Origin of the sequence: Flavivirga eckloniae, assembly GCF_002886045.1 — a bacterium.
Lineage (GTDB): Bacteria > Bacteroidota > Bacteroidia > Flavobacteriales > Flavobacteriaceae > Flavivirga > Flavivirga eckloniae.
The window spans coordinates 3,951,174-4,181,859 of sequence record NZ_CP025791.1 but is presented as its reverse complement, the minus strand read 5'-3'; the positions used below and the strand labels follow the sequence as shown (position 1 = coordinate 4,181,859).

General features: G+C 34.1%; 202 protein-coding genes and 1 tRNA gene (2 of these 203 only partly in view). 71 read left to right on the top strand and 132 right to left on the bottom strand.

The annotated features are described in order from the left end of the window. Positions 1-763 carry the 3' end of a tetratricopeptide repeat-containing sensor histidine kinase gene (locus C1H87_RS17365; RefSeq protein WP_233783191.1) on the top strand. It extends 1,271 nt beyond the left edge of the window, so only the last 763 of its 2,034 coding nucleotides appear in the window; its start codon lies beyond the left edge, outside the window; its stop codon occupies positions 761-763. A gap of 5 nt (positions 764-768) precedes the next feature. On the opposite strand, the gene ctlX is transcribed toward C1H87_RS17365, so the two are convergent. The 4 genes from ctlX to C1H87_RS17345 all read right to left on the bottom strand — a co-directional run bounded on the left by ctlX (position 769) and on the right by C1H87_RS17345 (position 5,349). Further along, entirely contained in the window at positions 769-1,704 is a 936-nt protein-coding gene (gene ctlX / locus C1H87_RS17360) for a citrulline utilization hydrolase CtlX (protein ID WP_102757027.1), read from the bottom strand. A 357-nt stretch (positions 1,705-2,061) separates the two neighbouring features. Continuing rightward, positions 2,062-2,943: a class II fructose-bisphosphate aldolase gene (locus C1H87_RS17355; protein WP_102757026.1), complete on the bottom strand. Its 882-nt coding sequence runs from the start codon at positions 2,941-2,943 to the stop codon at positions 2,062-2,064. Next, the gene (locus C1H87_RS17350; protein WP_102757025.1) at positions 2,927-4,435 is read right to left on the bottom strand and encodes an L-fucose/L-arabinose isomerase family protein; all 1,509 of its coding nucleotides are present in this window, start codon (positions 4,433-4,435) and stop codon (positions 2,927-2,929) included. The genes C1H87_RS17355 and C1H87_RS17350 overlap by 17 nt, the downstream gene beginning before the upstream one ends. 8 nt (positions 4,436-4,443) lie before the next feature. Continuing rightward, complete coding sequence (locus C1H87_RS17345) at positions 4,444-5,349, bottom strand: carbohydrate kinase family protein (RefSeq protein ID WP_102757024.1); 906 nt, start codon at positions 5,347-5,349, stop codon at positions 4,444-4,446. 101 nt (positions 5,350-5,450) lie between these two features. On the opposite strand from C1H87_RS17345, the gene C1H87_RS17340 reads away from it, so the two are divergent. After that, entirely contained in the window at positions 5,451-6,299 is an 849-nt protein-coding gene (locus C1H87_RS17340; protein WP_102757023.1) for an AraC family transcriptional regulator, read from the top strand. 35 nt (positions 6,300-6,334) lie between these two features. Here C1H87_RS17340 and C1H87_RS17335 read toward each other — a convergent pair whose 3' ends face one another. From C1H87_RS17335 to rpsL, 36 genes are all read right to left on the bottom strand, one after another. Continuing rightward, a complete protein-coding gene (locus tag C1H87_RS17335) occupies positions 6,335-7,249 on the bottom strand; it encodes a dimethylarginine dimethylaminohydrolase family protein (RefSeq protein ID WP_102757022.1) in 915 nt (304 codons plus the stop codon). Between the two features lie 152 nt (positions 7,250-7,401). After that, complete coding sequence (locus C1H87_RS17330) at positions 7,402-8,688, bottom strand: citrate synthase (protein ID WP_102757021.1); 1,287 nt, start codon at positions 8,686-8,688, stop codon at positions 7,402-7,404. 171 nt (positions 8,689-8,859) lie between these two features. Then, positions 8,860-10,149: a phosphopyruvate hydratase gene (eno, locus tag C1H87_RS17325; protein ID WP_102757020.1), complete on the bottom strand. Its 1,290-nt coding sequence runs from the start codon at positions 10,147-10,149 to the stop codon at positions 8,860-8,862. A 237-nt stretch (positions 10,150-10,386) separates the two neighbouring features. Continuing rightward, a complete protein-coding gene (gene carA / locus C1H87_RS17320; RefSeq protein WP_102757019.1) occupies positions 10,387-11,490 on the bottom strand; it encodes a glutamine-hydrolyzing carbamoyl-phosphate synthase small subunit in 1,104 nt (367 codons plus the stop codon). 85 nt (positions 11,491-11,575) lie between these two features. Beyond that, positions 11,576-12,055 (bottom strand): 50S ribosomal protein L17, encoded by a 480-nt coding sequence (gene rplQ, locus C1H87_RS17315; protein WP_102757018.1) that lies wholly within the window; start codon positions 12,053-12,055, stop codon positions 11,576-11,578. Positions 12,056-12,205: 150 nt separating this feature from the next. After that, complete coding sequence (locus C1H87_RS17310) at positions 12,206-13,198, bottom strand: DNA-directed RNA polymerase subunit alpha (RefSeq protein WP_102758311.1); 993 nt, start codon at positions 13,196-13,198, stop codon at positions 12,206-12,208. Between the two features lie 95 nt (positions 13,199-13,293). Beyond that, positions 13,294-13,899, bottom strand: coding sequence for a 30S ribosomal protein S4 (rpsD, locus tag C1H87_RS17305; protein ID WP_102757017.1), 606 nt, complete (start codon positions 13,897-13,899; stop codon positions 13,294-13,296). 240 nt (positions 13,900-14,139) lie between these two features. Then, entirely contained in the window at positions 14,140-14,523 is a 384-nt protein-coding gene (rpsK, locus tag C1H87_RS17300; RefSeq protein ID WP_102757016.1) for a 30S ribosomal protein S11, read from the bottom strand. Between the two features lie 100 nt (positions 14,524-14,623). Further along, positions 14,624-14,998, bottom strand: a complete 375-nt coding sequence (rpsM, locus tag C1H87_RS17295) for a 30S ribosomal protein S13 (protein WP_102757015.1) — start codon at positions 14,996-14,998, stop codon at positions 14,624-14,626. 2 nt (positions 14,999-15,000) lie between these two features. Continuing rightward, positions 15,001-15,117, bottom strand: a complete 117-nt coding sequence (gene ykgO, locus C1H87_RS17290) for a type B 50S ribosomal protein L36 (RefSeq protein ID WP_010181906.1) — start codon at positions 15,115-15,117, stop codon at positions 15,001-15,003. Between the two features lie 71 nt (positions 15,118-15,188). Next, positions 15,189-15,404, bottom strand: a complete 216-nt coding sequence (gene infA, locus C1H87_RS17285) for a translation initiation factor IF-1 (protein WP_007094967.1) — start codon at positions 15,402-15,404, stop codon at positions 15,189-15,191. A gap of 11 nt (positions 15,405-15,415) precedes the next feature. Further along, complete coding sequence (gene secY / locus C1H87_RS17280; protein WP_102757014.1) at positions 15,416-16,768, bottom strand: preprotein translocase subunit SecY; 1,353 nt, start codon at positions 16,766-16,768, stop codon at positions 15,416-15,418. Between the two features lie 15 nt (positions 16,769-16,783). Then, a complete protein-coding gene (rplO, locus tag C1H87_RS17275; protein ID WP_102757013.1) occupies positions 16,784-17,236 on the bottom strand; it encodes a 50S ribosomal protein L15 in 453 nt (150 codons plus the stop codon). A 13-nt stretch (positions 17,237-17,249) separates the two neighbouring features. Further along, positions 17,250-17,432, bottom strand: coding sequence for a 50S ribosomal protein L30 (gene rpmD / locus C1H87_RS17270; RefSeq protein ID WP_102757012.1), 183 nt, complete (start codon positions 17,430-17,432; stop codon positions 17,250-17,252). 12 nt (positions 17,433-17,444) lie between these two features. Continuing rightward, positions 17,445-17,969 (bottom strand): 30S ribosomal protein S5, encoded by a 525-nt coding sequence (gene rpsE, locus C1H87_RS17265; RefSeq protein WP_102757011.1) that lies wholly within the window; start codon positions 17,967-17,969, stop codon positions 17,445-17,447. 6 nt (positions 17,970-17,975) lie between these two features. Beyond that, on the bottom strand, positions 17,976-18,332 hold the full coding sequence (gene rplR / locus C1H87_RS17260) for a 50S ribosomal protein L18 (protein ID WP_102757010.1): 357 nt from the start codon (positions 18,330-18,332) through the stop codon (positions 17,976-17,978). A gap of 10 nt (positions 18,333-18,342) precedes the next feature. Beyond that, positions 18,343-18,885: a 50S ribosomal protein L6 gene (rplF, locus tag C1H87_RS17255; RefSeq protein WP_102757009.1), complete on the bottom strand. Its 543-nt coding sequence runs from the start codon at positions 18,883-18,885 to the stop codon at positions 18,343-18,345. An 18-nt stretch (positions 18,886-18,903) separates the two neighbouring features. Continuing rightward, entirely contained in the window at positions 18,904-19,302 is a 399-nt protein-coding gene (gene rpsH / locus C1H87_RS17250) for a 30S ribosomal protein S8 (RefSeq protein ID WP_102757008.1), read from the bottom strand. A gap of 68 nt (positions 19,303-19,370) precedes the next feature. Next, the gene (gene rpsN, locus C1H87_RS17245) at positions 19,371-19,640 is read right to left on the bottom strand and encodes a 30S ribosomal protein S14 (protein ID WP_102757007.1); all 270 of its coding nucleotides are present in this window, start codon (positions 19,638-19,640) and stop codon (positions 19,371-19,373) included. A gap of 3 nt (positions 19,641-19,643) precedes the next feature. Then, on the bottom strand, positions 19,644-20,195 hold the full coding sequence (gene rplE / locus C1H87_RS17240) for a 50S ribosomal protein L5 (RefSeq protein ID WP_102757006.1): 552 nt from the start codon (positions 20,193-20,195) through the stop codon (positions 19,644-19,646). Between the two features lie 2 nt (positions 20,196-20,197). Next, a complete protein-coding gene (rplX, locus tag C1H87_RS17235; RefSeq protein ID WP_102757005.1) occupies positions 20,198-20,509 on the bottom strand; it encodes a 50S ribosomal protein L24 in 312 nt (103 codons plus the stop codon). Between the two features lie 12 nt (positions 20,510-20,521). Continuing rightward, positions 20,522-20,890, bottom strand: a complete 369-nt coding sequence (gene rplN / locus C1H87_RS17230; RefSeq protein WP_019386277.1) for a 50S ribosomal protein L14 — start codon at positions 20,888-20,890, stop codon at positions 20,522-20,524. Positions 20,891-20,892: 2 nt separating this feature from the next. Next, positions 20,893-21,150, bottom strand: coding sequence for a 30S ribosomal protein S17 (gene rpsQ, locus C1H87_RS17225; protein WP_054729566.1), 258 nt, complete (start codon positions 21,148-21,150; stop codon positions 20,893-20,895). A gap of 12 nt (positions 21,151-21,162) precedes the next feature. Beyond that, positions 21,163-21,354, bottom strand: a complete 192-nt coding sequence (gene rpmC, locus C1H87_RS17220; RefSeq protein WP_102757004.1) for a 50S ribosomal protein L29 — start codon at positions 21,352-21,354, stop codon at positions 21,163-21,165. 13 nt (positions 21,355-21,367) lie between these two features. Further along, positions 21,368-21,787, bottom strand: coding sequence for a 50S ribosomal protein L16 (gene rplP, locus C1H87_RS17215; RefSeq protein ID WP_102757003.1), 420 nt, complete (start codon positions 21,785-21,787; stop codon positions 21,368-21,370). A gap of 22 nt (positions 21,788-21,809) precedes the next feature. After that, entirely contained in the window at positions 21,810-22,535 is a 726-nt protein-coding gene (gene rpsC, locus C1H87_RS17210; protein WP_102757002.1) for a 30S ribosomal protein S3, read from the bottom strand. 9 nt (positions 22,536-22,544) lie between these two features. Next, complete coding sequence (rplV, locus tag C1H87_RS17205; RefSeq protein ID WP_102757001.1) at positions 22,545-22,952, bottom strand: 50S ribosomal protein L22; 408 nt, start codon at positions 22,950-22,952, stop codon at positions 22,545-22,547. A 6-nt stretch (positions 22,953-22,958) separates the two neighbouring features. After that, a complete protein-coding gene (rpsS, locus tag C1H87_RS17200; protein WP_054851677.1) occupies positions 22,959-23,237 on the bottom strand; it encodes a 30S ribosomal protein S19 in 279 nt (92 codons plus the stop codon). 3 nt (positions 23,238-23,240) lie between these two features. Then, the gene (gene rplB / locus C1H87_RS17195; protein ID WP_102757000.1) at positions 23,241-24,068 is read right to left on the bottom strand and encodes a 50S ribosomal protein L2; all 828 of its coding nucleotides are present in this window, start codon (positions 24,066-24,068) and stop codon (positions 23,241-23,243) included. 10 nt (positions 24,069-24,078) lie between these two features. Continuing rightward, positions 24,079-24,369 carry a 50S ribosomal protein L23 gene (rplW, locus tag C1H87_RS17190; RefSeq protein WP_102756999.1) on the bottom strand — a complete coding sequence of 97 codons (291 nt, stop codon included), beginning with the start codon at positions 24,367-24,369 and terminating at the stop codon, positions 24,079-24,081. Positions 24,370-24,376: 7 nt separating this feature from the next. Then, on the bottom strand, positions 24,377-25,006 hold the full coding sequence (rplD, locus tag C1H87_RS17185; RefSeq protein ID WP_102756998.1) for a 50S ribosomal protein L4: 630 nt from the start codon (positions 25,004-25,006) through the stop codon (positions 24,377-24,379). After that, positions 25,006-25,623, bottom strand: coding sequence for a 50S ribosomal protein L3 (gene rplC / locus C1H87_RS17180; RefSeq protein ID WP_102756997.1), 618 nt, complete (start codon positions 25,621-25,623; stop codon positions 25,006-25,008). The genes rplD and rplC overlap by 1 nt, the downstream gene beginning before the upstream one ends. A gap of 249 nt (positions 25,624-25,872) precedes the next feature. Beyond that, the gene (rpsJ, locus tag C1H87_RS17175; protein WP_007650482.1) at positions 25,873-26,178 is read right to left on the bottom strand and encodes a 30S ribosomal protein S10; all 306 of its coding nucleotides are present in this window, start codon (positions 26,176-26,178) and stop codon (positions 25,873-25,875) included. An 11-nt stretch (positions 26,179-26,189) separates the two neighbouring features. Beyond that, entirely contained in the window at positions 26,190-28,316 is a 2,127-nt protein-coding gene (fusA, locus tag C1H87_RS17170; protein ID WP_102756996.1) for an elongation factor G, read from the bottom strand. A 6-nt stretch (positions 28,317-28,322) separates the two neighbouring features. After that, positions 28,323-28,799: a 30S ribosomal protein S7 gene (gene rpsG, locus C1H87_RS17165; protein ID WP_102756995.1), complete on the bottom strand. Its 477-nt coding sequence runs from the start codon at positions 28,797-28,799 to the stop codon at positions 28,323-28,325. Positions 28,800-28,821: 22 nt separating this feature from the next. Then, complete coding sequence (gene rpsL / locus C1H87_RS17160) at positions 28,822-29,196, bottom strand: 30S ribosomal protein S12 (RefSeq protein WP_102756994.1); 375 nt, start codon at positions 29,194-29,196, stop codon at positions 28,822-28,824. 308 nt (positions 29,197-29,504) lie between these two features. Here rpsL and C1H87_RS17155 point away from each other — a divergent pair, with 308 nt between their 5' ends. The 8 genes from C1H87_RS17155 to rlmB all read left to right on the top strand — a co-directional run bounded on the left by C1H87_RS17155 (position 29,505) and on the right by rlmB (position 47,008). Then, positions 29,505-31,199, top strand: a complete 1,695-nt coding sequence (locus C1H87_RS17155) for a POTRA domain-containing protein (RefSeq protein ID WP_102756993.1) — start codon at positions 29,505-29,507, stop codon at positions 31,197-31,199. 215 nt (positions 31,200-31,414) lie between these two features. Continuing rightward, positions 31,415-34,732, top strand: coding sequence for a SusC/RagA family TonB-linked outer membrane protein (locus C1H87_RS17150; RefSeq protein ID WP_102756992.1), 3,318 nt, complete (start codon positions 31,415-31,417; stop codon positions 34,730-34,732). 11 nt (positions 34,733-34,743) lie between these two features. Next, positions 34,744-36,177: a SusD/RagB family nutrient-binding outer membrane lipoprotein gene (locus C1H87_RS17145; RefSeq protein WP_102756991.1), complete on the top strand. Its 1,434-nt coding sequence runs from the start codon at positions 34,744-34,746 to the stop codon at positions 36,175-36,177. A gap of 421 nt (positions 36,178-36,598) precedes the next feature. Further along, positions 36,599-39,676, top strand: a complete 3,078-nt coding sequence (locus C1H87_RS17140) for a SusC/RagA family TonB-linked outer membrane protein (RefSeq protein WP_102756990.1) — start codon at positions 36,599-36,601, stop codon at positions 39,674-39,676. A gap of 11 nt (positions 39,677-39,687) precedes the next feature. Further along, positions 39,688-41,256 (top strand): RagB/SusD family nutrient uptake outer membrane protein, encoded by a 1,569-nt coding sequence (locus tag C1H87_RS17135; protein WP_102756989.1) that lies wholly within the window; start codon positions 39,688-39,690, stop codon positions 41,254-41,256. A gap of 285 nt (positions 41,257-41,541) precedes the next feature. Further along, positions 41,542-44,736: a SusC/RagA family TonB-linked outer membrane protein gene (locus C1H87_RS17125; RefSeq protein ID WP_102756988.1), complete on the top strand. Its 3,195-nt coding sequence runs from the start codon at positions 41,542-41,544 to the stop codon at positions 44,734-44,736. Between the two features lie 6 nt (positions 44,737-44,742). After that, entirely contained in the window at positions 44,743-46,203 is a 1,461-nt protein-coding gene (locus C1H87_RS17120) for a RagB/SusD family nutrient uptake outer membrane protein (RefSeq protein WP_102756987.1), read from the top strand. 64 nt (positions 46,204-46,267) lie between these two features. Then, positions 46,268-47,008 carry a 23S rRNA (guanosine(2251)-2'-O)-methyltransferase RlmB gene (gene rlmB, locus C1H87_RS17115; RefSeq protein ID WP_102756986.1) on the top strand — a complete coding sequence of 247 codons (741 nt, stop codon included), beginning with the start codon at positions 46,268-46,270 and terminating at the stop codon, positions 47,006-47,008. A 128-nt stretch (positions 47,009-47,136) separates the two neighbouring features. Here the strand turns inward: rlmB and C1H87_RS17110 are convergent, their stop codons facing one another. Beyond that, positions 47,137-47,883, bottom strand: coding sequence for a rhomboid family intramembrane serine protease (locus C1H87_RS17110; protein WP_102758310.1), 747 nt, complete (start codon positions 47,881-47,883; stop codon positions 47,137-47,139). A 279-nt stretch (positions 47,884-48,162) separates the two neighbouring features. Here C1H87_RS17110 and C1H87_RS17105 point away from each other — a divergent pair, with 279 nt between their 5' ends. Further along, positions 48,163-49,440 (top strand): replication-associated recombination protein A, encoded by a 1,278-nt coding sequence (locus C1H87_RS17105; protein ID WP_102756985.1) that lies wholly within the window; start codon positions 48,163-48,165, stop codon positions 49,438-49,440. An 80-nt stretch (positions 49,441-49,520) separates the two neighbouring features. Here the strand turns inward: C1H87_RS17105 and C1H87_RS17100 are convergent, their stop codons facing one another. From C1H87_RS17100 to radC, 6 genes are all read right to left on the bottom strand, one after another. Then, entirely contained in the window at positions 49,521-50,387 is an 867-nt protein-coding gene (locus C1H87_RS17100) for a hypothetical protein (RefSeq protein ID WP_102756984.1), read from the bottom strand. Beyond that, on the bottom strand, positions 50,377-51,792 hold the full coding sequence (locus C1H87_RS17095) for a DUF5723 family protein (protein WP_102756983.1): 1,416 nt from the start codon (positions 51,790-51,792) through the stop codon (positions 50,377-50,379). Before C1H87_RS17095 ends, C1H87_RS17100 begins: the two co-directional genes overlap by 11 nt. After that, a complete protein-coding gene (locus C1H87_RS17090) occupies positions 51,789-52,349 on the bottom strand; it encodes a hypothetical protein (RefSeq protein ID WP_102756982.1) in 561 nt (186 codons plus the stop codon). Before C1H87_RS17090 ends, C1H87_RS17095 begins: the two co-directional genes overlap by 4 nt. A gap of 51 nt (positions 52,350-52,400) precedes the next feature. Beyond that, the gene (locus tag C1H87_RS17085) at positions 52,401-53,090 is read right to left on the bottom strand and encodes a YjjG family noncanonical pyrimidine nucleotidase (protein ID WP_102756981.1); all 690 of its coding nucleotides are present in this window, start codon (positions 53,088-53,090) and stop codon (positions 52,401-52,403) included. 93 nt (positions 53,091-53,183) lie between these two features. After that, positions 53,184-54,500, bottom strand: coding sequence for a polysaccharide deacetylase family protein (locus C1H87_RS17080; RefSeq protein WP_102756980.1), 1,317 nt, complete (start codon positions 54,498-54,500; stop codon positions 53,184-53,186). Further along, entirely contained in the window at positions 54,500-55,198 is a 699-nt protein-coding gene (gene radC / locus C1H87_RS17075) for a RadC family protein (protein WP_102756979.1), read from the bottom strand. The genes C1H87_RS17080 and radC overlap by 1 nt, the downstream gene beginning before the upstream one ends. 155 nt (positions 55,199-55,353) lie before the next feature. Between radC and C1H87_RS17070 the strand changes: the two genes are divergently transcribed. From C1H87_RS17070 to C1H87_RS17040, 7 genes are all read left to right on the top strand, one after another. Then, positions 55,354-55,623: a PNPOx family protein gene (locus C1H87_RS17070; RefSeq protein WP_102758309.1), complete on the top strand. Its 270-nt coding sequence runs from the start codon at positions 55,354-55,356 to the stop codon at positions 55,621-55,623. Positions 55,624-55,675: 52 nt separating this feature from the next. Then, positions 55,676-56,095: a hypothetical protein gene (locus C1H87_RS17065; protein WP_102756978.1), complete on the top strand. Its 420-nt coding sequence runs from the start codon at positions 55,676-55,678 to the stop codon at positions 56,093-56,095. Positions 56,096-56,187: 92 nt separating this feature from the next. Continuing rightward, positions 56,188-56,778 (top strand): TetR/AcrR family transcriptional regulator, encoded by a 591-nt coding sequence (locus C1H87_RS17060; RefSeq protein WP_102756977.1) that lies wholly within the window; start codon positions 56,188-56,190, stop codon positions 56,776-56,778. A 74-nt stretch (positions 56,779-56,852) separates the two neighbouring features. Next, positions 56,853-57,317, top strand: coding sequence for a hypothetical protein (locus C1H87_RS17055; RefSeq protein ID WP_102756976.1), 465 nt, complete (start codon positions 56,853-56,855; stop codon positions 57,315-57,317). A 1-nt stretch (position 57,318) separates the two neighbouring features. Continuing rightward, positions 57,319-57,624, top strand: a complete 306-nt coding sequence (locus C1H87_RS17050; protein WP_102756975.1) for a DUF3817 domain-containing protein — start codon at positions 57,319-57,321, stop codon at positions 57,622-57,624. Continuing rightward, on the top strand, positions 57,624-57,842 hold the full coding sequence (locus C1H87_RS17045) for a hypothetical protein (RefSeq protein ID WP_102756974.1): 219 nt from the start codon (positions 57,624-57,626) through the stop codon (positions 57,840-57,842). Before C1H87_RS17050 ends, C1H87_RS17045 begins: the two co-directional genes overlap by 1 nt. 348 nt (positions 57,843-58,190) lie before the next feature. Continuing rightward, positions 58,191-58,991: a lipocalin-like domain-containing protein gene (locus C1H87_RS17040; protein WP_102756973.1), complete on the top strand. Its 801-nt coding sequence runs from the start codon at positions 58,191-58,193 to the stop codon at positions 58,989-58,991. 44 nt (positions 58,992-59,035) lie between these two features. On the opposite strand, the gene C1H87_RS17035 is transcribed toward C1H87_RS17040, so the two are convergent. Then, positions 59,036-60,391: a UDP-N-acetylmuramate--L-alanine ligase gene (locus C1H87_RS17035; protein ID WP_102756972.1), complete on the bottom strand. Its 1,356-nt coding sequence runs from the start codon at positions 60,389-60,391 to the stop codon at positions 59,036-59,038. 351 nt (positions 60,392-60,742) lie between these two features. After that, positions 60,743-61,696, bottom strand: a complete 954-nt coding sequence (locus tag C1H87_RS17030; protein ID WP_102756971.1) for a tetratricopeptide repeat protein — start codon at positions 61,694-61,696, stop codon at positions 60,743-60,745. A 139-nt stretch (positions 61,697-61,835) separates the two neighbouring features. Here C1H87_RS17030 and C1H87_RS17025 point away from each other — a divergent pair, with 139 nt between their 5' ends. The 4 genes from C1H87_RS17025 (at position 61,836) to C1H87_RS17010 (ending at position 70,542) form a co-directional block, all read left to right on the top strand. Further along, on the top strand, positions 61,836-67,973 hold the full coding sequence (locus C1H87_RS17025) for an alpha-2-macroglobulin family protein (RefSeq protein ID WP_102756970.1): 6,138 nt from the start codon (positions 61,836-61,838) through the stop codon (positions 67,971-67,973). 79 nt (positions 67,974-68,052) lie between these two features. Further along, positions 68,053-68,424 (top strand): DoxX family membrane protein, encoded by a 372-nt coding sequence (locus C1H87_RS17020; protein ID WP_102756969.1) that lies wholly within the window; start codon positions 68,053-68,055, stop codon positions 68,422-68,424. Between the two features lie 250 nt (positions 68,425-68,674). After that, positions 68,675-69,130 (top strand): hypothetical protein, encoded by a 456-nt coding sequence (locus C1H87_RS17015; RefSeq protein WP_158655262.1) that lies wholly within the window; start codon positions 68,675-68,677, stop codon positions 69,128-69,130. Then, positions 69,127-70,542, top strand: a complete 1,416-nt coding sequence (locus C1H87_RS17010; RefSeq protein WP_102756967.1) for a M64 family metallopeptidase — start codon at positions 69,127-69,129, stop codon at positions 70,540-70,542. The genes C1H87_RS17015 and C1H87_RS17010 overlap by 4 nt, the downstream gene beginning before the upstream one ends. A 1-nt stretch (position 70,543) precedes the next feature. Here the strand turns inward: C1H87_RS17010 and C1H87_RS17005 are convergent, their stop codons facing one another. The 3 genes from C1H87_RS17005 to C1H87_RS16995 all read right to left on the bottom strand — a co-directional run bounded on the left by C1H87_RS17005 (position 70,544) and on the right by C1H87_RS16995 (position 73,538). Then, positions 70,544-71,065 (bottom strand): DUF4136 domain-containing protein, encoded by a 522-nt coding sequence (locus tag C1H87_RS17005; RefSeq protein WP_102756966.1) that lies wholly within the window; start codon positions 71,063-71,065, stop codon positions 70,544-70,546. A 255-nt stretch (positions 71,066-71,320) separates the two neighbouring features. Next, positions 71,321-72,319 carry a GTPase ObgE gene (obgE, locus tag C1H87_RS17000; protein ID WP_102756965.1) on the bottom strand — a complete coding sequence of 333 codons (999 nt, stop codon included), beginning with the start codon at positions 72,317-72,319 and terminating at the stop codon, positions 71,321-71,323. A 109-nt stretch (positions 72,320-72,428) separates the two neighbouring features. Further along, positions 72,429-73,538: an adenylate kinase gene (locus tag C1H87_RS16995; protein WP_102756964.1), complete on the bottom strand. Its 1,110-nt coding sequence runs from the start codon at positions 73,536-73,538 to the stop codon at positions 72,429-72,431. A 134-nt stretch (positions 73,539-73,672) separates the two neighbouring features. Here C1H87_RS16995 and C1H87_RS16990 point away from each other — a divergent pair, with 134 nt between their 5' ends. The 3 genes from C1H87_RS16990 to C1H87_RS16980 all read left to right on the top strand — a co-directional run bounded on the left by C1H87_RS16990 (position 73,673) and on the right by C1H87_RS16980 (position 77,604). Continuing rightward, a complete protein-coding gene (locus C1H87_RS16990; protein WP_102756963.1) occupies positions 73,673-74,827 on the top strand; it encodes a 5-(carboxyamino)imidazole ribonucleotide synthase in 1,155 nt (384 codons plus the stop codon). 95 nt (positions 74,828-74,922) lie between these two features. Further along, positions 74,923-75,405 (top strand): 5-(carboxyamino)imidazole ribonucleotide mutase, encoded by a 483-nt coding sequence (gene purE, locus C1H87_RS16985; protein WP_102756962.1) that lies wholly within the window; start codon positions 74,923-74,925, stop codon positions 75,403-75,405. A 147-nt stretch (positions 75,406-75,552) separates the two neighbouring features. Continuing rightward, entirely contained in the window at positions 75,553-77,604 is a 2,052-nt protein-coding gene (locus C1H87_RS16980; RefSeq protein WP_102756961.1) for a M3 family metallopeptidase, read from the top strand. A gap of 174 nt (positions 77,605-77,778) precedes the next feature. On the opposite strand, the gene C1H87_RS16975 is transcribed toward C1H87_RS16980, so the two are convergent. The 3 genes from C1H87_RS16975 to C1H87_RS16965 form a co-directional block, all read right to left on the bottom strand. After that, positions 77,779-78,150: a nuclear transport factor 2 family protein gene (locus C1H87_RS16975; RefSeq protein WP_102756960.1), complete on the bottom strand. Its 372-nt coding sequence runs from the start codon at positions 78,148-78,150 to the stop codon at positions 77,779-77,781. 61 nt (positions 78,151-78,211) lie between these two features. Next, entirely contained in the window at positions 78,212-78,871 is a 660-nt protein-coding gene (locus C1H87_RS16970) for a DUF2461 domain-containing protein (protein WP_102756959.1), read from the bottom strand. Then, on the bottom strand, positions 78,868-79,188 hold the full coding sequence (locus C1H87_RS16965; protein ID WP_102756958.1) for a hypothetical protein: 321 nt from the start codon (positions 79,186-79,188) through the stop codon (positions 78,868-78,870). Before C1H87_RS16965 ends, C1H87_RS16970 begins: the two co-directional genes overlap by 4 nt. 129 nt (positions 79,189-79,317) lie before the next feature. Here C1H87_RS16965 and C1H87_RS16960 point away from each other — a divergent pair, with 129 nt between their 5' ends. The 7 genes from C1H87_RS16960 (at position 79,318) to C1H87_RS16925 (ending at position 84,970) form a co-directional block, all read left to right on the top strand. Then, positions 79,318-80,313, top strand: coding sequence for a GlxA family transcriptional regulator (locus C1H87_RS16960; protein WP_102756957.1), 996 nt, complete (start codon positions 79,318-79,320; stop codon positions 80,311-80,313). A gap of 90 nt (positions 80,314-80,403) precedes the next feature. After that, positions 80,404-80,907, top strand: coding sequence for a GbsR/MarR family transcriptional regulator (locus tag C1H87_RS16955; protein ID WP_102756956.1), 504 nt, complete (start codon positions 80,404-80,406; stop codon positions 80,905-80,907). Between the two features lie 390 nt (positions 80,908-81,297). Further along, on the top strand, positions 81,298-82,206 hold the full coding sequence (locus C1H87_RS16945) for a TIGR01777 family oxidoreductase (RefSeq protein ID WP_102756954.1): 909 nt from the start codon (positions 81,298-81,300) through the stop codon (positions 82,204-82,206). A 53-nt stretch (positions 82,207-82,259) separates the two neighbouring features. Then, positions 82,260-83,159 carry a fatty acid desaturase gene (locus tag C1H87_RS16940; RefSeq protein WP_102756953.1) on the top strand — a complete coding sequence of 300 codons (900 nt, stop codon included), beginning with the start codon at positions 82,260-82,262 and terminating at the stop codon, positions 83,157-83,159. A 9-nt stretch (positions 83,160-83,168) separates the two neighbouring features. Continuing rightward, positions 83,169-84,044 (top strand): methyltransferase domain-containing protein, encoded by an 876-nt coding sequence (locus C1H87_RS16935; RefSeq protein WP_102756952.1) that lies wholly within the window; start codon positions 83,169-83,171, stop codon positions 84,042-84,044. 108 nt (positions 84,045-84,152) lie between these two features. Further along, positions 84,153-84,707, top strand: coding sequence for a sigma-70 family RNA polymerase sigma factor (locus C1H87_RS16930; protein WP_102756951.1), 555 nt, complete (start codon positions 84,153-84,155; stop codon positions 84,705-84,707). 2 nt (positions 84,708-84,709) lie between these two features. Next, complete coding sequence (locus tag C1H87_RS16925; protein ID WP_233783188.1) at positions 84,710-84,970, top strand: hypothetical protein; 261 nt, start codon at positions 84,710-84,712, stop codon at positions 84,968-84,970. Here C1H87_RS16925 and C1H87_RS16920 read toward each other — a convergent pair. Then, the gene (locus C1H87_RS16920; protein WP_102756949.1) at positions 84,967-85,800 is read right to left on the bottom strand and encodes a UbiA prenyltransferase family protein; all 834 of its coding nucleotides are present in this window, start codon (positions 85,798-85,800) and stop codon (positions 84,967-84,969) included. The two genes, C1H87_RS16925 and C1H87_RS16920, sit on opposite strands and share 4 nt — an antisense overlap. Positions 85,801-85,919: 119 nt before the next feature. Here C1H87_RS16920 and gcvP point away from each other — a divergent pair, with 119 nt between their 5' ends. Together gcvP and C1H87_RS16910 are read left to right on the top strand one after the other, a co-directional pair. Then, positions 85,920-88,769, top strand: a complete 2,850-nt coding sequence (gcvP, locus tag C1H87_RS16915; RefSeq protein WP_102756948.1) for an aminomethyl-transferring glycine dehydrogenase — start codon at positions 85,920-85,922, stop codon at positions 88,767-88,769. Positions 88,770-88,871: 102 nt separating this feature from the next. Next, on the top strand, positions 88,872-89,930 hold the full coding sequence (locus tag C1H87_RS16910) for a 3-oxoacyl-ACP synthase III family protein (protein ID WP_102756947.1): 1,059 nt from the start codon (positions 88,872-88,874) through the stop codon (positions 89,928-89,930). Positions 89,931-90,033: 103 nt separating this feature from the next. On the opposite strand, the gene C1H87_RS16905 is transcribed toward C1H87_RS16910, so the two are convergent. The 5 genes from C1H87_RS16905 to C1H87_RS16885 form a co-directional block, all read right to left on the bottom strand. Beyond that, entirely contained in the window at positions 90,034-91,491 is a 1,458-nt protein-coding gene (locus tag C1H87_RS16905; RefSeq protein WP_102756946.1) for a lipopolysaccharide biosynthesis protein, read from the bottom strand. After that, positions 91,488-92,372, bottom strand: coding sequence for a glycosyltransferase family 2 protein (locus C1H87_RS16900; RefSeq protein WP_102756945.1), 885 nt, complete (start codon positions 92,370-92,372; stop codon positions 91,488-91,490). Before C1H87_RS16900 ends, C1H87_RS16905 begins: the two co-directional genes overlap by 4 nt. 416 nt (positions 92,373-92,788) lie before the next feature. Continuing rightward, entirely contained in the window at positions 92,789-93,391 is a 603-nt protein-coding gene (locus tag C1H87_RS16895) for a TylF/MycF/NovP-related O-methyltransferase (protein WP_158655261.1), read from the bottom strand. 106 nt (positions 93,392-93,497) lie between these two features. Further along, entirely contained in the window at positions 93,498-95,291 is a 1,794-nt protein-coding gene (locus C1H87_RS16890; protein WP_102756943.1) for an HAD-IIIC family phosphatase, read from the bottom strand. Between the two features lie 195 nt (positions 95,292-95,486). Next, positions 95,487-96,482, bottom strand: a complete 996-nt coding sequence (locus C1H87_RS16885) for a polysaccharide deacetylase family protein (RefSeq protein WP_102756942.1) — start codon at positions 96,480-96,482, stop codon at positions 95,487-95,489. A 380-nt stretch (positions 96,483-96,862) separates the two neighbouring features. Here C1H87_RS16885 and C1H87_RS16880 point away from each other — a divergent pair, with 380 nt between their 5' ends. Further along, positions 96,863-97,729, top strand: a complete 867-nt coding sequence (locus tag C1H87_RS16880) for a glycosyltransferase family 2 protein (protein WP_102756941.1) — start codon at positions 96,863-96,865, stop codon at positions 97,727-97,729. Between the two features lie 50 nt (positions 97,730-97,779). On the opposite strand, the gene C1H87_RS16875 is transcribed toward C1H87_RS16880, so the two are convergent. The 3 genes from C1H87_RS16875 to pafA form a co-directional block, all read right to left on the bottom strand. After that, positions 97,780-101,166 carry a T9SS type A sorting domain-containing protein gene (locus tag C1H87_RS16875; protein WP_102756940.1) on the bottom strand — a complete coding sequence of 1,129 codons (3,387 nt, stop codon included), beginning with the start codon at positions 101,164-101,166 and terminating at the stop codon, positions 97,780-97,782. Positions 101,167-101,275: 109 nt separating this feature from the next. Further along, positions 101,276-102,085: a DNA/RNA non-specific endonuclease gene (locus C1H87_RS16870; protein ID WP_102756939.1), complete on the bottom strand. Its 810-nt coding sequence runs from the start codon at positions 102,083-102,085 to the stop codon at positions 101,276-101,278. Between the two features lies 1 nt (position 102,086). Next, positions 102,087-103,727, bottom strand: coding sequence for an alkaline phosphatase PafA (pafA, locus tag C1H87_RS16865; RefSeq protein WP_102756938.1), 1,641 nt, complete (start codon positions 103,725-103,727; stop codon positions 102,087-102,089). A 107-nt stretch (positions 103,728-103,834) separates the two neighbouring features. On the opposite strand from pafA, the gene C1H87_RS16860 reads away from it, so the two are divergent. The 3 genes from C1H87_RS16860 (at position 103,835) to C1H87_RS16850 (ending at position 106,889) form a co-directional block, all read left to right on the top strand. After that, positions 103,835-104,572 (top strand): MlaE family ABC transporter permease, encoded by a 738-nt coding sequence (locus C1H87_RS16860; protein ID WP_102756937.1) that lies wholly within the window; start codon positions 103,835-103,837, stop codon positions 104,570-104,572. Beyond that, on the top strand, positions 104,572-105,339 hold the full coding sequence (locus C1H87_RS16855; protein WP_102756936.1) for an ABC transporter ATP-binding protein: 768 nt from the start codon (positions 104,572-104,574) through the stop codon (positions 105,337-105,339). Before C1H87_RS16860 ends, C1H87_RS16855 begins: the two co-directional genes overlap by 1 nt. Before the next feature lie 215 nt (positions 105,340-105,554). Then, a complete protein-coding gene (locus C1H87_RS16850; RefSeq protein WP_102756935.1) occupies positions 105,555-106,889 on the top strand; it encodes a polysaccharide lyase family 7 protein in 1,335 nt (444 codons plus the stop codon). A 142-nt stretch (positions 106,890-107,031) separates the two neighbouring features. Here C1H87_RS16850 and C1H87_RS16845 read toward each other — a convergent pair whose 3' ends face one another. The 4 genes from C1H87_RS16845 to C1H87_RS16830 form a co-directional block, all read right to left on the bottom strand. Continuing rightward, positions 107,032-107,934: an SMP-30/gluconolactonase/LRE family protein gene (locus C1H87_RS16845; protein ID WP_102756934.1), complete on the bottom strand. Its 903-nt coding sequence runs from the start codon at positions 107,932-107,934 to the stop codon at positions 107,032-107,034. 39 nt (positions 107,935-107,973) lie between these two features. Then, positions 107,974-109,449, bottom strand: coding sequence for a DUF389 domain-containing protein (locus C1H87_RS16840; protein WP_102756933.1), 1,476 nt, complete (start codon positions 109,447-109,449; stop codon positions 107,974-107,976). Positions 109,450-109,457: 8 nt separating this feature from the next. Next, complete coding sequence (locus tag C1H87_RS16835; protein ID WP_102756932.1) at positions 109,458-110,579, bottom strand: mannose-1-phosphate guanylyltransferase; 1,122 nt, start codon at positions 110,577-110,579, stop codon at positions 109,458-109,460. Positions 110,580-110,749: 170 nt separating this feature from the next. Further along, positions 110,750-111,346, bottom strand: a complete 597-nt coding sequence (locus C1H87_RS16830) for a SprT-like domain-containing protein (protein WP_102756931.1) — start codon at positions 111,344-111,346, stop codon at positions 110,750-110,752. A gap of 50 nt (positions 111,347-111,396) precedes the next feature. Here C1H87_RS16830 and C1H87_RS16825 point away from each other — a divergent pair, with 50 nt between their 5' ends. The 7 genes from C1H87_RS16825 to C1H87_RS16795 all read left to right on the top strand — a co-directional run bounded on the left by C1H87_RS16825 (position 111,397) and on the right by C1H87_RS16795 (position 122,299). Then, positions 111,397-112,482: an alanine racemase gene (locus C1H87_RS16825; protein WP_102756930.1), complete on the top strand. Its 1,086-nt coding sequence runs from the start codon at positions 111,397-111,399 to the stop codon at positions 112,480-112,482. A 72-nt stretch (positions 112,483-112,554) separates the two neighbouring features. Further along, positions 112,555-113,091: a DinB family protein gene (locus tag C1H87_RS16820; protein WP_102756929.1), complete on the top strand. Its 537-nt coding sequence runs from the start codon at positions 112,555-112,557 to the stop codon at positions 113,089-113,091. 109 nt (positions 113,092-113,200) lie between these two features. Continuing rightward, positions 113,201-114,691 carry a S41 family peptidase gene (locus C1H87_RS16815; protein WP_102756928.1) on the top strand — a complete coding sequence of 497 codons (1,491 nt, stop codon included), beginning with the start codon at positions 113,201-113,203 and terminating at the stop codon, positions 114,689-114,691. A 134-nt stretch (positions 114,692-114,825) separates the two neighbouring features. Next, complete coding sequence (locus tag C1H87_RS16810; RefSeq protein WP_102756927.1) at positions 114,826-115,239, top strand: hypothetical protein; 414 nt, start codon at positions 114,826-114,828, stop codon at positions 115,237-115,239. 556 nt (positions 115,240-115,795) lie between these two features. Next, on the top strand, positions 115,796-116,962 hold the full coding sequence (locus C1H87_RS16805) for a lipase family protein (protein ID WP_102756926.1): 1,167 nt from the start codon (positions 115,796-115,798) through the stop codon (positions 116,960-116,962). Positions 116,963-117,533: 571 nt separating this feature from the next. Beyond that, positions 117,534-120,689: an RNA-directed DNA polymerase gene (locus C1H87_RS16800; protein ID WP_102756925.1), complete on the top strand. Its 3,156-nt coding sequence runs from the start codon at positions 117,534-117,536 to the stop codon at positions 120,687-120,689. A gap of 476 nt (positions 120,690-121,165) precedes the next feature. Beyond that, the gene (locus C1H87_RS16795; RefSeq protein WP_102756924.1) at positions 121,166-122,299 is read left to right on the top strand and encodes a T9SS type A sorting domain-containing protein; all 1,134 of its coding nucleotides are present in this window, start codon (positions 121,166-121,168) and stop codon (positions 122,297-122,299) included. A 158-nt stretch (positions 122,300-122,457) separates the two neighbouring features. Here C1H87_RS16795 and C1H87_RS16790 read toward each other — a convergent pair whose 3' ends face one another. The 12 genes from C1H87_RS16790 to porU form a co-directional block, all read right to left on the bottom strand. Continuing rightward, positions 122,458-123,093, bottom strand: a complete 636-nt coding sequence (locus C1H87_RS16790; protein WP_102756923.1) for an HAD family hydrolase — start codon at positions 123,091-123,093, stop codon at positions 122,458-122,460. Between the two features lie 15 nt (positions 123,094-123,108). Beyond that, complete coding sequence (locus tag C1H87_RS16785) at positions 123,109-125,136, bottom strand: OmpA family protein (RefSeq protein ID WP_102758308.1); 2,028 nt, start codon at positions 125,134-125,136, stop codon at positions 123,109-123,111. A 1-nt stretch (position 125,137) separates the two neighbouring features. Then, entirely contained in the window at positions 125,138-126,049 is a 912-nt protein-coding gene (locus tag C1H87_RS16780; RefSeq protein WP_102756922.1) for a PorP/SprF family type IX secretion system membrane protein, read from the bottom strand. A gap of 7 nt (positions 126,050-126,056) precedes the next feature. Beyond that, on the bottom strand, positions 126,057-128,855 hold the full coding sequence (locus tag C1H87_RS16775; protein ID WP_158655260.1) for a gliding motility-associated C-terminal domain-containing protein: 2,799 nt from the start codon (positions 128,853-128,855) through the stop codon (positions 126,057-126,059). A gap of 234 nt (positions 128,856-129,089) precedes the next feature. After that, positions 129,090-129,773, bottom strand: a complete 684-nt coding sequence (locus C1H87_RS16770) for an SDR family NAD(P)-dependent oxidoreductase (RefSeq protein ID WP_102756920.1) — start codon at positions 129,771-129,773, stop codon at positions 129,090-129,092. Beyond that, entirely contained in the window at positions 129,766-130,752 is a 987-nt protein-coding gene (locus C1H87_RS16765) for a M28 family metallopeptidase (protein ID WP_102756919.1), read from the bottom strand. The genes C1H87_RS16770 and C1H87_RS16765 overlap by 8 nt, the downstream gene beginning before the upstream one ends. A gap of 488 nt (positions 130,753-131,240) precedes the next feature. Beyond that, the gene (locus C1H87_RS16760; RefSeq protein WP_102756918.1) at positions 131,241-134,045 is read right to left on the bottom strand and encodes a BspA family leucine-rich repeat surface protein; all 2,805 of its coding nucleotides are present in this window, start codon (positions 134,043-134,045) and stop codon (positions 131,241-131,243) included. A gap of 279 nt (positions 134,046-134,324) precedes the next feature. Continuing rightward, on the bottom strand, positions 134,325-135,950 hold the full coding sequence (locus C1H87_RS16755; protein WP_102756917.1) for a pyruvate dehydrogenase complex dihydrolipoamide acetyltransferase: 1,626 nt from the start codon (positions 135,948-135,950) through the stop codon (positions 134,325-134,327). Between the two features lie 3 nt (positions 135,951-135,953). Then, a complete protein-coding gene (pdhA, locus tag C1H87_RS16750; protein WP_102756916.1) occupies positions 135,954-136,952 on the bottom strand; it encodes a pyruvate dehydrogenase (acetyl-transferring) E1 component subunit alpha in 999 nt (332 codons plus the stop codon). A 199-nt stretch (positions 136,953-137,151) separates the two neighbouring features. Beyond that, positions 137,152-137,634 (bottom strand): cytidine deaminase, encoded by a 483-nt coding sequence (gene cdd, locus C1H87_RS16745; protein ID WP_102756915.1) that lies wholly within the window; start codon positions 137,632-137,634, stop codon positions 137,152-137,154. A 111-nt stretch (positions 137,635-137,745) separates the two neighbouring features. Then, positions 137,746-138,963 (bottom strand): type IX secretion system outer membrane channel protein PorV, encoded by a 1,218-nt coding sequence (gene porV, locus C1H87_RS16740; protein WP_102756914.1) that lies wholly within the window; start codon positions 138,961-138,963, stop codon positions 137,746-137,748. Positions 138,964-139,060: 97 nt separating this feature from the next. Beyond that, a complete protein-coding gene (gene porU, locus C1H87_RS16735) occupies positions 139,061-142,951 on the bottom strand; it encodes a type IX secretion system sortase PorU (RefSeq protein WP_102756913.1) in 3,891 nt (1,296 codons plus the stop codon). A gap of 267 nt (positions 142,952-143,218) precedes the next feature. Between porU and gldJ the strand changes: the two genes are divergently transcribed. Next, complete coding sequence (gene gldJ, locus C1H87_RS16730; RefSeq protein WP_199769302.1) at positions 143,219-144,919, top strand: gliding motility lipoprotein GldJ; 1,701 nt, start codon at positions 143,219-143,221, stop codon at positions 144,917-144,919. A 92-nt stretch (positions 144,920-145,011) separates the two neighbouring features. Further along, entirely contained in the window at positions 145,012-146,301 is a 1,290-nt protein-coding gene (locus C1H87_RS16725; protein WP_102756912.1) for a UDP-N-acetylmuramoyl-tripeptide--D-alanyl-D-alanine ligase, read from the top strand. A 26-nt stretch (positions 146,302-146,327) separates the two neighbouring features. On the opposite strand, the gene C1H87_RS16720 is transcribed toward C1H87_RS16725, so the two are convergent. Then, positions 146,328-146,651, bottom strand: a complete 324-nt coding sequence (locus tag C1H87_RS16720) for a helix-turn-helix domain-containing protein (protein ID WP_102756911.1) — start codon at positions 146,649-146,651, stop codon at positions 146,328-146,330. A gap of 111 nt (positions 146,652-146,762) precedes the next feature. Here C1H87_RS16720 and C1H87_RS16715 point away from each other — a divergent pair, with 111 nt between their 5' ends. Then, on the top strand, positions 146,763-147,038 hold the full coding sequence (locus C1H87_RS16715; protein ID WP_102756910.1) for a hypothetical protein: 276 nt from the start codon (positions 146,763-146,765) through the stop codon (positions 147,036-147,038). Positions 147,039-147,154: 116 nt separating this feature from the next. Continuing rightward, on the top strand, positions 147,155-147,373 hold the full coding sequence (locus C1H87_RS16710) for a hypothetical protein (protein ID WP_102756909.1): 219 nt from the start codon (positions 147,155-147,157) through the stop codon (positions 147,371-147,373). A gap of 211 nt (positions 147,374-147,584) precedes the next feature. Here the strand turns inward: C1H87_RS16710 and C1H87_RS16705 are convergent, their stop codons facing one another. Together C1H87_RS16705 and C1H87_RS16700 are read right to left on the bottom strand one after the other, a co-directional pair. After that, the gene (locus C1H87_RS16705; RefSeq protein ID WP_102756908.1) at positions 147,585-148,262 is read right to left on the bottom strand and encodes a CPBP family intramembrane glutamic endopeptidase; all 678 of its coding nucleotides are present in this window, start codon (positions 148,260-148,262) and stop codon (positions 147,585-147,587) included. 107 nt (positions 148,263-148,369) lie between these two features. Beyond that, positions 148,370-149,476, bottom strand: coding sequence for a helix-turn-helix domain-containing protein (locus C1H87_RS16700; RefSeq protein WP_102756907.1), 1,107 nt, complete (start codon positions 149,474-149,476; stop codon positions 148,370-148,372). Between the two features lie 458 nt (positions 149,477-149,934). On the opposite strand from C1H87_RS16700, the gene C1H87_RS16695 reads away from it, so the two are divergent. Continuing rightward, positions 149,935-150,453, top strand: coding sequence for a hypothetical protein (locus C1H87_RS16695; protein ID WP_102756906.1), 519 nt, complete (start codon positions 149,935-149,937; stop codon positions 150,451-150,453). A gap of 99 nt (positions 150,454-150,552) precedes the next feature. Here the strand turns inward: C1H87_RS16695 and C1H87_RS16690 are convergent, their stop codons facing one another. The 3 genes from C1H87_RS16690 to C1H87_RS16680 form a co-directional block, all read right to left on the bottom strand. Next, on the bottom strand, positions 150,553-151,227 hold the full coding sequence (locus tag C1H87_RS16690) for a 4'-phosphopantetheinyl transferase family protein (protein ID WP_102756905.1): 675 nt from the start codon (positions 151,225-151,227) through the stop codon (positions 150,553-150,555). 238 nt (positions 151,228-151,465) lie between these two features. Further along, positions 151,466-152,458: a TauD/TfdA family dioxygenase gene (locus C1H87_RS16685; protein ID WP_102756904.1), complete on the bottom strand. Its 993-nt coding sequence runs from the start codon at positions 152,456-152,458 to the stop codon at positions 151,466-151,468. Between the two features lie 356 nt (positions 152,459-152,814). Further along, a complete protein-coding gene (locus C1H87_RS16680; protein ID WP_102756903.1) occupies positions 152,815-153,426 on the bottom strand; it encodes a hypothetical protein in 612 nt (203 codons plus the stop codon). 232 nt (positions 153,427-153,658) lie between these two features. Here C1H87_RS16680 and C1H87_RS16675 point away from each other — a divergent pair, with 232 nt between their 5' ends. Beyond that, entirely contained in the window at positions 153,659-154,420 is a 762-nt protein-coding gene (locus C1H87_RS16675) for a response regulator transcription factor (RefSeq protein ID WP_102758306.1), read from the top strand. On the opposite strand, the gene C1H87_RS16670 is transcribed toward C1H87_RS16675, so the two are convergent. The 10 genes from C1H87_RS16670 to C1H87_RS16625 form a co-directional block, all read right to left on the bottom strand. Continuing rightward, a complete protein-coding gene (locus C1H87_RS16670) occupies positions 154,417-155,181 on the bottom strand; it encodes a ThiF family adenylyltransferase (RefSeq protein WP_102758305.1) in 765 nt (254 codons plus the stop codon). The two genes, C1H87_RS16675 and C1H87_RS16670, sit on opposite strands and share 4 nt — an antisense overlap. Before the next feature lie 197 nt (positions 155,182-155,378). Continuing rightward, positions 155,379-155,477, bottom strand: coding sequence for a GIY-YIG nuclease family protein (locus C1H87_RS23760; RefSeq protein ID WP_102756902.1), 99 nt, complete (start codon positions 155,475-155,477; stop codon positions 155,379-155,381). A gap of 56 nt (positions 155,478-155,533) precedes the next feature. After that, positions 155,534-155,608, bottom strand: a tRNA-Val gene (locus C1H87_RS16660). 95 nt (positions 155,609-155,703) lie between these two features. Next, complete coding sequence (locus C1H87_RS16655; protein WP_102756901.1) at positions 155,704-156,921, bottom strand: bifunctional folylpolyglutamate synthase/dihydrofolate synthase; 1,218 nt, start codon at positions 156,919-156,921, stop codon at positions 155,704-155,706. Between the two features lie 5 nt (positions 156,922-156,926). Continuing rightward, entirely contained in the window at positions 156,927-157,778 is an 852-nt protein-coding gene (locus C1H87_RS16650) for an energy transducer TonB (protein WP_102756900.1), read from the bottom strand. 14 nt (positions 157,779-157,792) lie between these two features. Next, positions 157,793-158,185 carry an ExbD/TolR family protein gene (locus C1H87_RS16645; RefSeq protein ID WP_102756899.1) on the bottom strand — a complete coding sequence of 131 codons (393 nt, stop codon included), beginning with the start codon at positions 158,183-158,185 and terminating at the stop codon, positions 157,793-157,795. A 1-nt stretch (position 158,186) separates the two neighbouring features. Further along, entirely contained in the window at positions 158,187-158,888 is a 702-nt protein-coding gene (locus tag C1H87_RS16640; RefSeq protein WP_102756898.1) for a MotA/TolQ/ExbB proton channel family protein, read from the bottom strand. A 162-nt stretch (positions 158,889-159,050) separates the two neighbouring features. After that, positions 159,051-160,442: a sodium:proton antiporter NhaD gene (gene nhaD, locus C1H87_RS16635; protein ID WP_102756897.1), complete on the bottom strand. Its 1,392-nt coding sequence runs from the start codon at positions 160,440-160,442 to the stop codon at positions 159,051-159,053. Positions 160,443-160,452: 10 nt separating this feature from the next. Then, positions 160,453-161,679, bottom strand: a complete 1,227-nt coding sequence (locus C1H87_RS16630; protein ID WP_102758304.1) for a Glu/Leu/Phe/Val dehydrogenase dimerization domain-containing protein — start codon at positions 161,677-161,679, stop codon at positions 160,453-160,455. 154 nt (positions 161,680-161,833) lie between these two features. Next, entirely contained in the window at positions 161,834-162,898 is a 1,065-nt protein-coding gene (locus C1H87_RS16625; protein ID WP_102756896.1) for an anhydro-N-acetylmuramic acid kinase, read from the bottom strand. A 94-nt stretch (positions 162,899-162,992) separates the two neighbouring features. On the opposite strand from C1H87_RS16625, the gene C1H87_RS16620 reads away from it, so the two are divergent. After that, positions 162,993-164,135, top strand: coding sequence for an acyl-CoA dehydrogenase (locus C1H87_RS16620; protein WP_102756895.1), 1,143 nt, complete (start codon positions 162,993-162,995; stop codon positions 164,133-164,135). Positions 164,136-164,376: 241 nt separating this feature from the next. Here C1H87_RS16620 and C1H87_RS16615 read toward each other — a convergent pair whose 3' ends face one another. The 3 genes from C1H87_RS16615 to C1H87_RS16605 all read right to left on the bottom strand — a co-directional run bounded on the left by C1H87_RS16615 (position 164,377) and on the right by C1H87_RS16605 (position 170,819). Then, positions 164,377-165,879: a reverse transcriptase family protein gene (locus tag C1H87_RS16615; protein ID WP_102756894.1), complete on the bottom strand. Its 1,503-nt coding sequence runs from the start codon at positions 165,877-165,879 to the stop codon at positions 164,377-164,379. Positions 165,880-166,138: 259 nt separating this feature from the next. After that, positions 166,139-167,767, bottom strand: coding sequence for an SWIM zinc finger family protein (locus C1H87_RS16610; RefSeq protein ID WP_102756893.1), 1,629 nt, complete (start codon positions 167,765-167,767; stop codon positions 166,139-166,141). A gap of 7 nt (positions 167,768-167,774) precedes the next feature. Then, a complete protein-coding gene (locus C1H87_RS16605) occupies positions 167,775-170,819 on the bottom strand; it encodes a WGR domain-containing protein (RefSeq protein WP_158655259.1) in 3,045 nt (1,014 codons plus the stop codon). Positions 170,820-171,119: 300 nt separating this feature from the next. On the opposite strand from C1H87_RS16605, the gene C1H87_RS16600 reads away from it, so the two are divergent. The 10 genes from C1H87_RS16600 to C1H87_RS16555 all read left to right on the top strand — a co-directional run bounded on the left by C1H87_RS16600 (position 171,120) and on the right by C1H87_RS16555 (position 179,833). After that, complete coding sequence (locus C1H87_RS16600; protein WP_102756891.1) at positions 171,120-171,455, top strand: arsenosugar biosynthesis-associated peroxidase-like protein; 336 nt, start codon at positions 171,120-171,122, stop codon at positions 171,453-171,455. 74 nt (positions 171,456-171,529) lie between these two features. Next, positions 171,530-172,594: an arsenosugar biosynthesis radical SAM (seleno)protein ArsS gene (gene arsS, locus C1H87_RS16595; protein ID WP_102756890.1), complete on the top strand. Its 1,065-nt coding sequence runs from the start codon at positions 171,530-171,532 to the stop codon at positions 172,592-172,594. 2 nt (positions 172,595-172,596) lie between these two features. Beyond that, positions 172,597-173,091, top strand: coding sequence for a rhodanese-like domain-containing protein (locus C1H87_RS16590; RefSeq protein ID WP_102756889.1), 495 nt, complete (start codon positions 172,597-172,599; stop codon positions 173,089-173,091). Continuing rightward, the gene (locus C1H87_RS16585) at positions 173,084-173,713 is read left to right on the top strand and encodes a TIGR04282 family arsenosugar biosynthesis glycosyltransferase (RefSeq protein ID WP_102756888.1); all 630 of its coding nucleotides are present in this window, start codon (positions 173,084-173,086) and stop codon (positions 173,711-173,713) included. The genes C1H87_RS16590 and C1H87_RS16585 overlap by 8 nt, the downstream gene beginning before the upstream one ends. Before the next feature lie 31 nt (positions 173,714-173,744). Then, complete coding sequence (locus C1H87_RS16580) at positions 173,745-174,290, top strand: MOSC domain-containing protein (protein WP_102756887.1); 546 nt, start codon at positions 173,745-173,747, stop codon at positions 174,288-174,290. Between the two features lie 40 nt (positions 174,291-174,330). Next, a complete protein-coding gene (locus tag C1H87_RS16575) occupies positions 174,331-175,143 on the top strand; it encodes a purine-nucleoside phosphorylase (protein WP_102756886.1) in 813 nt (270 codons plus the stop codon). A 140-nt stretch (positions 175,144-175,283) separates the two neighbouring features. Next, positions 175,284-176,255 carry an arsenosugar biosynthesis arsenite methyltransferase ArsM gene (gene arsM, locus C1H87_RS16570; protein WP_102756885.1) on the top strand — a complete coding sequence of 324 codons (972 nt, stop codon included), beginning with the start codon at positions 175,284-175,286 and terminating at the stop codon, positions 176,253-176,255. A gap of 749 nt (positions 176,256-177,004) precedes the next feature. After that, on the top strand, positions 177,005-178,120 hold the full coding sequence (locus C1H87_RS16565; RefSeq protein WP_102756884.1) for an inorganic phosphate transporter: 1,116 nt from the start codon (positions 177,005-177,007) through the stop codon (positions 178,118-178,120). Positions 178,121-178,149: 29 nt separating this feature from the next. Continuing rightward, positions 178,150-179,022: a DUF547 domain-containing protein gene (locus C1H87_RS16560; protein WP_102756883.1), complete on the top strand. Its 873-nt coding sequence runs from the start codon at positions 178,150-178,152 to the stop codon at positions 179,020-179,022. Beyond that, a complete protein-coding gene (locus C1H87_RS16555) occupies positions 179,015-179,833 on the top strand; it encodes a TIGR04283 family arsenosugar biosynthesis glycosyltransferase (RefSeq protein ID WP_102756882.1) in 819 nt (272 codons plus the stop codon). Before C1H87_RS16560 ends, C1H87_RS16555 begins: the two co-directional genes overlap by 8 nt. A gap of 119 nt (positions 179,834-179,952) precedes the next feature. Here the strand turns inward: C1H87_RS16555 and C1H87_RS16550 are convergent, their stop codons facing one another. After that, positions 179,953-180,684, bottom strand: a complete 732-nt coding sequence (locus tag C1H87_RS16550; protein WP_199769301.1) for a metallophosphoesterase family protein — start codon at positions 180,682-180,684, stop codon at positions 179,953-179,955. A 261-nt stretch (positions 180,685-180,945) separates the two neighbouring features. Here C1H87_RS16550 and C1H87_RS16545 point away from each other — a divergent pair, with 261 nt between their 5' ends. Beyond that, on the top strand, positions 180,946-184,398 hold the full coding sequence (locus C1H87_RS16545; RefSeq protein WP_102756880.1) for a pyruvate carboxylase: 3,453 nt from the start codon (positions 180,946-180,948) through the stop codon (positions 184,396-184,398). Between the two features lie 162 nt (positions 184,399-184,560). On the opposite strand, the gene C1H87_RS16540 is transcribed toward C1H87_RS16545, so the two are convergent. The 8 genes from C1H87_RS16540 to C1H87_RS16505 form a co-directional block, all read right to left on the bottom strand. Next, on the bottom strand, positions 184,561-186,333 hold the full coding sequence (locus tag C1H87_RS16540) for a BspA family leucine-rich repeat surface protein (protein WP_102756879.1): 1,773 nt from the start codon (positions 186,331-186,333) through the stop codon (positions 184,561-184,563). Between the two features lie 349 nt (positions 186,334-186,682). After that, positions 186,683-188,149: a BspA family leucine-rich repeat surface protein gene (locus tag C1H87_RS16535; RefSeq protein ID WP_158655258.1), complete on the bottom strand. Its 1,467-nt coding sequence runs from the start codon at positions 188,147-188,149 to the stop codon at positions 186,683-186,685. A 347-nt stretch (positions 188,150-188,496) separates the two neighbouring features. After that, positions 188,497-189,753: a BamA/TamA family outer membrane protein gene (locus C1H87_RS16530; protein ID WP_102758303.1), complete on the bottom strand. Its 1,257-nt coding sequence runs from the start codon at positions 189,751-189,753 to the stop codon at positions 188,497-188,499. Positions 189,754-189,878: 125 nt separating this feature from the next. Then, a complete protein-coding gene (locus C1H87_RS16525; RefSeq protein ID WP_233783185.1) occupies positions 189,879-191,153 on the bottom strand; it encodes a POTRA domain-containing protein in 1,275 nt (424 codons plus the stop codon). After that, positions 191,150-191,875, bottom strand: a complete 726-nt coding sequence (locus C1H87_RS16520) for a hypothetical protein (RefSeq protein ID WP_102756877.1) — start codon at positions 191,873-191,875, stop codon at positions 191,150-191,152. The genes C1H87_RS16525 and C1H87_RS16520 overlap by 4 nt, the downstream gene beginning before the upstream one ends. Beyond that, the gene (locus C1H87_RS16515; RefSeq protein ID WP_102756876.1) at positions 191,868-192,878 is read right to left on the bottom strand and encodes a glycoside hydrolase family 113; all 1,011 of its coding nucleotides are present in this window, start codon (positions 192,876-192,878) and stop codon (positions 191,868-191,870) included. Before C1H87_RS16515 ends, C1H87_RS16520 begins: the two co-directional genes overlap by 8 nt. A 42-nt stretch (positions 192,879-192,920) precedes the next feature. Continuing rightward, entirely contained in the window at positions 192,921-193,835 is a 915-nt protein-coding gene (locus tag C1H87_RS16510) for a hypothetical protein (protein WP_102756875.1), read from the bottom strand. Positions 193,836-193,865: 30 nt separating this feature from the next. Then, entirely contained in the window at positions 193,866-194,579 is a 714-nt protein-coding gene (locus C1H87_RS16505; RefSeq protein ID WP_102756874.1) for a DUF547 domain-containing protein, read from the bottom strand. Between the two features lie 289 nt (positions 194,580-194,868). Here C1H87_RS16505 and C1H87_RS16500 point away from each other — a divergent pair, with 289 nt between their 5' ends. From C1H87_RS16500 to C1H87_RS16480, 5 genes are read left to right on the top strand one after another with little or no spacing between them, the layout of a single operon-like run. After that, positions 194,869-196,167 (top strand): NAD(P)/FAD-dependent oxidoreductase, encoded by a 1,299-nt coding sequence (locus tag C1H87_RS16500; protein ID WP_102756873.1) that lies wholly within the window; start codon positions 194,869-194,871, stop codon positions 196,165-196,167. Between the two features lie 9 nt (positions 196,168-196,176). Next, positions 196,177-197,766, top strand: coding sequence for a 4Fe-4S binding protein (locus C1H87_RS16495; RefSeq protein WP_102756872.1), 1,590 nt, complete (start codon positions 196,177-196,179; stop codon positions 197,764-197,766). A 53-nt stretch (positions 197,767-197,819) separates the two neighbouring features. Further along, positions 197,820-198,392, top strand: coding sequence for a toxin-antitoxin system YwqK family antitoxin (locus tag C1H87_RS16490; RefSeq protein ID WP_233783183.1), 573 nt, complete (start codon positions 197,820-197,822; stop codon positions 198,390-198,392). Continuing rightward, on the top strand, positions 198,389-199,081 hold the full coding sequence (locus C1H87_RS16485) for a glycosyltransferase family 2 protein (protein ID WP_102756871.1): 693 nt from the start codon (positions 198,389-198,391) through the stop codon (positions 199,079-199,081). The genes C1H87_RS16490 and C1H87_RS16485 overlap by 4 nt, the downstream gene beginning before the upstream one ends. Further along, positions 199,078-200,568 (top strand): cellulose synthase family protein, encoded by a 1,491-nt coding sequence (locus tag C1H87_RS16480; protein WP_102756870.1) that lies wholly within the window; start codon positions 199,078-199,080, stop codon positions 200,566-200,568. The genes C1H87_RS16485 and C1H87_RS16480 overlap by 4 nt, the downstream gene beginning before the upstream one ends. 609 nt (positions 200,569-201,177) lie before the next feature. Here the strand turns inward: C1H87_RS16480 and C1H87_RS16475 are convergent. From C1H87_RS16475 to C1H87_RS16465, 3 genes are all read right to left on the bottom strand, one after another. Beyond that, positions 201,178-202,737 carry a tail fiber domain-containing protein gene (locus C1H87_RS16475; RefSeq protein ID WP_102756869.1) on the bottom strand — a complete coding sequence of 520 codons (1,560 nt, stop codon included), beginning with the start codon at positions 202,735-202,737 and terminating at the stop codon, positions 201,178-201,180. Positions 202,738-202,907: 170 nt separating this feature from the next. Then, positions 202,908-205,625 (bottom strand): response regulator, encoded by a 2,718-nt coding sequence (locus C1H87_RS16470; protein WP_158655257.1) that lies wholly within the window; start codon positions 205,623-205,625, stop codon positions 202,908-202,910. A 362-nt stretch (positions 205,626-205,987) separates the two neighbouring features. Further along, positions 205,988-206,974, bottom strand: a complete 987-nt coding sequence (locus tag C1H87_RS16465) for a hypothetical protein (RefSeq protein WP_199769300.1) — start codon at positions 206,972-206,974, stop codon at positions 205,988-205,990. 110 nt (positions 206,975-207,084) lie between these two features. Between C1H87_RS16465 and C1H87_RS16460 the strand changes: the two genes are divergently transcribed. Continuing rightward, positions 207,085-208,557 (top strand): mannosyltransferase, encoded by a 1,473-nt coding sequence (locus C1H87_RS16460; RefSeq protein WP_199769299.1) that lies wholly within the window; start codon positions 207,085-207,087, stop codon positions 208,555-208,557. Here C1H87_RS16460 and C1H87_RS16455 read toward each other — a convergent pair. The 15 genes from C1H87_RS16455 to C1H87_RS16385 form a co-directional block, all read right to left on the bottom strand. Next, on the bottom strand, positions 208,521-208,751 hold the full coding sequence (locus C1H87_RS16455) for a hypothetical protein (RefSeq protein ID WP_102756867.1): 231 nt from the start codon (positions 208,749-208,751) through the stop codon (positions 208,521-208,523). The genes C1H87_RS16460 and C1H87_RS16455 overlap by 37 nt on opposite strands. A 19-nt stretch (positions 208,752-208,770) precedes the next feature. Then, positions 208,771-209,049 carry a hypothetical protein gene (locus tag C1H87_RS16450; RefSeq protein ID WP_102756866.1) on the bottom strand — a complete coding sequence of 93 codons (279 nt, stop codon included), beginning with the start codon at positions 209,047-209,049 and terminating at the stop codon, positions 208,771-208,773. A gap of 354 nt (positions 209,050-209,403) precedes the next feature. Continuing rightward, positions 209,404-210,249 carry a pseudouridine synthase gene (locus tag C1H87_RS16445; RefSeq protein ID WP_102758299.1) on the bottom strand — a complete coding sequence of 282 codons (846 nt, stop codon included), beginning with the start codon at positions 210,247-210,249 and terminating at the stop codon, positions 209,404-209,406. Between the two features lie 315 nt (positions 210,250-210,564). Next, the gene (locus C1H87_RS16440; protein WP_102756865.1) at positions 210,565-211,257 is read right to left on the bottom strand and encodes a hypothetical protein; all 693 of its coding nucleotides are present in this window, start codon (positions 211,255-211,257) and stop codon (positions 210,565-210,567) included. After that, the gene (locus C1H87_RS16435; protein WP_102756864.1) at positions 211,244-212,266 is read right to left on the bottom strand and encodes a hypothetical protein; all 1,023 of its coding nucleotides are present in this window, start codon (positions 212,264-212,266) and stop codon (positions 211,244-211,246) included. The genes C1H87_RS16440 and C1H87_RS16435 overlap by 14 nt, the downstream gene beginning before the upstream one ends. A 33-nt stretch (positions 212,267-212,299) precedes the next feature. Further along, complete coding sequence (locus C1H87_RS16430; RefSeq protein ID WP_102756863.1) at positions 212,300-213,331, bottom strand: hypothetical protein; 1,032 nt, start codon at positions 213,329-213,331, stop codon at positions 212,300-212,302. Between the two features lie 40 nt (positions 213,332-213,371). Beyond that, complete coding sequence (locus tag C1H87_RS16425; protein ID WP_102756862.1) at positions 213,372-214,016, bottom strand: protein RhiA; 645 nt, start codon at positions 214,014-214,016, stop codon at positions 213,372-213,374. A 68-nt stretch (positions 214,017-214,084) separates the two neighbouring features. Then, positions 214,085-214,771, bottom strand: coding sequence for a protein RhiA (locus C1H87_RS16420; protein ID WP_102756861.1), 687 nt, complete (start codon positions 214,769-214,771; stop codon positions 214,085-214,087). A gap of 1,100 nt (positions 214,772-215,871) precedes the next feature. Next, entirely contained in the window at positions 215,872-216,618 is a 747-nt protein-coding gene (locus C1H87_RS16415; protein WP_102756860.1) for a LytR/AlgR family response regulator transcription factor, read from the bottom strand. Next, positions 216,611-218,353, bottom strand: a complete 1,743-nt coding sequence (locus tag C1H87_RS16410; protein ID WP_102756859.1) for a tetratricopeptide repeat-containing sensor histidine kinase — start codon at positions 218,351-218,353, stop codon at positions 216,611-216,613. The genes C1H87_RS16415 and C1H87_RS16410 overlap by 8 nt, the downstream gene beginning before the upstream one ends. A 110-nt stretch (positions 218,354-218,463) precedes the next feature. Next, positions 218,464-218,919: a hypothetical protein gene (locus C1H87_RS16405; RefSeq protein WP_102756858.1), complete on the bottom strand. Its 456-nt coding sequence runs from the start codon at positions 218,917-218,919 to the stop codon at positions 218,464-218,466. Between the two features lie 304 nt (positions 218,920-219,223). Next, a complete protein-coding gene (locus C1H87_RS16400) occupies positions 219,224-220,186 on the bottom strand; it encodes a carbon-nitrogen hydrolase family protein (protein WP_102756857.1) in 963 nt (320 codons plus the stop codon). Then, positions 220,186-221,088: a geranylgeranylglycerol-phosphate geranylgeranyltransferase gene (locus tag C1H87_RS16395; RefSeq protein ID WP_102756856.1), complete on the bottom strand. Its 903-nt coding sequence runs from the start codon at positions 221,086-221,088 to the stop codon at positions 220,186-220,188. Before C1H87_RS16395 ends, C1H87_RS16400 begins: the two co-directional genes overlap by 1 nt. A 122-nt stretch (positions 221,089-221,210) precedes the next feature. Further along, on the bottom strand, positions 221,211-222,140 hold the full coding sequence (locus tag C1H87_RS16390; protein WP_102756855.1) for a mevalonate kinase family protein: 930 nt from the start codon (positions 222,138-222,140) through the stop codon (positions 221,211-221,213). A gap of 30 nt (positions 222,141-222,170) precedes the next feature. Further along, entirely contained in the window at positions 222,171-223,280 is a 1,110-nt protein-coding gene (locus C1H87_RS16385) for a diphosphomevalonate/mevalonate 3,5-bisphosphate decarboxylase family protein (protein WP_102756854.1), read from the bottom strand. Positions 223,281-223,409: 129 nt separating this feature from the next. On the opposite strand from C1H87_RS16385, the gene C1H87_RS16380 reads away from it, so the two are divergent. Further along, positions 223,410-223,781 (top strand): hypothetical protein, encoded by a 372-nt coding sequence (locus tag C1H87_RS16380; RefSeq protein ID WP_102756853.1) that lies wholly within the window; start codon positions 223,410-223,412, stop codon positions 223,779-223,781. Here C1H87_RS16380 and C1H87_RS16375 read toward each other — a convergent pair. Next, positions 223,778-224,317 carry a DUF1697 domain-containing protein gene (locus tag C1H87_RS16375; RefSeq protein WP_102756852.1) on the bottom strand — a complete coding sequence of 180 codons (540 nt, stop codon included), beginning with the start codon at positions 224,315-224,317 and terminating at the stop codon, positions 223,778-223,780. The two genes, C1H87_RS16380 and C1H87_RS16375, sit on opposite strands and share 4 nt — an antisense overlap. 360 nt (positions 224,318-224,677) lie before the next feature. Continuing rightward, entirely contained in the window at positions 224,678-225,889 is a 1,212-nt protein-coding gene (locus C1H87_RS16370) for a BaiN/RdsA family NAD(P)/FAD-dependent oxidoreductase (RefSeq protein ID WP_102756851.1), read from the bottom strand. A 48-nt stretch (positions 225,890-225,937) separates the two neighbouring features. Between C1H87_RS16370 and C1H87_RS16365 the strand changes: the two genes are divergently transcribed. Beyond that, on the top strand, positions 225,938-226,780 hold the full coding sequence (locus C1H87_RS16365; RefSeq protein WP_233783181.1) for a hypothetical protein: 843 nt from the start codon (positions 225,938-225,940) through the stop codon (positions 226,778-226,780). 43 nt (positions 226,781-226,823) lie between these two features. Here the strand turns inward: C1H87_RS16365 and C1H87_RS16360 are convergent, their stop codons facing one another. The 4 genes from C1H87_RS16360 to C1H87_RS16345 form a co-directional block, all read right to left on the bottom strand. Beyond that, complete coding sequence (locus tag C1H87_RS16360) at positions 226,824-227,516, bottom strand: LytR/AlgR family response regulator transcription factor (RefSeq protein WP_102756849.1); 693 nt, start codon at positions 227,514-227,516, stop codon at positions 226,824-226,826. Further along, positions 227,513-228,568, bottom strand: a complete 1,056-nt coding sequence (locus C1H87_RS16355) for a sensor histidine kinase (RefSeq protein WP_102756848.1) — start codon at positions 228,566-228,568, stop codon at positions 227,513-227,515. The genes C1H87_RS16360 and C1H87_RS16355 overlap by 4 nt, the downstream gene beginning before the upstream one ends. Positions 228,569-228,648: 80 nt before the next feature. Continuing rightward, the gene (locus tag C1H87_RS16350) at positions 228,649-229,767 is read right to left on the bottom strand and encodes a serine hydrolase domain-containing protein (protein WP_102756847.1); all 1,119 of its coding nucleotides are present in this window, start codon (positions 229,765-229,767) and stop codon (positions 228,649-228,651) included. Positions 229,768-230,225: 458 nt separating this feature from the next. Beyond that, positions 230,226-230,686, bottom strand: the final stretch of a protein-coding gene (locus tag C1H87_RS16345) for a metallophosphoesterase (RefSeq protein ID WP_102756846.1). 3,244 nt of this gene lie beyond the right edge of the window; 461 of the gene's 3,705 nt are visible here — the last part of the coding sequence; its start codon lies beyond the right edge, outside the window — the gene reads right to left on this strand; the stop codon is at positions 230,226-230,228.

The window sequence follows — 230,686 nt, the reverse complement described above, 5'->3', positions numbered from 1 at the left end:
GTTAGAAGAAAAGAATATTAAAATTGAACTACAAAACGTAGCTTTTCAAGAGCAAACCAAACATCTTGAAAATGTTAATAATGTAAAGGACAAACTATTTTCAATTGTTTCCCACGATTTAAAAGACTCTCTTTCTTCTATTAATGGTTTTATAGATTTACTTAAAGACGGTTCTTTATCCAGAGAAGAGTTTGATAATTTAATTCCTGAATTAAGTGAAAATGCAAATAATGCATCGTTATTATTGTTTAATTTATTAAACTGGTCTAAGTCTCAAATGCAGTCCTTAGAACCAAAACCAAGCTTGTTTGACATTCAGGAAGTTTTTGAAGACAAGGTTAAACTTGTTGAACAGCGTATGGAAAGTAAAGGCATTAGTTTAGTTGATCATTCTTTACGAGACTTTGCTTATGCCGATAGAAGTATGTTTGAAATCGTTGTACAGAACTTACTCGCTAATGCTTTAAAATTCTGTAAAAGTGGTGATACGATTACTATTTCGAACCATATTAGTAACGGAAGCTGTATTGTAAGTATCGCAGATACAGGTATTGGTATTTCTAAACAAAATCTGGAAAAACTGTTTAAAAGCAGCTCGTTTACAACCGTTGGTACCAACAATGAAAAAGGTACCGGTTTAGGACTTTCTATCTGTAAGGAACTAATAGAATTAAATAACGGTAAAATCTGGGTAGAAAGCACCCAAGGTGTAGGTAGTACATTCTATGTACAATTACCTAAATCTAGACCTAATGGCGATTAAGTATACTAAGCTTTAGGCAAAAATACTTCAGCCATCATACAACGTGCGCTACCCCCGCCACAAGCTTCTATAGTATTTAAAGAACTGGACAATATTTTAGTATGTTTTTCTAATCGCTCTATTTGAGATGCTGTTAAAGAATCGTAGGCTGCTTGACTCATAATTAAATAACCTTCGTCGTTGGCTCCTTTTACTTGCAACATGTTACCTGCAAAATTATTAACCTGTGCTTCGGTAATATCTATAACTTCCTTGTTCGTTTCCTTTAAATTGGCTATGACGTTTTTGCGTTCTTTTTTATCGTCAATACTACTTAAACAAATAACCGCAAAGGTTTCTCCCAAACACATCATAACATTGGTATGATATATCGCTTTGCGTTCACCGTTAACTGTTTGGTTAGAAGTGAATACAACCGGGGTATATTCAAAATCTTCACAAAATTCTATAAACAAATCTTCATCTGCCCTTGGCGACAATGCGCAATACGCTTTTCTGTTTACACGATCCAGTATCACACTTCCCGTTCCTTCAAGAAATACCTTTTCTTCCTCAGCACTGGTATAATCTACAATATCATTTATTAGAAACCCTTTTTCTTCTAAATTATCTAAAATATCTTCTCGCCGCTCCAACCGTCTGTTTTCTGCAAACATCGGGTATATACCAACATTACCATTTTCGTGAAACGATATCCAATTATTTGGAAAAATAGAATCTGGAGTATCTGTATCGTCGGTATCATTTACAACTACAACATTAACACCTATCGCTCTTAGTTTTTCAACATATGCATCAAATTCTTGCTGTGCTTTGACGTTAACCGTTTCAGGCAATAGATTATCTATTACTTTTTGATAATAATTATTTACAGCTGTTTGCTCATTCATCCTAAAGTTTATAGGACGAACCATCAATATGGTATTGGTTGTTTGTTGCATCTTGTCTTAAATAAAATGCAAAATTATACTATTAAACTGTAATTATATTATGTTTTCTTCAAAAAAAAGGTTAAAAGTTGCTTATTCTAAGAAACTCCAAAATGCTACTATAATTAAGCCACGGATTTCACAAATTTACACAGATAGATTCATCGGTATGATAAAGATCTCTTGTGGCTAATCATTGCAACGAATCAGACTTTCAGTCTGTCTTATATCCAGACAGATTTGAAGTCTATTATATTTTATAAGTCTTATTTACAAATTAATAAACACTATTTACTTAATAATAAACAAACTAATAAAGAAGATAATTCATTTGAATTTGTGAAATTAGCACCTCCGCTTATAGTGTTATTATTTAAAATTAACCGCTTTCAGTCGATCCTTAACAACATCTTTTATTTTGGGAAGCACCTTTTTCATAATAAATGGTGGATAAGCGTCGTTTCCTGCTTTCTTAATTTCTTCGAAAGCATGTTTCATATAGGTAGTATGCACTATAGTACCTATGTTAATTTTGCTCATCCCCATATTTATTGATTTTTGAATATCTACATCAGGAATTCCTGTTCCCCCATGTAAAACCAAAGGTGCTGGAATTGCCTCTGCTATTTCCTGTAATCTATCGAAATGTATTTTAGGTTCGGTTGGCGTAAATCCGTGTGCAGTACCAATACCTACAGCAACTATATCTACACCAGTTGTCTCAAATAATTGCTTAACTTCATCTACATCTGCCAAAAAATCATTATCGGATTTCACAACCACATCACGTCCCATTATCTTTCCTATTTCGGCTTCTACAACAACACCAGCAGAAGCCGCATAATCAACTACCTGTTTTGTCATTTTTATATTCTCTTTTAAGGATACTTGAGACCCGTCAATCATAACAGAATCGTAACCTGAATCTATCGCTCTTTTACACAAATCTACAGATGTACTATGATCTAGGTGAAGATAAATATCGTTCTTGAATCCTTTTTTAAAGCCATCTACCAGAGAACGAAAAACCTCTGTAGTGTTAAGCTCTGCTACTGGCGGATAGGTCATAACCATAACATGGGTATCCATCTCATCTGAAGCTTCCACCACTGCCCTTAAATCGTAATTATCATTAACATTAAAAGATGGCAAGCAGCGTTGGGTAGCTCTATAATCAATGAATAATTCTTTAAGACTTTTATAGTCTTCATTGTAAATCGTCTTTACGTTATTTTTAATTGCTGTGTCCATACAAATGATCTTTACTTATTTCTATTTCAATATTGTCTATTCCTAACCAATGATTTAATTCATTTAAATCTTTTTGTAAATATCCGCGACCAATAATCCAATGGTGATCTAAACCATTATTTAACACGGTACTTAAAATATCTCCTGCTGAATTTTTCCTCGGCTCTACTTCGGCATAGCTTCCTCTAAATGCCATTTCTGAAGGTAAAATATCACCTTCCCATGCCATAACTCGTGATGCATCTGGATACTGATACTTTGCAATTGTTACAGAACCTTGCTTGTGTAAAAACTCTAACAACATCCCCATACTACTATCTACATCAAAATTTTCTAAGATACTGTGGTTTCTTACTTCGTACCCTGTAGCACTATTAATAAGCTTTGTAGGTGCACCTCCACAATGCCAGAAGCCTATTCGGTTATTGCTTTTATTGATTAATGACAAATCCACCAATGTAGGGATGGCTTCTTCAAAGCTTATTTGATTCATTAAAATCATGGTTAGTAAAGCTCCCATATCAGACTCATCGGCCACAGGTATTCCTAAGTCCTGCACTAAAGCCCCTGCTCCATCACCTGCTATTCCATAATGATCGAAAAGCTCGGGCCAGTTTTTAAGCCCTATTCCCAAATAGTCATTTAAACGTGCGTAGTCTGCCATAGCTAGAGACAATCGGATGGATTTATCTATTTGCTGATCGGTTACATTATTAAATTTACACAACGGATGATTAAGCAGCTCTTTCCTTATCTCTTGAATTGTTGAGTCCTTAAACTTCTTTCCATGTTGCCAAATAGTATCAAAATCAATTCGGTCTATTTTTATTCCAAACCTATTTAATAGTGAAAGTTCGTTTAACTCACAGTCATAAAAACCCGGAACTCTAAATCCGCCAACCATGCCTACCGATTTTTGATTGATCGAGGCTTTTACGTAAACCGATTTAGCGAACTTTAAAATGTTACTGCTAAACTCGTTATCTTCGGGCGATTCAAAAAGCCACGAATATTTTACACCGCATGAGTTTAAAATATTCAATAGAAAGTTTTGTCCACACAATCTATTATTAGACAATCTTCCTCCTGTTTCTTCATCGTGAGACCAGCTTAATATTGGAATTTTGTTTTGATTTAACCAGCGTGCCAATGTGGCCGCCAGGTCTCCGGCTATAAATGAGGCTTGGTATATAATAATACCATCAATACCCTGTGCTTGCATGTCTTTAAGCCATGTAAAAATAGCCTCTTTGGTTTGAATAGGTTCTTCTGAGGCTATTAATTGAAAACGCTCTTTGGGAAGCACCTTAGCTAAACCTGATTTGGCTCTACTATAATTTTTTAAAATTGATTGCCAATCGAAATGTTCTTCAAGACCTATACCTACCAATGCCATTTTAGCTATATAATTAGGTTTTTTAGGCGTAATAACTTTTTCGAACAAGTGGCTTACAATACCTTCTTTAATGGATAATTCTTTTAGCAACTCCATAATATTTTCTATTTATCTTTTATAAACAATGGACAGTTTTCTTCCATAAAACTTTTATTAGGCAGATAGGTTCTGCCTCCATAATGCTGTGCTACCTGTGAAGCGTAATAACTTGCATAGAGCATCCTGTCTGTTAAACTAAACTCTTGTAGTAAAGCAGATGCGTATGCCGCATGAAACGAATCGCCGCAGCCTGTAGTATCAACAACTTTTACTTTAAATGCTGGTTGGTGAACCAACTCACCATTTTGTAAGGCATAAGCACCATTAGCACCATCTGTAATAACAACCTGCGCTTTTGTTATTTCTGAAACATCTTTTAGCGCTTCGATTGTATTTTCTTTTCCCGATATACTTTTTGCTGCCTCAAGAGGAAGAATAGCATCTGTACATAATGCTAACATTTCTTTCATGATATGCTTTTCTGCTACTTCCATATCCAACACACTTTTTATTCCAAATCTGTGTGCCAATCTTAATAGGTGCAAGTTTATCTCGGTGTCATAACCGTCTACCAGGATTAAATCGAAATCCTTCACGATGTTTTCATCAATATCTTCTGGAGAAAATGGAATATATGATTCTGTTGAATACAGAACGGTACGTTCTCCAGCGTCATCAATTTGAACAACGGCAATCGCTGGAGATGCTTGTTCTTTGAATACAAAAAGATCGTCTTTAACACCATGTTTGGTAAGCTCTTCTTTAGCAACCATACTTAAGGGGTTATTACCGAAATACCCCAAAAACGATACATCATGCCCCAATCTTGCTATGGCACAAGCAGCATTGCCAGCCGGGGCACCTCCCTGTAATAAAATCTTTTCGCAAGGGTTTTTCCCGCCTTGGTTTATATTAAGTGGCGTAGATACTAATACATCTACCACATTCAATCCACTACACAAAACTCTCATAACTTAACTATTTAAGTCAAATTTATAGCAAAAAAATTCCCATTTTAAGTCCTAATTATGACAAAATATGTACTATATTGTCCAATAAATATTTATATCGTATGAAACCTCAATTAGAACTAATTCCACACGAAATTGATGGTTCCATTCATGCTTTTATTTATGAGAATGATCGTTTTGATGCGCCTTGGCACTATCACAAAGACTATGAACTTACTTATATTATAAAAAGTAGCGGTATTAGATATGCAGGAAACAGTATAGACCATTTTGTTCCTGGAGATTTAGTATTTATTGGAGAAAATGTACCGCATTGCTGGAAAAACGAAAAAGGATATTCTAACGGCGTAAAATCTGCTTGTGTACAATGGGATAGTAGCGTATTAGATAAGTTTATAAGTTCTAATATTGAGTTAAAATCTATTTACAATTTATTGGAAGCTTCAAAGTTTGGTGTTAAGTATACCAACATGGTATTTAATGAAGCTATTTGTAAAAAGCTTGAAAGGTTATGTGGTTCGAAACCCGCAAAGAAGATTATTGATTTATTAGATATTTTACTGGAACTAGCCAATTGTAATGATAAAGAACTTTTATCGTTAGTGGGGACTCGTTATAAATTCTCAGAAAAATCAGATTCGAGAACTATGTCTATTTTGAATTATATTGATGAAAAGTATCAGGAAAGAATCACTATTCAAGATATGGCAGATCTTACTTTTATGACCCGAAGTGCTTTTTGTAAATACTTTAAGAAACAATTTAGCAGGTCTTTTACCAATTATCTTAATGAATTTAGAATACGTAAAGTCTGCTTGTTATTACAAGACACCGATAGTAAACTACTTGATTTAGCTTATAGCTGTGGTTATGAGAATATGTCCTTCTTTCACAGACAATTCAAGAAATACCTGGCAATGACTCCAACTGAATACAGAAAAAAACTTTAAAATATTTTTTTTATGGGGTTTCTAGCACTTAACTATTAATCGCGAATTAAAGGCATGGTTGAACAACGCAATAAACCTTCTTGCTTAGCAATTTCAGCATAAGGTACTTCTTCAACTGTAAAGCCTTTTTCCCGTAACCATTTGTTTAATCGTGTAAAGTTCTTTTCTGAAATTATTACATCTTCAGATATTGAAAAGACATTACTATACATTTGGTACATTTCATCTTTAGTAATTTCAAAAATGTTTTCTTCCCCAAAATAATCGACTAACCATTCGTACTCGCGTTCTATTAAAAATCCATTCTTATGGAGTATGGCTTTATCTTTTCCAATAGGCTGGAAACAACAGTCTAAGTGCAACGCATTCTCTTTTGCGTTTGTGTTGGATTTCCTAAGTTCAAAGGATTTTACAATCTTATTAGGAAATAGTTCTTGAATGGCTATAACGGCATCCATATTTGTGCGTGCGGTAATGATATCTGGGTAATCCTCGCCAGAATAAGTTCCAATAAAAATATAGTCATTCCATGGCATTACATCGCCTCCTTCTACATGACACTCTTCTGGCAATATAATTCTCTTTTCTTTTTCTACCTGATCCCAAACATGTTTTATAGCCATGACCTCCGCTTCTCTATTGGGTAAAATATTGGCTCTAATTATCTTGTCTTCGATTACAAAAGCTATGTCTCTGGAAAATATCTGATTACAATCTTTAATAACCTCTGGCCTATAAACGGTAACGTTATATTTTTCAAAAATCTTAGCAACAGCTTCCATTTCAAGAATCATATCGGCTTCTTTTGGGTAAGTACCTGCCAATACATGCTCTATACTTTTTGGATCGTAACACTCTTCTACTTTTGGTGTTGGACCATTACTTTGAGCTGTACCCAATACAACTGCTCTTAATCTTGATGTTTCGTTTTTAACGCTTAATTCTAACATAGGATACCTTTAAAAGATATTTCATTATTTGAGGACGCAAAACTAGTAATAATTAAAGACTTTTTGAATTATTCTAAAAAATATTACTCTTAAAAAAGAAAAGCTTCATAAAAGTATTATGAAGCTTAACAATATTACAAAAAGTAATAAATTTATCTTTCCTCAACTGGTATAAACTTTCTTTCAGTTTCACCAATATAAACTTGTCGCGGTCTTCCAATTGGCTCTTTACGTAAACGCATTTCTCTCCATTGTGCTATCCAGCCTGGTAAACGTCCTAAAGCAAACATTACTGTAAACATATCTGTTGGTATTCCCATAGCTCTGTAAATAATACCTGAGTAAAAATCTACGTTCGGGTAAAGTCTTCTGTCTACAAAGTATTGATCTTCTAGAGCTTCTTTTTCAAGTCCTTTTGCTATATCTAAAATAGGGTCTTCTACTCCTAAATCAGCTAAAACTTCATCCGCTGCCTTTTTAATGATTTTGGCACGAGGATCGAAATTTTTATATACTCGGTGTCCAAAGCCCATTAAACGGAATGGGTCGCTTTTATCTTTCGCTTTGGCCATATATTTTTTAGTATCGCCATCATCTGCTTTTATAGCTTCTAACATCTCTAAAACAGCTTGGTTAGCACCACCATGTAATGGCCCCCACAATGCTGAAATACCAGCAGAAAGCGATGCAAATAATCCTGCATGCGACGAACCAACAATTCTTACTGTTGATGTTGAACAATTTTGCTCATGATCTGCATGTAGTATTAAAAGTTTATCTAAGGCATCAACCAGAATTTTGTTTTGCTTATATTCACCATTAGGCTTTCTGAACATCATTTTTAAAATGTTCTCTACATACCCTATCTCATTATCGCCATAATCAAGAGGTAAACCTTCTTTCTTACGGAAAGTCCATGCTACTAGTACCGGGAATTTACCCAAAATTCGTACTACAGACTTATACATAGCTTCTTCAGAATTTACATTAACCGAAGAAGGGTTAAACGATGTTAAAGCACTTGTTAAAGAAGCTATAACCCCCATAGGGTGGGCTGCTTTAGGAAAAGCATCAACAATCTTTTTTATATCCTCATCAACTATCGATTCTGCTCTAATATCGTCATGAAATTTATCGTTTTGCTCTTTAGTAGGTAACTCTCCAAAAATTAAAAGGTAAGCTACTTCTAAAAAATCGGCTTTTTCGGCTAGTTCCTCAATAGAATAACCTCTATATCTTAAAATACCTTTTTCTCCATCTAAAAATGTAATAGCACTTTCGCAAGAACCAGTATTTTTATATCCTGGGTCTAAAGTTATTACACCTCTCGTAGCACTTCTAAGTTTTGAAACATCAATTGCGGATTCATTTTCCGTTCCTTTGATTACTGGCAATTCGGTCTTCTGACCATCTATTTCTATCGTAGCAGTTTTAACCATGTATTTGAATAATTTTTATTTATGAAGTCAGTTGCTAATTTACGAAATATCCCCCTATTTAAGAAGGAAGTACCCAAAGGTTTTTATAATTGCTATATTGCTAAAATTGATACCAAAAAAAAAGCGATTATTAAAAAATAATAATCGCTTTTTTTATAAATTCTAATGGTACTATTTTACCTTGAATGCTTTTTCTTGAGGGAAATAAGCAACGGCTCCTAACTCTTCTTCTATACGAAGTAATTGATTGTATTTAGCCATACGATCACTACGAGATGCTGAACCTGTTTTTATTTGACCACAGTTTAACGCTACAGCTAAATCTGCTATGGTATTATCTTCTGTTTCTCCAGAACGGTGAGACATTACAGAGGTATATCCTGCATTATGCGCCATATTTACGGCTGCAATAGTTTCTGTTAATGTTCCAATCTGATTTACTTTTATAAGTATTGAATTTGCAATACCATTCTCAATACCACGAGATAAACGCTCTACATTGGTTACATATAAATCGTCACCTACCAACTGTACTTTATCTCCAACTTTTTCGGTTAAGGTTTTCCATCCGTCCCAGTCGTTTTCATCCATTCCATCTTCAATAGAAATAATTGGGTACTTAGCACATAATTCTTCTAAGTACTCTGCTTGCTCTTGAGATGTTCTCACCACACCTTTATCTCCTTCAAAAATAGTGTAATCGTACTTACCATCTTTATAAAACTCTGCTGAAGCACAATCTAAAGCTATCTTCACTTCATCACCAAACTTATAACCTGCATTTTCTACCGCTTTACCAATAGTTTCAATAGCATCTTCTGTTCCATCTAAAGTAGGAGCAAATCCACCTTCATCACCAACTGCTGTACTTAAATTTCTATCGTGTAATACTTTTTTAAGATTATGGAAAATTTCTGTACCCATTTGCATAGCATGTGTAAAGCTTTTAGCTTTTACCGGCATAACCATAAACTCTTGAAATGCGATAGGTGCATCACTATGAGATCCTCCATTAATAATATTCATCATTGGTAATGGTAATGTATTACCAGAAACTCCTCCAACATAACGATATAATGGTAATCCTAATTCTCCAGCAGCTGCTTTTGCTACGGCAAGAGAAACTCCCAAAATAGCATTAGCTCCTAATTTTGATTTATTTGGAGTCCCATCTAAATCAATCATCATCTTATCGATTAGGTTTTGTTCGAATACAGATACTCCTAATAATTCTTTAGAGATAATAGAGTTTACATTATCTACAGCTTTAGAAACACCTTTCCCCATATAGGCACTGCCTCCATCACGTAATTCAACAGCTTCATGCTCTCCAGTTGATGCACCAGACGGTACAGCAGCTCTTCCTAATACATCATTTTCTGTTACTACATCTACTTCAACTGTAGGGTTCCCTCTTGAATCAAGAATTTGTCTTGCGTGGATATTAATTATAATACTCATAATTAGTTATTTTTAAACTTTTATTGCTTCAAATTTACGGCTAAATCTTCTTTATTTTAAGATGTTTTTGAAGAAATACTCAAAACTACATCTACAACGTTTTAGTAAAATAAAGGAACTTTTCGGCATCTTGTTTTCATCAACCTAAAGTTCTCAATATGAACTAAAATCATCAAACTATTGCGTTATAAATAAGCCTCAAAAAAAATGTGCTTTTTTGAGGCTTATTTCGTTATTTTATTTTTTGATATTCTCAATGAATTGATCGAAAAGGTATTCTGAATCGTGCGGTCCAGGACTTGCTTCGGGATGATATTGCACTGAAAAACAATTTTTGTTTTTCATGGCTAAACCAGCAACGGTGTCATCGTTTAGATGCAAGTGTGTTACTTGTAAATCCGGATTCGCTTCTGCTTCTTCTCTATTTACTGCAAACCCATGGTTTTGAGATGTAATTTCACCTTTTCCTGTTATCAGGTTTTTCACAGGGTGATTAATACCTCTATGTCCATTATGCATCTTATAGGTGGAAATTCCATTCGCTCTGGCAATAACCTGATGTCCTAAACAAATACCAAATAAAGGTAAATCTCTTTTTATAATTTCCTTTGCTAAAGCTTGTGCTTCTACCAATGGTTCCGGATCTCCAGGGCCATTAGACAAAAAGTATCCATCTGGTTTAAATGCTTCTAAATCCTCGAATTTAGAATTATAAGGAAACACTTTTATATAAGCGTCTCTTTTTGCTATATTTCTTAAGATATTCTTCTTAATTCCTATGTCTAAAGCTGCTACTTTATACGTTGCATTTTCATCTCCATAATAGTAAGGTTCTTTAGTAGACACTTTTGATGCTAACTCTAAACCTTCCATATTAGGTACTTCTGCTAATTGCTTCTTAAGACCTTCAATGTTATCAACTTCTGTAGAGATTAAGGCATTCATCGCTCCATTATCTCTAATATAGCTTACTAAGGCACGCGTATCAACATCTGAAATAGCCAACAGGTTATTTTTATCTAAAAACTCTTCCAATGAGCCTTCAGAATCTACTCGTGAATACTCATAACTGAAATTTTTACAAATTAACCCTGCAATTTTAATGGAATCCGACTCTACTTCATCGGCATTCGTTCCATAATTACCAATATGAGCATTTGTTGTTACCATTAATTGCCCGTAGTAAGATGGGTCTGTAAAAATCTCTTGGTAACCAGTCATACCTGTATTAAAACAAACTTCGCCAAAAGAAGTTCCTTGCTTGTTTCCAACAGCTTTACCGTAAAAAATAGTACCATCTGCTAGAAGAATGATGGCTTTTTGTCTTTTTTGATATTTCATATTTTTCAAAAGTTTAGCAAAATTGCATAAAAAAAAGGATAAACTAAAATAGTTTATCCTTAATATTTCAAATGCTTATTAACATTTATTCTTCCTCTTCGTTTGTTGCTTTAGTCTCAACGGCCGGAGCAGCAGCTGGCTTGGCACCACCTCTTCTACTTCTTCTTGTTGTTTTCTTAGCTTTCTGCTTGCCAGCGTTGTAAATTTCGTTGTAATCTACAAGCTCTATCATAGCCATATCTGCATTATCTCCTAAACGATTACCAAGCTTAATAATTCTTGTGTAACCTCCTGGACGATCTGCAACTTTAGCTGCTACATCTCTAAATAATTCTGCAACTGCTTCTTTTTGTCTAAGACGAGACATTACAATACGTCTGTTGTGAGTCGTGTCTTCCTTAGATTTTGTAATCATAGGCTCAACAAATTGCTTTAAAGCTTTTGCTTTGGCAACCGTTGTATTAATACGCTTGTGTTCTATTAAAGAACAAGCCATATTAGCTAACATTGATTTTCTGTGAGCTGTTTTTCTACCTAAATGATTGAATTTTTTTCCGTGTCTCATGACATTTGTTTTAAACCTTTATCTTGCTACTACCCATTATTGAGGAGCAAACTATAAAGGAGTTATTTTTTGATTTATGATTCTTGATTTACGATTTTTGATTTGAGAAATTTGACCCTTTTTAATACGTCATTCTAAAATCTAAAATTGTTAGTCTTTATCTAATTTATATTTGCTTAAATCCATTCCGAAATTTAATCCTTTAACGTTTACTAGTTCTTCTAGTTCTGTTAAAGACTTCTTACCGAAGTTTCTGAATTTCATTAAATCGTTTTTGTTGAATGATACTAAATCTCCTAAAGTATCAACTTCTGCAGCTTTTAAACAGTTAAGCGCACGTACAGATAAATCCATATCGATTAACTTAGTTTTAAGCAACTGTCTCATATGTAATGATTCCTCATCGTATGTTTCAGTTTGTGCAATTTCATCAGCTTCTAAAGTGATACGCTCATCAGAGAATAACATGAAGTGGTGAATTAACGTTTTAGCTGCTTCTGTTAAGGCATCTTGTGGTGTAATTGAACCATCTGTAATAATCTCAAAAACTAATTTTTCGTAATCGGTTTTTTGCTCTACACGATAGTTCTCAATACTATACTTAACATTCTTTATTGGTGTGTATATTGAATCTGTAAAGATCGTTCCTATTGGTGCAGCAGCTTTCTTATTTTCTTCTGCAGGAACATAACCTCTACCTTTTTCAATAGTAATTTCCAAATTAAAATTAACCTTAGGATCTAAGTTACAGATAACTAATTCTGTATTTAATACTTGGAATCCTGAAATGAATTTTTGAAAATCCCCAGCTGTAATTCTGTCTTGACCAGAAATTGAAATCGAGATTGATTCATTATCAATATCATCAATTTGTCTTTTAAAACGTACTTGTTTTAAATTCAAAATGATTTCTGTAACATCTTCAACTACCCCAGCAATTGCAGAAAACTCATGATCTACACCTTCAATTCTAACTGATGTGATTGCAAATCCTTCTAAAGAAGAAAGTAAAACTCTTCTTAGAGCGTTTCCTACTGTTAATCCATAACCAGGTTCTAAAGGGCGAAATTCGAATTTGCCTTCAAAATCTGTTGAATCAATCATGATTACTTTGTCGGGCTTCTGAAAATTAAATACTGCCATATTGTTCTTCGTTTTAATTGTTATTTGGTTGCGCGATCTAAAAGTTTGAAGAAGACTAATAAATCCTTTGGCCAAATACCAATGTGATTAATTTATTATTTAGAATATAATTCGACGATGAATTGTTCGTTTATGTTTTCTGGAATTTGAATTCTAGCAGGAACAGAAACATAAGTTCCTTGCTTAGTATCATCATTCCAAGTAATCCACTCATATACGTGGCTTGAGTTCGATAAAGATCTCGCAATAGCCTCAAGTGATTTTGATTTTTCTCTTACAGCAACAACATCTCCTGCTTTTAATTGATAAGAAGGTATATTTACCAACTCTCCATTTACAGTAATGTGTCTGTGAGATACTAATTGTCTTGCACCACTTCTAGAAGGGGAAATTCCCATTCTGTATACTACGTTGTCTAATCTAGACTCACATAGTTGTAATAAAACTTCACCGGTAATACCTTGTGCAGCTCTTGCTTTTTTAAACAATCCTCTAAATTGACGCTCTAAAATACCGTAAGTATATTTAGCTTTTTGTTTTTCCATTAACTGGATTGCGTATTCAGATTTTTTTCCACGTCTTCTGTTGTTTCCGTGTTGACCTGGAGGGTAATTTCTTTTTTCAAAAGACTTATCGTCTCCGAATATAGCTTCACCGAATTTACGAGCTATTTTTGTTTTAGGACCAGTATATCTTGCCATCTTAAATTTGTTTGTGAGAGTGATTATGAATTAAGGTCTTAATCTTATCCTTCGATAACCTTTTGATCTCTCGTTTGATACTTGTTATTAATTTTTCAGTTTGCAAATTTATGCAAAAAATTAATACCATCTGAGATTCAGATGATATTAATTTTATCTACGATTATTTACCCTTCAACTTAGTTCCGGGAAGTTCTCAATTTATTATCAAAAAAATTGCAAACTTAATATCGTTATTTGTTAAACTCTTCTACGTTTTGGAGGGCGACATCCATTATGTGGTAATGGTGTAACATCAATAATTTCTGTTACTTCTATACCGGCATTGTGGATAGAACGAATAGCAGATTCTCTACCATTTCCAGGTCCTTTAACATAAACCTTTACTTTCTTTAGGCCTGCTTCTTGTGCTACAGATGCAGCATCTTCAGCGGCTAATTGAGCAGCGTAAGGTGTGTTTTTCTTAGAACCTCTAAATCCCATCTTACCAGCAGAAGACCATGAAATTACGTCTCCTTTTTTATTGGTAAGTGAAATAATAATGTTATTGAAAGAAGCGGTAACATGTGCTTCACCAATAGAATCTACAATAACTTTACGTTTTTTTGTACTTGTTTTTGCCATATCTTCTTAGTTTCTAGTTGTTAGTTGTTAGTATTAGAATCCTAAACTTTTACATTTCAAACAGATTCCATCTAACGACTAAATACTAATGACTTTTATTTTATTTAGTTGCTTTTTTCTTGTTAGCAACAGTCTTTCTTCTACCTTTTCTAGTTCTGGAGTTATTTTTAGTACGTTGACCTCTTAATGGAAGACCAGATCTATGACGAATACCTCTGTAACATCCAATATCCATTAATCGCTTAATGTTCAATTGAGTTTCAGAACGTAATTCACCTTCGATTGTAAATGTTCCAACAGCTTCACGAATACCACTAATTTGGTCGTCGTTCCAATCTTGAACTTTAATACTCTCGTCAACCTTAGCCGCTGCTAAAATTTCTTTTGCTCTACTTCTACCTATTCCATAGATATAAGTTAAAGAGATTACTCCTCTTTTGTTTTTTGGTATGTCTACACCTGCAATTCTTGCCATAATTACCCTTGTCTTTGTTTAAATCTAGGATTCTTTTTGTTTATAACGTAAAGTCTACCTTTTCTTCGTACGATTTTACAATCTGCACTTCTTTTTTTAAGTGATGCTCTTACTTTCATAATAATTCAATATTCAATATTCTAAATTCAAGGTTCAACTCTAAAATTTTAAACTCTGAATTTTGAACTTTTTAGTACCTATAAGTTATTCGAGCCTTAGTTAAATCGTAAGGACTCATTTCTAATTTCACTTTATCTCCTGGTAACAACTTAATATAATGCATACGCATTTTACCAGAAATATGTGCCGTCACAATGTGACCATTTTCTAATTCAACACGAAACATCGCATTAGATAATGCCTCTATAATTGTTCCGTCTTGTTCTATTGCTGCCTGTTTTGCCATAGTATATAATATTAAGCGCTAGCTTTTCTATTTTTACCAGTTTTCATCAAGCCATCATAATGTCTATTTAACAAATATGAATTTACTTGCTGCATAGTGTCAATTGCAACTCCAACCATGATCAATAATGAGGTTCCTCCGAAGAACAATGCCCAACCTTGTTGTACATCCATAAGTTTAACAATAAACGCTGGGAACACAGCAATTAATGCCAAAAATATAGATCCTGGTAAAGTTATCTGAGACATTATCTTATCTAGATATTCTGATGTTTCAGAACCTGGACGAATGCCAGGAATAAAACCACCACTACGCTTTAAATCATCAGCCATTTTATTTGTTGGTACAGTAATCGCTGTATAGAAATATGTAAATACTATGATTAATAAAGCGAATACTACGTTGTACCAAAAACCAAACATACTTGCAGGACCAAGGTTAGTAACTAACCAAGCTCCAACAGTTGAATCTTTTAATAGATCTGTACCTCCTATCATACCCGGCACAAACATAATAGCTTGAGCAAATATAATAGGCATTACTCCAGAGGCATTAAGCCTTAATGGAATATATTGTCTTGAACCAGCCATGGCGCTCTTTTCATAACCACCAGAAGCTGTTCTTCTTGCATATTGTACTGCTATTTTTCTAACCGCCATAACAAGCATAATCGTAACTAGAATAATAACAAACCAAATAACCAATTCGAAAAGGATAAGCATAACGTTATTACCTTCTAATCTGGTAGCTGCATTTTGAATAAACGATTGCGGTAATGTTGCAATAATACCTACCATGATCAATAAAGAAATTCCATTACCTATACCTTTATCTGTAATCTTTTCTCCTAACCACATGGCAAAAATACAGCCTGTAACCAGGATACTTACAGATGAAAAATAGAATAGAGGTCCCGTTCCTAATAAAAAGGCACTTTGAGGCACACCCAAACTAGGTAAACTTGCTAAATAACCAGGTGCTTGTAATAAACAAATTGCAATTGTTAACCAACGTGTAATCTGAGTAACTTTCTTTTGTCCACTGGCTCCTTCTTTTTGCAGTTTTTGCAAATAAGGAATAGCTATACCCATTAATTGTACTACAATAGAAGCAGAAATGTAAGGCATAATACCTAAGGCAAACACAGATGCTCTAGAAAAAGCTCCTCCAGTAAACTGGCTAAGTAATCCTAACAAACCTGTGCTAGTTTTGTCTCCTAATGCTGCTAATTGTGCAGCATCAACTCCTGGTAATGTTACCTGGGTTCCGAAACGATATACTAATAACAGACCTAGTGTAACTATGATTCTGTTTCTTAGTTCCTCAATTTTCCAAACATTTTTTAACGATTCTATAAACTTCATACTTTTAATATGGTCTTATAATGTTATTGCTTCTCCGCCTGCTGCTTCAATAGCTGCTTTTGCTGAAGCTGTAAATTTATGTGCAGATACTTTTAATTTTGCTTTCAATTCACCTCTACCCAAAATCTTAACTAAATCATTCTTTCCAGCTAAACGATTAGAGTATAACGTATCAAAATCTACGGTATCTTTTATTTTCTTATCATCAACCAATTGTTGTAAAGTATCTAAATTAACACCTTGATATTCAACACGGTTTATATTAGTAAAACCAAATTTAGGAACACGTCTTTGAATCGGCATTTGACCACCTTCAAATCCTAGTTTCTTAGAATAACCAGAACGAGATTTAGCTCCTTTGTGACCACGTGTAGCAGTACCACCTTTTCCAGAACCTTGTCCTCTACCTATTCTCTTCCCTTGATTTTTTACTGAACCTTCTGCAGGTTTTAAATTACTTAAATCCATTTTCAGTTTTATATTATTTTGCTTCTTCAACAGAAACTAAATGTGAAACTTTAGCAATCATACCAAGAATATTTGGTGTTGCTTCATGCTCTTTTACTTGACCAATCTTTTTAAGACCTAAAGCTTCTAAAGTTCTTTTTTGTCTTTGTGTACGATTGATTGCGCTTTTAACTTTTTTTACTTTAATTTTTGCCATCTCTGTCTCTTATTAAGCGTTAAAAACCTTTTCAAGTGAAATACCTCTATCTCTAGCAATTACATTGGCGTCTCTTAATTGTAATAACGCATCAAAAGTTGCTTTTACAACGTTGTGAGGGTTTGAAGATCCTTGAGATTTTGATAGTACATCATGTACTCCAACAGCCTCAAGAACTGTTCTAACAGCTCCACCAGCAATAACTCCGGTACCAGGAGCAGCAGGAATAATATTTACTCTTGCTCCACCGTATTTACCTTTTTGTTCGTGTGGTAATGTTCCTTTTATAATAGGAATTCTAACTAGGTTTTTCTTAGCATCCTCAACTGCTTTTGCTATTGCACTAGCTACATCTTTAGATTTACCTAAACCTTGTCCTACAACACCTGCTTCGTCACCAACTACAACAATTGCTGAAAAACCAAACGCTCTACCACCTTTTGTTACTTTAGTAACTCTTTGTACACCAACCAAACGATCCTTAAGATCTAATCCACCTGGTTTTACTAACTCTGCACTTTTATATTTTTGAAACATAATATTCTAGAATTTAAGTCCTGCTTCTCTAGCTCCTTCAGCTAATGATTTTACTCTACCGTGATATAAATAACCACCTCTATCGAATGCGATTGTTTCTACACCTGCTTTTAAAGCTTTCTCACCAAGTGCTTTTCCTACTAGGGCAGCAATTTCTGATTTAGTGCCTTTTGCAGAACTAATATCTTTATCTCTTGAAGATGCTGCACTGATTGTTTTACCAGTTACGTCATCTACAATTTGAGCATAAATTTCTTTATTACTTCTAAAAACAGCCAATCTTGGTCTAGCTTCTGTACCAGAAACAACCTTACGGATTCTGTTTTTAATTCTTAGTCTTCTTTGATTCTTTGTTAATGCCATAACTAATTTATTAAGCTGATTTACCTGCTTTTCTTCTTATTTCTTCACCAACAAACTTAATTCCTTTTCCTTTGTAAGGCTCAGGTTTTCTAAATCCGCGGATTTTTGCAGCTACTTGACCAACAAGTTGTTTATCGAATGATGTTAACTTTACTAATGGGTTCTTTCCTTTTTCTGAAACTGTTTCAACTTTTACTTCTGGAGCAATATTTAAAACAATATTATGAGAAAAACCTAAAGCTAAATCTAATTTTTGTCCTTGGTTAGATGCTCTATAACCTACACCTACCAATTCTAGTTCTTTAGTCCACCCTTTAGATACACCTTCAATCATATTGTGCATTAATGATCTGTATAGACCATGTTTTGCTTTTTGATCTTTAGAATCAGAAGAACGCGTTACTAAAACATTTCCATCTTCTACTTTTATCTCAACAGTATCATAATGTTGAGTTAACTCTCCTAATTTTCCTTTTACAGTTACAACGTTATCTTTAACATCTACTGTTACACCTTCTGGAATGGCTACTGGATTATTTCCTATTCTTGACATTTCTTCTCGGCTTTAAAATTAGTAAACGTAACATAAAACTTCTCCTCCTACATTGTCTCTTTTAGCTTGCTTACCTGTCATAACTCCATGAGAAGTTGAAACAATAGCAATACCAAGACCATTAAGGATTCTAGGCAAATCGTTAGCACCAGCATACTTACGTAAACCTGGTGTACTAATTCTTTGAAGCTTTTTAATTACTGGTTCTTTTGTTTCTTTGTTGTACTTAAGCGCTATTTTAATAGTTCCTTGTACAGTAGAATCATCAAATTTATAACTTAAAATATATCCTTGTTCGAATAATATTTTAGTGATATCTTTTTTAAGATTAGATGCAGGTATCTCAACCACTCTATGGTTTGCACGCACTGCGTTTCTAATTCTTGTTAAATAATCCGCAATTGGATCTGAGTACATAATGAATTGATTTTGTGACTTTGGTTTTCGGTTTATCCCGAACCTTAAATCTGATTATTTAAATAATATTACCAACTTGCTTTTCTAACTCCAGGAATAAGACCTTTATTAGCCATTTCTCTAAACGTAACACGAGAAATTCCAAAATCTCTCATATAACCTTTAGGTCTCCCTGTTAATTTACATCTATTATGCATACGAATTGGGGAAGCATTCTTTGGTAACTTTTGTAATGCTTCATAATCGCCAGCTTCTTTAAGAGCTTTACGTTTTTCGGCATACTTAGCTACTGTTTTAGCTCTTTTTACCTCACGGGCTTTCATTGATTCTTTAGCCATATCTTAGTTCTTTTGAAAAGGTAACCCTAATTCAGTTAATAATGATTTTGCTTCTTTATCTGTATCGGCAGAAGTTACAAATGTAATATCCATACCTGAGATTTTGTTTACCTTGTCGATATTAATCTCTGGAAATATAATTTGCTCAGTAACTCCTAAATTGTAGTTACCTCTTCCGTCGAATCCTGTAGCTTTAATTCCGCTAAAATCTCTTACACGTGGTAAGGCAGAAGTAACTAAACGGTCTAAAAACTCATACATTCTTTCGCCTCGTAAAGTAACTTTAGCACCAATTGGCATGCCTTTACGTAATTTAAAAGATGCAACGTCTTTTTTAGACAATGTTGCTATAGCTTTTTGTCCAGATATAGTAGTTAATTCTTCTACTGCGTAGTCGATTAACTTTTTGTCTGCTACTGCTGCTCCTACTCCTTTAGATATTACTATCTTTTCAAGTTTAGGAACTTGCATTACATTTTTATATCCAAATTCGTCTGTAAGAGCCGCAATTACTCTGCTTTTATACTCTTCTTTAAGTCTAGGTGAATATGCCATAACTATATTACTTCATTAGATTTTGTTGAAAATCTTACTTTTTTATCGGCTTCTATTCTATATCCAACTCTAGTTGTTTCTCCTTTTGAAGTTAACAATGATAAATTAGAAATGTGAATAGCAGCTTCCTTCTCTACGATTCCTCCTTGAGGGTTTTGTGCACTAGGCTTCATGTGTTTCTTCACCATGTTTACCCCCTCAACAATCGCTTTGTTCTTATCTATTAATACCTTTTGTACTTTACCTTCAGATCCTTTATGGTCTCCAGCAATTACTTTTACAGTATCTCCAGTTTTTATTTTAAGCTTTGTCATCTTAATAATGTATTAAAGCACCTCTGGTGCTAATGATACAATTTTCATGAATTGTTTATCACGAAGTTCTCTAGCAACAGGACCAAATACACGTGTTCCTCTCATCTCTCCCGTTGGGTTTAATAAAACACACGCATTATCGTCGAATCTAATATAAGATCCGTCTGGTCTTCTTACTTCTTTTTTAGTACGAACAACTACTGCTGTAGAAACAGCACCTTTTTTAATGTTTCCATTAGGTGTTGCATCTTTTACAGAAACAACTATTTTGTCTCCTACAGAAGCGTATCTTCTTTTAGTACCACCTAGAACACGTATTGTTAATACTTCTTTTGCTCCAGTGTTATCTGCTACCTTTAACCTTGATTCTTGCTGTACCATAATTATTTAGCTCTTTCTATGATTTCAACTAATCTCCAACATTTAGATTTACTTAAAGGTCTTGTTTCCATGATCTTTACAGTATCTCCAATGTTACAATCGTTTGTCTCGTCGTGTGCAACATACTTTTTTGTCTTTAACACGAACTTACCATACATAGGGTGTTTCACTTTTTTAACTTCAGAAACCACAATAGATTTCTGCATTTTGTTACTAGTAACAACTCCTATACGTTCTTTTCTTAAATTTCTTGTTTCCATCTTTCAGCAGAATTATTGTAATTCTCTTTTAGTTAGTTCTGTCGCAATTCTAGCCACGGTACGTCTGATAGTACGTAACTGAATTGGATTCTCTAAAGGAGATATTGCATGAGCCATTTTTAGGTCTGAATAACTTTTTTTAGTCTCACCAAGTTTTTCTTGTAACTCAGCTGTTGATAATTCTTTAATTTCTGATTGTTTCATAATATCAAATAAATTATGCTTCGTAATCGCGAGCAATTAAAAACTTAGTTTTTACAGGTAGCTTTTGTGCTGCTAAACGTAATGCTTCTTTAGCTACGTCTAATGGCACACCACCAACTTCAAATAAAACACGTCCTGGTTTTACAACAGCAACCCAATACTCAACAGCACCTTTACCTTTACCCATACGTACTTCAAGAGGCTTTTTTGTAATAGGCTTGTCTGGAAATATTTTAATCCAAAGTTGCCCTTCTCTTTTCATGTAACGTGTAGCAGCAATACGTGCAGCTTCTATTTGACGAGATGTTATAAACTTAGAGTCTAGTGCTTTTATTCCAAAAGTACCGTTAGAAAGTTGATGCCCTCTTCCAGAGAGACCTTTCATACGTCCTTTCTGTTGCTTACGAAATTTTGTTCTTTTAGGCTGTAACATTTTTTCTTTACTTTATAAAAAATTACTTTCTACGACGTTGGTTAGACTTATTTCCACCACGTCCTCCGGCTCCACCTTTTCCTTGCTTTTTGGATAATCCAACTAGCGGAGAAAGTTCTCTTTTACCATATACTTCACCTTTCATGATCCATACTTTAACACCTAATCTACCATAAGTAGTATGTGCTTCAACTAAAGCATAATCAATATCGGCTCTAAAGGTTGATAAAGGAATACGTCCTTCTTTGTAGTGCTCACTACGTGCCATTTCAGCACCATTTAAACGACCACTAATCTGGATTTTAATTCCTTCTGCATTCATACGCATAGTAGCAGCGATAGCCATTTTAATTGCACGTCTGTATGAAATTCTGTTTTCAATTTGACGCGCAATGCTTGATGCTACTAAAAATGCATCTAGTTCAGGTCTTTTAATTTCAAAGATGTTAATCTGAACTTCTTTCCCGGTAATTTTCTTAAGCTCTTCTTTTAACTTGTCTACCTCTTGACCGCCTTTACCAATAATGATACCTGGGCGAGCCGTTGTGATAGTAACGGTTACAAGCTTTAAAGTTCTTTCAATAATTACTCTACTTACACTAGCTTTAGATAAACGTGCGTGAACGTATTTTCTAATTTTATCATCTTCGGCAAGCTTATCTCCATAATCATTACCTCCGTACCAGTTAGATTCCCATCCTCTGATAATACCTAAGCGATTTCCGATTGGATTTGTTTTTTGTCCCATACTTCTATCTTAGCTTTGTGTGTTATTGTTAGCTCCAACTACTAATGTAACGTGGTTAGAACGTTTTCTTATTCTGTGTGCACGACCTTGAGGTGCCGGACGTAATCTTTTTAACATTGATCCGCTGTCAACTCTAATCTCTTTTACAAATAATTCAGCCTCTTCTATATTAGCCTCTTCGTTTTTAGATTGCCAGTTTGCAATTGCAGACAATAACAATTTCTCTAAACGACCAGAAGCTTCTTTTTGGCTAAATTTTAAGATATTAAGTGCATGTTCTACCTTTTCACCTCTTACTAAATCGGCTACTAAGCGCATTTTTCTTGGTGATGTAGGACAATTATTAAGTTTCGCAAAAGCAACGTGCTTTTTAGCTTCCTTAATAGCGTCTGCCATTTGTTTTTTACGACTTCCCATAGCTTACTACTTTTTACCTTTATTTTTAGCACCTGCATGTCCACGGAATGAACGCGTTGGTGAAAATTCTCCTAACTTATGACCTACCATGTTTTCTGTAACATAAACTGGTACAAATTGACGGCCATTGTGTACTGCGATTGTTTGCCCTACAAAATCTGGAGTAATCATACTGGCTCTAGACCAAGTTTTGATTACTGTTTTCTTGTTAGATTCAACATTAGCAGCTACTTTCTTCTCTAATTTATAATGAACGTAAGGTCCTTTTTTTAATGATCTTGCCATGTCTTATTTCTTTCTACGTTCTACAATATATTTATTACTTGCTTTTGTTTTAGAACGTGTTCTAAATCCTTTAGCTGGAATACCGTTTCTTGAACGTGGGTGTCCTCCTGAAGATTTACCTTCACCACCACCCATTGGATGATCAACTGGATTCATAACTACTGGTCTAGTACGTGGTCTTCTACCTAACCATCTTGTTCTACCTGCTTTACCACCAACTAATAACTGGTGATCGGAATTAGAAACAACTCCTATGGTAGCCATACAGTTAACAAGAACCAATCTTGTTTCACCTGAAGGTAATTTTACGGTAGCAAATTTACCATCTCTTGCCATTAACTGAGCAAAAGCACCTGCACTACGAGCCATAACAGCTCCTTGTCCTGGACGTAATTCTACACAAGAAATAATAGTTCCCAATGGAATTTCACTTAACGGCATTGCATTTCCTATTTCTGGAGCAACACCTTCTAAACCAGATACCACTTTTTGCCCAACCTGTAAACCATTTTGAGCAATTATATATCTTTTCTCACCATCTTGATAATTCAATAATGCGATAAAAGCGGTTCTGTTTGGATCGTATTCGATAGACTTAACTTCTGCTGGGATTCCAGTTTTGTTACGCTTAAAATCGATAATACGATACTTTCTTTTATGACCACCACCTATGTAGCGCATGGTCATTTTTCCTTGACTGTTTCTACCACCAGACTTTTTATTCGGAACGAGCAAGCTCTTTTCCGGCTTATCAGTAGTTATGGCGTCATACCCATTTACTACTCTAAATCGCTGTCCTGGTGTGATTGGTTTTAATTTTCTTACTGACATTGTTGTCTAATTACATGTTACTGTATAAATCAATCATTTCACCTTCCGCCAGTTGTACAATTGCCTTTTTAACAGCATTTGTTTTACCATGTTGAATACCTGTTTTTGTAAAACGGGTTCTTCTATCTGGACGGACATTTATAGTACGAACTTTTTCAACAGAAACGCCATAAGCAGCTTCAACTGCTTTTTTGATTTCTACCTTGTTCGCCTTTGTTTTCACCTCGAAAGTATAGCAATTTCTTAACTCGCTATCAGCAGTCGCTTTTTCTGTGATTATAGGTTTAATTAAGATACTCATCTGTTTCTTATTTACTTAAGTTTGTTTCAATTCCTTCTAAAGCACCTTCTAAAAGCACAACTTGATTTGCGTTTAAAATTTTGTAAGTGCTTAATTCTGAAGATGTTATAACCTCAGACCCTTTTAAATTGCGCGACGACAAATATACGTTATTATTTGACCCACCCAACACAAACAGAGATTTTTTGTTTTCAAGCTCTAACGCTTTTAAGATCGCTGTAAAACTTTTAGTTTTTGGAGCATCAAAATTAAAGTCTTCTAAAACTGTAATTGACTTCTCTCCTGCTTTGATACTTAATGCAGATTTACGCGCTAAGCGCTTAACATTTTTATTAAGTTTGAAGCTGTAGTTTCTTGGTCTTGGTCCGAACATACGGCCTCCTCCTTTAAACACACCAGACTTAATACTACCTGCTCTTGCCGTACCAGTTCCTTTTTGCTTTTTAATCTTACGTGTACTTCCGGCAATCTCTCCTCTTTCTTTAGATTTGTGAGTTCCTTGTCTTTGGTTTGCTAAATATTGTTTAACATCCAAATATACAGCGTGATTATTAGGCTCAATAGCGAACACATCTTTAGAAAGGTCTGCCTTTCTACCTGTGTCTTTTCCGTTTATATCTAAAACTGCTACTTTCATTATTTTCTAATAATTACATAAGCGTTTTTATGTCCAGGCACACAACCTTTAACAACAAGTAGATTCTTTTCAGTTACTACTTTTAACACTTTTAAATTTTGAACTTTTACTGTCTCTCCACCCATTCTTCCGGCCATTTTCATGCCTTTAAAAACTCTTGCAGGGTAAGATGCTGCTCCAATAGATCCTGGCGCTCTTAAACGGTTATGCTGACCGTGAGTAGCTTGACCTACACCACCGAAACCATGACGCTTTACAACACCTTGAAATCCTTTACCTTTAGATGTACCTGAGATATCAACAAATTCTCCTTCGTTGAAGTGTTCTACAGTGATAGCATCTCCTAATTTGTACTCCTCCTCAAAACCTTTAAATTCGACGATTTTACGCTTTACAGAAGTACCCGCTTTTTTAGCATGACCTAAGTCTGCTTTAGTAGCGCTTTTTTCTGTCGCGTCATCGAAACCTAATTGAACAGCTTCATAGCCATCAACTTCTTCGGTTCTGACTTGGGTAACGATACATGGCCCAGCTTCGATTACTGTACAAGGAATGTTTTTCCCGTTTTCATCAAAGATGCTGGTCATACCGATTTTTTTTCCAATTAACCCAGACATTTTAATTTTAGATTTGCGATTGTTGATTTACGATTTCAGAACTATTCTGAACAAAACCTTCAATCAATTATTAATTTACTTATTTAAAAAACTTCAGGGACAAAATACTTTTCGTCCCTGAAATGTATTTTTCCGTTTTTCCCGCGACCGCATCGGTGGGACATGTATATCCTGAACTTGTTTCAGGATCTTTTTATAAATTTGTTTAAGAGATTCCGAAACCAGTTCGGAATTGAAATAAAAGTTTTACTAAACTTTTATTTCAACCTCAACACCACTTGGTAATTCAAGTTTCATTAACGCATCAATTGTTTTTGATGACGAAGAGTAGATATCTAATAACCTCTTATAAGAGCTTAATTGAAATTGTTCTCTTGATTTCTTGTTTACGTGTGGAGAACGTAGTACAGTGAAAATTTTCTTGTGTGTTGGTAATGGAATTGGTCCAGTTACAACAGCTCCAGTACTTTTTACTGTTTTTACAATCTTATCGGCAGACTTATCTACTAAATTGTGATCGTAAGATTTTAATTTTATTCTGATTTTTTGACTCATTTTCTTAGATTTTAAGCTTCAACACCTTTAGCTGCCTTAATTACTTCTTCAGATATATTTGAAGGTGTTTCAGCATAATGTGAAAATTCCATTGTTGATGTCGCACGACCTGATGATAATGTTCTTAATGTTGTAACATATCCGAACATTTCCGAAAGCGGCACAGTTGCTTTTACAGTTTTTGCACCAGCTCTGTCACCCATGTCGCTTACCTGACCTCTTCTTCTATTTAAATCACCTACAATATCACCCATATTTTCTTCAGGAGTAATTACCTCAAGCTTCATAATAGGTTCCATGATTACTGCTTTTGCAGCTTTTGCAGAATTTTTAAATCCAAGTTTTGCAGCCAATTCGAATGATAATTGATCTGAATCCACATCATGGTAAGAACCATCTGTTAATGTTACTTTCATAGCATCAACTTCGTATCCTGCCAATGGACCATTTTGCATAGCCATTTTGAATCCTTTTTCAATTGAAGGGATAAATTCTTTAGGAACGTTACCACCTTTAATTGTTGAAATAAATTCTAATCCAGTTTTTCCTTCTTCTGCAGGTTCCAATGTAAATACAATATCTGCGAATTTACCACGTCCACCAGATTGTTTCTTATAAACTTCTCTGTGTTCTGCACGTTGTGTAATAGCTTCTTTGTACTCTACTTGTGGTTGACCTTGGTTTACTTCAACCTTAAACTCACGCTTAAGACGGTCTACAATAATATCTAAGTGAAGCTCACCCATTCCAGAAATAATAGTCTGTCCTGAAGCTTCGTCTGTTCTTGCTGTAAATGTTGGATCTTCTTCAGCTAATTTCGCCAAAGACATACCTAACTTATCAACATCTGCTTTAGTTTTAGGTTCAACCGCAATACCGATTACTGGGTCTGGGAAGTCCATAGATTCTAAAACGATAGGATTTTTTTCATCAGACATAGTATCACCAGTCTTGATATCTTTAAACCCTACAGCTGCTCCAATATCACCTGCCTCGATAAAATCGATAGCATTTTGTTTATTCGAGTGCATTTGGTAAATACGAGAAATACGCTCCTTCTTACCCGAACGGTTGTTCAAGATATAAGAACCCGCATCTAATCTACCTGAGTAAGCTCTAAAGAATGCTAAACGACCTACGAAAGGATCGGTAGCAATTTTAAACGCTAATGCAGAAAAAGGATCTTTTGCATCTGGTCTACGAATAGCCTCTTCTCCTGTATTTGGGTTTGTTCCTACTATATTATCTCTATCTGTTGGAGAAGGCAAATAACGACATACAGCATCTAATAAGAATTGTACTCCTTTATTTTTAAATGCAGAACCACAAATCATTGGAATGATAGCCATATCCATAACAGCAGCTCTAAGTGCAGCATGCACTTCTTCTTCTGTAATAGAATCTTCATCTTCCATGAATTTCTCTAATAGGTTCTCATCGTAAGTTGCAACTTCTTCAATTAAAAGTGCACGGTACTTACGAGCTTCTTCTTTCATATCTTCTGGAATATCGATAACATCAAAAGTTGCTCCTTGAGTTTCATCATGCCATACTATTGCACGGTTTTTCACTAAATCGATAATTCCTTTAAAGTCTGCTTCGTCTCCAATGTTTAAAACGATTGGCACAGCATTAGACTTTAACATGTCTTTTACTTGTTGACAAACACCTAAAAAGTTAGATCCTTGACGGTCCATTTTATTAACGAAACCAATTCTAGGCACTTTATAGTTATCTGCTAGTCTCCAGTTAGTTTCAGACTGAGGCTCAACACCATCAACTGCACTAAATAAGAATACTAAACCATCAAGTACACGTAAAGAACGGTTTACCTCAACCGTAAAATCTACGTGACCCGGTGTGTCAATTATATTAAAGTGATATCCTTTTGTTTCTGATGTAGGTTGCCCATTTTCAATTGGGAATTTCCACTCACAAGTTGTAGCTGCAGAAGTAATTGTAATACCTCTTTCTTGCTCTTGCTCCATCCAGTCCATTGTAGCAGCACCATCATGTACTTCTCCAATTTTGTGAGACACACCTGTATAATAAAGGATACGCTCTGTAGTAGTGGTTTTTCCTGCATCAATATGTGCAGCAATACCAATATTTCTAGTGTATTTTAAATCTCTTGCCATGTCGTATTAAAATCTAAAGTGAGAGAATGCTTTGTTTGCTTCTGCCATTTTGTGAGTATCAACTCTTTTCTTAACTGCCGCGCCTTCTTCTTTAGCTGCTGCTAAAATTTCCGATGCTAAACGTTGTGCCATAGATTTTTCGTTTCTCTTACGCGCATAGCCAATAAGCCATTTCATTGCAGTAGAAACTTTACGATCTGGACGAATTTGCATTGGAATTTGAAATGTTGCACCACCAACACGACGACTACGTACTTCTACGTGAGGCATCACATTAGATAAAGCATCTTTCCAAGTTTCTAAAGCTGTTTTTTCTTCGTCAGTTTTTTTCGAATCTACAATGTCAATGGCATCGTAGAATACTTTAAAAGCTACAGACTTCTTTCCATCCCACATCATCATATTAACGAAACGAGTTACTAACTGATCGTTAAAACGTGGATCTGGTAAAAGCGGTCTCTTTTTTGCTGCTCTTTTTCTCATGTCTTCTTCTTAAAGTTTTAAATTACTTCTTAGGGCGTTTAGCACCATACTTAGATCTACGTTGTGTTCTACCTGAAACACCTGCTGTGTCTAAAGCACCACGAACGATGTGATATCTAACTCCTGGTAAATCTTTTACCCTTCCACCTCTAACCAATACTATCGAGTGCTCTTGTAGATTATGTCCTTCTCCACCAATGTATGCATTAACCTCGTTACCGTTTGTTAAACGAACCCTTGCTACCTTACGCATTGCTGAGTTAGGTTTTTTAGGAGTTGTCGTGTAAACACGAGTACACACACCACGTCTTTGCGGACAAGAATCTAAAGCAGCCGATTTACTCTTCTTGGTTATTTTGGCTCTTCCTGTTCTTACTAATTGTGAAATTGTTGGCATATATATTATATATAAATTTTAAAATCCTCTTCTAAGAGGGCTGCAAAGGTAGAAATTAAAATGAATAATTCAAATCCTAATTCATTAATTTTCATATCGTAATGATTTTTTGTTTTTCATCCAATGCGGAATACCCATATTTAGCTTTTTATTTTATTCCATTTCGTCTCTAAAACAACTTAAACCATCCAATATTTTTTTCATAAAAAATGAAAGCGATTTTAATAGAATTTTAAAATTATCCTACCATGTATATTATTAAGTCTATGTTTTCCGTTAGATTTACACAATAAATAGATAGTTACAAAGTGCAAAAGGCTTCTTTTTTACTCCTTATTATATATATACTTTTTTCTTCGGAACTGTTTTGCCAAAATTTACACCTTAAAGTTAGTGGCAATACCGAACGCGAAACTAACACTATTGATTCTTTAAACTACTTAAAAACCCATAAAGATTACACATCTATTAGTCATGAGGTAGACTCATTACAAAAAAGGCTTTTTAGAATAGGCTATATTGAAAACGAATTAAAGGACATTACCAAAATAAACGACTCGCTATTCGAAACACAAATCCACTTAAAAAAGAAATTCAATACCATATATATCCACTATGACAAAACAAAAATTAGGCGTTCGCTTTTAGAATCCTTTGCTAAAAATGTTTTTGACGACTATTTTGAATTGGAATTCAGTAAAGTTGAAAGCACCCTCAACTATATCAATACTAAAATTTCCGAAGAAGGATTACCATTCTCTAAATTACGTTTGTCTGATATTAAAATTAAGGACACTTCTAATTTATCAGCTAAACTAATTATCGAATCAAAAGAGAAAAAAAGAACCATCAACAATATTATAATTAAAGGGTATGAAAAATTCCCCAGTTCTTACCTTAAGCATTATTTAAAAATAAAACCATCCCAAGTTTTCGATTTAACCAAAATTAAAAACAAGACCAGCCAATTAAGCAACCTTAGGTTTGCAAAAGAGATTAAGCCTCCCGAAGTATTATTTTCCAAAGACTCCACAACGCTGTACTTGTATCTCGAAAAAGCAAAAAGTAACGCTTTTGATGGCTTTTTAGGTTTTGGCACCAATGAGGAAACAAATAATATAGAATTTGACGGGTACCTAAACTTGAGTTTAATCAATAACTTAAACTATGGAGAAGCATTTAGATTGCAATATAAAAGCGATGAGAATGATCAAAAAACATTTCAAGCCGATTTAACATTACCTTATTTATTCAAGTCGCCAATAGGTGTCGATCTTCTTTTACGGATTTTTAAAAAAGACTCATCATTCACAACCGTAAATCAATCTCTAAAACTACACTATCAAATAAACCCGAAACATAAAGTTTATGCCGGCCTACTTTCTACTGAGTCAAACAATCTTTTAACAGAGAACACATCTTTAACAATTTCAGATTATAAAACGCAATTTTACACACTAGCATACGAGTTTATAAAACCCCAACCATACAGTCTCCTTTTTCCAATAAACTCTAAAGTATATTTAGAAACAAATTTCGGGGAAAGAAAAGCGCAAAACACCCAAGAAGAACAATCTCAATTTTTAGTTGAAGCTTTTAAAATCTTCAATCTAAATAGAAAAAACAGTATTTTTTTTAGACTAAATGGCGCCGCTTTAAATTCTAAAACGTATTTCGAAAACGAATTATTAAGATTTGGAGGCATCAACTCCATAAGAGGGTTTGAAGAAAACAGCCTATTTTCTTCATTATTCGGTTTAATTAATACGGAATATAGATACCAACTTAACAACTCAATCTACATTCACTCCATTATTGATGCTGCTTATTTTGAAAATAAAATTTCAGACACCAAGGAAAAACTTTTTGGCTACGGCTTCGGTTTTGGCATTATTACACAAGCAGGACTATTTAAATTCAACTATGCAAATGGTAAAAGTGAAAACCAAAAATTCAAACTCTCCAATTCTAAAATACATATAAGCCTGATAGCTAATTTCTAGATTTTTTATTCTTTTTCCTACAAAAACCCATACTTACCTCATCAAAGGTCAAAATAAAGTCACAGCATCCAATTTCTCAACACGCTGCATTTAAACACCTTAACACACAAACAAAAGCTACTCCTTTTACTAAATCCCTCTAAGGTAAGCTATTATCCCTTTGGAGTAATTTTTATCATTCATTTTTATAATGACTAATTCAAAATAATTATAAAATGAAAAGAAAATTTAGCGTTAGGCTAACACTGTTTTTAGTGTTGGCCGTGCAACTCGTATTTGCACAAAAAAGGACAGTATCGGGAAAAGTCTCCGATGAAAGTGGACTCCCCCTCCCCGGTGCTTCTATCCTGGAAAAAGGCACAACTAATGGCACCTCTACAAATTTCGATGGAAAGTATTCAATTAATGTAGATCAAGGTGCCATTCTTGTATTCAGCTTTGTAGGATACACTAGCCAGGAAATCACTGTGAGCTCTTCAAATACCGTAAACGTGGTCTTACAAGAAGATTCTTCTGTATTAGACGAAGTGGTTATCACAGCTCTTGGTATTTCCAGAGACAAGAAGTCTTTAGGATATGCAACCCAGGAAGTTAAGGGAGAACAACTTACCACTATAAAGAACGGCAATTTCGCAAACGCAATTTCTGGTAAAGCTTCCGGTATTAAAATTACCAGAACAAACAATCTGGGCGGCTCCACCAATGTCCTAATTAGAGGTAACACCTCCCTTACCGGTAACAACCAGGCATTGTTTGTTATTGATGGCATACCCATTAGCAATAGAAACACAAACACAAGAAGCCAGGAACAAGCTGGTGGTGGTAGTTACGATTATGGCAACGCTGCCTCAGACATTAATCCTGATGACATTGAATCTGTAAACGTTTTAAAAGGTGCCGCTGCATCTGCCCTTTACGGATCCCGGGCAGCCAACGGTGTTATTATGATCACAACTAAGAAAGGTAGAAAATCAAAAGGTTACGGAGTTAGCATAAGTTCTGGCGTTGCCTTTGGATCAATTGACAAAAGTACTTTTGTTAAATACCAAAAAGATTACGGTGGCGGTTACGGTCCTTACTATGGTGATTGTGAATGTTTATATTGGAATAACAATATTGATATTGATGGAGATGGATTACTTGACATTTCTGTACCTTTTTCAGAAGATGCCTCTTATGGTGCCAGATTCGATCCCAACCTATTAATATTTCAATGGGATGCTTTAGACCCAGACAACCCAAACTACAGAAAAGCCACTCCATGGATTAATGCTAAAAATGGTCCTATAACTTTTTTCGAAACACCAGTAACTTTAACAAACTCGGTATCTTTAGATGGTGCAGGCGAAGAAGGATCGTTCAGAATCAACTACACCAATTTCGATCAAAAGGGACTAATGCCTAACAGCTCACTAAAAAGACATAACTTCACTATGAGCGGAAGTCATAACTTTAATAAAAAACTACATGCAACAGGCTACGCTAGTTATATTAAAACAAATGGTCTTGGTAGAAATTCTACAGGGTATAATGACAATATACTTGGAGGTTTCAGACAATGGTGGCAAACCAACGTAGATGTTCAGCAACAAAAAGATATATACTTTGCCACGAAAAGAAACGTAACCTGGAACCCGAAAAGCGCCAGTAACCTAACTCCAATTTACTGGGACAACCCATATTGGACACGTTATGAAAATTATCAAACAGATGAGAGAAACAGATTTATAGGTAATGCCTCTTTAACATACGATTTAAAAGACTGGTTAACAATAACAGGCAGAATTGCCACCGACACCTACAATGAGTTACAAGAAGAAAGACGGCAAATAGGAAGTGTACCAACTGCTTTTGGTATTGGAATTGGAAGGGACGGCAGTATTCAAAGAAACACTGTAGAATCGGGTTACTTGAGAAGAGATATTACTGCAACTGAAACCAACTACGATTTAATGTTCAATATTGACAAGGACTTAAATGACAACCTTAATTTAAAAGCCTTATTAGGTATTAACATTAACAGAAGAGAGTTTAGTCGTTTAACTTCTGCGACACAAGGAGGCCTTGGCGTACCAGGTCTTTATACATTAAAAAACAGTAAAGGCCCATTAGCCTTACCCGTAGAAACGGTATGGAAAAACGGCACCGACGGTATTTATGCCAGTGCTTCGTTAGGATATCAGGATACATACTATATCGATGCAACCATAAGAAGGGATCATGTATCTACACTACCAAAAGACAATAGTTCTTTTTACTATCCCGGAATATCCGGAAGTTTCATCTTTAGTAAATTAATAGACGTAGATTGGTTAACTTTTGGTAAATTCAATACAAACTATGCAGAAGTTGGAAATGGTGCTTCCGGACCTAATCAATTAGTAGATTACTATGATGTTAATATTCCTATCGGATCACCAAGCACCTCCATAAACAACACAAAAAACAATCCAAATCTAAAACCAGAACGAACGAAAAGTTACGAGTTTGGCTTTGAGCTGGATTTCTTTCAAAACCGTTTAGGGATAGATGCAACCTATTATCACTCCAAATCCATTGATCAAATTGCCGGTGTGAGAGTTTCAGAAGCAACAGGTTTTTTATATAAAAAAATTAACGCTGGTGAAATAGAAAACAAAGGAATAGAGATGACCTTATCTGGAACCCCCATAAAAAATGACAACTTTACATGGAACGTCAATGTAAACTGGACGAGAAACAGAAATAAGGTTCTATCACTTGCCGAAGGTTTACAAACCTTACAGCTAGGAAGTTTTCAAGGCGGTATCACAATTAATGCTGAAGTTGGTAAACCTTATGGCGTTATTTATGGTTCAGACTATACCTACCTAAATCCAGATAACCCCAAAGCCAGTGAGCGACTTATTGATCCAGTAAGCGGGCAATATTTAAAAACATCTACATCAGATCATGTTATTGGTGATTCTAACCCGGATTGGCAAATGGGTATTAGTAACAACTTTATTTACAAAAACCTTTCGTTAAGCTTTTTAATCGATATCCAAAAAGGCGGAAGCATATGGTCTCTTGATCAATACTACGGTCTTGCAACCGGATTACCAGCAGAGACATCCTTTATTAACGACCTGGGTAACCCTGTTAGAAACCCAATTACCGGAACCCCAGAAAACTATGGAGCAGATAGTGGAGGTTTTATCAATCAAGGTGTAAATCCTGATGGCTCTGTAAACCAAACACGTATTAGAACCGATAGATTTGGAGCATGGGGATACAGAAGAGGTTTACCGGACAGAGCTTTTTCATATGACGCAGGATATGTAAAGTTAAGAGAAGTAGCGCTTACATATAATGTACCTGAAAATCTAGTTAAAGATTGGTTTATTACCGGAGCTTCGTTTAGCCTAGTAGGTTCCAATCTATGGATCATTGATAAAGACCTACCACATGCCGATCCGGAATCCGGACTGGGAGCAGGAAACTTACAAGGTTACACAACAGGATCGCTTCCAACTACGAGAGATATTGGAATAAATATTAAACTACAATTCTAAAAACTTAAACCATGAAAAACATATATATCATTGCGATAGCATTTTTAATGGTGTCGTGTTCCAGCAACTTAGAGGATTTAAACAAAAACAATAAAGACCCCGAAACCGTTTCTGGAGAATCACTTTTTACTGGAGCTCAAAAAGCCCTAGTTGATCAAATTGTGCAAATAAATGTAAATGAAAACAACACGAAGCTTTGGGCTCAGTTTTTACAAGAAACCACATATACAGATGAAAGCAATTACGATCAGGTAACCAGAACGATTCCTGAAAATCTTTGGAGTGCCATTTACAGAGATGCATTAAAGGATTTAGATGAAGCCGGCAAGATAATTGTCGAGACATTTTATTTTAGTCCGGAAGACGAATACACAAACAATAAGTTGATGATTATCGAAATCATGAAAGTGTATGCCTATAGTCATTTAGTTGAAACTTTTGGCAACATTCCATATTCTGAATCTTTAAATATAGATATTTTAACGCCCGCTTATGATGATGGCATAACTATTTATAAAGACTTAATTGCAAGATTAACCACTGCAATTGAAGCTTTAGACACCAGCAAAAAAAGTTTTATTGCTGGCGACAACATCTATAAAGGAGATGTTGCTAGTTGGAAAAAGTTTGCTAACTCCTTAAAGCTAAGAATGGGAATGCTTCTGGCGGATACTGACGATGCATTCGCCAAAACAACAGTAGAATCTGCCATAGCTAGTGGAATTATTACCAATAGTGAAGAAAATGCTCATATGCACTACTTACCCTCTGCCCCTAACACCCATCCGGTACACGCCAATGTAGTGCTTAGCGGACGAAACGATTTTGTTGCCGGAGAGACCTTAATAGATATAATGAACACACTTAACGATCCAAGAAGACCTTTATGGTTTACTACAGTTGGAGGCATATACGTTGGTGGAAAGATAGGAAGCACTTCGTCTTATGCCAGTCACTCTCATTTATCAGAACAGATTGTAGCTGCTGACGCCCCTGGTGTTATAATGACATATTCAGAAGTGCAATTTCTATTAGCAGAAGGTGCTGAAAGAGGCTATGATACAGGAGACACAGCTGCTAATCATTATACTAATGGCATTAGAGCTTCTATAAACGAATGGGGAGGAAGCACTGCAGATGCTAATACTTATCTAGCACAGCCTTCGGTTGATTATAATACATTAACAGGAACTCAAACCTGGAAGCAAGTTATAGGCACTCAAAGATGGATCTCGTTATTTAACAGAGGCCCAGAAGCATGGACATCCATTAGAACAATGGATTATCCAGTATTGGCAACACCAGCAGAAGCTGTATCTGGATTTCCGAATAGATATACATATCCAATTGTAGAGCAAACTGTTAATGCTGCTAATTATTCGGCTGCATCATCTGCAATCGGAGGAGACTTACCAGAAACAAAATTATTCTGGGATAAGTTTTAAAACAGCACCTCAATAACACCAAAAAAGGCCTCAAAAGTTTTTTACAGTATAGTTTGCCAAATTACCAAAACCAATATTAACTATCAATTAGGTTAAAACAAAACAACAAATTTGGCATAATTTTAAACTCACTTTTGAGGTCTACACCCCGGCACTTTAACAATTGTAGCTCTCTTAACCCATACACAAAGACAGCCGCCTCTTGCTTATATAAAAAAAGTTTTAATTTAAGTTAAAACAATCCTAAATATCGTCTCAAAAAAACCTGTTTAATGATTATTATTCTTTTATCACAATACTTCTTATTTTAGAAACAATTTCCCACGTTAAATCACAAAACATTAAACTTTTAATAATTTTAGTTGTTTTGTATCTAATTTTTTATGACTTTTATAACCGACTAATTCAAAATAATTATATAATGAAAACAAAGTTTAGTGTTATGCTAACGCTTTTTCTAGCGTTAGCTGTGCAACTCGCGTTTGCACAAGAAAAGACAATTTCAGGTGTGATTTCAGATGAATCTGGCCTCCCACTCCCTGGAGCAAGTGTCTTAGTTAAAGGTACAAAGACCGGTACCTCATCCAATTTTGATGGTAGATATTCTATTAGAGCTTCTCAAGGGCAATCTCTTGTCTTTAGTTTTGTAGGGTATTCAACCAAAGAAATTATAATTGGAGCTTCAAATACAATAGATATTACACTAATAGAAGATGCTGAATCCTTACAAGAAGTAATTGTTACGGGTACCGCAAAAGGTAGATCCATTAAAGAATTGAGTTTTGCTTTAGGACAAGTAAACAATGAGCTTTTAGATAATGTTCCAGCCACATCGGCGGGTCAAGCACTTCAAGGTAAAATATCAGGTCTAAACATTTCTCCTTCTGGAGGACAGCCAGGTAGTGATGTCAGTATCCAATTAAGAACGGCTAATTCAATAGCTACAGGTCAAAACCCTCTAATTATATTAGATGGAGTAATTTTAGAAGGAGGACTTGCAGACATCAACACGGAAGACATTGACCGTATTGAGGTAGCTAAAGGTGCAGCGGGAGCTTCATTATATGGATCTCGAGCAGCAAATGGTGTTATCCAAATATTTTCTAAACGCGGTAAATACAGTGACAAAGTTAATGTTACCTACAGATCAGAACTTGGTTGGAGAAATGTGAATTCTGAATATGACTTGGCGACAACACATAAGTTCTTAATGCTTCCTGATGGTTCTAATTTTGATTTATCAACAGGTTCAAGACAACTTGATCCAGATGGGTTTGCTGATAATCCATATCCAGCTGGTAGCACCTTATATGATAATCAAGATAGAGTCTTTCAAACTGGTCATTTCAACAGTCATTTTGCTTCTATAAATGGAGGAGGTGAAACTGCTAGATATTTATTCTCTTATTCAAGACTTGATGATGAAGGAATTATTAAAGAAGTTGATAACTACAGAAGAGATAATTTTAGATTAAATTTAGATAGTAAATTATCTGAGAAATTAAACGTGAAAACCTCCCTTTTTTATGGTAATTCAAGTAGAGATGCTGGAATTAATTCTGGCTCTACATTAAATGCTCTTTTCGCTACATTAATGACAGAGCCAATACATGATATGTTAGCTCCTAATGAAGAAGATGGCTCGCCTTACAATTATGATTTTGATACTATTGATGGTAATAACAGAAATCCACTTTATTCTTTGGCTAATAATGACAGAGAAGAACGAAGAAATAGAGTTTTAGGTAATGTGGCGTTAGATTATGAAGTTATGCCATGGCTAACTTTAAACGGCTCATATTCTTACGACTACGAAAACAACACCTTTGAAAACTATATACCAAAAGGCTACTTATCTGATAGTCCTGATGGGCAAGCTCAAAATATAGGATTTATTCAAAGATCCAATTTCAACGGCCGTGCACAAAATATAAGATTCAATGCTTTATTTTCTAAGGCATTTGGTGAAGATGACGCTTTTAATTTAAACTTAAGATTAAGTTACTTAAATGAAAGGTATAATAGTACTTTTAATAATTCAGAAGGGTATAATTTGGCAGTGTCTGATATTCGTTCATTAGATAACATAAAAGACAGACCCGCTCTAGCTTCTGAATCTCAGACTATCATCTCTGATAGTTATTTTGCAATTGCTGATATTGATTACAAAAAGAAATATATTTTTAGTGGGGTTGTAAGACGAGAAGGATCTTCTTTATTTGGACCTGACACCAGATGGGCCAATTACTTTAGAGCAAGTTTAGCTTATAGATTAACAGAGGACTTCGAGATTCCAGGTGTTCAAGAATTAAAACTAAGAGCATCTTACGGTACGGCTGGTATTAGACCAACTTATGAAATGCGTTTTGAAACATTTACATTAAGAAATGGAGCAGCTACTAAATCTACTATAGGTAATAACGAATTAAAACCTGCAAAAACAGGTGAGATGGAATTAGGTATTAATATAGATTTCTTAGATCGCTTTAATTTTGAATTTAACTATGTTAAAGCTATAACTGATGATCAAATTCTTAATGTACCATTATCAGCGGCTACAGGTTTTGGTTCTCAGTGGAGAAATGCTGGAGAAATAGAAGGTACAACTCTTGAAGCTTCTTTAAACTATGATATTATTAGAAATAATGACTTCTCATGGAATTTGGGCATAGTTTGGGATAAATCTAAACAAGAAATTACTCGCCTAGATGTACCATCATACCTCACTGGACCAGGAACTCAGAACACAACCTTCTTTAGAGTAGAAGAAGGCCAAAACTTTGGTATTATGTATGGTTCTGATTTTATTAGATCTTTATCAGATTTGCCAGCCGGTCTTGATCCTAATGATTACCAAGTAAATGCTGAGGGTTATGTGGTTGATGCGGCAACTGGATCGACCCCTGTAGCGAGAGTTGATGATGAAGGTAACGCATTTTTTGTGATTGGTGATATTACTCCAGATTTTAGAATGGGTATAAATACCACTTTAAAATATAAAAATTTATCATTATACACACTGTTTGATTGGAAACAAGGTGGTGACATTTATAATAGAACCAATCAATGGTTATATCGTGATACAAGACATGCTGTTTCTGCAAATTCACAAGTTCCAGCTGCTTTCTATGCAGGACTATACAATACAGGGAATCCAAGTTCTGGTTTTATAGAAGATGGTTCGTTTGTAAAACTGAGAGAACTTTCTCTCTACTATACACTTGACGGTGAAAAGATGGGGAACATTGGTAACTTTATAGAGAGAATGAGAATAGGATTCATAGGAAGAAACTTAATTACATGGACTGACTATACTGGTTTCGATCCTGAAATTACTAATCAAGCTGAAGCAGGTAGATCAGACTTAACCAGTAGAGATACTAATGGTCTTGGTAATGATGCAAATACGCCTGGTGGTGACCCTAATGTATTTAAGGTAGATAACTTTCCTTATCCTACTACTAGATCGTATAGCTTTTCTATACAATTAAACTTTTAAAAAAAAACAAAATGAAAATATTAAAATTTAACAATATTATTATATGTATGAGTTTTATACTCATGTTTATATCATGTTCTGGTGAAATGGATGCTGTTAAAAACCTTAACAATCCAGATACACAACAGGTACTATCTGTCGGTTCTGATTTAAATGCAGTTGTAGGAGGCGGCTATACAACCTGGTGGCAAGCCAATAATAGAGATACATATGCAGCTTTGGCGGTTGCCGGTGATCATGGAACTGCTTCTTGGGGTAACTATGGGATGAGATCTTTATCATGGGAGCCAAGAAACCCGATACTTAATGCTGCTTCTTGGGCAGACGCAAACGTTGTTGAACAACCATGGCAAGGTAATTATGCATCTATCTCGTCTGCAAACGATGTTTTAGGCGCCATAAATAACGACGGTATTGAATGGATTGAAAGCGGTGTAGACAGAACGCCTCAGGTTAAGGCTTCTGCACATTTTTTAAGAGGTCTATCCTATGGTTATTTAGGATTACTTTTTGAAAAAGGTTTTATTGTTGATGAGAATACTGACCTTTCACAAAAATTGCCATTTGTTGGTTACCAAGAGTTAATTGCACAAGCCATAACAGATTTAGACGCAGCAATCGCTATAGCAAATAGTAACGACTTTACAATTACTGACAACTTTATAAATGGTATTATGCCAACAAGTGCGGAATTAATAAAGATCTCTAATTCTTTTAAAGCACGGTTTATTGTACAATCAGCTAGAAATCTTGATGAGACTAATGCTATTGACTGGAACACTATAAAGACCCTTGCCGAAAATGGTATAACCCAAGATTTTGGGCCAACAGGAGATAATGGAGTAATTTGGTGGAGTAATGTTTTTGTTTTTAGCGAATCACCAAATGGTTTTGGAACTTTTGGAGGACGATTAGATATGAGAGTTGTTAATTTACTGGATCCTAGTCAACCAGAATTCTATCCAGCCACACCTGGTGATGTTTTAGATAACCCAGAAATGACCACACCTGATGCTAGAGTTGGAGATGGCAAGGATTTTGAATTTAGATCAAATATTGTCTTCTTCCCTGATAGAGGTCAGTTTCATTTTTCCCACTATATTAGTATGCGTTATGCTAATGATGATAACTTTTCAGACGGGTCAGATTCTAAGCAACTTAAATCATTTATGCTTGAGGACAATAGATTATTATTAGCTGAAGCACAAGCCAGATTAGATGATCTTGGAGGAGCTGTGAGCACTGTTAATGAAAGCTCTAGAGTGACTAGAGGTGAATTACCTCCTTTAGCAGGCGGAGCTTCCAAAACGGAAATAATGGATGCTATTTTTTACGAGCGTTATGTAGAATTATTCAATTCAGGTTGTGGATCTGGATTCTTTGACAGAAGAAGAACCAATCAATTACAAGTTGGAACTTTCAGACACTTCCCTGTACCCGCTACAGAGTTGCAGGTAATTCAAGAAGAATTATATACATTTGGAGGTGTAACTATAGATCCAACTGGTGTTGTACCACATTTTGATATTACTGCTGCACCCGCTAGAACTGACGACACAAACATACCAACTTTTAACTAAAAAAAATCTATTAGTTTAAAACCATCCTTTTTTAGGATGGTTTTTTTTATACCTTAACTCCATACAAAATCAAATACAAATTTTTGATATTAGAGCAGTCATTGAAGCTATAAATGCTGGTAAAACCATTGATAAAGAATAAATCAAAAAACTTGCATCAAACCTTATAATATTTGTATCTTTTTTTTAAAAGTTCTCATTAAAAGGCAAATTTTAACCATTATTTATTGTTTTATTAACTTTTTATTATGATTTTTGGCACTGACTAATTCAAATAATTATAAAATGAATACAAAGTTTAGTGGAATGCTAACGCTACTTTTGGCGTTGGTCGTGCAACTTGCGTTTGCACAAGAAAAGACAATTTCAGGTACTGTTTCAGATGATTCTGGCTTACCGTTACCTGGAGCAACTGTTCTAGTTAAAGGTACTTCTTCCGGTACATCTTCGGATTTTGATGGTAAATATTCAATTAGAGCTAATCAAGGAGCAACACTTGTATTTAGTTTCGTAGGGTATTCAACTGTAGAAGTTGCTGTAGGCACATCTAATACTGTTAATGTTACTTTAACCGAAGATACAGCTGCTTTAGAAGAGGTTGTTGTTGTTGCCTATGGTACACAAAAAAAGGAAGAAATTACTGGATCTGTAACAACTCTCAAAACAGAAGAACTAAGTGATGTACCAACTGCTTCTGTGGTACAAGGACTTGTTGGTAAAGTTTCTGGTGTTCAAATTATCAACCAATCTGGCGCACCTGGAGCTGACCCTACAGTTAGATTCCGTGGTATTGGGTCTATCAACTCTTCAAGCGCCCCGTTATATGTTGTAGATGGGGTTGTATTTAATGGAAATTTAAATTCTATTAACCCACAAGATATAGCGTCAATGACTTTCTTAAAAGATGCGTCTGCAAATGCTCTATATGGAAGTAGAGGTGCAAATGGTGTGATCATAATCACAACTAAAAAAGGAGCCTCTGATAGACTAGAAGTAACTTTTGATAGTAAAGTTGGTTTCAATTCTAGAGCAGTGCCTGAATATGATATTATAACAGAGGCTGGTCAATATTACGAAGCTGTTTTCGATAGAGTTAGGCTTGATTTAATTAATGAAGGTTCAACGGCAGCAGATGCTGCTCAAGCTGCTGCTGCTAATATAGTTACTAATACTGATTTCCCTATTGGATATAATAACTATAATGTCCCTGAAGGGCAAATAATAGATCCTGCAACTGGAAAAATAAACCCAAATGCTACTTTATTATACCAAGATAGTTGGCAAGATGAGTCTTACAGGTCTGGCATAAGAAGAGAAAACTATTTAAGCTTAAGGTTTAAAAATGACAAAACGAGTACATTCTTTTCTTTAGGTAATTTAAAAGATGAAGGTATAGTTATAAACTCTGGTTTCGAACGTACTACTGCACGTTTATCTTCTGAATACACACCAAAAGAATGGTTAAAAATTAGCGGTAGTTTAAACTATGCTCACACTTTAGCAGATGACCCTTTAAACCGTTTTACTTCAGGCAACGTAAGTAACATCGCTGGTTGGGCAAGAGGTACCGCCCCTATTTATCCTGTTTATAGTAGAGATGCACAAGGTAATATCATAACAGATAGTAATGGAAATAGAATTTTTGATTTTGGTACTGGAGATTTTGGTGCAGTAGGCACAAGACCTTCTTTCAAGTCTGCTTCTAATCCAGTAGCAACAAGCTTATTAGATATAGATGATAATGTATCTGACAACTTATCAGGTAGAGTGAGTGCTTCATTTAAATTTTTAAAAGATTTCGAATTTACTTATAACTTATCAGTTGATGTAACAAATGCAAATATTACACAGTTTGCTACACCTATTGGTGGAGACGCTGCTAGGTTTAATGGTAGAATAACAACACGTTCTAATAGAGGTATTACTACAGCTAACCAACAATTATTGAATTGGAACAGAGATTTTGGTAAGCATAGTTTTTCTGTATTATTAGGTCATGAAAGCAATAATTACAATTTCAGATTACTTGCTGGTCAAGTAACAGAAACTGTTATTGATGGTCTGGCAGTTCTAAACAATGGTGTAAATATTCAATTCTTAACAGGATATGAGAAAGATTACACTGTTGAAGGTTACTTATCTCGATTAACATATGATTTTGATGATAAGTATTTCTTAAATGCAAGTTTTAGACGAGATGGTACTTCTGTATTTAGTACTGACAACAGATGGGGTAACTTCTATGGTCTAGGTGGTGCTTGGTCTGTAAATAAAGAGGGGTTCTTTGACATTTCTTGGGTTAACAACCTTAGAGTTAAAGCAAGTTTTGGACAACAAGGTAACGATGCTATATTGTATGAAGATGATAGAAGAATAGTAGGAGACCAAGATAATAGAAACTATTATGCGTATACCGATCAATTTGATATAGTAAATGCTGGAGGCAATATTCCAGGTATTACATTTTTCCAGTTAGGAAACCAAGATCTTGTTTGGGAAACCTCTACAAACATAAATGCTGGTTTAGAATTTGGTTTATTTGACAATAGATTTACTTTAAATGCTGAGTATTTTGTAAGAGAAGTTGAAGATTTATTATTCTTTGAACCATTAGCACAAAGTGATGGAGTTGGAACAAAACCAGCAAATGTTGGGGATATGGAAAATAAAGGTATCGAGGTAGAATTAAGCGCAGACATTATAAGAAATGATAAATTCCTTTGGTCTTTTAATATTAATGGAACTCATTATAAAAATGAGATTACTAGATTACCAGAAGAATTTATTGACGATGCTAACAATACTAATTTTAGATTAGTTGAAGGTCGTTCGAGGTATGATTATTTCATGAGAGAGTTCGCTGGTGTAGATGAAACTAATGGAGACGGTTTATGGTACACAGATGTGTTAGATACTAATGGTAACCCAACGGGTGAAAGAGAAACTACAAATGATCGAGTAAGTGCTACAGAATATTTTGTTGGTAAATCTGCAATACCTGATGTTTATGGAGGATTTTCCACAAATTTATCTTATAAAAACTTCTCATTAGGTATTTCATTTGCTTACCAAATAGGAGGATATGGTTTTGATGGTATCTATCAAAATTTATTAGGTACTACTTCTGCTGGAGACAACTTCCATAAAGATGTATTTAATTCTTGGACACCTGAAAATACAACAGCTTCCATTCCTAGATTGGATATAAATGACGTTAATCAAGCAGGAACATCTTCATTTTTCTTAGTTGATGCTTCTTACCTGAATTTACAAAATGTAACACTTACTTACAATTTCGATAGTAAGCTTTTAAGTCGTTTAGGTGTAACTGGTGCTAAGATTTATGCTACTGGTAACAACTTACATTTATGGGCAAAAGCAAGAAAAGGCTATGACCCAAGATTAAGTATAACAGGAAATGCTGTAAATGAGTTTGGTTTAGCAAGAACTACTTCTCTTGGTTTAACACTTAATTTTTAAAAAATTATGAAAAAGTTTAAATATTTATTTTTAATTATAGTAGTAGGCTGTATTTACAGTTGTCAAGATGATTTTTTAGACACTGAACCGGCCAATTCAATTTCAGCTGAACAAGTTGAAAGAACACCAGCAGCTACCTCGGCTATCGTAAGAGGTATCTATGCCAATTTAAGATCATTTGGTGTTGGACACCCGTTAAGAGTTGATGTAGATTATGGCCAAAAAGGTATCATGGCTATGACAGATATGCTCGGACAAGATATTGTACTTAATAATTTTAACTGGTACATATTCTTGTACAATTACAATGGCAGACAACAAACTAGTAGTAGAACGAATATCTTCTGGAACACTTACTATACAGCAATTGCAGATGCAAACAGTGTAATTAATCCACTCTCTGACAAGGAAGACAGAACAACTGAAGAAGATGCTTTATTAGGACAAGCCCTAGCTATAAAAAGTTTTTCTTTATTTAACCTTGTTAGAATTTATGCGCACACATACATAGGTAACGAAAATGCCCCTGGAATACCTATTCCGGATAGAGTTGATTTTGAAGGGAAAGGGCGTGGTACCGTTCAAGATGTTTATGATCAGATTATACCAGACTTAGAAGAGGCCGTAACTTTATTAGATGGGTTTTCTAGAAGTTCTAAACAAGAGATCGATAAAAACGTTGCACATGGTTTCTTAGCAAAAGTATATTTAGAAACTGGTGACTGGACAAAAGCAGCTAGTAATGCAGCCGCAGCTAGAGCATCTTATAGTTTAATGCCTGGTGCAAATTATGCAACTGATGGTTTTGATGATATAAGCAATGTTGAATGGATGTGGGGTGCAGATATTGATAATGAATCATCGACTACTTTTATATCTTTCTTCTCTCATTTTGATAGTTCTGCTGGTGGATATGGTGGAGTTGGATTTGGTTTAGGATACAAAATGATTGAAGCAAGACTTTATGATATGATTCCTGATACTGATTTAAGAAAAGCTGCCTGGATTTCTCCTGATGCTATAGATCCACCTTACCCTGCGTACGCAAACACTAAGTTTATAGATGGAACTGGCGTATTTGAAGGAGATTATTCTTATATGAGAGCTGCTGAAATGTATTTAATTGAAGCTGAAGCAAAAGCCAGAGACAATGATGCTACTGCTGCAAATGTACTATTTGAATTAGTTAGCAATAGAGACCCTGGTTATGTTTTATCTACTAATACAGGAGATGCTTTAGTAGAAGAGATTTATCTACAAAGAAGAATAGAATTATGGGGAGAGGGTGTATCATGGTTTGATCTAAAAAGACTAAAGAAACCTTTGGACAGAACCGGTACTGGCACAAATCACAGAAGTTTTGGTGCTGTAGACATAGAGGTAGAAGGCGACTTCTTCAGAATGCAAATTCCAGAAGGAGAGCTAAATTCAAACCCTAACATTAATGCTGCTGATCAAAACCCATAATCAACATAAAATTTGTTAATTAAAAACCACCTCTATAGAGGTGGTTTTTTTATACCTTTACCCCATGGAAAACCAAACACAAATCTTTGGAATAAGAGCTATAATTGAGGCTATAAATGCGGGTGAAACAATTGACAAAGTATTTCTTCAAAAAGGCTTAAAAGGAGAGCTTTTTAGTGAATTAGAAAGCTGTTTAAGAAAAAATGCTATTAACTCCTCTTACGTACCTGTTGAAAAGCTTAATAGACTCACTAGAAAAAACCATCAAGGTGCTGTTGCTCAAATTTCTCCGATCGAATTTCACGACATTGAAACTTTAGTAGTAAATGTTATAGAGTCTGGTAAAACTCCTTTATTTTTATTATTGGATCAGTTGAGCGATGTTCGCAATTTTGGAGCAATAATACGTACTGCTGAATGCACTGGTGTTAATGGCATTATTATTCAAAAAAAAGGTGGTGCACCGGTAAATGGTGACACCATTAAAACAAGTGCCGGAGCTGTTTTTAAAATACCTATTTGTAAAGTTGACCATATTAAAGATGCTGTATTTTACATGCAGGCATCTGGTATAAATGTTATAGCTGCCACCGAAAAAACAGATAAAACATTATATGATGTTTCCTTTAAAGAACCCTGTGCTATTATTATGGGATCAGAAGGAAGAGGTATTAATCCTTCAACACTAAAAGTTGTTAATACCAAAGCCAAGCTTCCCATATTAGGTGATATTGAATCTTTAAACGTTTCTGTTGCCTGTGGTGCTTTCTTATATGAAGTAGTGAGACAAAGGATTAACGATTAACGATTAACGATTAACGATTAACGATTAACGATTAACGAATTTAGATTTTTCGTATTTTAACTATCACCACCAACCTACTGAACACCGAACACTGAATACTGAATACTGAATACTGAATAGTAATAATATCACTCCCGATCTTTCCGCCCTTCTCTATAGATATAATTAATCTTAGTGTGTTCCTCCTGCTCTATTTCTGGTTCTATGTGTTCTATAAAATTACCATCCTCATCAAAATGCTTTAAAAAAGGATCCTCCTCTTCATTATAGTTTTCATGCTCCCAGACATATTTCTTAGGTTTGGCTATCTCTCTTCTAAATAAAAAGGCAAATAATAACCCCGTGATTAAACCAGACAAATGACCTTCCCACGATATACCTTCCTTAACAGGAACTACATACCATAGCATACTTCCGTAAAGAAAAACAACCAAAAGAGATAATGCTATAAGCCTATAATGTTTGGCCAACACACCTTTGAAAAAAGTAAAACTCACCAAAACATAAATAAGCCCGCTTGCTCCAATGTGATACGAAGGTCTGCCAATACACCAGGTAAAAAAACCAGAAAGTAGCATCCCATATAGTAAAACCTTCCAGGCAATAGGTTTATAGAAATAAAATAAAGCCATAGAAAGCACAAACAATGGAATCGTATTATGATATATATGTTCAATATCTCCATGAATAAAAGGACTAAAAAGAACACCTCTTAATCCTTTTAAAGTTTGAGGATACACGCCATATTTACTAAAGTTGTAACCAAACCGCACTTCGTACCAAAATACCAACCATATAATTAGTACAAACAATACTGGATAAATAATAACGCTTGTTGAGAATTTAAAGTGGTCTTGGGGCAGTTTCTGTTTCATGTGCTCATATTTATGCTTTTCTATTAATTGGATATAATTCACATGCTAAAGGCCAGTTGTATGCAAAAAACCATTAGTCATGCTTATTTCTCTCTAATTAAAGATAACAAATAGTTAACCAAGTTTAGTATTGATGCTAAAATGTCAGTATTTTAGCTCTAGCATACAGCCTCAATAAATAATGCAGGAATCTGCGAAATTCATCACTAATTATAAAATATGTTGAATTTTGAATTCAAGAGTCTTCAATTTCAAAAGGAATTGTTTTAATTTTACACTATGAATGAACCTTTAGCCGAACGTTTAAGACCAAAAACTTTAAATGACTATGTAAGTCAAAGTCATCTGGTTGGAAAACAGGGAAGCTTAACACAACATATAAAACAGGGTTTAATTCCTTCGATGATTTTTTGGGGACCACCGGGTACTGGAAAAACAACACTTGCCAATATTATAGCTACGGAATCTGGTAGACCTTTCTATACACTTAGTGCTATAAATTCCGGAGTAAAAGACATACGTGACGTTATTGACAAAGCAAAACAAAGTGGCGGCCTATTTACAACTAAAAACCCTATTTTGTTTATTGACGAAATCCATAGGTTTAGTAAGTCGCAACAAGATTCACTTTTACAGGCAGTTGAAAAAGGATGGATTACATTAATTGGAGCTACCACCGAAAACCCGAGTTTTGAAGTTATTTCAGCCTTATTATCACGATGCCAAGTTTATATTTTAAATGCATTCGATAAAGAGGACTTAGAGACACTTTTAAAGCGTGCCATAGAACAGGATGAGTTTATCTCTAAAAAAACGATTAAATTAAAGGAAACAAGTGCTCTAATAAAGCTTTCTGGTGGTGATGCCAGAAAATTGCTTAATATTTTTGAACTTATTGTAAACTCTTATGATTATGACAAGATAACCATCACAGATACTTCTGTTTTGGAAAGAGTTCAGAGTAATACAGTACACTATGACAAAACCGGAGAACAGCACTACGATATTATTTCGGCGTTTATAAAATCTATTCGTGGTAGCGACCCGAACGCTGCTGTATATTGGTTAGCTCGTATGGTAGAAGGAGGTGAGGATGTAAAGTTTATTGCACGACGATTACTTATTCTAGCTAGTGAAGATATAGGCAATGCAAATCCTACTGCATTAGTCATTGCAAATAATACATTTCAGGCGGTTTCTACAATTGGCTATCCAGAGTCAAGAATTATACTAAGTCAGTGTGCCACCTATCTTGCATGTTCCCCTAAAAGTAATGCAGCTTACAAAGCCATAGGTATGGCACAACAATTAGTAAAAGAAACGGGGAATTTATCGGTGCCTTTAGAAATAAGGAATGCACCAACAAAGTTGATGAAAGAATTAGGATATGGCGATAATTACAAATATGCCCATAATTACGATCTCAACTTTGCCAATCAGGAATTTTTACCTGACGAAATTAAGAACACTAAACTTTACGATCCAGGAAATAATGCTCGTGAAGAAGCCCATAGAACCTTTTTAAAACAACGTTGGAAAGATAAATACGGCTATTGAAACAATGCGGTGCTAACAACCGCTGACCAACTGGTAAGTCCCAAAACCATTATTAATTACTGTTCACTGATCACTGATCACTAAAACTTAATATGCAACGCTTCCTGTTTTAGTACATTATTCGAATAGTATTCAATAACCCAACCATCACCTTTTTTATAAATAATGGCGCTAGTATTTTCTACTAAAAATATATTATCAAGTTTCGTCCGTTTAATTCTGTATACTACTTTTGGAGAACTATCTACCAATTGAAAACCGTTTTCTATCTCTTGGGCATATAACACGCCCTTAGCCTCTATTTTAACCGGACTTTCTACATGGGTTGAAGCTATTGCTGCAACCGTTTCCACTTTAGGTACAGGTTTTACCTCGGTTTGAGTATCAACAACTGCTTCTTTTTCCTTTTTAAGGTTTTGAATCTCTTGCTTTAGCTGTTTAATCTCTTGTGTTACTTCATCGTTCTTAACAACAGCAGTACTTTGTGTCTCTAAACCTGTTATATTCTCGTTAGGTTCATATTTATAATTAAGTGCCTCAATATCCTTAAACGCTGCTCTTAAAGCCCCTACATAGGATTTACCATAATCCTTTTCTCTACTTTCCCCTTCTTTCGATGTATAAACTACCTGATCATTACAATTTTTAAGTGCTACTGCTAATTTAGTTTTAAACATCGTAGACGCTTTTGACACATCAGATTTTAGTGCCAAACATCTATTTCTAATTAAATCTTCTGGATAAGTATCACCTTCCATTAAGGCTATAAATCCATGCTTCTTAAATAAAAACTGTGTTAACGAATTTAATTGGTATTGATCCTCTTGTTTTAAGAAATCATATTTTTTAGGAACAATTACGTATTTGTAATTGTTCAAACTTGATTGTGAAAATACTGTAGTTACAATAAAACATGTTACAATTGCAGAAAAAAACCTAGTCTTCATCTTTTTTATTAAATATATAGTTAAACCCTATTTGTAAAGATACACTTTGTGCATCATATATATTTTGTAATTGTAAAAAATTGTCTGCCATAACATAAAAATTAAGGCCTCCTAAATTTGTATACATTCCTAAACCTATATTATAAGCAGAATAAGAGTCTATTGTGTAGGTAGTTTTAACTTGTAAACCTTCAAACAAACGTCTGTAATAATAGGCTGTTAATGCCATTTGAGGCTGTTTAGGTCTACTTATGGCATATAATTGTAAACCTGCCTTATTTAGATAAGCATTATCTTCTTTAGAGCAGTTACATGATTCATATTCTTTTTGCCCAAATGAATAATTTAATGAAGCATTAAACTTAACAGGTCGCCAGGTTGTATATTTAGATGTTGTGGTATCTACCGTAAATAGATCTTCAAGATCTTGTTCAATTTCATCCCAATACTGCTCGGCTGTTTGTCCTATATCTGTTTCAGGAAAAAGAGGATTTACGCCTTCAAATACATAATCTCCCTCTATTTTATAGTTTTCAACATCTTTTTTATGACTAATAAAACCTACATCCAACAAACTTGCTTCTACATGCAATTGTTCATTTAGTTGATGAGAAACACCTATATCGAACCCTAGTCCTAGGTTTCCTCCTAACAAAACACGTTTTCGCAAATCTTTTACAACAGAATTCGATCCTTCAGAGTCATCATCACCTAAACTTGCCAATCCAGAAGTTCTGCCTTCTAAATCTAGATTAAAGATATGATCATAAAAGTTATTCTGTCCCCGAACAGTTACAAAACTCCCTTTGTTATTTGTAAAATCAATATTCGCAATACTAGAATATATTTTTCCTCGTACCCCAAAACTAAATTTGTCATTTACTTTTTTGTTATACCCAAGGTGCAATACCGAAATGGCTTCGGCCCTTACACTCAACTGATTTGCTCTAAATGGTACACCGATACCATTTCCATTTAAAGCTAACATTGCAAAATCTTTAGGAAAATAAGCTATAAAGTCCAACTCTTGATATAAACCAAAACTCACGTATTCGTTCTTTTGAAAACGGTCTCCAAAAGCAAATCCTCCTGAAAAAATTTCTAATTGCTGATTCGCACTAAAAAAATCTCTATGACTCATACCACGAATAGCATTTCGAAGTTTGGTATTGAAATCTACACCATCATCAGCAAAAATATCATAGACCGTACTTCCGGAAATTCCAACATTGGTATGAATATGTGACAATAATGGGATTCCAAAATACCAATCATTTTTCACTTCTCCTCCTGGATTGACCATTAAAGATTGTGGTATATCTGAAAACCCGAAAAGTAATTGCTTGTTTTGCGAAAATGAAAAACAGCATGAAGTTATTATAAAAAATAAACTCAAACTTCTCATAGATCTCCTATTTTAAAATAAAAAATACCGTGCGATTTTATTTTAATTCGTCCATCCCTATTCTGATTTACATCTCCTCCAGGCAATAAACTCAGAATAAACTCCATTCTTGTCGTATTTTTCAAGGCTTCTAGTTTATCTCCCACGAGCTCTTCTGTATAATCGCGTGTAACCTCGCTACCATCTGTTGATGAAGCTCCCAAAACAGAGAACGCATGCAACTCTGTACCTGCATCATTTAGAAATCTGACTTCTATTTGAAACTCTTTATTAATTGTATTTGTGGTTTCAAATACAAACTCTGCTTTAACAAGGTTATCAACTACAAATTGCTCATTGAAAATCTCAACATCTACATGATCTATAACGGGAGGAATCTCAACCCCATTAAGTAAAAAACTTTTAATTGGCTCATCAAAGAATATGAGGCTAGAAGTCACAACTGGGGTAATTTCTAAATCATCGGCCTGATCAAAATCTACTTCCTTTGTACAAGAAAAAAGACTTAAGAACATAGCCATGACTAAAAACGAATATTCTATTATTTGTTTTCGCATAGGTTAGTAATAGATGTTTAGGACAAACGCAAAAATAAGAAAATTAATGCGTCATAGGTATTTCTTTAGCTGAATTAAATTGTTAATTTTTTTAATGCCGTCGTCAATTGTCGTGTTATGGACATCAAAAAAAACGACTTCCATTCCTATGTTTTTTGCCCCTAGTATGTCTGCTTCATAACTATCCCCTATCATAACGCTTTGCTCGCTTGTAGATTCAGCTAATTGTAAAGCATGCTTAAAAATTTTCGGATTAGGTTTTTTAACACCAACCATTTCAGAATTAGTAACGGTTTTAAAATACCCGCTAATGTTAGATTTGGTCAACTTTTTATGTTGCACCTCATCAAATCCATTGGTAATGATATGCAAACTATAATTGTCATTTAAATAATCTAGAATCTCAAAAGTATTTTCGAATAGATAATTAAACATTGGTAAATGGTCTATATAATCATCCGACAATTTGTTAATTATCGCTTCTTCAATTTCATAGCCAATTGCCATAAAAGCATCGTTCAATCTTCCATAACGTAAATCGTTTTTTTCTATTTTTTCTTCTCGGTATAACTTCCAATACTTTAAGTTTATTGGCACATAATGATGTAAAAAATCATCTATATCAACATTAATATTATTTAACTTTAAAATTCTATCAAATGCTAATGCCGAGTTTTTATCAAAATCCCATAAGGTATGATCTAAATCGAAAAACACATCTGTTATACCTTCAATTTTCATTTACTTGATTTTATAAGGTCTTCAATAAACTAAGGACAAATCTAACTGTTTCACTTTTCTATTAAAAATTTCAAAAAACCAAAAGACATAATTTTAAAGTTTATTAACATGAGGATCATGAGTGGATTCTAATACCATATTGAACAATTCCTTAAACCCATCCCATTGTTTTTCTGCGCTAAAGGTATAATTATGAAACACTGCGGTAAACTCTCCGTTTACTTGTTTTATTTCTTGAATGATCTCGTTTATAGCTTTCTTCTTATCCAGTAAAGAATGTGTTTTTAACAAGGCGTAATCCATAAGATGGTATGAATGGATTTTTAAAGGTGTTTGTACTTCATAATCTAAATCGTAAAACAAAAAGGGCGTACAAGATCCGGCTCTAAAACCTATGTGATTTACATATCCCATAGTATAATCTTCCTGTATTTCCAATTCTATAAGGTTCCTATACGATTCTGGTAAATTAAGTCTTGAAAAAGATTGTCGGGAAGCCTTTAGCGTGGTATTTAAAATATCTTCCATACGCTGCTTTTCCTTTTTTAAAATCGAAATATCTTCAATAGCAAAATAAGATGTTTTTAAACCTACCTTACTATAGTCGGCTATATGTTTAATAAGCGATACAAATTTCTTTTTGTTAGGGTTAATCCCCTTATCGTAGGTTGAATAGTCGCCAATTAAAAAAAAGAACAAAAATTTAAATCGGCTCTGCTTCTGTCTGTTTATAATGTACTTAAAAGTATCGAACGGGTCATGTATAAATCCAAGAATAACCATAACCCTAATATATAAGCTCATAAACTTAAATTTAAACAAGTCTTTCGCCATACCTCCTAGCGTTCTCATAATGCCTTTTAACCTAAAATTATAAGCACTGGGAACATCAATAATGGGTTTAATGGTATAACTTTTTTCGGGAAACTTAAATTCAGGAAATTGAGCTTGCAAGGCGTCTTTAAATTTATACGCCCAAATATCTACTACCGGTTGATGTAAAAAACCATACTTATATGCCAAACTTTCGGCAGCTGTAAACCGACCAAATTCATCTTTTACATGCGGCAAATATTCCTCGTAACGCGATAATAAATAAAATGAAGCCGCAAAAATATCGAAGGGAATAGCACTCTTATCTCCATTATAAAAAAAGCATTTTGTATTGTCCCAATCAAGTATATTAATATCAAGATCACTCAACCCTTGTTCAAATAGGATATCATGGCTTTTAACAAAAAACTCTTTCCCGAGCTGTTGTCTCGTATAAGACATTTTAAAACTATCGTGTGCAATAAATTCTTCTATCTTGGTTGTAAACCCAACTTCTACACCTAAAATTCTAGTGCAAATGTGCTTGAAAACATATTTTAAGCGAGGCGATATTTTATGTGTATATACTAAAAGCATTATAAGAGAGTTTCATCTGCGAAACTAAAATATGCTTTTTCTGTTATAATTAGATGATCTAATACTTTAATATCTATACTTTGTGCTGCTTTTTTTAATTTACTTGTAATTTGTATATCAGCCTGACTGGGTTTTAAAGCTCCAGAAGGATGGTTATGAGTTAATATTAATCCAGTTGCCCCAACCTCTAAAGCATTTTTCAATACCAATCGTACATCAACAAGAGTTCCTGTAATACCTCCTTTGCTTAGTTGATTTTTTTGAATAACCTTATTAGAATTATTTAAATAAATAATCCAAAACTCTTCATGCCGTAACTCCCCTATTTTGGGCTGCATAAGCTCAAAAACCGACCTACTGGATGTTATTTTATTTTTTTCCAAAGCTTCCTCTCCTCTTCTTCTCCTTCCTAATTCTAAAGCAGCTGCAATAGTTATGGCTTTAGCTTCTCCAATACCTTTAAACTCCATTAGTTCCATAATAGATAACTTCCCCAATTCACTTAAATTATTATCTACACTTGCCAAAATTCTCTTAGACAAAGCTACTGCACTTTCATCTTTATTACCAGAGCCTATTAAAATAGCTACTAATTCTGCATCACTTAATATTTCTCTACCTTTATATTGTAATTTTTCACGTGGTTGATCACCTTGCGACCAGTTTTTTATTGGGAACGATACTAGCTTTTCCTGCATTGATTAAATGTGCTTAAATATTCAGCTTTAAATGTAAGAAAATTAATAAGTTTTAAGATATATTTTCTAAACCTGTTTTTAAAACATTCATTTTTATAGCAATAAATATTGTATTTTTATAGACCAATAGTCACTTGGTTAAAGTTGAAACTCTCTTGAAACATCCGTCTAAATATCATCATGATAATGATATTAATCACATGATAAAAGTGATTAAAGCCTATCCGCTAGCTAAGTTTATTTCAGTAAAAGACAATCAACCATTAATTCCCCATTTACCGTTAATTTATACAACCGTACTATATGACGTAAAGATGTTTGAAATTACAATTGATTCTTGGGAAGGTAAATTTAAACACTCCCTGAACAAAAACACACATAATATTGAATATGCCAGTGCTGAATTATTGCAAACCAATCAATAAAGTATTGAAGCATTTTTCATAAAGTTTCTAACCCATATTATTTTCTGGATTCATGTACCCAGAGATTATACATATTCAAAATTTTATTGCTGCCAATAGCATTACCATTTCATTAGGCAAAACACCTTATATTGACAAAAATTTAGTTCCCGTTATTTTAGGCATAAAAAATAACACCTATACAATTCACGCATCGGATGAATACGAAGACCTAAACCACCATAACATTATATTACGTTTTATTATTGTTTTTAGAGCACTAACAATTATTGATGAATCCGAAGACTTTCTGATCTGGTGTAAACAAGAAAGTTTAAACCCTATCAACTATAAACTCTTGGACTACTACAAGGAAACTTGTAAAGCAATCGATAGTATTAGCAATTATTTTATAAACAATGAAATAGATTATTTTGTCTCCGATTTGGATTTTCAGTTAAACACTGGAGTTATGCAGTTTTTGAGACGGTAGTTAAAGCTTTGGCGATCTTCCCAGCTCCATCAAACTTGTAAAAAAACAAACTATTCCGTTCCTTTACAAATAAATACCGAACAGTATCTTTTATGAAAAAAGCGGAAGCAACAAGACTGAACATTCTTCAAAAAGCATTTGAATTAATTTACGTTAAGGGATACCAAACCACTAGCATTGATGATATTATTGCTACTACACAAGTCACCAAAGGTGCCTTCTATTACCATTTTAAAAACAAAGACGAAATGGGGCTTGCCATTATTAACGAAATTCTAAAACCCACACTTAAAAACAGTTTTGTAACGCCCTTACAGAATGAGGAGAATCCTATAAATGCTATTTACAATTTAATGTACAATCTACTTATGGAAAATGAATTTTTAAAAGTTGAGTATGGTTGTCCCGCTGCCAATTTCACACAAGAAATGACACCGTGGAATATTAAATTTAGTAACGCGCTGGATACACTAACCAAAGAATGGACAGAAACAATGATAGCAACCATTGAAAAGGGTAAAAGTAACGGTTTTATTCATAAAGACACAAATGCAAAACAAACCACCATGTTTATTTTATCTGGCTATTGGGGTATAAGAAATTATGGAAAATTGGAGAACAGCAAAAAGGTTTATATACCTTATTTAAAAGAACTTAAGAATTATTTAAACAGTCTGAAATAATTTTTTTATCAAAAAACATACTAATTAGTATGTTTTTAGTTTAACTTTGCCTTTAAAAGAAAAAACAATACAAAATGTACTCTTATCTACTCACAACGCATTCCATTATCCGTTGGTTTGTTTTAATCTTTATCATTTACTCTATTTACAGAGCGTTTACCGGTTTTATACAAAACCGCTCGTTCTCTAAATTGGATAATGCCTTCCGACATTGGACAGCAACAACCGCACACATCCAATTAATGATTGGTATAATACTTTACACCAAAAGCCCCATCGTAAAGCACTTTTGGTCGGACAGCAAAACGGCTTTACAAAACTTAGATTTGACTTTTTACGGTGTCATACACTTTGTTTTAATGTTAATCGCCATTGTGTTATTAACCATTGGTTCGGCATTAGCAAAACGAAAATCTACAGATAAAGAAAAATTTAAAACTATGCTGGTTTGGTTTTCTATAGTCTTAATTATAATATTTATAGCCATTCCCTGGCCATTCTCACCATTATCTTCCAGAACTTATATAAGAACATTTTAATATGAAAAAGTATTTTACTACTACAATCGGACGTTTGCGCCTTTATGGCTTTTTAGAAGGCATATCGCTATTAGTTTTAGTTTTTATAGCTGTTCCAATAAAGCACATGTTTCATAATCCAAACTGGGTAAAAACAATAGGCCCTATTCACGGAGCATTATTTCTACTCTTTGTTTTTAATGCACTACGTGTTGGCATTGAACAAAAATGGCCTTTTAAAGAAACCACCTGGAAAGTTATTGTAGCTTGCTTTATTCCTTTTGGGACTTTTTATATTGATCAAAGAATATTAAAGCATTTGAAATAATGATCGAAGTATTAGTTTATAAAACAAATGTAGACAGTAAAAAGTCTGCTACCTACTTAAAACCATTTCTTGACGACTTATTGACTGGCTCAAAATGGAATTTCGATCTGGAAGATTGTGATAAAGTTCTTCGTGTAGAAAATGATGGATCTATTTCAAAAAAGATAATAGCCTTATTAAAAGAAAAAGGTTTTTTATGTGAAGAACTTGAAAACTGATTACTTAACTCGGTAAAATAATTTTAAGCTCTCATAAAACAAAAAATATGTAACATTGAAAATACCAGAGCTAGATGATTACCAGATAATCAATAAAATATTGAGATCTTTTTTCAGAAAGCACCCCACTCTTGGTTATAGTTTTATTGCGTTCTGCACATTTTTCATAAAGGAATGTTGGGATAAAAATATTGCCTCTACTCTTTATTTTAACTTCAATATTCAAACTGCTACCCGCTTTTGTTTTTAGTTGTATTAATCATAAGAAGCATTAGAAACTATTACAATATAGATCAAGTAACTAACAGCTACTAGACCGTTACACATAACCAAAATCAATCTTCACGAATGAAAAAACTAAATTTATTACTTACAATTATCTTAGGAATTACGATTTTATCTTGCTCATCAGATGATGAAAACAATAACGGAAATAATAGCACTTTGATAGGAACTTGGTATGGAATATCAAGTACATTTAATGGGAACAACTCTGGGATTCCAGATAATAATATTTTAAAATTTACATCTAACAATCGAGTAGAATTTATTTATGAAGGTTTTGGAAACAATGGAGAAAATGTTTCTGAATTTGGAGATTGGACGGAAAATGGAAATACATTAACAATCGTTTGGGACGATTCTGACCCAGGACTTGAAAACTATGTTTTGGAAATCTTAGAACTTAATGACTCTACTTTAAAGTGGAGAACAGAAATAACTGGAGAAGGAACATTAATAGAAACATTTAGCAAAAATCAAAACGCAACGGTTGACCTATCTCAATTTCAGGATTACAATCTTGAATTTACTGTTGATATTGCTGCATCAGGACCTAACGACCCCTACGAATTTCAAGCCACTTTTATAACGACAGATGGGGATAACCAAGTTATTGAAATGACTGAAACTTATTCTGGTTTAACAGCAAATACAGATGATTTTATTTCTGATTCAAAAATCGTTAAAGAATATAAAATCGTTGGAGTAAGAGTTACTGCTGTGAGTAGTAATATTGGTGGTTTGGTAGTTAAACTCACAAAAGTTTCTGACCAAAATAAAGTCATGGATTCTTTTGAAAGTATTCCGAATAGCGCAACAATAACCTATAACTTTGAAACAAGAACAGAGACGACAACATCGAACTAATAACTGTGAGGTCACCATATCCTATGATAGTTGAGAGAATAAAGCTATTCAATTATACCCTTAACCTCATCAAAATCCAATCCTCCATAATTACCAGAACTCATTAACAATAAGGTTTTATTATCAAAATCCTGAGAAAACAAAAAGTCTTTAAATTCCTCTGGATTCGTATAAATAATCAAATCATCGCGCTGAAAAGCATTAGCAATTTGCTCATGCGTTACCTCTTCAAGCTTTTTAATTTCAACCGCATGAGGCGAATAAAATACCACGGCAACATCGGCAGCATCTAATGCGCCTTTATATTCCTTTAAAAATTCAGCATTTAAACTACTGTAAGTATGTAGTTCTAAACATGCCACTAAAGTTCTGTCTTTATATTGTTCCTTAACAGCCTTGGTAGTAGCCTCTACCTTGCTCGGTGAGTGTGCAAAATCTTTATAAGCCACACTATTTTTACCTTCAGCTATTTTTTCCAAGCGTTTGCTTGCTCCTTTAAAAGTAGAAATAGCTTCATAAAAATCATCTTCATCAATTCCCATATGCTGACAAATCCACTTAGCACCAGCAAGATTATTTAAATTATGCTTTCCAAATATTTCTATGGGCAATTCTCCCTCTGGCGTTTCCAATAAGGTTTGTCCATTTTCAACCGTATATTGAAGTGTTTGATATGGCAACTTACGAATCGGATTAACAGAAGCCTCAACAACACGTTTCACCTCTGGATCTTCTTCATTATAACTGATACTACCACCATTAACAATAGAATCTACAAAAATGCTAAACTGCTCCACATAGTTTTCATAGGTAGGAAACACATTAATATGATCCCAGGCTATACCACTTAACAATGCTATATTAGGTTTGTATAAATGAAATTTCGGACGTCTATCAATAGGAGAACTCAAGTATTCATCACCCTCCAACACGATAAAATCGTTGTCTTCGGTAAGTTTTACCATCACATCAAAACCTTCTAACTGAGCTCCGACCATGTAATCAACATCCCTGTCATGATAATGCATCACATGTAAAATCATGGACGTTATAGTGGTCTTACCGTGACTTCCACCAATAACAACACGAGTTTTGTATTTAGATTGCTCGTACAAAAACTCCGGATAACTATAAATTTTCAAACCCAGTTCCTGAGCCTTTAATAATTCCGGATTATCAGCTTTAGCATGCATTCCCAAAACAATGGCATCTAAATCTGTAGTAATTTTTTCAGGATACCACCCAAAAGCTTCCGGCAATAAACCTTTAGCATCTAATCTTGATTTTGAAGGCTCAAAAATAGTATCGTCACTTCCAGTTACTTTATATCCTTTATTGTGTAATGCTAGGGCTAAATTGTGCATCGCAGCGCCCCCAATAGCTATAAAATGTACGTTCATAAAACAAATATCTAGCTACAATTTTCAAATTCCAAATTAAACGGGGTAAAATGTTTTTGTGTTCAATGTTCAGTGTTCAGTGTTCAGTGTTCAGTGTTCAGTGTTCAGTGTTCAGTGTTCAGTGTTCAGTGTTCAGTGTTCAGTGTTCAGTGTTCAGTGTTCAGTGTTCAGTGTTCAGTGTTCAGTGTTCAGTGTTCAGTGTTCAGTGTTCAAGAAAAAATAACTTTTTCTAACTATGCCTTTCGTATCATTTATCATATTTATTAAAACTTAATAACACGAATTGAATATCATAAGTACTGTAAACTGCCACTGCCAACCGTATACTGACCACTGCTAACTGTATACTGATCACTGTTCAAGAATCCTCTCCCTAAGCTCCTTAAAAGGTTTAATGTTAGGCAATTCAGTAATAGCCAATCCAATATACTTCAGAGCCTCCGTTTTGTTCTTTTTATGCGTGTAAATTTGAGCCAAGCGGTAATTTGCCCAAGCCTTAGGCACACCATCCTCAGCAGAGTAATTAGTTATATAAGTATGTAAACAGCGTTCTCCCTTTTGTAGTTCAATATTATATTCAGCAGCCACCTTACCAATCTGGTAATGCATTGCATTACGTTGGTGTTTTTTATGAGCAGCTTCAATATTTTCAATAGCCTTTTCCGGTTGCTTTTCGTTTTCGTATAAAGCCGTTAATTTATCATAACAAGTTACAGAACCACCTACCTTTATAGCCATTTTATAATACTTCTCGGCAAACTCTGGTTCATCATCATACTCATAAATATATCCTTTTGCCAAATAGCCATCCACTTTCGAAAGCGCTTCCAATTCCTCTGCAAAATGTAGCGATTTACTCTTACTTCCTCCAATAATACCTGGTAATTGCATGTATAACTCTACCAGTGCCCAACGGGTATCAATATGGTTTTTATCTAATTCAGCAGCCCTTAAAAAGGCATCTCTTACATCACCAATAATCCCCAAAGCCTTTAATTTACTAATAGATAATGCCTTCATCCCCAAAGCCCCACCATATTTATAATGATAATTAGCATTATTCTCCTTAGTTTTCACTAACTTTTGATACTGTAAAATAGCATCATCCCATTTTTTTTGATGCCCGTAAGCATCCCCCAGCAACTCTATGGCCAGTAAGCTATTTGGATGTTTTTTTAAGTAATTGCGAACAGATTGTTCCGCTTTAGTAAATTGTTTTTTCTTGAATAGTATTTCTATCTCATCAAAGTTTGATTGACCAAAAGCCATTGCGGGTACTAAGAAAAGGAGCAAAATAAATTTCATAACACAAATAGTCGAAAACGTAAAAATAAACTTTCTTTTACATAGATAAAAACCTAACTTCACTCAGCCAAACAACAGGTTTACTCATTCCTGTTTTTTTGGTATAGCTTTTGAAAGTATTTTAGAAAAAAATTAAACAATGAAAAACGCTTTATCCTTATTAATGATTATACTATTTGCAGCATTTTCCAACGCCCAAAACAATCCATATAAAAACCTATGGGATAAAGTTGAACAATTGGAAGTTAAAGGCTTACCAAAGTCTGCATTAAAGATTGTTGAAGACATTACCAAGCTTGCAAAAAAAGATAAAAACACCTCACAACTCATTAAAACCATGCTTTTTAAAAGCAAATTCGCTTTGGTTTTAGAGGAAGATGCACAACTTAAAATTATTAATGATTTTAAAGCTGAAATTAAAGCAAGTGCATTCCCCGAAAAGAATATTTTAGAAAGTATGCTCGCCAATATGTATTGGCAATATTTTCACCAAAATAGATGGAAATTCTATAATCGCACAAATACGGCTGAAAAGGTAGATACCACCGATTTTAGGACATGGGATTTACAAACATTATTTAGCGAGGTTCATATACACTACCAAAATTCGCTGCAAAGCGGATTACTATTACAATTAGAGTCCTTAAGTAATTATGATGATATATTAAACTTGCAAAAGGATTCTAAAATCTACAGACCAACTTTATTCGATTTTTTAAGTCATAATGCGTTAGAGTTTTACAAAACCGATGAGACCAATATTACAAAACCCGCCTATAAATTTGAAGTTGATTCTCCAGATTTTTTAAGCGATACCAAGGCGTTTTCAAAATTGAAAATAGAATCAAAAGATTCGACATCACTGCAGTTAAATGCTTTAAAGATTTATCAGGATTTGATTCAATTTCATATAAAAGACAAAACACCTTTTGCTTTAGCAGATGTGAATATTCACCGTTTAAAATTCGTAAACCAACATGCTACATTCAATGATAAAGAATCTATACTATTAAATACTTTAAATACAGAAAAGGACCGTTTAAAAACTCATGAAGTTTCAGCATTGTACGATTACGAAATAGCTACTATTTACAATCAACAAGGCGCCAATTATCAACCTAAAACTAACGAGGAGAACCGTTGGAAACTTAAAGATGCCAAGACGATTTGCGATAATGTTAGTTCAAAATTCCCAAAAAGCAATGGTGCTAAAAAATGTAACGTTTTAAAACAGCAAATAGAAGCGCAATCACTTCAAATTACTAAAGAAGACTTCCTTCCTATACAGCAAGATGCCCGCTTGTTAATACGCCATAAAAACCTGCATCAACTTCAATTTAAAATATTCAGGCTTAGTAGAAATCAGCTTGAGAAATTTAATAAAACATACAGACAAGACGAGCAATTAGCATTTATTAAAAAGCTGGATGTTCATAAAAATTGGGATTACGTATTAAGAAACGAGTCCGATTTCCAAACACACACTACCGAAGTTTCAATCCCAAAACTAAACAATGGTATTTATTTAGTTTTTGCCTCACCTAAAGATGATGACGCAACATTTGCCTTCGGCACGATTCAAGTAACCAATTTAGCAATGGTTGAAACGGAAAACAAGGATTATAAAATGTTTCAAATTATCGATAGAAATACCGGAAAACCTATTGAAAATGCAAAAGTAGAAATAAGCTACATTAAAAATTACGAAAGAAATCACCAAACAGAAAACTTTACTACAAACGCTCACGGTGAAGTAAAAATTGAAAAAAGCAACGAGAACTATAGAGACCTTAAAGCCAAAGTTAAATTTGGCAACGATTCTGCTTATTTCGGGGGATATTATATAAACAGATATTATGAGCAACACCAAGAAAAAGTAACATACAAATCTTTTATATTCACAGATAGAAGTATCTACAGACCTGGACAAACCGTTTATTTTAAAGCAATTGCCATAAAAACTAAAGAAGGTAAATCTGAAGTATTAGCAAATCAAAGCGTTCATGCCTTTTTACATAATACCAATCATGAAAAAATTAAGACCTTAGACCTAAAAACCAATGAATTTGGTTCGGTTTCAGGTGAGTTTATATTACCAAACGACGGTTTAAATGGCATGTATTATATTAATTTTAATTCTGATGTCGCATCTAATAGAGTATATTCAAATCATTATTTTTCTGTTGAAGAATACAAACGTCCAAAGTTTGAAACCAAGTTTAACCCTATAACAGAAACCTTTAAGGTTAACGACTCTGCAACGGTAAAAGGACATGCCTTAGCTTACGCCGGAAGCCATATTACCAATGCCAAAGTAGCATATCGAGTTCATAGAAAAATAGAATATCCACGTTGGTGTTATTTCTATCACCCATCATGGTTTTATAGCGAACCTCAGGAAATCACCCATGGCGAAAGTACAACTAATGAAAAAGGCGAGTTTGAAATTACTTTTAAAGCCATTCCTGACCAAAGTGTAGATAAAACAAATCTTCCCATTTTTAAATACGAAGTAACTGCAGACGTTACCGATTTAAATGGTGAAACCAGAAGTGCTACCACAGTAGTTAATGTAGGATACCATGCGTTTACCGCAAATATGTCTATTGCCAATCTACTGGATAAAACTAAAAAAACACATGCTATAGACATAGATACCAAAAACCTAAATGGTGAATTTGTACCGGCAAAAGGAACCATTAAAATCTACAAATTAATGGCCCCAGAAAGTGTTTTGAGACCAAGACCATGGGCTGCTCCAGACTATCAGGAGTTTTCGAAAGACGTCTTTAAAAAAATGTTCCCTCATGATGCCTACGGTAATGAAGAGTCTCCTAACAACTGGGAAAAAGGAGAACTCGTGTTCGTATCGTCTTTTAACACAGAAACCACCAAAAAGCTTAACCTTGGTAAAATAAAAAAATGGCAATCGGGTGCCTATACTATTCTTTTAGAAAGCAAGGATAAGTTCGGGCAACTCGTTAAAGATGAAATTAAAACAACCTTATACAGCGATACAGATAAAACCATAGCAGATAAACAATTATTCTACATAACAACAAATAAATCAAGTTACAGCACAGGCGAAAAAGCATTAATTACACTAGGTTCTGCCTCTAGCAATTTAAACGTTACGGTTCATATAGAAAAAGACCGTAAGATTGTAAAAACATATAGCATTCAACTAAATAACAACAAAAAAACAATTACTGTTCCCATAAATAATGAGGATATTGGAGGGTTTACGGTTAATTACAGTTTTGCTGCTTTTAACAGCTTTAAATCTAACAGTTTAAACATATCGGTTCCTTACCCCAAAACAGATTTAGATATAGAAACCAGAACCTTTAGAGATAAGTTACAGCCTGGAGCAGACGAAACCTGGAGTTTTAAAATCAAGGGCCCACAGGGCGATAAAGTTAGTGCAGAGTTATTGGCAAGTATGTATGATGCATCATTAGACCAATTTAAACCTCAAAACTGGAGTTTCTCCCCTGTTTTTAAATCTGTATATCTTTCCCGTAACAGCACTAATGCACACCAGAGCTTTGGCACGCGTCATTTTAGAGTCTATAATAGAGCTTCCAAAATAAGTTACTCGCACCAATCCTATGACCAACTTAATTGGTTTGGATTCTATTTTGGGAATAACAATATATCAATAAACAGAGGATATTACAGTCGTGCAGCCAATGCCCCCGCCCCAGAAAGAAGTATGGAAATAGAAGAACAAGTTATGAGCAAATCGAAATCCAACTTCGACCAAGTAATTACAGGAGAAGAAACAGAAGCTGACATTTCCGGATTAGTAAATGATCGCGATGAACTTGATTTAAAAAAGGAACAAATTGAAAACACACTAGAAAAGCCAAACTTCGACAACGTTCAAATTCGCAAAAACCTGCAGGAAACAGCCTTTTTCTTTCCTCACTTGCAAACGGATTCAGAAGGTCATGTTAGTTTTAGCTTTACCACACCAGAGGCTTTAACCCAATGGAAATTGCAGTTATTAGCGCATACTAAAACCTTAGAAAGCACCACTAAAACATTAACAACGGTTACCCAAAAAGAATTAATGGTTACTCCAAATGCGCCTCGTTTTTTACGAGAAGGCGATCATATTACCATTAGCACAAAAATTGCAAACCTCACCGAAAAACAATTAGAAGGACAAGCTACATTAATTCTAACAGATGCCATTTCAGGAAAAGACATCTCCAACAAGTTAATCCGCAAACAAGATAGCCCTACCCCTTCCGGAGAGTTAGAGGGAGCCTTCACCGTCGCTCCAAAAGGCAACACTCAAGTATCATGGGATATATCAATCCCAGATGATGTACAAGCCGTACAATACAAAATAATTGCAAAATCGGAAAGCTTTAGCGATGGCGAACAAAACGCATTACCTGTGCTTTCCAATAGAATGCTAGTTACCGAAACACTCCCCATGTGGATTCGTAGTAACCAGACTAAAACATTTACATTAGACAAACTTGCTTCAACTTCGCTCGACAACCAATCATCAACACTTAAGCACCATAAGCTAACCTTGGAAATGACTTCCAACCCTGCATGGTACGCAGTACAGGCACTCCCCTATTTAATGGAGTATCCGTACGAATGTAACGAGCAAACATTTAGTCGTTATTATGCTAATGCCCTGGCACAGCATATTGCGAACTCAAATCCAAGAATACAGGACGTTTTTAACCAATGGAAATCTCAAGATGTACTTATTTCCAACTTAGAAAAGAATGAGGAATTAAAATCCATTCTTATCCAGGAAACACCCTGGTTACGTGACGCACAGAACGAGACGGAACAGAAAAAGCGCATAGCTTTACTTTTCGATTTTAACAAAATGACTAATGAATTACAATCTGCTATTAGGAAACTAAAAAATAATCAAATGAGTTCCGGTGCCTGGGCTTGGTTTAGGGGAGGCTATGAAAACAGGTTTATTACCCAGCACATTATGACTGGTTTCGGACATCTTAAACAACTATCTGTCTCGTCGAGCGCAGTCGAGACGTCACAAATGATCTCAAAAGCCATTCAATATCTCGATGCGCAATTTGTAAAAGAATACCATGATATTAGAAAATACAACGCTAAAGTCGATTTAAATAAAGACCATTTAAGCTACACACAATTGCATTATTTATACATGCGAAGCTTCTATACAGATATTAAAAAATCGAAAAAAGTTGAAGATATTACCAAATACTACCAAACACAAATTCAAAAGTATTGGTTAAAACGTCCGCTTTATGCCAAAGGATTAATGGCATTAGTGTCTCATAGGAGTAACGATTCTAAAACGGCAAGTAAAATTTTAAAATCGTTAAATGAAACCAGTATTACATCAGAAGAACTAGGTATGTACTGGAAAGAAAATACCAGCTCGTGGTATTGGTATCAGGCACCTATTGAAACACAATCTTTGCTTATTGAAACGTTTTCAGAAATTGGACATACCATTCAAAGTGAAACAAAAAACCTTGAAACAATCGATAATCTAAAAATCTGGTTACTCAAAAACAAACAAACCAATAAGTGGGAAACCACAAAAGCTACTACAGATGCTGTATACGCATTACTACTTCAAGGAAGCGATTGGTTAAGCGTTACAGATATGGTAGATGTTGTTTTAGGCGGACAAACAATAACACCTTCTAAATTAGAAAATGTAAAAGTAGAAGCTGGTACAGGTTATTACAAAACATCATGGAACACTTCAGAAATAAAGCCTCAAATGGGAGAAGTAAAACTCACTAAAAAAGGCAATGGAATTGCCTGGGGAGGTTTATATTGGCAATACTTTGAGGATTTAGATAAAATCACATCGGCAGAAACACCCCTTAAACTAAAGAAAAAGCTGTTCTTAAAACAAAATACAGATACAGGAGAGACCATTTCTGAAATCACCGAAGACACCCATTTAAAAGTTGGAGATCTGGTAAGAGTTCGTATAGAATTGCGAAGCGATAGAGCTATGGAATTCATTCATATGAAAGATATGCGAGCTTCAGGGTTAGAGCCCATAAATGTATTATCGCAATACAAATGGCAAGATGGTTTAGGGTATTATGAAAGTACTAAAGATGCTTCAACTAATTTCTTTTTCGATTATTTGCCAAAGGGTATTTATGTTTTTGAATACGATTTAAGAGTTAATAATGCTGGTAATATGAGTAATGGAATCACGACCATACAAAGCATGTATGCACCAGAATTTAGCAGTCATAGTGAAGGTATTCGTTTGTTAGTTAAGTAGGTTCATTTCGACAGAATCGACAGTAGATTAATTTTTAATTTACTATATTTCAATCTAATAACTAATAAATACATTAATTATGAATTCAAAAGTTTTTATGGTCGTGAGAATACTTCTTGGGCTATTCGTTCTGTTTTTCGGGCTTAACAAGTTCTTCCATTTTATGGCATTTGGAGAGATGTCTCCCGAAGCTGGAGCTTACTTTGGAGCATTATCCTCTGTTAAGTTAATAACTATAGTAGCAATTGTTGAAATTGTAGCTGGGTTAGCATTTATCTTTAACAAATTTGGAGCACTATTAGCACTTATTTTAATGAGTGTTTCTATAAATGCAGTATTGTTTCATGCTATGCTGGCTCCAGAAGGTATTGCCGGCGCTTTAATCTTACTAGTTTTAAACATTATTGTATTATACGGCTATAAAGACAAGTATAAAGATTTGCTGAATTAAATAACGTTTTTAAAAAAGAGGCTGTTTAAATATATTAGAAACTAAAAGTTGTCCCATCGAGTACTTCGGCTTTGCTCAGTATAAACTAAAGTCGAGATGTTTTAAAAACAAGCCTGAACGGACATCTAAGGATTTTTAAATAGCCTCTTTTTATTTTCTTAACTTTACCCAAATTTCATATTTGTTAGAGGTTTTGAGAAAGCAAAAATTAAATAGCCAAAAATCTATAATTGTATTTTTCCTTATTACAATGCTCTTAAGCTGTGCCTCAAAACAAAGCCTAACAACAAATAAGGATAAAATTGAAACATCTCCAAAAATTATTTTCCTTAGCTATGCTATAAAAAAAACTTCGAATGGAGATCGAACCATTCGTTTTGTAAATAAAAAGATCGCCGAAGGAAAACTAAAAAATCACAACAGCATATCTGTAGAAAATAGTAAATCAGGAGATTTACAGTTATTTCAACTCGACGAGAAGTCAAATATTTTGCAAACCATGATTGTAAAAAATCCACTTGCTAGAACTATCGAATATGTAGATGATTCTAAAATGTTTCAAACAAAACATTTTGATCTGGATAGTGTCCAATTTTCTCTAAGACTTCAATTAAAATCTAATACAAAGTTCATTAGCATACACCATATTAGTGATTCAAGAAAAGAGACAAAACCAATCATAAAAACTAAGCTTAACCTTCTATGAAGTATTTTTTAATCTTTATATTATTCGTTTTCAATATACATTTGATTTCGGCTCAAGTTTTTGATGTTGATACGATTAAATTTGCCGGCCCTAGTGATAAAAGAATCAACTTAGTTATATTAAGTGAAGGGTATCAAACTGCTGAGTTGCCTCAATTTATTACCGATGCGACCAGTTTATCTAACGACATGTTTAATCAATCACCTTTTTCAGAGTATGCTGACTATTTTAATGTTTTTGCGATTAATGTTCCCTCGATGGATAGTGGCGCAGATCATCCGGGTACGGCTACTGATGTTGTAGAACCTTTCACTCCAATAACCACTGTAGACACCTATTTTAATGCCACTTTTGATGCTTTTAATATTCATAGATTGCTCTATTATGGCATAGATTATACAGACGCAGCTGCTGCAGATGCAAAAATACGTTCTGTTTTAGCCGATAATTTTCCAACTTACGATCAGGCTTTAATTATAGTGAATACTAATGTTTATGGAGGAACTGGTGGCGAGTTCCCAATGGCTTCAACTTTGGCAAACGATATTGCTATACACGAATTAGGCCACTCTTTATTCAAATTGCAAGACGAATATTATGCTGGGGATGAATATCCTAGTGAAGCGATTAATATGACTCAAGAAAACGATCCCAACTTAATAAAATGGAAAAACTGGAATGGCACCAACGGTATTGGTATTTATGCGCATTCTGGAACTCCAATAGCAGCAACCTGGTACAAACCGCAAAGTGGTGGACAATGTAAGATGGAAGCTCTAAACGTAGCTTTTTGTTCAGTTTGTAAAGAAGGAATTATTGAGAAAATACACAGTTTGGTCTCGCCTATAGACTCCTATACACCTGTTTCAAACACAATTTCAAACCCAAGTTTTCCACTTGAGTTTCAATTGAGTTTAATTAAACCTATCCCTAATACCCTTGAAAGTTCATGGTCGCTAAATGCTTCAAATTTTGCAACAAATGTTGATGACGTAAGTGTTTTAGATACCGATTTAAATACAGGTTTAAATAACTTAACAGCAGTTATAACAGATAACACCGCACTTTTAAAAGTCACCAACCATGAAACCGTTCATGTTTATACGGTAACCTGGACAATAGATTATTCCACCTTAGGAGTTAAGGACATTGAAACCGATGTTAACAATCTAACTATCACCATGCACCCAAACCCTGCAAATACTACGGCAAACTTTAAAATTGATAGCGACAGAGGCGCCAATTTAAAAGTTGAAGTTATTAGTTTAGATGGTAAAAAGGTAAAAACTGTTCCAATGTACAATCACCAAACCCAACAGGTTAACATTAGCAGTTTAAGCGAAGGGATTTACGTTGCCAATTTTTATGCAGACAACGTACTTGTTGCGAGCAAAAAGTTAGTAAAACAATAGGTTATTGTTTAGGCGGGTATCCTATTAATACTTTTTCTACAACAGCATTTAGTTTTTTTTCGCGTTCTCCAGGTATCGCGTTAGGATTATAATTAGATTCGCTTACAGCCTGCCAAAATAATTGTTTTTTGTTTTCATCAACAAAATCGATAATTATTCGACGATTAACGTTACTTTGCCCAACAGGAATACCTACCGAAATACCGCCGCCAACATTACGTCCACCACCGCCTAAGCCAACCCCTACCGTACTACGATTTGCTTCTCGGTACTCGTTACTCTTAATATCTATAAAAAAATCTGGTTTGTCAGACAAACTAAACCCTTTAACCGCCATCTGCTTATCTATAGCATTTAACAAGCGTTTTGTATCTAATTCGCTTAACCCCGTATTCATATCGGTATAATAATTATACGTTTTATAAGTATTAAAATCTACTGTTCTATCAAAATCGTAACTAACACGAATAGGCGCACACCCTATAATTAACAAAACAAGTAAAAGAGTTTTTAAAGATTTCATAGCCGTAATTTTAAATTTGATGAGAAGCTCTGAAAAGTGTTCGTTCTGAATAATAAGATTCTTCACTACGCTTAGAATGAACAAAATACACCTCTTTTCATGCAGCCTCAAGTTCAACCAATCAATTTATAAAATTGAAGTTTTACTAAATTAATCAAAAATTATTCCACGAATAGAAATCTTTGAGAAAGGTTTTTACTTAGTCCCCTAATTATTATTTGGAGTCTATTATTTTATGAAATGAATCTCTAAATACTAATCATTCAACATCTTCCACAAAAGATCTTTTAATTTGGTTATCCCTTGTTGTGCTACCGATGAAATAAATAAGTACGGAATAGGAAGTTCGTTATCTAACTCTGCTTTAAGTTCTGCCTTCAATTCGTCATCAAGCATATCACTCTTCGATATGGCTATGAGACGTTCCTTGTCAAGCATTTCAGGATTATAACGACGAAGTTCATCTAGCAAAATATCATACTGTTTTCTAATATCACCCGCATCAGCAGGTATCAAAAATAGCAAAATCGAATTACGTTCTATATGGCGTAAAAAATAATGTCCTAAACCTTTACCTTCTGCAGCCCCTTCAATAATTCCAGGAATATCTGCCATAACAAAGGTTTGAAAATCCCGATACTCTACAATCCCTAAATTAGGCTTAAGCGTTGTAAACTCATAATCAGCAATTTTTGGCTTTGCAGACGTTACTACCGAAAGTAAAGTAGATTTTCCTGCATTTGGGAATCCCACCAAACCAACATCGGCAAGTATTTTTAATTCCAGCGTAACATACTTCTCTTCAAACGGAAGTCCTGGCTGAGCATATCTGGGCGTTTGATTGGTTGAAGACCTAAAATGCCAGTTTCCCAATCCGCCTTTTCCGCCTTCAGCAATTATTCTTTCCTCGCCATCTTCTGTAATCTCTAAAAGAATAGCATTCGTTTCTGTATCTCGTACAACCGTTCCTAACGGTACATCTATATACACATCTTCGCCATCTGCACCAGTACTCCTAGCTTTACTTCCATTCCCACCATGACCGGCACGAATATGCTTTTTAAATTTTAAATGAAGAAGCGTCCATAAGTTAGAATTTCCTCGGAGAATAACATGGCCTCCACGACCACCATCTCCTCCATCTGGTCCGCCTTTAGTAATATACTTTTCGCGATGTAAGTGTACAGAGCCTTTACCTCCATTACCAGACGCCACATACATTTTTATATAATCAACAAAATTTCCTTCAGTCATAACTTAGTCTGGTTTGTCATTCCCACGACATGTACCGAACTTGTTTCGGTAAGGCGGGAATCTCATTAATTAGAACTAGAATTATCAGATTCCTGCCTCCGCAGGAATTTTACAATTCGTCAATAACAGCACTCAAGCGTACAGTAATCTCTTCAATACTACCAACACCATCAACACCAAAATATTTATTCTGCTCCGAATAAAATTCTTTTAAGATGGCTGTTTTATTATAGTATTCTGTTATTCTATTTCTAATGATGGATTCGTCAGCATCATCTGCCCGTCCACTTGTTTTTCCGCGAGATAATAAACGCTCAACCAAAATTTCATCGGCAACTTCTAAAGCAATCATCGCGTTTATTTGAGAATCCTTGCTATCCATCAACTTATTTAAAGCATCAGCCTGTGCATTTGTACGAGGAAAACCATCAAAAATAAAACCATTAGCATCAGCATTCTTTTCAACCTCGGCATTTAGCATATCAATAGTCACTTGATCTGGAACCAACTCGCCTTTATCCATGTACGATTTAGCAAGCATTCCTAAAGCCGTTTCGTTTTTAATATTGTATCTAAAAACATCGCCTGTAGAAATATGTACTAAATTATACTTCTCTTTTAAAAAATCTGCTTGTGTTCCTTTTCCAGCACCTGGAGGGCCAAATAGCACTAAGTTTGTCATGTGTTGTGTTTCTTTTATTTGATATATTTCTGGTAAATTCCTGCCTAATCCATCATAATCTAGGCCATAACCGACTATGAATTTATTAGGTATCTCAATACCAACATAATGTAATTTAAAATCTTTTTTATAGGCTTCTGGCTTGTAAAACAGTGTTGCTATTTTTAGCGATTTTACATTTTCGTTTTTAAAGATTCTATGGACTTCAGATAAAGTGTTGCCTGTATCAATAATATCTTCTAAAATAATAACAGTTCGTCCTGATAAATCTTGAGTTAACCCAATAAGTCTTTGAATGTCTTCACTCGATTTAACACCTTCGTAAGATGCTAGTTTTATAAAAGTGACTTCACAAGGTTTTGGATATTTTTTAACAAAGTCGCTTACAACCATAAACGACCCGTTTAAAATACCCACAAATACAGGGATTTCGTCTCCTACATCTTCAGCAATTTCTAATACCAAACGCTGTATCGCATCATCAATTTCTTTAGTAGAAATAAAAGGTTTAAAATATTTGTCGTGTAGCTTTATCACCGTCAATGAATTTTGAAGCTGCAAAGATAATCAATAGATTACAAAAAACGATTTTTTGATTTACGTTTTAGTAGCTAATTAATATTTAAGTGTATTTTTGCGTATCCTTATTAAATTTCAGAAAAAAGAAATCAATGAACTATTTTTCTTCAAATTTTAAACTTGGTATCCTAGGTGGTGGCCAATTAGGTAAAATGCTACTTAACGATACCAGAAAATTTGACATTTATACTTGTGTTTTAGACTCCAGTAATGAAGCACCTTGCAAAATTGCAAGTAACGAGTTTCATTTAGGTGATTTAATGAATTATGATGCTGTTTATAATTTCGGAAAACAAGTTGATATACTAACTATTGAAATTGAAAATGTAAACGTAGATGCTCTGGAAGCTCTTGAAAAAGAAGGCATAAAAGTATACCCGGCATCTAAAACACTACGAACCATTCAAAACAAAGCAACCCAGAAATCGTTTTATGTTGCTAATAATTTGCCAACAGCGCCTTTTTCTCGCTTTACTTACACTTCTGAAATTAATGAAGCCATAAATCAAGGTGATCTAACATTACCTTTTGTTTGGAAATCTGCTCAATTTGGGTACGATGGCACTGGGGTAAAAATCGTAAAAACGCTTGAAGATTTAGAAGGATTACCCAATGTAGAATGTATAGCCGAAACATTGGTGCCTTTTAAAAACGAATTGGCCGTTATCGTCGTTAGAAATGCTTCGGGAGACACAAAAACATTTCCGGTTGTAGAGATGGAATTTCACCCAGAGGCCAATCAAGTAGAATATGTTATTTGCCCGGCCAGAATACCAGACGACGTAGCTAAAAAAGCTACCGAGGTTGCCTTAAAAACATCAGAAGCTTTTAACCATGTTGGTCTGTTAGCAGTAGAAATGTTTCAAACCCAAAACGATGATGTTTTAATTAATGAAGTAGCACCAAGACCACACAACTCTGGACATCAATCTATCGAAGCCAGTTATACATCACAATTCGAGCAGCACTTAAGAGCTATTTTAGATCTACCTTTAGGAAGAACCGATAGTAAAGTGGGTGGTGTTATGGTAAATTTGGTTGGTGCCGAAGGCTACACAGGCAATGTGGTTTACGAAAATATTGAAACCATTATGGAAATGGATGGTGTAACACCACATATTTATGGTAAACAACAAACCCGTCCGTTTAGAAAAATGGGACATGTAACTATTGTAAACGAAAATTTAAACGAAGCTAGAAGAATAGCCGAAGAAGTAAAAAAATCTATTAAAGTTATAAGTGAATAATGTTTCACCGAGGCACAGTTGAGAGGGCTTTTAAATATATTTAGTTTCGATATTTAGGTCTCAATTGCGTTCGACCAGACATAAAATAAAAGTTTATGAAAAAAGTAGGAGTAATTATGGGAAGCAAAAGCGATCTTCCAGTTATGCAAGACGCTATCGATATATTAAAGGAATTTAATATTGAAGTTGAAGTAGACATTGTTTCGGCTCATAGAACCCCTGAAAAACTATTTGATTACGGGAAAAATGCTCATACCAGAGAGTTTGCTGTTATTGTTGCCGGTGCAGGTGGCGCAGCACACTTACCAGGAATGATAGCTTCATTATCGCCACTTCCTGTTATTGGTGTTCCTGTAAAAAGTAGCAATTCTATTGATGGTTGGGACTCTGTTTTATCCATTCTACAAATGCCTGGTGGTGTTCCTGTAGCTACAGTAGCTCTTAACGGTGCAAAAAATGCGGGTATTTTAGCCGCACAAATTATTGGTGCTAGCGACAGCGCTGTTCTAGATAAAATCTTAGAATACAAAGAAGGCTTAAAACAAAAAGTACATGAGTCTGCTAAAGATTTAAAATAAAAAAACCTCGAAGGGTAAATTTCGAGGTTACTTTACTTTAATGCATAATTCATTGAGTTAGTCACTCTGTATAATAATAACTACAAAAGTACAAAAAAATTTATTATGCGTACATAATAGATTAGCATTTTAACATATTTCCTAAAGATGACAAAAAATATACTAGTAAAACCCTTTGAAACCGTATATAATTCAGCGCCTTTTTCAAAAATCAATAATGACGATTTTTTACCAGCTTTCAAGCAAGCTATTGCAAATGCCAAAACCGAAATTGATGCCATAGCTAAAAGTGACGAAGCTCCAACTTTTAAAAACACTATTGAAGCATTAGATTTTTCTGGTGAACAATTAGACAGGATATCCAGTATATTTTTTAATTTAAATTCTGCTGAAACTAACGATACCATTCAAAAAATAGCACAAGAAGTATCGCCTCTACTATCTGAGTTTAGCAACGACATAACTTTAAATGAAGATTTATTTAAACGCATAAAGACTGTTTACGACGCTAAAGACTCATTGAATTTAACAGTAGAACAGAGTACACTACTAGATAAAAGATATAAAAGCTTTTCGCGTAATGGTGCTAATTTACCAGAAGACAAAAAGCAAGAACTTCGCGATATAGACAAGCAATTAAGTCAGCTAACGCTCAAATTCGGGGAGAATGTATTGGCAGAAACGAATGCTTTTGAAATGCTGATCGATAACGAGGACCATTTATCCGGCTTACCAGAAGGCGCAAAGGAAGCTGCTAAACAGTTAGCCGAATCCAGAAAAAAAGAAGGCTGGCTTTTTACATTAGATTACCCTAGTTATATTCCTTTTATGACTTATGCGGATAATCGCGAATTAAGAAAAAAACTGGCGCTTGCTGCCGGTGCAAAAGCATTTAAAGGTGATGCTTTGGATAATCAGGACACTATTTTACAAATAGTGAAACTAAGATTTCAACGTGCCAATCTCTTGGGCTATAAAACACATGCACACTTTGTTTTAGAAGAACGCATGTCGAAAACACCAGAAAATGTTGATAGCTTTTTAAATGAATTGCTAGAGAAAGCTAAACCAGCTGCTGAGCGAGAGTTTAAAAATCTTGAGAAATTTGCTAAAGATTTAGATGGTATAGATCATCTTGAAAAGTGGGATGGCGCCTATTACTCAGAAAAACTAAAACAAAAACTGTTTAGTCTTGATGACGAAAAGTTAAAACCATATTTCAAACTAGAAAATGTGATCAATGGCGCCTTTACTATTGCCAATAAATTATTCGATTTAAACTTCGAAGAGATCGACACTATAGATAAATATCATGACGAGGTTTTAACCTATAAAGTAACTAATAATAAAGGGGATTTAGTTTCCATTTTTTATGCTGATTTTTTCCCAAGAGCTGGAAAAAGAAACGGCGCGTGGATGACCTCGTACAAACCGCAATACGTTAAAAACGGAACAAATAGTAGACCGCATGTATCTATTGTCTGCAACTTTACAAAGCCTGTTGAAGGAGCGACCAAAAGCAAACCTTCTCTTTTAACCTTTAATGAAGTAACAACCTTATTTCACGAATTTGGACACGCCCTTCATGGCATGCTAGCAGATACGACCTACCCGAGTTTATCAGGAACCAATGTATTTTGGGATTTTGTAGAATTACCAAGTCAGATTTTAGAAAACTGGTGTTACGAAAAAGAAGCTTTGGAGCTGTTCGCAACGCATTATGAAACCGGGGAACTCATCCCGATGGATTTAGTTGAGAAAATAAAAGAGTCTGCCACATTCCACGAAGGCATGCAAACACTTAGACAGCTAAGTTTTGGATTGTTAGATATGAGCTGGCATGCTGGAGATTCATCAGAATCAATAACATCGGTTAAAGCTCACGAAACCGAAGCCTTTAAAAACACTACGCTATACCCTGAAGTTGCTGAGAATTGTATGAGCACTTCTTTTTCACATATATTCCAGGGCGGCTATTCATCTGGTTATTATAGTTACAAATGGGCCGAAGTTTTAGATGCCGATGCTTTCGAATATTTTAAAGAAGCTGGTATTTTTAATAAAGACGTTGCCAATAAATTTAAGGATCACGTCTTGTCCCAAGGTGGTACAGAAAACCCTATGACCCTTTATGAGCGCTTTAGAGGGCAAAAACCTAAACCAGAAGCATTATTGAGACGGGCTGGGTTGTTGAAATAATATTATTAGGATAACTTCTAGTTTTAAAAAAAAGTGTCATTCAGAGGCCTGCCGGCAGGCAGGAACGACTGAAGAATCTAAAATTATTCAGTAAGGTAATTATATAAACCTTCTATTTTCTCTAAACGAGAGGATAGTGATTGAGATTCTCCATTCTGAATGACACTTTCATTCTCACCCTTGTTGCATAGGCGTAAAAAAGAACTCTTCTCTTACTATTTTACCATCCTCAACAGCATAAACACAAACTTCATCCATGTTGGTTCGTGGACCGCCCTTAAACGTTAAGTCCATTTTCATGGTGCACGAAAAGAATTTATCTGCCACTAATGGATCTGAAATTTCCATGCCATGCACTTCTTCTACCATCTCATTAAACCGTTGTCCTTTTGCGATAACCGCTTCTAAACCCTTTGTTTCTTTAACCGGTGCTCCGTCTGGTTCTATACTTACAATATTCTGCCCGTATAATTCCTGTACGACTTCTGCAAACTTTCCCTGTCTGCAATAATCCACTAACTGTTCTGCGACTTGTTGTGTAGTCATGATTTTGATTGATTTATAATTAATACTTATTTAAGAATTCTAATTGATACAAATAACACGCTTAAAACGCTTCATTTAAAAATTCATTTAAAGGCTTTATTGCCTTAAAATGTTTTAAAATAGCATCTTTAAGCTTTGTTGGTGAATCATAATAATCTTCCAAAGGAAGATTTGCCATAGCGTAGAACTGTTTGTTATATATTAATTGCGTTTTGCTTGCAACAGCTTCATGAGCTTTGTCAATGCGCTTGGCAACATCGCCCTTTATTTCACCTAAACAATCATTAAACACTTTGGCATTTGTTATGACTAAAAAATCATCAACGTTATAGGCAATATGATTTCTTACCGCTTTTAGTTCAGGTGGTTTAACATTAAAAAGTCCACCCCCAACATGAACCGTATCAGCACCTATCCCTAAATAATACCCAGGTAGCATAGACTTTTTACCATTAGGAGAAAATCCAGCTTTTAACAAGGTATTATAAGGCGTTTTATCTTTAGAAAACCGAACATCCCTGTTTATTCTAAATAAAGCCTTCTTCTCATCGGTTAAAATCCTGTTATCCCATTCGTAGAGTGTTGAAATTAATTCTGAAAGCAATTCTAAGAAAGGCTGCTTAACGTCATTTTCATAACGTTTCTTATTGGCATGAAACCATTCCTTATTATTATGTGCTTTTAATTCTTTAAAAAAATCGGAATACCCTTTTGTTATCATTTGTCTTGACGTATTATGTTTAACGCTAAATTAGTTAAAGACTCCCAGGACGCTTTATGCTTTGCTTCCAATTGATACCAACCAGATAAAGGCTTTTTACTTTTAAAAGGACTGAATACTTCCAAAGGGACATCAACCGTCTCAATGTTAAAATCCTTTCCAAGCTTGAATACCATATTTTGCTTGGTTGAAAAAAATGCAAATACTTTTCCTTTATAATGTATGGCCTCAGAGCTCATCATTTTTCCTATGGTTACATGCTCATAATTAGCACAAAACTTAGTCCTTATATCTTCAAAATGTTGTTTCGTGTCCATATTTTAATCGATGTTTTCAAAGTTATAAAATGTATGCATGCTCTAGCGAGGTCAAATACGACACTTTTAGGTGTTGATTATGACAAAAATTAATTATACTTTTAAATGAATTAATTAAGACACTAACCCATGAAACATGTAAGCATATTAGTTCCAAAATCTAAGACCATTTTAAGTAGTGTTGTTGGACCATATAAAATTTTTAAAAGTGTGAATGATTTCTTCCTCCAAACAGGAAAGAGTCAACAGCCATTCTTTAATATAAACCTTGTGGGAGTCGATAAAGATACGGTGCTTTACGATGGTGCGTTTTCAATACATTGCGATGCTACCATACATGATATTTTTAAAACCGACCTTATCATAATTTCTGCTGTTAAGCCTGAATGGATTGCGGAGGGCATTAAAGCCAATTATGAATTCATTCCATGGATTAAACACCAACGTTCTCAAAATCATGCAGAAGTTGCTAGTTTATGCCTTGGCGCTTTTCTGTTGGCAGAAACTGGGTTGCTAGATAACAAACAATGCACTACGCATTGGGCTGGTATTGATTTGTTCCGACAAATGTATCCCAAAATTGAAGTACTCCCGGAAAAAATAGTCACAGATCAAGAGGGCATTTATACTAGTGGTGGCGCTTACTCATTTTTAAACCTCATCATACATCTTATTCACAAATTTTGTGGACAGGAAGCTGCTGTTTACGTATCTAAGCTATTCGAGATAGACATTAGTAGAGATAATCAAAATCAGTTTGCCATTTTTAGAGGACAAAAAGAGCACACCGATGAGCTTATACAAAAAGCACAGTTATTTATTGAAAACAATGTAACCGAAAAAGTTTCTGTAGAAGAGCTATCGGGTATGTTAGCTGTAAGTCAGCGCAACTTTATAAGACGATTTAAAAAAGCGACTGCAAATACACCTCTAGAATACATACAACGTGTAAAAGTTGAAGCTGCCAAAAATGCTCTTGAATCTACACAAAACACTATAAACGAAATCATGTTTTCTGTGGGATATTCAGATACCAAATCGTTTAGAACCCTGTTTAAAAGATATACAGGATTAACACCTGTAGCCTATAAAAATAAGTACAATCGAGAGTTAGTCAGTTTTTAGTTTACAAAGCAAACTGACGATCAATTTTCCTTCAACAAATAAACTTTCAATAATTATTGAAAGTTTAGAAATTATTTATATCTTTGTGTCATGGAATATCAAGAAGCAAAAGAAAAATTTATAAGTACCTGGGGAAGTTTGGGTACACTTTGGGGCATTAATAAAGCCATGGCTCAAATACAGGCACTTCTTTTTATTTCTACCAAACCGTTGTCCATGGAAGACATTATGGAAGAGTTAAAAATTTCCAGAGGCAATACAAGTATGAATTTGCGTCAGTTAATGGACTGGGGAATCGTAACCAAAGAACTGGTTCCCGGAGAACGCAAAGAATTCTTTTCTACGGAAAAAGATGTACAGGAATTAGCCAGACATATTGCAAAAGAGCGAAGCAGAAGAGAAATTAAACCAGTTATTAAAGTTTTAAAAGATATAAGCTCCATAAAAGATGATAACACCGAGAAAACAAAGGAACTCATTAAGCAAACCAAAGCCCTGCACGATCTGGCAGAAACGGCAGATTCATTAATGAATAAAATTGTTAACCAGGAACAAAACTGGATTACAAAATCTTTATTTAAACTACTGAAATAAAAAAATTTAAATAAAACTTTCAATTTTTTCTGAAAGTTTAATAACATTAAAAATGAAAGCACTACATTATATCAATTGTTTCTTTTACATAATAACCATGGCTCTCTACGCCACAATTCATTTCATTTTTTTTGCACTGTATGCACAAATACTTCTAGGATTTGTACAGATACTAATAGCCCTTATCTTACTATTCTTTATTAATCGTTACAACAAAAAGATTAAAAGACTTTTTGCTTTTTACTGGGGAGCTGCTTTAACAACTCTAATCTTAATATATCTATTATTCGAGTTAAATCCACATGGAAGTATTTTAAAATATGAGGTTTTTATCATACCCATGTTAATTGCCAGCTATTTCGTCTATATAACCTATTTAATTCAAAAACAATGAAAAAAATAATAATCGCTGGAGGTAGTGGATTTTTAGGACAAGTTCTTACCGACCATTTATATTCAAAAGGGTATAATATCAAAGTATTAACCAGAACCCCAAAACTGGAGCATGATATTTATTGGAATGCTAAAGATTTCGGAAGCTGGTGCAAAGAATTGGAAGGTGCCGAGGTACTCATAAACCTGACTGGCAAATCTGTTGACTGTAGATACACTGAAAAAAACAAGCAGCTAATTCGTACTTCAAGAATCGATTCAACTCATTTACTCGGGTTGGCCGTTAATCTTTGCAAAACGCCGCCCAAAATCTGGATAAATTCTTCTACTGCTACTATATACAAACATTCTTATGACCATCAAATGTGCGAAGAAAATGGACTGATTGGTAATGACTTCTCTATGAACATTGCTAAATCTTGGGAAGAAGCATTTAACTCTATCGTCACGCCCAAAACGCGAAAAATAATCATAAGAACGTCCATAGTTTTAGGTCGAAACGGCGGTGCCCTAATTCCTTTAAAAAGAATTACACGCCTTGGTCTCGGAGGAAAACAAGGAACAGGATACCAAAAGGTAAGCTGGATTCACGAACTCGATTTTGTCAGAACGTTGGATTTTCTAATAAATAACGAACATCTAAAAGGGACTTTTAATCTATGCGTTCCGGAACCAACGGACAACCATACTTTAATGAAAACTATAAGAAAACTGCTTAAAATACCTATAGGCATACCTCAACCCGTTCCATTGTTAAAACTTGGAGCCAGACTTATTGGAACAGAAGCTGAATTAGTATTAAAAAGTAGGAATGTAGTTCCCAAACGCTTACTAGATAATGGTTTTTCCTTTACATATGTAAACATAGATGAAGCCTTATCTGATTTACTTAAGCTAATGGAATAAAAATTTTAAATCATACTTTCAATTTTTTCTGAAAGTTTAAAACAGTTAAGATTATGAATAAGAAGTTGCAAACATCAGCAGGAACAATATTTTTTTCATGGAAAAAGAGTATCTGGTTATATTGTATGATATTGCCTATTTGTTTTATCGACTTTTCCTTAATTCAATGGCGTGATGTTTTAATTAGCATAGTGCTTCTTTTCCTAACTGTTGGAATCGGACATTCTGTAGGGCTTCATAGAGGTATAATTCATAAGTCTTATAAGACATCAAACTTTTTCAAAAATCTCAGTTTATACCTTTTTATTCTTACTGGTTTGGGAAGTCCCTTAAGTTGGTTAAAACAACATTACTATCGTGACTATTGGCAAAATAGAATGGATTGCCCGAGGTATTTTCAGTACAAGCATTCATTAATTACTGACTATTGGTGGAACCTTCACTTAACCTTTGTTCCAAATGATCTAAAACGCTATGAAATTCCAAAAAAGGACTTGAATTCTGCAATAATTCACTGGTTAGATAAAACCTGGTATTTACATTACTTGGCTTTCATGTTTATTTTCTATGCTCTTATAGGATTTAATAGCATGTTATTTGTAATGTCTTTAAGAACTTCGATTACTATTTTGGGGCATTGGTATATCGGTTATGCATCGCACAAATACGGATATTCCAGGCACGAAATTAAAAACGCCGATGAAAGTGGTTACAACGATGTTCTTCTCGGTTTGATTTCCTTCGGAGAAGGCTTTCATAATAATCATCATTCGTATCCTACCTCTGCTAAATTTTCAACGAAGTGGTATGAGGTAGATCTTGGGTGGATTCTTGCCTGGTGTTTATCAAAACTAGGAATTATATATAAAGTAAAGACTCAGGAAGGGACCTTAAAGCCCACCGCCAAAAAACATGACAAAATAGTTTGGAGATTTCCTAATATACTAAAATAAGTTTTCAAAATGAATACAGAAACTATCATAATCACTCACAAACAGAAGGATAATCGAATTGAAATGGTTGACTTCTACAATGAAGCAACCAAAGATTACAAGTTTTGGAGCAATGACTACAACATGCACTTTGGATACTATATTCCTTTTAAAACGAATATTTTTAAAAGGGATGAGATGCTCAACGAAATGAATAACCAGGTTTTAAAACGACTGAAACTACCAAAGAACAAAGCGCTTTTAGCAGATATGGGCTGTGGTATGGGCGGCACCATAAGATATGCCTTAAAAAAGCACAAAGCATTACGGGCTTTCGGCGTAACGCTATCTTCTTTTCAGGTTCAAAAAGGGAATCATCTCTTAAAAGACTTTAAAGGTACCATCTTAAAAGAAAACTATAACAACACCTCCTTTTCTTCCAACACGTTTGATGGCGCGCTCGCTATAGAAAGTTTTTGTCATTCCGGACATAGCATCAAGTCTTTTAAAGAGGCCTTCAGGGTATTAAAGCCAAAAGGGAAACTTGTAATCGCAGATGCTTTTCTTAAAAAAGAAGAAACCAAGCTTTGTTATGGTGGGCGTCACGTCTATAACAAATTATGTAATCACTGGAGCTTAGAACGACTAGGCAATATCAATTCCGTAGTCAAGGAATTAAAGGAAGTTGGATTTAAGAATATTGAAGTTGAAGACATCTCATTTAAAGTGGCTCCGTCCGTACTTCATGTTCCTTTTGCCATTAGCGGTTTTATCTTAAAATCACTGTATAAATCAAAAAACTTAAAACGAGAAAGTTTACACAATCTTAAAGGTTCATTCTATGCATTACTATCCGGACTACATCTAAAAAGTTTTGGATATTATTTAATAACATGTACCAAGTAATCTTACAAAGTTACAACCTAACTATCCAAGACTATGTTATGATTTACTAAACCATTAAAAAGTCATTTTTTTATCTTATTTTTGAATTTCAAAAAAACTGCACATATAATGCCCGATCATCAAATTAATCCTAACCAATGGATCGATTTATATTCCGACTACCTATTTAACTACACAATTACCCGTGTTAGCGATAGAGAGATTGCTCAAGATTTGGTACAAGACACCTTTTTTGCAGGTTTAAAATCAATGAAAAACTTTAAAGGTGAAGCAAGTGAACGCACTTGGCTTATCTCCATTTTGAAACGAAAAATCATTGACCACTACCGGAAAATAAATTCAAATAAAGGAAAAGCAGAAGTACGCATCAGCTATAATGACGACTCCGAAACCGAAGGAGACTGGTTGGAAGAGCGTGTTGCAGACCCTTTCGATAAGACAGCAGAAGACACTATGCAAAATAGTGAATTAGGTGATGCTATTCATAACTGCTTGGGAAAATTACCTGCAAAACAAGCAAATGTTTTTAAAATGAAAACCATTCATGGTTTTGAAACCGAAGTAATTTGTAATGAATTAAATATTACAGCGTCTAACCTTTGGGTAATCATCCACAGAGCACGTACAGCTATGGCAGATTGCTTAAAAGAAAATTGGTTTTAATTATGAGTAAGAATAGGATATTTATTCCTTGTGAAGATGCAAATCACGTGTGTGATAAAACACAATATGAAGATGCTACCTTATGGGAGAAAATAAAGCTTAATATACATTTAATATATTGCAGAGCCTGTAGAAAATACACTAAAAATAATACGAAGCTTACCAAGATTATAAAAAAATCTGAAGTAGAATGCTTAGATAAAAAGAGTAAAGAGGCGATGCAGTTAGAATTTGAAAAGGCTTTAAAAGAACATTCCAATTAAAGGAATAACAATAAAAGAGTTAACCATACTACTGGTATACCTTCTACCCAAAATGCACTATAGTTTTTCCCTCGTTCTGTTTTAGTAAACAACAGGAACAATAAAGTAATGCATATAATTGTCAATAAAATAATTATAGAGCTTAAACTTTTTTCGTTTTTAAAAAACTCCAAAAAGAAGCACACCACTAATAATACACTCCCCATAAGCTTAGTTAGCTTCACTCCTATTTTTTGAGGAATGGTTGATAGCTTTAAACTATCGTATCTCAAATCCCTTATTTCAAATGGCAACATTAAAACCATGATGAAAAGATACCTTTGTATTGTGGTTATAATAACATCGGCATCTATACTTTGACTGTTGTTTATTAAAGGAAGAAATACGGTAACTCCAGCCCAAATTAAGGCTATTAAATAAATTTTCAATCCACCAATACTCCGTAAATTATGCTGCCTATCCAGAAAAAGACGCTTTGGTAAAAAAGGAATCGCGTACAAAAAAGTAATAACAGCAAAACCAACTACATAAATTAAAGTTGTATCATTCAATTTAGAGGCATAATAGCACATTAAAAGAAAGGCAAAAAAAGAAAATATTTGAATTAACCTTAGCCAATTTGCCAAGCTTCTGTGATGAAATTTCGCTATCCCAAAGTACTTCACAAAATTATACCCGGTTATAGAAGCATAAAACACAAAATAGAGCAAGTTTTCGTCATATGGAATTTCAAACTCTATAAGTGTAATCCATGTAAGCGAAAAAACCGATAATGCGACGTGAATACTACTGTTTAAGTAAAAATTAAAAAGTTGTTTTACAAACTTCATAATGTAAAAATAGCCAAAGTGTTGATAACCTATGTAAATGGTTGAAAAATTTCCATTTTATGCAATTAAACACATTAAATATTATGTAATTTTGCGAATTATATAAAAAAATCACTTTAATGAACACAAACGCTTTTGCATTGCGTCATATTGGTCCTCGAGAAGAAGACCAAAAGCTCATGTTAGAAACCTTAGGTGTAGACTCTTTAGATCAACTGATCTACGAAACACTTCCAGACGATATTCGTTTAGAAAACGGGTTAAATATGGAAGCGCCTATGACTGAGCATGAATACCTACTTCATATTCACGAATTATCTAAAAAGAATAAAGCTTATAAAACCTATATAGGTTTAGGGTATCATCCAACAATTTTACCAGCTGTAATTCAAAGAAATATTCTTGAAAATCCAGGTTGGTACACAGCTTATACACCTTATCAGGCAGAAATTGCACAAGGAAGATTGGAAGCACTTTTAAATTTTCAAACCATGGTTATGGACTTAACCGGTATGGATATGGCCAATGCATCTCTTCTTGATGAAAGTACTGCCGCTGCAGAAGCTATGAGTTTGTTATTTGCAGTTCGTGAGCGTAGTCAGAAAAAAGCAGGGATCAACAAGTTTTTTGTTTCCGAAAACATATTACCTCAAACCTTATCGTTATTACAAACAAGAGCTAATCCAATAGGTATTGAATTAGTTGTTGGGAATGAAGAAACTTTCGATTTTTCATCAGAATTCTTCGGTGCCATTTTACAATACCCAGGAAAAGATGGTCAAATAACCGATATTGAAACATTTATCACTAAAGCAAACGATGCTCAAATTAAGGTTGCAGTTGCTGCCGACATATTGAGTTTAATAAAACTGGAAGCTCCCGGAAAATTTGGAGCCGATGTTGTTGTTGGTACAACACAACGTTTTGGTATCCCTATGGGGTACGGAGGTCCTCATGCTGCATTTTTCGCAACCAAAAAAGCGTACAAACGCGATATACCGGGTAGAATAATTGGGGTAACCAAAGACAAAAACGGTAATAGAGCCTTACGTATGGCTTTACAAACACGCGAACAACATATAAAAAGAGATAAAGCGACCTCGAATATTTGTACAGCACAGGTTTTATTAGCGGTTATGGCGAGCATGTATGCTGTGTATCATGGCCCTAAAGGTTTAAAGTTTATTGCCAATAAAGTACATAACAAAGCTTCAGAATTAGCAAATGCTCTTAATAAATTAGGCTACAATCAAGTCAACACATCCTATTTTGATACGCTACAGATAAAAACTAAAGCAAAAAAAATAAAAGCAGTTGCCAAAGAGAAAAAAGTAAACTTATACTATCCAGATAAAGAGACAGTAATTATTGCAATTAATGAAACCACTTCTATTAGGGATATCAATTACCTAATTTCGGTTTTTGCAGATGCTGCCAAAAAAGAAACCATTACTATTTCGGAGGTTACCGAAGCTAATAACATTTCGAAATCGATACGAAGAACATCCGACTTTTTAACATCGGATATATTCAACACATACCATTCTGAAACGGAATTAATGCGTTACATTAAATATCTTGAGCGCAAAGACTTAGCTTTAAACCATTCCATGATTTCTTTGGGGTCTTGTACCATGAAGTTGAATGCGGCCTCAGAAATGTTACCTCTAAGCTGGTTTAAGTGGGGAAATATTCACCCATTCGCTCCATTAAAACAAGCTAAGGGTTACTTAACGGTTTTAAAGGAACTAGAAGATTTATTAACAGAAATAACTGGCTTTGCAGCCACCTCACTTCAACCAAATTCGGGAGCACAAGGTGAGTTTGCTGGGCTTATGGTTATAAAAGCTTATCATGAATCTCGCGATGACCATCATAGAAACATCTGTTTAATCCCATCGTCGGCTCATGGAACAAATCCAGCCAGTGCCGTTATGGCAGGTATGAAAGTTATCGTTACAAAATCGACCGCAGAAGGTAATATTGATGTAGACGATTTACGTGAAAAAGCAGCATTACATAAAGATAATTTAGCAGCTTTAATGGTAACATACCCATCTACTCATGGGGTGTATGAATCTGCCATTAAAGAAATTACTCAAATTATTCATGACAATGGCGGACAGGTTTATATGGACGGCGCTAACATGAATGCTCAAGTAGGATTAACAAACCCTGGAAATATCGGTGCAGACGTGTGTCATTTAAATTTACATAAAACGTTTGCTATTCCTCACGGTGGAGGTGGTCCGGGAGTTGGTCCAATCTGTGTTGCAAAACAACTCGTACCATTTTTACCTGGAAGCCCAATTATTAAAACTGGCGGAAAAAAGGCCATTACAGCAATCTCGGCAGCGCCATTTGGATCGGCTTTAGCCTGTTTAATATCGTATGGTTACATAAAAATGCTGGGAGCTGAAGGTTTAACAGAATCTACGAAAGTTGCGATTTTAAATGCAAACTATATCAAACATCGTTTAGAAGGTAGTTTCGATACCTTATATTCTGGTGAACGAGGACGTGCTGCACACGAAATGATTGTAGATTGCCGACCGTTTAAAGCCAATGGTATTGAAGTAACAGATATCGCCAAACGTTTAATGGACTATGGCTTCCACGCACCTACCGTATCATTCCCAGTTGCAGGCACATTAATGATTGAGCCTACAGAAAGTGAAAGCAAAGCAGAAATCGACAGATTTTGTGACGCTATGGTTTCTATTAGAAAAGAAATTGATAATGCGGTTAAAGGAGATGACAACAATGTTTTAAAGAACGCTCCACATACTTTAGATATGATAACTGCAGATGAATGGTATTTCCCTTACACACGTGAAGCTGCTGCCTTTCCTTTGGAATATGTTAGGGATAATAAATTTTGGCCTAGTGTAAGACGCGTTGACGATGCCTATGGTGATAGAAATCTAATATGTTCGTGTGCTCCTATTGAGGCATATGTAGAGGCATAAATGCTTCTTGAACATCGTAAATTGAAATAAGACCAAATTTGCCTTTAATTAAAAAAAAGTATCTTGGACTATTGTGCTAATTTTAATTAAAGGCATTTTTTTATGAGTATAAAGATTACTGGCTCAGGGAGCTATATCCCATCAAAAGTTGAAAAAAATACAGATTTTCACAATCATACTTTTTTAAACAATGACGGTTCTTCTATAAATTCATCTAATGAAGTTATAGTTGAAAAATTTAAGGCAATAACTGGCATAGCTGAACGTCGTTATGCCAAAGAACATTTAAATTCTTCCGATTTAGGCTTTTTTGCAGCTGAAAATGCTATTGATGATGCAAAAATAGATCCTGAAACTATCGATTATATTATAGTAGCCCATAACTTTGGAGACGTAAAACATACTACTGTACAAAGCGACATGCTTCCTTCGTTAGCTTCAAGGATTAAACATAGTTTACGTATAAAAAATCCAAAATGTGTCGCTTACGATATTTTATTTGGTTGTCCTGGATGGGTAGAAGGCGTTATACAAGCTAAGGCTTTTATCAAAGCCGGTATGGCAAAACGTTGCTTGGTTATAGGTACTGAGACTTTATCTAGAGTTGTTGATAAATACGATAGGGATTCCATGATTTTTTCTGATGGCGCAGGAGCTACCATTGTAGAAGAAACTGATGAAGAAGGTGGCATCTTAGCTCATGAAACTGCAAGTTATACTTATGATGAAGCTTATTATTTATTCTTCGGAAATTCAAATAATCAGGAACTACCAAAGGATACGCGCTATATTAAAATGGATGGACGCAAGATTTATGAGTTTGCGCTTTCAAATGTTCCTAAAGCCATGAAGGCTTGTTTGGATAATAGTGGCGCGGATATAAAAGATGTGAAAAAAATATTTATCCATCAAGCCAATGAAAAAATGGATGAAGCCATTTTAAAACGTTTTTACAGGCTTTACAGAACAGATATTCCTGAAAATATTATGCCTATGAGTATTCAAACCCTTGGCAATAGTTCTGTGGCTACTGTACCTACTCTTTTTGATTTGGTGAAAAACAATAAATTAGAAAATCATAGTTTATCAAAAGGTGATGTTGTTATATTTGCTAGTGTTGGTGCAGGAATGCATATTAATGCTATAGCATATAAATATTAATTATACATTTTTATTAAGGGTTCTAGTATAAATACTGGAGTCCTTAATTTATAATTTCACTACATCAAAATACCTAATAGCTTAACCAAAAGCTACCTTCATTTTAAAATTTAAAAACTTTATTTATCCAATAATTTAGAGAATAAACCAATTTTAATTTAAAAACGATATATACCATAACTAAAGTATAAAAACCTGATTTCACCAGCAGGTTAACTATGTTATTGTGTATTTCGGGAATTCCATAAAAAGCTGCTCCTACAAAAAGAGTTATTAAAAACAAATAGAAATACCCTTTATCAAAAGGCAAGATTTTAAATTTGCTATAAATGTAAAACACCTTAAATAGATTAAAAATTGTCATAGCAATAAGCGAAGCCCAGGCTACTCCTATTATTCCATAATCGGTTAGGATTAAGAAATATAAATTCAATCCTATATTTAAAACGACTAAAACTAATACCAAAATAATATTAGTTCTATAATATTTAGAATACGAAATAATTTCAGAACTAAAACCAGTAGCCATATTAAATAAAACATTAGCTCCCAAAATGAAGATAATTGGTATCGTACCAACTAACTTATCGTAAGTTGGCAATAGCTTAAAAAACGAGTCTATTCCTAAAACAACTGCTCCATATAAAATTGCACCTACAAAAAATAATAGTTTAGCATTTTCAACATACTTTTTTCCGAGCATATCAATATCTTGATTCTTTATGTATTTAGAAATTAACGGTGCATAAATCGAAAAAACTCCTGTAGCTGGAATTGCTATCATTGAAGCCAAAACAACGCCAATACTGTATGTTCCATTAGCTTCAAAAGAAAGAAATTCAGGAATCATTAATGTATCTAGACGAAATGCAAAAAAGGATCCAAAACTTCCTAAAAAACCATAAAAACTATACCTATAATATTCCTTCTTAGAGATTTGAGAAAAGAGCGATTTAAAACTAAAATCTAAATTAACTTTATAATGCTTAAATATATATATTGATAAACAACCTACAAGAAATAAATAAGAAACAACAAGAGCGTTCAACCCTTCCTCAACTTCAAAAAACCCTGATAGCAACAAAATGAAAACTGCTGGCAATGCTATTTTGGGTATTATTTTTTCAAATAAAGTAGGTATTGACAGTTTATTAAGGTTAGTGCCTTGTCGTTTAAACAACTCAATAAATGCTAACGACACGCCTATGGGAAAAGCATAAAACACGTATTTATAATTTTCTATTACAAAAAAAGCGTCTACTATCAATATGCCTAAAAAAAGAACGGTGCTTATTATAAATATCGTGACTATACCATATTTGAATAACTTACTTTGATTACTTTTATTTACTGTGGGGTAAAAATTAATTAATGCTTGACCGGCTCCAAATATCATCACTGGAAACAATAACCCTGCAATGGCATTGATGTAACGAAAAATACCTAAAAACTCTTTGTCTTTAGGATATATAAAAATTGTAGATATAACGCCAATAGCTACCCCCAAATAATTAATTATAGTAAACCAAAACACTTGCTTTTGTCCACCTGTATTTTTCATATTTTATAGCCTCCTCGTTTCTTTAAAATAGTGAAAATCTTCATTTTTAATACCAAATAATAGACATTCAATTTAAAAAATAATTGTAACACTTGGGATAGTGTATAATATTTATAAAAATATTTTGGCAAACCAAAAACAGAACGTATAGCATTAAAATAGCCTCCAAATATGGAAGAATTAACGTTTAAAACGTCTCCTAAAAGCTGATATTTAGATTGAATAATGTCTTTATTAAAGTGTCTTCGAATTTCCCTATCGTGACAAATTTTTGCATCTTTTACGATGACTGTTTTATAATTATGGTATCGCACTCTATCTGCATAATTTCGATCTTCACCATAGTGACTAAACATAAGTTCAAAATATCCAACTTTTTCTATGACCTGTTTGGAAATCAACCATGCTGCTGCATTTACAAAAGGAACTTCATCTAAGTTTTTTGTAATGGCAGCTGTCTTTTTACTCCAATAAACTTTAAAGTTTTCATCTAAAACATTTTCATCTCCCGAAAAATGGATTGGACTTATAATCCCATATTTTTCATCAAGTTCTGCAACTTTAATTAAATTCCCGATAGTTTCAGGATAAATCCATGTATCTTGATTTAGAAGAAAAACATAATCAGCACCTTGATTTAAGGCTTCTTTAATTCCTAAGTTATTAGCTTTTCCAAACCCTAAGTTCTCTTTACTTAAAATTAATTGTACGTCTGAAAATGATTTTACAATCTCGACCGTATTATCTGAAGAACTATTATCTATTACAATAGTTTTAATAGGAAATAACGATTGTTTTAAACTTTCTAAGTTTTTAACCAGCCATTTTTCTCCGTTATAGGAAACAATAATGACGAAAACATTTTTTTTTAAAACACTCATTACGAAAGCAAAAATAAAGATATTTGCAGGTTAATTAACTAGATTTATGATTTTTTAAATAATCGCTCCGGTCTATAACGAGTAAAGCTCTATTGATTTCTATCTTAGGCTAAACTAAAGGTGAGTTCGATTTAACTTAAATTACTCAACCCCATCGTAAAGCAATAACTGTTAGACCTGTAAAATATTTTATATTTAAAAACACCCTCCTTAATCCTCCCTCGAGGGAGGAATCTCACTCGGTAAAATTGTCCTCTTGCGGGGGCTTTAGGGGTGCATTTAACACAACTAATTAAAAATCAACAACCAACACATCAAACTCACGTTATTTTATACGCTTTACTTAATCAATCTTTAGCCCAATTGTGTAAATAATAGTTTTACAGAAAAACATTGAGATGTAGAATTCTGGTTCTTTATTTCAATATAAATGCCACCTGTCTATAATTATTAACAGCCCCAATAAACTCGAATTGCCATTTATCATTTATACATTTTTTAAATAATTCGAATGCTTCAAACTCATGGTCATGACTAGAAAATTCGTCAAATATCAATATATCATTTGCTTTAAGCTTGGGGAATATTTGAAATAGTACATAAAGTGTAGACGAAAATAAATCGGCATCCAAATGATATACACATTGCTCATTAAAGTCACAATCCTTTAATGTGTCGTAAACCGAATCTTGAAACCATCCTTTTACAAATCTTACCCTAGTATCATTATTAACATCAGGAAAGTTTCCTTTCTGATCGAAATGACCTGCTTTTTTATCTTCCCAACTTTCTGGAAGTCCTTCAAACGAATCAAAGCCAATAAAACGCGATTCCTTTACTTTATTCGTTTCAGACCATTTCTTTATCATATCACCACCCGCTACACCGAATTCGTAATAAAAAACAGGTTTGTTTTTTAATTCAGATAAAATCTTATCATGAAGTTGAAATCGGTTTTTATATGCTGCAGATTTATTATAATAATCATTGATTTTACCTTTATTTCTATTTTCGCTCATAAAGGCGACAAATTCCATATACTTAAAAATCACATGAAAAGGTTTACTTATACTTTTTATGGGGTTATATAATTTCGTCTTAGACAAGAAAGGATGAAATGGCATATTAGTTACGTTCTGTTACCGTTATTATTTTATCGTTGTGTATAGCTCTGTTCTGGCTAAATTTAAGCTCTCTAAAAGCACCTTCTTTTTGTATGGTTTCAAACCCAAAATCATTAAAAACCTGTGCCGAGAATTTATTCTTTTCTGTGTGGTTGTAAGCCACCCAAAAATCACCCCATTCAAGATAACGTTCCAAAATATGGGTTAAAAAAGCATGTTCTACTCTTTTACTCTGGATACGACAACTAAACATAAGGTCTATAAGCTGGTTTTTAGATTTTTTAATCATACCAAATCCAATAATTCCATAATCACCAAATTGGTCTTTACACCTTAATATATAAGCAGAAAGGTCTTTATCATTATAAATCTTAGCTATATCGTCCTTAGCATATCGATTACCTGAAAAATTCATCTGGTTTGTCCTTTGGGTAAGTTCGTAAACCCTTTCAAAATGTTCCTCTTTCAAAGCTTCAATTTCTAATTCAATATTACAACTCTGAAGAAAATCAAAATACTCACCTTCATAATCATCAGAAAGCGTTTTTCTTTTAGCTTCATTAGCATAAAAGGATTTTCTGTTTATACTTTCGTTAGTAATCGGTATTTGTAGTTCTTCCAAATCGAGTATCGTCTGGTAATGAATGGCATCCATTAACTTAACCTGAGGTAGTGTTGTTTCTATTTCCTTTCTTTCAAATTCGGAATCGTCAACAAACAAGAATGTATTAATATTAATGTTTAAATCAAGAGCTATTTCCTTCAACCCTTTACTTTTTGGCAGCCATGAAATCTTTGGGTAAAGAAAAAAATCATCAATACCAAAATGTTTTAATGCAGCCATAGCGGTATCATAACTATTTTTACTTGCTATAGAATTTACTATGCCTTTTTCTTCTACCTGTTTTAAAACCGCTTTAATGCCTTCTTTAAGTTTAAGATTTTCAATACCATCTTCTACCAGTGTCCCGTTCCATACGGTATTGTCCAAATCCCAAACAATACATTTTATTTTTTTGGTTTCTTGATTGGGCTGTCTATATTCCTTTAATTGAACAAATTCGGTTGTTCCAAAATACAGCGGATGTTCACTATCTATATTTTCAGGAATAAGATTGATGCGATAGGGGAGTTCGGTTTTAACACGCTTTGCAATCTCATCAAATGGAATAACTTCTTTGTTGTACCCCGGTGCTAACTCAATTCTGTATTGAAACGGTATTTTACTATACTTAGGGTTATCGTTTCTTATTACCAAACCTAAAGGAACAATATCTTCCGTTGGATTGTAAATTTCCAATAAAAAAACATCTGGAGTTTTTGTCCCCTTATTTTGCTCATTTATTATTTTATTTTTTTTCTGACTATACCTTTTTTGAATTAATTTTTTCTTGACAAATTTTATCGGAACATGGTGAATCAGTCTTGTTAACTTTAACTCGCTTTCTTCCTTCTTTTCATTTTCGCTACAATCGTACAACTCATTATTACCCTGCGTAGCTAAAACACCCCATTTTTTAAACTGAATTTTTAATATTTGTGATGTTGTATGTATTTCTTTAGGCTGGTCGAGCCTCTCAATACCTTCTACAAATCGTTGACATTTCCCATCAACCCTAGGTGAATACAAATCGCAAGTTTTAAAGCATGTTGGCATCGCGCATTCTGTACAATGCTCCGTCCAATGCAGTAAGCTTCTACGTTTTATATCTCTATAGGTATCTGAAAATTGTTTCCAGACTTCGTGAGGTAAATTATCTTGAATTGTTTTAATGTATACTTCTGATTCGTACATATATATTTCGAACGTCTGGCACTAAAATAAGTGTATAATTTAAAATGATAACTTATAATATATTATTAATCGTATGATATATTTTTATGTTGTAAATATAAACGAAGTCTTTTATTGAAAAAAGATTCTTCACCTCAGCCTGTCTTGAGCAACAGTCGAAGGTTCTAAACGATATTTTCGTATTACATTGATGAATTATTTTCTTTTAATATGATATTTCCCTATAGCTTTATTAAAATATTTATAAAGGTTCTCTACAACAATGCTTTTTTCTGTTTGCTTATTTGGGTTTTCCAGTGAAAATCGTTGAATTATTCTTGTATCCATATCCTTCTTTAAACCAGAATTACCAAACACTTTTAAATTACTATCATACTTCAAGAGTTCTTCTAATAACTTTTTTGAAACTGATTTATCTGAAAATGGGAAAGCAAACAGAGAATAATCAATATCGAAATTATCCTTTAACCATGTTATAGAATTGATTATTTCTGCTTTTTGTTCTTCATGCGATAATTGATGGAGCGGAGGATGCGTCATAGTATGCCCCCCAAAATAAAAACCGTCTTCTATCATTTCCGCAATCTGCTCTTTTGTAATATACGGTTTATGTGTTTTTAAATAGTCAGTTATATTGATATTCAAAAAGTTTAAAACCTCATTAACTTTCTCTCTTTCTGCAAACTTAATTTTTGTTAGTTTTTGCTTAAAATCTCCTGTGGTAGTATACGAAAAAGAAAATATGTTGCTAATCTTATCCAAACTACTTTTCTCAAAATTCTTGCCTTTTAAACTTGAGATTATAATGCTTATATAATGTTTGTAAAGTCCCTCCTTGTTATCTATAAAATTGGGGTTTACAAAAAATATTGCTTTAATATTCTTTTTCTTTAAGATAGGATAGATTACAGAATATGCCTCTTCCAAACCATCATCAAACGAAAGTAAAAAACTGTTTTTCGGAATTTTATTATCTAATAAATCCTTTGGATTTAGAGGCTTGTAATTATTGATTAAAATATCGACGTCCATTAAGAATTGTTCAATGTTCTTGAATGAATACAAGTTTTCAATATGAGCTACCTGATTATCCTTTATTATATGATAGTATGGATATATGCTCTGTTTTTTAAATATTGGTAATAATTTTTTGTTTGAAACTTTGTATAAAGCATCTTTTACAATTCCCATAATAAGCAGTTAAATATAAAAAGGGGTTGCCAGAAAAGTAATTGCAAAATACTCTCGCCTCTATAAATTTATCGATACCTTATTTTGATCGTTGACCAAGTTAAACGTTCCGACAAGTTTCTAGGCGAACATCATTTACTTTTCTAATAACCCCTTTTGCTTTTTCACAAAACTAACGAATATAGTTTTCTTATCTAGTAATATCTTTTATATTTCTACGGCACCCATTTGTCTTAATTTTTTATGCTTAATATTGATGTTAATGTACTATAACTTTCATTATATTTACCTATACTTACTATTCGAAAAATACTAACCCTCTAACGTCTTTTGCATTCAACTTTACGTAAAACAGTTGAACAATTAATAATTAATTCATTATGAATTTCTATATCGTTATTCCTGCACACAATGAACAAAGTTCTATAGGCCTCACTATAAATTCGTTGGCTAACCAAACATTATTACCCAAACGTTTAGTGATTGTAAATGATAACTCAACAGACAAAACTGAGGAAATTGTAGAAGTTTATGCTGAAAAGCACGATTGGATTCATTTAATAAATTCCAAATCGTCTAACGAGCATTTGCCGGGATCGAAAATTATCAACGCCTTTTACAAGGGTTTTGATACTTTAGATGACAACTATGATGTGATTTGTAAGTTTGATGCCGATCTTATTTTTCCTGATAATTATTTAGAACAATTAGCCAACCATTATAAGGAAAATAAAAGACTGGGTATGGCTTCAGGCTTTTGTTATATAGAAAAGAATAATGATTGGGTACTAGAAAACTTAACACGAAAAGACCATATTCGAGGTGCATTAAAAGCTTATAGAAAAGACTGCTTTCTTGAAATAGGCAAACTTAAGCCTTCCATGGGATGGGATACTGTTGATGAGCTATTAGCTAAGTTTTATAATTGGGAAATACTAACCGATGCATCTTTAAAGGTAAAGCACCTAAAACCTACGGGCATAAGCTACAATAAAGCTTCAAAATACCTGCAAGGCGAGGCCATGTACAAAATGCGCTATGGCTTTTTCATTACTTTAATTTCTGCCATAAAACTGGCTTATAGAAAGGGGAGTTTCAGGCTATTTAGAAATTACATATCGGGATACTTTAAAGCCAAAAAGAATAAAACTCCATATCTGGTCTCAGAAGAAGAAGGGTCATTTATTCGTAAACTACGACAGGACGGTATGAAAAATGCCTTGTTATTAAAAAACAAAAGAAGCTAACCGCATCTACGGCTAACTTCTTTTATAATGATAATACCAAATCTTAATTCCTAATTTACCAGTAGCTTTCTAACTGTTTTTATAGAATTATCCTTATTGGTAACACTTACTATATAAAGTCCTCTAGGTAATTTACTAACATTAACGTTAACCGTTTTATCGTTTTTAGATTTAAGGTTAACCGATCTATTAATCACTTCTAAACTAGAATTATTATAAACCTTAACCGTAACATCTTCCTCATCCATATTAGATAAATCAATTTTCAAATTGTTTCTGGCTGGGTTGGGATGCATTGAAATTTGAACAGCGTTGTTCTTATGATGATTCGCATAATTAATCAAATCGCAAACCGGACCATCTGACGGAAACCTAAAAACTGGTATGGGGTTTGACAAATCGTAACAACCAGACAGATCTATAAATGCATTATTCCCCGCCTCTGCTCCATAAACAGTATCGAAGCTTAAATGCCAAATTAAACAAACACCTGGTCCTGCGCCATCAAAATTAACAACTTCGGGAGACGGTGGCAGACCAAGGATATTACCTTCTACATCGGTAACAACCCATTGTGAATTAGATCCTTTGTTCTTATGCAATGTAATTCCTGTTGCAAAATCATCTGTACCATCACCTTCGCAGAATAAATACAATCCACCCGGTTTAATATATCCGCCATTTACTTCACACACAGGCGGGTCAACTTTATCTTTTCTTATAACTTCAATAGGATTCGACAAACTATAACAGCCTACCAATTCGGAGGCATTCTTACCAGGCTCTGCGCCTTCTATATCGCCATCAAAACTCAAATGCCACACTAAGCATGTGCCCCCTCCTGCACCGTCAAAATCCACAACGTATGGACTTGGGGGTAAACCAAGAATATTACCATCTGCATCGGTTACTACCCATTGGGAGTTGGCTCCAGAATTACCTTCTAAGGTTATAGCACCTTCGGGAATGTTATCTGCAACACCATCACCAACCATAAATTCAAACGGACCACCGGCTAACGCACCTCCTTTAGGCTCATTTCTAATAACTTCTATCGGATTAGACAAATCGTAATCCCCAACTAAATCAGAAGCATTATTGCCCGGCTCTGCGCCTTCTATATCGCCATTAAAACTTAAATGCCATACCAAACACGTCCCTGCACCTGCGCCGTCAAAATCCACCACATATGGACTTGGTGGGAGCCCTAAAATATTACCATCTGCATCGGTTACTACCCATTGGGAATTGGCTCCAGTATTGCCTTCTAAAGTTATAGCGCCTTCAGAGATATTATCGGCAATGCCATCACCCACACAATATTCAAACGGACCACCAGTTAAGGTACCTCCATCTACTGTTGCATAAATCCTAATAACTTCAATTGCATTCGACAGACTATAGCACCCTACCAGGTCGGAAGCATTCTTCCCTGGCTCTGCGCCTTCTATATCGCCATCAAAGCTCAAATGCCACACTAAGCATGTGCCCCCTCCTGCACCGTCAAAATCTACCACATATGGACTTGGGGGTAAACCAAGAATATTGCCATCAGCATCGGTTACTACCCACTGGGAATTACTTCCGGAATTACCTTCTAAGGTTATAGTGCCTTCTGCAATGTTATCTGCAATACCATCTCCAACCGTAAATTCAAACGGGCCACCGGCTAACGTACCTCCTTTGGGCTCGTTTCTAATCACTTCTATTGGATTAGACAAATCGTATTCTCCAACTAAATCGGAAGCATTCTTTCCGGGTTCCGCCCCTTGTATATCTCCATTAAAGCTTAAATGCCATACCAAACACGTTCCTGCATCTGCACCATCAAAATCCACCACGTACGGACTTGGTGGCAGACCTAAAATATTACCATCTGCATCGGTTACTACCCATTGAGAATTTGTTCCTAAATTGCCTTCTAGTGTTATGGCGCCTTCGGGAATATTATCGGCAATGCCATCACCCACACAATATTCAAACGGACCACCGGTTAAGGTACCTCCATCGACTGTTACCTGGTTTCTAATAACTTCAATCGGATTCGACAAGCTATAGCAGCCTACCAGGTCGGAAGCATTCTTCCCTGGCTCTGCACCTTCTATATCGCCATCAAAACTCAAATGCCACACTAAGCATGTGCCCCCTCCTGCACCATCAAAATCCACTACATATGGACTTGGGGGTAAACCAAGAATATTGCCGTCTGCATCGGTTACTACCCATTGGGAATTACTTCCGGAATTACCTTCTAAGGTTATAGCACCTTCTGAAATATTATCTGCAACACCATCACCAACCGTAAATTCAAACGGACCACCGGCTAACGTACCTCCTTTGGGCTCATTTCTAACCACTACTATTGGATTAGACAAATCGTAGTCTCCAACTAAATCGGAAGCATTCTTTCCGGGTTCCGCCCCTTGTATATCTCCATTAAAGCTTAAATGCCATACCAAACACGTTCCTGCGCCTGCACCGTCAAAATCCACCACGTACGGACTTGGTGGCAGACCTAAAATATTACCATCTGCATCGGTTACTACCCATTGAGAATTTGTTCCTAAATTGCCTTCTAGTGTTATGGCGCCTTCGGGAATATTATCAGCAATGCTATCGCCCACACAATATTCAAACGGACCCCCGGTTAAGGTACCTCCATCGACTATTGCCTGGTTTCTAATAACTTCAATTGGATTCGACAAACTATAACAGCCTACTAAATTAGAAGCATTCTTTCCAGGTTCTGCGCCTTCTATGTCGCCATCAAAGCTCAAATGCCATACTAGACATGTGCCTGACCCTGCGCCATCAAAATCTACAACATAGGGACTTGGGGGTAATCCTAAAATGTTACCTTCAGCATCGGTTACCACCCATTGAGAGTTTCCTCCAGAATTACCTTCTAAAGTTATAGCGCCTTCCGCAATGTTATCGGCGATAGCATCACCAACCATAAATTCAAATGGTCCTCCAGATAATGTACCTCCTTTAGGTTCATTCCTAGTGACTTTTATTGAGTTGGACAAATCATACCAACCTCTTAACTTTGATAAATTCTTTCCCACTCTTAAATTTCTAACATACCACCAATAGGATATATGCCATATTTTACAAACACCAGCACCAGCATTTTCAAAATCGAAAGGAGGCGCTTTGGGAAGTGCTAAAATATTATTCTCAGCATCTGTAATAATCCATTGTTTCTTTTTTCCTCGATCTCCTTTTAAGTATACATTTATAGGCGTAGAGTTTCCATCAATACAAATTGTTGTATTATCTTTTGTGCCAATTTTACCTCCGTCTATATATCTGCCACGTTTTTCTTGTTGGGCATATAAGCTGGAATACATTAACAAAAAGAAAACAACCAAAAATACATGTTTGGCGTATTGAATTGGTAGTTCAATACAACCTGAGGGTTTTTGTTTTTTCATAATTATATGTCTTGATTAATTAACTTTTGTAAAGCTAAATGATAAAAAAAAATCAAAATGTTAGCCAGCTAACATTTTGATTTATAACATTTTAATATTTATAATTACGTTAATTAAAACTCCAACCTTTATAGCTAGTCGAAGCTTCTAGTTGCTTTTCTAAAACATCATTTAATTGAGGAAAAAAGTCTATGCCAGTTAAGGCTTCAATAGTATCTACCGAAACTACAAATTCGTATAGCGGTGCATTCGAATCTTTATGTGGCATTAAAAAAGCAATCATCTTTGTTTTGCCAGAATTATTATCGATAAGCACTTTATAAAATTGATTGGGAACTGCCACATCTTCATCGCCTATGGCATCCATCTTCCCTTTTAAAACCCCTCCTGTAACTACAAAAACACCGTCGTATTTATTAGCCCAATAACGTACTTTATTTTCGAGCCGATTCCAAACACCAGAATTAAATTGATGCTCTTGGGGGCTTATATTGCTTGTTAAAAACGTTTCATCGTGAGCCATTTTACTATAGCGTCTATCTCCTGCCGGACATAAATGTCCGCGATCATATCCGGAATTTTTATAATTCCTCCAATGTGCTGCTCCTGTTTTTACAGCTTTATCTATCTCAAAATAAGGACGTTTAAAATTACTGTTAGATAGATGCTCCTTTTTTAATTCGTAAGCAACCCATTCGGCTTGTTCGTGCGGTTCACTATAAGACAACGAGTAGCCTTCATGATAAATTATTTGATCTGTTGTACTTGTAGGCAAGAAATACTCGTTAGTATCAGATTTAACTGTTTTGCCTGTTTTAACTTTCTCAACGGCTTCTTCATTATTTAAAAAATGCTCATAGCCATAAATACCAAAAACGATAATTATGGCTATAATTGAGTAAACTGTTTTTTTATTCATACTAATCTAAAACAAACTCTAAAGGCTGTCCGGTAGCTCCATTTGGGAAACTAATACCTAAAAGTGCCGACATAGTTGGAACGATATCTGTTATTCTAGTTTTTTGAAATGTTTCTCCTTTTTTAATCCCCTTTCCAAAAAACAAAAGCGGCACGTGCGTATCATAATTTAAACCGCTACCATGGGTAGATCCCGTTCTTCCGTAAGAAATAAAAGCAGGATCGTTAACCAATAAAACATCGCCCGATCGTTTTTGGTTGAATCCATTTTGCAACAAAACTTCAATCCCTGTAGTAAAATCTACTGTGCTCAGGGTGGTAGCTGTATAAGCTTTTGATATATTTTTATATGTCATTTGCTCATTCACGATAGCTTCCTGCACTTTATCCAAATCCAACTTTAAATCTTTAATCTTTTCTCTATTTAGGAAAATCTGATTGTTACTAATATTTTCCAGAATATCCGTAGTTCCATAAGTATCCATTAAAAACTTTTGAAACTTCTTTTTACGTTCGTCATTATTTAAATATCCCGCAGGAATCTTAACAGATTGTAAATACGATGGTACATCTACGGCGCCATGATCGGCTGTTAAAAATACGGTGTACGCTCCCGCTCCTACTTTACTGTCTAAAACAGAAAACAATCTTTCCAAGTCTTTATCTAATCGTATATAAGTATCTTCAATTTCTTTTGAGTTTACTCCAAAATTATGGCCGATATAATCTGTACTGGAATAACTAATTGCCAAAACATCTGTAATCGCATCTTCTCCCAATGCTTCACCTTCAAGAGCTGCTAAAGCAAAATCTGTGGTTAAGCTATTACCATAGGCTGTTGCCTTTAAAATATCAAAACCACCATTCTCCTTCTTTAAAGCTTTTAAATCGTAAGGAAAAGTTGCTGTTTCTTTTCCTTTAAAACCGCCTTCAAATGTATTTAAATCACTTCCGCTCTCTACATACGAATTGATATCATATAAAGTATTCCAAACTTTAAAATACGACTCGGCTGCGTTGGATTTATTAAACTTTTTTACCCATTTTGGTAGCTCTTCCATATAAAATGTACTGGAAATCCAATGCCCTTCATCTTTTCCATGAAACCAATAAGCAGCATTTGCCGTATGCCCAGCTGGTAAAATAGCGCCTCTATCTTTAATTGAAATACCAATGGTTTTACCTCGCATTTGAGTAAACAACCTATTCTCATCTGTGAAAGTTGATGTTTTCATTCTATGAGGTGACATTTGCCCAGCTGTACTTTTCGTTCCTACAGACTTAAATGATTCGTCCCCTGCACAATAAACCATGCTTTTAATTTCTTTGTCATACCAATTATTCCCTATAATGCCATGATATTTTGGAGTTGTTCCTGTATAAACAGAAGCATGTCCTGGTCCTGTATATGTTGGTATGTAATTAAAATGATTATTCTTACAATTAAAACCTTCATTCATCATGCGCTTAAAACCACCCTCTCCAAATTTTTTATAAAATCGTGTTAAATAATCGTATCGCATTTGGTCTACAACAATGCCAACAACTAATTTTGGTTTTACTGCTTCGTCCCTTTCTTTTTGAGCTTTAACAGACAAACTAAAAAGAAAAACTAAAATGAGGAAAAATATATTTTTATTCATAATCACTTATTTTTTACGATTCAAATGTAAAGATTTTAAAACATCAATATTTAAATTTAAGGTTAAATACCATTACTTTTTTTACTTTAGCAGTAACAAATTTTCATATGGTATACCTTAATAACATTGGCGCCTACTTTTTAATGATCATTGAGATGTTTCGCAAACCTACTAAATGGTCTGTGATGAAGAAACTAATATTTAAAGATATTGACGACTTAATCATAGGTTCTCTTGGTATTGTTGCGTTCATATCATTTTTTGTTGGTGGGGTTGTAACGATTCAAACCGCTTTAAATATAAACAATCCGCTTATCCCTAAATATTTGGTTGGGTTTGCTACCAGACAATCTATTGTTTTGGAATTTGCTCCTACCTTTACCTCGATAATTATGGCAGGGAAAGTAGGGTCTTTTATAACATCCAGTATTGGTACCATGCGGGTTACTGAACAAATAGACGCCCTGGAAGTTATGGGGATAAACTCTATAAACTATCTTGTTTTGCCCAAAGCAATCGCATTATTACTATATCCTTTTGCTATTGCCATTGGTATGTTTTTAGGTATTCTTGGAGGTATGGCAGCATGTGTTTTTGGCGGATATACCACACTTGAAGATTACGTTCTGGGTATTCAAACCGATTTTCAAGCTTTTCATGTTACATATGCCTTTATAAAAACTTTTGTATTCGCTTTTATTCTTGCCACTATCCCTTCGTTTTATGGTTATTATATGAAAGGCGGGGCTCTTGAAGTTGGTAAGGCAAGTACAACATCTTTTGTTTGGACCTCTGTTGTAATTATACTTTTAAATTATATACTAACTGATATGATGCTAGGCTAATGATAGAGGTTAAAAATTTACATAAATCGTTTAGTGGAGTCGAAATTTTAAAAGGTATTAGTACCTCTTTCGATAAAGGCAAGACCAACCTTATTATTGGACAAAGTGGTTCTGGAAAAACTGTTTTCCTAAAATGCCTGTTAGGGTTATTCCATTATGAAGAAGGTACTATTTCTTATGATGGAAAAATATTTTCGCAATTATCTGAAGATGAAAAACGAAATCTGCGTGCCGAAATTGGTATGGTATTTCAAGGAAGTGCTTTATTTGATTCTATGACGATTGCAGAAAACGTTATGTTTCCGCTGCAAATGTTTACCAATCAAAGCAAAAGTGAAATGGAAGATCGCGCCAACTTTGTTTTAAAACGTGTTAATTTAGATGGTGCCCATAAAAAAATGCCTAGTGAGGCTTCTGGGGGGATGCAAAAACGTGTAGCAATAGCCAGAGCCATAGTAAACAATCCGAAATACTTATTTTGTGATGAGCCAAACTCGGGGCTTGATCCTAAAACGGCTATTGTAATTGATAATCTTATTCAGGAAATTACCGAAGAGTATGAAATTACAACTGTAATTAACTCGCATGACATGAATTCTGTTATGGAAATTGGCGAGAAAATTGTATTTCTTAAAGATGGACTTAAAGCTTGGGAAGGTTCTAACAAAACCATTTTTAAAACAGACAACGAAGTCGTTACAGATTTTGTTTATTCTTCTGAACTAATGAAAAAAGTACGCCAAATGTATATTGAAGAAAAGCAATAATTGATTGGTTTTTCAATAACACATTTCAGACTCGCATTCTTAACTACCAAAAAATCAAACAATTAGACACCTAATTATTTTAGCAATTCAAAATTTTTACTTACATTTGGTTTACCAAAGTGGTAAACCAGTTTTTAAAAAGATTTGATTTCATAATATAGATTTTAACCCTTGGCAATAAGACTTACTTATTGCCCAATTTAAACTATACTATTATGAAAAAAAACTTAATTTTTTTAAGTAAGAGATTTTACTTAAATACGCTATGTTTTGCCTTATTACTTCTGGCAACAAATTGTTCTAAAGAAGGCCTTACCCAAACCCCTACCAATGGTGCTGAGGAAGTTTTAGAAGAAACAAAAACCCCATCTACTGCCAAATCCTCTAAATCGGTTAAAATGGCCATTACCGGAATTTGGGCAAGTGCATCACAGAATTCAACTCACACCCCAGATAAAGCCATAGATGGTAACAACAGTACACGATGGACTGCCAATGGCACTGTATATTTATATGTGGACTTAGGTGCATCCCAAAAAATCGATTACGCTAAAGTTTCCCATTTTAAAGGGAACAGCAGAAGGTATACGATGAAATTTCATGTAAGAAATTCAACAAATGCCAGCTGGTCTCTAGTTGGAACCAAAACGAGCCCTGGAACTACCAATTCTTTATACGATTACGATCTAGTTAACAGCACCAACAGATACCTTAGAATTACTTGTACAGGTAATACTGCTAACGGTTATAGCAACATCCAAGAGCTCCAAGTATGGGGTACACCGGCTGATGGCGGCGGTGGTGGAGGTGGCGGAGGAGGAGGCTCCTCTGCAAAAGATATTTTAGGAGGTCTTACAAATTGGAAGCTAAATGCTTATTCCGGTAATCTTAATGTTAGCAGCAACAACAATGGGTTGTCTTATGTTGATAACGCATCGAAAAATGACAATTCGGATTGGTTTTATGGATCTAACGGATATGCTTACTTCAAAACCTACCCTGGCAATCCTACAAGTGGTGGTTCATCTAACCCAAGAACTGAGTTGAGGGAAATGACTTCTAACGGTTCTAGTCGTATGTATTGGGATGGTACAACAAGTACCGAACATAAAATGAAGTGGACGATTAGAGTGGAGGATTTACCACCATCTGGGAAACTATGCTTTGGTCAAATACACTCCAGAGGTTCTTTTGATGACTTAATCCGTGTGCAGGTTCAGGGAAGTAACGGCCAGAATTCCGGTTCTGTAAAACTAAGACTTTTAGGATATGCTACCGAAGAACTGTTAGGCGGCGGACAGACTGTAGATTTTGACTTTAGAATGGATAGAGATTATTCTTTTGAATTAACAATGAAGAACAAAAAGATAAGACTTTATGCATTAAATTCTAGCGGTTCCAGAACACGTACATTGTTTACATCTGGGTCTATAAATTCTGATGAGAACTATTTTAAAGCTGGATGCTATTTACAATCCACAAAGAATAGTCATAAAAATTCTTCGGTTTATGGATTAGTTGGAATGTCATCAATTACTGTTTCGCATTAAGATAAAGTGCGTACTCCAAATTGACTAGCAATAATAAAAATTAAGAGACCACCTGAAAAATGACTTTTCAAATGGTCTCTTTTTTTATAACACTTATTAAACTTCTTTAGTATTTAAAAACTTAAATACTAAAAATTCTTTATTACAAATTAACTTTGTAACACATTACGCTATTATTGAAAAAAGTAGGTACAAGCAACATCTGTGTTTCTTGAATGTAATCAATATCGGCAGCGTAAATATCGTCTTCTCTTGTATCTAACAATACTGTTTTTTGCCAATTAGTGGTATCAATATGAAAAACTCGCCCCTTCCAATCCGAGACTATTAAATTTCCATTTTTTAGCTGTACAATACCATCTCCATGACCAAGTTCTTCTGTATGTATTTTAGAGGCTTTTGAACTAAAGCTATAACTTCCTAAATAATGCTTTCCGGAATCAATAAAGAACAGGCCGTCTTTTTGATGCAGTAATCCGTTTAATCGACCTTTTGTATCTAAATCAATAACAGTAATCGCTCCGTTTTTTAAAGCATAAATCGAGTTTGTATTCGATCCGGATGCATATACAATACCTTCAGGACTTACCGTAATATCATTTAAATGAGGTTCGTCTTCTAAGGCATAGGATTTACTAATCGTTTGAGTTTTTATGTCTATTTCTACAATTCTATCAATATCGGTTACATATAGTTTGTCATCAAAAACCCCCATGCCTTTCGGGCCACTTAGTCCTTCTAACCATTTTAATTCCAGAATATTTCCTTTGGTATCGATAGTAGATATAAAACCATTATTATCTTTCTCCCACGGATTATTGTTCACATTAGCAACAAAAATAACATCTAGTGCTTTATTGTATAAAGTAGATTCACAAGTCGTTAAAAGGGTATCTGTTTGCCAAACTAAATCAAGACTTGGGCTTTTTTTTGTCTCTACTACTATTTTAGATTCTATTTGAGTCTGGTTCGTGTTCCGTTTCTCTTTACAAGAAAGTCCTAATAAAAGAACTATCAAAACACAGGTTACAATGCTTTTTTTCATTGTTTTATTTTACATTAAAATTAATCATTCCTTCTGCTGCTAATTAAGTCTTTTAATTACCAGAGTATCCAATTTTAGTTTTTGTTTCATCCAAACGCTTAACTCTTTTTCTTTTACTAATGCCAAACTATCTTTTAAAGATTTTCGCCATTTTATTCGAGCAACCGCTATGGTATCTATTTTAATAAAATCTTTAGATTCAAGCATTTTTGCATAACTAAAGTATTGTAAATCACTAAACCTTACTTTGGCATCGCGTGATAGATTAGTGAACGAAACCGAATTATTCTGGGATACGTCATTTTCTATTTTTTTATTCAGTTCTGTGATTTCAACCTGTAAGCCTACAATTTGCTTTTGTAAACCGGAAATAATGTTATCCTTTTGATCTAATTCTTTAATTGCTCTATCGTAAGCATCAGATATTTTGTCAAAGCTTCTATTTTTATTTCCATTTATTTCCAGGTTAAATTCTTTAATCTTGTCGTATCGTTTCAGTTCATTTCTTAAGTCTGCTTCAGTAGCATTTGTTATCTCTCCATTAAAATACAGCACTATTTTTTCCTCGTCGGTATTCATTACCCCACTTTGAAACCATAACTCACGGTTAGATCTAATTTCATCTTTAACAAAATTATTATAGTCATTCTCATAACCACTTTGCTTTATAAACTCCACAAAAGTCCAAATCGCCGGAGCCATAACTAATATTGCCAGGATAGAAGCCAGTTGCGATATACGTTTTCTTTTCTTGGAATTGGCGTATTTAAGCATTGGAAAACGTAACACCTTCAATACGATAAATGTGGCCAGCGCAATAAAAATAGTATTGATAGTAAATAAATACATGGCGCCCACAAAATAATCCCAATTATGAGCTAACCCATAACCTGCGGTACATAACGGAGGCATTAAGGCTGTGGCAATAGCAACTCCAAAAATAACAGAAGCTATAGTCCCTTTTTTAGTTCGGGCTATGATTAACGCCAAGCCCCCAAAAAAGGCTATGAGTACATCCCTTACATCTGGTTTGGTACGTCCAAAAAGCTCGTTAGTAACCAAGTCTGCCGTTGGAAAAAATTTAAAAAATAAATAAGCTGTTAGTAAACTTAAAACAATCATCGTTGCCAAGTTTACCAACGATTTTCTTAATGTGTCTATATCATTAATCGCGATAGAAAGTCCAACGCCCAAAATAGGTCCCATTAATGGAGAAATTAACATGGCTCCAATAACAACTGCGGTAGAGTTGGCATTTAAACCTACCGAAGCGACAAATATTGAGCAAATTAAAATCCAAGCCGTAGCGCCTTTAAAGGGAATATCTCCTTTAATGGCTTCAATAGTGGCATCCCTATCGGTGTCTTCCCTAAAATCAAGTAATTCACTAAAAAAGGTTTTAGTACTTTGGAATAATCCTTTGGCATCTTTTTTTACAGCTTCTTTCGATTGCTCAACCGTATTTTCCTGACCAGCTTCCTCTTCGGAAAAATTGAATTTACTTTCTTCACTCATAATTGTTATTATCCATAATGTTCCCCAAACTTATCCTTTACGTTTTGGAGAACTTTTTTAATATCCTGTTCTTTTGTTTTAGGAAAGATAAGCAAAACTTCATCTTTATCAACAATAATGTAATCCTGTAAACCATCAACAACGACTATTTTGTCATTTTTTGTACGAATCATATTTCCAGAAGCATCTTCTGTTAAGGTTCTGGCATTTACAACTGCATTTTTGGTTTCATCCTTATCCAACTTATCATATAAGCTTCCCCAAGTGCCCAAATCATTCCAATCGAAATCTGCCGCAATGACATAAACATTGCTCGATTTTTCCATAATGGCATAGTCTACCGAAATATTCTCTGCTTTACCATAATTTTCTTGAATAAAGCCATCTTCTAAATCGGTATTATAAACAGCTATCCCTTTTTCAAATAACGCAAATAATTCGGGTTGATTATTTTTAAAAGCTTTAACAACACTTTTTACACTCCACATAAAAATACCAGCATTCCATAAAAAATTACCTTGTTCTATGTATTGTTTTGCTACTTCGTAAACGGGTTTTTCTTTAAACTGATTAACCGATCTTACTCCACTGCTCACTTCAACCGAACTTACTACAGGCTCCCCGGTTTCTATCGTTTCTTTTTCGTATTCTATATAGCCATAGCCTGTATTAGGAAAAGTGGGCTGTATACCTAAAGTCATTAATGCATCATTTTGAGAACAGAAATTGAATGCTTCCTGTACATTTTCAGAGAAAGCATTTTCATCTTCAATCCAATGATCGCTAGGTGCAACAATCATAACAGCATCTGGATTTTCCTTTTGAATTTTTAATGATGCATACAGTATGCAAGGCGCTGTATTACGCATCGCCGGTTCTAAAACCACTTGTCGTTTTGTAACGCTTGGTAATTGTTCGAAAACCAAATCATTATAACGTTCATTGGTTAAAATAAAAATATTTTCCTCTGGTATTAATTTTGCTAAACGATGAAAGGTTTTTTGAATTAATGTGTCTCCAGTTCCCAACATATCGTGAAATTGCTTAGGAAAATCTTGAGTACTTACCGGCCAAAATCTGGAACCAACTCCGCCTGCCATTAAAATGGCATAATAGTTTTTATTTTTCATATTTTTTACCCCGTTAAAGATAGAAATTAGTTTGGTTATAGTTAGAAAGAGCTCCTTAAAGCCCTTATACTTTTTATTTTTATTTTCGAAATTCCTTATTTATATAGGAATAAGGATCTCTAATTAAATTTGAAAAGATACAACTTTTCCTTCATTTAAGTTTATAAAGCTTAATCCAGTAAATTAACTTCTGCATTGGGGTTAAACAAGTACAATCTTCCTGTTTTAACCTCAACACACTCAAAACGCTTTACTCGCTTTTGCCCCATTTTAAATACTCTACCATTATACAGCTTAAAATTGCTACCTAGAGGCACTTCAAAAATATAGGTTTTATCGTTTGGTAAGTCGAACTGTTTTAATGCCAATGCCAAATTTACATCGGTATCGCTACTAGCTTTAGGGTTTTTAAAATGCTTTGCCAAAAGCGGTAATAAATGACTTGGAAAAATATCTGGATTCAAAAATGGCAACATTAAACGCTGAAACGTTCGCTTCCACTCTATCCCATGAGGCTTAATAAATTTACCATAGGTTTTGTATGCCTCAAAATGGGCAATTTCATGAATAAGGGTAATTAAAAACCGAAATTTATTAAGGTTTGAATTTATGGTTATTTGATGTTTCCCATTGGGTAATCGTTTATAATCGCCATGCCTCGTTTTACGTTCGGCTTTTACTTTTACCACCAAATGCTCATGGTCTAGAAGTTTTAAAACTTCTAAAAGAGCGCCTTCTGGAATATATTGTTGAAGCTGTTGCTGCATTGACACAAAAATAAAAATTATAGCTATATTCACTCTATCAATTTATAAAAATGATTACAAAACCTACTTTATTAATCGATGAGTTTAAGTGCAAACAAAATATTGCTAACATGTTTGCTCGTTCGAAACAACACCATGTTACACTTCGCCCTCATTTTAAAACCCACCAATCGCTAGAGATAGGGCAATGGTTTAAAAATGTTGGTGTTACAAAAATTACGGTCTCTTCTTTAGATATGGCTAGTTATTTTGCTAAAGAATGGCAAGATATTACTGTGGCCTTTCCTGTAAATATTCTTGAGATAGATGTTATTAATACATTGGTAAGTAAAATAACTCTAAACATCCTTGTAGAGCACAAAGATAGTTTAGAGTTTCTGGAAAAACATTTAACCCATAAAATCAATTTTTATATTAAGATAAATATTGGTAATAACAGAGCCGGATTACGGCACTATGATCTAGAAAGTATCGAATCGATATTGGCATTTGCTAAACAAAGTGACAAACTAAACTTTATTGGCTTTTTGGGCCATGCTGGACAAACCTACAAATGCAGAGGTAAAGCGGAAATACTAAGCGTACATTACGAAGCAAAAACAAAACTGGTTACTTTAAAAGAACAGTTTAAAGATACCTACCCTAATGTTATAGCATCTTATGGTGACACACCTAGTTGTAGTATCTCTGAAGATTTTAGCGGTATTGATGAGATTCGACCTGGGAACTTTGCCTTATACGATGTTATGCAAGCACAAATAGGATCTTGCGAGCTTAAGCAAATAGCGGTAGCCATGGTCTGCCCTATTGTTGCCATCCATCCTAAACAAAATGAGCTTATAATTTATGGCGGAGGTGTTCACTTTTCTAAGGATTCCATTAACGATAAGGATCATGGTACCATCTATGGATTAGTTGTACACAAAACCTCTAACGGCTGGGGCGACATTATACCGAATACCTATGTTTGCGCTCTATCTCAGGAGCATGGTATTGTAAAGATTCCCAAAACCGATATAAACAACTACAAAATAGGTGATACTATTTTGGTATTACCCATACATAGCTGTATGACCGCTAATTTGATGAAGGCATACTATACTTTAAACGGACAAGTTATTAGTATGCAATCCTGAAAAAAACCGGGTTGGTAAGGTGAGACAAATTAGGTACATTCGAATAAAATTGTAACAATTAAGCAAAAACGAATGAACAATATTATAGAATTTCCGTCAGCAAGCGAGTACCCCAGTTATGCAGAGATGTATATGAAATGGGTTAAAAAAGATGGTAACCTTATTAAGCAATTAGAGGATAGTTTACAAAAAACAAAAAAATTAATAAGCACGTTACCTGAAGACACATTAAATTTCAGGTACAAAAAGAATAAGTGGTCTATAAAAGAAATCCTGGTTCATATTATAGATGATGAAAGAATTTATGCCTACCGCGCTCTAGCCTTTGCCAGAAACGATAAAACTAATTTACCAGGGTTTGAACAGGATAATTATATCAACAATGCTTATGCTTCGGAAAGGTCTATAGATAATATCATGGAAGAATATGAAGCTATTAGAAAGTCTACTATTGCATTATACGATGGTTTTTCAAACAAAGTCCTAACCAGACAAGGTATTGCTAATGGTAACCTGGCAAGTGTACGAGCTTTGGGGTACCATATTCTCGGGCACGAATTACATCATATAAACGTAATTGAAGCATTGTATTTAAAGGCGTTTAAATAGTTAAAAGTTGTCTTAAATAATTTTTTATCCATTAGATTTAGGCAAACACATAACGGATATATATACCGATACGCATATACAATTGTTGTGCTTAATTTAATACCCGAATATGACAATAAAAAAAATCTTAATAAGCTTACTATTCATTTCAACATTAGGTTTTGGTCAAAACTTGACAAAGGAAAAGGCTTTAGAGGACTTGAACGAATTTAAAATCTTGTTAAAAAAGCAATCTTCATATTATCAAGTATCAAAAATAAATTTTGAAAATCAGTTCAATGAAATTGAAATAAAAATAAATCAAAAAGATTCTATCCCAATATACTTTTTAGCGTTTGAACTAGAAAAAATTATCTCAAATATAATCGATAGACACGCAAACATTAGAATGGAAAACTTTGAAGAAGATGATTATGAATTGTATGATTTATATTTTCCTTTTACAGTTTCTTCTTTAGGAGACAAAGTTGTCGCTCTCAATTATAATAAAACCAAAAAGCAATATGAGTACTTTTCTCAAAAGTATCCATTCATAAAAAGAATAAATAAAGTTAACATTAAAGAATTTTTAGATAAAAATGCCCATCGAAGAAAACTATCTCCCAATAGTGCAAAACTGACTGATGGATTAAGAGACTTAAGAGATATTGGTGAGCTTTATTTCAAACAAGGAAATACAACCATGAAGGATGTAGAAATAACTTTAACAAATGGTAGAGAAGATAAAGAGTTGGTTTTACCTTTAAGCAACAAAAAGAATTGGTATTTTGAGATTGGTTCTACGGCCTATAACAGAGATTATAGAAACTTTGATCGTGATAAAGATTTTGATTTGACCAAATTAGATAAATGGTTGACTGATTCAATAGCATATCTCGCTATTCCTTCAATGTTGGATTATGACGAAAATCCAAATCTTGAACATTACTTGAAATCAACAATTGAAAAATACAGGAACTCAAAAGCATTGATACTTGATATTCGTGGAAATGGTGGAGGAACAAGGGAAATACTTAATACATTGTCAGGTTATTTTGTGCAACCTGAACAATCGCCTTGGGTTGCAAATGTAGCTTATGTAAGAAGTGACCAATTCTTAGATGAAGATATCTCTTCTATGCGTTCAAGATTTCTCTATAACTATAACTCAGAATTTTTAACTGATAAGGATAGAAAAACAATAGATAAATTTAATAAGAAATTTGAAACAGAATTTAAAGTTGATGCGAACAAATTTAGTGAACCATATTATATGGTTTTGCATAGCAATCAACATCCTGTAGAGTGTCTTATTTATATTTTAATAAATGACCAGTGTTTCAGTGCTGCTTCCGTATTTACTTCTGCGTTTAAAGGTTTAGATAATATAAAAATAGTTGGAGTAACCACAAATGGCTCAAGCGGTAGGTCAAAAATATTTTACCTCAAAAATTCTAATATTCGTGTCAAATTATCGACAATGCTTTCTTTTCAAAGAAATGGAAAAACACTTGATGGGAATGGAACTAAACCAGACATTATTATAGAACGAGATGAGAATCAACTGCTGAGAAAAAATGATTCGCAATTAGAAAAGTTAATTGAACTAATAAAAAACTAAACACGTGTATAGTTCATAGTGTTTAAAGATGGTTCAGGAAATTCTGCCGAATTTCCGCACTCTTCGTTCTTTTTTGCTAACTTACCTCCTAACACTACAAACCATACGCATACAAGTTATGTGCAATAGTTACTATGAAATCAAACAGTAAAAATTATAAGATTTGGTTCTATTCAGAAAGGTCATTGGACGATCTTGCTGAAATATTTTTTAAGAAAGGATTAATAGGAGAATTTGAATGTGACTATGAGAATGTTTACGAATGGATAGAAGCAAAATCAACCAACTCTTCAGTAGAATTTAATATTTCAAGAAAACATTCATATTTACAAGACTTTGAAGAAGGTAGTGAAAATCAACTTAAATCGAATCTCGAAGAACCAATTACGCTAATGTTGATGTATGATGACACCGAACCTTCTGACATTGAAATCGAAACGATAGCAAATCAAATCAATCTTATTTTAACAACTTCTGTTTACTTAGGAATGGTTAATTATTTAGGAGGAGATGATTATGAGTATTTAAAAATAAAGGAAATCACTTAAAATAAGTCCTAAAATCACAATTAGCAGCGCCTAACATGATATAAAAATAATTGCTGTTTTAGGCTTAAAAAAGGTAGCCGGTATTTTGCTACGTTTGATTTCCAACGGAAAATCTTCGAACACAAAACCGCAACTATTCTTATATAACCGTTGTGTGCTATTAAAGAAATGAATATAGAGTTAATCAATAAAAACAGTAAACTGTTAGAAAAAGGAATTCAAGAACTTAACACAACAAATCAAAACTTCAGATTTGTTATTTGAGCACCGAAAAGGATCATTTATACCGTATGATATGACAAAAATCATAGTTTTAGGATGAATTCACATCTAATTTAGCATTATGCTTTATCACATACAGTTTTTAAGAAAATAATAACCATATAGAATTATTATCATGGACTAAGTGTATCTGAGCATCTCTGTTCTCAATCTATCAGATCCAGCCGCCATAACTGTAACTATTGATATATTGGCGCATTTCTGATGATAACATCATTGAGAGCCAGGACATTTCAGTTGTCCATAATACAAAAATAAAGGTTCAAAACAGTCAATGAGAATAGTCATCTTCATACTTCTATTAAACCTAAGCAACTATACTTTTGCCCAACTCCGAGAGGGTTTTGAGCCTTCTGAAGCCAAATCGCTAATTGCTGTGTGTAACAGTTATACTTTTCAGAAACTATACGGTTCCGATTCCTTGATCGTACCTAAAGAATTTCGAAAGGTTTTTACTTCTGAGGTAATAGGCATGGACAACGTTTTTCAGGTGTATGAAAGTGATAACTTAGGAGTCATCAGTTTTAGAGGTTCTACAAATAAAACTTCCAGTTGGATAGAGAACTTTTACTCTGCAATGATTCCCGCTAGAGGTGTTATTAAAATAGATTCAGAGAATATTAACTACAAATTTGCAACCAATAAAAAAGCTGCAGTGCATTCTGGCTATGCTTTAACAATAGCACTACTCGCTCCTCAAATTATCGAACAAATTAATAAGCTTAATTCTAAAGGCATTTCTAATATCTTTCTTACTGGATATAGTCAGGGTGGAGCTTTAGCGCACCTAAGCCGTGCCTATTTAGAAAACTTATCAGACGATGGGCAATTCGCCCAAAATGTATATAAAACCTATGCCTTTGGCAACCCCATGTGTGGAAACAAAGAATTTGCCGATGAGTACAATTTTAAATACAGTGATAACAATATGAGTTACAGTATTATCAATCCGGACGATTTGGTGCCAAAATTGCCCATGAATTACCAGGAAGAAAAGAATGCATATGGTCATTTATTTTACAAAGCCTGGGAGAATTTATTAATACAGGGAGATGTTCCAAAAATAAAAAATTTGATTATTCCGGTACTTGAACCACTCTTAACAACGTATATCAATCAAAGCAATCTACTAATCGAAAGAATAATATCCATTTCTTATGCTTCAATTGAAATGCCGGCATACGTGAAAGATATAAATTATTTTCAAACCGGAACGATTCAACAATTAGAGCCTTTTTCAATTTCTGAAGTTCAAACTAACACAAAGAAAATGACTAGAAAGGAGAAAAAGAAAATGAAAAGTGATAAGGACTGGAATGACAACAAACAAAAACAATCTATCTCTCAACATAGCCCTTATAATTATTATATAGCTATTCTTAAGAAATATTACTCAGAGGAATACAAAGAACTGGACTTACTTCATTTGCCTGAAAATTAGGAGTAATACAAGGCAATAAATTATTTTTTGATATCATTTTTATGAATCCCCAGAATCAAAGAACTAAAAGGAAATTGAACAGCTTAAAAACTTGGAGATGCACCATTAAACTTACCTAATGCATCGATAGATATTACTATTAGAAATGTAACCGAAATTGATAATAAAAAACTCTCAGATTCTACGGTTAAACTACGATTGAGTTATGAGGTTATTTCTAAACGTGGTGGTACTTTGATACGATTTCTGCTATTCTTAAAACAAAAATGATTATGGCAAATGATTAAATGGTTATAACTACAAGTTCGTTTTTAAAGGTTATTAAATCATACTTTACTATTCCTATCAGTTTGAAATAGCTTTAAATAAAGCTTAATAAAAACTTATTCAGAGCGGTTAACATCCATTAAGATACAAACATTCAATAGTGTGAAAAAATACACACACTGTAAATTCTTTGAAAACCAAAGCATTATATTTGTAAGAAAAATAAACTAGATTTGTTTAGCATTAGATATAAAAATTAAAATGATCTCATATAAAGCCGTTGGGCGCAATTAGAAAAAACTGAATGTACACATTAGAAGAAGTTAAAATAGCATATTATAAGTTAAAGAATTACGTCTATTACGATAATACTGAACTCCTTTTACGAGAAAAACTAATTGAATTCGAAACAGATACCAAAAAAGATGATTCAAATTTATTTAGTTGGATTATATCAAAACCTTATTCTAGTTCGAATGACTTCAAGAATATTTTTGATACCAAACAAAATACTATTGAACAAAATTTGGAAATAAAATTCGCAAAATTGTTAGACGAAATAAATTCTAATAATTTAAAAAGTGAATATTTCTATTATTTATTTAGTCAAATAAGAGTAGATTTTTTTCCTAAAAAAATAAAATCTACAGAAAACCCTTTAGACAAAAATTTCATTTCTAATGTTAAATGCAAAGAGAATTACGAAGTTGAAAAAGTAAATCCTTTCATTAACGCTCCGTTAGAATTTCATATTATTTCAATAATGTGGATTATAAGGAGTGGGTACAAATTTGATGCAGAACTATTAGACCAATGTAAAGGAAATAGATTACTCTTAAATAAAGAGCGAACTGATTTAATTCAAAACTCATCGCTTTTCAAACCATATTACTCTCAATATCAATCTTGGAGAGATGATTCAGTTTCAGTTGCTCAAGAGTTATTGAAAAACAAAAAAAATGCATTGTTCATTAATCTTGACATAAAAAACTATTTTAATTCTACCAATTTAAATTTTGACAAATACTTTCCAAAGGACGATTTTGTAAATAATATTTTAAGAATGTTACATAAAATTTATACACATAAAATAATTTCTGAATATGATATAATTGATAAAAAAAATAATAACCTCAATGAAAGTTTTTTACTTCCTATTGGTTTACTTTCATCTTATATAATTGCAAATCACTACTTAAACGATTTAGACAAAATTATCATTAAAAAAATCAAGCCTGCATATTATGGCCGATATGTAGATGATATTCTAATTGTCATTTCTGACCCTAAAGAATCTATTGAACAAATTGAAAAATATAATGGGTATAAAATCAACCACATTAATTACTTAAAAACAGAAAACAAAGAAGAACAAAATTTAGAAAAAATTAAGCTTTCTAAAATTGAAAAATATATAATTGAAAATCTTGACCCAATTTTTCAAATTATAGTTAATGGTAAAGAACGAAAAATTAAAATCGACCAATATGAAAACTTATATTGTCAGCAGGAAAAAACTTTAATGTATTATTTTGACTTTAATGAATCTGACATCGTAATTGATAAGTTGAAACAAGAGTTAAATTATAGGTCAAGTGAATTTAAAGACCTTCCTGATAATAATGAAAATTTAGGCGAATTTGATAAAAATGCACTCTATTTAAATTATACTGATTCTGATGGAAAAATAAGAACATTAAAAGACTATAAAGAGAATCGATTTGGTTTAACGGTTTACCTAACCAATAAAATTTTAGGTGCGTCTAAACACAAAAAAAGTGTTTCAGATAGTGAAATTAACAGTTTTCTAAAAATTTTCAATGGTCAAAACACAATTGAATTTTATAAACTTTGGGAAAAGATTTTTACATATTTATTAGTAAACGATAAACCGTCAGAATATATAGATTTTTATTTCCAATGTATCCAAGAAATCAATAAAATTCAATTCAAAAACACCAAAATTAAATCTAATCGTGTAAAAAATACATTGATTAATTATTTAGATAGTGCACACGAATTAGCACTTTCCTTGAATTTAAATTTCATAGACAGTGATACAGAAATAAAAAGAAGTTTTGAATTTAAAAGTAACTCAATAGAATCTAATTTAATTGAGTTTTTCTTCAATAGAATAACTAGAAGTAATTCAATCTGGGCTTTACGTTACAGAAAGTCTAATATGATGAGACATCAATATATTTCTATTCCTTTATTGAACTATACAAAAGAAAGTTACGATGGTAAGATTAGTTTAATAAATTATAATGTCAATTTAGAAAAATACAATATTGATGAAGATTTATTGAAAAACTCTCCAAGATCAGTAAAATTTTGGGAATACACTATTTCTAAATTAATAACTGATATCAATTGTCAAGAATATAAAAAAGAAAATTCTAAAATATCTATTTGTGATTTCACATCAGAAAATGAAAATCATTTTTTAGACCAATCTTTTGAACGTTTTAAAATAGCAAATAGAAATCATAAACCAAATTATTTGTTTGAAGACAAAATTGACAATTATAGAGATAAATTTTATAAAATCGGAGATACAAATAATAACTTGACTAACATATCTGTAAACTCTAAAAAACAAGATAAATTACTTAAACCAAAAATATCTGTTGCAAATACAAAAGTTAATAGTAAAAATGTTTTAGATGGATTAAGACAGAAAACTAACGTCACCAATTTAAGATATCAAAATCTAGTTGATTTTCTAAAATCTACTAGAAAGAACAAATCTGATATAGTAATATTTCCAGAATACTTCATTCCTTTAGAGTTATTGTCTAGTCTAGTACGATATTCTGTGAAAAATGAAAGTTTGGTGATTTCAGGCTTGGAACACATAACTATTAATAACAGAGCTTATAATTTTGTAGCCACAATTTTACCTGTTAATATAAATGGATATAAAGATGCTACTATTGTTTTCAGGTTAAAAAATCATTATGCTCCAATCGAAGAAGAATTAATCATTGGGAATCATATTCAAATTCCAAACCCAAAAGTTCAGAGATATCATATATTCAATTGGAAAAACATCTATTTTTCTGTATTTTATTGTTTTGAACTTACAAACATCCTGCATAGAAGCCTCTTGAAAGCTAAAATAGATTTATTGGTTGCTGTTGAATATAACAAAGACGTCAATTACTTTTCTAACTTGGTAGAATCTGTATCCCGTGATTTACATTGTTACGTTGCACAAGTGAATTCAAGCGATTATGGAGATACTAGAATTACCCAACCAACAAAAACTTACAATAAAGATATTATTAAAGTCAAAGGAGGAGAAAACAATGTAACCCTAACTGGAACAATAGAAATTGACAAATTAAGAGAATTTCAAAGAAAAAAATATAATATAACAAAAAATGACAAGTCTTTTAAAGCCTTACCTCCTGATTTTGACATTGAGGAAGTATTGAAAAGAATTAATAATAAATAACTTCACCCAACATCTGAAAACCCTTGTTAATTTTCAGCTTGGTGTGTACTTGCAAAGTTAACTGCTAACTCACGCTACTACTTATATCCAATACGTTAACGAACACCTAATAAATCACCTCCAAAAGCTCCGGCATCCTCCTATTAAACGTCTTAGTAGCTTCTTTGTTTAGCACATTATATAATCATGAGGTAAACCCAAACACACCAAAACCATCGCCTTTTGCTTCACAAACCCTAGTTATCTATCTGATGTACACAAACATATAAAAATGCTTTAAAATCGCAACCACTCATTTTGTAAGAAAATTTACCTAAATTTGTTTAATATAAAGCAATCCGTTTGAAACTTCCTGAACTAAATTAAGGATATATGTTTCAGTGTTGAAACGATCTCATATTAAGTTGTTAGGCACTGGGAGCTAAATTTCGAACATTTTTTCAAACGTTACTTAAGGTTAAAATAAATAATAAGGCATGAAAAAAGCACTGTTTCTAATTCTTATAGTTTTACCAGCATTGGCTATTTCTCAAAACTTAACTAATACAAGCATATTAAATGTTACTAAAACATGGTCTCAGCAACCAAGTGGCTACACATATCCAATAAGCATAAAAGTGCCAACAGGAACTGTACCCCCAAATGGATTTCCTGTCTGTATAATACTTCATGGTAATGGAGGGAATGCTATGGGCTCGATTACTCAATTTTCGAGTGTTTTAGAATGCCATGTCCTTATTGGTGTAACAGGATATCAAAATAGTTGGAATATTTGCGAAGAAAATAGCGATGCACCAGATGTTGAAATGATAGATGATCTTGTAACGCTTGTACAAGGCTATTCTAATATTAATCCCAATCAAATTAGAATTTTAGGCTCTTCAAATGGAGCATCTCTGGCAAATAGAATATTTGTAGAGAATACCAATACAGGAATAGATATCGTCTGCGCCATCGTTTCTCACCTAAACGAGTCGTTATATCGTTCTGGTAATTTTTACAAGCCAAGTTCTTCTACTAATCCTTCTAGTGCGTACTGTGGTTACGACGTTTCAACAAATCCTTTAACTACAAGAAGGTATTTAAGTATTTCCAATACTAATGATCCAATAATTCCTTATAATGGAGGTACATCACCTGTTGGAGTTGATTTTTTACCTGCTGAAGAAGCAGCGTATATTATAGCCCAAAATCAAGGATATACAGGTACTCAAATAGCATCAGGGACATCTTCTGGCAATCCAGAGATTACTGAATTCTCTTATCTATCTGGCAAGGTAGCACATATCCGAGGGGATGCAGCACATGCAACTAATGATACTCAAAAAAGTTACATTAAAGATTTCTTTTCAGATTGCACACCAATTTTAGGACTGAATGCCCCCAAACCTGATAAGACTAAAATATATCCGAATCCAACCAATGCCATAGTTCGTGTTGAAAGAACGACACATCACACGATGCCATATTCGGTTTTAAATATTCTAGGGCAGAATGTTATAACTGGAATAGGTACATCTAAAACAATAAATATCAATCTAACGGACTTACCTACTAATATCTATTTTTTGAAAATTGATAATCAAACAATTAAAATTATTAAACACTAATAAAAGTGACTAAAAGAGGCTAAGTAAGCATAACTAAGAGGGCATTTGAGTAGAACATGCACTTTTACAAGTAATTTTTCTGGTGAGAAAATTTACAATTTGAAAACCATACGTGTATTTGTCAATAACATTAAACGAACAACAGTCGCCAAAAAACATCACAACATTTTTAAAAGGTCAGACATACTTCTAAATACTTTAGTAGCCTCACTTTTCAACTCATTATGATAATCATGTGCGGTAAACCCAAACACATCAAAACCTCCACGTTTTGCTGCATGAACTCCAGACAAGCTATCTTCTACCACCACACATTCGCTTGGTTTAAAACCCATAGTTTCTGCTGCCCATAAAAACACAGCAGGATCTGGTTTCCATTTTCCAATGGTGTAGCAGCTAAAAATATTATTTTCAAAAAATGGTAATAGTCCAGTGATTCCTAAATTAAGTCTGATTTTATTTTCTGGACCACTGGATGCGGTACAAAAAGGCAGTTTTAAGTTTTCAACCACTTCTTTTATACCCTCAATAGGTTGGATATCTTTTTTAAAAGCTTCGAAGCTTTTTACTCTGTAATCTTCTTCAAAAGTCTCTGGCACAGGTGCTCCAATGCGTTCTGAAATCATTTCAATACAGGTACCGAAAGACTTCCCTTTAAATTGGGCAACAGCACCTTCTTTTTCAATATTGGCTCCTAAATCGTTTGCCATATCTACCATAGTACCAACGGCTATGGATTCACTATCGATTAAAACACCATCACAATCGAAAATAACGCACTTATATTTACTCATTTGTCAATAATAAACTTAATACTCCACAATCTCAAACTCACTACGCCTGTTCAATTGGTGTTCCTCTTCGGTACATTCCAACATCGGACATGGTACAATGGGCTCCTGTTCTCCAAAACCTTGAAACTTCATTCTACGGGCATTTATATAACCTTCTAAGGCTAAGTAATTCCTGGTAGATTCTGCACGTCGTTCAGATAATATCTGGTTGTAACGCACCGTTCCTCTACTATCGGTATGAGAACTTATCTTTAAATGGATTTTAGGGTAACGCTCTAATTTAGCTGCCAATTCGTCCAGTATCACTTTAGAATCTGCCCTAATATTCCACATGTCAAAATTAAAATATATCGGTTCTAATTCAAAGAATAACTTACCATCTTTTTCAACTACTGGAGGACCTTCGGTATCGGTGAGTAAAGCAAAACGTTCGGGGTCTTCTTCCTTAAGTTTTTTATCAATTTTCTTTTCTGTAATAATAACATCTATAGGGTCTGGCGGCTCCGGAGGTGGTATTTTGCTTAAATACAATATATGCTTTTGGTCTTGCTCCTCAATGGCTCTAATATTCATATCGTTTGGTCGATACGCTTCATGTTCTGCTTTAAACAGATAGTTTCCTGCCAATAAATTCATATTGAATGCCGCCAAAGAATCTAGGGTATTTGTGTATAGCTCTTTGTCGTTTTTATCTAGTAGTACCACTTTGGCATTAGGGATATAGGCTTTGGTTTCCAAATCCCTTACTTCAAACATGTTGATATACTCCCTGATAAAAATCTCCCCGGTTTGGGTAAACATAAAAATGTCGTCGTTCTTTTTATTTCTATTGGAAGAAAAGAAGCCTTGCTTTTCGTTGTAGTAATTTAAATTAAAATCGTCGTATCTGGAATTTACGGGCATTCCTAAATTTATTGGAATTGTAAACTTGCCATCAACCAACTCAGACACAAAATTGTCCAGCATACCCAAACCTAAATGTCCGTTAGAAGCAAAAAACAGGTTTCCTTCTTGCGAAATAAAAGGAAAATGCTCTCTGTTTGCGGTATTGATGGTAGCTCCTAAATTAACGGGATCGCCAAATACGCCATCTACTGCAATAGGGACATAATATAAATCGAAGCTTCCAAAACCACCCTCCATATTTGATGAGAAATAGAGTTTTTTACCATCGGGGCTTAGCGCCGGGTGCTGATATGAAAATCCGTTTTTGTTAAATGACAACTTTTCCAACTTACTCCACTTACCTTCTACCCGGTTTGCTTTATAGAGATGAATGTCGTTTACAGACTGATCGTTAAACTCTTTTTTACCATCGGTATAATTGCTTCTAGACACGTATATCGTATTTCCATCGTCACTAAAACAGAAATTGCCTTCGTGTAACTTCGAGTTTATGGTTTTTGGTAAAGCTATGGTACTCCCTATCGTATCGTTTTTATCATTTACTTTGGTAACATAAATATCCAAAAAAGGTTGATGCGTCCACTTATAAGTTTTTCCAAATATTTTTTTAGTATCCCTATCTGAAGTAAAGTAAACACTGTCATTATGTTTCACCGCTCCAAAATCGGATGCATCTGAGTTAAACCGTGTTTTTTTTATGTCATAATCAGGGTTTTTAAGCTTAAACTCCTCTATAATTTCTATAGACTCTGGTTTATTTAATGATGCCGATGCATTTTCCTTATATTTTTTAAAATAGTCTAAGCCTGTTTCGTAATCGCCTAAAGCGGATAGTACCTGATATAGCTTAAAATTATACTCATTATTATAGGTTTTATCTTTTTCTCCAAACCTCCCTTTAACTAATTGCTTTAAATAGCGTGATGCCAACCTATATTGAAAGGTGTTATAATAGCAAGTCGCTATATTCTCTAAAGCTTTTTTGTGTCGTTCTTTTTTTAGTTCTTCTTCATAATATATAGCCGCATTGATATAATCTCCTTTTTCAAAAAAACGATCGGCTCTTGTTCTTTTTTGTCCAAATGATCCCTGTATAACAAACAGGGTAATTACAATAAAGGTTATTTTCTTAATCATATCAATAAAATCTTGGCGATGCATATTTTTTACTCAATCCTAACACATCAAACTTATAGAGCAATACAAATTCATGGCTTCCGCTGTTATAATTATTTAACTTACTGGTATTAAAATCGTAAGCATATCCTACTTTAAGATTGGGTGTTATATTAACGCCAACCAATCCCGATGTTGCATCTTGATATCGATATGAAACACCCAACTCAAAAGTATTAAGGTATAGGGCATTTGCAGAAATATCGAAAGACAAAGGTGATCCTCCTACGTATTTTATTACTGTAGATGGTTTTAACTTAAGATCATCATTAATATCAAACACATAACCTCCTATTAAAAAAGCATGTGGATTATCGTTATATACAATATTACTATTTACGTTTAGATCACTGGGAACCAAGTTAGGGGAAGACAACCCTACATAATAGTTATGCTTGAAAAGAAATACACCGGCACCAACATTCAATACGGTCTTTTTTGTATTCTCAAACAATGGATCATTACTCACATTACTCCCCAAAGCACTAAAGTTTAAATGATCGATCCCCATTTTCAAACCAAAAGAAAGGTTTAAATCGTTAGCGAGACTTATTTTATATGCGGCATCTATATTAAATACATTTTCGCTTAAATTTATGTTTCCTCCAATATTATCGTTTAAATAGTTTACAGTTAATTCAATACGATCATTTAATGGTATATGTCCGAATACGTTAGCAGTTTTTGGAGAACCTTCTATACCAACCCATTGTGTACGATACAAACTTCCTACTTGAACAATACTTGGTTCGTTAATCATATACCCGGGATTCACCATACTCATATTATACATGTATTGGGTATAATGGGGTTCTTGTTGTGAGAATGCCGACAGACTACATATGATGAATAGTAATACTAATTTTATATTCATGCTGTTATTATCTACTTAAATAAAAATTGCCTTGTATTGGTTCTGTGAAACCATTTTTAGGATCGAACACATAAAAATAAACACCAGATGGTAACTCTTTACCCAGTGTTAAAGATACATTTGACACCCCATTAAATGGTGGCGTATTTTTATCGCCTTTGTAAACGGTTGTTCCAAATCTGTTGAAAATATTTAATTCGAAATTTGGAAAAGCATTAGGTAGACCACATAGATCGAATTCGTCATTCATTCCATCTCCATTGACTGAGATCCCATCTTTAAAACAACTCTCGCAATCTTTATGATCTAGAGGTAAAATTTCTACTGTTATTCCTATCCTTGGAGATTCGCATCCATCTGAATTTACTGCTGCAACAAAATAATCTTCTCCATCAACTAAAACAGTTCCCATTAACAGCGGTGTTGTATCATCAATATTATCATACCAATTAAAATCTGCTCCATTAGTGGCAACGAGATCTAAAATTGTTGCTCCTAATGCAGCACAAAATGTTTGATTTGTTGCTGTAGGAATTGGTACTTCTACTATGGTTATTCCAATTTGGGATGTTTCCAAATGACAGGAAGCATGACCTTGAATTTCATATTGAAAATTATATATTCCTGCTGGTAATTGAGAAACATCCAGCAAGCTATCGGATAATAAGTCGCCAGTATCTAAATTTCTAAAAACGCCTCCAGAATCTGCCGAAGCCCCTAAATAATCTTTTAAATCTATTTCTGAATCGGATCGGCACACTAAATAATCACCTCCCGTTCCCGCATTTGGAGCTTGATGATTTTTAATTGTTATAGTAGCCGAGCTTCCAGAACATAAAATTGTTCCTGAACTATTAACATTATCTGGAACAGTATAAGTATAATCACCTTCGTCTGAAACTCCTGGTGTAAATATGGCATTATGAGTTGTAGTGGTATATCCGCTTGGTCCTATCCATGTACCATTAGTGCTAGGATTACCGGCTAGCTCGTCGAACAAATCAAAGGGTACATTATTATCGCATACATCTCTATTTGGCAACCCTGTTCCCGATTGGTATTCTTCAAATACTGTAAAAGATAATGTGGCTCTATCTTCACAACCTTCACTGGTTCTTGTAATATATTCAAATCTAAAGGTCCGCTGATCGCTAATTTCTGGTAAAGTATATGGGTTTGGTATGCGATTTCCTGTATTTAAATCGAACCACGCTCCATCAACCCCTCTATAAATAGTTTCAACACCATTATCGTCTAATAAATCGATTAGCTGTATACCTGACGGATTCGCCATAAGAGGATTTGTTTCACAAAATTCTGCTCCCGATGTGTTTTCACCTGCATAAAGTTTAGGATATATTGTAAATCTTACCTGTTCTGATTTTTGGCCACATGGCAGATTATCATCTATCGTTTTATCACAATAATCTGGCGTATAATCATACGCTTGAAAAAAATCCGGCCAACAATTATATTCAGGATGAACTATATATTGAAAAACATAATCGCCAGGAGGAGCATTTACTAAATTAATAGTTCCTAAATGAGAATATCCAATTGGAGGAGCTCGAAGATTCGTATTGGATACAAGACCTAAATCTGAAGGACCAGAAATAAATTCCCAATTCGTCCAAGCATCGTTGTCATATTCAAATAAAACGTCTAACCCTGTTGAAGGATCGACTTCGGTTTCAAATTCAAGTAGATCATATAAATCTATACTAGCTGGTTGTGTTGTATCATCCTCGCAGTACGATGGCGGATTTGCTTTTGCTGTAAACTGCCTTATTTCTTCATAAATCTTAAAACCAACTGTAGATGTTGTGTCTTCACAAACTCCCGAACGTTGTTTTACCCTGTAATTATAGCCTGCTCTTGCGCATCCAAACCTAATACCGTCTCTAGCTATAATTTGGTCATAAATATCTTTAATATTTATTCTGGAATCTATGGGGTTAGTTACTTGACCAAAAGTATCCCCTATCCAGGTACCATCTGTATCTTCCAGTGCTAAAAATTCATCATCTCTTAAATCTATATCTGCATCATATGCCCCACTTTTAATAACATCCTCACAAATACGTCTGTTTTTTGAATATCCAGAAAAAACTTTTCTTACAACAGAAACACTAACATCTGTTTGATCTTCAACGTCGCAAGGATTCATACCCGGAACTATATAAGTAAAATGAAACGTTTGCTCATCAACCCGAGATGGTCCTTCTGAATATGGAATGGTAACTGTTAAATATGAACCATTTAAGTTAACAAAACCAGAACCACCTCCATTGTACACCCATCTGCCATTAAGATGCGGACTCGGAATAGGCTCTAAAGCGTTAAAAAGATCTATATCTGGTTCTAAATTACATCTATTTCTTGGTGTAGAGTTTAAGTCGCAAACTTGTATATTTGCTCCAGTAGTCCCAGCGCCTTTGGCATAACCAGAAAAAGGTCCCACCACCACATTAAACCTTATAAGAATATCATTAGGACATCCTGATGAAGCATTTAAAAAGTGAAATTGATGATTTGTTTCTGCTAGTGAAGATCTGTCCAAATCCCACAAGTGCAAGTTGCCTACTCCATCTAATGCAAAATTGAAATTAGGATCGAACCAAGTTCCCATAGTTGCATCTATTGGGGTAACCCCTGGAAAGGCGTTATAACTATCAAACAGGTTAATAATTCCATCTGGATCTGGACTACCCGGACTAGGGTCGCTATCTACAACAGTTATATCACAGATCTCAATTGTTTTTTCGTCGGTAACACATTGTGCTTGAATTTTCGTTAATGAAGACATAACCATAACGAAAATTAGAAATTTAATACTTTTCACTACAAAGTGGGTTTTATTTTTGCAAATCAATTATCCTTGATTTACTGTTTTGATTTTGGGCAAAAGGGTTATTAATAGGTTTTAACACCTCCAAATATATGTATTAACTCACTAAAAATTATAGTCAAAAACTGATAAAACTGTACAAATTTCATCAAGGCAGCTTTAGTCTATGTTTATACTCTTTTAATCTATATTTTAAGGTGTCGAGCTAGACACCTGTAGTATTTTTCCGTTATAATATTTATTACCATTTAGGGAAAAATCGAAAATATATTGTGCCATTTCCAATGCGGTAGTGGGAGCTTGGTATCCTGGGAAAGCTTCTTCCAACATTTCGGTTTGCACAGCTCCTAAGGCTAGCACATTAAACGATGGGCCTGTTTCTTTATATTCTTCTGCTAGTAGTTCGGTTAAAGTAATAACCGCGCCTTTACTAGAACTATAGGCAGCCAATCCCGGGAACTTCATACTACCTTGTACACCTCCCATAGAGCTAATGGTTACCACATGGCTAGTACGTTGCATAAACGGTATGGCTATTCGGGTTAGTTCGGTTACTCCAAAAACATTGGTTTTGTATACGTGTTCAAAATCTTCCATTGATGTTTCAACAAAAGGCTTATTGAGCAACGTTCCTGCATTATGTATTAACACATCTACTTGTTTCCAATTAGAGCCAATAAAGCTTTCTACTTTTTTATAATCGTCTTTTTTACTTAAATCGAATGATAATGCTATTACATTTTTTAACTCGAGCGCTTCAATTGGCTTGCTGTTTCTAGATAGAGCAAGCACATTATAATCTGCCTTAGCAAATAATTGTACCAACTCGAATCCAATCCCTCTACTTGTTCCTGTAATGATTATATTTTTACTCATCGTTTAATTTTATTTCCTTGGTTTCGGCATTTACCATGCCTTCTATAGCTGGAATCATTTTATTCATAAAGGACGTCATGTGTTCAAAATCCATTTTATCGGCTTCGTCGTCTACATGGTGGTAATAATCGAAGTTGGTAAAATCGAATGTGGAAATGGCTTGAGCCGGCACTTTAAACGCATTAAAAAAAGGATAGTTATCCGATCGCATAAACAGATTATACGCTTTAGCCTGTGGTAAAAACCCAACAATAGTATCCTTGGCATAATGGTTAAGTTTTTCCGCCATATTAGATTTTTTATACCCTGTTATATAAGCCATGGTTTCTTGTTTAGCTCTTGGAACACCAACCATTTCGAAATTAATCATGGTATATAAATCAATTCCTTTTTCTTTCAATCGTTTTGCCAAATGACCTGAGCCCTTTAAACCCATTTCTTCTGCTGCATACAATGTAAACAGGATACTTCGTTTATTGCTTTTGGATCTGGAAAAATATTTTGCCCACTCTAAAACGGCCACGGTACCAGAACCATCGTCATTTGCACCGTTGGCTATAGTATCTCCATTAACCGGTTCTGCTGTTCCTATATGATCGTAATGTGCTCCCAGAATAACAAATTCGTTTTTTAATTGTGCATCTTGTCCTTCAATATATCCTACCACATTATACCCAACAATATCCTTAATATAAAAACTATCTCTGTAAGTTTCAAAATAGGGTTGAACGTTATTTTTCTTAAAAAAATCTTCAATAAAAACAGCAGCTTTTTCTATACCTGCACTTCCCGTGTTCCTTCCTTCTAACGCGTCTGAAGCCAAATACTCTAGACTTGATATTACATTTTCTTTTAATACCGGTATTGTCCTACTTTTAGAAGTGGCATCTGCTTTATTGTTTGTTCCATCCGATACTTTATTTTGCGAACCACAGCTTATAAGCATTATGGTTGTTATTATACTTAATAGTTTTTTCATTGTGTGCTTTATTAGTGTTTAAAGATAAAAAACTGCTATTATAATAATGCTATATTGGTCTAATTGTTTTCTTTCTAAAGTTGTATTGGGTTTAATTTGTTAGATTACGCTTATGCTTGTTTTTGAGATAAGCTCTTTGTTAGAATATTAAAATAATGGAATTACTTTTTTAATTACTTTTCGCGTTATCGTACATGCATCGGTTTGTATCCCCTTTAATATTTAGGCTAAAAGGAAGATTTGGTTAGTAGAATGGTAAAAAAAGAGGGTGCCTAAAAAATAGATTCTTTGTCATTTTAAGTATATAAGAACTACAAAGCATACTTTGTAGTGAATATCGCTAGTACATTAAAAAAACCGCAAAAGTACTAGCATGAATATACTTATCTTAAAATAATGCTTGCTGGGGCGAGCAAGTTTATCTTAATTGTAAATGACATCTTTTAGGCCCCTCCTCTCTCAATATTAAAACATTAAAACTGTTATAATTACTTCTTAACAACTTTACGAACTATTGTAGCTGTATCTGTTTGTAACTTTAATATATAAGTACCCGCAGATAACTGCGATAAATTCATAGTTTTATTATCCATTTGTTTTTGCGACATGACTTCGGCGCCTTGTAAATTGTAAATGTTTACTTGCTCGATTACATCATCTAAATCTATTTTAATATGGGCTATTGTTGGATTGGGCACTATCTTAATTGTATCTGGCGTTATGTCTTGAGTGCTTAAACTGCAATTCTTACCGCCATCTGTAATAACCCAACTAAAATTGGTCTCTAGCCTGTCCCGCTCGTCCTCTCCATTACAATACATACTATCGCCTCCATGAAATGTTACATTGCTTTTTATTAAACGTCTGCTCCAGCCTTTTAACAACGCATCATAATTTTCTGTAGAAAGCTTAACACCCGCAAACATATTTGTCATATTTTCAACTTTTGAAACATCCCAGCCTCCTATATTTTGATTAAAACTTATTGCTCCATTAAACATACCTTCCATTTTGGTAACTTCTGAAACAGAATCCCCCCAACGTGCTATATTTCCATTAAAATCAGTTGCACCACGAAACATATGCTTCATATTAGTAACATTATAAACATACCAACCTCCAATATCCTTATTAAAACTTGTTGCTCCATCAAACATACCTTCCATATTGGTAACACTTGAAACTGAAGCCCCCCATCGCTCTATATTTCCATTAAAACTGGCAGCATTACGAAACATATACTGCATGTTAGTTACATTATAGACGTACCAGTTTCCAATATTTTGATTAAAATTTGTGGCACCTTCAAACATGCCTTCCATATTGAGAACTCTTGAAACCGTACTTTCCCAGGGTGCTATATCTTGATTAAAGCTTGTTGCTCCTCGGAACATGTTCTTCATGGTGGTTACATTAGAAACCCTCCAATTCCCAATGTCCTGGTTAAAAGCAGTTGCTCCATCAAACATGCCTTCCATAGTAGTTACATTACGAACATCTCCTTCCCAAGCCCCAATACTTCCATTAAAACTTCTGGCGTTACGAAACATATACTCCATAGAAGTAACTTCTGAAACATCCCAATCTCCAATATCCTGATTAAAACTTGAGGCGCCATCAAACATACGCTCCATACTCATTCCTACTCTAGATAAATCTGGAGCATCTGTAGCTTTTCCTATTAAGTTTTCACAACCTTGAAAGGCGCCTTCCATAGATAGCCATTGTTCAGTACCCCATTGCTCTATGCTCTGTATTTTTAATCTATTTGCTGGTGTACTGTTACTAAAATCAATTCTAGGGAAATCTCCGGAAATTGTAACCGTATAAGTACCTGCTGTGGCATAGATATGTGTTGCATTACCCGTTTGATTAGTTTCTTCGGGGGTAGTATCACCCCAATCTACAGTATAATTATAACCTGTACCTGGTCCGGTAGTAGGTATAGTTATAGGGTCATTCGCGATTGTAGTTTGCCAAGTGGTAACAAATTGTGCATCGAATAACGAACAGTCCTCATCGCCATCTCTAATACGCCACTCAAAAGTGTCTATAAGCTTTTTTCTAGCTTCTTTCTTTTTACAATAAGTACTTAGTCCTCCGTCAAAAACGACATTTCGTTGTAATGAACGATTGCTCCAACCTTCTAACAAAGCTTCATAATTCTCCATAGACAGTTTAACATTAGAAAACATGCCTCTGGCATTGGTAAGGCTTACAACATTCCAACGTTCAAGGTTCTGATTAAAACTTATTGCTCCTGCAAACATATGATCCATTCTGGTAACATTTGTTACATCCCAACCACCTATATCTTGATTAAATTTGGCTGCCTGATAAAACATATCGTCCATATGCTCAACATTCAAAACTATCCAATTCTTTATATCTCCATTAAAATTTATTGCGGCATAAAACATATTGCTCATATCGGTAACTGCAGCTACGTTCCAATCTAAATCCTGATTAAAGGTAGTAGCAAATCCAAACATGAAACGCATATTTTTAACACTTGAAACATCCCAGTCCCCTATGTCCTGATTAAAGTTTGTTGCTCTTATAAACATACCTCGCATAGTTTGAACACTGGCTACTTTATCGCTCCAATTCCCAATATTTCCATCAAAATCTTCTGCACCACGAAACATAAACGCCATTGTAGTAACCTTCGAAACATCCCAATCACCAATATTCTGATTAAAATCTGAAGCGCCATCAAACATACTCGTCATGCTAGTAACATTTGAAACATCCCAACCTGTTATATCGCCATCAAATTTTGAAGCCCCTTTAAACAGGCTATGCATGCTCTCAACATTAGAAACATCCCAATTACCAATATTCTGATTAAAACTTGAGGCATTTTCAAACATTGTATTCATGTTTCTTACCATAGATAAATTTGGGGCATCTGTAGCTTTGCCCTGCAAATTTGTACAGCCGTTAAAAGCTCCTACCATAGAGGACCACACCTGGCTTCCCCATTGGTCAATACTTTGTATTTTTAATTTATTTTCAGGAGTACTGTTACTAAAAGATATCCTGGGGAAAGTTCCAGTAATTGTAACGGTGTAAGTTCCAGCTACAACATATGTGTGCGTTGCACTTCCTGTAATACCAGTTTCAGGAGGCGTGGTATCTCCCCAATCTACAGTATAATTATAGCCCGTACCACTTGTAGGTATAGTAATTGGTTCATTGGCTGTAGTAGTTTGCCAAGTCGTTTTAAATTGTGCTTGTAATGAGGTGTAGCACAATAGGAGAAGTACCAAAAGTGGTATCTTTTTTATCATTATGATAGATTTAAGGATTAACGAAGGTAAAATTAGCTTAAAAGCCTAATGTTACCATTGATGTACATCAAGAAATTAATTTTTTTTTTGTTGTTATAAAATTTACAACTGCAATAAAAAAATACCGCACTTAACTGTAAGTTAAATGCAGTATTTTTCATCATTTTAATGGATGTTGAAATGACAACCAATTAATCTATATAAACAAAAAACCTGCTTCAAAAATGAAACAGGTTTTTGTTTTTATAATGAGATTCCTGCATACGCAGGAATTATTTGTTATACCAACATAGTTACCGGGTTTTCAATATACCCTTTTAATGTTTGTAAAAACTGTGCTCCAGTGGCGCCATCAACTGTTCTATGGTCACATGCTAAAGTTAACTTCATGGTATTTCCAACAACAATTTGTCCTTCTTTAACAACCGGTTTTTGAACAATGGCTCCTACAGATAGAATAGCTGAATTTGGTTGGTTAATTATTGATGTAAAATAATCAATACCAAACATACCCAAATTAGAAACCGTAAAAGTACTTCCAGACATTTCATCTGGCGTTAACTTTTTGTTTCTTGCTTTACCTGCAAGTTCTTTTACTTCTGCTCCTATTTGTGGTAACGATTGCTCGTTGGCAAATCTAACTACAGGAACTACCAAACCATCTGGAACAGCTACTGCTACACCAATATGTACATGGTTGTTTAAACGCATTTTATCGTCAAACCACTGTGAATTTACCTGAGGATGTTGTTTTAATGCCAAGGCACAGGCCTTTACTACCATATCGTTAAATGATATCTTGGTATCCGGAATCGAGTTAAATTGCTTACGGAATGCTATGGCATTATCCATATCGAACTCTACTGCCAAGTAATAATGTGGTGCTGAGAACTTCGATTTTGTTAACGACTTGGCAATTGCTTTACGCATTTGCGAATTTGCAACCTCATCGAAATCTTCTTGTCCGGTTGGTACAAACTTACCTACTGCTGCTCCTGATTGTGCTGGAACGAAATTCTCGATATCGAATTTTATAATTCGTCCGTTTTCTCCAGAACCTTGAACTTGAGCTAGGTTAATGCCTTTTTCTTCTGCTATCTTTTTTGCTAAAGGCGATGCAAAGATGCGTCCGCCAGATGCTGTTTGAGGTGCTTTTTGCGGCTTAGTAGTCGCACTAGAAGCAGCTACTGCAACTTCCTTTTTAGGAGCTTCTACTTTAGGCGCCTCTTTTTTAGGAGCTTCTTCTGCTTTTGCTGAGCTAGAACCTGCTTTAAAGTTGCCTGCAACTCCAGATACATCGGTTCCTGCTGGACCAATTATAGCCAACAAGTCATCAACTTTTGCCGATTCTCCTTCTTGTAATCCTACATGTAACAATGTACCTGCTTGAAACGACTCAAACTCCATTGTTGCTTTATCTGTTTCTATTTCTGCAAGAATATCACCTTCCTCAACGGTATCTCCTATTTTTTTAAGCCATGTTGCAACTGTTCCTTCTTCCATGGTATCACTTAAACGTGGCATGGTTACAACTATAACACCTTCTGGTAGTTCAGCTTCGCTTGCTGGTTGCTCGCTTGAGGCTTCATCTTGAGCAGGTGCGGCTTCTTCCTTTGCTTCTGCGGGAGCATTACCGCCACCACTTAGTAAACTCGTAATATCTTCACCTTCTTCTCCAATAATAGCTAATAGTTCGTCTACTTTGGTTGTTTCTCCTTCTTGAACTCCAATATGAAGTAAAGTCCCTTCGTTGAAAGATTCGAATTCCATTGTAGCCTTATCGGTTTCTATTTCTGCTAGAATATCACCTTCCTCTATTTTATCTCCTACTTTCTTTAACCAAGCTGCGACAGTTCCTTCTTCCATGGTGTCGCTTAAACGCGGCATATTAATTACTATAGCCATAGCTTATAATTTATGTTGTATAAATGGGTAATCTTCTTGTTCGTATACAGCATCGTACATAACGTTCTTGTCTGGGAATGGTGATTCCTCTGCAAATTTCTCACATTCAGACACTAAATCTTTCACGCGCTTGTCGATTACTTTAATATCATCTTCTGAAGCATATTTCTTTTCAAGAAGAACTTCTTTAACCTGAGTAATCGGGTCTATTTTCTTGTATTCTTCTACCTCATCCTTTGTTCTGTAGTGTTGCGCATCACTCATAGAGTGTCCTCTATAACGGTACGTTTTTAACTCTAAGAATGTTGGTCCACCACCTTTTCTGGCACGTTGAATAGCTTCATCGAATGCTTCCGCTACTTTTACAGGGTTCATCCCGTCTACTGGCCCACAAGGCATTTCGTAACCTAAACCTAATTTCCAGATTTCTTCATGGTTTGCTGTACGTTCAACCGATGTTCCCATGGCATATCCATTGTTTTCACAAACAAAAACAACCGGAAGATTCCAAAGCATTGCTAAATTAAAGGTTTCATGAAGTGACCCTTGTCTTGCAGCTCCATCACCAAAACAACAAAGCGTAACGCCATCTACTTCATGATATTTATCTCCAAAAGCTATACCAGCTCCTAAAGGAATTTGACCTCCTACAATACCATGACCTCCATAAAAACGGTGCTCTTTGGAAAAGATATGCATTGAGCCTCCAAGACCTTGAGACGTCCCAGTAGCTTTACCATATAACTCGGCCATAACACGTCTAGGATCTACACCCATACCAATTGGCTGCACGTGATTCCTGTAGGCAGTAATCATTTTATCTTTAGTCAAATCCATCGCATGTAAAGCTCCTGCTAAAACCGCTTCTTGACCATTATACAAATGGAGAAATCCTCTTACTTTTTGTTGTATATATACAGCTGCCAGTTTATCCTCAAACTTTCTCCAAAACAGCATATCCTCATACCATTTAAGGTACGTTTCTTTAGTGATTTTTTGCATCGACTAGTATTAGGTTTTAATTAAGCAAATACAAAAGTAATACTTTGCTAGTTATTGCAAAAACGTTAGTTCATTAAAGTAAAAAAAATATCAAAAAAAAAACTCTTTATAGGCAAGATTACTTTTTTAATAATTTTTTATGTTGAATGCTGTGTTATTTAAAATTTTTTATGAATTTAAAAATGCTTTTATCAAGATCCTAAAGCACGGTTTTATCAAAAACGAGAGGTAATAGGTTTGCAAGTGAATTGGATCTGGCAACTTTCCCTGTTTCTCCCATAAAATAAATTTCAATTGGGGTTTCCTGTTTTATTTCGTATTCGGCAATGGCTTGCCTACAAGCTCCACAAGGTGGAATAGGTTTTGTTGTTGGGTTGTTTTTTGATCCTGCCGAAATAGCCATTCGGATTATTTTTGCATCTGGATACTGCGAACCTGCATAATAGATGGCTGTACGCTCGGCACACAACCCTGATGGATAGGATGCATTTTCTTGATTGTTACCGGTAATAATTTCACCATTATCCAACAACAGTGCTGCTCCTACAGTGAAATTTGAGTAAGGCGCATAGGCCCTATTACGAGCTTTAAAAGCCTTTTGCATGAGTGGTATTATGTCTGTTGGAAGTGCATCTAAATCTTGATATATATATAATGTGGTTTCTATTTTTATTTCTTTCATATTTAAAGGTAATAAATATTATAAATAAAAAAAGAAGGTGTTTAAAAAGTATTTATAATCCTACTTCTTAAACACCTTCCTTTATATATCTTAAACTAAATACGGTTCTAATTAATATTCATTATACGCATTTTCTCCAATGTTAAACGTTAAAGAGAAACGCAATGTATTTTCTAACGGGCTTTGAACTTTTGATGCCGAAAACAAGTAAGACAAATCTATATTTACAACATTGGCTTTAAAGCCAGCTCCTAGTGCTAAAAACTTTCTAGCCCCTTTATCTTCGCTTTCGTTAAAATAACCCGCTCTAAAAGCAAAAGAGTTTTGATACACGTATTCTGCACCCAAAGACCAGGTAAACTCTTTTAGCTCTTCGCTAAAACCATCTGGAGCATCTCCAAATGACTGGAACATTCCAGATAAAAAACTTACATCCGGATCTTTTCCTTCTACAATTATAGTAGGTTCGTCATTATCTTGGTCTCCATCACTGTCTGTATCAACAAAACCATAAACAGGAGGTGTTGGCACCAATAGTTTTGTTACTTCGCCTGTTATGGCAATTTTATTAAAATCGTCGAATATAAAATCGAATCCAGCTCCTAAACGTAAGTTAGTAGGCTGAAAATTCTCTATACCATCTTCAACATATTTAAATTTTGGTCCTATATTCTGAATAGCAAATCCAGCTCTCCAACGTCCGTTAAAATCGGAATAAGCTTCTTCCTCACTTTGATAGTAACCGGAAATATCCACACCAAAAGTATTTGCAGAACTTGCATCGATATCTGCATTATTTAATTTTAAATCCGATCTCGCATAACGCATAGCTACAGACATTGCAAACCTATCTGATAATTTTAATGCATAAGATGCATCTAAGGTAAGCTCGTTTGGTCTTTCAATTATTGGAGTAAACGCTTGCTGTTGGGCTTGGGCTTCAGAAATAAATTCGATATCTCCCAAAGAAAAATATCTTAAACTTACAGCAAACGCACTACGCTCATCTAAACGGTTAAAATAGGTAAGATTTCCTAAAAAGATATCGTTTACCAATTTACTTAGATAAGGCGTGTAACTAACACCAATTCCTGATTTTGTCTCTGAAAACACATATTTAGACGAATTCCATTGTTGCGAAAAAGCATCAACAGAAGTTGCAACACCCATATCTCCCATACCAGCTGCTCTTGCATCTGGAGCAATTAAAACAAATGGCAATCCTGTGGTTATTGCTCTCCTATCTTGACCTGGTAAAATAACTGTTTCTTGAGCATTTAGTTTTAGTACAAAAACAAATGCTATTGCGATTAATATTTTATTCTTCATGTATTAAATTTAGTTGTAAATATAATTTTTATTTTAAAACTCGTCAGTTTTTATCTGCAACTTGTTTAGCTTTTGCGTTACAAATCGTCGAATAGCACTATAAGATGACCAGTTTTTCAATTTTTTCTACTTTTTTATTTAATAGATTAGAGTGTACTGTAAGTTTATAAATATAGACCCCTTTTCCTATTTTATCTCCAAAATCGTCTCTTCCGTCCCAAACAAGATCTCTAGATAACGAACTTGTTGTTTTTATACCCCCTGTTGTTACACCATTAATCGTTCTCACTAGTTTTCCTGAAACAGTGAATATCTGTATAGAAACGTCTAAAGGTTCCGAACTATTGTGATTGAACCAAAATTCTGTGTAATTTACAAAGGGATTAGGGTAATTAAGTACATTATTAATTACCAAATCCTGATCTTTATCGAATACAACAAATTGAATTTCAGAAGTCGAGGAATTGTTATACACATCCCAGGCTTTTAAGGTTAAAGTATGCAATCCGGGCTCTAAATCCCTAAGAGGAAAGCTCACAACTCCTTTTTGATAATCGTCTATTTCTGTTTGGTAATAATCATTTAGTACTATTGGGTTTGTTTCGTCTCCATCTATTATAGCTACTATATCGTGCCCTATACCACTAGCCGTATTAATACCATTAGTATCTTCCAGTTTAGCCAATAATGTAGGTGATTCGTTTGTTATACCCCCCGATACAAAGTTCTCATCATTCATATAAAGGGTGATAACCGGACCTATATTATCCTCGGCGGCATTTTCATTTAATCCTCCTATTCTAACTGTATTAACGCTTGCTCCTGACTGATCTTCGGTTAATGCTTCATTTCTTGAATAAAAACTTACTTTACCAAACCCTACCGGAATACCAATATCTTTCGGCACTACAAAATCAAACTCAAATCGACCGTCTTTTACAGAGGCCTGACCTCTAAATATAATTTCTCCTAGTGTTTCGAAATTTAATCTTACCGTTTGCCCATTATCTGTAATACCATCATTAGCCAAGGTTTGTTTGCTTATGGCCTTATCATATATAGTTGTTGACAATACACCATTATAATTTGGGATTAAATTCCCGGAAACATCTACCACCTCCCCAGCCAATTTTACATGACTTAGTGCTTTTAATGTATCTGTAGCTTGGGCAATTGGTACATCGTTAATTTCTGTTAATCGAATATTAGGTTTAGGGAATGCTAATTTCATAGCAGGGTCTCCTATATAGAATATTAAACGCTTTTGTATATTCCCTGCAACGACAGGGTCGTTTTTTGCCAGCCTTAATGCTTCGGCTACAGAAGGATATTCATGGTCTGCGTAAGTATCGTTATCGCTATAAGAAAACAGGTATTGACCAAACTCTCTATTAAAATTAATTCCAAAATTCACAAATACTTGCCTCGTAGTTGTAACCAATCCAACGGCTCCGGCTTGCTTATTCCAAAATGTGAATTCGCCAGCAGTATCCCTAAATGGGTTATCAAACTTGGTAAATTCACAAGTTACCGTTACAAAACAATTAAGTTTGCAAAAATTTCGAAAGTTATTAATATCTGGTTTTGTTAATATACGCTCTCCTGCCAAACCATCTTCTCCACCATGACCAAAATAATTTACCACCAAAGCACCATTATCAACAGAATTGGCTATTTCGGTAGTAACCTCAGGGTACCTATCCCCTCCAGCAGAGGTTTCTTGCTTGAACGCATCAGAGTGTATCTTTATCGTATTAATAAATGGCTTTTCTTGGGTTACTCTGTTTCCAATTAGATCTGTAGTTTCTTGTAAATCTGTTGGTATTTTTTCGTCCGGATCATCAGATATAACAACAAAATTATTACGCCAGCTTCCAAAAGCTTCCTTTACATAATAGGATTCCATTTTATCGACCATTTCTTTAGCGCGTTGTGGAGTATCCACCAACATTCTACCAACAGCAATATCCAACCTATCGCTAGTTCCCATAGTACCTTCGTTGGTATCCATCATACCATAAAAGTCATCTGAAATAAAAGACCCCGTTAAGTCTAAACTATTATACGAATGCCACGAAGGCACAATATTAGTATTATTACGTATTCTGTCTTTATAATCATAAGAGCCATCACCAAATAAACACACATATTTTATTCTATTCTCTGGTGCGCTTGCATTATCGTAAACGTATTTAATCAAATTTCTAATAGCGCCTATATCTTGATTACCCGAGCTAAATTCATTGTAAATTTCTTCCAGCCCCAAGACTTTTACATTCAAATTATATTGCGTCCTATTTATTTGTGCTAAACGTTCTGCTTCACTAATCATATCATTGCGTGATACAATAATATAATCTACATCTTGAAACGCTCCTTGACTATTTTGAAAAATAGTTCCTTTTATATCCTGATTATTAATCGAGGTTCTAGAATCTGATTTTGGCTGTAGGTAATCTGTTGGTGTAAGTGCTACATAGGTTCTTAAACTCCCCAATGTCGATGTAAAACTAAGAGTTGAAGTTCCATCTGTATTCACGAAGTTAGACACATTATACATATCGGTTACATCCCAAACTTCTGAAATTTCTGTTGCATTAGTAATATTATATTGCCCTATTCCCGAAGCCGATGCAACGGCACTGTTTTTAAACTGAAACTGTTTATCATTAAAATTTAATGCGCGTATGGCTTCTATCGATATATAATCCAGATGTCCTAACGTACTTGGGTTTCCGCGATGATCGAAAGTAAGTCCTACCTCTACTTCTGAACTGCTTACATTAACGTTACCAATATGTTCCCCTGCTATTGCCAAAGTAGTTTTTGACACCCCAGACAGACTTAATGTTCTAACTGGGCTTCCGTTTACCGTAATCTCCATAGTACTTTGGGTTGCTCCAGCCGCTACTACAAAAACCTTAAGTCTTATGGGTTCTGTTGTAATAAGACCTGGAAAGTCAAACTTAAAAGTTTGGTGACTATCCACGCTAAACCCGTCTCCTAACCAACGTCTTCCTAAAGAAGCAATATTAAACTTATCTATTTCATAAAATTGATAGTCTTCAAATGTATCAATAACCATATTAACGGCTCCCTGTGGCTGAGCGAATTGTTGAATACGTTTGCCCGCCCCTCCACTTACATTAATATAATAATAGGTCTTATCGGTATAACAGTTAATATTGGTATTACTCTCTGCGTTAAATCCTTTTGGTCCTTGGGCATAAAACAATATATAATCTCCATTATCGAAAACACCATCTTCTTCTCCAACAAATTTTATGGCATTCTCCGGAACATCAAAAGGATAAGCTACGGCATTAGAATAGGGAATCATACTCCCGCCATGTCCATATAACTTAATATTTCTAGGATCTACATTATTTACATCTACTCCTAAACTTTGCAAAAAGTTTTTCGACAATCTAAAAACACCTGTCTCATCTACATAAAACCGATACCAATCTCCTGTGCCCAATACAGAATTACTAATAGCCTTAGATGTTTTAAAACCTTTATTCAATGAAGACACTCTACGAGCACTTGCACCATGTTTATAGTTAATCTGAAATGAAACCACCTTTTTATAACTATCTCCAGAATCCTTAATTATTGGTGAAAGGCTTAAGGATGCATATTGCTTGTCTCTAGCTATGGAATTTTTTAAACTATATTTTAATTCTCCATGAATCTTATTTATATCTAAATCCTTTAAGTTGGTTTTAGATATGGGAGCATAAGTAACATGACTAATCGTTATGGAAGATTCATTTATTAATTGATTGGTTTCCCATTGATCTACAAATAGCAGTCCCTGTATAGGGCCATAAACAAAGTTTTCACTATTAAACGAAGGTACTTCAATGGTATAACTTCCAACAGAGATTGATTTAGAACCATCCCAAAGAATCGTGTATTTTTTTTGCTGCCCAAACGCAACTAATGTGCACGCAGTAAAAAATAAAAATAAAATTTTCTCTTTCATCAATTAAAACAACGCAGTTAAAGTCCTGATATTATTGTAAAAAAACAACAAATTTAAAAACTACATCAAAAATACAATAATAAATTAGTTAATCATGCGTTAATACTAACACAAAACAATGGTCAAAAAAGCCAAAATCATCGTTGTAACGTCAAAAAAATAGGGTGAAATACACTTTTTTTTGGTTAAAATGTAGAAAATGGCTTGCGTTATTAGGTTTAATTCTTATATTGCAGCACCAAAAATAATATTAGCTTACTTAAAAGTATGGATATGAAAAAAGTAGTAGCATTTAAGGTTTTATTGGTTTTAGCATTAACTATGGCTTCAACTGGTTGTAAAAAATCTTCAAGTTCAAAAAACAGTTCTAGAGCTACAGGTTGGCAGATTAACTCCAGAGAAGGAGGTTTTCAGTACAATACAGATTTCAGAGAACAAGAAACATCTCCTGGATTAGTTTTTATTGAAGGAGGAACTTTCACAAAAGGACGTGTTCAAGATGATGTGATGCACGACTGGAACAATAGCCCTAGTCAGCAACACGTACAGTCTTTTTACATGGACGAAACAGAGGTAACCAATGCTATGTACATGGAGTATTTAGATTGGATTAAAAGGGTTTACCCACCTGCTGAAGAAAATTTTAGAGCAATCTACCATGGAGCCTTACCAGATACTTTAGTTTGGAGAAACCGATTAGGTTTTAATGAGGTTATGACTGACAATTATTTGCGTCACCCAGGTTATGGAGAATATCCTGTTGTTGGTGTAAGTTGGATTCAAGCTGTTGAATTTTCAAATTGGAGATCAGATCGTGTTAACGAATATAACCTGGAAAGAGCAGGTTATTTAAAGCGTGATGCTAAAATTTTGGATGTTAATGCTGAATCTACATTTAGTACAGACACTTATATTAATGCACCTTCTTTAACATATGGAGGTAATGAAGAGGTTATAAACCCTGATGCAGGAAGAAGAAGAAATGTACAAACCGATGCAGATGGTAACGAATCTGGAATTTACGCTACTCGTGAAACAGGAATTATTTCACCAAAATATAGACTACCAACTGAAACTGAGTGGGAATATGCCGCTTTAGGATTAAGTGAAATTAGAGATTATAACTTATACCGTGGACGTAAAAAATATCCATGGGATGGACAATATACACGTTCTGACAAACGTAAAATACGTGGTGACCAATTAGCTAACTTTAAGCAAGGAAAAGGTGATTACGGTGGAATTGCGGGTTGGTCTGACGATGGTGCAGATATTACCAATGCTGTTAAATCTTACGAACCTAACGACTTTGGTTTATACGATATGGCAGGTAACGTTGCCGAATGGGTTGCTGATGTTTACAGACCTATTATTGACGATGAGTTTAACGACTTTAACTACTACCGTGGTAATGTTTATACCAAAAACGCTTTAAATGATGATGGAACTGTAAAGATTATTACTTCTGAAGACATTATTTATGACACGTTACCAACTGGAAAAGTAATAGCCAGAAACTTACCTGGTGAAATAGCTCAAGTACCTATTGATGAAAACGAAACATATTTACGTACTAACTTTGATAGAAGTGATGAGATAAACTTTAGAGATGGTGATACACGTTCTTCTCGTTATTATGATAATTTTGACGACGACGAAGGTTTAACCGCTGAAGGCAAAAAGAAAAATGATACCAGAAAAATGTACAATTCGCCACAGCACCGTATTACTAGAGATTCTTTAGGAAACATAATTAGAGAGTACGATAAACGTAACACCAGAACATCTTTAATTAACGATCACGTTAGAGTTTACAAAGGTGGATCTTGGAAAGACAGAGAATACTGGTTAGACCCAGCACAAAGACGTTACTTCCCACAAGATATGGCAACCGATTACATCGGATTTAGATGTGCAATGTCTCGTGTAGGTGCGAAATCTAAAAGCAAAACAAAAACCAAGAATTAATTTCGATTAATTATAATATTATTAAAAGTCCTAGCAAATGTTAGGACTTTTTTTATACATTTATTTTTCTAACTTAAAAAGAATTCTAACCGTTGAAAATAGAACAGTTACATGAGCTTTTCTTGCAATGCAATTCGGTAAGCACCGACACAAGAAAAATTGAAAAAAACGACATTTTTTTTGCCCTTAAAGGCGACAATTTTAATGGAAACGCATATGCCGATCAAGCTTTAAAAAGCGGTGCTAAATATGCCGTTGTAGATGAAAACGAATTTAACACCTCCCCTAATACTATTTTAGTAAAACATGTTCTTGCAACCTTGCAAGAATTAGCTTCCTACCATAGGGCCTATTTAAATATACCCATTGTAGCACTTACAGGTAGCAATGGTAAAACAACAACCAAAGAGTTAATTAACGCCACACTATCTCAAAAATATAAAACCACGGCTACTATTGGTAATTTAAATAACCACATTGGAGTACCCTTGACATTGCTCTCTATGTCTAAAAACACAGAAATTGGGATTGTAGAGATGGGTGCCAACCACCAAAAAGAAATTGAATTTCTGTGCAATATAGCTAAACCAGACTATGGTTATATTACCAACTTTGGCAAAGCCCATTTAGAAGGGTTTGGCGGCGTTGAAGGTGTAATTAAAGGGAAAAGTGAAATGTTCGACTTTCTTATTAAAAACAACAAAGTTGTTTTTGTAAACGGAAACGATGCCATACAAATGGAAAAAACGAAACATGCCAATCGGGTTGTATTTTGTAATGGCCATCTTGATTGCGATGTGAATATTGGGTTTATTGAAGCACTGCCTTTTGTAAAATCCAAGTACAACAATTTAGAAATAAAGAGCCAGCTTATTGGCGATTATAATTTTAACAACATAGCTGCTGCCATTGCCATTGGCAACTATTTTAAAGTTGATGATAAGGTTATAAAAACCGCTATAGAAACCTACACTCCAACTAATAACCGTTCGCAAATTATACAAAAAGGCACTAACACTATTATTTTAGATGCTTATAATGCCAACCCCACAAGTATGCGTGCTGCTTTATTAAATTTTGAAAAACAACAAACAAATACTAACAAAATAGCCTTTCTTGGAGATATGTTCGAACTGGGAACCGATGCCAGCAAAGAGCATCAAAACATTACAGGCCTGGCTACATCTTTAAATATAGATCAAGTAATATTTATAGGCGAAAACTTTTTTAAAGCAGAAGCAAAGTCAAATACAACCGAACAGTTTAAATCTTTTGATGATTTTAAAGATTGGTTTAATGGTTCTAGAATAGAAAACACATCAATACTCATTAAAGGCTCCAGAGGCATGGCTCTAGAGCGAGTTTTAGAGTTAATTCAATAACAGGGAGAATACAAGTATTAAGTATACTAGTCTTTATTGTTCATTTGATTTTTCAAATCGGCAACCAACTTCTCCATTTTGTCCACAATCTGCTCTTTGGTTAACGGTATTTTGTAGGGAGTCTCACCTTCATGTACCAGTCCGTTACTTAAATCGTCATCTCTTAACAACCAATTTAAATCGGCATCAGGAAATTCCTCAATTATATTATACAGGAAATCTATTGATATTTTCTTACCATTAACATATTGAGATAACTGAGTATAATTCATGCCAAACTTATCAGATAAATCTTTATTTTTACTATACTTCGTTTTTATTAATTGCTGTAGTTTTTCCTTAAACTCCATATTTAGAATAATTATAAATTATACCAATGAGTAAAATATTTTTTATTTATTTAACTATTTGTATATTTTTGTATGTAAATTCATTCAAATCATAACAAATATACACAAGCTATGACAAATTTAAACAAATTATATGCATTATATGACATAAGCAATTCCAAAGAACAAGAGGCTCTCAAAGATTTACTAGCAAATCACCTCCCAAAAGAATATACCCAGAAGGTTATAAACAAGCTAAAGAAAAGCGGTCTTAAGATTGATTCACAAACAGTTAGGAATACTAAAGCTGGTATTAGCAAAAATATATTAGTCTTTAATGCCATTATCGAAATAGCCAAAGAATACAAAACACTATCAGATCGCTTAAAAAGGAATCTTAAAAAATAGTTGTCAAATAGCCAACTGCCTTGGTATACAATCTCGTCATAGCTTGTAATACACAAACCTTCATTTAAAACTCCTTAAAATAACAAGAATAAACTCCAAAAACCATATCTATTACAATGGCTGTAAACAAAAAGTATCATAAAAAAATAGAGGAAGGTTTTAAAGACATCTTTAAAACCGAAACTCAAAAAGGAACTTTCGACGGTTTAATAACGATCGTAAAAGAACCCTTGGTTAAACATCAAATTATTCAATTAGCAAAACTTTGTGAAGAAGTGCCGGTTAGTGTTACTCTTAAAAACACATCCAACGGTGTTTTTATCGAGTTTTGGTAAATTCAAAACATTCGTTTGATTGTGAGCAATCAAAATTGACTATTTAGTTGTATTGGGGGAAAATAGTCAAAATGAGGCTGGTTAAAAAGTTTACGAATTGTCATTTTTATTAGAATCGAAAATCTCAACATCCTAATAAACAAATGTTTTTAATAAACTTTCTTTCTATTCGCAGTGGCACTTTTTAACCGGCCTCATTATTTTCAAAAACTTATACCGCTCCCATATAAATAGACACCATGCTAATAGTATTAATTAAACCATGCACAATACAATTTAGCCATAAGCTTCTTTTACCATTAAGAATAAAGATAATTCCTAAAAGCAGTCCCACAACACCTGTTTGTACTATACCAACTGGTCCTTGATAAAAATGAAGTAATCCAAATGCTGTAGAGCTTATTAATAGGCTTATAACCCAAGATAACCTAGTACCCCCCAAAAGAACAGCTATTTGTGTCATTATATATCCCCTCCATATAAGCTCTTCTGCAAACCCTGCCAATACCCAAGCACTAATAATACTTAATATAAGTAATCCTATATTTTCTTTTATTGCACTAAATCGGCTAATATCTTTTGTTTCTGGAGGAAACAACTCAAATATTAAAGGATTAATTAATAGCAGTACAATAGCCATCAATGCAATGGTTAACACAAACCCTAAACCAATCGTTTTTAACCACGATTTAGGTTTAGATAGCCCTAGCTCATCCAAAGTGCTTTTTCTAAACCCATGTATAACCAACATTAAAACAGCTGTAACAATATACCCTATTTGTCCAAACGCAATCAACCCTCCTAAAAGGAAAATAGACGCAATAATTAAAGGTTTATTATTTCTAAAAAGTAATTGTATTTCTGTAGTGAAAATTTTTGTAGTATTCATAATGTTCGTTTTTAACTATATTAATGTTATACAAACATAATCTTGAATACTATAGTAATCGTCCTAGCGGATACGCACAGTCAGATACGCTATTTTTTGTGGTTATTTTAGTTAAGTTTTCGAAATTCCGAAGGCGTCATTCCTTTTATTTTTTTAAACAGGGCATTGAATACCGATTTAGATTTAAAGCCAGCATCATAAGCTAACCCCAAGATACTGTATTTACTTTTTGAAGGATCATTTAACAAGCTTACAACCTCTTCAATTCTATACTCATTTACATAGGTATAGAAATTTTTATGTGTAAATTGATTAATAACTTGCGACAAATGGTTTGATGAAATATTAACCTGCGATGCAAGACTATCCAATGTTAAGTCGGCATCTAAATAAGGTTTTTCATTTTTCATATAATCCAATAAGGTTTCAAAATGCTTTTTTGCAACACTGCTATCCAGTCCTGTCTTTTTGTATTTTGATACCTTACCGTAACTAGGCATTTCCGACTCAACGAAAACAGGTAAGTATCTAATACCAAAAAAAGCCAAAGCAACCTGTAACAAACAAAATCCCAAAATGCTAATCTTACTAAGAAACTCAAAATCGTTGAAATCTGAGAGTATATAATAAATGTGGAACACGAAACTTAAACCAAAGAAAACACTAACACTTATAAGAATTATTTCCATCCATAGCAGATTCCTTTTATCAATATTCGAATATTTAGCCTTTATGTTTTTTGAATGTTTTTTTACCAGACTATAAGATAATGGCAAGTAAACTAAACATTGCAAATACAATATCATATCTGCTAAAGAAAATAATTTCTCACCAGATAACTGCTGATTATACAATTGAAGTTTTTCATTACCTGTAAGGAGAAAAAAAGTAACGAACATTATAATATTCATACCTATAAATGGAAGCAGGTGCAATAAAAAACGACTCTTTTTTAAAGACCTATTAATAAGTGTAGAAGTGTAAAAGAAAATAAAGGGGATATGCAATAATGTGAAGCCTGTATCTACCCCTATAAAATGCGGATACTTTTGAATAAGTTCTGAATGGCGTGCATACAACAACAAAAAATTAATAACCAAGATTATTTGCCAAACTCCAAATATCGTATCGCTTTTGGTTGGTTTTCTTTTGCTAAAAATAAGCAGTGCCAAAAAAAAGCAAATCACAATTCCTATAAAAAAAAGAACCTCCATTTATGCTATTTTTCACACAAAAACTTGGTTGTGTTTATCATAAGATAAATATACAAAATCCCTTTAACCGTAAAATGCAAACAGTTACATACAAAGAGCAGCTCTTTTACATATAACCCTTTTGGTTTATTATTCTATTGCAATTTATAGATATAACTTGAAAAGTTCCTAAGATTTATCTGAACAACAGTAGACGTAACAACTGACTCTTACCTCATGTTACCTCAAACAACCCCCTTAATTAGGCTTTAAAAACCTAATTAAATACACTCTATAGTGCACTTTCATCTAAAAACCATAAACCAACGTTAAAACTTACTTTAATTTATATATATTTGAGAGTTACAAAAAAAACGATCCTTAAACCAGATCGTTTTATATTAACTAAAAACCCCAAATTATTAAAGCATTAGTTGGTACATTTTTAAGTGTATCGATTATACTAAAAACTAACCATTATGAAAAGAACCCTACTTATTTTTTTATTACTTCCTTTTTTAAGTTTTTGTCAAACTGAGAATAAATCTTTCACATTTCAAGGCCTAAACTGGGGTGATACAGAAACTAAGGTAAAATCGACAATAGAAGATTTAGAAACAGCTAGCAACGGGCTTACTAAAACGACAGTAATTAACAATTTAAACGCCGAATTACTTTTGCAGGTTAACAATGATGCACTAGAGCGCATATCTTACACATTTACCGAACAGCATGGTAATGAAAATGTTTATATAGAAGATTTAAAAAAAGTAAAGGATTTGCTTACTAAAAGATATGGTACACCTGCTGTTGATGAGTTAAAGTGGAACAACGACCTTTTAAAAAATGACGAAAGTCGTTACGGTATGGCAGTTTCTTCTGGTCATTTAGAGTATATAGCCACTTGGTCGCTCCCAGATACTTATATCATTCTAAACCTGGCAAGCGATCAATCTAAAATAACCCATACGCTTGTATACAAATCGATTAAGAATTAGACTTAAACCTTTAAGGGCTTTAGAGTTTAATTGCTAAGGGTTTAAAAACCAATGTGTATCGGTAACAGATTAAAGTATTTTGCGTAACTCGTATCGAGTTTAAGCTTTGAAAATATTTTCGCCATAATACTTTTCTAATACAAACACTAACTTTGGCTTAATATCTAGCATATCAATTCTAAATTTTGATGCCAGATAGCATATATAGTTATCGTTTAACTTAATTTCCTTTAGGAAAAAGTATTGTCCGTTAATATTTGCCCGATCATTTATTATCTCGAAAGATCTTAATGGCACAGAAAGCCCCATTCCATCGGCTTTTATTACAGATTCCTTTTGAGTCCAATACGTAAAAAAGGAATTGTTAACGTTATTGGAAGAGATGACCTGTTCCCATTCCGAACTGGTCATTTGGTATTTAAAACTATGTACATCAATGTTCTTAACAATTTCGACATCTATTCCAATGTCTTCAACCGCAATGGCACAAACCACGATATCCCCAGAATGTGAGATATTAAAGCGTATAGATTCGTTATCAAAATAGGGCTTTCCGTATAAGGTATAGCTTATTTCTTGGTTTGAAAGGTTTTTGTTTAAACCTTTTAGCCCATAATTTAAAAGTACCCTGCCCAATAAAGACAACTGCGCCTCTTTCCAATTCTTATACCTTTTTATTCTTTTCTGAAAAGCGATCGGAAAATCCGGTAACACCTCCTTCATTAAAAACTTATGGTTTTTCTCCGATATATATGAATAAAAAATATTTATCATCCTTTTAAGAATCTTGTTCTATAAATTCATTTGGCTAATGCTAGAAACACGCCAAACATTAAAATCTTTGATGTACATTAACTACTCTTACCTCATTAATAGAAGTTTAAGCTTTTGCTTGTTCTTGTCGATTTTTGTAGCGAAAAATCTTCTTTTCATTCTCGATAAGCACTAACGACAATGCTTCACGCTTATTAATCACCAACCCTATAGCCCCAATAAAATGGCTGAATTTATCTTAGGAAATGGATACAACTATTTTTCTTTCGCCTTGGTAAGGGTTTCTACCATGCGACATAAGCATATTATCCAAGAAGAGTACATCGTCTTTTTTCCACCGAAATTCTATGGTTGCTTTTTTGTATGCTTCCTTAATATGTTCTATTTCTTCTTTTGTAATTTCTGTTCCGTCGCCAAAAAACGTATTGCTAGGAAGTTCGTTATCCGAAGTTATAAAGCTTAACAAATCTTTATTTAATGAATATTTATTAAAAAACAGGGCATGATTAAACCAAGTAATATCACCTGTTTCTGGATGTTTCCAAACACCTTTTTTAGTCCAAGTTAATTCTAAATGAGAATCACTTTTCCAGTTATAAGACATACCGTTCAGCTCACATTGTTTCTCAACTTTTTTACGATCTGAGGTTTGAAATACATCTTCCCACGACTTACTCAAAAAACCGGTTAGGTTTCTTTTATACATAACGCCCAAATTCAAAAATTTCTTCACCAAATCCGGACTCATGTTTTTAATAATTAAACGGTTATCTGCAATAGGTGTCTCTCCTTTAACCTTTGGGGGAATGATGCAACAAAAAACAATTCTGTTGGGATGGTTGAGAGCATAAGAGCTTTCACTATGCATACCAATACTTTGATCTTCTGGGCACGCTGTGGATACGTATACATTATTTGTAACCTCGTAACGAGGAGATGATAGTATATTATAATCTAAAAAATCGTTAGGGAACATTTCGGTTAAACTTTGAAACTTTTCTACCGTTTCTACTTTAAAATCCCGACAAAGTATAGCTCCATATTTTTGTAAATTAGAGTTAAAATCTTCTTCATTGTCTAAAATCCAGTCCGCTAATTGTTGATTCTCATCGTTATTAATAATAACTAAGGGAAAACTTAAAGATTTCTTTATGAAAGATGCTGATATACTTTCATCTAAAAGTAATCGCTCCAAACTTTTCGTATCTAAATTTTCTGTTTGATTGTTCATGATTTTGGACTTTGTATTATCGTTATACTTTTAATTCTATATGTCCACATAGTAAAGCGCTAAAAACTACCTCTTAAAAATAGTTTTAAGGGTGTTAATTCTCACTGCCGTTTATTGAAAGTGCTTTTTGAATTTTGAACTTGTTTAACAATTTGGGGTAATCAAAGGAGTTTTATAACAAAAAAACTTCTTTTTAAAGACTAAATTTCAACCGACAAATTCATTTACACCAATAACTACCACACTCCAACCCTATCAAATTTAGCATGTTATAATTCTAATTTTACTACACCAAAAGGTAGTTCCCCCTTTACAATAGAACTCTACACTTTTGTGTAGTGACAGGTTTTGAACGTTTAATTTAAAACCGGTTCTATCAAATATTTGTTTCTATTATAGAAGTCGATCAATCCATTATAAGAAAGAGTTACTGGTATTGTTTCGGATCCTAAATAATTAATAGATTTACCTATAACCTTAGTTTTAATTCCCATAAGCGTCATTACCCTAAGTAATTTTGCATCGCATTCTACAAAAGCAATATTGTTTTCATGTTTACATATAGGCTTTATTGCCGCAACCATCAATTTTTTAAGTAAATTGATATCGCTAACTCCTTTTTTTATGGCAAACCTACCAATATGCCATATTTCGTTTACAAGATCGTCTTTAACACATAACAATGGATTTATTCCAAATATTTTTTGGATTGGTAATGGGTTTATATAATCCCACTTTAAAACCCTAATTGTTCCAACAATTTCTCCATTAGTAGTTTTAACTGCAAAAATTTCAGAATTTGCTAAATTGTTTTTTTCGTCCATATAAATGGTGGCAACATCTCTTCCGTAAGTTTTTGGTAATATTTCGTTGGTGTGATGTTTAAAGTTTTCTGTAACCACAAATTTCGACATGTTAAATAATTCGTTTTGCCCTATTCGTGTTAAATTGTTTGATATGTTTATCATAATTATTGATTATTGATTATTGATTCATTTAAAATTATCAAAGTGACCACACGAATACACTACACAAAAGGCTAGCTTGTATTTAATCGATTAAAAACTACCCAACAGTGTAGATAGCAGATAGTTATACATCTTAAGAAGTTATTATTTTTTCCAATACCCTACTTTAAGGAGTGGATGAATGAAAAAAAAAGACTACTTTAGTGAGAGAAACCCCCTAAGAATCAAACCCATGTTACATGAAAGTGATTTTTTTTCTTCAAAAAACGCCATCAACAGTATTTCTAAAGCAGAAAAGGAGCAAACCTTTTATTACCTCGAAACAATTAAAGCATTTGCTAGAACGACTTATAAAAGCATTTACGTAATTGATTATGAGAAAAAAGGATTCGAATATGTTTCTGAAAACCCGTTATTTTTGTGTGGGCATACAGCCCAAGAAGTCCAAAAGTTGGGTTATGCCTTTTATTTTAAATATGTTATTCCCGAAGATTTACAATTGCTTTTAAAAATAAACACTGTTGGATTTGATTTTTACGAGAACATCCCTGTTGAACAGCGTATATTCCATACCATTAGCTACGACTTTCATTTAAAAAACCCAGACGGAAAGGTCATTCTTATAAACCAAAAGCTAACACCTCTATACTTGACCCAATCTGGAAAAATATGGAAAGCTATCTGCATCATTTCACTTTCCTTAGCAAAAAAATCGGGTAACATTAAAATTTATAAAACAGGGGATAACAAGATATTTGAATACGATTTGAAAGGCAGTTTTTGGAAAATTATGGATAAAATAACTTTGACCAATCGTGAAAAAGAAATTCTTCAATTTTCGATAAGAGGTTACTCCATAAGCGAGATAGCAGAAACCATTTTTGTATCTCCAGATACAGTAAAGTTTCATAGACGAAAGTTATTTGCAAAACTTGATGTGGCTAATATTTCTGAGGCTATAGCGTATGCAACTAATAATAATATATTGGTTTAATTAAAATCATCATCAATAACCTTCGACAAATAAAACTTCGGGAATTTCTTAAACTTTTTACCTGTAGCTATATTGAATAGCAAATGTGTACACATGGCTGCTACAGACCAGCAAGCGATTGATAATTGAGGAGGAGGCAAATCTTCCTTTTCTCCTAAATACTTTTCAATGACTCCATCTATCCATTTTTGAGGATTTCCCCAAAACTCCAGATAACCGGAAGCATATTTTACCACATTCAACTCATTAAAATCTTCATCTGGTTTTGATATGCTGTTTAACGGTAGTCCATCTTCGTTTATAATAGTAACAAGACCTGCCCATCCTATATTGTATGGGTGCAGGATAGGTATGTTTTGTTTTTGACAAATCGTATCAAAAACTAAAGGCACTGGCGACGAAAAATCGAGAGCATTAATTGCTACTTTATGACCATCGATATGTTCCTCAATATTATCGGCTGTTAAAAAAAAATCAAAACACTTAATATTTGCATCTTTATTAATAGACAACAGCCTTTTAGCCAAGGCATCAACTTTATTATTTCCGCAATCTTCTTCGGTATAGTTTTGACGGTTTAAATTTGATTTCTCAACCTGATCTCCATCGACAATAGTTATATTTTCAAAACCAAATCGTAAAGCACATTCTGCTATAACACTCCCTATACCTACTCCTGCAAGTAATATTGGAAAGTTCCTTATAACTTCTTGTTCTTCTTCTGTAATATAAATTCTATTTCGGGCATATCGAGTTTCCATAGCTGTTATTTTAAAGTCCAAGTTAAACTAAAAAACGCACACCTGAATTAATCAAAAGAGTAGTTTTCGTGAGGAAAATTGTTAAATTTTTAAGAAAACATATCTTCAATTTTCCTTAAAGAGCTGATTTTAAAAGTAGTTACAAAATAAAATTTTGCACATGGTCCTCCACAATCTATAAGAAAAGCTTTGTGGTTCTACAAGTGCTTTTCCAAGCGCTTTGAAACATCTGAGGTTGATCCTATATAACACCTATCCAACTTCTCTGAATACAATATGTAAACATAATAATCCATAAGTAAATTTAAACCAAAAAAAAATCCTAAAACATAATTGTCTTAGGATTTATCTGTGGGCGCGAAGGGATTCGAACCCCTGACCCCTTGGGTGTAAACCAAGTGCTCTGAACCAACTGAGCTACGCGCCCTTATTTTAATGAGTCAACCGAGTTAGTTACCTTTCTCAATTGGACTGCAAATATAAAGGAGTTTTTAAAACTGCAAAAACTTTTTCAATAAAAATTTAAATTATTTCTGCTACAACAAATGTACTTCCACCTATAAAAATAAAATCGCTTTCATCTGAGTTTTTTAAAGCTACTTTATAAGCTTCATTAACAGAATTATAAGACTCACCTTGTAGACCATACTCATTAAAAACACGTTTTAGCTCATTTGCGTTTAAACCACGTGCTATATCTGGTTTACAAAAGTAATAAGTAGCCTTTTTGGGTAATAAATCTATAATCGATGTTAAATCTTTATCATTAACGACTCCAAATACAATATGTAACCTATTATAGTCTTCATTGATTATTTGATCCACAACAAGGCTTAAACCTTCTCTATTATGCCCTGTATCGCAAACCACTTTAGGTTTTTCGTTTATTATTTGCCAACGTCCTAATAACCCTGTATTCTTAACCGTTTTTAGCAAACCTTGTTGTAAATTCTGCTCGGAAACCACAAAACCTTTAGCTCTTAACTCTTTAATAGCCTGAATAACCGTTTTTATATTTTTAGTTTGATATGTTCCAAGCATGTCAGACTTATACGTTTTATCTACCTCTTGATCTGCAAATATGATCTTGGCTTCATTCTTATTCGCTAAATCTTTAAAAACCGGAAGGGTTTCTTTCTGGGTTTCCCCAATTACAATCGGTACATTTGGCTTGATAATACCTCCTTTTTCAAATGCAATAGCTTCAAGTGTATTTCCTAAAAATTTGGTATGGTCTATCCCAATATTGGTGATTACCGAAACTTCTGGAGTGATAATATTTGTAGAATCTAAACGACCACCTAAACCAACCTCTATAACTGCAATATCCACTTTTTCACTTGAAAAATATTCGAAAGCCATACCAACGGTCATTTCAAAAAATGATAATGCATTCGATTCAAAAAACGCCTTGTTTCGCTTTACAAAACCTGTTACGAATTGTTCGCTTACTACCTTACCATTTACCCTAATACGCTCCCTAAAATCTTTTAAATGTGGCGACGTATACAATCCAACTTTATAACCTGCTTCTTGTAAAATAGAAGCCAACATATGGCTCGTAGAACCTTTTCCGTTGGTTCCGGCCACATGTATCGATTTAAAATTTTGTTCTGGATTGTTTAAGTGTTCGGCTAATATTAAGGTATTAGACAAATCTGCTTTGTATGCTACCTTGCCTTCTCTTTGATACATTGGCAGTTGAGAAAACATCCAATTTAGTGTATCTTGATATGTCATTATTACTATTGCCCTAGTTTGAAGTTTACTTTTACAAAACCAATCTGTTTTGCTGGTGCTTTAGAATCTGATCGCCATTTATGTGACAACGCAATTTTTTTTGCCGGTTCCAATAAACATTGTGCTGTATTGGTTGTACCTCTTACTCCCGGAACGGCTTCAACAACATTTCCGCTTCGGTTTACAATAATCTTTACGATTACCATTCCAGATTCATTGCAATCTTGTTTAAGTCTTTTAAATGAAGCGCTTCCACGACCATTAAGCCCGTAGCCTACGCCACCGCTTCCGCTACCCTTACCTCCAAAATAGCTAGGTGCATAAGGATTTCCGTCTAATTGCCCTTTATCGCCTGCTCTATTATCGTTTCCTTCACTACCGGTCTCACTACCTTCAGATTTGCTCACTCCACCAATTAAAGCATCGAGCTTTCTCTTTTTTTCTTCTTGCTCTCGTTTTTCTTTAGCAATTCTTTCGGCTTCAGCCTTAGCCTTAGCTTCTGCAATAGCTTTTGCTTTTGCTTCGGCTTCTTTTTGCTTTTTAATGGCTATAGATTCGGCGTTATCCTGTGTTAAAACTTCTTCTTTGGCTTCTGCAGCCTTAGTTGGCTCAGATTTCGACGCTTCTGGCTGAGGCGGTTGCTCTACTTTTCGGGGCTCAGATTTTACTGGTTTTAAAGGTTGAACTCTACCTTTACCAAAATTTGAATTACCAAAATTTACAGCAACGCCATATTCCTCAGGAGGATCCATGTAAGGCGTACCAACCACAAATAGTAATAGCAACAAAATAATAGCGATTAACGTTGTTAACTTTGCTGAATTTCTTTCATGTTTGGTTTTGAAGTACTTCCTCATTAAATAAACTATTTTTATTTAGGCTTTACCGCCAAAATAACTTTAAACTTGTTTCTGTTAGCTATATCCATAACCTTAACTACATTTTCTACAGGAACAGATTTCTCTGCTCTTAAAACAATAGTTGGTTTTTCTTTTGAAGACAGTGCTGCTAATAATTCATTTTCTAAAACGCTTTCTCCAACAAGTTTTTGGTCTACATAATAGGTTAGGTTCTTTTTTATACTCACCGCTACAGATTTCTTATTCTCTGTCTTCCCACTTGCTTTTGGTAATACTATATCGATAGCATTAGTTGTTACCAGCGTTGAAGCAATCATAAAAAATATGAGTAGCAAGAATACAATATCTGTCATTGAAGACATATTGAATTCTGGAGTTACTTTATTTCTACCTCTAAAATTCATACTATGTCGGTTCGTTTAAGTGATCTAAGAATTCTAAAGAATTCGCTTCCATCTGGTACACTACTTTATCTGTCTTTACAACCAAATGGTTATATGCAATATAAGCAACAATACCTACAATTAATCCTGCTACCGTTGTTGTCATTGCCGTATAAAGACCACTTGCCAAAACATCCATTTGTATTGTTCCTCCAGCATTGGCCAGTTCAAATATTGCCAATATCATTCCGATAACTGTACCAAGAAACCCGATCATAGGTCCAGCTCCAGAGATTGTTGCTAAAATACTCACATTCTTCTCTAGACCATAAATTTCTAATCGTCCGGCATTCTCGATGGCTGTATTAATATCTGCTAACGGTTTTCCAATTCTTGAAATTCCTTTACCAATTAATCTGGAAACTGGGGAATTTACTTGGGCGCATAACATTTGAGCCGAATCTATTTTTCCGTTGCTCACATGATCTTTAATTTGATTCATAAAATTTGAATCTACCTTAGAAGCCGCTTTTATAGCAAAAATGCGTTCGAAATAAATATAAATAGCTCCTACTAATAATATAAATAGAACTGCTATAATAAATTGTCCTGCAGCCCCTCCGCTACCTATTAGTTCTATAATTGAGAGTGTTTTTTCAACTGATTCTTCGTCGGTAAGCACTTCTGCTCCTTCTTGTTGGTTAAGTAATAATGTATAAAGCATATAATTTAAAATTTATTGCAAATGTATAACGTTTCTTTTCTTATTAAAGTATAGTCACAAGCTTTTTACTTAGATTCTTAATACGTCTATCCATAAGCAAGTTAGAGATAATAACAATTATATTTACAGTCCTCGATAAAAAATGAGGTATTATTTTTTAATCTAGAATATCATTCTGGTTACCATAAATGCAGCAGATCCTACAAGAAAACCTATTAAGGCTAACCATGAAATCTTTTTTAAGTACCAGAAAAAATCTATTTTTTCCATTCCCATGGCTACTACACCGGCTGCAGACCCTATAATTAACATACTACCACCTGTTCCTGCAGAAAAGGCAATAAAGTGCCACAACTCATGATCTAACGGTTCTGAGAACATTCCTAAACTAGCAGCCACTAGCGGTACATTATCTATAACTGCAGACCCTACACCTAATAATAACACAACTAAATCTGATACGCCTCCAGCGTGTATTTCTGTTCCTAATTGCGGCATTGATTCTTGCAAAGATGATGCAAACCCAAATAAAATCCCTAAAGATTCCAAAGCGGCTACGGCCATCAAGATACCTAAAAAGAATAATATACTTGGTAATTCTATTTTTGATAATGAATAATGCACCGGACTGTGGTGCGCATGCGCATCACTTTCTTCGGCGTCTAGCTCAGTCATACTAAACTTAGAACTACTATAAATCTCTGCAAAAATGGCCACAACACCTAGCGAAAGCATCATACCTACGTAAGGAGGTAAATGTGTTACCATTTTAAATATTGGTACAAATACTATGGCTCCTAAACCAAGATAAAGCATGGTACCACTAAACTTTGATTTCTTTTTTTCCTGAACCTCTTCAACATCTAACTCCCCTTTAAATGCTGGTAAAAATGATGCGATAAACGATGGTACAGCCATACATAAAAGCGACGGTATAAACAAAAATGTTATTAAATTACCTGTTGTTACTTTTTTACCAATCCATAACATCGTAGTTGTAACATCTCCAATAGGCGACCAAGCACCTCCAGCATTGGCAGCAATAATAATTAAACCTGCAAACCAAATACGTACGTTTCTATCTTTTACAATTTTTTGAAGTATAGAAATAAGTACAATTGTAGCTGTAAGATTATCGATTATAGCCGAAAGAATGAATGCCAAGATGGAGAAAATCCATAAAATCTTGGACTTCTTTTTAGTCTTTATAAAATCCTTGATTGTTGAAAATCCGTCAAAGTAATCAATAATTTCAACTATGGTCATTGCTCCTAAAAGGAACACCAATATTTCTGATGTTTTACCTAAATGATGGAGTAAGGTTTCTTCCATAAGGTGCATTTTTTCATCGTGACCAAATGCGCCAAAACCTTCTAATAAAGCATGTTTTGAAGAATCAAACCATTGCGGGAAGCTGTCTAAACCCAGGGCAATTAATGCCCAGCATATGGCCATCATGACCAGTGCCGGTATAAGTTTATCGATTTTAATACTATGTTCTAAAGTAATCGCCAAATAACCCATTACGAATACTAAAATAATTGTTGCTTCCATAAAATAAATATTATATTAATTGGTTTAGTGCAATCTCAAAAGCTGTTGCACTAATTTCCGTTTTTAATTGATTTTTATTATACACTCTTTCAAGTGCTTCTTTTATTATATTTGATGTATCATTAAATATGGCTTCATCTGTCATTTGCACTTTACGTTCCATAAAATATGCAAACACACGAGCCATTCCGCAATTAGAAATAAAATCCGGAATTAAACTTACTTTATAATCGGTATGCTCCATAATGGGTCCAAAGAAAATTTCCTTATCGGCAAAAGGTACATTTGCCCCACAGGAAATAACTTCTAATCCACTATCGATCATTTGATCTATCTGATGAATGGTAATTAAACGGGATGCTGCACAAGGCGCAAATATCTCTGTTTGAATAGACCAAATCTTTTCGTTAGCTTCTTCAAAAGGGATTAAATTATCGCTAACCAAAGTATTCCCGTTTTTTGCAAGAAATAAGTTTGTAATCTCTTCAAAAGAGAATCCAGACTCATTAATTAAACCTCCTGCAACATCTATAATCCCTACAACCTTAGCGCCCATTTGTGACAAATAAAAAGCGGCCGCTGCACCAACATTCCCAAAGCCTTGAATTACGGCACGTTTCCCTTTAACAGAACCGCCATAAATAGTATAATAATGTTTAACGGCTTCAGCAACGCCAAAACCAGTAATCATATCTGCTACAGTATACTTTCGGGATACATTAGGGGAAAAATCAGGGTTTTCTATAACTTTAATAACCCCTTGTCTTAATTGTCCTATTCTATTTATTTTATCTGCTTCGGTTGGTTTAAAATGTCCGTTAAAGACACCCTCCTGTGGGTGCCAAACACCACTCTCTTCTGTAATTGGAATAACTTCGTGAGTTTCATCAACATTTAAGTCACCTCCCGTACCATAATAACTCTTTAATAATGGAGATACAGCTGCATACCAACGCTCTAAAACCCCTTTTTTCCGAGGGTCTTTTGGGTCGAAATTAATTCCCGATTTTGCTCCTCCTATGGCAGGACCAGAAACCGTAAATTTAATTTCCATGGTTTTAGCTAAGGACAAAACTTCATTCATATCCAATCCTTTTCTCATGCGAGTTCCTCCTCCTGCAGCTCCCCCTCGTAATGAATTTATAACCGTCCAGCCTTCGGCATCTGTTTTTGGATCTTTCCAATTAAATACTATTTCAGGTTGTTTCTTTTCGTACTTTTTTAATAATTCTTTCATTTTATTTTTTAGTTGATTCATATATAGCTACTATCCAATTCTTCCGGAGTATATATTAAGCGTAGCTAAAGCTGAGTCATCTGAAAAATGATTTAAATTATTACAGTAACAAATATAAAAAACAAAAAATCTTTAAGTTTACTTTTTTGTTATTTTATGGCAGATAAATTTTACCTGAACTATGGTTTTTTGAAGCGCCGGTTACACTTTGTAAGCAATTGATTTCATTTCTTAGTTTTAGCACGCCTAAAAGCCCAAAAATCAACGCTTCTTTAAACTCAACAACCGTATTAGAGGGTATTACAATATCGTGTTGCGTATGTTGTTTAAGCCTATCCATTAGGTAGTTATTATAAGCTCCTCCTCCAGTAACAAGAACGGAACTATTTTGCTTTTTATTTATTTCTTTCGCTATTTGTATAGCAATATGTTCGACGAAAGTTTTTAGAATATCTTTTGTTTCTAATTGAAAAGAATCGATTAACGGAAAAATGTTTTTATTTACCCATTCTAGCCCCAGAGATTTTGGGTAGGTTTCTTTATAAAAATCGAGGTTATTTAATCTTTCCAACAAATCGTTATTTATACTTCCTGTTGCTGCTATTTTGCCTTCATCATCATAATCAAATCCAATTAACCTAACATAATGATTCAATACAATGTTTACCGGACAAATATCGTAAGCTATTCTATCATTATTTAATGTGGTAGATATATTTGCAAAACCGCCTAGGTTTAAACAAAAATTGTAATCAAAAAACAATAACTCATCACCTATGGGAACCAGAGGTGCTCCTTGTCCGCCAAGTTCTACATCCTGAACCCTAAAATCGCAAATCACTTTTTCTCCCAATAGTGTTGCTATATTTGGTTTATTCCCTATTTGATAAGTCAATCCACTATCCGGCTGATGCAAAGCAGTATGTCCATGCGAACATATAGCATCAATACCTTTTATATTGTTTTTATTAATAAAGTCATTAATAACGTCAGACAGATAATTAGTATAATCATTATCTATTTGCTCTAATTCGTCGGTATTATACGAAACTAAATTGCGAAGTATATTTTCCCAACGAGAACTGTAACTAATTGTTTCTGAATGCGTAATTTTAAAATGCCATGCATTATCGAATTCAAATTCTATGCAAACAACGTCTATTCCATCTAACGATGTTCCAGACATAACACCTATAACCTGATATCTATTTTTTATCATATTGTGTAAAAATAACAATACTCATTGAAAATATGACATCAAAAAGCTATATTTGTACATATTTTTTATCAAATCAACAACAAATCGAATAATTATGGATTTTAATCTTTCTGAAGAACATATCATGATACGCGATGCTGCTCGCGATTTTGCCCAAACCGAATTACTCCCAGGAGTTATTGAACGTGACAATAAACAAGAATTCCCTAATGAACTAGTAAGAAAAATGGGCGAATTAGGTTTTATGGGCGTTATGGTAGATCCTAAATATGGCGGTAGTGGCATGGACGCTGTTTCTTATGTTCTTATTATGGAAGAATTATCAAAAATTGATGCCTCTGCATCTGTTATGGTTTCTGTAAACAATTCATTGGTTTGTTATGGATTAGAAGCTTTCGGTTCTGAGGAGCAAAAACAAAAATATTTAACAAAATTGGCTACTGGTGAATATCTTGGCGCCTTTTGCTTAAGTGAACCAGAGGCTGGTAGCGACGCTACTTCACAAAAAACTACGGCTATTGACAAAGGAGATCACTACCTGCTTAATGGAACTAAAAACTGGATCACTAACGGTGGACGCTCTGATGTATATTTAGTAATCGCTCAAACCGATAAAGAAAAAGGACACAAGGGCATTAACGCTTTTATTCTTGAAAAAGGTATGGAAGGTTTCGATATCGGTCCTAAAGAAGATAAATTAGGAATTCGAGGTAGTGATACACATACGTTACAATTTAACGACGTAAAGGTTCCAAAAGAAAATAGAATAGGCGAGGATGGCTTTGGATTTAAATTTGCAATGAAAACGTTATCTGGAGGACGTATTGGTATTGCCTCTCAAGCTTTAGGAATTGCTTCGGGCGCCTTCGAATTGGCTTTAAAATATTCGAAAGAACGAAAAGCCTTTGGTACCGAAATTTGCAACCATCAGGCAATCGCCTTTAAATTAGCCGATATGTATACCGAAATTGAAGCGGCACGCCATTTGGTTATGAAAGCTGCCTGGGATAAAGATCAAGGTAATAATTATGACAAATCGAGTGCAATAGCTAAACTTTATGCTTCCAAAGTTGCTATGGAACAAACGGTTGAAGCCGTTCAAATACACGGTGGTAATGGTTTTGTAAAAGAGTACCATGTAGAACGCCTAATGCGTGATGCAAAAATCACACAGATTTACGAAGGAACATCAGAAATTCAAAAAATAGTAATTTCAAGAAGCCTTATAAAAGAATAACATGCTCAGCTTTAAAAACCTATTTACCAGAGGTTTTTATTTTTGTTTTTTTACTTACTAATAAATAAACCAAACTATGCTGTTCAACTATTATTCTGATAAAGAATAGTAGTTGAACTTTTTTTGTTAAGCATCCTTGAATTATTCAACATAAGACAACTTTACTTTAACGGATTTTATCTTTGGAAAAAATGTTATTTGTTGCAATAATAACAAATAGCATTAAAGAAACATACATATATCATTTTCTAAAAAGTGAAGCAATTTTCTTCACAAATCTGCCAAAAGAAGAGGCAGAACCTTTATTTGTGTTCGAAATGTATTTGCTTCTGTGGTTTTCTTTATACTTATAAGTTTCGAGAATAGCATTTACACGTTTTTTATAAACAACTCCTTTATCTTGGTCTATCTGATAAATAAAATTAGCATAACCATCTATTTGAGCTAAAACATTTCCACTTTTATTCCAAAATTTACCTTCAATACCATCTTTCTCTATCTGAAATAAAAGTGTCCTAAACCGTTTTAAGGATTTCTTGGATATGTTAGCTTTTTCATTTACAACAACGCCAGTCACTTCCTGCTTCGCATTACGCTTCATAACACGTAATTTCTCCGGATGCAACTTAAAATTCTCACTGTTTACTATATAGCGTGAATATTTAAGAAGTGGCGTTATCTTTTTAAAATTATTATTGTTTGAAGAAAATGTAATATCGTCTACATATCTAGTATATTCAAAACCATATTTCTTGGCTAACCCTGACAATCTATGATCCAACTTCTTACAAAGAATATTAGTTATTGCGGGACTACATGGCGATCCTTGAGGTAAAAATCGTTCTCCTTGTTGCGCATAATAATCCTCTCCTAATAAAGAGATATCCAAAATTTTTGGCTCGGAACAAAGCAAAGATAAAATAGTAGCCACTTGGTTAGAATACCCTAAAGATTTAAATACACCTTTAATACGATTATAAGTAACCGATGGGAAAAAGTTTTTAAAATCCTGATTAATTACCACATCCTTACCAACATGAGGAATGGCGTTCGTTTTTATTGATTTACCAATAACACAGCCATGAGCATTTTCATGTACAGGCACATTGTTTAGTATGTTTTCTAAAATCCAGTGCTGCGTCTTTTTTAATTTAGGCATAGGCGCCGAAATTAAACGGTATCCACCCGTTTTCTTAGCTACTTGAAATCTTTTGTAATGACTTATTTTAGAGTTTTTTCTGGAATAAGAAAGAAATCGAAGCTCTCCTATCGAAATTTTCATTGCCAAAGCTAAGTCTTCCGCATGATGCATAACCGGTAAGCTTTGGGCTTTTAATCGGCTAGCATCTGATGTTTTATCATTAAGCTGATGCGAGTAGTTTTCTCCTAAATAAACAATATCCTTTGCCTTGGACACTCGCCACTTTTCAGCTTTTTCTAAACGTGTTTTTTCACGTCGTTCTTTAGTTTCTTTTTGCGACGCTTTTGAAGCTATTTTTCGTTCTTGGTGTTTCTTGGCAAGAAAAGCTTCAGGATCTTCAATAACTCTTTTTTCCCTGAGAAGCTTCTGTAGTTTTGCAGACAGTTCACTTTCTTGCTTGAAGAATAAATTAACGGCTTCAAAATCTAGGTCCTCTTCATTCCAAAAGCCTAAACGCCTCATTTCAGAAAGAATGTATTCCTGTTTAGAAGACGCTTTTATTTTATCATAAATCTCTTGTCTTCTTTCCGTAGAATTTCTCATATAATAATAAAGGTAGCGATAAGATGTATTTTGTATGCCTTCGTACGATTCTCAAGACTGAATTGAACAACTCCAGTGAAATAGGTACTAGTGTATTATTTCACTTCGCAGAAGTCTAACCGGAAATAGTACACTAGTACCTATTTCACAAGTTAAGTTCGAGTCAGTGACGCGTTCGGTATCTGTGTGCAAGATTGGCGATCCACCAATCAAAATGCAAGGTTTTTATCTTATCACTACCATGGGTTTAAATATAATACTATTTTTTATCAAAAGTGATTCTTGTAGCCAATATATGTTGGCAAGGTCCTTTTGTCATTTTATTTTTATAATAATGGTTACAAGTACAACTTGCATCTGTTATTTTTAAGTCCTTATCTATAACAACTGTCGTGTTATAACTGTTACTAACTAAGCCTGTAACTGTAATTTTATTGTTCTTTTCGTTTGCTTTTAAATTTGAAACAGCTCCCTGTTCCATAAGTTTAAAAGCTTCTTTATCTGTTTCACTAGAAAACCGGAGCGATTCTATATCGATTCCATCTCTTTTTAATTCACGAACTCGATACACCTTGTTTTTTAAATCGTAAATAACTTTTCCTGCTTGCGCAAAGGTTTCCAAGGATTTGTTTACTGTGCCTACATCCAATTTTAATGTCTGGGCTATATCGGTTTCTGTTGCAAACCAATCTTTTCTTAGTTCTAAATAAATGGTTTGCATTGTGGTTGCCGGCACCAAGCCTCTTGGAGCCAATAATTCTAACTGACTGGATTGTGTCCAATCGTTAGCAGTCCAACCAGAAAGCCCCAACGTAAAATACATCTCGGATGTTAAATGAGCAGTATAAAAGGATGGCATGCCACTACCTAAAAGATGAACTGTGAATTTATTGGTAATCGGCAATAAACGTTCTAACAACAAAATACGTCGGCGTCCCCAAACTCTAATTTCTTCTGGGGTTTCCCCCTTATAAATAGACTGATTACATACTACTTCTATGTTCCAAGGTTCAAAGACAGCTACTATTGGTTCTCCTGGTTTTAATATATACTTTATTGAGCGTGGTCCTTTACGTTCTTTATTTCTTTTTAGAACCGAAATAAAGTTTGCAATATCCATAGCTTCTAACTCAAAAGAAACTTTTTTTGATGTCATGGCTGTGCTTACTTGAAGGAAGCCTCGAACCCAACTATCTGGCAAATCTATTTTAACTTCCCTATAATTAGCTTCTCCCGTAGTTTTAACATCAAATCCTTTTGGGTCTATTTTAAAATCTGTCTCTTTATACGTTCTTATTTTCTGAAACTCTTCATATAATTTTTTCGAATAATCGATATTAGTCGTACCGCATTTAAACTCATTGATATTATTAAAAACATCGTAACCGCAAGATAGTTTCCCGTAAACCGATTCATCTTTACTAAAACATTCAAAAAACACTTGGTCTGGATGAACCGTAATTACTGGATCCAACACCATCCAAGCGTCGTAATCTCTTTTGTATAAAAATTTAAAATAGTCTCGCTGAGCCTTGTAATAAGGTTTTGTTATAACCTCTCGTTCTTTTCTTAAACCTTCTAATTTAGTTCGTACTTCATGTATTTCGGTTTGCAATTTTGAAAGTTCTGAACTTGCTTCTGCCAACCAAATTTCTTCCTGACTTTTTAACCAAGCTAAATAAGCAGAATTATCTTTAGGCTGAAAATTAAAATCGGCAACTACCACATGGTGTAATGCAGAAATGGCTTCTCTAAACGGAATTTTTTTATCTAAAGTTCCAACAAAAAAAGTAGGATCGCGTAAAACATCGGGAGCAAAACTTACATCGGTAGCAGACACGCCATTTTTTACTATACTTGAACCTCCATATTTATAATTAAACTGCATCTGTCTACTAATTAGATTTTATTAATAATGGAATTTCTATATCAGGAAATGCCTCAGAAATAGCCAGCAATAAGTCAATATTATGACTTCTATCTCGTATGGTTTTAGTACCCAAGATTGCTTGTATTAAACGCACCGTCATTTCTGCAACTTCTTTATACTTTACAGATTCTTGCTCTAAAAACGCATAAACTCTTGTTTTTGTAGCTCTACTGGTATTTATATTAAATAAACTAGACCTAAAATATGTTTCTAATTTTAATATAACTTCCAAGTTACCTTTAGCATATGTATTCAAATAATTCGTAACAAAAAACTGCATTTCCTTAGTTGGATGTTCTTGTAATTTTAACAATAACGGCAATCCTTTTTCTTCACTAAAATGCAATGTGATCATTTTACGTCCAAAAGCTTGCACTTCTTTTTTAGTATGATCGCAAGCATACAACAACATATCTACAGTCCAATTGTTTTCGTCAATATGCTTTTCAAAATAAGAACATGCCCAATCTATAACATCTTGCCAAGAGGAGTTAAAAACCAGTAAACTATGTTCTAATTCATAGTTTATTCTATCTGTATGAGTTTCAAAATAATTTTTAAGTATTTCCCTAATTTCAAAAACATCACAATTACCAAGAACCACGATATCTTTTACGGGCAAACCATGGAGATCTATTTGCTCTTTAAATAACGGAGCGCCTAATTTCTGTGCATAATCGTAATTAGAAAGTATGAGCTTGAAAATGCTATCTTGAGAAATGGAATTTAAATGCCGGCCATAATTTTCTTTTAAAAGCACATAGCAATTCTCATGCAATCCTTCGTACCCTTCTGGAATTGTAACCGTGGTAAGCAACTCTTTAAAAAAGCTATGTTTAAAGCCTTCATCTAACCTTAAAAGCTTTTCTATGGTTGGCTGTATGGCTTTTCTAACCTCAGCGTATTCCGAAAAACAAAAGGCACTTATTTTTTTCGTGTTTTCAAGTAAAAATTCATCAGGGAAATGAGATAATAATTCTATTCCAACCTGCCTTAGCGGAGCCTCTTCAGAATTTATATAATCATCAATAGTTTCTTTAAATAATTGATAGGTATCTAACTTATTGTGCTTTGCAAGATTAGCAGCAAACAATTTATTGCTTATCAAATTTGAAGATGCTAAACTTATTATTTTATCAGCGGAAACGTCACTTAATAACGTCCCAAATTTTGTATCACCAATTAAACCATTAACAGCAGTAAGATATTCTGATGAAAACTTAGAAGGAGCAACAAAAAGCACTTCTAATTGAGACAGTAACAACGGGATTTTATACTTAACCGTGTGCTCATATAATAATTTTAAATGAGCTATTACATCTTCTTCTCCTGTTAACAACAAACTTGCAACAAACTCCGATCTGGAAAAATAATCGGATTCGAAACTACTTAACCAACCAAAAGCTAATTCTTTAGCGCTTTCGTTTTTAGAAGACAACAAAGCCAACAAAATAGCATCTTCTGGTTGCTTATTTTTATATTTACTTTCTACAACCTCTAAAATAACATCTAAAACTTTGGGATGATAATGCGCTATTAAACTTCCCAAATCGTCAACCGTTAAATCTTCCAAAAAGGAATTATTTTCTTTAATAATTCGCAATGCAAAATATACAGCCTCTTCACTTTTAGCATATCTTAAAATCTGCAATACTTTTTCTGGTTTGGTATTCCAAACTTCTGGTAAAAGTTCTTCTCTTGGTAAATCTTCGTTATTGGTTTCTTCGGTATAAAACCATTTTGAACCAACTCTATTTAACCTAGAAGAATTACCATAAAGCACATACATTAAAGCCTGAAAGTCATGGTATTTTGGAAAAATGCGTTTTTCTGTAATATAGCGCCTTTCTACGGCATTATAAGTGTAATCATATTGTACATGCTCTGTTTTTCTATCAATACTGTCATCTAAAGCTATAAGCAACGCTACAACATAATCAATATACCCTGTAATATTGGTTTTACTTAAATGGTATACTAAAGCATAAGTTGTTTTGTTAAAGTACCCTTTCGTTTTCTTAGAAAACGCTACAGAAGGGTTCTCTTTTTTCTTTTCATCGTCGGTAGATGCCCATTGATTATCTACATAGATGTAATTTGACACATAACCGGGGTTACTTACTCCAATTTTCTTAGAAATTAAACCAAAAAAAGAATGATCATTTAACAAATGAGAAGCACGATATATATACCTTAAAGATTTAAATGTATTTACTTTTAATGGGATTTTTTGGAGGAAGTTATAAAACTGATTTCCATTGATGTTTTTATTATACGTTAACAAATAGACATAATATAACAACGACGCATCAATATCTTTATCTTTTAAATAATAGTCATTTAGAGCTGTAAAAAACAAATCATCATTACTAATGTGTGTTTTGATATCTACTGGTAAATGATTTACAACTTCAGCAACAACCTTTTCTTTTACATCATTATTAGCTAACTTAAAAAGATAAGAGGCAGCAATTCTCCCTTCCTTCTTTTTAAATTTATGAGTATTAAAAACATTATAAATACTATCAACACTATTAGATTCTTCTAAAACACATAATGCGTAAATGGCAGCGTACTGTTCGAATGCATCATTAGATTTTAAAAAATGAGCAATATGATCGCTAGCTCCTTTAATATTTAATTGTGCAGCCCGCCAAATAATTCTGGATACTTTCCAATCTCTAGAATAGATCCCTGCAACAGCTTCCTTTAAATATTTTATTATTGTTTTTTCTCGTTCTGCATTTACAGAAACAGGTTTAGACACAACACCACTTTCACTATATCCTTTTTTCTCTTTACTTACTATAAGACTGTTATAAATTTTTAATGCCTCTTCATAATCAACTGGGAAAATAGTTTTGGTGCCTTCTCTCAAGTTAGCACCTCTTCGTCCATATCTAAAATTTACTACGAATAAACCCGACTCAGATTCGCATAAATCCACTTCATAAACCTTATCAGATTTCCCCTCGGTAAAATATAATTTCTTTTGTTGTTGTATCTTCAAGCTTAAGAATTCTTTATAGGTAAATATACACAACAAAACCGTTAAAAACCTTAGTTTAATTAACATTTTAACAACGAAAAAGCTTTTCAATTAATTGTCAATACTTTAGAAAAAATCAATACAGATTACCCCTACAAAACAATCTTTTTTCATTTATTAAAATAAAAATCATTCATTACATTAGTATTTTACAAAGTCATAATTAAAGTTTTAAAACTTTAATAAATAATTTATGTTAAGTCCTGTTAATATTATCGACTTAATTTATTAAGAGTTTTATCTTTAGAAAAAATATTTTCAATGTCAAAAACATATTACGATCCAGCTGACTTAAGAAAGTTTGGGAAAATCACAGAATGGAGTGAGGAATTGGGAAACAAATTCTTTGAATATTACGGTAAAGTCTTTGAAGAAGGTGCCCTAACAGCAAGAGAAAAATCGTTAATCGCTTTGGCTGTGGCTCACACAGAACAATGCCCTTATTGTATTGACGCCTATACAAAAGATGGTTTACAACGGGGTGTAACTAAAGAAGAAATGATGGAAGCTATACACGTTGGTGCTGCCATAAAAAGTGGCGCTACTTTAGTACACGGCGTACAAATGATGAATAAGGTTAATAAACTAGACGGTTAATAGAGTTTAGAGTTTAGAGTTTAGAGTTTAGAGTTTAGAAAGTTGAAAAAATTATTATCTCAGATAATTTAGACATGACGAAAGTAAAGACACAATCATTACACAAACGCGAAAGCGATTTGGCGCAAAGCAACAGGCAACTTGAAATTTTATCGAATGGTATTTTTCAAAATGGTGAATTACCTACGTTTAAGAATAAAATTGCAGAAACAAATCAATTCCCATTAAAGGCTAAAAAATTAGAGATTCTTCAAATAAACGTTGGTTATATGTGTAACCAGGTTTGCGAACATTGTCATGTAGATGCCGGGCCAGACCGTAAGGAGATCATGACCAGAGAGACCATGCAACAATGTCTGGATGTTATTAAAAACACCGGTGCACATACTCTAGATTTAACAGGCGGCGCACCAGAAATGAATCCAAATTTCAGATGGTTTGTAGAAGAAGCTGCCAAAGCTGGTATTAAAGATTTTATTGTACGCTCAAACCTAACTATAATAAGAGCGAATAAAAAGTATTACGATTTACCCGAATTCTTTAAAAAACATAATGTCCATGTGGTATCCTCCATGCCGCACTGGACTCGTGGAAAGACGGATAAGCAGCGTGGCGATGGTGTTTTCGATAAATCCATAAAAGCTTTACAGGAATTAAACGCTATTGGCTATGGTATGCCAGATAGCGATCTTCGATTGGATTTGGTTTACAACCCCTCTGGTGCTTTTTTACCAGGAGATCAAGCATCGATGGAAAAGGATTTTAAAAAGGCCTTATTAGAAGATTTCAATATTCAGTTTCACAATTTATTTGCCATTACAAATTTACCTATTAGTAGGTTTTTAGATTACTTAATAGCTTCGGAAAACTATGAGGATTACATGTACGCTCTGGTAGAGGCATACAATCCGGCAGCAGTGGCTAACGTTATGTGCACAAACACATTGTCCGTTAGCTGGGATGGTTATTTGTTCGACTGCGATTTTAATCAAATGCTGGAACTTCCTGTTAATAGTAAAGTAAAGCATATTTCCGAATACAACGAAGAACTACTAGAAGGCAGAAATATTGTTATTTCCCAACATTGCTATGGCTGTACTGCTGGTGCAGGAAGCAGTTGTCAAGGTGTAGTAGCTTAACTATGAACAAATTACTTTTTTACATATTTATATGTTTTACAGCCTCGGGCTTTTCTCAAAACAAACTTAAATCCCTATTGAAAAAACACAATAAGGAAAGTATTCCCTATATCTATGTAAAGGAATTAAAAGAACAAGCAACACTACCCATACTTTTAGATGCTCGAGAATCATCCGAATATAAAGTAAGTCACCTAAAAAACGCTATTTATGTTGGATATGACAACTTTAAAATAAATACTGTTAAAACAAAGATCCCAAATAAAAATGCCAAAATAGTTGTTTACTGTTCTTTAGGAATACGTTCAGAATCTATAGCAGACAGTCTAAAAAAAGCTGGGTATAATAATGTAGAAAACTTATATGGTGGTATTTTTGAATGGAAAAACAACAACCTACCAATTTACAATTCAGAAGAAAAAGTAACAGACAGCATACATGCTTTTTCTAAAACGTGGGGCAAATGGATAAAAAAAGGAACTAAGGTTTATGAATAAAGAACTTGTTATCGTTTTTGTTAAAAACATCATACTGGGTAAAGTAAAAACCAGACTAGCCAAGACTATTGGCACCCAGGGCGCTTTTGAGGTTTACAAAGGTTTAGTTAAAATCACCGAGCTTGCCACAGAAAAAATGGCAGCAGACAGACGCATTTATTTTTCTGATGCGGTTATTGAAAGCAAATGGAAAAATGACTATAAAGCAGTTCAGGAAGGTAAAAATCTGGGGGAACGTATGAAGAATGCCTTCATTAAAGGGTTTGAAGATGGTTACGAACGCGTCGTACTAATAGGATCTGATTTGCCCGATATTAACTCAGAAATTATTGAAAACGGTTTAAAAAGCTTAAAGCAGAGTGACGTTGTTTTTGGCCCCGCTATTGATGGCGGATACTACCTTGTGGGTATGACGAAAATGTATCATTCCATATTCGACAACAAACCTTGGAGCGAATCGCATTTATTAGATGTAACGCTTGAGGAATTGGAACAGGAAAACACACCCTACACCCTACTTGAAACATTAAACGATATTGATACGTTCGAGGATTTAGAAGCTTCTTTGTTTTACCAGCAAAACGAAGCACTTCAATTAAAAATTAGACAATTGATAAGCTGATCATATTATAAGCGTTAGCTAAGATTAGAAAATGAAAGAAGGCATTGTAAAATCTGTAAGTAAAAGTAGTACACATACGTTTAGCAAAAAAAATTGTGACAAAATTGTTTTAATCAAAGGATTGGGCGTAGAGGGAGATGCCCATATGGGAGAAAAAATCAAACACCGTTCTAGAGTCGCAAAAAATCCTGACCAACCTAACTTGAGGCAAATTCATCTAATTCATTCTGAATTGTTTGATGAATTAGAAAAAAAGGGATTTAATGTAAATTCTGGAGAATTAGGTGAAAACATTACTACCCAAGGTATCGATTTACTAAATTTACCTAAAGATACTATATTAACCATAGGAGATACCTCGAAAATAAAAATAACCGGACTAAGAAATCCCTGTAAACAACTTGATTTAAAACAAGAAGGATTAATGAAAGCTGTTTTAGATAAAGACGACGAAGGCAACTTAATTAGAAAAGCAGGTATAATGGGAGTCGTTTTAGAAGGAGGGAAAATAAAAACCGGAGACAAAATAATTATTGAATTCCCTCAAAAACCATACGTTAAATTAGAAAGAGTATAATAAAAACACACTATAACATTTATAGATAAAAGCACAGTTTATGATCAAGTATATAGAAGAAACTACAAATTACCTTCAAGATAAAGGTTTCGATAATCCGGAAATAGGTATTATCCTAGGTACAGGATTAGGTCAGTTAATCAACGAAGTAAATATTATAAAAGAAGTTAGTTACAATCATATCCCTAACTTTCCAACGGCAACAGTAGAGTTCCATAAAGGAAAACTAATTTATGGAGAGATCGCAGGCAAAAAAGCGATAGTCATGCAAGGGCGCTTCCATTTATACGAAGGCTATACTTTACAGGATGTTACATATCCGGTTCGTATCATGGAAAAATTAGGTATAAAAACATTACTGGTTTCCAATGCGGCAGGAGCTATTAATCTAGACTTTAAAAAAGGCGAATTAATGCTTATTGAAGACCACATTAACTTACAGGGCAGCTCTCCTTTGGCTTTTAAGGGTGTTGAAGAACTAGGAGAACGTTTTACAGACATGAGCGCACCTTATGACGCCGAAATTAATTCAAAATTTAAAAGTATCGCCAAGGCTAACAACATAAAACTGCATAAAGGGGTTTATGCCAGTGTTGTAGGTCCTCAGTTAGAAACAAAAGCAGAATACCGGATGCTAAAAATTATCGGGTCTGATGCTGTTGGAATGAGTACCGTACCAGAAATTATTGTAGCAAATCATTTAAAATTAAAAGTAGCTGCAGTGTCAGTTTTAACAGATGAATGCGACCCAGATAACCTAGAGCCTGTTAATATTGCAGATATTATTGAAAATGCAGCAAAAGCAGAGCCAGATATGATAACCCTTTTTAAAGAATTAATTAAGACACTGTAAAACAGTTGGCAGTATTTCAACAACAGGTAACAGTCATAAATACAGAACACTAATCACCAAAACCGATTATTGAACACTGATCACTGAGCACTGATTACCGTAAACTGAACACTGCAAACCAATTACTAAACATTAAAACTATGAGCAACTATTTAGAGACTACTCACGATGTATATAAAGAAGCGGCTTTAACGCCAGATGTTGGCTTATGCTGTACCACAAATCCGATTTGGGAATTACCTGGATTAAAAATTCCTAAAATCATGCAGGAAATGAATTATGGTTGCGGAAGTACTGTACATGCACGCGATTTAACTAATAACCCAAAAACATTATATGTTGGTGTTGGCGGAGGCATGGAACTATTGCAATTCGCCTATTTTAACCGTCAAAAAGGCGGTATAGTTGGTGTTGATGTGGTTGATGAAATGTTAGAAGCATCGCGCAAAAACTTTATTGAGGCAGAAGCTGAAAATGATTGGTTTAAAAGTGAGTTCGTAGACCTTAAAAAAGGCGATGCTATGAATCTTCCCGTAGAAGATAACAGTATTGATGTAGCTGCCCAAAACTGCTTGTTTAATATTTTTAAAGAAGACGATTTAAAAAGTGCCATTGCAGAAATGTATCGTGTTTTAAAACCTCATGGCAGATTGGTAATGAGCGACCCTACATGCGAGCAGCCTATGAACGATACGTTACGCAATGACGAAAGACTGCGCGCTTTATGCTTAAGCGGCAGCTTACCGATTGCAGAATACGTAAAAGCGTTAACCGATGCCGGTTTTGGTACGATAGAGATTAGAGCAAGAAAACCTTATAGAATTCTCGATCCTAAAAACTACCCAACAGACGAATTAATTTATATAGAATCCATTGAAGTTGCTGCCATAAAAGATCCTATGCCAGAAGATGGGCCTTGCATGTTTACAGGTAAAGCAGCCATTTATTATGGCGATGAAGACTTTTTTGACGATAAAGCTGGTCATATATTGCTAAAAAATCAGCCCTTGGCTATTTGCGATAAAACTGCTAACGCTCTAAAAGCTTTAAATAGAGACGACATCTATATTTCAGAGTCTACATACCACTACGATGGTGGAGGTTGCTGCTAATATTTGTACTGCAACCAAAAAAGGAGGCTGTTCAGAAAATTTCTAAACAGCCTCTTTTTATATTATTTTATTCTCCAAAACATCTTTTAGAATACGCCTTAAAACACCCTTTTATTTAACACAAAAAATAATACACTAACTTACAATTAGTTAAATTTTCCCTGCATGCAATTTCTTTCAAAAGCCCAATTATGCTTGAAAAAATCCTACATGAATTAAATTTAATTAATCCTTCTCAGGCAAGCTTTTATCCGTTTAAGACAAGTTTTGTTTCCGAATTTTGTTCACTCGCATAAGCACTCTAATCTAATGAAATAATGATGTTACATCTATCGTACATACAAAATCTCCAAAAAACTTTTCGTAATAAACAACAAAAGTATAGCAACTGCCTTATAGGCAGACAAAATTAGTAAGTCCTTATCGGGTTAGACGATCTACCTTTTAATTGCCCCAAGTATATGTAATTTGTTGGTAGTGGCGTTAAGGATTTACTGCAAACAGCCCCCAAAAAGCCAGAGTAATATCTATTTTAAGTTTTAGAACCCTTTTCAAAAAACTAGTGAACTCTGGCTTTTTCTTTTAAGCTAAAAAATTCAAAAGATTAAAAAACCCTGCCTATAGCTAACAAGTTATTTTTATTCAGAATTGACTTTTGAGCCTCCTCTTTCCTTTTTAACATTTAATTTACAACTTGTAGTAAGAACTTACGTTTTACAACGTCAAAAGGATCATACAAAAAATATGATATGACCATTTTAATTCTTTTATTTCTTTCTGCTTGTTTTTTAGCTTATAGCAACGGTGCTAACGATAACTTCAAAGGAGTTGCTACGCTTTTTGGAAGTGGAACCACCAACTATAAAAAAGCTATTAATTGGGCCACAATAACCACCTTTTCAGGATCTGTAGCTGCTATTTTCTTAGCTAACGAACTGGTAAAAAACTTTTCAGGAAAAGGCTTAGTCCCCAATGAATTAATAACCATGCCCATATTTGCAATTTCAATTGCTTCAGGGGCAGCCTTAACTGTTTTTATTGCCACAAAAATAGGTATGCCAATTTCCACAACACATAGTTTAGTTGGCTCATTATTTGGTGCGGGTGTTATGGCAGTTGGATCTCAATTTAATTTCGAAAAATTAGGAGGCACGTTTTTAATGCCTTTAATAGTCAGCCCTTTAATGGCTGCTATCGCTAGTTTTATAGCATATCTTATCTTCAGGTTTTTTAGAAAACAACTTGGAGTTACTAAAAAGACAAATCTAAACATTCATAAAAAGCAAGTAGCGACAATAAATTCATTACATATGGATGCTCCTACTTTAAAAACCAAAACTGTTATAGAGACTACAGTTAACAATAAAACAGAAGTCTATGAAGGTGGAATTTTAGGCCTAAGTTCGCAAAAAGTTTTGGATGCGCTACATTACCTAAGTGCCGGTATAGTAAGTTTTGCTCGTGGTTTAAACGATACACCAAAGATTGTAGGTTTGTTGCTAATAATCAACATTATAGATATTAAATTAAGCATGATCATTGTTGCCATTATCATGGCTGGTGGCGGATTGCTAAATGCAAAAAAGGTTGGAGTAACCATGAGTAGAAAAATTACTCCAATGAATTCCGGTCAGGGTTTTACTGCCAATTTAATTACAGGGCTATTAGTAACAACAGCGAGTATTCACGGATTACCTGTTTCTACAACGCATGTATCTGTGGGTTCTATTTTTGGAATTGGAACTGTTACGAAAAAAGCAGATTATAAAATGATAGGTAAAATAATGCTATCTTGGTTGCTTACCTTACCAACAGCAGCTATTATAAGTGCTCTAATATTTAAACTACTGGGAATTTTTTCATAATATTATTAAGTGCCTAAAAAATACTTTATATGAAGTACCTTTTAATTTTATTGACAATAATTACTTTATCATCTTGTTCTGGTACTAAACGTGTTACAGAAAACACTCAAAAAAATATTGAAAAGAGTGCGCCTGTAACTGAAGAGAGAGAACCTGTAAAGGTTACCAATAATGAAGAAAAAGACACTCTAAACCCTAATCAGGATAAAACAGATAATGTTATTAAAGAAGTTCCTCCAAAAAAAATAAAGTCGACAAAAACTTTCAATCATTCCACATGGCATAGCCTATTACAAAAACACGTCTCAAACAACGGTAATGTTAATTATAAAAACTTCAAATTAGATAGAGGCAAGCTAACAAATTACATCACTTTACTAGCTGAACATATGCCACAAGATTCGTGTACAAAAAAAGACAAACTCGCTTATTGGATTAATGCCTACAATGCTATGACAATCGATTTAATTCTACGTTATTATCCCGTTAAAAGTATTAAAGACATTGACAAACCTTGGGAGCAACGTTTTTGGAAACTCGGCGAAAAATGGTATAATTTAAATGAGATCGAACACCAGATTTTGCGTAAAATGGACGAACCTAGAATTCATTTTGCTATAGTTTGCGCTTCTTTTTCTTGTCCTAAACTGCAAAACGAAGCCTTTACTTCGTCAAACTTAGACGAACAACTAACCCATGTTACTAAAGACTTTTTAAGTGATTCTGATAGAAATAATATTTCTAAAAACAACCTAGAACTCTCAAAAATATTTCAATGGTTTTCAAAAGATTTTAAACAGTCGGGGTCACTAATCGATTTTCTAAACCAATACACAGAAATTACAATTTCTAACAAAGCAAAAAAGAAATTTAAAGCCTACAATTGGAATTTAAATGAATAAATTATCGATAATTATACCCATACTAAATGAAGCAGATCATATTGGCAATCTGCTCACACACCTGCTTAAAAACTCATCAAAAGAAAATATAGCAGACATAATTATTGTAGATGGTGGTAGCACCGACGGATCACTAGACATTGTTTCAAAATATATGTCAGGTCGAGCCTTTCGACTTCGCTCAAGGCAAGCTAAATCGAGACCTAACAAAAACCTCTCGTCAAAACTTGTACCGGGCGAAGTGCTCGAGGAGACAATAATAAAACTGTTTAACGCACCAAAAGGACGTGCCAAACAAATGAATCTGGGAGCTAAACATGCAACCGGTAATACCCTCTACTTTTTACATGCCGATTCGTTTCCACCTAAAAATTTTGATGTCCTTATTCTTAATGAAGTTAACAAAGGCAATCAAGCTGGTTGTTTTAGAATGAAATTTAACAGCAACCATCTGTGGCTTAAACTCGCCGGACAACTCACCCGATTACCATGGAAGATTTGTCGGGGTGGTGATCAAAGTCAATTTATAACAATGGCGCTTTTTAATGATATTGGTGGTTTTAATGAAGACTATACCATTTACGAAGACAATGATTTAATCTCAAAACTTTACGATCGAAAACAATTTGTTGTGATTCAAGAGTGGCTAACAACCTCTGCAAGATGTTACTGTGCTAATGGTGTTTGGAAACTACAATACTATTATTGGAGAATTCACCTAAAAAAATGGATGGGAGCAGATGCCAAGGAATTAAATCGTTACTATAAAAAGTATGTTTATTCCTGTGCGGGCAAGAATCTTATAAAATGAAATCGTAAGGAAAAATTTTGAAGCAGATTCTTGCTGTAGCTGTAGTTTGTTTCAAAAGCTTCGATTGTGCCCAGTATAAACTGTAAGACAAAAAAATAGATTCCTGCCTTCGCAGGAATTTAGTCCTTATTCCGTCCCTTTTCATCAGGATACAAAGCAGGTAAATTATCACTCTGGAATACTTCTTTGGAGCTTAAATCCATTGCAGAAACCTTACCCTTAAAAGCTGCACCTGTATCGATATTCCAAACATTCGCAGCATGCATAGGCACATTCGAATTAAAATTGGTTGTTGGTGTATGTCCAATATAAATTTCTTTATAATGCTTTAAGCGTTTTGGGTATACAAGAGCATCCTCACTTATACTTTTGTCTAGTGTTAAAGCCATCTCCCAAAGTGTTCTATCAAAATAAAAGGTTTCCTTATACACTTCTTTGGCCACACCATGCATCGAAGTAAAACCTGCATGAACAAATAAACGATTCTCATCGTCAAGGTGATACAACGGCATATTTTCGAAAAACGCTAAATGTTGCTTTTTTTCTTCTTCAGAAAACAGCTCATAACTTTCAATAGTTTCCTTACCACCATGAATGTACCAAACGGGGTTCACGTCTTCCGATCTTAGCCAATTCTCGCACCAAACATCATGATTTCCTTTTATAAAAACACAATTTATTTTTTCAGACAACTCTATTAAAAACTGAATAACCTGAGCAGACTCACTCCAACCGTCTACATAATCACCCATAAAGATAAGTGTATCCTCATCCTTAACCTCAACTTTATTTAACACTTGAGTTAGTGCCCTTAAACCACCATGAATATCTCCAATAGCTACAGTTCTCATAATTTAAATCAATTTTTCCGCAAATCTAATAGATTCTATTTGAAATAACGAAAACGAAAGTTAACTTTAAATTAAAAGTTTACTCTATTTTCTAACTTATACCTCCTCATCTAGGAACACCTTAATTTATTGAATTCTTTAACTTAAATTAAATAATTATCAAAAAAATCTTTTTTTCATTAACAATCCTTCAAAAATAAAATTAAACATTGACGATAATTTATTAGTTTTATGATCTCTTAAATTTTAATTTTTTAATAAATGAAAATAAATAAAGTACTGGTTGCCAATCGTGGCGAAATTGCCATTAGAATTTTTAGGGCATGCGCAGAAATAGGGGTTAAAACTATTGGCATTTATACCTACGAAGATCGATATTCGCTCCACAGACATAAATCGGATGAAGCTTATCAAATAGGCGAAGATAATGAGCCATTAAAACCGTACTTAAACATTAATCTTATTATAAAAATTGCATTAGAGAACGGTGCAGACGCCATTCACCCTGGTTATGGTTTTCTTTCAGAAAATGCAGATTTTGCACAAGCCTGCGAAGACAATGGTATTATTTTTATAGGTCCAAAAATCTCTGTTTTAAAATCTTTAGGTGATAAAATCACAGCCAAAAAAGTAGCCGTAGAAAACAACATTCCTATTATAAAAAGTAACAGCAAACCTTTAAATAATATAGAAACGGCTTTAAGCGAAGCTGAAAAAATCGGGTATCCGATTATGCTAAAAGCAGCATCTGGCGGAGGTGGAAGAGGCATGCGTGTTATAAGAGAAGAAAACGAACTAAAAAGCGCTTTTAACGAAAGTAAACGCGAAGCCCTAAATGCTTTTGGAGACGACACCGTATTTTTAGAAAAGTTTGTAGAAAATCCAAAGCATATTGAAATTCAAATTGCGGCAGATAATCATGGTAATATGGTGCATCTATACGAAAGGGACTGCTCTGTACAACGCCGTTATCAAAAAGTAATAGAATTTGCTCCTTCCTATGGTTTAAAAGAAGAAACCAAAACCGCTTTATATAATTATGCACTTAAAATTTGTAAAGCTGTAGATTACAATAATATTGGTACGGTTGAGTTTTTGGTAGATGAGGACGACTCTATTTATTTTATCGAAGTTAACCCTAGAATTCAGGTAGAACATACCGTAACCGAGGTAGTAACTAATATCGATTTGGTTAAAACCCAATTATTTGTGGCCGGTGGGTATAAACTATCCGATCAGCAAATAAAAATTACAAATCAGGAGACTGTGAAAGTAACTGGTTATGCGTTACAATGTAGAATAACTACAGAAGATCCTCAAAACAATTTTAAACCAGATTATGGTACGATTACAGCATATAGAAGTGCTTCTGGATTCGGCATTCGCTTAGATGCCGGAAGTATTTATCAAGGCGTGACCATTTCTCCGTTTTTCGATTCTATGCTAGTAAAAGTAACAGCGAATAGCAGAACTTTAGATGGGGCTAGCAGAAAAGTAAGTCGTGCTTTAGCAGAATTTAGAATTCGAGGCGTAAAAACCAATATTCCATTTTTAAATAACATTTTAAAACACGAAACCTTTAAAAAAGGAAAAGTAACCGTAAACTTTATCAAGTCTAACCCCGATTTATTCAATTTTAAGGTATCCAGAAATAGAGCTACAAAACTCATTACTTATTTGGGAGATGTTATTATAAATGGTAATGAGGATGTCAAAAAATTAGATCCAACAAAAACATTTGTAAAACCAAAGGTTCCAAAATTCGATCTAACTGCTGATTACCCTAAGGGTACCAAAGATTTATTAACCGAGTTAGGTCCCGAAAAGTTTTCCGAATGGCTAAAGCATGAAAAAAAGGTTCATTTTACAGATACCACGATGCGGGATGCGCATCAAAGTTTATTAGCCACCCGAATGCGTACTTACGATATGGTAAAAGTTGCGGAAGGGTTTGCTAAAAACCATCCAGAAGTATTTAGTATGGAAGTTTGGGGTGGTGCAACTTTCGATGTTTGTATGCGTTTTTTACAGGAAAACCCTTGGGAACGTTTACAAATGCTTCGAAAAGCCATGCCGAACATATTGCTGCAAATGTTACTTAGAGGGTCTAATGGTGTTGGCTATAAAGCTTACTCAGACAATTTAATAGAAAAATTCATAGAGCAATCCTGGGAAAACGGTATCGATATTTTTAGAATTTTCGATTCACTTAATTGGATGGAATCTATTGCGCCCTGTATAGAACATGTAAGGAAAAAAACAGGAGGTTTAGCAGAAGCTTCAATCTGTTATACAGGTGATATTTTAAACTCTAAAAACACCAAATACAATTTAAAATACTATACAAGCCTAGCGAAAGATATTGAAAATGCTGGCGCACATATTTTAGCTATAAAAGATATGGCTGGTTTATTAAAACCCTATGCCGCTTTCGAACTTATTTCTGCATTAAAACAGAAAGTAAATATTCCGATACACTTACATACTCACGATACATCGTCCATTCAATCTGCCACCTATTTAAAAGCTGTAGAAGCTGGTGTTGATGTGATTGATGTAGCCTTAGGTGGTTTGTCGGGGTTAACATCGCAGCCCAACTTTAACTCTATTGTAGAAATGTTGCGGTACAATGACAGGGAACCGGCAATAAACATAGACTCGTTAAACACGTATTCGAACTACTGGGAAACAGTTAGAGATTATTATTACCCCTTCGAATCTGGCTTAAAAGCAGGATCGGGACAAGTATTTAAGCATGAAATTCCCGGAGGACAGTATTCCAATTTAAAACCTCAGGCTCAAGCCTTAGGTTTGGAAGATCGTTTCCATGAAATAACGACTATGTATAGTAACGTTAATCAGCTTTTTGGCGATATTATAAAAGTAACTCCTAGCTCGAAGGTTGTGGGTGATATGGCACAATATTTAGTTAGTAACAACCTAACTATCGACGATGTATTAGAACGAGGTGATAGCATCTCATTTCCGCAATCTGTGGTGAGTTTCTTTAAGGGTGATTTGGGACAACCTGTTGGAGGTTTTCCTGAAAAACTTCAAAAATTAGTTTTAAAAGACCAAAAACCATATTCCGATAGACCAAATGCCCATATTCCCCCTATAGACATTGAAGAGGAATACAAATCCTTCAAAAAGATATTTGAAAAAGGTTTAGGCAGGCCTGCAGACATTACCGATTTTCTATCTTACAGTCTTTATCCAAAAGTCTTTACCGATGCTTATAACAAGCATTTAAAGTATGGCAACATCATGCATGTTCCTACTAAAAATTTCTTTTACGGTATGGACATTGGGGAGGAAATTATAGTAACATTAGACAAAGGTAAAGCGGTTCTCATCACACTGGAATCTGTTGGAGAACCTAATGCCGATGGTATGGTTACTGTATATTTTAAAGTAAACGGACAAGGCCGTAGTGTAGAAATTAGAAATACGTCTATTAAGGTAGATAAGGTTGAACATGTAAAAGCAGATAAAACCAACGAAAAACAAATAGGAGCTCCTTTACAAGGTATGCTTTCTACCATTTTAGTAAAGAAAGGGGAACAGGTTGTTAAAAACCAACCCCTGTTTATTATAGAAGCCATGAAAATGGAAACGACTATTACTGCTGTTGAAAATGCAACGATAAAACAAGTTGTTTTAAAATCTGGCACTATGGTGAATTCTGAAGATTTGGTAATAATGCTTGAATAGCCGTTTCTATGACCTGAGCTGAATTTGTTTCAGTAAGGCAGGAATCATCTAATGTGTTTTAGTTTAAATTTAACGTGAGTTTCTATATTAACAATGCCTTTATATTTGCTTTTTAAGATAGAAACTCACGTTAGTTAGTTAGTTAGTTAGTTCCTCAACCAACTACTTTTTAACTATTCTGCTTACTATGGAGCCCGCTCCAGTTTGTATTTTTAATAAATAAGTGCCTGATGGCAGTGCAGATACATCTACCGACTTGTTGTGCACTCCTTTTTGAGCGAGCACCTCTGCACCCTGTAGGTTGTATAGCCTTAGTTGCTCTATCTCCCTGTCCAGATCTATTTGGATGTTCTGGGTCGTTGGGTTTGGCCATACCATGAACGCCTCTGTTTCTATACTTGGGGTACTTAACGTGCACCCCGCAGCTTTTCCTCCATCGGTTATGCTCCAGTTAAAATCGTCTATAAGCTTCTGCCTTGCAGGTTCTCCCTGACAATACTTGCTGTTTCCCCCATCAAATTTCACCCCACTTTGCAATGATCGCTTGCTCCAACCTGCTAATAGGGCATCGTAGTTTTCTGTAGAAAGAGTAGTGTTTTCAAACATATTGGTCATATTGGTTACATTGGAAACATCCCAGTTGCCTATATCCCCGTTAAAACTAGTAGCTTGGCGAAACATATAGCTCATATCGGTTACATTAGAAACATTCCAACCACTTAGATCCTGATTAAAACTGGCGGTACCATTAAACATACTTCTCATATTGGTTACATTGGAAACATTCCAGCTACCTATATCTTGATTAAAACTGTCCGCTCTAGAAAACATACCTCCCATATTGGTTACATTGGAAACATTCCAACCACCTAGATTCTGATTAAAACTGGTAGCTCTACCAAACATACTTCTCATATTGGTTACATTGGAAACATTCCAACTACCTATATCATGATTAAAACTGGTGACTCTATAAAACATAGAACTCATATCGGTTACATTAGAAACATCCCAACCACTTAGATCCTGATTAAAACTGGTGGCTTCTCTAAACATACTTCTCATATTGGTTACATTGGAAACTTTTTCGTTCCAACCACTTAGATCCTGATTAAAACTGGTCGCTCCATCAAACATACTATACATCTGGGTTACATTGGACACATTCCAGCTACTTATATCCTGATTAAAACTGGTGGCTTGCCAAAACATACCTCCCATATTGGTTACATTGGAAACATTCCAGCTACCTAGATCTCCATTAAAACTGGTGGCTCTACTAAACATACTTCTCATATTGGTTACATTGGAAACATTCCAACCACCTAGATCCTGATTAAAACTGGTGGCTTCTCTAAACATATAAGTCATATCGGTTACATTGGAAACATTCCAATTACCTATATTCCCATTAAAACTAGTAGCTTGCCAAAACATATAAGTCATATCGGTTACATTAGAAACATTCCAACCACCTAGACCCTGGTTAAAACTGGTGGCTCCTCTAAACATATAACTCATATCGGTTACATTGGATAAGTTTGGAACATCTGTTGCGTTTCCTTGTAAGTCTTTACAATCGTAAAAAGCCCTATTCATTGAACGCCATTCCCCATCACCCCACTGCTCTATGCTTTGTATCTTTGATTTATTCTCCGTAGTACTTTTCTCAAAATAAATTCTAGGAAAATCTCCAGTAATTTTTACGGTATGCATACCTGCCTGCGCATATTCATGACCTGCATCTCCTGTTTGGTTCGTATCTGCTGTTCCGTCTCCCCAATCTACGGTGTAATTATATCCACTACCCGCTGTAGGAATGGTAATAGACTCATTGGCTGTTGTGGTTTTCCAAGTGGTAATAAATGCTCTTTGCGCAGATAAGGGCATGTAGCTACTTAATATAAGTGCCAAAATGGTAATTTTTTTTATCATAACATGATCGTTTTAAGTAATTAAAAGCTCAAAACTATCCCATCCGGACGTAAACGATTTGTCAAAAAATTACTATTTTAAAATACTTGGCTCTTTTTATCAAAATCTTATAAATTATGGTAGTTCATCCTGATTTTTAATTTATGCACACTCTTGTTTTCTTATTGGTACATCTGGTTTCTCCAGAGTTGAAAAAATCTTCTTTTTTATTGGTAGATTTTAATGACCTTTCAACTATAGTTTATGCTGAACATTGTTGAAGTACTCATGGCTACAAGTAACATTATTAGCGGATTTATCGTTAAAATATACTTGTTTTAAAACTCACGTTAGTTAGTTCCTCAACCAACTACTTTTTAACTATTCTGCGCACCATGGAACCTGCTCCGGTTTGTATTTTTAATAAATAAGTACCAGATGACAACACAGATACATCTACCGACTTGTTGGAACCTCCTTTTTGAGAGAGCACCTCTGCTCCCTGTAGGTTGTATATACTTAGTTGCTCTATCTCCCCGTCAAAATCTATTTGGATGTTCTGGGTCGTTGGGTTTGGCCATACCCTGAACGCCTCTGTTTCCATACCTGAAGTACTTAGTGTACATCCCGCAGCTTTTCCTCCATCGGTTATGCTCCAGCCAAAATCGTCTATAAGCTTTTGTCTTGCAGGTTCTCCCTGGCAATACTTGCTGCTGCCCGCATCAAACTTTACCCCGTTTTGCAATGATCGCTTGCTCCAGCCTGCTAACAGAGCATCGTAGTTTTCTGTGTAGAGTCCCGTATTCTCAAACATATTGGTCATATTGATTACATTGGAAACATCCCAGTTGCCTATATCCTTGTTAAAACTGGCGGCTCCACTAAACATAAAGCTCATACTCATTACATTGGAAACATCCCAGTTGCCTATATCCCCGTTAAAACTGGCGGTTCCACTAAACATAAAGCTCATATCGATTACATTGGAAACATCCCAGTTGCCTATATCCCCGTTAAAACTGGTGGCTCCATTAAACATACTATTCATATTGGTTACATTGGAAACATCCCAGTTGCCTATATTCCCGTTAAAACTGGCGGTTCCATTAAACATACTAGTCATACTGGTTACATTGGAAACATCCCAACCACTTAGATCCTCATTAAAACTGGTGGCTTCTCTAAACATCCAGCTCATATCGATTACATTGGAAACATCCCAACCACTTAGATCCTCATTAAAACTGGTGGCATCAAAAAACATACCACTCATAAGGGTTACATTGGAAACACTCCAACCGCTTATATCCTGATTAAAACTAGCGGCATCATAAAACATAGCGCTCATATCGGTTACATTGGAAACATTCCAGCTACCTATATCCTGATTAAAACTTGTGGCTCCTTGAAACATAAGACTCATATCGGTTACATTCGATAAGTTTGGAACATCTGTTGCGTTTCCCCGTAAGTTTTTACATCCCGAAAAAGCAGAAGCCATTGCACTCCATATCCCATCGCCCCACTGCTCTATGCTTTGTATCTTTGATTTATTTTCCAAAGTACTTTTTAAAAAATAAATCCTGGGGAAATCTCCAGTAATTTTTACGGTATACGTACCTGCCTGCGTATAGTTATGGACTACATCTCCTGTTTGGTTCGTATCTGTTGTTCCGTCTCCCCAATCTACGGTGTAATTATAACCGCTACCCTCTGTAGGAATGGTTATAGACTCATTGGCTATTGTGGTTTTCCAAGTGGTAATAAATGCTTTTTGTGCAGATAAGGGCGTGTAGCTACTTAATACAAGTAACAAAATGGTAATTTTTTTTATCATAACATAATCGTTTTAAGTTATTAATAGCTCAAAACTATCCCATCCGAACGTAAATGGCTCGTCGAAAAATTACGATTTTAAAATACCCGGCTCTTTTTATAAAAACTCTATAAATTATGGTAGTTCATCCTGATTTTTAACTTATTAACTCTCCTATTTCCAATGTAATCGGTATGACCTTTAGACTTTAGTTCATACTGAACATTGTCGAAGTACTCAAGGCGACAAGTAACATTATTAGTGGATTTATCGTTAAAATATACTTGTTTTAAATCGAACCCACCTTAATTTAAAAGGTCCTGTTATAGTTTATCTTGAGCGAAGAAAACGAAAAGTAGGGATAACAGTTAAAAGTACTGTCCAATACCAAACACCAGACCTTTGGTTGCTCTTTTGGTAACGCCAAAGCCATAATCGATTCTAAAAATGGCATTGTATATTTTTTTATGGATAAAACGGAGCCCTAAACCTGGATACACCTTAACGTTATCCTCTTTGCTAAAATCACCAAAATCACCTCCCGGATTTCGCCATGTACCACTATCTACAAAAACATTCCCTTGTAAAGCAAACCATTTCTTTTCGTACAGAGTGTGGCGGTACTCGGTATTAAGTACAATAACTCCTGTACCTCTATCTATAGTATTACCAACGCCTCTTACGTTTAGATTGTTGTCTACGGAAAAAGGCGCAAAAGGTGTTTCATCGTTAGTTGATAATCCCATCCTTAATCTGGACGCCCAGTTACCTTTTTTCCCTACCCGTTTAAAATAAAAGAAATCGTTCCAACCGATAAAAAAATCTGGCAACATGGCATCTGTAGATGTTACATACTGAAAGTTAAACTGACTTCTAAATCCTGAAACATATTGATAATAATAGTCCAAATCATTATACTCGTAAATACCCTTAACCAACCATTTATGTACATTTAATTCTGGTCTATTATTAACGTTTTCTCCTCTAAATTTGTAGTCTTCCACAAAGTAATTTGCCCCTAATTCTAATCGGTTTTTAAAATTAAATTCATACAAACCTAAAACCTCAAACGACTTATTTCTATACTTATAATTTGCGGTCTCGCCTTCAAAAAAAACAGGCTCTTGTGTTGTTAAATCCTGATGGTTCACTGCTATTCCCAACTTATTTGAAAACAAATAAGGTGCTCTAAAGTTTATAGCGTATGAGCTAAAAATATCTTTTTGATAAAACCCTCCAAAAATAATATTTCTCCCCAAAAAGTTAAACTCATAAAGTCCTAGCCTGTATGCAAATTCATCATCGTCTGTAGTGTAAACATTTAAGGATGGAATTAACGTAAAGTTTTCTTCAATGTTATAAAACACATTGTATTGATTTCCTTCCGATAGAAAGACTTGATAGTAAGCGTGAGACACCGATGGCAATCGTTTTAAACGTAAAATATCTTGCTCTATAATTAACGAATCCAACTTACTACCAGATTTGATAGTAGATATTTTTTTTATGAATGAAGACTTTAGTCTTTTATTCCCTTGAATTTTAAGATCATGAACGATGCTTTCTTGTCCGTAGGAAGACATACCTAAAATAAGCAATAAAACTACAATTGTTCTTCTAAACATATTAAAGGGCAAAATCATATATCAAAAATAAAACTTTTATTTAGATCCTTACTTTTATTTCGGCTACGCTCTCAAGTTAACATTTTCTTTAACTTAATGAAAAAGCCTCAAAGCATTATTTTCAATTAAAAGTATTGTCCTATTCCAAAAACAATTCCATTGCTAGCATCATTCCCTAGCCCATAACCGTAATCTAATCTAAAAACAGCATTAAAAATTCTTTTATGTATGAACCTAATCCCTAAACCGGGATGAAATTTAATTGTACTACCATCAAACAACTCCCCTAAATCACCTCCGGGAGTTCTCCAAGAACCCGTATCAACAAAGGCATTGCCCTGTAATACAAACCAACCTTTTTCATATAGCGTATGTCTGTATTCTGTATTAATAACTATGGCTGCCGTGCCTCTATCTATGGTATTGCCTGCTCCTCTAATGTTTAATTGATTATCGACTGCAAAAGGCGCAAAAGGTGTTTCGTCATTAGATGCATAAGCCAATCGCAATCTGTTCGCCCAATTGCCTTTGCTACCCACTCTTTTAAAATACTCAAAATCATTCCTACCTATAAAGAAGTTCCTTAACAGATTATTTTCACCTTTGTTACCCGTAACAAATCTATACGTTAGAATACTCCTAAAACCTTTTTGATATTGATAATCTATATCGATGTTATTGTATTCGTATTCACCAATAACAGACACTTTATTAGCACTCAGTTTTTCAGGAATCCCCGTAGGCAAATCCCCTTCTAAAAAACCATAATATTCCGAGTCAATATTTAAACCCAGTTCCAATCGATTATGAAAATTCGGTTCATATTGAAGCTTAATTTCAAACGCTCTGTAATCAAACTTATAATTCACATCACTATCGTTATCAAAAAAAACAGGTTCTTGCGATACTAAATTCTGGTAATTAACACCTATTCCCAATTTACGTGTAAATAGGTTAGGTGCTTCCCAAAAAGCGCCGTAAGAATCGAATATATCCTTACTGTAAAAACCGCCTATAATCTGATTTCTACCTAAAAAATTAAAATCGAACACCGATATTCTATAAGCAAATTCCCCATTATTATCTGTAAAAATGTTTAAACCGGGAATAATGGCGAAATTCTCCTCAATGATATAGGTTAGATAGTATTTTCCGTCGTCGATAGACTCTAATTTATATGTTGCATTAGCTACCGAGGGCAATAACTTTAAGCGTCTTATATCTGATGCTATTTTAGTAGAATCTAAAACAGTTCCTTCTTTAACAAAAGCTAATCGTTTTAAAAATGCGGTTCTGGTTCTTTTGTTTCCTTCAATATCTATTTTATGAACACGGTACTCCTGTCCGTAGGAAACCGTAAAAAAGAACATTAAGATTAAGGGGGCAACAATTCTTTTCACTGTGCGATAAACGTTTTATTAATCACTAAATTCACCCAATTGTCTTCGCTTACATCCATTAAGGTGAAATTATAAGTATTATTTAAAGTTAAAGTGGCAGGTGTTTGTGTGGTAATGTTTAATACAACATTGTTAGTCTCGTAATATTGAAAATTGTTTTCGTAAGTATATGTACCAGACAACAGATTATTTTGCGCATCGGAAATTACCTGAAAGTAAATCGCATTATCGTCAACAGCATTATCAATCCACATAAACTTTGGCATTCCAGATTCGCCTTGGTCAATAACTACTTCATCATTCCAAAGGGTAGGTTTCGAAATTTGCTTCGTCCTAATAGGGTTAGATATTTTAATTTCCCCATCTAATTCAAACGTAACAATGTTCCACGTTTCAACCGAAGCAGACTGTGTAAACTTACCTAAATAGCCATTAAAAAAAGGGGCGTTATTTAATACTACTCTGGAATAGTTTAAAAAGTTACTATTATCTACACTAACATTATTGGTTTGATAAAATCTTATGTTACTCGCTCCAGCTTCCGGATAATAAAACGTTAAAACATCACCATTGGTTTCATCACTAGCAGCACATGCAATAACCCCTCCCATTTCAATGGTCCTTCCTTGAATATATGCAGATAACGTTGAATCTATAACATCGTCATCTGAACAAGACACGACTATTAAAAAACATATAACAATGTATTTTATATTATTCATTTTGGCTATACTGTTTTCTTATTAAAGCCTCAACAGGTTTATTTTGAGGTGTAAACTGCGAATCGTTCTTACCTCCTGATCTGCTATGGTTATGAAACCATTTCCATATAAAACCACCTGCAAACCAATCTTCCTTCCAAAAAGTTTCAAACAAAGCCTTTGTTGTATTGGTCTGCGCATCCATATTAACCTCTATCATATTGGTATCGCTCTTCCAGGGTTCTTTCCCAGAAAAATCAACACTTCTATATCCAAATTCAGTAAATAGCACTTGTTTCTTATGTTTTTCAGACATCGTGCTAATTACTTGTTTATGTTCTTTCCAACCTGTTAAACACGCTTCAACGGTTGGTGTTTTGGTTTCACTAACTGGAAAATATGCATCAACACCTATAAAATCCAGCTGCTCCCAAAAAGGCGTTCTTTTAAATTCATCCCAATTCGCAGCATAGGTTAATTTACCTTTATAAATCTGCTTTATCTCGTTAATGAGCTTAAACCAATAATCGGGTCTGTTTGCGATAAATTTTTCTAGCTCGGTTCCAATACAAAAAATCTCTGCATTTACATCTTCGGCCAGAGTTGCATATTCTAAAATAAACTTTGAATACGACGCCTCCAAAACCTTCCAATCTGCTTCATTAGTCATTTCTATATACCCGGTAAACTCACCATGCCAGACCCAAATTTGGGGTTTCAGCATTATTTTAATCTTCTTTTTACGAAGCTCTTGTATATACTGTTTAACACCCTCGTTAGTTTCACCATACCATTGTCCTTTTATATTGTACACAACCTCTGGATGTGATAAATTCTTAATAAACCCAAACGGCATTACTGCAGCATAATTGGCATTTAAATTAACAACAGGGGTTACATGTTTACCATCGATTGCCTCTCTGGATGCCACAAAACTAACGCCGTTAATTTTTTTAGCCTGGGTGATACATGAAGATTGAATAAAAAGACAGCATAAAACAATTAGGAGTTTGAACCTTTTCATATAAAATTTTTATTTTCAAACTCCTAATTTACCATAATATCGTTAAAACAATGCTCTTAGCCCAATGTTAAATGTTTGTCCTAAACCTGAATCGGTTCCTCTAACAAAATTGGTGTATAGAACTTCAATATTTAATACATCGCTTAATTGGTATTTTGCACCACCTCCCAATGCTGTAAAGTCTTGAGAGAAATCGTTTCCTAAATCTATTAACTGTGAGTGTTGAGCCAACGCCAGAACTGTAAACTTAGAGCTTGGAAAATAACTTAAAAATACACCCGGTGTTAATCGTAAGCTATTATTAGCAAAACTTCCTTCTAGCGATGTTGAAAAATCCGGGGTATAACTATCTTCTTTACCAAAACTAAATTCCGAATTTAACTCAGAGAAAATTTGCCAATCTCCACTTGGAAACGTGTAATCATAGAAGAAACGATTTTGAAAAATATAGCTTTTTTGGTCAAAAAACACACCGTCTTCAGTTTCATTATTAACTAAAGGGATATGAATTGCTGTTTGAATCGTAAAATTAGACACATTTTTAAGTGGATTAAATTTAATAGCCGGTGCAATAGACGTTAATCCAGAACGTGCCGTACCTCGCTCGCCATCAAAAGAGAATACATCTAAAGCATCTCTACCTCCAACGGCATTAGATCTAAATTCTAATATAAGTCCAACATTAAGTTTACTGTTTTCAGACACACCTGTAAAAACATCTAAAGTAGAGGTAAAGAAAGTTTGTCTATCTTGATTTTTAGCTACATCGCCACTACTATTGGCTTCTTTAGTTTGCGTATATAAATTATTAAACCATTTAATATCCCATTGTCCTTTCTTTAATAACTTTGAAGGGGTATAGGTTTGAATATTACTTTTCACTTGTTCGTCGTCGTCCTGTGAAAAACCGGAAAATGATACAATTGTAATTGCCAGTAACGTTATTATTCTTTTCATTTTATTTTATTTTTTTATTTGTTATTTAGTTTATTGTTTGTTTACATTCCAGTTATACGGAAAGTAACTTAGTTTAAAATTATTGGGTATTTTTTCTGTTCTGTAAGTATTAATAAAGTCTATTTCGGTTTTACCATTCATAGTAAAATCCCCTTTATACCACTCCATGATTTGCGATGCTTGTACGCGTTTCTTTTTGGTATTCACTTTTAAAAAGCTACCATTTAATGCTTTTTTGGTTTGCACATCCATTTGGGCGTTTAATGTGCTTGGTAAATAAGCTTTATTAATTAAAGGAGGACACCCTAAAGCGCCACAAACCAATACAAAATGAAAACGGGCATCGTTAAATTGGGCTCTTAAAAGTTTATGCTCAATATCGTTTAGCGTAATTTTCTTCCTAGCTAAGCTATAGGTTGTTTTATCAAAAAAACCTTTGTGGTCTAAGGGAGATTTTGTTGGATAATTATTTATAATGCCCTTTATTACCGATAGGTTATAAGCATTAATCCAAAATGCCTGATAGTTTTTTGCATCGCTTTTTGAAACCGATACACTTTCTGCCAGTTTTAAAACCTCATCAAGAGGTGCTTTGTTAGAGTTAATTTTAGAATACGCTACTTTTCCATTTGCAACGTTAGTTTTAAAAAAACTATCTGCTTTTTCAAAAAAAGTATTCAAATCTTGGGCCGAAAGAGATAAGCTTCCCAAAAACAGTAATACTATAATATTTATATTTCTCATTTTTATGTGTTTATTGATTTTCAACTCTGCATCAGTCTGAATGATTTTCTCAAACTTTCAAAAAAATGTAAAATTTTTCACGTCTGAATACAACCTTAAAACTTACAGTTAAAAAATAATTTATACTTATTCTAAATACACTTCTTCATATTAAGTTATTATCTTTAGTTGCGACATAATCCCCAACACTATTAGAATTTATAATGTGATTCCCACTAAATAACACACATAATCAATTGTGTTCTAGTAAATCACATTTAACAATATAAAACAAAATAACAACTATCACATGGAGCACATAGTTATTATAGGAAACGGAGTTTCAGGCGTTACAGCTGCCAGACACATTCGTAAATTATCGGATAAACAAATTACCATTGTATCTGCTGAAACAGATTATTTCTTTTCGCGTACTGCCCTTATGTATGTGTACATGGGACATATGAAGTTTGAACATACCCAACCTTACGAAAATTGGTTTTGGGAAAAGAATAGAATCAATCTTAAAAAAGGCTATGTTAAACATATTGAAACTAAAAGCAAAACACTACATTTTGCAGAAGGTGATACGTTACAATACGATAAACTTATTATTGCCACAGGTAGCAAACCGAACAAATTTGGATGGCCGGGTCAAGATTTAAATGGTGTTATGGGCATGTACCATAAGCAAGATTTAGAAAATCTTGAAAAATATGCTCCTAATAACAAGGTCTGTAAGCGTGCTGTTATTGTAGGTGGTGGTTTGATAGGTATAGAATTAGCCGAAATGTTAAACTCCCGTAATATCCCCGTTACTTTTTTAGTTCGAGAAAGTAGCTTTTGGAATGGTGTACTACCAGAAGGTGAGTCTGCTATGATTAACCGACATATTAAAAATCATCATATAGATTTAAGATTAGGCAATAACTTAAAAGAGATTATATCTGACGAAAACGGCAAGGTTAAATCTATAATTATTCAGGAAACGGGCGAGGAAATTGCTTGTGATGTTGTTGGACTTACGGCTGGTGTTTCTCCTAATATCGATTTTATAAAAGATTCTGATATCGAAACCGGACGCGGTGTTAAAGTAAATCGATTTTTAGAAACTAATATTCCCGATGTTTATGCTATTGGCGATTGTGCCGAACAACATGAAGGGATTAATGGTCGCCGCCCCATCGAGGCTGTATGGTATACTGGACGTATGATGGGTGAAACCGTTGCACAAACCATTTGTGGCAACCGTATTCAATACAAACCAGGACATTGGTTTAACTCTGCTAAGTTTTTAGATATTGAATACCAAACTTATGGGTGGGTGTTTTCTAACCCGAGAGAAAATGAATCCCACTTTCATTGGATACATAATGACGATACTAAATGTGTTACCGTTTGCTACGACCTACATACTCGTGAATTTTTAGGCATAAACACTTTTGGAATTAGAATGAAACATGAGGTTTTTGATCGTTGGCTGACCGAAAAGCGCAGTGTTGATTATGTCATGGAGCATTTAGTTGAAGCCAATTTCGATCCTGAGTTTTATAAGACTTATGAATCTGAGATTAGCGTTGCATTTAAAAAAGAATTACAAATCGTATAAAAAAATAAAATGAGTAATAAATTAAATCATAGTATGTCGCTAGCAAAACCAGATGCTGTAGACATTTCTAACAAACAAAAAGTTGCTTTGGCTATTGGCGTTCTAGGTTTGTTCATATTAGCACTTGCCTTGCTTAACACTAATTTTCCTAACAAGGCGTTGTTCTTAACCCTTTCATTGGGTTTAATTTCTGTTGGCATAATAGTATATTCAAGAGATGCATATTTAACCAAATTAGAAGGTATAAAAAACGATGGCACCTGGTTTAAATCCATATCATCTCGCGGTATTTGGGGGTGGATTCTTGGAGTTATTTTAACTTCATTTTACATCGTATTATATTTTTACCCGCAATATTTAGGATTAGGTAAAGATGGTGCACCAAATACTGGACTAATTTCTCTTTTCGATCCTTTAAGTAATTTATTAAGTGGAAGAAACGCCAGTCAATGGTTTGTTTACGGAACATTGTACACGGTAGCTATTCTCGCTTTTGGTTATAAGTTCATGCTAAAATACAGGCATAACAGGTATCAGCAGTTACGAACAGGTTCTGTGATGTTTTTCCAATTAGGCTTCGCCTTTTTAATTCCGGAATTTATGTATGTTTTAAATTCCGATTTACCGTACTACGACCTAAAAAGCATATGGCCCCTTAATTATTATATTTTTGACGAATGGTCTGTAAAAGCATTCCTTTCTAACGGCAATATAGGTTTAGGGTTCTTAATATTTGGAATTATTTCTATTTTTTTAATCACCCCTATATTAACTTATAAATACGGAAAACGTTGGTATTGTTCTTGGGTTTGCGGTTGTGGTGGTTTAGCCGAAACTGCTGGCGATCCTTTTAGACATTTGTCTTCTAAAAAAATGTCTGCATGGAAATTAGAACGTTGGTTAATCCATACAGTGCTTGTTTTTTCTGTAGTGATGACGGTAGCCATGGTTTACACCTATTTAGGTTACGATCATAATAACTTTTGGCTAACTAAAGGACTCTTTATTAGTTTAGTTATAGGATTTCTAACTTTAGTTTTTGCCGCTGTTATGTACTTTAAACGTAACGAGCTTGGTAAAGATGCTAGATATGGTGCTATAGGTTATTTTGCGGTTATTGCTTTACTAGTAATTATGCACTTTACGGGTACAACAGACCATGTGTTTTTTATACAGGGTAGTGACCTGCGTTCTGCTTACGGTATTTATATCGGTTCTATTTTCTCTGGAGTTATTGGTACTGGATTCTATCCCATTTTAGGAAGCAGAGCTTGGTGCCGTTTTGGTTGTCCTATGGCTTCTATTCTAGGGTTCCAACAGCGATTATTCTCTAAGTTTAGAATTACAACCAATGGCGGACAATGTATCTCGTGCGGTAACTGTTCCAACAGTTGCGAAATGGGAATCGATGTTCGTGCTTATGCTCAAAAAGGTGAAAATATAGTACGGTCTAGTTGTGTTGGTTGTGGTATTTGTAGTGCCGTATGTCCAAGGGGCGTATTAAAATTAGAAAACGATACTATGAAAGGACGTATCAACCCAACTGAGATATTACTTGGGAATGATGTTGATTTAATGGATTTGGTGAATAATAAATAGTTTGCAGTGCTCAGTTCGGTTCTGTTTTTACTTTTTGAAATTAATACCTAAAAATGAACAATTTGATATTAAATTATAAAGACAAATTAAATTCAACCTGTCATGCTGGGCTTGTCGAAGCATCTTTTCCAAATAATTTTTTAAAAGGAAGGTTTTATTTTAGTTTGTATGTGATCTTCTTTTTCATATTACAAGCTTCAGCTCAAGATGTCTACAAAAAAAATTACGATGATGGTGGAAACTTGATATCGGAAGGCTGGATAAGCAATAACCAGAAAGTAAAGTATTGGACTTTTTATTACCCAAATGGCATTGTTAAAAAAGAAGGTCACTTTCATCAAGACAAACCTATAAAATATTGGTACTTTTATGCCGTTAATGGTAATAAAAAGTCTGAAGGTCATTTTGTTAATGGCAAAAAGAATAATTGGTGGTTGTTTTATGACGATATGGAAAAAATCAACCATAAATGCCAATTAAAAAACAATCAAAAAAACGGGTATTGTTTGATGTACAAAAACGAGAAATTGGTTTCTGCAAGAAAATATAAAGACGGTAAAAAAATTAAGGAGTGGACAGATTTTAAGTCCTTTAGAAAAGAAAACAAACTATCTGACCTTCAATGACTCATATAAAAGTTATTATTCCTGCTTACAACGAAGCAGATTCAATCGCTAATGTTATTAACGATATTCCAACCACTGTTAACGAGGTTATAGTTGTAAGTAACAATTCTACAGATAACACCGAAGTTAACGCTAAAAAGGCAGGTGCAACTGTTTTAACAGAAACCAATAAAGGGTATGGTTATGCTTGTTTAAAGGGAATGGATTATATTGCAAATCAAGATAACAAACCAGATATTATTGTTTTTTTAGATGGTGATTATAGCGATTACCCAGAAGAGTTAACCAAAATTGTTGCTCCTATTGTAAATGACAGTATCGATTTTGTAATAGGTGCTCGTGTTAAACGACTTAGAGAAAAGGGTTCTATGACGGTTCCTCAAGTTTTTGGCAATTGGCTGGCAACTACATTAATGACATTGTTTTTTCGTGCAAAGTTTACAGATTTAGGACCGTTTAGAGCCATTAAATATGAGAAGTTATTAGCACTTAACATGGAAGATAAAACCTATGGATGGACCGTAGAAATGCAATTAAAGGCATTGAAGCAAAAATTTTCATACACCGAAATACCAGTTAATTACAGAAACAGAATAGGTGTATCAAAAGTTTCAGGTACGGTAAAAGGTGCTATATTTGCAGGCATAAAAATTTTAGGTTGGATTTTTAAATACAGTATTAAAAAATGATTCCTCAAACCATTATTATAGTAATATACACCATAGCACTTTTGCTTATATTTTTATATGCACTGGCACAATTAAACCTACTTTTTAATTATATAAGTGCTCAAAAAAAGTGTGATGATTGCTCCAAATTCGATCTTACCAATCCAGATGAAATTCCATATGTAACGATACAACTACCTGTTTATAATGAGATGTATGTTATGGAGCGGTTACTGAATAATATTGCAGAAATTGACTATCCTAAAGACAAATTAGAGATACAGGTTTTAGATGATTCTACCGATGAAACTGTTGAAACCACCCATAAACAAATAGAAGGTTTAAAAGCGGCTGGATTAGATATTAAACAAATTACTAGAACCGATCGTAGTGGTTTTAAAGCAGGAGCCCTTAAAGAAGGGTTGGAAGTTGCAAAAGGTGAATTTATAGCTATTTTCGATTCCGATTTCCTGCCTAAAAAAGATTGGTTAAAACGTACTGTGCCATATTTTAAAGATGATAACATAGGCGTTGTGCAAACTCGTTGGGGGCATATTAACCGTAACTATTCCATCCTTACAAGAATTCAGGCCTTTGCTTTAGATGCACATTTTACACTGGAGCAGGTTGGAAGAAACAGTAAAGGGCATTTTATTAATTTTAATGGTACTGCTGGTGTATGGCGCAAAGAGTGCATTATAGATGCTGGTAATTGGGAAGGCGATACACTAACCGAAGACCTCGATTTAAGCTACCGTGCCCAATTAAAAAACTGGAAATTTAAATACCTTGAGAATGTTGAAACACCTGCCGAGCTTCCTGTTGTTATAAGCGCTGCGCGTTCACAACAATTTAGATGGAACAAAGGTGGTGCTGAAAACTTTAGAAAAATGATGTGGAAAGTTTTAAAGAACGAAAAAATATCTGCTAAAACTAAAGTGCATGGTCTCTTGCATTTGCTTAACAGCACCATGTTTTTAAACATCTTAATAGTAGCAGTACTTAGTATTCCTATGTTATATATAAAGAACGAATACGCTCACCTAAAACCTTACTTCTATGTAATGAGTTTCTTTGTAATGAGTACAGTTATCTTTTTTGTTTGCTACTGGATCATGTACAAAAGAATTTATGGTAGTGGCATTAAAAACTTTATACGATACATAGGTATGTTTTTTGTATTTTTCTCAATAGCCATGGGCTTTTCTTTACACAATTCTATAGCTGTTCTAGAAGGTCATTTAGGCAAAAAGAGTGAATTTATACGTACCCCAAAATTTAATATTAACACATTAAAAGACAGTTGGAAAAACAACAAATACATTAAAAAAACAGTATCGGTACATGTTATTTTTGAAGGCTTGCTTATGGCCTACTTCGGTTTTGGAATGTACAGCGCCTTTGTTGTAGGGGATCAGGGTGGCGATTTCGGACTTTTCCCTTTTCACCTTATGTTGTTTTTAGGTTTTGGTTATGTATTTATCAAGTCTTTGACTTCTAAAGTTTAGAAACATAGCACAAGTATATCCTAATCCCGTGTATTAGAATAGAAGTTCCATTAAATGTATTACCCCAAGCGAACGTAGTCGCTTAATCAGCAGAACTTCTAATAAATATATTATGATTTCCCCATGGTAAGTGAGGCACCTGCCCGAAAACCATATAAAGTATTACTTTGAGCAAAAAGCATATTTAGACACTATGAGTAATAAACTCGACACGATGTAAGTTGTAGATTTCGTAATAGTAGGTTTTTAGAATATTTTAATGATTTATAGTTTGAAAATTCCAAAGTAATGCCATGAGTTTTTATTAACTTTTTTATATGTAACAAAAACTAACAGATATGTTATGTATCATTGTTATAAGAGTTTCAAGAAGTCCTGTTTAAGGTATTGAAGAAAAGAAATTATGAGGTGATTCTAAAAAACCATCACATTTATGTATATCCTCTTATTGCTGAAGGCACCGTAGAAATTCAATTTAAGGATGATTCAAAAATTCACAGAGTAAATGTCCCAATTATGAAGGTTTCATCTACTTCTTTAATTCGTAAAAACACAAAGAGCATTACCAATTTGTTAGGTAATACTCTTCATTTTACATCATATACGCAATTATTGAATTATCATTTTTTTTGTATCGATGATCTTTCCATCTAATACAAGGCTATAATGATATAGCCCTTTTGGTATTTTATTTTTTGAAATCATTAGTTCTCCATTTCCTGATTTAAGATTCTGAAATACCTTTACCTGTCTTCCATTAAGATCAAAAATGAAAATTGAAGTGGACCTTGTATTTGGTGATGTCGTATATTTAATAATCGTTTCTGAAATAGCAGGATTGGGTATGTTTTGGTATAACTGTGCAGTATTCTCATTAATATCTGTATTTGTGGGTTTATGTGATATATCATTTTCTTCAATAGCTTTCTTTATATTTCTAATTTCTTCTTTTAATTCACTTTTCTCTTGATTGATCTCTTTAATTGCTTCTATCAATACCGGAATTAGTCCTTGATAGTTTACTGCTTTATAACCGTCTTGACTTTCTTTTACCAAATCCGGAAAGACCTTTTCTAATTCTTGTGCAATTAAACCGTATTGTTGTTTTACCGGTAATTGAATCCCTGATTTTTTTATCTTATCAGTTTGTTTAAATTGATAGGTGACACCTTCAAGCGCATTGATAGCCTTTAATGCATTAGGTATCGTAGTAATGTCTTTTTTAAACTTTTTATCAGATCTTAACCATAACCCGGTAGTATAAGCATCGCCATCTATATAAAGTCGATATTGGTTATACATATATGGGGTCCCCAATGCTATGTTTCCTGTTGCAAAATCCCCAAGAATTAAAGGAGTTCTGTTAATTCCTCCATGCTGGATGTATAATTTATTATCGACATTAGTTACATTTATCCCGGCATCGTTACCAATAAACACATTATTGTCTCCTATGTTTTCACTACCCGATGCTCTACCTAAATAAGTATTCCCTGATCCAGCATCGGAATCGCCAGCACTAACACCAACAAATGTATTAGAACTCCCGCTTCCATTTTTATTACCTGCATAACTACCTATAAATGTATTAAAGTTTCCAGTTCTACTCGTATTACCAGCATTATGACCGCTATAAGTATTATGAAAACCCTTTGTATTAGAATACCCGGCATACCTACCGTTAAAGGTATTAGAATGTCCGGTTGTATTCTGATGACCAGCAGCATGACCATTAAAGAGATTAGAATGTCCCGTTGTATTATTATAACCAGCAGAAGAACCATTAAAGGTATTATAGTTACCCGTTGTATTGTTATAACCGGTAAAACTGCCACAAAAGGTATTGCTGTCCCCAGTCGTATTATCATAACCAGCCGAAGAACCATTAAAGGTATTAAAACCACCAGTTGTATTTTTATAACCAGCAAAAGAACCATTAAAGGAATTATAGTTACCCGTTATATTATTATAACCAGCAAGACCGCCATTAAATGTATTAGAACTACCCGTTGTATTCTCATGACCGGTATGATTTCCAATAAATACATTATGACTCCCAGTGGTAAGTGAGGCACCTGCCCGGGTACCATATAAAGTATTACTTTGAGCAAAAAGCATATTAGACACTATGATTAGTAAGCTCGACACGATGTAAGTTGTAGATTTCATAATAGTAGGTTTTTTTAGAATATTTTAATGATTTATGATTTGAAAATTCTAAAGTAATACCATGAGTTTTTATTCACTTTTTTATATGTAACAAAAACTAACAGATATGTAACATAACATTGTTATAAGAGTTTCGGAAAGTCCTGTTTTAAGATATTAACGGGAAGAAATTATCGTCTTCTATACTCTGTAGGAGTACAGCGATAGATATCTTTAAAACACTTATTGAAATAAGAAATGGTATCAAAACCTACATCTGTAGCGATCTCTGAAACGGTAAGGTCGGAAGATCTAAGACATTGCGCTGCTTTTTTTAGCCGTTCAACATTTACGAATTCTGTAGTCGATAAACCGGTAAGGCTTCTTAATTTTCTGTGTAGTGTCATTCTAGCCATGCCCATACTCTTACTAAATTCATCTGCAGTAAAAGAAGAATCCATCAATTTTATAAGTAATATGTCATTGACCCTGCCCCAAAATTTTTCGTCTATAGAATTGGTAGCTATCATTTTGGGATTAATTTCAGATTCCCGCCGATATCGATCTTGCAATTTTTGCCTAAGCTTAATTATATTCTTGACCTTACTTATCAGGACCTTCATATTAAAAGGTTTTACGATATAATCATCGGCTCCGTTTACGATACCTACGAGCTCATTATCTTCTCCAACTTTGGCAGTAAGCAAGATGATAGGGATATGGCAGGTACACTCATCATTTTTTAACTCTCTCGTTAACTCAACCCCATCTTTTACAGGCATCATGATATCAGAAATAATTAGGTCCGGGATATGATTTAACGCAAGATCTATACCTAGCCGCCCGTTTTTTGCAACGATAACCTTATACGCCTTTTCAAAGGTTTCCTTAAGTAGCATTCTCAAGTCTTCATTATCCTCAACGATCAATATCACAGGTAATTCATTATTTCTTTTTTTTGAGGTTTCTTCTTTTACTAATACTCCATTTGTAAAACAAGGAGTTAACAGTTCAGGAGCAAAGGTTTTTTCTGAGGTTTCAATACGAATATCCGAATTTTTAAAGTCATTTTTATGCACAGAAAGCCCTACCTTAAAAGCTATCCATTCATTTGGTTTACTCTCTACCTGTATAGTGCCTTTATGCAACTTCACCAATTCCTTTACCAAAGCCAATCCTATTCCAGAGCCTGGTTGGTAATTATCGACTTGATAAAATCGTTCAAAAATTTTCTCAGATTGTTCTTTGGAAAGCCCTTTTCCTGTATTTTTTACTTTCAGATATAAGATACCTTCTTTTATGAAAGCTCTACAAACTATTCCTCCTCCTTCAGAAGTATATTTAATTGCATTTGACAACAAGTTAATCGTGACTTTTTCTATTATATCCCGATCATACCATCTGTTTTCCCTGTTTTTTTCAACGCTTATAATATAAGTAACACCTTTTTGTTTTGCCTTGTACACAAATGAATCTGCTATGGCACTTATAACACCTAAAATATTGCCTTTGTTTATTTGTAGTTTTTGGTATCCCGACTCTGCCTTTGACATTTCCAGAAGTTGATCTACAAGTCCTAATAATCTTTTATTATTACGTTGTATCATTTCAAAATTTGTGCGATCTTTTTCAGAAAGTTTCTTATCGCTTAATTTCTCCTCTATTGGAACGGCTATAAGTGTAAGTGGGGTTCTAAATTCGTGCGAGATATTTGCATAAAAATCAGATTTTAGGATATCCATTTCTTTTTTCTTTTTAGACTCTAAAATCACTTTATATTTTTTTAGATCCAAATATGAGAGCACACTCATAAATACGGCTGCTTCTAATACGATAATGGGCACTAGGATAAAGAAACCAATATTAAAAGCTATAATATACCCGATTACTACGCAGGCAGAGCCTATTGCCATTATTTTAGTTTCCAGCGTACCTTTTTTAATAAATGCATAGATTACATACAGTAGATTTAAAAATGAAATTATATGGATAACACTATTTACAAGAAGTAAATGATAAGAGGTGTATGGATTGATTAAAATAAGGGCATTATAAGCAACAATAAATCCTAAGAAAAAATAAATAGTACCATTGACTACTTTATATAATTTCTTATAATTGTTTTTCATGTCGACGAAAGACACGAAAAAAAACATATAAAACAGGTGTGCTAGCAATTGTCCATTCTGATTAAAATAAAAGTAGAGAATCGGTTTTATCCCGGCATATAGGTTATAAAAATAAAACGTGCGATATCCGTAATTAAATATTAGGCAAAACATATAAAGACTGAAATACAGAAAGTAAATTTTTCTGATAATTGCAAAATGTAAGATCATAAAGACAAATGCAATAATAATCATTCCTATAAGCATTGCAAATGTGAATTCAAAAGTTTCATAACTACGTATAGAATCCTTATAAGTATCTTTATTAAAAACAGGTATATAACTATATGTTTCGAATGAAACATCAGTATTGACTGCTTTGTTTCCAAAAAAAGTTAGAGGAATATTCTTGAAGTAAAAAGGCCTTGTAAAATCAACTTGTGCCGTATTTATAACAATCCTGCTTGCATGATGAAATTCTATTATCGGCTCATCAAAAATTAAAAGACCTGCCTCATATCTCTGAAATCCTCCCTGCTTTTTGGGAACAAATAATACAAGCTTGTCGGACTGAGAGAAAGTAAAATTAATACGCTTGATATTATGTATTGTATCTACTTCAAATTGAAAACGTGCCCAATGGTCTTTTCCAATGGCTGGTCTATCAATAAATGTATCTGTATACGACAAATGAATTGCCTGATCGATTGTAAGCGAATCTCTTACCGTTGGATTAGGAAATCTTTCGGGTTGCATCGTATAAATATCGTCAGGTTCAATTTTGATGACCTCTTGGGCCATTAAACGGGTGTGTATGCAGAGAAAGAAAAAAGATAAAAAATAACCGAGTCTGATCATTTATTAAGTTGATTTTCAATCATGGGTATGATAGTGATTCTGTATTGATTTCCTTTTTTTCTATGCGCCTATTAACTCATCGTATTTATATGAAAACCGTGTATTCGTTTTAATTAACTTGTAATCTTTTAAATTAACAAGGCCCCTTTGTTGATTATATTTATGGGGTTTTTCATATTCATAGCCTTTTAATGTTACACAAATCTTACTAAGATGTACCAGCTTTGTTAATAACGACAAATCAAAAGCAAACAATTCTCTATGGCCTATTGAACGACATTAGATTGTTCTATTTATAATAAAAACTAATTCTTCAAAGTAATATCCCCCAACTCAATAACCTCAAAATTATCCAAAGTGACTTGCTTTAGTTTTTTAAGGTCATCATTATCCCATTTTTCATGAGGTGCTCCGGTTATAAACATATCAGAACCTACATCGGCGAGCATCAATCCGTATGTTTTCATGGCCTTAAGAATAATTTGATTGGTCTTAGAAAAACCACTGATATCGAAATCGGCTTTAAGTCGTAATCTACCACCAAAAGGCATTAATTCATCACCTGTATTTCCAGACACCAAATGTCTTGCAGGATGTACATAGCCTTCATATATTTTGCTACGGCTTATGGTAAATCGTATCGGGTGATCTATAACTCCTTTTTCTATCTCCGGGTATCTTACTAATAACGGAAATATGGGTAAGCCTGCTGCATCTGCAGATGTCCAACCATCAGTTCTAAACGCCACTTTGTTTAAATCGAATACTGCTGCAGATGATGCTTCAAATCCGTCGCCCACCTGGGACGCGTTATATAATTCATATAACATTCCATTTTCTACATCAATAGAAATAATATGGCTATCTCCTGCTCCATTGCCCTCTATGGGTGCATTTAAGGGAATAGGAAATGGTCCTTGATCACTCTCATTACCATAATTGCCATCATAATTATTTGCTCTAAACGCTATAGGTACTTTTGGCTGACTTCCATCAACGCTAACATATGGAATTCCTATAGGAGATCCTTCCCATTCACCACTACCAAAGTCTGGAAAAAGACCTTTATTAGTGCCTATATTGTTGATTATTAAATCTGAATTTGCATCGACTGGACTATTGGAAATGTCCTTATTTAAAGGATGGCTTTCTGGAAAAATTTGAATGTTTTCTACATCACCAATTTCTCCTGCTGGATCTGGATTATTAACAGTATCATCAGAACCACCACATGCGGTCAAAAAGTTTAGGGCAATACTAAGCATTGCCATATTGAAGATTTGGGTTTTCATAAGTAGGTGTTTTTTATGCAATATAACGTTTTCCTGTTTTAAATATTTTGCAACTAGCAGAGTAAGCTAAACTTTTAAAATCGACCAACAAATAATATTATATTTGGCACATGCTTTTAAGCTCCTCTTTTTTTAAACTAAATAGAACGCCGTTACTGCTAACGGTATCATGTTTATTATTTTATTTTTCTTTTGCTTACAATTTAACCAGAACAGAATACACAAAGCTTATTATGCTATATGTTGCTTTGTTCTTTTTATTCTATAAACTGGTTAAATTACTAAAGCATAATTTATCACTTTTAACATGGATTGCTTTTGGGTTTCGTGCCGTCTTTATTTTAGCAATTCCTAACTTATCTCAAGATTTTTATCGTTTTATTTGGGATGGTTATATGATATTAACCGGGTTTAACCCTTACCTATACACTGCCGACCATCAAATGAGTTTGGGTATTATAACCGGACTTCATAATCAGATCGAGTTGTATGAAGGCATGGGCGCATTAAATTCTAGCCATTTTACTAATTACCCTCCAATAAATCAGCTTTGTTTTGTAATTGCCAACCTATTTCCCGGAACAAGTATTTTAAGTTCTGTGATTGGTTTAAGGCTCATTATTATTGCTGCCGATTTTGGTACGCTTTATTTTGGCAAAAAGCTACTTGAAAAGCTCAACATTCCTGCTCATAATATCTTTTGGTATATTTTAAATCCCTTTATTATTATTGAGTTAACAGGCAACCTTCACTTTGAAGGGGTTATGATATTTTTTCTTATTTGGAGTTTGTATTTATTATATTCTGGGAAGTGGCAATGGGCTGCGGTTGTTTTAGCTTTATCTATTTCGGTTAAGTTAATTCCGCTCATATTTTTGCCTTTGTTTTTTCAATATTTTATGAAACGTAATGTTATTTCGAATGAACAAAACAACGAGAAGCCTCCTATTGATAAACAGATTGCTTTGTCGTTACCTCCTCGCAATAACACATTAAATGGAATTAAAAAACTAATTGGGTTTTACACCATTGTTTTAATAACTACAGTCTTGTTGTTTGCTCCCTTTTATTCATCAGAATTCGTAAACAATTATGCAAAAACGGTTGGTTTATGGTTTCAAAACTTTGAGTTTAATGCCAGTATTTACTACTTAGCACGGGAAATTGGGTATTTGTTTAGGGGCTATAATGAAATAGCCATTATTGGTAAAGTGACTCCTATTATTGTTGTTCTATTTGTTTTTATTATAACATTTTTCAGGAAAAATAAAACAACCGTTGAGCTTATAACGGCTATGGTATTGGTATTATCTTTTTATTATTTCACAGCAACCACGGTACACCCTTGGTACGTTGCAACCCTTTTAATACTTTCTGTATTTACCAAATACAAATTCCCGTTGGTTTGGAGTTTTGTTATTATACTAAGCTACCTGGCTTATATAAACCTTAACAGTGCCGACAAATCTGAAAACCTATGGATTATTGGTTTGGAATACGTGATTGTTTATGGGGTACTTTTCTGGGAAATATTCACAAAGAAGCATTATTCCTCCATAAGCTCTAAACGTTGGATCCTATAAATAGCTTGATCTGTATCGTCAAAATCTTCAATAAATTTTAATTTAAAAGATTTTCCAATATAGGAGCTGTCATTTTTTAAATCGTAATGATATAGTGCTTTAGGGTGAATTTCCTCAAAATCTAACTGTACGCCATCATCAAATAAAAACGTATAATAGCCGTTTTCGTATTGCTTAAAAATCGCTAATTCCATTTACAAACAATTTAATAAATTACTCTTCTTCATTAAAATTTGTATCTGGTATTGGCGTATTCGTACTTTCCGCATCATCTTCATCACCAAAATCTGCCATAGCCTTAGCTAAATACGTACCTACTTTAACCAAATAAATGGTATCTTCTGTTTTTACTTCAACAGCTTCGATTAAATCGTTATGGGCGTTTCTAAATGAAATGATATGGTCATCATCATACCCGTCTGGAAATTTTTCGACTAAAAGATTTAAAATATCTTTGTTAAGTTTTTGATAGTCTACAATAATTCGTTTCATTTCTTAAAATCACTTAGGTTTAATTTAGATTTGGTAGTGTTAATATACAAATTAATTTCTGAATTTGTTTCATTCAAATTTTAAATAAATAATTTTTTTTAGGAATATTCGCTCAGAATTAAGCAGCATAAATCTATATCTATTTTGAATAGATATTTTGGAATAAACGGAAGTTAGCTTTAAGATTCGGTTATTTATCCTACAAACTGTTTTTGAATTTGACTTCCTAATTTTCAAAAACCCGAACGTATAAAAACATTTCATAATGTTCAGCTAAATGCTATTACAAATGAAATATAAAAAATTTAATTTAACGTTTTTTGAAGGTTATTTTTTTGAAGATTTTTCGATCTTTTAAAGCATTTTTAATGTATTTAGCTCCTGTTCAGTAAGATGTTTCCACGATCCGCGAGGAATATCCTTTTTAGTAAGGTGACCAATAGCAACGCAGTCTAAACTTTCAATGTCATACTTTAAATAATCGAATATGGAACGAATAATCGTGTTTCCTGTATTTTTAATTTTAAGACCTATTTCTTTTTTTGAAGCACCATCGATATAACTAATCTCTTCCACAGCTATTAGTTTGTCTTCAATTTTAAAACCAGCCTGGATCTTTTTTAAGTCTTCCAGCTTTAAGTTTTTATTTAATTCTATGTGAAATAATCGAGGCACGCCATTTTTAGAGTTTGTAAACTTATCTACAATGATATCATCATTTGTAAATAACAATAATCCTTTTGAGTTTCTACCCAAACGACCTATAGGTTTTATTCTGGAAGCTGTAGCATTAGCAACCAAATCCATAACCGTTCTACCTTTCCCTTCGCTTGTTGTGGTAGCAAAACCTTTAGGTTTGTTAAGAAGTACGTAGGCTTTCTTTTCCGGATAAATACGTGCACCGTCGTATTTAACCTCATCCCCCATCTTAACTTTATATCCCATTTCGGTAACCACCTTCCCGTTTACAGAAACTAAGCCTGTGGCAATATGAACATCGGCTTCCCGGCGCGAACACATTCCGGAATTAGCCACATATTTATTTAATCTAATCTCGTTTGGATTAGACGGTTTTTTATTTTGCTGAGCATCATTTTTTTTAAAAGAGGCATCTCCCTTCACAAAACTTTTCTTGAAGTTTTTCTTTGAACCTCCAAACGAAGTCTTTCCCTTGCTTTTATTATTGCGTTCCTTGCTCATAATTATAATTTTTGCAAAGGTAAGTAAAGCCATTGGCTTTCAAACATCAAAATGATAAATTAGAATTCTTTTTTAAAACCGCAATAAAATTAGTCGTTTAGCTTTAACAAAAAAATAAGGCTGTCTAAAAAGTTCTTGGATTGTCATTTTGAACACTTCGTCTGCGCTCCTACATAAACTAAAGCCAAAAATCCCAACACCTTAATAAACAGATGTTTAATTTTTAAGAGATTCCCTGCCTGCCGGCAGGCAGGTTCACTATGTTCTGAATGACACTTTTTAGACAGCCATTCTATTCATATTAATAAATTACGACTAACTAATAACCATCCACAACCCAGTGAACGCATAATTAACTCCCATAGGGTCACCTGTATGAACAGGTTCCCAGTTATTATTTAAACTTCCATCGTCTGGGTCGTAAAATTGACCATCGCTACCTTGGGCTACCCAATGTAATCCGCCTCCATTAACTTGTACACAAACGGCGTGGGTTTGGCCTGCACCCGGCGCTGCATAATCACCTGCATCTATATCTACATTGGCATCACCAACTACCTCTACACATCTTGGCGTTTCTCTCGGATATAAAACATTCAAAAAGGCATAACCTGCCGCCTGAGCGTTTATCTGTGGCGCAGGTCTTCCTAAATCTATTGCCACTTGCGCCATTGCTGCAGGAGAATTATATACATTTCCTGCTGCTAACAACTCAGGTACTACTGCTGCTGGTTGTTCGGGAATATTATTGTTTAAAATCCCTGTGACCATATAAGCTTTTGCACTTAATTGATGATAATCGTCGGCTAGTGCCGTAGCTGATGCATTATCGACTTCCTGTGGTCCTTCATTCGTATAAGCAAGGTCTGTTACTAATGGAAATATTCCAAAAGCACCTACCGATCCTATGATGACGTAAGCCCCACAGGCATTAGGATCATTTTGAGTCATGGCTGCTTGATCTATACCTGGTATTCCAGCCAGGGTAACTAAACTAATGTTTGGCATAATCTAAACTTTCTTCTTTTGCGTTATTATTTTCTCCCATTACGGTTTGTTTGTTCAAATAGTTTTTCAGCCAAATACCTTTTACATATTGCAGCGCTGCCATATATACATTATCGTTATTATTATGTGCAGTACAAATAGGCATAATGTAAACACTATCTGAGCCTGCTGGTTCCTTAAGCGCTACAGTCCCTAAAATAACATGGCCTCCTACTAAGCCAGAACTTACATTACAATGAAAACCTTTATAATTCAAGGAAGTACAAGTTGTAGCTAGGCCATATTGAGCTTGCCATAAACCAATCCAGGATTTTCCACCTATATGCGGATCATGACTACTCCCTATTACATTGGCAAAGTTTTCGCCATAGTTAAATGTAACTTCACCACCCCAAACAGATTCAATGGATTTAAACGAATAATCATCTCCGTAATCTTCTTTAGGATCATATATACCTACAAATTCACCCTTTTTGTATACTAGCAAAGTTTCCAAATATGCTTCTGGAGACAATTGTGGTGGCGAAGTTTTTATTTGCACGGTTAACCCTTCAATATTTTGCAATGTTTCAATTAAAGTGTTATTTGCTTCTTTTATTACATCAACAAAAAGACTTTCAAGGTTTGGTGTCATCTGTGTATTGTAGTTCCAATTGGGGTTACACATGCTTCCTTCATCCTCAATTGTACATTTTGAATAACCTTGGTGGCAATATTCTGCTGTACCTTCAGGAAAGGTTGTTAAAGTCATAGATTCTTTAGCTTCATAATCTGTCCCACATATTGTTAAAACCTTGTGTTTTGCATCAAACTCATAAGTAAAAGAAAGTTCAGCGTATAAAGACATACTATTAATATATTCAAGTCGGCCAATACTTACCGCCTTTGTTGTTATGGTATGTTTTCCGTTTTGGAACTCCAAACCCAAGTTAACTGTCGTTTTTTGAATATCTACAAATTGATTCTTATAATCTGGAGATAGTCTGAATAAAATATCTTTGCTTTTCATTTTTGTTCAAATTATTAGGTTGTTATATATAATCTAGGCCCATTTCATGGTATATAATTCCGATATGTTTTTACCTCGTGTCTCGGCACCTCCTGTACTTTCTGTATTAGATGTAAGCGCTTTGTTAATACTGGCAAGCGATGCGGCTGTTCCTGCAGGTATTTGTCCACTAAGATCAAACTGTAAACCATGTGTATGCGCTTTAAACTCGTCTTCTTCTACAGTACCCACGTTATCTCCTGTTACTGTTCCTTTACCAAGAGCCGTTCTGTTTGCCGCATCTGGATCTGTTTTTGCTCCATTGTCCCACGCTCTACTAAAATAACCGCGCATATCGGGGAGTAGAGAATTACCGTTTGATCCTACACCAAATTTTCCGTTTAAATAGGAGTTTAATCTTGTATAAGCATCTGATAGTTCTATGCTCGCGGTGCATAATGATAGTTCTACTGCTGGCGGAATATCTGTGGACACGTACTGTTTACGAACTCCAATAGTTCCCTCTACCATACAGGCTAAATTTTCTAAAGCGATATTGCCAACATTGGCGTAGACTTTATGTACGTATAATACAATTTCGCTAGTGCTGCTTTCAATGGCAACCACTAAATTGGTAGCCTTTTCGTTTACATCGATGCTAATATCGATTTCTTTGGTTTCTCCTGCATCAAAATAAACGGACTTACTACTAGTGCCTTTCCCGTCTGATAATGAAAAGGTAACTTCGCAACCCGAATTCCCAGGAACTTCTATAACAGTAGTGGCGCTTACCGTTTTTCCCTGAAGCGTATCTTCCCAACGAGGAAATTCGCTAATGGCTTGAGAAAAGGTCATTAAATCGTTACCACTGCTCTTTTTTAGTATGCAGGAATTCGTTGTTGGATCGAAACTAACAAGTCCGCCGGTTCCGGCATCTTGGTACACCCATCCGTCTGGATGCCCATAGGTAACAGCCGAATCGACCGTTTTATTACTGTAGTTTAAAAAATTGTAGTTATATACTAAATTTCTTTGCTGCATCGCAAACAAAAGATCTTCATTGTTTAAGGTTTCATTAGAGTTCATATATGTCTATTTTTTTAGAATCGTATTTGTTAAAGTAAAATCATGAAATTGTCCATAAATTATCTTCTCCCAGAGAAGCTGTTAGGTTATAAACATTAACGGGAAATGAAAATATTGCCGCATTTGAAATATTGGTTTGGCTAAGTACTCCTGTTACCTGCTTTTGAGATGTTGTGGCTGCGATCCAAAAGGTTGTGTTGGAATCAAATTCCTGTGATGTGTTAGTATAGCTTTGCTTTAAATAAGTTGCAAAATCGGACATTCCTATACCTGTAGAAAAAGTATAATTGGGTATATTATCTTCTCCTTTAATTAAAAATTTATCCGACGGCGTTCCCGAAACGGCACTTGAAAGTTTCGGTGTATTGTCTACTATACTAAATGTTGTACTATTATTTGAAGGTAAACTTGCCGATATATCACCTCCTGAAGCAGGAACTACATCTATTTGTAAATCTCCTGTATTAAACCACCAAAAAGAATCTTCTAAAGACCAAGTGAATATTATAAAAGAGTTTTTACCTATTTTATAAGGACTTGCCATCCATACCAGTGAATAAACATCATTGTCTTCCTGATTGAGCATTCTCTGATAGATATAAAAGTACCAGTTACTGTCTGAATTATTGATGCACTTTAAAGAGTATTGGGTAGCAGCATTTTCTTTTGAAAAGTCTAGGATCATTTTTTATTGTATGAATGAGGCGAGTTTAAAAACTCGCCTCATATGTATTATTAAAAGCGTAAAATGGCTTAATAGTCTACAAGCGCTTCGTTTAAAACAGCTTGATTTGCACTAATGTTCCATGTTTGATCCGATTTCAATGTCGCATACATGGTATAAGTATTATTAGGAAAATCTATTTCCGCAGTTTGAGCAATGTTTTGAGCTAATACCACTCCCATTTGCATTTCGGTAGCAGCAGCAATCCAATACTTTGGCTCTGGTGTGTACACCTGAGTTGCATTTGTTAATGCTTGTTGCACAAAAGTACCTTGACCAGACATTCCTATTCCTGTTGAGTAAGTACCATTAGGCACATTTGAAGCTTCATTAATAGTTAAACTCCCTGCTTGTCCTCCTGGAACAGGATTACTAAGTTGTGGTGCATTATCGTCTGTACTAAATGTTGTCATGTTTGGACCAGTAAGACTACATGATTTACTACCTCCAGCTTGGTAATTAACTCCTGGAGATACAGTACCTGTATTACCCCAAACAAATGAATAATCAATAGTCCAATCGAATGTTATCGTTGAACCTGGAGAAAGTTTATATGGAGAAGCAAACCAAGCTAAAGAAAAAACATCAGATGGCTGTGACGGCATAGTTTGGTATACATAAAATACCCATGGCACAGTTGAATCGTTTTTACACACTAGTTTATATGGTGTTCCTTCGGTTGCTTCATTAGCAAAATTCATTCTTAAATGACTCATAATAAATTGTTTAATTTCTTACTCGTAAGGCTTTTCAGGTTCCGCCCTTACAATTATGACCTTTGTAAGTAGGTTCGTTTATTTAAGTGGGTTCTGCTCCACGTTTAGGTAAATGGTTTCCGCTAACAACTTCAATAATCAACATTTGTAATTCATGTAAATACATGCAAGTCGAGTATTGCGTAGTTAACCTAAAACCTGTTTAGAAAATAAATTCTGCTAGCTTCGTTTTTTTCTATTCTAAAATTACAATAGGATTAAACCTGAAAATGAAAAAAAGACATAAGACGAAGATTCTTATGCATAAGAGCCGTAAAAAATGGTATAAGTTTATGATTGAAAGCGAAAATGAAAAAATGAGGATTAGGAATTGGCTTCATTCTCTTAAATCTGGTTGTTATTCGCGTCTAGTGCGACTACTTCTGCTAAGCCACGAATACACGAATAATAAAGAATTGAATCACTTGTGCTGGGTATCTATGAATAATTAGCGTGAATCTTGTTTAGGGAGCAATATGTCACTTCGACTACGCTCAGCGGAACTATCGAGAAGCTTTTTTGTCAAAAAATTATTTGTTTTCGATACGATCCCGAAGAAAATCGGGATCACTGCCATTGACGTATTTTGTTAAAAGCTTAATTTAGAACAGTTTGTCATTCAGAGCGCAGCGAACCTGCCTGCCGGCAGGCAGGGAATCTTTTAATAAATTATTCCTAAAGATTCTTCAGTCGTACCTCCCTGCCTGCCGGCAGGCACGGCTTCTGAATGACACCCGATGACGTCATTACCTCCGCTTGATAAAGCTTTTGTCTCAAGTCTGCCATTGACGTCGTTTTATAAACACCACTTAAATTGATGATTGACCTGTGTCCGGTCGAGCGCAGTCGAGACGTCCTTAAGACCTCTCGACTTCAGTCTATGCTGAGCACAGCCGAAGTACTAGAGGAGACATTACGTCAATATTTTACACTCGATAAAATTTTTATTGGATGTCTCAAACTGACATAAATTTTCTTATCCAAGATTCACAATAATCCAGACTGATTTGAATCCACTTTACCTTCGTTAATCATATTTATTAATAAACAACTAGCAACAATTACTTTAAAACCCGAATCTTTTTTATAAGGTCTTTGTATTTATCACTAAGAATTGCTTTATGATTTCCAGATAATACTATTAAGTTATCGGTGGGTATTATTTCTACAATTTTTTCAATATTTATAATATGGTTTCTATGTGTTCTACAAAACTTTGTAGCGTCTAAAGTTTTTAAAATTTTAGTTAGTGATATTAAAATTACAAACCGTTCTTTTTCGGTTATTATGTTACAATACCGTTCTTCTACTTCTATATAAACAATATCGTCTATAAGTACTTTTTTTAGCGCCTTCCCTTTTTTAACAAATAAGTACTCGTTGGTTATTACCGTATCTCGCTCTTCACTTAAAAATACGTCTGTTTGGTTATTAAACTTTTCTATAGCCATTTCTATGGCGTATAAAATCTCTAATTCATTAAAAGGTTTTAATAAAAAGCCAAAAGGTTGCGTGAGTTTTGCTCTATCAAATATTTCGCGATCGCATGAGCTAGTTAAGAATATAAATGGTATTGACTTGTCCGGTACGATACTAATGGTTTCTGCAAAGGCAATTCCTTCTGCATTACCATTTAAGAAAACATCAATAATAACGATATCTACTTTATTTTCGTAAAATAGAGTTAAAGCCTCGTTATAGGTAGTTGCAACCCCAACTAAATTATAATCATTAGCTAAAAGTACTTTTGCTAAGGCGTCGCTATCGGCTAAAGTGTCTTCTATAACTAATACATTTACTTTATCCATTTTTTTGATTTTTATGGAGTGATACAATTATTTTTGTTCCTTTTTCTTCTTCACTTTCAATCATAAACTTGCCATCATTTTTCTTAACCATCGACTTGCATAACTGCAGTCCCAATCCTGTTCCTATACTGTTTTCATTTCTTTTTTTAGAAAGCATGACAGTTTCTTTTAAGAGTTCTTGCCTTGTTTCATCGTTTATGCCCAATCCAGTATCTTCTATGACCAGATCGCAGTAAACATCGTTTTTGTTAAGTGTATATATTTTTATAAGACCATCTTGTTTGGAAAACTTTATGGCATTATCCAACAAGTTTCTAAGTACTATTTTTAAAGATTCTTGGTCTACAAAGGCCCAATCGTCTTTAAAAACCAGATTTTCAAAATGTATATTTTTGTCGAGCATCAATGACTTGTAGTTGTACGCTGTTTGCTCTACGATATAAAACAAACGTAATAGCTCTTTTTTAAAATAAGGTTGTTTGGTTTGTAATAAAGCCCAGTGGAGTAAATTATCCAATAGATTATAAGTGCCATTTGCTATAGCACTATTCTTTTTTAGAAGTTTACCTAATTTCTCAATATTCTTAGTTTCTAAATTTTCAGATAACTTTGTGTTACTTTTTTTAAGTGCGTTAACTGCCGATCTTAAATCGTGACTCACTACAGAAAATAACTTGTCTTTTGTTGCATTCAAATTGTTTAATTCTGCTTTTTGTGCTAGAATAATTTTATTGCTCTTAATTTTCTGATTGTAAAGTAAAGAGCCTATTCCTAATAATAACAATAGTGCAACACAAGAATAAAAAAGCCAATTTCTCTCCTTTGCTTTATGTGTGTTTTCTATTTCAAGCAAGGTGATCTCTTTTTGTTTTTGATTGATTGCGTGCTTCTTTTCGAATTGCGCTATTTCCCAAACTTTATTTTGATCGCTCAACGAGTCTTTCCACTTTTCAAATTCTTTCCTATAGATTAATGCTTGCTTGAAATTTTTTCTATTTTCTTCTACCACAGCCATGTTTAGTGCTGTTTTTCTTTTTAAATCAAAATCGTTAATTGTTTTTGATAGATGGTATGCTTTTTCAAAATATGGAATGGCTTGGCTATCTTTATATTGTACATAATACAAGTTGGCTAAATCTGCATACGATCCTATTAAAACAATAGTGTCTTTTTCTAAAACGTGCAATTCTGAACTTTTAAGCAAGTACCGTTCTGCTTTATCGAATTGATTAAGATGTAAATAGCTAATTCCTAAATTATGTAAAACAACACTTCTTTTAAAGCCAAAATCGATATTTTCAGGCAACTTTTCTATTTCCAAAAAATAGTTTATCGCTTTTTTAAATTCATTTTGACTTAACAGGATTTCTCCTAAAGACAACCGTACTTTATGATAAAATGAAAAATTGCCAGATATTTTGTTAAGTTCCTTTTTAGCTTCTTCCAGAAGTTTTTTTTGCTTGAAACTAATACCTCTATAATAATAGCAATAGTCGGTAAGATCGCTATTGTTAGTCTGACTCAACTGTTTCATTGAGTAAACTAAAGTTGAATCCCAATTCTTTTTTATAAAGAACTGGGATGCTTTGCAGAAATTAATTTCAGAACTAAATTCCTTAATTTTTTTCTTTATCTGTGTATCCAATAAATTTTCACCAGATTGATCTTTAAGTAGAAGCGAGGGTGTAAAATGCAAAAACAGTAAAGAAATTATTAATAGTTTAATTTCAACCATTACACTTTTACTAATCGAAAGTTAATTATCACAAATATATATAAAATCTTACAAATTAGTATATGGTTTTACACTTCAAAAGACCTATTTTAACTTCTTTTGATTTTACCTTAATTGGATTGTACCGTAGTTTCTGTTCCTCTAGAAGTAACCGGATCTATATTCCATGAATAGGCTTCGATTGTTTTTACATCCGATAATTTTATACCTGCTGGAACGCCAATATTTGTAGCTTCAAATGTTATCTGATAAGCATTAAAATCGTTGGCTTCTGTTTCTTTTAAATCGTAATCTATAAAAAACTGTAATTTAGGATCTCCAGAGTTACTTATACAATACAATTGGTATACATTAAACTTTGGTGTTGGAAATGAAGCATCAATAAAAATTATGGCATCTATTTGAATTCGGTTATTTTTAGTTTGAAAAGATTCTACTAAAGGAGGGAATGGGGTCTTTGTGCTTTTGTGCAAAAAGGATATCTCACCGCTCAATATAACAGAGTTTATTTTTACCAGGTTGCCCGGTGGGATTTGTAATACGTCTTTTGAACTTGCAATACTCATAATTAAATAATTTAAATTAAAACTTATTTTAGATATTACTTTTTGTTTTTATAGTCATAAAACACAACTTATCCTCAACAACTTTTTTAATTCATAAAGTAATCATGAGAGAGCATCATCAAAACCACAATTAAGTAGCTAATTACTTACGCATCGTACGAATATAGCTAATTAATTATTTTGCAGCAAATTATTTTTGTAAACTTTAAAACTATAAAGTATTGGTTTTTAAATACAAAATACCATGAATCGAGCTACCCCGAGGTAAGCCTCCAGTAATTCTTTTCTATTAATAAGAGTAGATTTATTCCTTCGTGTTTTCTTTAAATGCAACTGTTGACTGTCGTTCTCTATTAACAGTCAATTTTGTTACATCTGGGCGCGAATAATGCCCAACAGGATCGAAGTTCTGACGTTCCTCCAATACACGATTAAAATCGATTGTATGTATAATTAAACCTTCTTTATCTAAAACAGGTTCAATAACCCATTCTCCATCTGGGCCAGCTATACAACTACCTCCATTGGCTAAAACATCTGGAGCTTTTTCTAATATCTGATCTAAATGCGGGGTATCTTTAGGAAAGTCTTTTTTAGTCATTAAACTGGATACTGATATTACGAAAGAACGCGATTCTCTAGCTATAAAACGGGTAATATCTTTTGTATTATGATCGCCTCCTGGCCATACAGCAATATGTAAATCTTCGCCTAAGCCATACAAAGCGGCTCTTGGTAAGGGCATCCAATTTTCCCAACAGTTTAATCCTCCAACCGTAAATTGTTTTAATGGATGTACCTGTAGCCCGTTTCCATCCCCCGGAGACCATGTTAAACGCTCATCATAGGTTGGTTGTAATTTTCTGTGTACCGATTGAATGTTTCCCTTTTCATTTATATATACTAAGGATGCATATACGCTATGTCCTCCCCTGTCTAACGGGCGTTCTATAATCCCCAGATAAATGGCTATTTTATGTTTTTTTGAAAGGTTACAAACCGATTCCAGATCACCCTTTTCTATGCAAATGGCATTAGACACATAATGCGCATGTAATTGTTTGTTTACCGTTTTATTCCACTCGGCACCTCCTGTTAATGCCAACCAAAATGGATAACCAGGAACTAAACCTTCACCAAAAACAATGAGTTCTGCTCCTTCTTTTGCACTATCTACAATAGATTGTTCAACCTTTTTTAAGGTCTCTGCTTTGTTTAACCAAACGGGCGAGATTTGTGCCAGTGCTACTTTTAATAAGTTTTCCATTAGATTCTGTTTAAAACGACGGTAACATCGATTAACAAAATACTAAAAACACCTAAAACAATAATAAGTTTTAACACATTATGTAGAATAAGATAGTGCGACTTTGTTTCCGATATCCAAATAAACACCAAAAACCCAAGTAATAATAATGTACTTAAATAAAAATATAAATACATATGCCCTACTCCAAATACGAACAGCAATAAATAGGTAGGGATTAGAGTTAAAACAGCCAAAATAGTCAGCATGACTTTAGATGCTTTTTCGCCGTAGGCAATTGGAATCGTTTTATAGTTCTGAACTAAATCGCCCTTAATGTTCTCTAGATCCTTGGTAAGCTCTCGCATGGAAATAATTAAAAACAAAAACATGGCATGTACAAAAATGACCTTTTCGAAATTTTTATAATACATAAAAATGGCGAAAAAGGGTGTAATGGTTAAAATAGCCGATGTTAGATTACCTATAAATGGTTGCTTTTTTAATTTATGCGAATAAAACCAAATGGCAAAAATGTAAATAGAAAAAAAGATAACTGCTTTAAACGAAACAGAACTAGCCATAATAACTGCTAAAAAGTTTAAAACAAAATAGAAAGAGAGTTTTGTATTCTGACTTACCAGCCTGTCTAACCTAGATTTAATAGGCCTGTTGATTAAATCTTTTTCTGAATCGTAAAAGTTATTTATAATATATCCCCCGGCTATTGTTAATGAAGAAGCTAAAACAATCATAAATAAATTAATATCGAAAACAACTTGCTTTAACGGTCTGTTGTGCGCTAAAATATAAATAGACGCCATATATTGGGCAATAACAATAATTAAGATATTGTATCCTCTAACAACAGAAAATAAGCTAAAAAATTTAAGTAGGATATGTTTTTGCCTTCTATTTAGCATAGAAACTTATTGTTGATATTCTAAACTTATTTCGAGGCTGCTTCAACTACCCGAAGATTAAACAAATGGACTCCCGGCAGATGCGCTTTTCGCAGAAGTTCAGAAAATGGTATGCGAGATATTTAGAAGTTATAAACGACTTCCAATTTATAATCGCGAAGCGATTTCTTTGCCTTATCAATATCTTCAGTAAATCCAAGAATATATCCACCGCCACCAGAACCGCAAAGTTTTAAATAGTATTCGTTTGTTTCTATTCCTTTTTTCCAAAGTTCATGAAACTGTTGTGGAATCATAGGTTTAAAATGGTTTAAAACCACTTTAGACAAACTCTTTGTATTCTTAAACAACGATTTAATATTTCCATTTAAAAAATCGTCTATACAAGCGTCGGTATGTTTTATAAATTGGTTTTTAAGCATACTACGGAAACCTTCTTGCTTCATGTTCTCCATAAAAAGACTTACCATTGGTGCCGTTTCTCCTATAATACCGCTGTCTAATAAAAACACTGCATTTTTCCCTTCGTTTTTTTGTGAAGGAATTCCCGTTGCTTCAATATTATCTTTAGATTTTATAAGGATTGGGATGCTTAAATAGCTATTTAATGGATCTAAACCAGAGGATTTACCATGAAAGAAAGATTCCATTGCCGAAAAAATGGCTTTTAATTTCAGCAACTTTTCACGTGTTAAATTCTCTAAAACCGTAATTTTATTCTGAGCATATTTATCGTAAATAGCTGCAACCAAGGCTCCGCTACTTCCAACACCATAACCTTGAGGGATAGAAGAATCGAAATACATACCAGCTGTTACGTGCTGCTTTAACAATTCTATATCGAAAGTCACTAATTCGGGGCTAATACCTTCTAAATAACTAACGAAACGCTTTAAACTTTCGTTTGATTCAACAGCGGCTTCCGAAGGGTTCTCATCGGTTTTTAAAGCGCCATTATAAAAGTTATAAGGAATAGACAACCCTTTAGAATCTTTTATAATTCCATACTCTCCGAAGAGTAATATTTTTGAGTAAAAAAGAGGTCCTTTCATCAAGTTATTTTTTGATTTGGTTTTACAAAATTACAATTGTTTTGCTCCAAAACCAATTCTATCGCTAATAAAATGCTCATTTTGACAATATGCAACTAGTTCATTTTTAATAAATTCGCTAATTTTTTCACTTTCTTTTTTAGGAAATAAAACATGAACATTTGCTCCCGCGTCCAAAGTAAAACATACTTTAGAGCCCGTTTTTTCTCTAAATGCCCATATTTTGTTTATTATTTCCAGAGTGTTTGGCTTCATTAAAATAAAATACGGCATACTGGTCATCATCATAGCATGAAGCGTTAGTGCCTCACTTTCAACTATTTCTATAAATCCATCCAAATTCCCTTTCTTAAACACGTTTATTAGGTTAGATAGGTTTTTATGAGCTTGCTTAAAACGTTCTTGTGCAAACGGATGACCATGCATTAAATTATGACCTACCGTACTGCTTACTTGCTTTTCACCTTTATCTACTAATAAAATAGTGTCTTGATATTCTTTAAAGTTTTGGTGCACTTCATATGGATATTTTACTCCAAAGAGGTCTGAACTTCCTTCAATATCGCCATGTTTTCCCCAAACCACTAAATCGCCTTCCAGGCTTCTACAGGCGCTTCCGGAACCTAAACGCGCTAAGAATGATGCTTTTTGAATAAAAAAACTATCGGAAAAAGACCTTTCGACTGCGCTCAAGCTGCCATCGGATTCCATTAGTGATTTTTCAATACTCATTAAGCACATAGCCAAAGCACTCATACCACTAGCTGAAGATGCAATTCCAGAACTATGCGGAAAGGTGTTTGAGGTTTCAATTTTAAAGTGATAGTGTTTTAAAAACGGTAGATATGCTTCAATTCGATTGAAGAAAGTCTCAATTTTTGGTTTAAAACCATCCTTTTTATCACCATCTAAAAAAACATCAAAAGAAAACTCATCTTGATTTTCTTTTTTTGAAAAACTCACTGTTGTAATCGTTTTACAATTATCGAGTGTAAAACTAACGGAAGGATTTTCTGGAATTTGATGTTCTTTTTTACCCCAATATTTAACTAAAGCGATATTACTTGGCGACGACCATGTAAAACTTCCACTTTTAATAGAGTTTGCGTAGGGTTTTGGTATAAATTGATCTTCTTGCATTCTTGTTTAAATCTGCCATTTAATTTGGCAAAAATAGGAAATATCCAATTGGTCACCTATTTGTAAATTATTATTTGGCGCAACCTAACTAATGCTTTTGCATCTAATAAACAAAACATTGAAAATACTATGAAAAAAATCATCCTACTTTTAGCCCTCGCCGGTATTATCTACTCTTGTTCAGATGATGACAAACCAATTCAAAATGAACTAAATGGTACATGGCACTTAATTGATGTAACTTGCGAATGTAAACCTGTAGATTTCCAGATAGGTGAACATGTTTGGAGTTTCAATTTAGAAAACAATAAAATAACTGTTGTCAATAATCCCTCTGAAAACCTGGAAATATTAAGTTCTGGGAATTATGATTTCTCATTAAGTGAGGGCAAAATAACAATCTTATCGGTTGAATATGATTATTATTTCAAGGATGGGTATTTATTCTTATCCGATCATCCCGAAGTTGATGGCCCTTTAATGAAATTTACAAGAAACTAGGATTCATCCGAAGTCATTTCTAAAAGTTTCACCATAGTCTTATAATTCCTAGCGGTAGATGTTGTTTTAAGCTTACGCTCAAAAAAATTATTGTTGTATTTGGCTTTTCCGTAACCTATCGAACAGTAAAAATAAATGCAGTTGTTAGTTATAACAAACTCCTCATTTGGATACGACATTTCTGCCGCTTCTTTAACCAACGCTGTATCTGGAATCGAATATAGTAACGTAAAATAACTGTTCGTTTTTTTCTCTTCCGGAAATGGGCACTCATCAAAAACCTGCTGTAGTTCTTTTGGTGTTTTAACAAGAATCGGCACTTCGAAACCAAAATGTGTTTTAATTGCCTGATGTATTTTAAGTTCTAGTTTTGCGTTATCCTTTTCGGGTGACTTAAAAATAACATTTCCGCTTTGGATGTAAGTCTTTACATTTTTCAATCCCGTATTGGTAAGTAACTCCCTTAGCTCTGCCATGGGGATTTTCTTTTGTCCGCTTACGTTAATACCTCTTAAAAGTGCTATGTATACTTGCATTTAAAAAATTTGTTTTTAGAATTCCTTCATTATCTTTTTTTTTCATATCACCCATTATTGCTTTGTAAACTTCCTAAGCCTTAGAAAAATGAGACGCAGTGTCCTTTAATTTATAATTATGATATATTTTCATATAAACTTAAAGTTTTATTAAGAGCACACCCCTTACCCCCAATGTCATTTAGTTAAGGAAATTTATGTCTGTTCAAGCGCAGTCGAGAACTTTTTAACATCAATGAATAAAGAGGTTTCGACTTTAGCCTGTCTTGAGCGTAGACGAAAGGCCCAATCTGACATTGAGAACTTAAAAACTCTTAACTAAACGACATTGCCCTTACCCCTCTTTTTAGAGGGGAAATGTTAATCTGCAATAGACTTCGCAACAATATAAGCCCCAGTCCATGCATTCTGAAAATTAAAACCACCGGTTATGGCATCTATATTTAATATTTCGCCAGCAAAATACAGGTTGTTATGAAGTTTACTTTCGAAGGTTTTAAAATTAACCTCTTTTAAATTGATACCTCCAGCTGTAACAAACTCTTCTTTAAAGGTACTTTTGCCGGTTACATTAAAAACGGCTTGTGTTAGTTGCGATGCTAATGCTTCCAATTGTTGTTTGTTTGTATCTGCCCAAGTCGTCGTTGTTGCGATATTAGACGCTAACACTAATTGTTGCCACAACCGTTTAGGCAAATCATATTGCGCAAACTTAAATACAGTTTTCTTGGCTAAATCTTGTTTAAATGTTTTTAAAGTATCCAAGCAATCTTCGAAAGTTTGTCTGATGAAATCAATTTCTATTTGAAATTTATAATCACGTTTTGCCAGTTCCAAAGCACCAAAAGCTGAAAGTTTTAAAATTGCCGGAGCACTCATACCAACATGAGTGATAAGCAATGGTCCTTCGGACTCTAATTGACTACCAACCACCTTAACCGCTACATTTTGGGCTACAACCCCTGGAATATCTTTAATGCGTGGATCTTTAATATCGAACGTAAAAAGTGAAGGTACGGGCTGTACAATGGTATGTCCTAAAGATTCTACAAGACTCCAAACTTTTGGACTACTACCTGTTGCTATTAGTATTTTTTGTGATGTAAAAGTACCTTGAGCCGTTTCCAGCTCCCATAATTCGTTGTGTTTTTGAATCGACTTTACGACATGATTGTACAATATCTCAACGCCATTCTTTTTTGCTTCATTTAAAAAGCAATCAATAATGGTTTGCGATGAATTCGACACAGGAAATATACGCCCATCATCTTCAATTTTTAATTCTACTCCCCGTTTATCAAACCACTCCATTGTATCTCCGGTCATAAACTGATGAAACGGTCCCAGTAGCTCCTTTTCTCCTCTCGGATAGTTTTGCACCAATTCCGAAGGTATAAACTCCGCATGGGTAACATTACAACGCCCGCCTCCAGATATTTTTACCTTTTGAAGCCCTTCTTTAGCCCGCTCTAAAATAGCTACTTTTAAACCCGGATTAAACTCTGCAATATTAATGGCAGCAAAAAAACCTGCTGCTCCACCTCCTACAATAATAACGTCGTATTCCTTCATATTAAAAATTACTGCGTAAATTTAGCATTATAAATGATGAAAGCCCAAATGAATAAATTTCTTTTGTTAGCAATACTATTAACAGTTTCCTGCAATCAGGATAGCACTCATGTAATTGCCGATTTACCTAAAGTCTTAAATGAAGCTTCAGGAATAGATACCACTACAAAATCGGATGTAATATGGATGTTGAATGATAGCGGAAACAGCTCTAAAATTTATGGTTTGAATAGAAACGGAATCATAGAAAAGGAGCTGAAAATTGACGCCAAAAATCATGATTGGGAAGATTTATCATCAGATAATGAAGGTAATCTTTATATTGGTGATTTTGGTAACAATACTAATAAACGTAAAAATTTAGTCATTCTTAAGGTTAGTGCGGAGGCTTTAAAGGGTTCTGATAAAGCTGCTGTTGAACGTATTTCTTTTAAGTATTCGAATCAGGAAAAATTCCCTCCTAAAAAGAAAAAAATGCATTTCGATTGCGAGGCGTTCTTTCATTATAATGATAGTTTGTATTTGTTTACCAAAAGTCGTGTGAAAAACGATTTTGGTAAAACACACTTATATAAGATCCCTGCTAAAAAAGGTAATCATGTCGCTGAGTTGATTAGTACGTTTAGTTCTTGTAATACGTCCAATTGCTGGGTAACCTCAGCCGATATAAGTGATGACGGCAAGCAAATGGTGCTATTAACCCAAAAATCGTTTTTTGTGTTTATCAATTTCACTTCAAATGATTTCTTTAATGGTACTTTTAAACAATATGATTTTAAATACGAATCGCAAAAAGAAAGTATTTGTTTTAAAGATAAAAACACAGTTTACATTACCGATGAAAAGGCTCATGGTGATGGCGGGAATTTGTATGAATTCAAGCTAGATTAAGTAACTACTAGTATACAAGCCCCCTATTTAGAGAACAATTACATTAATGATGTTTATTTGATTTAACTTTTGTTGTTACTTCTTTTTTAAGGCGTATACTTAATGGTAATATATGTTCTCTTATAAAAACTTTATTATCTAAGATTTTGTCAATTTTATGTAAAGCTACCAAAAATGACTTATGGATTTTTATAAAATCTTTTTCTGGCAATAAGGCCTTAATACCTTTAAGAGTACTATGAGTGATGAGGGTTTCATCTATGGTTACAATTTTAACGTAATTTTGTTGTGCTTCTATATATAAAATGTTACTCAATTTTACTTTTTTTATTTCTTTATCCTGTTTAATAAACAAATGGCTTTCCAAGGTCTTTTCATACATAAGATTACACACTTTCTCTACTGATTGTTTGAAACGTTCAAATGAAATAGGTTTTACCAAATAATCAATCACATTGAAGTCGTAGCTTTCTAATGCGTATTCTGAGTATGCTGTTGTCATAATGATCGCAGGAGTATCTTTCTGTGTTTTAAGCCATTCTATGCCTGTAATTATTGGCATTTGAATATCTAGAAATAAAATATCTATGTAATTTTCTTGCAAAAATGTTTGAGCTTGTCTAACATTTTTGCAAACCCCAATGACCTCTAGATATGAAATTTCATGACAATACCCTTTTATAGCTTCTCTAGCTAAGGGTTCATCATCTACAATAAGGCATTTCAATATGATCATTTAAAATATATTTTTAGAAATACCTGATAGACATTTCCTTTTTGAATGATATTTAAGCTGTGTCGATCTGGATATAAGAGCGCTAATCTTCGTTGTACATTTTTTAATCCAATACCTCCAACATTTTGATTGTTTTCCTGTAAATCAAAAGTGTTTTCTATCTTGCAAGTTAGTACCTTATCAATCTCTTTTATAAAGATAGTTACTCTATTTTTGCTAGGGTTATCATCATCACTCAAATGTTTAAAGGCATTTTCGATAAATGGTATAAGCAGTAACGGGGCTATCTGTTGTTTTTCATTTTTATTAGCAATATCACATACTAATATAATATCGTCGCCTTTCCTAATTTTCTCTATTTCAATATATTGTAAAATATAACCTAGCTCCTTATTTAAAGCGATTTTTTGAGTTCCACTTTCATATAGTTGATAGCGGAGTAAGTTAGAAAATTGAAGTAATGTGTTCTTTGCGAGTGCACTATTCTTTTCTATGAGGTGATAAATACTATTAATGCCATTAAATAAGAAATGAGGATTAAGTTGCGCTTTCAAATATTTGAGTTCGCTATTGTGCGTCTCTTTCAAAAGCTCTTGTTTTATTTTTTCTGATTTGAAATACTCTAAAGGGAACCGGAATAAAAATCCTAAAAAAGTATAAAAAACATTAAAAACAAAGTCTGGAAATAACCAAATAATAAAAAACTCAAAAAAAGTAAATCCTTCATCTAAAACATTGTTAGTAATAGTATAGTAATAGTTCAAATATCCTTCGGCACTACTAATTAAAACAAAAAAGAGTATGGTTGACAACAGAAATTTTGAAATTTTGTTTTTTATAAAAAAACAAGGAACTGTAAAAAAGTACTGCCAATAAAACAGTAACATGTTACTTAAAATTCCATAAGCAAAAGCAATGTACAATAAATTGTTTTCGATAGAAAAACCATTCCAAGAAAGGTTTTTAAAACCTAAAAATGCAAGACTCCAATGCGCACCCCAAAAAGTGAAGTGTGCAATAAAAATCCAGCTTTTAAATGTTTTCTTCATCATAAATTCAGGTCACTTGTTTTATATGTGCTTCAACTAAATTCTTCGGTAATTTAGTAGTTTTAGAATTATTAGTCCTTTATTTAATTGATAAGATTAAGGATTTTAAAACACAAAGAATCTATAGATTGGCTTTTGGGGTGAAAAGCAGAAATATTGGTGAGCATAATAACACTTTTTTGTGTGCGTTTGTTGATAAGCATACATGAAGTATATCCTCCTGTTCCTCCATTGTGAAAAAGGATTTCCTGATCACCTTGGCTAATAATGTGCCAACCCAATCCTAGGGAAACTTGCTTGTTTTCTATATGCGTAACTTTTTGTGTCAAATTATAAACGGTAGAATTCTCCATATGTTTTCTTGCAAATTTTTCTAAATCTGTTACACTCGATTTTATTGCACCAGCACCTTCAAGAGCATCAAAATTCCAATTGGATGTTACCTGCCCTTGTGGATCGAGTCCTTTAACTAGATTAGTTTCTGGAATTTGTTTCAAAATCGTGGTAGAGTTATTCATCCCTAAAGGCTTGAATATTTTTTCCTGTAAAAGCTCTTCATAGCTTTTTTTGGTTTTCAGTGTTAATAAATGGCCTAATAATCCCGTACCAAGATTAGAGTAAACACTTTTTTTACCCGCAGCAGTTTTTGTTTTGAAATCAGTTTTTAAATATTCATATAATTTATCTGAAGTATAAGAACGGTAAGGATCGCTTTCGTCAAGAGCTATTAAAGGCATTATATTTTGAGGTAGAGAAGGCAATCCTGAAGTATGATTAGCTAACATTTTTAATGTTATGCTTGTTTGTTCCTTGGAGGGACTTTCCAACTGAAAAGGAAGCAAATCTAAAACATGATCATTCAATGATAATTTCTTTTCGATAACCAATTCAGAAAAAAGCGTAGATGTAAATACTTTTGTAATAGAACCTATTTCAAAAATAGCATTTTGATTGGTTTCGATTTGTAGGGTGTCATTTTTTCGAATAACCCCAAAAAACTCACTTTGTTTGCCATTTATTAAAGCGAGTGAGATTTCTGTTTTATTAGGAAAAAAAGCAAGGTTTTCCTCCAAAAGAATAGCGATTTTGTCATTTTCAATTTTGCCTTGAAGGTTTCCTTGTGCTTTCAAGGTATTAAAACACATAGATGCTAAGGTTAAAAAAATAGCAACTAATATAATTTTGAGTGTGATAGAAGTCATAATTTTATTTTATTTCTTCGAAAATAGATAATACACATAGAGATGTTAATCTATTTTGATTAACGCCTCTATTTTTTTGACAAACGTGGAAAAAGAACAAAAAGCCCCTTTATGGTATTTAATAGCTGCAGAAAGTTGAATCTTTTTATCAAAATCACTTGGATTAATCATAGCCCATTATTTAACTAAAAAATGCGTTCAATTAGTCAACAAATAGTATTGAGTTAGTTATCAAAATATAAGAGCCCTGATAGGCTTAAAAACCTGGTAGGTTTTAAAAACAAAGAAGTAAAGAATTTATTATAGGTTTAGTCATAAAAATTATGCTAAAGGATGAATCACTTCTATAATCTATTAATTATTAGAAAAAGAACTCGATATAAAAACAGCCAAATTCTAACGGCAAACACACTATATTTTAAGATTCAATTAATGAGACCCTGAAACGAGTTCAGGATTTAAAACCCAAATCCTAGTCTAAAAGCTAAACGCACGCCATCATCGCTATTAAATGCCGATAGGTTTAACGTAACCATATCTGCAGCATTGGCAAAAATACCACCACCTATGGAAGTGTTCCAATCGTTCGAATGGTCACTTTGCGTTAGCAAGGTATCGTTATCAACCCATACGCGACCATAATCCACGCCGCCATACAAACCAATATTTAAAGGGAGCAATCCAGTTTTTACTTTGCGTAAATTCAAACGCAAATCGGTACTTTGCACAAAAGCGCTTTTACCAGTAAACCGTTCGTTCCTATAGCCTCTTAAACCGTTATTGGCACCTATATTAGCGCCCTGGTAAAACTCAAAATCATCACCAAAATTAACATGACCTTTTAGTTTTGTTGCCAGTACTAATTGACCACTGGGCACCAATCTATAATCGAAACTCAATTCTGGAATTAAATACGCAA

Bases quoted from the DNA above. Each gene is read 5' to 3' on its own strand.
- C1H87_RS16540 (WP_102756879.1), bottom strand. From the start codon at position 186,333: ATGATAAAAAAAATTACCATTTTGGCACTTATATTAAGTAGCTACATG.
- C1H87_RS16820 (WP_102756929.1), top strand. From the start codon at position 112,555: ATGAACAATATTATAGAATTTCCGTCAGCAAGCGAGTACCCCAGTTAT.
- C1H87_RS17035 (WP_102756972.1), bottom strand. From the start codon at position 60,391: ATGAACGTACATTTTATAGCTATTGGGGGCGCTGCGATGCACAATTTA.
- C1H87_RS16620 (WP_102756895.1), top strand. From the start codon at position 162,993: ATGGATTTTAATCTTTCTGAAGAACATATCATGATACGCGATGCTGCT.
- C1H87_RS17350 (WP_102757025.1), bottom strand. From the start codon at position 4,435: ATGGAGTTGCTAAAAGAATTATCCATTAAAGAAGGTATTGTAAGCCAC.
- C1H87_RS16450 (WP_102756866.1), bottom strand. From the start codon at position 209,049: ATGAAACGAATTATTGTAGACTATCAAAAACTTAACAAAGATATTTTA.
- C1H87_RS16360 (WP_102756849.1), bottom strand. From the start codon at position 227,516: ATGATCATATTGAAATGCCTTATTGTAGATGATGAACCCTTAGCTAGA.
- C1H87_RS16460 (WP_199769299.1), top strand. From the start codon at position 207,085: ATGCTTTTAAGCTCCTCTTTTTTTAAACTAAATAGAACGCCGTTACTG.
- C1H87_RS17085 (WP_102756981.1), bottom strand. From the start codon at position 53,090: ATGAAAATTGAAGGTATAACAGATGTGTTTTTCGATTTAGATCATACC.
- C1H87_RS16885 (WP_102756942.1), bottom strand. From the start codon at position 96,482: ATGGGAATTGTAAAAGATGCTTTATACAAAGTTTCAAACAAAAAATTA.
- C1H87_RS16560 (WP_102756883.1), top strand. From the start codon at position 178,150: ATGAAGTACCTTTTAATTTTATTGACAATAATTACTTTATCATCTTGT.
- arsM (WP_102756885.1), top strand. From the start codon at position 175,284: ATGAGCAACTATTTAGAGACTACTCACGATGTATATAAAGAAGCGGCT.
- arsS (WP_102756890.1), top strand. From the start codon at position 171,530: ATGACGAAAGTAAAGACACAATCATTACACAAACGCGAAAGCGATTTG.
- C1H87_RS17145 (WP_102756991.1), top strand. From the start codon at position 34,744: ATGAAAAACATATATATCATTGCGATAGCATTTTTAATGGTGTCGTGT.
- C1H87_RS23760 (WP_102756902.1), bottom strand. From the start codon at position 155,477: ATGGATTATTATGTTTACATATTGTATTCAGAGAAGTTGGATAGGTGT.
- C1H87_RS16710 (WP_102756909.1), top strand. From the start codon at position 147,155: ATGGCTGTAAACAAAAAGTATCATAAAAAAATAGAGGAAGGTTTTAAA.
- rplR (WP_102757010.1), bottom strand. From the start codon at position 18,332: ATGGCATTAACAAAGAATCAAAGAAGACTAAGAATTAAAAACAGAATC.
- pafA (WP_102756938.1), bottom strand. From the start codon at position 103,727: ATGAATAAAAATATATTTTTCCTCATTTTAGTTTTTCTTTTTAGTTTG.
- C1H87_RS16905 (WP_102756946.1), bottom strand. From the start codon at position 91,491: ATGAAAAATACAGGTGGACAAAAGCAAGTGTTTTGGTTTACTATAATT.
- C1H87_RS16785 (WP_102758308.1), bottom strand. From the start codon at position 125,136: ATGATTAAGAAAATAACCTTTATTGTAATTACCCTGTTTGTTATACAG.
- C1H87_RS16435 (WP_102756864.1), bottom strand. From the start codon at position 212,266: ATGAAAAGCAAAGATATTTTATTCAGACTATCTCCAGATTATAAGAAT.
- C1H87_RS16805 (WP_102756926.1), top strand. From the start codon at position 115,796: ATGAGAATAGTCATCTTCATACTTCTATTAAACCTAAGCAACTATACT.
- C1H87_RS16625 (WP_102756896.1), bottom strand. From the start codon at position 162,898: ATGATAAAAAATAGATATCAGGTTATAGGTGTTATGTCTGGAACATCG.
- C1H87_RS17055 (WP_102756976.1), top strand. From the start codon at position 56,853: ATGTACTCTTATCTACTCACAACGCATTCCATTATCCGTTGGTTTGTT.
- C1H87_RS16760 (WP_102756918.1), bottom strand. From the start codon at position 134,045: ATGATAAAAAAGATACCACTTTTGGTACTTCTCCTATTGTGCTACACC.
- C1H87_RS17125 (WP_102756988.1), top strand. From the start codon at position 41,542: ATGAATACAAAGTTTAGTGGAATGCTAACGCTACTTTTGGCGTTGGTC.
- ykgO (WP_010181906.1), bottom strand. From the start codon at position 15,117: ATGAAAGTAAGAGCATCACTTAAAAAAAGAAGTGCAGATTGTAAAATC.
- C1H87_RS16720 (WP_102756911.1), bottom strand. From the start codon at position 146,651: ATGGAGTTTAAGGAAAAACTACAGCAATTAATAAAAACGAAGTATAGT.
- C1H87_RS17025 (WP_102756970.1), top strand. From the start codon at position 61,836: ATGAAAAACGCTTTATCCTTATTAATGATTATACTATTTGCAGCATTT.
- C1H87_RS16630 (WP_102758304.1), bottom strand. From the start codon at position 161,679: ATGAAAGAATTATTAAAAAAGTACGAAAAGAAACAACCTGAAATAGTA.
- C1H87_RS16485 (WP_102756871.1), top strand. From the start codon at position 198,389: ATGACTCATATAAAAGTTATTATTCCTGCTTACAACGAAGCAGATTCA.
- C1H87_RS16505 (WP_102756874.1), bottom strand. From the start codon at position 194,579: ATGAGAAATATAAATATTATAGTATTACTGTTTTTGGGAAGCTTATCT.
- rpmD (WP_102757012.1), bottom strand. From the start codon at position 17,432: ATGGCAAAAATTAAAGTAAAAAAAGTTAAAAGCGCAATCAATCGTACA.
- C1H87_RS16490 (WP_233783183.1), top strand. From the start codon at position 197,820: ATGAACAATTTGATATTAAATTATAAAGACAAATTAAATTCAACCTGT.
- C1H87_RS16455 (WP_102756867.1), bottom strand. From the start codon at position 208,751: ATGGAATTAGCGATTTTTAAGCAATACGAAAACGGCTATTATACGTTT.
- porV (WP_102756914.1), bottom strand. From the start codon at position 138,963: ATGAAGAATAAAATATTAATCGCAATAGCATTTGTTTTTGTACTAAAA.
- C1H87_RS16375 (WP_102756852.1), bottom strand. From the start codon at position 224,317: ATGCAAGTATACATAGCACTTTTAAGAGGTATTAACGTAAGCGGACAA.
- C1H87_RS16480 (WP_102756870.1), top strand. From the start codon at position 199,078: ATGATTCCTCAAACCATTATTATAGTAATATACACCATAGCACTTTTG.
- C1H87_RS16830 (WP_102756931.1), bottom strand. From the start codon at position 111,346: ATGCAGCAACAGCTTCAACAATATATTCCAGAAGGCGCTCTTTTAGAA.
- gldJ (WP_199769302.1), top strand. From the start codon at position 143,219: ATGGATATGAAAAAAGTAGTAGCATTTAAGGTTTTATTGGTTTTAGCA.
- rpsG (WP_102756995.1), bottom strand. From the start codon at position 28,799: ATGAGAAAAAGAGCAGCAAAAAAGAGACCGCTTTTACCAGATCCACGT.
- C1H87_RS17310 (WP_102758311.1), bottom strand. From the start codon at position 13,198: ATGGCAGTATTTAATTTTCAGAAGCCCGACAAAGTAATCATGATTGAT.
- C1H87_RS16975 (WP_102756960.1), bottom strand. From the start codon at position 78,150: ATGACTACACAACAAGTCGCAGAACAGTTAGTGGATTATTGCAGACAG.
- C1H87_RS16585 (WP_102756888.1), top strand. From the start codon at position 173,084: ATGAATAAAGAACTTGTTATCGTTTTTGTTAAAAACATCATACTGGGT.
- C1H87_RS16970 (WP_102756959.1), bottom strand. From the start codon at position 78,871: ATGATAACAAAAGGGTATTCCGATTTTTTTAAAGAATTAAAAGCACAT.
- cdd (WP_102756915.1), bottom strand. From the start codon at position 137,634: ATGAAAGAAATAAAAATAGAAACCACATTATATATATATCAAGATTTA.
- C1H87_RS17345 (WP_102757024.1), bottom strand. From the start codon at position 5,349: ATGAGAGTTTTGTGTAGTGGATTGAATGTGGTAGATGTATTAGTATCT.
- C1H87_RS16575 (WP_102756886.1), top strand. From the start codon at position 174,331: ATGATCAAGTATATAGAAGAAACTACAAATTACCTTCAAGATAAAGGT.
- C1H87_RS17100 (WP_102756984.1), bottom strand. From the start codon at position 50,387: ATGAAGACTAGGTTTTTTTCTGCAATTGTAACATGTTTTATTGTAACT.
- C1H87_RS17120 (WP_102756987.1), top strand. From the start codon at position 44,743: ATGAAAAAGTTTAAATATTTATTTTTAATTATAGTAGTAGGCTGTATT.
- C1H87_RS16955 (WP_102756956.1), top strand. From the start codon at position 80,404: ATGGAATATCAAGAAGCAAAAGAAAAATTTATAAGTACCTGGGGAAGT.
- C1H87_RS16510 (WP_102756875.1), bottom strand. From the start codon at position 193,835: ATGAAAAGAATAATAACGTTACTGGCAATTACAATTGTATCATTTTCC.
- C1H87_RS16440 (WP_102756865.1), bottom strand. From the start codon at position 211,257: ATGCCAAACATTAGTTTAGTTACCCTGGCTGGAATACCAGGTATAGAT.
- C1H87_RS16695 (WP_102756906.1), top strand. From the start codon at position 149,935: ATGAAAAGAACCCTACTTATTTTTTTATTACTTCCTTTTTTAAGTTTT.
- C1H87_RS16390 (WP_102756855.1), bottom strand. From the start codon at position 222,140: ATGAAAGGACCTCTTTTTTACTCAAAAATATTACTCTTCGGAGAGTAT.
- rplF (WP_102757009.1), bottom strand. From the start codon at position 18,885: ATGTCAAGAATAGGAAATAATCCAGTAGCCATTCCAGAAGGTGTAACA.
- C1H87_RS16515 (WP_102756876.1), bottom strand. From the start codon at position 192,878: ATGAAAAGGTTCAAACTCCTAATTGTTTTATGCTGTCTTTTTATTCAA.
- C1H87_RS16565 (WP_102756884.1), top strand. From the start codon at position 177,005: ATGACCATTTTAATTCTTTTATTTCTTTCTGCTTGTTTTTTAGCTTAT.
- rpmC (WP_102757004.1), bottom strand. From the start codon at position 21,354: ATGAAACAATCAGAAATTAAAGAATTATCAACAGCTGAGTTACAAGAA.
- C1H87_RS16650 (WP_102756900.1), bottom strand. From the start codon at position 157,778: ATGAGGAAGTACTTCAAAACCAAACATGAAAGAAATTCAGCAAAGTTA.
- C1H87_RS17330 (WP_102757021.1), bottom strand. From the start codon at position 8,688: ATGGTTAAAACTGCTACGATAGAAATAGATGGTCAGAAGACCGAATTG.
- rpsM (WP_102757015.1), bottom strand. From the start codon at position 14,998: ATGGCAAGAATTGCAGGTGTAGACATACCAAAAAACAAAAGAGGAGTA.
- C1H87_RS16705 (WP_102756908.1), bottom strand. From the start codon at position 148,262: ATGAATACTACAAAAATTTTCACTACAGAAATACAATTACTTTTTAGA.
- C1H87_RS16425 (WP_102756862.1), bottom strand. From the start codon at position 214,016: ATGATCCTAGACTTTTCAAAAGAAAATGCTGCTACCCAATACTCTTTA.
- rplO (WP_102757013.1), bottom strand. From the start codon at position 17,236: ATGGATTTAAGTAATTTAAAACCTGCAGAAGGTTCAGTAAAAAATCAA.
- C1H87_RS16590 (WP_102756889.1), top strand. From the start codon at position 172,597: ATGAACAAATTACTTTTTTACATATTTATATGTTTTACAGCCTCGGGC.
- C1H87_RS16895 (WP_158655261.1), bottom strand. From the start codon at position 93,391: ATGAGCGAAAATAGAAATAAAGGTAAAATCAATGATTATTATAATAAA.
- C1H87_RS16875 (WP_102756940.1), bottom strand. From the start codon at position 101,166: ATGAAAAAACAAAAACCCTCAGGTTGTATTGAACTACCAATTCAATAC.
- rplC (WP_102756997.1), bottom strand. From the start codon at position 25,623: ATGTCTGGGTTAATTGGAAAAAAAATCGGTATGACCAGCATCTTTGAT.
- rplN (WP_019386277.1), bottom strand. From the start codon at position 20,890: ATGGTACAGCAAGAATCAAGGTTAAAGGTAGCAGATAACACTGGAGCA.
- rplP (WP_102757003.1), bottom strand. From the start codon at position 21,787: ATGTTACAGCCTAAAAGAACAAAATTTCGTAAGCAACAGAAAGGACGT.
- infA (WP_007094967.1), bottom strand. From the start codon at position 15,404: ATGGCAAAACAGGCAGCAATAGAACAAGACGGAACAATTATAGAGGCA.
- C1H87_RS17340 (WP_102757023.1), top strand. From the start codon at position 5,451: ATGAAACCTCAATTAGAACTAATTCCACACGAAATTGATGGTTCCATT.
- C1H87_RS16770 (WP_102756920.1), bottom strand. From the start codon at position 129,773: ATGAGTAAAAATATAATCATTACAGGAACAAGTAGAGGGATTGGATTC.
- secY (WP_102757014.1), bottom strand. From the start codon at position 16,768: ATGAAGTTTATAGAATCGTTAAAAAATGTTTGGAAAATTGAGGAACTA.
- fusA (WP_102756996.1), bottom strand. From the start codon at position 28,316: ATGGCAAGAGATTTAAAATACACTAGAAATATTGGTATTGCTGCACAT.
- C1H87_RS16935 (WP_102756952.1), top strand. From the start codon at position 83,169: ATGAATACAGAAACTATCATAATCACTCACAAACAGAAGGATAATCGA.
- C1H87_RS16795 (WP_102756924.1), top strand. From the start codon at position 121,166: ATGAAAAAAGCACTGTTTCTAATTCTTATAGTTTTACCAGCATTGGCT.
- rplQ (WP_102757018.1), bottom strand. From the start codon at position 12,055: ATGAGACACGGAAAAAAATTCAATCATTTAGGTAGAAAAACAGCTCAC.
- C1H87_RS16990 (WP_102756963.1), top strand. From the start codon at position 73,673: ATGAACTATTTTTCTTCAAATTTTAAACTTGGTATCCTAGGTGGTGGC.
- rpsE (WP_102757011.1), bottom strand. From the start codon at position 17,969: ATGTTTCAAAAATATAAAAGTGCAGAGTTAGTAAAACCAGGTGGATTA.
- C1H87_RS16910 (WP_102756947.1), top strand. From the start codon at position 88,872: ATGAGTATAAAGATTACTGGCTCAGGGAGCTATATCCCATCAAAAGTT.
- C1H87_RS17105 (WP_102756985.1), top strand. From the start codon at position 48,163: ATGAATGAACCTTTAGCCGAACGTTTAAGACCAAAAACTTTAAATGAC.
- rplE (WP_102757006.1), bottom strand. From the start codon at position 20,195: ATGGCATATTCACCTAGACTTAAAGAAGAGTATAAAAGCAGAGTAATT.
- C1H87_RS16715 (WP_102756910.1), top strand. From the start codon at position 146,763: ATGACAAATTTAAACAAATTATATGCATTATATGACATAAGCAATTCC.
- C1H87_RS16475 (WP_102756869.1), bottom strand. From the start codon at position 202,737: ATGAAATCTACAACTTACATCGTGTCGAGCTTACTAATCATAGTGTCT.
- C1H87_RS16530 (WP_102758303.1), bottom strand. From the start codon at position 189,753: ATGTTTAGAAGAACAATTGTAGTTTTATTGCTTATTTTAGGTATGTCT.
- radC (WP_102756979.1), bottom strand. From the start codon at position 55,198: ATGCAGGAAAAGCTAGTATCGTTCCCAATAAAAAACTGGTCGCAAGGT.
- C1H87_RS16410 (WP_102756859.1), bottom strand. From the start codon at position 218,353: ATGGTTGAAATTAAACTATTAATAATTTCTTTACTGTTTTTGCATTTT.
- rpsD (WP_102757017.1), bottom strand. From the start codon at position 13,899: ATGGCAAGATATACTGGTCCTAAAACAAAAATAGCTCGTAAATTCGGT.
- rpsH (WP_102757008.1), bottom strand. From the start codon at position 19,302: ATGTACTCAGATCCAATTGCGGATTATTTAACAAGAATTAGAAACGCA.
- rpsL (WP_102756994.1), bottom strand. From the start codon at position 29,196: ATGCCAACAATTTCACAATTAGTAAGAACAGGAAGAGCCAAAATAACC.
- rplX (WP_102757005.1), bottom strand. From the start codon at position 20,509: ATGACAAAGCTTAAAATAAAAACTGGAGATACTGTAAAAGTAATTGCT.
- C1H87_RS17020 (WP_102756969.1), top strand. From the start codon at position 68,053: ATGAATTCAAAAGTTTTTATGGTCGTGAGAATACTTCTTGGGCTATTC.
- rpsS (WP_054851677.1), bottom strand. From the start codon at position 23,237: ATGGCAAGATCATTAAAAAAAGGACCTTACGTTCATTATAAATTAGAG.
- rplV (WP_102757001.1), bottom strand. From the start codon at position 22,952: ATGGGAAGTCGTAAAAAACAAATGGCAGACGCTATTAAGGAAGCTAAA.
- C1H87_RS16930 (WP_102756951.1), top strand. From the start codon at position 84,153: ATGCCCGATCATCAAATTAATCCTAACCAATGGATCGATTTATATTCC.
- C1H87_RS16445 (WP_102758299.1), bottom strand. From the start codon at position 210,249: ATGAGCAAGGAACGCAATAATAAAAGCAAGGGAAAGACTTCGTTTGGA.
- rlmB (WP_102756986.1), top strand. From the start codon at position 46,268: ATGGAAAACCAAACACAAATCTTTGGAATAAGAGCTATAATTGAGGCT.
- C1H87_RS16465 (WP_199769300.1), bottom strand. From the start codon at position 206,974: ATGAAAACCCAAATCTTCAATATGGCAATGCTTAGTATTGCCCTAAAC.
- C1H87_RS17050 (WP_102756975.1), top strand. From the start codon at position 57,319: ATGAAAAAGTATTTTACTACTACAATCGGACGTTTGCGCCTTTATGGC.
- C1H87_RS17135 (WP_102756989.1), top strand. From the start codon at position 39,688: ATGAAAATATTAAAATTTAACAATATTATTATATGTATGAGTTTTATA.
- C1H87_RS16600 (WP_102756891.1), top strand. From the start codon at position 171,120: ATGTCAAAAACATATTACGATCCAGCTGACTTAAGAAAGTTTGGGAAA.
- C1H87_RS17015 (WP_158655262.1), top strand. From the start codon at position 68,675: ATGCTCTTAAGCTGTGCCTCAAAACAAAGCCTAACAACAAATAAGGAT.
- C1H87_RS17150 (WP_102756992.1), top strand. From the start codon at position 31,415: ATGAAAAGAAAATTTAGCGTTAGGCTAACACTGTTTTTAGTGTTGGCC.
- C1H87_RS16825 (WP_102756930.1), top strand. From the start codon at position 111,397: ATGATTACAAAACCTACTTTATTAATCGATGAGTTTAAGTGCAAACAA.
- C1H87_RS16855 (WP_102756936.1), top strand. From the start codon at position 104,572: ATGATAGAGGTTAAAAATTTACATAAATCGTTTAGTGGAGTCGAAATT.
- C1H87_RS16940 (WP_102756953.1), top strand. From the start codon at position 82,260: ATGAATAAGAAGTTGCAAACATCAGCAGGAACAATATTTTTTTCATGG.
- eno (WP_102757020.1), bottom strand. From the start codon at position 10,149: ATGAGTATTATAATTAATATCCACGCAAGACAAATTCTTGATTCAAGA.
- C1H87_RS16850 (WP_102756935.1), top strand. From the start codon at position 105,555: ATGAAAAAAAACTTAATTTTTTTAAGTAAGAGATTTTACTTAAATACG.
- C1H87_RS17080 (WP_102756980.1), bottom strand. From the start codon at position 54,500: ATGCTTTTAGTATATACACATAAAATATCGCCTCGCTTAAAATATGTT.
- C1H87_RS16545 (WP_102756880.1), top strand. From the start codon at position 180,946: ATGAAAATAAATAAAGTACTGGTTGCCAATCGTGGCGAAATTGCCATT.
- C1H87_RS17005 (WP_102756966.1), bottom strand. From the start codon at position 71,065: ATGAAATCTTTAAAAACTCTTTTACTTGTTTTGTTAATTATAGGGTGT.
- porU (WP_102756913.1), bottom strand. From the start codon at position 142,951: ATGAAAGAGAAAATTTTATTTTTATTTTTTACTGCGTGCACATTAGTT.
- C1H87_RS16550 (WP_199769301.1), bottom strand. From the start codon at position 180,684: ATGAGAACTGTAGCTATTGGAGATATTCATGGTGGTTTAAGGGCACTA.
- C1H87_RS16965 (WP_102756958.1), bottom strand. From the start codon at position 79,188: ATGGACACGAAACAACATTTTGAAGATATAAGGACTAAGTTTTGTGCT.
- C1H87_RS16870 (WP_102756939.1), bottom strand. From the start codon at position 102,085: ATGAATAAAAAAACAGTTTACTCAATTATAGCCATAATTATCGTTTTT.
- C1H87_RS16775 (WP_158655260.1), bottom strand. From the start codon at position 128,855: ATGTCTTCATTAACGAAAATTCAAGCACAATGTGTTACCGACGAAAAA.
- C1H87_RS17060 (WP_102756977.1), top strand. From the start codon at position 56,188: ATGAAAAAAGCGGAAGCAACAAGACTGAACATTCTTCAAAAAGCATTT.
- nhaD (WP_102756897.1), bottom strand. From the start codon at position 160,442: ATGGAAGCAACAATTATTTTAGTATTCGTAATGGGTTATTTGGCGATT.
- gcvP (WP_102756948.1), top strand. From the start codon at position 85,920: ATGAACACAAACGCTTTTGCATTGCGTCATATTGGTCCTCGAGAAGAA.
- rplW (WP_102756999.1), bottom strand. From the start codon at position 24,369: ATGAGTATCTTAATTAAACCTATAATCACAGAAAAAGCGACTGCTGAT.
- C1H87_RS16790 (WP_102756923.1), bottom strand. From the start codon at position 123,093: ATGAGTAAATATAAGTGCGTTATTTTCGATTGTGATGGTGTTTTAATC.
- C1H87_RS16640 (WP_102756898.1), bottom strand. From the start codon at position 158,888: ATGCTTTATACATTATTACTTAACCAACAAGAAGGAGCAGAAGTGCTT.
- C1H87_RS16610 (WP_102756893.1), bottom strand. From the start codon at position 167,767: ATGCAGTTTAATTATAAATATGGAGGTTCAAGTATAGTAAAAAATGGC.
- C1H87_RS17045 (WP_102756974.1), top strand. From the start codon at position 57,624: ATGATCGAAGTATTAGTTTATAAAACAAATGTAGACAGTAAAAAGTCT.
- obgE (WP_102756965.1), bottom strand. From the start codon at position 72,319: ATGACTGAAGGAAATTTTGTTGATTATATAAAAATGTATGTGGCGTCT.
- C1H87_RS16470 (WP_158655257.1), bottom strand. From the start codon at position 205,625: ATGGCCCAAGAGGTCATCAAAATTGAACCTGACGATATTTATACGATG.
- C1H87_RS16350 (WP_102756847.1), bottom strand. From the start codon at position 229,767: ATGACTTCTATCACACTCAAAATTATATTAGTTGCTATTTTTTTAACC.
- C1H87_RS16835 (WP_102756932.1), bottom strand. From the start codon at position 110,579: ATGAAAAATAAAAACTATTATGCCATTTTAATGGCAGGCGGAGTTGGT.
- rplB (WP_102757000.1), bottom strand. From the start codon at position 24,068: ATGTCAGTAAGAAAATTAAAACCAATCACACCAGGACAGCGATTTAGA.
- C1H87_RS16430 (WP_102756863.1), bottom strand. From the start codon at position 213,331: ATGAACTCTAATGAAACCTTAAACAATGAAGATCTTTTGTTTGCGATG.
- C1H87_RS16355 (WP_102756848.1), bottom strand. From the start codon at position 228,568: ATGATGAAGAAAACATTTAAAAGCTGGATTTTTATTGCACACTTCACT.
- C1H87_RS16810 (WP_102756927.1), top strand. From the start codon at position 114,826: ATGAAATCAAACAGTAAAAATTATAAGATTTGGTTCTATTCAGAAAGG.
- C1H87_RS16900 (WP_102756945.1), bottom strand. From the start codon at position 92,372: ATGAGTGTTTTAAAAAAAAATGTTTTCGTCATTATTGTTTCCTATAAC.
- C1H87_RS16615 (WP_102756894.1), bottom strand. From the start codon at position 165,879: ATGAGAAATTCTACGGAAAGAAGACAAGAGATTTATGATAAAATAAAA.
- C1H87_RS17095 (WP_102756983.1), bottom strand. From the start codon at position 51,792: ATGAGAAGTTTGAGTTTATTTTTTATAATAACTTCATGCTGTTTTTCA.
- C1H87_RS16960 (WP_102756957.1), top strand. From the start codon at position 79,318: ATGAAACATGTAAGCATATTAGTTCCAAAATCTAAGACCATTTTAAGT.
- C1H87_RS17355 (WP_102757026.1), bottom strand. From the start codon at position 2,943: ATGGACACAGCAATTAAAAATAACGTAAAGACGATTTACAATGAAGAC.
- C1H87_RS16890 (WP_102756943.1), bottom strand. From the start codon at position 95,291: ATGTACGAATCAGAAGTATACATTAAAACAATTCAAGATAATTTACCT.
- C1H87_RS17010 (WP_102756967.1), top strand. From the start codon at position 69,127: ATGAAGTATTTTTTAATCTTTATATTATTCGTTTTCAATATACATTTG.
- C1H87_RS17065 (WP_102756978.1), top strand. From the start codon at position 55,676: ATGTACCCAGAGATTATACATATTCAAAATTTTATTGCTGCCAATAGC.
- C1H87_RS16685 (WP_102756904.1), bottom strand. From the start codon at position 152,458: ATGAACAATCAAACAGAAAATTTAGATACGAAAAGTTTGGAGCGATTA.
- C1H87_RS16365 (WP_233783181.1), top strand. From the start codon at position 225,938: ATGAATAAATTTCTTTTGTTAGCAATACTATTAACAGTTTCCTGCAAT.
- C1H87_RS16945 (WP_102756954.1), top strand. From the start codon at position 81,298: ATGAAAAAAATAATAATCGCTGGAGGTAGTGGATTTTTAGGACAAGTT.
- C1H87_RS16645 (WP_102756899.1), bottom strand. From the start codon at position 158,185: ATGAATTTTAGAGGTAGAAATAAAGTAACTCCAGAATTCAATATGTCT.
- purE (WP_102756962.1), top strand. From the start codon at position 74,923: ATGAAAAAAGTAGGAGTAATTATGGGAAGCAAAAGCGATCTTCCAGTT.
- C1H87_RS16420 (WP_102756861.1), bottom strand. From the start codon at position 214,771: ATGAGTCATTTAAGAATGAATTTTGCTAATGAAGCAACCGAAGGAACA.
- C1H87_RS16680 (WP_102756903.1), bottom strand. From the start codon at position 153,426: ATGATAAACATATCAAACAATTTAACACGAATAGGGCAAAACGAATTA.
- rpsN (WP_102757007.1), bottom strand. From the start codon at position 19,640: ATGGCTAAAGAATCAATGAAAGCCCGTGAGGTAAAAAGAGCTAAAACA.
- C1H87_RS16580 (WP_102756887.1), top strand. From the start codon at position 173,745: ATGAAAGAAGGCATTGTAAAATCTGTAAGTAAAAGTAGTACACATACG.
- C1H87_RS17090 (WP_102756982.1), bottom strand. From the start codon at position 52,349: ATGCGAAAACAAATAATAGAATATTCGTTTTTAGTCATGGCTATGTTC.
- C1H87_RS16980 (WP_102756961.1), top strand. From the start codon at position 75,553: ATGACAAAAAATATACTAGTAAAACCCTTTGAAACCGTATATAATTCA.
- C1H87_RS16370 (WP_102756851.1), bottom strand. From the start codon at position 225,889: ATGAAGGAATACGACGTTATTATTGTAGGAGGTGGAGCAGCAGGTTTT.
- C1H87_RS16815 (WP_102756928.1), top strand. From the start codon at position 113,201: ATGACAATAAAAAAAATCTTAATAAGCTTACTATTCATTTCAACATTA.
- C1H87_RS16880 (WP_102756941.1), top strand. From the start codon at position 96,863: ATGAATTTCTATATCGTTATTCCTGCACACAATGAACAAAGTTCTATA.
- rpsK (WP_102757016.1), bottom strand. From the start codon at position 14,523: ATGGCAAAAACAAGTACAAAAAAACGTAAAGTTATTGTAGATTCTATT.
- C1H87_RS16395 (WP_102756856.1), bottom strand. From the start codon at position 221,088: ATGCTAAATAGAAGGCAAAAACATATCCTACTTAAATTTTTTAGCTTA.
- C1H87_RS16690 (WP_102756905.1), bottom strand. From the start codon at position 151,227: ATGATAAATATTTTTTATTCATATATATCGGAGAAAAACCATAAGTTT.
- C1H87_RS16860 (WP_102756937.1), top strand. From the start codon at position 103,835: ATGGTATACCTTAATAACATTGGCGCCTACTTTTTAATGATCATTGAG.
- C1H87_RS16500 (WP_102756873.1), top strand. From the start codon at position 194,869: ATGGAGCACATAGTTATTATAGGAAACGGAGTTTCAGGCGTTACAGCT.
- C1H87_RS16780 (WP_102756922.1), bottom strand. From the start codon at position 126,049: ATGAATATAAAATTAGTATTACTATTCATCATATGTAGTCTGTCGGCA.
- C1H87_RS16520 (WP_102756877.1), bottom strand. From the start codon at position 191,875: ATGAATAATATAAAATACATTGTTATATGTTTTTTAATAGTCGTGTCT.
- C1H87_RS16755 (WP_102756917.1), bottom strand. From the start codon at position 135,950: ATGGCTATAGTAATTAATATGCCGCGTTTAAGCGACACCATGGAAGAA.
- pdhA (WP_102756916.1), bottom strand. From the start codon at position 136,952: ATGCAAAAAATCACTAAAGAAACGTACCTTAAATGGTATGAGGATATG.
- ctlX (WP_102757027.1), bottom strand. From the start codon at position 1,704: ATGCAACAAACAACCAATACCATATTGATGGTTCGTCCTATAAACTTT.
- C1H87_RS16800 (WP_102756925.1), top strand. From the start codon at position 117,534: ATGTACACATTAGAAGAAGTTAAAATAGCATATTATAAGTTAAAGAAT.
- rpsC (WP_102757002.1), bottom strand. From the start codon at position 22,535: ATGGGACAAAAAACAAATCCAATCGGAAATCGCTTAGGTATTATCAGA.
- rpsJ (WP_007650482.1), bottom strand. From the start codon at position 26,178: ATGAGTCAAAAAATCAGAATAAAATTAAAATCTTACGATCACAATTTA.
- C1H87_RS16700 (WP_102756907.1), bottom strand. From the start codon at position 149,476: ATGGAGGTTCTTTTTTTTATAGGAATTGTGATTTGCTTTTTTTTGGCA.
- C1H87_RS16920 (WP_102756949.1), bottom strand. From the start codon at position 85,800: ATGAAGTTTGTAAAACAACTTTTTAATTTTTACTTAAACAGTAGTATT.
- C1H87_RS16675 (WP_102758306.1), top strand. From the start codon at position 153,659: ATGTTACATGAAAGTGATTTTTTTTCTTCAAAAAACGCCATCAACAGT.
- carA (WP_102757019.1), bottom strand. From the start codon at position 11,490: ATGAAATATCAAAAAAGACAAAAAGCCATCATTCTTCTAGCAGATGGT.
- C1H87_RS16400 (WP_102756857.1), bottom strand. From the start codon at position 220,186: ATGGAAAACTTATTAAAAGTAGCACTGGCACAAATCTCGCCCGTTTGG.
- C1H87_RS16655 (WP_102756901.1), bottom strand. From the start codon at position 156,921: ATGACATATCAAGATACACTAAATTGGATGTTTTCTCAACTGCCAATG.
- C1H87_RS16925 (WP_233783188.1), top strand. From the start codon at position 84,710: ATGAGTAAGAATAGGATATTTATTCCTTGTGAAGATGCAAATCACGTG.
- C1H87_RS16840 (WP_102756933.1), bottom strand. From the start codon at position 109,449: ATGAGTGAAGAAAGTAAATTCAATTTTTCCGAAGAGGAAGCTGGTCAG.
- C1H87_RS16845 (WP_102756934.1), bottom strand. From the start codon at position 107,934: ATGAAAAAAAGCATTGTAACCTGTGTTTTGATAGTTCTTTTATTAGGA.
- C1H87_RS16380 (WP_102756853.1), top strand. From the start codon at position 223,410: ATGAAAAAAATCATCCTACTTTTAGCCCTCGCCGGTATTATCTACTCT.
- C1H87_RS16405 (WP_102756858.1), bottom strand. From the start codon at position 218,919: ATGAGTATTGCAAGTTCAAAAGACGTATTACAAATCCCACCGGGCAAC.
- C1H87_RS16415 (WP_102756860.1), bottom strand. From the start codon at position 216,618: ATGGATAAAGTAAATGTATTAGTTATAGAAGACACTTTAGCCGATAGC.
- C1H87_RS16495 (WP_102756872.1), top strand. From the start codon at position 196,177: ATGAGTAATAAATTAAATCATAGTATGTCGCTAGCAAAACCAGATGCT.
- C1H87_RS17040 (WP_102756973.1), top strand. From the start codon at position 58,191: ATGAAAAAACTAAATTTATTACTTACAATTATCTTAGGAATTACGATT.
- C1H87_RS16535 (WP_158655258.1), bottom strand. From the start codon at position 188,149: ATGATAAAAAAAATTACCATTTTGTTACTTGTATTAAGTAGCTACACG.
- C1H87_RS17030 (WP_102756971.1), bottom strand. From the start codon at position 61,696: ATGAAATTTATTTTGCTCCTTTTCTTAGTACCCGCAATGGCTTTTGGT.
- C1H87_RS16765 (WP_102756919.1), bottom strand. From the start codon at position 130,752: ATGAAAAAACTATTAAGTATAATAACAACCATAATGCTTATAAGCTGT.
- C1H87_RS16385 (WP_102756854.1), bottom strand. From the start codon at position 223,280: ATGCAAGAAGATCAATTTATACCAAAACCCTACGCAAACTCTATTAAA.
- C1H87_RS17110 (WP_102758310.1), bottom strand. From the start codon at position 47,883: ATGAAACAGAAACTGCCCCAAGACCACTTTAAATTCTCAACAAGCGTT.
- C1H87_RS16555 (WP_102756882.1), top strand. From the start codon at position 179,015: ATGAATAAATTATCGATAATTATACCCATACTAAATGAAGCAGATCAT.
- rplD (WP_102756998.1), bottom strand. From the start codon at position 25,006: ATGAAAGTAGCAGTTTTAGATATAAACGGAAAAGACACAGGTAGAAAG.
- C1H87_RS17335 (WP_102757022.1), bottom strand. From the start codon at position 7,249: ATGTTAGAATTAAGCGTTAAAAACGAAACATCAAGATTAAGAGCAGTT.
- C1H87_RS16670 (WP_102758305.1), bottom strand. From the start codon at position 155,181: ATGGAAACTCGATATGCCCGAAATAGAATTTATATTACAGAAGAAGAA.
- rpsQ (WP_054729566.1), bottom strand. From the start codon at position 21,150: ATGGAAACAAGAAATTTAAGAAAAGAACGTATAGGAGTTGTTACTAGT.
- C1H87_RS17140 (WP_102756990.1), top strand. From the start codon at position 36,599: ATGAAAACAAAGTTTAGTGTTATGCTAACGCTTTTTCTAGCGTTAGCT.